This window comes from Sphingopyxis sp. GW821-FHT10B01 (assembly GCF_059415685.1).
Genome location: NZ_JBWKNS010000001.1, coordinates 313,308 through 543,993, shown reverse-complemented (window position 1 = coordinate 543,993; position 230,686 = coordinate 313,308). Strand labels below are relative to the sequence as shown.

194 protein-coding genes, 1 tRNA gene, 1 pseudogene and 2 riboswitches (2 of these 198 only partly in view) are annotated in these 230,686 nt (G+C 64.5%); of the genes and pseudogenes, 115 read left to right on the top strand and 81 right to left on the bottom strand.

Annotated features, from left to right (window positions below):
* Positions 1 to 11,683: the 3' portion of a YDG domain-containing protein gene (locus AC07NV_RS02320; RefSeq protein ID WP_495164723.1), read on the top strand. Its footprint begins 1,913 nt before the window's first position; 11,683 of the gene's 13,596 nt are visible here — the last part of the coding sequence; the start codon falls outside the window, past its left edge; the stop codon is at positions 11,681 to 11,683.
* A 32-nt stretch (positions 11,684 to 11,715) separates the two neighbouring features.
* On the opposite strand, the gene AC07NV_RS02315 is transcribed toward AC07NV_RS02320, so the two are convergent.
* The 7 genes from AC07NV_RS02315 to AC07NV_RS02285 form a co-directional block, all read right to left on the bottom strand.
* Positions 11,716 to 12,771 carry a tetratricopeptide repeat protein gene (locus AC07NV_RS02315; protein WP_495164722.1) on the bottom strand — a complete coding sequence of 352 codons (1,056 nt, stop codon included), beginning with the start codon at positions 12,769 to 12,771 and terminating at the stop codon, positions 11,716 to 11,718.
* Between the two features lie 162 nt (positions 12,772 to 12,933).
* Positions 12,934 to 14,697 (bottom strand): vWA domain-containing protein, encoded by a 1,764-nt coding sequence (locus AC07NV_RS02310; RefSeq protein ID WP_495164721.1) that lies wholly within the window; start codon positions 14,695 to 14,697, stop codon positions 12,934 to 12,936.
* A gap of 110 nt (positions 14,698 to 14,807) precedes the next feature.
* Entirely contained in the window at positions 14,808 to 15,344 is a 537-nt protein-coding gene (locus AC07NV_RS02305; RefSeq protein ID WP_495164720.1) for an RNA polymerase sigma factor, read from the bottom strand.
* 143 nt (positions 15,345 to 15,487) lie between these two features.
* Positions 15,488 to 16,903, bottom strand: a complete 1,416-nt coding sequence (locus tag AC07NV_RS02300; protein ID WP_495164719.1) for an efflux transporter outer membrane subunit — start codon at positions 16,901 to 16,903, stop codon at positions 15,488 to 15,490.
* On the bottom strand, positions 16,900 to 18,069 hold the full coding sequence (locus AC07NV_RS02295; protein WP_495164718.1) for an HlyD family secretion protein: 1,170 nt from the start codon (positions 18,067 to 18,069) through the stop codon (positions 16,900 to 16,902). The genes AC07NV_RS02300 and AC07NV_RS02295 overlap by 4 nt, the downstream gene beginning before the upstream one ends.
* Position 18,070: 1 nt before the next feature.
* Entirely contained in the window at positions 18,071 to 19,729 is a 1,659-nt protein-coding gene (locus AC07NV_RS02290) for an MFS transporter (RefSeq protein ID WP_495164717.1), read from the bottom strand.
* Positions 19,730 to 19,752: 23 nt separating this feature from the next.
* Entirely contained in the window at positions 19,753 to 19,884 is a 132-nt protein-coding gene (locus AC07NV_RS02285; RefSeq protein WP_495164716.1) for a hypothetical protein, read from the bottom strand.
* 186 nt (positions 19,885 to 20,070) lie between these two features.
* Here AC07NV_RS02285 and AC07NV_RS02280 point away from each other — a divergent pair, with 186 nt between their 5' ends.
* Both AC07NV_RS02280 and AC07NV_RS02275 read left to right on the top strand, forming a co-directional pair.
* On the top strand, positions 20,071 to 20,736 hold the full coding sequence (locus AC07NV_RS02280) for a helix-turn-helix domain-containing protein (protein WP_495164715.1): 666 nt from the start codon (positions 20,071 to 20,073) through the stop codon (positions 20,734 to 20,736).
* A 226-nt stretch (positions 20,737 to 20,962) separates the two neighbouring features.
* Positions 20,963 to 21,271 carry a hypothetical protein gene (locus AC07NV_RS02275; protein ID WP_495164714.1) on the top strand — a complete coding sequence of 103 codons (309 nt, stop codon included), beginning with the start codon at positions 20,963 to 20,965 and terminating at the stop codon, positions 21,269 to 21,271.
* Positions 21,272 to 21,292: 21 nt separating this feature from the next.
* On the opposite strand, the gene AC07NV_RS02270 is transcribed toward AC07NV_RS02275, so the two are convergent.
* The 6 genes from AC07NV_RS02270 to AC07NV_RS02245 all read right to left on the bottom strand — a co-directional run bounded on the left by AC07NV_RS02270 (position 21,293) and on the right by AC07NV_RS02245 (position 27,857).
* Positions 21,293 to 22,249 carry a hypothetical protein gene (locus tag AC07NV_RS02270; RefSeq protein WP_495164713.1) on the bottom strand — a complete coding sequence of 319 codons (957 nt, stop codon included), beginning with the start codon at positions 22,247 to 22,249 and terminating at the stop codon, positions 21,293 to 21,295.
* Positions 22,246 to 24,720: a fimbria/pilus outer membrane usher protein gene (locus AC07NV_RS02265; RefSeq protein WP_495164712.1), complete on the bottom strand. Its 2,475-nt coding sequence runs from the start codon at positions 24,718 to 24,720 to the stop codon at positions 22,246 to 22,248. The genes AC07NV_RS02270 and AC07NV_RS02265 overlap by 4 nt, the downstream gene beginning before the upstream one ends.
* A gap of 48 nt (positions 24,721 to 24,768) precedes the next feature.
* Positions 24,769 to 25,548, bottom strand: coding sequence for a fimbrial biogenesis chaperone (locus AC07NV_RS02260; RefSeq protein ID WP_495164711.1), 780 nt, complete (start codon positions 25,546 to 25,548; stop codon positions 24,769 to 24,771).
* A 57-nt stretch (positions 25,549 to 25,605) separates the two neighbouring features.
* On the bottom strand, positions 25,606 to 26,223 hold the full coding sequence (locus AC07NV_RS02255) for a hypothetical protein (RefSeq protein ID WP_495164710.1): 618 nt from the start codon (positions 26,221 to 26,223) through the stop codon (positions 25,606 to 25,608).
* A gap of 164 nt (positions 26,224 to 26,387) precedes the next feature.
* Positions 26,388 to 26,930 carry a hypothetical protein gene (locus AC07NV_RS02250; RefSeq protein WP_495164709.1) on the bottom strand — a complete coding sequence of 181 codons (543 nt, stop codon included), beginning with the start codon at positions 26,928 to 26,930 and terminating at the stop codon, positions 26,388 to 26,390.
* Positions 26,931 to 27,386: 456 nt separating this feature from the next.
* A complete protein-coding gene (locus AC07NV_RS02245) occupies positions 27,387 to 27,857 on the bottom strand; it encodes an Lrp/AsnC family transcriptional regulator (RefSeq protein WP_495164708.1) in 471 nt (156 codons plus the stop codon).
* Positions 27,858 to 27,984: 127 nt separating this feature from the next.
* Here AC07NV_RS02245 and AC07NV_RS02240 point away from each other — a divergent pair, with 127 nt between their 5' ends.
* The 4 genes from AC07NV_RS02240 (at position 27,985) to AC07NV_RS02225 (ending at position 31,483) form a co-directional block, all read left to right on the top strand.
* Entirely contained in the window at positions 27,985 to 29,037 is a 1,053-nt protein-coding gene (locus tag AC07NV_RS02240; protein WP_495164707.1) for a Leu/Phe/Val dehydrogenase, read from the top strand.
* Complete coding sequence (locus tag AC07NV_RS02235; RefSeq protein ID WP_495164706.1) at positions 29,037 to 29,282, top strand: ACT-like domain-containing protein; 246 nt, start codon at positions 29,037 to 29,039, stop codon at positions 29,280 to 29,282. Before AC07NV_RS02240 ends, AC07NV_RS02235 begins: the two co-directional genes overlap by 1 nt.
* A 153-nt stretch (positions 29,283 to 29,435) precedes the next feature.
* The gene (locus tag AC07NV_RS02230; protein ID WP_495164705.1) at positions 29,436 to 30,146 is read left to right on the top strand and encodes a glutamine amidotransferase; all 711 of its coding nucleotides are present in this window, start codon (positions 29,436 to 29,438) and stop codon (positions 30,144 to 30,146) included.
* 113 nt (positions 30,147 to 30,259) lie between these two features.
* Positions 30,260 to 31,483, top strand: coding sequence for an NAD(P)/FAD-dependent oxidoreductase (locus AC07NV_RS02225; protein ID WP_495164704.1), 1,224 nt, complete (start codon positions 30,260 to 30,262; stop codon positions 31,481 to 31,483).
* A 3-nt stretch (positions 31,484 to 31,486) separates the two neighbouring features.
* Here the strand turns inward: AC07NV_RS02225 and AC07NV_RS02220 are convergent, their stop codons facing one another.
* Together AC07NV_RS02220 and AC07NV_RS02215 are read right to left on the bottom strand one after the other, a co-directional pair.
* Positions 31,487 to 34,315, bottom strand: a complete 2,829-nt coding sequence (locus AC07NV_RS02220) for an autotransporter family protein (protein ID WP_495164703.1) — start codon at positions 34,313 to 34,315, stop codon at positions 31,487 to 31,489.
* A 70-nt stretch (positions 34,316 to 34,385) separates the two neighbouring features.
* On the bottom strand, positions 34,386 to 35,012 hold the full coding sequence (locus AC07NV_RS02215) for a DUF4126 domain-containing protein (protein WP_495164702.1): 627 nt from the start codon (positions 35,010 to 35,012) through the stop codon (positions 34,386 to 34,388).
* 102 nt (positions 35,013 to 35,114) lie between these two features.
* Here AC07NV_RS02215 and AC07NV_RS02210 point away from each other — a divergent pair, with 102 nt between their 5' ends.
* Positions 35,115 to 35,903 (top strand): NUDIX hydrolase, encoded by a 789-nt coding sequence (locus tag AC07NV_RS02210; RefSeq protein ID WP_495164701.1) that lies wholly within the window; start codon positions 35,115 to 35,117, stop codon positions 35,901 to 35,903.
* 171 nt (positions 35,904 to 36,074) lie between these two features.
* Positions 36,075 to 36,305 carry a hypothetical protein gene (locus tag AC07NV_RS02205; RefSeq protein WP_231732538.1) on the top strand — a complete coding sequence of 77 codons (231 nt, stop codon included), beginning with the start codon at positions 36,075 to 36,077 and terminating at the stop codon, positions 36,303 to 36,305.
* 111 nt (positions 36,306 to 36,416) lie between these two features.
* On the opposite strand, the gene AC07NV_RS02200 is transcribed toward AC07NV_RS02205, so the two are convergent.
* On the bottom strand, positions 36,417 to 37,274 hold the full coding sequence (locus AC07NV_RS02200) for a carbon-nitrogen hydrolase family protein (protein ID WP_495164700.1): 858 nt from the start codon (positions 37,272 to 37,274) through the stop codon (positions 36,417 to 36,419).
* Between the two features lie 84 nt (positions 37,275 to 37,358).
* Between AC07NV_RS02200 and AC07NV_RS02195 the strand changes: the two genes are divergently transcribed.
* On the top strand, positions 37,359 to 40,301 hold the full coding sequence (locus tag AC07NV_RS02195) for a M16 family metallopeptidase (RefSeq protein WP_495164699.1): 2,943 nt from the start codon (positions 37,359 to 37,361) through the stop codon (positions 40,299 to 40,301).
* On the opposite strand, the gene AC07NV_RS02190 is transcribed toward AC07NV_RS02195, so the two are convergent.
* From AC07NV_RS02190 to AC07NV_RS02180, 3 genes are all read right to left on the bottom strand, one after another.
* On the bottom strand, positions 40,298 to 42,082 hold the full coding sequence (locus AC07NV_RS02190; protein ID WP_495164698.1) for a cation:proton antiporter domain-containing protein: 1,785 nt from the start codon (positions 42,080 to 42,082) through the stop codon (positions 40,298 to 40,300). The two genes, AC07NV_RS02195 and AC07NV_RS02190, sit on opposite strands and share 4 nt — an antisense overlap.
* A gap of 123 nt (positions 42,083 to 42,205) precedes the next feature.
* Positions 42,206 to 42,739: a hypothetical protein gene (locus AC07NV_RS02185; protein ID WP_495164697.1), complete on the bottom strand. Its 534-nt coding sequence runs from the start codon at positions 42,737 to 42,739 to the stop codon at positions 42,206 to 42,208.
* Positions 42,740 to 42,811: 72 nt separating this feature from the next.
* On the bottom strand, positions 42,812 to 44,026 hold the full coding sequence (locus AC07NV_RS02180) for an NADP-dependent isocitrate dehydrogenase (protein WP_495164696.1): 1,215 nt from the start codon (positions 44,024 to 44,026) through the stop codon (positions 42,812 to 42,814).
* A 136-nt stretch (positions 44,027 to 44,162) separates the two neighbouring features.
* Between AC07NV_RS02180 and AC07NV_RS02175 the strand changes: the two genes are divergently transcribed.
* Positions 44,163 to 44,897 carry a phosphatidylserine decarboxylase gene (locus tag AC07NV_RS02175; protein ID WP_495164695.1) on the top strand — a complete coding sequence of 245 codons (735 nt, stop codon included), beginning with the start codon at positions 44,163 to 44,165 and terminating at the stop codon, positions 44,895 to 44,897.
* Between the two features lies 1 nt (position 44,898).
* Positions 44,899 to 45,672, top strand: coding sequence for a CDP-alcohol phosphatidyltransferase family protein (locus AC07NV_RS02170; protein WP_495164694.1), 774 nt, complete (start codon positions 44,899 to 44,901; stop codon positions 45,670 to 45,672).
* Here AC07NV_RS02170 and AC07NV_RS02165 read toward each other — a convergent pair.
* A complete protein-coding gene (locus AC07NV_RS02165; RefSeq protein ID WP_495164693.1) occupies positions 45,656 to 45,919 on the bottom strand; it encodes a hypothetical protein in 264 nt (87 codons plus the stop codon). The two genes, AC07NV_RS02170 and AC07NV_RS02165, sit on opposite strands and share 17 nt — an antisense overlap.
* A 309-nt stretch (positions 45,920 to 46,228) precedes the next feature.
* On the opposite strand from AC07NV_RS02165, the gene rpsB reads away from it, so the two are divergent.
* The 12 genes from rpsB (at position 46,229) to rpmE (ending at position 57,613) form a co-directional block, all read left to right on the top strand.
* Positions 46,229 to 47,086, top strand: a complete 858-nt coding sequence (rpsB, locus tag AC07NV_RS02160) for a 30S ribosomal protein S2 (RefSeq protein WP_495164692.1) — start codon at positions 46,229 to 46,231, stop codon at positions 47,084 to 47,086.
* Between the two features lie 132 nt (positions 47,087 to 47,218).
* Positions 47,219 to 48,145 carry a translation elongation factor Ts gene (tsf, locus tag AC07NV_RS02155; protein WP_495164691.1) on the top strand — a complete coding sequence of 309 codons (927 nt, stop codon included), beginning with the start codon at positions 47,219 to 47,221 and terminating at the stop codon, positions 48,143 to 48,145.
* Between the two features lie 117 nt (positions 48,146 to 48,262).
* The gene (gene pyrH, locus AC07NV_RS02150; protein WP_495164690.1) at positions 48,263 to 48,985 is read left to right on the top strand and encodes a UMP kinase; all 723 of its coding nucleotides are present in this window, start codon (positions 48,263 to 48,265) and stop codon (positions 48,983 to 48,985) included.
* A gap of 23 nt (positions 48,986 to 49,008) precedes the next feature.
* Positions 49,009 to 49,563: a ribosome recycling factor gene (gene frr / locus AC07NV_RS02145; RefSeq protein ID WP_495164689.1), complete on the top strand. Its 555-nt coding sequence runs from the start codon at positions 49,009 to 49,011 to the stop codon at positions 49,561 to 49,563.
* Positions 49,564 to 49,685: 122 nt separating this feature from the next.
* The gene (gene uppS, locus AC07NV_RS02140; RefSeq protein WP_495164688.1) at positions 49,686 to 50,372 is read left to right on the top strand and encodes a polyprenyl diphosphate synthase; all 687 of its coding nucleotides are present in this window, start codon (positions 49,686 to 49,688) and stop codon (positions 50,370 to 50,372) included.
* 3 nt (positions 50,373 to 50,375) lie between these two features.
* On the top strand, positions 50,376 to 51,050 hold the full coding sequence (locus AC07NV_RS02135) for a phosphatidate cytidylyltransferase (protein WP_495164687.1): 675 nt from the start codon (positions 50,376 to 50,378) through the stop codon (positions 51,048 to 51,050).
* Position 51,051: 1 nt separating this feature from the next.
* Complete coding sequence (locus AC07NV_RS02130; protein WP_495164686.1) at positions 51,052 to 52,218, top strand: 1-deoxy-D-xylulose-5-phosphate reductoisomerase; 1,167 nt, start codon at positions 51,052 to 51,054, stop codon at positions 52,216 to 52,218.
* Positions 52,193 to 53,341, top strand: a complete 1,149-nt coding sequence (rseP, locus tag AC07NV_RS02125) for an RIP metalloprotease RseP (protein ID WP_495164685.1) — start codon at positions 52,193 to 52,195, stop codon at positions 53,339 to 53,341. The genes AC07NV_RS02130 and rseP overlap by 26 nt, the downstream gene beginning before the upstream one ends.
* A 73-nt stretch (positions 53,342 to 53,414) precedes the next feature.
* Complete coding sequence (gene bamA / locus AC07NV_RS02120; protein ID WP_495164684.1) at positions 53,415 to 56,078, top strand: outer membrane protein assembly factor BamA; 2,664 nt, start codon at positions 53,415 to 53,417, stop codon at positions 56,076 to 56,078.
* Positions 56,078 to 56,767: an OmpH/Skp family outer membrane protein gene (locus AC07NV_RS02115; RefSeq protein WP_495164683.1), complete on the top strand. Its 690-nt coding sequence runs from the start codon at positions 56,078 to 56,080 to the stop codon at positions 56,765 to 56,767. Before bamA ends, AC07NV_RS02115 begins: the two co-directional genes overlap by 1 nt.
* 5 nt (positions 56,768 to 56,772) lie before the next feature.
* On the top strand, positions 56,773 to 57,252 hold the full coding sequence (fabZ, locus tag AC07NV_RS02110) for a 3-hydroxyacyl-ACP dehydratase FabZ (protein ID WP_495164682.1): 480 nt from the start codon (positions 56,773 to 56,775) through the stop codon (positions 57,250 to 57,252).
* Between the two features lie 133 nt (positions 57,253 to 57,385).
* A complete protein-coding gene (gene rpmE / locus AC07NV_RS02105; protein WP_495164681.1) occupies positions 57,386 to 57,613 on the top strand; it encodes a 50S ribosomal protein L31 in 228 nt (75 codons plus the stop codon).
* 33 nt (positions 57,614 to 57,646) lie between these two features.
* Here rpmE and AC07NV_RS02100 read toward each other — a convergent pair whose 3' ends face one another.
* Positions 57,647 to 59,119, bottom strand: a complete 1,473-nt coding sequence (locus tag AC07NV_RS02100) for a glycerol kinase (protein WP_495164680.1) — start codon at positions 59,117 to 59,119, stop codon at positions 57,647 to 57,649.
* Positions 59,120 to 59,427: 308 nt separating this feature from the next.
* Here AC07NV_RS02100 and AC07NV_RS02095 point away from each other — a divergent pair, with 308 nt between their 5' ends.
* From AC07NV_RS02095 to AC07NV_RS02085, 3 genes are read left to right on the top strand one after another with little or no spacing between them, the layout of a single operon-like run.
* On the top strand, positions 59,428 to 60,798 hold the full coding sequence (locus AC07NV_RS02095) for a DEAD/DEAH box helicase (protein ID WP_495164679.1): 1,371 nt from the start codon (positions 59,428 to 59,430) through the stop codon (positions 60,796 to 60,798).
* Positions 60,799 to 60,855: 57 nt separating this feature from the next.
* Complete coding sequence (locus AC07NV_RS02090; RefSeq protein WP_495164678.1) at positions 60,856 to 62,517, top strand: MFS transporter; 1,662 nt, start codon at positions 60,856 to 60,858, stop codon at positions 62,515 to 62,517.
* 58 nt (positions 62,518 to 62,575) lie between these two features.
* Positions 62,576 to 63,622, top strand: a complete 1,047-nt coding sequence (locus AC07NV_RS02085) for an alpha/beta fold hydrolase (protein ID WP_495164677.1) — start codon at positions 62,576 to 62,578, stop codon at positions 63,620 to 63,622.
* Here the strand turns inward: AC07NV_RS02085 and AC07NV_RS02080 are convergent.
* From AC07NV_RS02080 to AC07NV_RS02055, 6 genes are all read right to left on the bottom strand, one after another.
* Positions 63,573 to 64,328, bottom strand: a complete 756-nt coding sequence (locus AC07NV_RS02080) for an alpha/beta fold hydrolase (RefSeq protein WP_495164676.1) — start codon at positions 64,326 to 64,328, stop codon at positions 63,573 to 63,575. The two genes, AC07NV_RS02085 and AC07NV_RS02080, sit on opposite strands and share 50 nt — an antisense overlap.
* A 48-nt stretch (positions 64,329 to 64,376) precedes the next feature.
* Positions 64,377 to 64,619: a hypothetical protein gene (locus tag AC07NV_RS02075; RefSeq protein WP_495164675.1), complete on the bottom strand. Its 243-nt coding sequence runs from the start codon at positions 64,617 to 64,619 to the stop codon at positions 64,377 to 64,379.
* Between the two features lie 293 nt (positions 64,620 to 64,912).
* Positions 64,913 to 65,584: a spermine/spermidine synthase domain-containing protein gene (locus AC07NV_RS02070; protein WP_495164674.1), complete on the bottom strand. Its 672-nt coding sequence runs from the start codon at positions 65,582 to 65,584 to the stop codon at positions 64,913 to 64,915.
* Positions 65,585 to 65,605: 21 nt separating this feature from the next.
* Positions 65,606 to 66,856 carry an N-succinylarginine dihydrolase gene (locus AC07NV_RS02065; protein ID WP_495164673.1) on the bottom strand — a complete coding sequence of 417 codons (1,251 nt, stop codon included), beginning with the start codon at positions 66,854 to 66,856 and terminating at the stop codon, positions 65,606 to 65,608.
* 3 nt (positions 66,857 to 66,859) lie between these two features.
* Positions 66,860 to 67,861, bottom strand: a complete 1,002-nt coding sequence (locus AC07NV_RS02060) for an arginine N-succinyltransferase (RefSeq protein ID WP_495164672.1) — start codon at positions 67,859 to 67,861, stop codon at positions 66,860 to 66,862.
* Complete coding sequence (locus AC07NV_RS02055) at positions 67,858 to 69,069, bottom strand: hydrolase (protein ID WP_495164671.1); 1,212 nt, start codon at positions 69,067 to 69,069, stop codon at positions 67,858 to 67,860. Before AC07NV_RS02055 ends, AC07NV_RS02060 begins: the two co-directional genes overlap by 4 nt.
* A 191-nt stretch (positions 69,070 to 69,260) precedes the next feature.
* On the opposite strand from AC07NV_RS02055, the gene AC07NV_RS02050 reads away from it, so the two are divergent.
* The gene (locus AC07NV_RS02050) at positions 69,261 to 70,436 is read left to right on the top strand and encodes a GGDEF domain-containing protein (RefSeq protein ID WP_495164670.1); all 1,176 of its coding nucleotides are present in this window, start codon (positions 69,261 to 69,263) and stop codon (positions 70,434 to 70,436) included.
* Positions 70,437 to 70,623: 187 nt separating this feature from the next.
* Here AC07NV_RS02050 and AC07NV_RS02045 read toward each other — a convergent pair whose 3' ends face one another.
* Positions 70,624 to 70,872, bottom strand: a complete 249-nt coding sequence (locus AC07NV_RS02045) for a hypothetical protein (protein ID WP_495164669.1) — start codon at positions 70,870 to 70,872, stop codon at positions 70,624 to 70,626.
* 223 nt (positions 70,873 to 71,095) lie between these two features.
* Between AC07NV_RS02045 and AC07NV_RS02040 the strand changes: the two genes are divergently transcribed.
* The 8 genes from AC07NV_RS02040 (at position 71,096) to trhO (ending at position 79,798) form a co-directional block, all read left to right on the top strand.
* Positions 71,096 to 73,192 (top strand): malate synthase G, encoded by a 2,097-nt coding sequence (locus AC07NV_RS02040; protein WP_495164668.1) that lies wholly within the window; start codon positions 71,096 to 71,098, stop codon positions 73,190 to 73,192.
* Positions 73,193 to 73,293: 101 nt separating this feature from the next.
* A complete protein-coding gene (locus tag AC07NV_RS02035; protein ID WP_495164667.1) occupies positions 73,294 to 73,731 on the top strand; it encodes a hypothetical protein in 438 nt (145 codons plus the stop codon).
* Positions 73,732 to 73,940: 209 nt separating this feature from the next.
* On the top strand, positions 73,941 to 74,912 hold the full coding sequence (locus AC07NV_RS02030; RefSeq protein ID WP_495164666.1) for a magnesium transporter CorA family protein: 972 nt from the start codon (positions 73,941 to 73,943) through the stop codon (positions 74,910 to 74,912).
* Between the two features lie 22 nt (positions 74,913 to 74,934).
* Entirely contained in the window at positions 74,935 to 75,627 is a 693-nt protein-coding gene (locus AC07NV_RS02025) for a PA4824 family protein (protein ID WP_495164665.1), read from the top strand.
* An 85-nt stretch (positions 75,628 to 75,712) separates the two neighbouring features.
* Positions 75,713 to 76,207: a hypothetical protein gene (locus AC07NV_RS02020; RefSeq protein ID WP_495164664.1), complete on the top strand. Its 495-nt coding sequence runs from the start codon at positions 75,713 to 75,715 to the stop codon at positions 76,205 to 76,207.
* Positions 76,208 to 76,235: 28 nt separating this feature from the next.
* A complete protein-coding gene (locus tag AC07NV_RS02015) occupies positions 76,236 to 76,859 on the top strand; it encodes a DJ-1/PfpI family protein (RefSeq protein ID WP_495164663.1) in 624 nt (207 codons plus the stop codon).
* Between the two features lie 81 nt (positions 76,860 to 76,940).
* Positions 76,941 to 78,956 (top strand): GMC family oxidoreductase N-terminal domain-containing protein, encoded by a 2,016-nt coding sequence (locus tag AC07NV_RS02010; RefSeq protein WP_495164662.1) that lies wholly within the window; start codon positions 76,941 to 76,943, stop codon positions 78,954 to 78,956.
* 113 nt (positions 78,957 to 79,069) lie between these two features.
* The gene (trhO, locus tag AC07NV_RS02005) at positions 79,070 to 79,798 is read left to right on the top strand and encodes an oxygen-dependent tRNA uridine(34) hydroxylase TrhO (protein ID WP_495164661.1); all 729 of its coding nucleotides are present in this window, start codon (positions 79,070 to 79,072) and stop codon (positions 79,796 to 79,798) included.
* A gap of 71 nt (positions 79,799 to 79,869) precedes the next feature.
* Here the strand turns inward: trhO and AC07NV_RS02000 are convergent, their stop codons facing one another.
* Together AC07NV_RS02000 and AC07NV_RS01995 are read right to left on the bottom strand one after the other, a co-directional pair.
* Complete coding sequence (locus AC07NV_RS02000) at positions 79,870 to 81,204, bottom strand: caspase family protein (protein ID WP_495164660.1); 1,335 nt, start codon at positions 81,202 to 81,204, stop codon at positions 79,870 to 79,872.
* Positions 81,205 to 81,222: 18 nt separating this feature from the next.
* Positions 81,223 to 81,846: a class I SAM-dependent methyltransferase gene (locus tag AC07NV_RS01995; RefSeq protein WP_495164659.1), complete on the bottom strand. Its 624-nt coding sequence runs from the start codon at positions 81,844 to 81,846 to the stop codon at positions 81,223 to 81,225.
* A gap of 93 nt (positions 81,847 to 81,939) precedes the next feature.
* Here AC07NV_RS01995 and trxB point away from each other — a divergent pair, with 93 nt between their 5' ends.
* Positions 81,940 to 82,905, top strand: coding sequence for a thioredoxin-disulfide reductase (gene trxB, locus AC07NV_RS01990; protein ID WP_495164658.1), 966 nt, complete (start codon positions 81,940 to 81,942; stop codon positions 82,903 to 82,905).
* Between the two features lie 187 nt (positions 82,906 to 83,092).
* Here the strand turns inward: trxB and AC07NV_RS01985 are convergent, their stop codons facing one another.
* Genes AC07NV_RS01985 through AC07NV_RS01970 form a run of 4 tightly spaced genes read right to left on the bottom strand, consistent with a single transcriptional unit; the run spans position 83,093 to position 85,787 of the window.
* Positions 83,093 to 83,893, bottom strand: a complete 801-nt coding sequence (locus tag AC07NV_RS01985; RefSeq protein WP_495164657.1) for a hydrolase 1, exosortase A system-associated — start codon at positions 83,891 to 83,893, stop codon at positions 83,093 to 83,095.
* Positions 83,878 to 84,546, bottom strand: coding sequence for an alpha/beta hydrolase family protein (locus AC07NV_RS01980; RefSeq protein ID WP_495164656.1), 669 nt, complete (start codon positions 84,544 to 84,546; stop codon positions 83,878 to 83,880). The genes AC07NV_RS01985 and AC07NV_RS01980 overlap by 16 nt, the downstream gene beginning before the upstream one ends.
* A gap of 15 nt (positions 84,547 to 84,561) precedes the next feature.
* A complete protein-coding gene (locus AC07NV_RS01975) occupies positions 84,562 to 84,828 on the bottom strand; it encodes an acyl carrier protein (RefSeq protein ID WP_495164655.1) in 267 nt (88 codons plus the stop codon).
* Entirely contained in the window at positions 84,825 to 85,787 is a 963-nt protein-coding gene (locus tag AC07NV_RS01970; RefSeq protein ID WP_495164654.1) for a GNAT family N-acetyltransferase, read from the bottom strand. The genes AC07NV_RS01975 and AC07NV_RS01970 overlap by 4 nt, the downstream gene beginning before the upstream one ends.
* A gap of 256 nt (positions 85,788 to 86,043) precedes the next feature.
* On the opposite strand from AC07NV_RS01970, the gene AC07NV_RS01965 reads away from it, so the two are divergent.
* The 19 genes from AC07NV_RS01965 to AC07NV_RS01875 all read left to right on the top strand — a co-directional run bounded on the left by AC07NV_RS01965 (position 86,044) and on the right by AC07NV_RS01875 (position 106,403).
* Positions 86,044 to 87,570, top strand: coding sequence for an acyl-CoA ligase (AMP-forming), exosortase A system-associated (locus tag AC07NV_RS01965; RefSeq protein ID WP_495164653.1), 1,527 nt, complete (start codon positions 86,044 to 86,046; stop codon positions 87,568 to 87,570).
* 139 nt (positions 87,571 to 87,709) lie between these two features.
* Positions 87,710 to 88,939 (top strand): pyridoxal-dependent decarboxylase, exosortase A system-associated, encoded by a 1,230-nt coding sequence (locus AC07NV_RS01960; protein WP_495164652.1) that lies wholly within the window; start codon positions 87,710 to 87,712, stop codon positions 88,937 to 88,939.
* A gap of 173 nt (positions 88,940 to 89,112) precedes the next feature.
* A complete protein-coding gene (locus AC07NV_RS01955; protein ID WP_495164651.1) occupies positions 89,113 to 89,769 on the top strand; it encodes an XrtA/PEP-CTERM system exopolysaccharide export protein in 657 nt (218 codons plus the stop codon).
* Positions 89,770 to 89,817: 48 nt separating this feature from the next.
* Positions 89,818 to 91,359: an XrtA system polysaccharide chain length determinant gene (locus tag AC07NV_RS01950; protein ID WP_495164650.1), complete on the top strand. Its 1,542-nt coding sequence runs from the start codon at positions 89,818 to 89,820 to the stop codon at positions 91,357 to 91,359.
* Between the two features lie 14 nt (positions 91,360 to 91,373).
* Positions 91,374 to 92,414, top strand: a complete 1,041-nt coding sequence (locus AC07NV_RS01945) for a P-loop NTPase (protein ID WP_495164649.1) — start codon at positions 91,374 to 91,376, stop codon at positions 92,412 to 92,414.
* Entirely contained in the window at positions 92,414 to 94,126 is a 1,713-nt protein-coding gene (locus tag AC07NV_RS01940; protein WP_495164648.1) for a hypothetical protein, read from the top strand. The genes AC07NV_RS01945 and AC07NV_RS01940 overlap by 1 nt, the downstream gene beginning before the upstream one ends.
* Positions 94,127 to 94,148: 22 nt before the next feature.
* A complete protein-coding gene (locus AC07NV_RS01935) occupies positions 94,149 to 95,402 on the top strand; it encodes an XrtA/PEP-CTERM system-associated ATPase (protein ID WP_495164647.1) in 1,254 nt (417 codons plus the stop codon).
* 45 nt (positions 95,403 to 95,447) lie between these two features.
* On the top strand, positions 95,448 to 96,308 hold the full coding sequence (locus AC07NV_RS01930) for an XrtA system polysaccharide deacetylase (protein ID WP_495164646.1): 861 nt from the start codon (positions 95,448 to 95,450) through the stop codon (positions 96,306 to 96,308).
* A complete protein-coding gene (locus tag AC07NV_RS01925; protein ID WP_495164645.1) occupies positions 96,290 to 97,366 on the top strand; it encodes a FemAB family XrtA/PEP-CTERM system-associated protein in 1,077 nt (358 codons plus the stop codon). Before AC07NV_RS01930 ends, AC07NV_RS01925 begins: the two co-directional genes overlap by 19 nt.
* Positions 97,366 to 98,571 carry a TIGR03087 family PEP-CTERM/XrtA system glycosyltransferase gene (locus AC07NV_RS01920; protein WP_495164644.1) on the top strand — a complete coding sequence of 402 codons (1,206 nt, stop codon included), beginning with the start codon at positions 97,366 to 97,368 and terminating at the stop codon, positions 98,569 to 98,571. Before AC07NV_RS01925 ends, AC07NV_RS01920 begins: the two co-directional genes overlap by 1 nt.
* Positions 98,568 to 100,046 carry an exosortase A gene (gene xrtA, locus AC07NV_RS01915; protein ID WP_495164643.1) on the top strand — a complete coding sequence of 493 codons (1,479 nt, stop codon included), beginning with the start codon at positions 98,568 to 98,570 and terminating at the stop codon, positions 100,044 to 100,046. The genes AC07NV_RS01920 and xrtA overlap by 4 nt, the downstream gene beginning before the upstream one ends.
* Positions 100,047 to 100,058: 12 nt before the next feature.
* Positions 100,059 to 101,954, top strand: coding sequence for an XrtA/PEP-CTERM system amidotransferase (locus AC07NV_RS01910; protein WP_495164642.1), 1,896 nt, complete (start codon positions 100,059 to 100,061; stop codon positions 101,952 to 101,954).
* A 77-nt stretch (positions 101,955 to 102,031) separates the two neighbouring features.
* Complete coding sequence (locus tag AC07NV_RS01905) at positions 102,032 to 103,228, top strand: GNAT family N-acetyltransferase (RefSeq protein WP_495164641.1); 1,197 nt, start codon at positions 102,032 to 102,034, stop codon at positions 103,226 to 103,228.
* The gene (locus AC07NV_RS01900) at positions 103,225 to 104,091 is read left to right on the top strand and encodes a cupin-like domain-containing protein (protein WP_495164640.1); all 867 of its coding nucleotides are present in this window, start codon (positions 103,225 to 103,227) and stop codon (positions 104,089 to 104,091) included. The genes AC07NV_RS01905 and AC07NV_RS01900 overlap by 4 nt, the downstream gene beginning before the upstream one ends.
* Before the next feature lie 175 nt (positions 104,092 to 104,266).
* A complete protein-coding gene (infA, locus tag AC07NV_RS01895; RefSeq protein WP_066653720.1) occupies positions 104,267 to 104,485 on the top strand; it encodes a translation initiation factor IF-1 in 219 nt (72 codons plus the stop codon).
* 26 nt (positions 104,486 to 104,511) lie between these two features.
* Positions 104,512 to 105,084: a Maf family protein gene (locus AC07NV_RS01890; RefSeq protein ID WP_495164639.1), complete on the top strand. Its 573-nt coding sequence runs from the start codon at positions 104,512 to 104,514 to the stop codon at positions 105,082 to 105,084.
* Positions 105,077 to 106,060, top strand: a complete 984-nt coding sequence (locus tag AC07NV_RS01885) for a ribonuclease E/G (protein WP_495164638.1) — start codon at positions 105,077 to 105,079, stop codon at positions 106,058 to 106,060. The genes AC07NV_RS01890 and AC07NV_RS01885 overlap by 8 nt, the downstream gene beginning before the upstream one ends.
* Positions 106,050 to 106,232, top strand: coding sequence for a DNA gyrase inhibitor YacG (locus AC07NV_RS01880; RefSeq protein WP_495164637.1), 183 nt, complete (start codon positions 106,050 to 106,052; stop codon positions 106,230 to 106,232). The genes AC07NV_RS01885 and AC07NV_RS01880 overlap by 11 nt, the downstream gene beginning before the upstream one ends.
* Positions 106,233 to 106,327: 95 nt before the next feature.
* A tRNA-Phe gene (locus tag AC07NV_RS01875) sits at positions 106,328 to 106,403 on the top strand.
* A gap of 425 nt (positions 106,404 to 106,828) precedes the next feature.
* Here AC07NV_RS01875 and AC07NV_RS01870 read toward each other — a convergent pair.
* Both AC07NV_RS01870 and AC07NV_RS01865 read right to left on the bottom strand, forming a co-directional pair.
* Positions 106,829 to 108,025 (bottom strand): agmatine deiminase family protein, encoded by a 1,197-nt coding sequence (locus AC07NV_RS01870; protein WP_495164636.1) that lies wholly within the window; start codon positions 108,023 to 108,025, stop codon positions 106,829 to 106,831.
* Between the two features lie 279 nt (positions 108,026 to 108,304).
* On the bottom strand, positions 108,305 to 109,180 hold the full coding sequence (locus tag AC07NV_RS01865) for a LysR family transcriptional regulator (protein WP_495164635.1): 876 nt from the start codon (positions 109,178 to 109,180) through the stop codon (positions 108,305 to 108,307).
* Between the two features lie 125 nt (positions 109,181 to 109,305).
* Between AC07NV_RS01865 and AC07NV_RS01860 the strand changes: the two genes are divergently transcribed.
* Positions 109,306 to 110,835: an MFS transporter gene (locus tag AC07NV_RS01860; protein ID WP_495164634.1), complete on the top strand. Its 1,530-nt coding sequence runs from the start codon at positions 109,306 to 109,308 to the stop codon at positions 110,833 to 110,835.
* A gap of 441 nt (positions 110,836 to 111,276) precedes the next feature.
* A complete protein-coding gene (locus tag AC07NV_RS01855) occupies positions 111,277 to 111,933 on the top strand; it encodes a helix-turn-helix domain-containing protein (protein WP_495164633.1) in 657 nt (218 codons plus the stop codon).
* A 238-nt stretch (positions 111,934 to 112,171) separates the two neighbouring features.
* Here AC07NV_RS01855 and AC07NV_RS01850 read toward each other — a convergent pair whose 3' ends face one another.
* The 3 genes from AC07NV_RS01850 to AC07NV_RS01840 form a co-directional block, all read right to left on the bottom strand.
* Positions 112,172 to 113,662 carry an amidohydrolase family protein gene (locus AC07NV_RS01850; protein WP_495164632.1) on the bottom strand — a complete coding sequence of 497 codons (1,491 nt, stop codon included), beginning with the start codon at positions 113,660 to 113,662 and terminating at the stop codon, positions 112,172 to 112,174.
* A 2-nt stretch (positions 113,663 to 113,664) separates the two neighbouring features.
* A complete protein-coding gene (locus AC07NV_RS01845) occupies positions 113,665 to 116,376 on the bottom strand; it encodes a TonB-dependent receptor plug domain-containing protein (RefSeq protein WP_495164631.1) in 2,712 nt (903 codons plus the stop codon).
* Positions 116,377 to 116,565: 189 nt separating this feature from the next.
* Complete coding sequence (locus AC07NV_RS01840; RefSeq protein WP_495164630.1) at positions 116,566 to 117,936, bottom strand: serine hydrolase domain-containing protein; 1,371 nt, start codon at positions 117,934 to 117,936, stop codon at positions 116,566 to 116,568.
* A gap of 236 nt (positions 117,937 to 118,172) precedes the next feature.
* Here AC07NV_RS01840 and AC07NV_RS01835 point away from each other — a divergent pair, with 236 nt between their 5' ends.
* Positions 118,173 to 119,285 carry a dipeptidase gene (locus AC07NV_RS01835; RefSeq protein WP_495164629.1) on the top strand — a complete coding sequence of 371 codons (1,113 nt, stop codon included), beginning with the start codon at positions 118,173 to 118,175 and terminating at the stop codon, positions 119,283 to 119,285.
* Between the two features lie 36 nt (positions 119,286 to 119,321).
* Complete coding sequence (locus tag AC07NV_RS01830; RefSeq protein WP_495164628.1) at positions 119,322 to 120,479, top strand: serine hydrolase domain-containing protein; 1,158 nt, start codon at positions 119,322 to 119,324, stop codon at positions 120,477 to 120,479.
* Positions 120,480 to 120,686: 207 nt separating this feature from the next.
* On the opposite strand, the gene pdxY is transcribed toward AC07NV_RS01830, so the two are convergent.
* Both pdxY and AC07NV_RS01820 read right to left on the bottom strand, forming a co-directional pair.
* A complete protein-coding gene (gene pdxY, locus AC07NV_RS01825) occupies positions 120,687 to 121,553 on the bottom strand; it encodes a pyridoxal kinase (RefSeq protein ID WP_495164627.1) in 867 nt (288 codons plus the stop codon).
* A complete protein-coding gene (locus tag AC07NV_RS01820) occupies positions 121,550 to 121,795 on the bottom strand; it encodes a hypothetical protein (protein WP_495164626.1) in 246 nt (81 codons plus the stop codon). The genes pdxY and AC07NV_RS01820 overlap by 4 nt, the downstream gene beginning before the upstream one ends.
* Before the next feature lie 288 nt (positions 121,796 to 122,083).
* Here AC07NV_RS01820 and AC07NV_RS01815 point away from each other — a divergent pair, with 288 nt between their 5' ends.
* The 8 genes from AC07NV_RS01815 (at position 122,084) to AC07NV_RS01780 (ending at position 132,217) form a co-directional block, all read left to right on the top strand.
* Positions 122,084 to 124,387, top strand: coding sequence for a TonB-dependent receptor (locus AC07NV_RS01815; RefSeq protein ID WP_495164625.1), 2,304 nt, complete (start codon positions 122,084 to 122,086; stop codon positions 124,385 to 124,387).
* 16 nt (positions 124,388 to 124,403) lie between these two features.
* A complete protein-coding gene (locus AC07NV_RS01810) occupies positions 124,404 to 125,654 on the top strand; it encodes an MFS transporter (RefSeq protein ID WP_495164624.1) in 1,251 nt (416 codons plus the stop codon).
* Positions 125,655 to 125,759: 105 nt separating this feature from the next.
* Positions 125,760 to 126,953: an amidohydrolase family protein gene (locus AC07NV_RS01805; protein ID WP_493120618.1), complete on the top strand. Its 1,194-nt coding sequence runs from the start codon at positions 125,760 to 125,762 to the stop codon at positions 126,951 to 126,953.
* Positions 126,954 to 127,090: 137 nt separating this feature from the next.
* Complete coding sequence (locus tag AC07NV_RS01800; protein WP_495164623.1) at positions 127,091 to 127,996, top strand: LysR family transcriptional regulator; 906 nt, start codon at positions 127,091 to 127,093, stop codon at positions 127,994 to 127,996.
* Between the two features lie 139 nt (positions 127,997 to 128,135).
* Positions 128,136 to 129,146, top strand: a complete 1,011-nt coding sequence (locus AC07NV_RS01795; protein WP_495164622.1) for a Rieske 2Fe-2S domain-containing protein — start codon at positions 128,136 to 128,138, stop codon at positions 129,144 to 129,146.
* A 70-nt stretch (positions 129,147 to 129,216) separates the two neighbouring features.
* Positions 129,217 to 130,017: an acetoacetate decarboxylase family protein gene (locus tag AC07NV_RS01790; RefSeq protein ID WP_495164621.1), complete on the top strand. Its 801-nt coding sequence runs from the start codon at positions 129,217 to 129,219 to the stop codon at positions 130,015 to 130,017.
* On the top strand, positions 130,017 to 130,886 hold the full coding sequence (locus AC07NV_RS01785; protein ID WP_495164620.1) for an SDR family NAD(P)-dependent oxidoreductase: 870 nt from the start codon (positions 130,017 to 130,019) through the stop codon (positions 130,884 to 130,886). Before AC07NV_RS01790 ends, AC07NV_RS01785 begins: the two co-directional genes overlap by 1 nt.
* Positions 130,880 to 132,217 (top strand): MFS transporter, encoded by a 1,338-nt coding sequence (locus AC07NV_RS01780; protein WP_495164619.1) that lies wholly within the window; start codon positions 130,880 to 130,882, stop codon positions 132,215 to 132,217. Before AC07NV_RS01785 ends, AC07NV_RS01780 begins: the two co-directional genes overlap by 7 nt.
* A gap of 18 nt (positions 132,218 to 132,235) precedes the next feature.
* Here the strand turns inward: AC07NV_RS01780 and AC07NV_RS01775 are convergent, their stop codons facing one another.
* Positions 132,236 to 133,378 (bottom strand): helix-turn-helix transcriptional regulator, encoded by a 1,143-nt coding sequence (locus AC07NV_RS01775; RefSeq protein WP_495164618.1) that lies wholly within the window; start codon positions 133,376 to 133,378, stop codon positions 132,236 to 132,238.
* Between the two features lie 278 nt (positions 133,379 to 133,656).
* Between AC07NV_RS01775 and AC07NV_RS01770 the strand changes: the two genes are divergently transcribed.
* Entirely contained in the window at positions 133,657 to 135,222 is a 1,566-nt protein-coding gene (locus AC07NV_RS01770; protein WP_495164617.1) for a FadD3 family acyl-CoA ligase, read from the top strand.
* Between the two features lie 280 nt (positions 135,223 to 135,502).
* On the opposite strand, the gene AC07NV_RS01765 is transcribed toward AC07NV_RS01770, so the two are convergent.
* From AC07NV_RS01765 to AC07NV_RS01705, 13 genes are read right to left on the bottom strand one after another with little or no spacing between them, the layout of a single operon-like run.
* A complete protein-coding gene (locus AC07NV_RS01765) occupies positions 135,503 to 135,967 on the bottom strand; it encodes a MaoC family dehydratase (RefSeq protein ID WP_495164616.1) in 465 nt (154 codons plus the stop codon).
* On the bottom strand, positions 135,964 to 136,746 hold the full coding sequence (locus tag AC07NV_RS01760; RefSeq protein ID WP_495164615.1) for an SDR family oxidoreductase: 783 nt from the start codon (positions 136,744 to 136,746) through the stop codon (positions 135,964 to 135,966). The genes AC07NV_RS01765 and AC07NV_RS01760 overlap by 4 nt, the downstream gene beginning before the upstream one ends.
* Before the next feature lie 11 nt (positions 136,747 to 136,757).
* The gene (locus AC07NV_RS01755; RefSeq protein WP_495164614.1) at positions 136,758 to 137,939 is read right to left on the bottom strand and encodes an acyl-CoA dehydrogenase family protein; all 1,182 of its coding nucleotides are present in this window, start codon (positions 137,937 to 137,939) and stop codon (positions 136,758 to 136,760) included.
* On the bottom strand, positions 137,936 to 139,000 hold the full coding sequence (locus AC07NV_RS01750) for an acyl-CoA dehydrogenase family protein (protein WP_495164613.1): 1,065 nt from the start codon (positions 138,998 to 139,000) through the stop codon (positions 137,936 to 137,938). The genes AC07NV_RS01755 and AC07NV_RS01750 overlap by 4 nt, the downstream gene beginning before the upstream one ends.
* A 1-nt stretch (position 139,001) precedes the next feature.
* Positions 139,002 to 139,904, bottom strand: a complete 903-nt coding sequence (locus tag AC07NV_RS01745; protein WP_495164612.1) for an SDR family oxidoreductase — start codon at positions 139,902 to 139,904, stop codon at positions 139,002 to 139,004.
* A 5-nt stretch (positions 139,905 to 139,909) separates the two neighbouring features.
* Positions 139,910 to 141,061 carry an acetyl-CoA C-acetyltransferase gene (locus AC07NV_RS01740; RefSeq protein ID WP_495164611.1) on the bottom strand — a complete coding sequence of 384 codons (1,152 nt, stop codon included), beginning with the start codon at positions 141,059 to 141,061 and terminating at the stop codon, positions 139,910 to 139,912.
* A gap of 12 nt (positions 141,062 to 141,073) precedes the next feature.
* Positions 141,074 to 142,087 (bottom strand): acyl-CoA dehydrogenase family protein, encoded by a 1,014-nt coding sequence (locus AC07NV_RS01735; protein WP_495164610.1) that lies wholly within the window; start codon positions 142,085 to 142,087, stop codon positions 141,074 to 141,076.
* Between the two features lie 5 nt (positions 142,088 to 142,092).
* Complete coding sequence (locus AC07NV_RS01730) at positions 142,093 to 143,244, bottom strand: acyl-CoA dehydrogenase family protein (RefSeq protein ID WP_495164609.1); 1,152 nt, start codon at positions 143,242 to 143,244, stop codon at positions 142,093 to 142,095.
* Complete coding sequence (locus tag AC07NV_RS01725; protein ID WP_495164608.1) at positions 143,244 to 143,999, bottom strand: enoyl-CoA hydratase family protein; 756 nt, start codon at positions 143,997 to 143,999, stop codon at positions 143,244 to 143,246. Before AC07NV_RS01725 ends, AC07NV_RS01730 begins: the two co-directional genes overlap by 1 nt.
* A 3-nt stretch (positions 144,000 to 144,002) precedes the next feature.
* A complete protein-coding gene (locus AC07NV_RS01720) occupies positions 144,003 to 145,082 on the bottom strand; it encodes an NAD(P)H-dependent flavin oxidoreductase (protein ID WP_495164607.1) in 1,080 nt (359 codons plus the stop codon).
* A complete protein-coding gene (locus AC07NV_RS01715) occupies positions 145,082 to 146,005 on the bottom strand; it encodes an enoyl-CoA hydratase (protein WP_495164606.1) in 924 nt (307 codons plus the stop codon). The genes AC07NV_RS01720 and AC07NV_RS01715 overlap by 1 nt, the downstream gene beginning before the upstream one ends.
* A 3-nt stretch (positions 146,006 to 146,008) precedes the next feature.
* Positions 146,009 to 146,809 (bottom strand): CoA-transferase subunit beta, encoded by an 801-nt coding sequence (locus tag AC07NV_RS01710; RefSeq protein WP_495164605.1) that lies wholly within the window; start codon positions 146,807 to 146,809, stop codon positions 146,009 to 146,011.
* A 13-nt stretch (positions 146,810 to 146,822) separates the two neighbouring features.
* Positions 146,823 to 147,698, bottom strand: coding sequence for a CoA transferase subunit A (locus tag AC07NV_RS01705; RefSeq protein WP_495164604.1), 876 nt, complete (start codon positions 147,696 to 147,698; stop codon positions 146,823 to 146,825).
* A gap of 151 nt (positions 147,699 to 147,849) precedes the next feature.
* Between AC07NV_RS01705 and AC07NV_RS01700 the strand changes: the two genes are divergently transcribed.
* The 4 genes and pseudogenes from AC07NV_RS01700 (at position 147,850) to AC07NV_RS01685 (ending at position 151,433) form a co-directional block, all read left to right on the top strand.
* On the top strand, positions 147,850 to 148,614 hold the full coding sequence (locus AC07NV_RS01700) for an SDR family oxidoreductase (RefSeq protein ID WP_495164603.1): 765 nt from the start codon (positions 147,850 to 147,852) through the stop codon (positions 148,612 to 148,614).
* A gap of 104 nt (positions 148,615 to 148,718) precedes the next feature.
* Positions 148,719 to 149,750: an NADP-dependent oxidoreductase gene (locus AC07NV_RS01695; protein ID WP_495164602.1), complete on the top strand. Its 1,032-nt coding sequence runs from the start codon at positions 148,719 to 148,721 to the stop codon at positions 149,748 to 149,750.
* A gap of 110 nt (positions 149,751 to 149,860) precedes the next feature.
* Positions 149,861 to 150,093, top strand: a pseudogene (locus AC07NV_RS01690) (short-chain fatty acyl-CoA regulator family protein); the annotation flags it as partial.
* 299 nt (positions 150,094 to 150,392) lie between these two features.
* Positions 150,393 to 151,433: an MlaA family lipoprotein gene (locus tag AC07NV_RS01685; RefSeq protein WP_495164601.1), complete on the top strand. Its 1,041-nt coding sequence runs from the start codon at positions 150,393 to 150,395 to the stop codon at positions 151,431 to 151,433.
* Positions 151,434 to 151,495: 62 nt separating this feature from the next.
* On the opposite strand, the gene AC07NV_RS01680 is transcribed toward AC07NV_RS01685, so the two are convergent.
* A complete protein-coding gene (locus tag AC07NV_RS01680; RefSeq protein ID WP_495164600.1) occupies positions 151,496 to 152,140 on the bottom strand; it encodes a DUF4198 domain-containing protein in 645 nt (214 codons plus the stop codon).
* A 242-nt stretch (positions 152,141 to 152,382) separates the two neighbouring features.
* On the opposite strand from AC07NV_RS01680, the gene AC07NV_RS01675 reads away from it, so the two are divergent.
* Positions 152,383 to 154,446 carry a TonB-dependent siderophore receptor gene (locus tag AC07NV_RS01675; RefSeq protein ID WP_495164599.1) on the top strand — a complete coding sequence of 688 codons (2,064 nt, stop codon included), beginning with the start codon at positions 152,383 to 152,385 and terminating at the stop codon, positions 154,444 to 154,446.
* Positions 154,447 to 154,527: 81 nt separating this feature from the next.
* Here AC07NV_RS01675 and AC07NV_RS01670 read toward each other — a convergent pair whose 3' ends face one another.
* Positions 154,528 to 155,226 (bottom strand): pirin family protein, encoded by a 699-nt coding sequence (locus tag AC07NV_RS01670; RefSeq protein WP_495164598.1) that lies wholly within the window; start codon positions 155,224 to 155,226, stop codon positions 154,528 to 154,530.
* Positions 155,227 to 155,337: 111 nt separating this feature from the next.
* Between AC07NV_RS01670 and AC07NV_RS01665 the strand changes: the two genes are divergently transcribed.
* Positions 155,338 to 156,267, top strand: coding sequence for a LysR family transcriptional regulator (locus AC07NV_RS01665; RefSeq protein WP_495164597.1), 930 nt, complete (start codon positions 155,338 to 155,340; stop codon positions 156,265 to 156,267).
* Between the two features lie 9 nt (positions 156,268 to 156,276).
* Here the strand turns inward: AC07NV_RS01665 and AC07NV_RS01660 are convergent, their stop codons facing one another.
* The 6 genes from AC07NV_RS01660 to AC07NV_RS01635 all read right to left on the bottom strand — a co-directional run bounded on the left by AC07NV_RS01660 (position 156,277) and on the right by AC07NV_RS01635 (position 162,544).
* A complete protein-coding gene (locus tag AC07NV_RS01660) occupies positions 156,277 to 157,635 on the bottom strand; it encodes an alginate export family protein (RefSeq protein ID WP_495164596.1) in 1,359 nt (452 codons plus the stop codon).
* Complete coding sequence (locus tag AC07NV_RS01655) at positions 157,635 to 159,218, bottom strand: MFS transporter (RefSeq protein ID WP_495164595.1); 1,584 nt, start codon at positions 159,216 to 159,218, stop codon at positions 157,635 to 157,637. Before AC07NV_RS01655 ends, AC07NV_RS01660 begins: the two co-directional genes overlap by 1 nt.
* Positions 159,215 to 159,622, bottom strand: coding sequence for a DoxX family protein (locus AC07NV_RS01650; protein WP_495164594.1), 408 nt, complete (start codon positions 159,620 to 159,622; stop codon positions 159,215 to 159,217). Before AC07NV_RS01650 ends, AC07NV_RS01655 begins: the two co-directional genes overlap by 4 nt.
* 3 nt (positions 159,623 to 159,625) lie before the next feature.
* Positions 159,626 to 161,557, bottom strand: a complete 1,932-nt coding sequence (locus AC07NV_RS01645) for an amidohydrolase (RefSeq protein ID WP_495164593.1) — start codon at positions 161,555 to 161,557, stop codon at positions 159,626 to 159,628.
* Positions 161,554 to 161,817 (bottom strand): XapX domain-containing protein, encoded by a 264-nt coding sequence (locus AC07NV_RS01640; RefSeq protein WP_495164592.1) that lies wholly within the window; start codon positions 161,815 to 161,817, stop codon positions 161,554 to 161,556. Before AC07NV_RS01640 ends, AC07NV_RS01645 begins: the two co-directional genes overlap by 4 nt.
* 67 nt (positions 161,818 to 161,884) lie before the next feature.
* Positions 161,885 to 162,544, bottom strand: a complete 660-nt coding sequence (locus AC07NV_RS01635) for a hydrolase (RefSeq protein WP_495164591.1) — start codon at positions 162,542 to 162,544, stop codon at positions 161,885 to 161,887.
* A 581-nt stretch (positions 162,545 to 163,125) separates the two neighbouring features.
* On the opposite strand from AC07NV_RS01635, the gene AC07NV_RS01630 reads away from it, so the two are divergent.
* Positions 163,126 to 163,788, top strand: coding sequence for a DedA family protein (locus AC07NV_RS01630; protein ID WP_495164590.1), 663 nt, complete (start codon positions 163,126 to 163,128; stop codon positions 163,786 to 163,788).
* Positions 163,789 to 163,984: 196 nt separating this feature from the next.
* Positions 163,985 to 164,896 (top strand): polyphosphate kinase 2, encoded by a 912-nt coding sequence (gene ppk2 / locus AC07NV_RS01625; protein ID WP_495164589.1) that lies wholly within the window; start codon positions 163,985 to 163,987, stop codon positions 164,894 to 164,896.
* Here ppk2 and AC07NV_RS01620 read toward each other — a convergent pair.
* From AC07NV_RS01620 to AC07NV_RS01590, 7 genes are all read right to left on the bottom strand, one after another.
* A complete protein-coding gene (locus AC07NV_RS01620) occupies positions 164,893 to 165,840 on the bottom strand; it encodes a CorA family divalent cation transporter (protein ID WP_495165142.1) in 948 nt (315 codons plus the stop codon). The genes ppk2 and AC07NV_RS01620 overlap by 4 nt on opposite strands.
* Positions 165,841 to 165,900: 60 nt before the next feature.
* Positions 165,901 to 167,520, bottom strand: a complete 1,620-nt coding sequence (locus AC07NV_RS01615; RefSeq protein WP_495164588.1) for an inorganic phosphate transporter — start codon at positions 167,518 to 167,520, stop codon at positions 165,901 to 165,903.
* An 85-nt stretch (positions 167,521 to 167,605) separates the two neighbouring features.
* Positions 167,606 to 169,033 carry an esterase-like activity of phytase family protein gene (locus AC07NV_RS01610; RefSeq protein ID WP_495164587.1) on the bottom strand — a complete coding sequence of 476 codons (1,428 nt, stop codon included), beginning with the start codon at positions 169,031 to 169,033 and terminating at the stop codon, positions 167,606 to 167,608.
* Positions 169,034 to 169,061: 28 nt separating this feature from the next.
* Positions 169,062 to 171,407 carry a TonB-dependent receptor gene (locus tag AC07NV_RS01605; protein WP_495164586.1) on the bottom strand — a complete coding sequence of 782 codons (2,346 nt, stop codon included), beginning with the start codon at positions 171,405 to 171,407 and terminating at the stop codon, positions 169,062 to 169,064.
* Positions 171,408 to 171,651: 244 nt separating this feature from the next.
* Positions 171,652 to 172,869 carry a Ca2+-dependent phosphoinositide-specific phospholipase C gene (locus AC07NV_RS01600; protein WP_495164585.1) on the bottom strand — a complete coding sequence of 406 codons (1,218 nt, stop codon included), beginning with the start codon at positions 172,867 to 172,869 and terminating at the stop codon, positions 171,652 to 171,654.
* Positions 172,870 to 172,890: 21 nt separating this feature from the next.
* On the bottom strand, positions 172,891 to 175,176 hold the full coding sequence (locus AC07NV_RS01595) for a TonB-dependent receptor (RefSeq protein WP_495164584.1): 2,286 nt from the start codon (positions 175,174 to 175,176) through the stop codon (positions 172,891 to 172,893).
* Between the two features lie 101 nt (positions 175,177 to 175,277).
* On the bottom strand, positions 175,278 to 176,471 hold the full coding sequence (locus AC07NV_RS01590; protein WP_495164583.1) for a TetR/AcrR family transcriptional regulator: 1,194 nt from the start codon (positions 176,469 to 176,471) through the stop codon (positions 175,278 to 175,280).
* A gap of 101 nt (positions 176,472 to 176,572) precedes the next feature.
* Between AC07NV_RS01590 and AC07NV_RS01585 the strand changes: the two genes are divergently transcribed.
* A complete protein-coding gene (locus AC07NV_RS01585) occupies positions 176,573 to 177,826 on the top strand; it encodes an MFS transporter (protein ID WP_495164582.1) in 1,254 nt (417 codons plus the stop codon).
* 29 nt (positions 177,827 to 177,855) lie between these two features.
* Here AC07NV_RS01585 and AC07NV_RS01580 read toward each other — a convergent pair whose 3' ends face one another.
* From AC07NV_RS01580 to AC07NV_RS01565, 4 genes are all read right to left on the bottom strand, one after another.
* Positions 177,856 to 178,317 (bottom strand): hypothetical protein, encoded by a 462-nt coding sequence (locus AC07NV_RS01580; RefSeq protein WP_495164581.1) that lies wholly within the window; start codon positions 178,315 to 178,317, stop codon positions 177,856 to 177,858.
* A 69-nt stretch (positions 178,318 to 178,386) separates the two neighbouring features.
* On the bottom strand, positions 178,387 to 179,313 hold the full coding sequence (locus tag AC07NV_RS01575; protein ID WP_495164580.1) for a DUF4189 domain-containing protein: 927 nt from the start codon (positions 179,311 to 179,313) through the stop codon (positions 178,387 to 178,389).
* Between the two features lie 174 nt (positions 179,314 to 179,487).
* Entirely contained in the window at positions 179,488 to 180,492 is a 1,005-nt protein-coding gene (locus AC07NV_RS01570; RefSeq protein WP_495164579.1) for a hypothetical protein, read from the bottom strand.
* A 69-nt stretch (positions 180,493 to 180,561) separates the two neighbouring features.
* Positions 180,562 to 180,849 carry a hypothetical protein gene (locus AC07NV_RS01565; protein WP_495164578.1) on the bottom strand — a complete coding sequence of 96 codons (288 nt, stop codon included), beginning with the start codon at positions 180,847 to 180,849 and terminating at the stop codon, positions 180,562 to 180,564.
* Positions 180,850 to 181,066: 217 nt separating this feature from the next.
* On the opposite strand from AC07NV_RS01565, the gene AC07NV_RS01560 reads away from it, so the two are divergent.
* Positions 181,067 to 182,155 carry a sensor histidine kinase gene (locus tag AC07NV_RS01560; protein ID WP_495164577.1) on the top strand — a complete coding sequence of 363 codons (1,089 nt, stop codon included), beginning with the start codon at positions 181,067 to 181,069 and terminating at the stop codon, positions 182,153 to 182,155.
* Positions 182,152 to 182,946, top strand: coding sequence for a LytR/AlgR family response regulator transcription factor (locus AC07NV_RS01555; protein WP_495164576.1), 795 nt, complete (start codon positions 182,152 to 182,154; stop codon positions 182,944 to 182,946). Before AC07NV_RS01560 ends, AC07NV_RS01555 begins: the two co-directional genes overlap by 4 nt.
* A gap of 72 nt (positions 182,947 to 183,018) precedes the next feature.
* Here the strand turns inward: AC07NV_RS01555 and AC07NV_RS01550 are convergent, their stop codons facing one another.
* Positions 183,019 to 183,945: a lipid kinase gene (locus tag AC07NV_RS01550; protein WP_495164575.1), complete on the bottom strand. Its 927-nt coding sequence runs from the start codon at positions 183,943 to 183,945 to the stop codon at positions 183,019 to 183,021.
* A gap of 258 nt (positions 183,946 to 184,203) precedes the next feature.
* Here AC07NV_RS01550 and AC07NV_RS01545 point away from each other — a divergent pair, with 258 nt between their 5' ends.
* Together AC07NV_RS01545 and AC07NV_RS01540 are read left to right on the top strand one after the other, a co-directional pair.
* Positions 184,204 to 185,241, top strand: coding sequence for a formylglycine-generating enzyme family protein (locus AC07NV_RS01545; protein ID WP_495164574.1), 1,038 nt, complete (start codon positions 184,204 to 184,206; stop codon positions 185,239 to 185,241).
* A 282-nt stretch (positions 185,242 to 185,523) separates the two neighbouring features.
* Positions 185,524 to 188,097: a TonB-dependent receptor gene (locus AC07NV_RS01540; RefSeq protein WP_495164573.1), complete on the top strand. Its 2,574-nt coding sequence runs from the start codon at positions 185,524 to 185,526 to the stop codon at positions 188,095 to 188,097.
* A 161-nt stretch (positions 188,098 to 188,258) separates the two neighbouring features.
* Here the strand turns inward: AC07NV_RS01540 and AC07NV_RS01535 are convergent, their stop codons facing one another.
* Positions 188,259 to 191,258 (bottom strand): TonB-dependent receptor, encoded by a 3,000-nt coding sequence (locus tag AC07NV_RS01535; protein ID WP_495164572.1) that lies wholly within the window; start codon positions 191,256 to 191,258, stop codon positions 188,259 to 188,261.
* Between the two features lie 433 nt (positions 191,259 to 191,691).
* Here AC07NV_RS01535 and folE point away from each other — a divergent pair, with 433 nt between their 5' ends.
* The gene (gene folE, locus AC07NV_RS01530; protein ID WP_495164571.1) at positions 191,692 to 192,291 is read left to right on the top strand and encodes a GTP cyclohydrolase I FolE; all 600 of its coding nucleotides are present in this window, start codon (positions 191,692 to 191,694) and stop codon (positions 192,289 to 192,291) included.
* 240 nt (positions 192,292 to 192,531) lie between these two features.
* Here the strand turns inward: folE and rplI are convergent, their stop codons facing one another.
* The 4 genes from rplI to AC07NV_RS01510 form a co-directional block, all read right to left on the bottom strand.
* Complete coding sequence (gene rplI / locus AC07NV_RS01525; RefSeq protein ID WP_495164570.1) at positions 192,532 to 193,155, bottom strand: 50S ribosomal protein L9; 624 nt, start codon at positions 193,153 to 193,155, stop codon at positions 192,532 to 192,534.
* Between the two features lie 14 nt (positions 193,156 to 193,169).
* A complete protein-coding gene (rpsR, locus tag AC07NV_RS01520) occupies positions 193,170 to 193,394 on the bottom strand; it encodes a 30S ribosomal protein S18 (protein ID WP_037517582.1) in 225 nt (74 codons plus the stop codon).
* Positions 193,395 to 193,405: 11 nt separating this feature from the next.
* On the bottom strand, positions 193,406 to 193,771 hold the full coding sequence (rpsF, locus tag AC07NV_RS01515) for a 30S ribosomal protein S6 (RefSeq protein ID WP_056371356.1): 366 nt from the start codon (positions 193,769 to 193,771) through the stop codon (positions 193,406 to 193,408).
* 157 nt (positions 193,772 to 193,928) lie between these two features.
* Positions 193,929 to 195,317, bottom strand: coding sequence for a Mur ligase family protein (locus AC07NV_RS01510; protein WP_495164569.1), 1,389 nt, complete (start codon positions 195,315 to 195,317; stop codon positions 193,929 to 193,931).
* 90 nt (positions 195,318 to 195,407) lie between these two features.
* Between AC07NV_RS01510 and AC07NV_RS01505 the strand changes: the two genes are divergently transcribed.
* The 4 genes from AC07NV_RS01505 to AC07NV_RS01490 are packed head-to-tail and all read left to right on the top strand — an operon-like array spanning position 195,408 to position 198,567.
* Positions 195,408 to 196,235, top strand: coding sequence for an LD-carboxypeptidase (locus AC07NV_RS01505; protein WP_495164568.1), 828 nt, complete (start codon positions 195,408 to 195,410; stop codon positions 196,233 to 196,235).
* A gap of 57 nt (positions 196,236 to 196,292) precedes the next feature.
* Positions 196,293 to 197,231 (top strand): ACP S-malonyltransferase, encoded by a 939-nt coding sequence (gene fabD / locus AC07NV_RS01500; protein WP_495164567.1) that lies wholly within the window; start codon positions 196,293 to 196,295, stop codon positions 197,229 to 197,231.
* Positions 197,232 to 197,253: 22 nt separating this feature from the next.
* Positions 197,254 to 197,994, top strand: a complete 741-nt coding sequence (gene fabG, locus AC07NV_RS01495; RefSeq protein WP_495164566.1) for a 3-oxoacyl-[acyl-carrier-protein] reductase — start codon at positions 197,254 to 197,256, stop codon at positions 197,992 to 197,994.
* Positions 197,995 to 198,027: 33 nt separating this feature from the next.
* Complete coding sequence (locus AC07NV_RS01490; RefSeq protein WP_495164565.1) at positions 198,028 to 198,567, top strand: hypothetical protein; 540 nt, start codon at positions 198,028 to 198,030, stop codon at positions 198,565 to 198,567.
* A gap of 50 nt (positions 198,568 to 198,617) precedes the next feature.
* Here AC07NV_RS01490 and AC07NV_RS01485 read toward each other — a convergent pair whose 3' ends face one another.
* Entirely contained in the window at positions 198,618 to 200,741 is a 2,124-nt protein-coding gene (locus AC07NV_RS01485; RefSeq protein WP_495164564.1) for a TonB-dependent receptor, read from the bottom strand.
* Between the two features lie 194 nt (positions 200,742 to 200,935).
* Here AC07NV_RS01485 and AC07NV_RS01480 point away from each other — a divergent pair, with 194 nt between their 5' ends.
* From AC07NV_RS01480 to gcvPB, 28 genes are all read left to right on the top strand, one after another.
* Positions 200,936 to 201,925, top strand: coding sequence for a cysteine synthase A (locus AC07NV_RS01480; RefSeq protein WP_495164563.1), 990 nt, complete (start codon positions 200,936 to 200,938; stop codon positions 201,923 to 201,925).
* Positions 201,922 to 202,326, top strand: coding sequence for a hypothetical protein (locus AC07NV_RS01475; RefSeq protein ID WP_495164562.1), 405 nt, complete (start codon positions 201,922 to 201,924; stop codon positions 202,324 to 202,326). Before AC07NV_RS01480 ends, AC07NV_RS01475 begins: the two co-directional genes overlap by 4 nt.
* Positions 202,323 to 203,492 (top strand): Gldg family protein, encoded by a 1,170-nt coding sequence (locus tag AC07NV_RS01470; protein ID WP_495164561.1) that lies wholly within the window; start codon positions 202,323 to 202,325, stop codon positions 203,490 to 203,492. The genes AC07NV_RS01475 and AC07NV_RS01470 overlap by 4 nt, the downstream gene beginning before the upstream one ends.
* A 275-nt stretch (positions 203,493 to 203,767) precedes the next feature.
* Positions 203,768 to 204,268 (top strand): division/cell wall cluster transcriptional repressor MraZ, encoded by a 501-nt coding sequence (locus AC07NV_RS01465; protein WP_495164560.1) that lies wholly within the window; start codon positions 203,768 to 203,770, stop codon positions 204,266 to 204,268.
* Positions 204,265 to 205,248 (top strand): 16S rRNA (cytosine(1402)-N(4))-methyltransferase RsmH, encoded by a 984-nt coding sequence (rsmH, locus tag AC07NV_RS01460; RefSeq protein ID WP_495164559.1) that lies wholly within the window; start codon positions 204,265 to 204,267, stop codon positions 205,246 to 205,248. Before AC07NV_RS01465 ends, rsmH begins: the two co-directional genes overlap by 4 nt.
* Positions 205,242 to 205,829, top strand: coding sequence for a hypothetical protein (locus tag AC07NV_RS01455; protein WP_495164558.1), 588 nt, complete (start codon positions 205,242 to 205,244; stop codon positions 205,827 to 205,829). Before rsmH ends, AC07NV_RS01455 begins: the two co-directional genes overlap by 7 nt.
* Positions 205,826 to 207,517 (top strand): peptidoglycan D,D-transpeptidase FtsI family protein, encoded by a 1,692-nt coding sequence (locus tag AC07NV_RS01450; RefSeq protein ID WP_495164557.1) that lies wholly within the window; start codon positions 205,826 to 205,828, stop codon positions 207,515 to 207,517. The genes AC07NV_RS01455 and AC07NV_RS01450 overlap by 4 nt, the downstream gene beginning before the upstream one ends.
* Entirely contained in the window at positions 207,517 to 208,956 is a 1,440-nt protein-coding gene (locus tag AC07NV_RS01445) for a UDP-N-acetylmuramoyl-L-alanyl-D-glutamate--2,6-diaminopimelate ligase (RefSeq protein WP_495164556.1), read from the top strand. The genes AC07NV_RS01450 and AC07NV_RS01445 overlap by 1 nt, the downstream gene beginning before the upstream one ends.
* On the top strand, positions 208,953 to 210,329 hold the full coding sequence (locus tag AC07NV_RS01440; protein ID WP_495164555.1) for a UDP-N-acetylmuramoyl-tripeptide--D-alanyl-D-alanine ligase: 1,377 nt from the start codon (positions 208,953 to 208,955) through the stop codon (positions 210,327 to 210,329). Before AC07NV_RS01445 ends, AC07NV_RS01440 begins: the two co-directional genes overlap by 4 nt.
* Positions 210,329 to 211,399, top strand: coding sequence for a phospho-N-acetylmuramoyl-pentapeptide-transferase (gene mraY / locus AC07NV_RS01435; RefSeq protein ID WP_495164554.1), 1,071 nt, complete (start codon positions 210,329 to 210,331; stop codon positions 211,397 to 211,399). Before AC07NV_RS01440 ends, mraY begins: the two co-directional genes overlap by 1 nt.
* Positions 211,396 to 212,700, top strand: coding sequence for a UDP-N-acetylmuramoyl-L-alanine--D-glutamate ligase (gene murD / locus AC07NV_RS01430; RefSeq protein ID WP_495164553.1), 1,305 nt, complete (start codon positions 211,396 to 211,398; stop codon positions 212,698 to 212,700). The genes mraY and murD overlap by 4 nt, the downstream gene beginning before the upstream one ends.
* Positions 212,701 to 212,833: 133 nt before the next feature.
* On the top strand, positions 212,834 to 214,075 hold the full coding sequence (locus AC07NV_RS01425; protein WP_495164552.1) for an FtsW/RodA/SpoVE family cell cycle protein: 1,242 nt from the start codon (positions 212,834 to 212,836) through the stop codon (positions 214,073 to 214,075).
* Between the two features lie 10 nt (positions 214,076 to 214,085).
* Positions 214,086 to 215,270, top strand: coding sequence for an undecaprenyldiphospho-muramoylpentapeptide beta-N-acetylglucosaminyltransferase (gene murG, locus AC07NV_RS01420; RefSeq protein WP_495164551.1), 1,185 nt, complete (start codon positions 214,086 to 214,088; stop codon positions 215,268 to 215,270).
* Positions 215,270 to 216,703 (top strand): UDP-N-acetylmuramate--L-alanine ligase, encoded by a 1,434-nt coding sequence (gene murC, locus AC07NV_RS01415; RefSeq protein WP_495164550.1) that lies wholly within the window; start codon positions 215,270 to 215,272, stop codon positions 216,701 to 216,703. The genes murG and murC overlap by 1 nt, the downstream gene beginning before the upstream one ends.
* A complete protein-coding gene (locus AC07NV_RS01410) occupies positions 216,700 to 216,846 on the top strand; it encodes a hypothetical protein (protein ID WP_495164549.1) in 147 nt (48 codons plus the stop codon). Before murC ends, AC07NV_RS01410 begins: the two co-directional genes overlap by 4 nt.
* The gene (gene murB / locus AC07NV_RS01405) at positions 216,843 to 217,739 is read left to right on the top strand and encodes a UDP-N-acetylmuramate dehydrogenase (protein WP_495164548.1); all 897 of its coding nucleotides are present in this window, start codon (positions 216,843 to 216,845) and stop codon (positions 217,737 to 217,739) included. Before AC07NV_RS01410 ends, murB begins: the two co-directional genes overlap by 4 nt.
* Positions 217,736 to 218,662 (top strand): D-alanine--D-alanine ligase, encoded by a 927-nt coding sequence (locus AC07NV_RS01400; protein ID WP_495164547.1) that lies wholly within the window; start codon positions 217,736 to 217,738, stop codon positions 218,660 to 218,662. The genes murB and AC07NV_RS01400 overlap by 4 nt, the downstream gene beginning before the upstream one ends.
* Positions 218,659 to 219,597 carry a cell division protein FtsQ/DivIB gene (locus AC07NV_RS01395; RefSeq protein ID WP_495164546.1) on the top strand — a complete coding sequence of 313 codons (939 nt, stop codon included), beginning with the start codon at positions 218,659 to 218,661 and terminating at the stop codon, positions 219,595 to 219,597. Before AC07NV_RS01400 ends, AC07NV_RS01395 begins: the two co-directional genes overlap by 4 nt.
* A gap of 4 nt (positions 219,598 to 219,601) precedes the next feature.
* Positions 219,602 to 220,858: a cell division protein FtsA gene (gene ftsA, locus AC07NV_RS01390; protein WP_495164545.1), complete on the top strand. Its 1,257-nt coding sequence runs from the start codon at positions 219,602 to 219,604 to the stop codon at positions 220,856 to 220,858.
* 152 nt (positions 220,859 to 221,010) lie between these two features.
* Entirely contained in the window at positions 221,011 to 222,462 is a 1,452-nt protein-coding gene (gene ftsZ / locus AC07NV_RS01385; RefSeq protein WP_495164544.1) for a cell division protein FtsZ, read from the top strand.
* 75 nt (positions 222,463 to 222,537) lie between these two features.
* On the top strand, positions 222,538 to 224,475 hold the full coding sequence (locus AC07NV_RS01380; protein ID WP_495164543.1) for a tetratricopeptide repeat protein: 1,938 nt from the start codon (positions 222,538 to 222,540) through the stop codon (positions 224,473 to 224,475).
* A gap of 265 nt (positions 224,476 to 224,740) precedes the next feature.
* On the top strand, positions 224,741 to 225,913 hold the full coding sequence (locus AC07NV_RS01375) for a deoxyguanosinetriphosphate triphosphohydrolase (RefSeq protein ID WP_495164542.1): 1,173 nt from the start codon (positions 224,741 to 224,743) through the stop codon (positions 225,911 to 225,913).
* Complete coding sequence (locus AC07NV_RS01370; RefSeq protein ID WP_495164541.1) at positions 225,906 to 226,553, top strand: NAD-dependent epimerase/dehydratase family protein; 648 nt, start codon at positions 225,906 to 225,908, stop codon at positions 226,551 to 226,553. Before AC07NV_RS01375 ends, AC07NV_RS01370 begins: the two co-directional genes overlap by 8 nt.
* A 57-nt stretch (positions 226,554 to 226,610) precedes the next feature.
* Positions 226,611 to 226,712, top strand: a riboswitch (glycine riboswitch).
* A riboswitch (glycine riboswitch) is annotated at positions 226,713 to 226,818 on the top strand. It abuts the riboswitch before it with no gap.
* Positions 226,819 to 226,873: 55 nt separating this feature from the next.
* Positions 226,874 to 228,019, top strand: a complete 1,146-nt coding sequence (gene gcvT / locus AC07NV_RS01365) for a glycine cleavage system aminomethyltransferase GcvT (protein WP_495164540.1) — start codon at positions 226,874 to 226,876, stop codon at positions 228,017 to 228,019.
* 3 nt (positions 228,020 to 228,022) lie between these two features.
* On the top strand, positions 228,023 to 228,394 hold the full coding sequence (gene gcvH / locus AC07NV_RS01360; protein ID WP_495164539.1) for a glycine cleavage system protein GcvH: 372 nt from the start codon (positions 228,023 to 228,025) through the stop codon (positions 228,392 to 228,394).
* A gap of 39 nt (positions 228,395 to 228,433) precedes the next feature.
* Positions 228,434 to 229,249 (top strand): glycosyltransferase family protein, encoded by an 816-nt coding sequence (locus AC07NV_RS01355; protein WP_495164538.1) that lies wholly within the window; start codon positions 228,434 to 228,436, stop codon positions 229,247 to 229,249.
* A gap of 3 nt (positions 229,250 to 229,252) precedes the next feature.
* Positions 229,253 to 230,611, top strand: a complete 1,359-nt coding sequence (gcvPA, locus tag AC07NV_RS01350; protein ID WP_495164537.1) for an aminomethyl-transferring glycine dehydrogenase subunit GcvPA — start codon at positions 229,253 to 229,255, stop codon at positions 230,609 to 230,611.
* A 32-nt stretch (positions 230,612 to 230,643) separates the two neighbouring features.
* Positions 230,644 to 230,686, top strand: partial view of an aminomethyl-transferring glycine dehydrogenase subunit GcvPB gene (gcvPB, locus tag AC07NV_RS01345; RefSeq protein WP_495165141.1) — the 5' end (the start) only. It continues 1,466 nt past the right edge of the window; only the first 43 of its 1,509 coding nucleotides appear in the window; it begins with the start codon at positions 230,644 to 230,646; the stop codon falls past the right edge of the window.

Below are 230,686 nucleotides of genomic sequence, written 5' to 3'. Positions count from 1 at the left end.
CGGCAATCTGAGTCTTGCCGACGACGTCAACGTGGGCCCGGGCGAAGTCGTATCCCTCACCTCGCGGAACGGCTCGATCAGCCAGGCCGCGGGCACGATCAATGCCGACTGGATCAAGCTGAATGCCGGCACCACGATCAGCCAAGGCACCGGCACCACGCTCCATAGCACGGCGCTCTCGCTGACCAGCGGCGGCAACGTCACGCTCGCCGGTGCCAACGATTTCGGTTCGCTCTACGATCTCTCGGTCGGGGGCGACCTGACGCTGCGCAACTCCGGCAGCATCAATCTCGATCCGACGAACAGCGGCGGCTATACTTCCGACGGCGCGCTGACCCTGACCTCGGACACCGGCAACATCACAGCCGGCAACATCGTTACCACCTCGAAGCTCACCGCATCGGCGGTGAACGGCGACATCCTGCTCGGCGGCAGCGGTCAGCAGATCGGCTCGCTCGGCACGATGGCTGCGGGCGGTAGCATCGAGATCGGCACCTCGCGCACCGGCTTCAGCCTGACCGGCGACATCACCGTCACGAATCTGACTCTGCTCGCGCAGAATGGCGGGATCACCCAGAACGCCGGCACCACGATCACCGCGGGCACGCTCAACGCCACCGCCAATGGCGACATCATGCTCGACCAAGCGAATGCAGTCACCACGGTGAGCGGCCTCAACGCCAGTCTGTTCACCACTGGCCACAACATCAGCTTCCGCAACGCCGGCGACGTCACGCTCGGCGGCGTCGTCGATGCCACGGGCGGCACGCTCCGGCTGACCTCGAACACCGGCGGCATCAGCCAGAACAGCGGCGCCAGCGTCTATATCCGCGCGGACCAGCTCTTCCTGAGCGGCGCCAGTGACCTGTTGCTCAACAGCACCGGCAACAACATCGCCACGCTTGGCGGCGCGTCGAGCACCAACGGCGGCATCCTCTATCGCGATGCCAATGGCTTCGACATCGCGGGCAATATCACTTCGACCAGCGGCGGGGCTTCGCTGCGCACGGCCAGCGCGGGTTCGATCACCCAGAGCGGCGGCATCATCGACGTCGACTATCTTGGTGTGATCACCATCGGCAGCGGCAACTCGGTCACGCTCAACCAGGCGAACCGCATCCGCAGGCTCATCGCCACCGCGGGCAACGGCACGCTTTCGATCAACAGCACCACCGACGTCCTGATCGACCAATCCGTCTATTTCGACACGATCTCGCTGCGTTCGGGCGGGGCGATCACCCAAAGCAATACGGGCTCGTTCGCGGCGGGCACCGCCAATCTGAGTGCCGTCACCGGCATCAACCTGCCGGGCGCATCTTTTGTCGGCAATAACAGCATCCAGAATTTCGGCACGATTACGAACACGACCAGCGGCGGCATCAACATCGTCAGCTATAGTGGCGGGCACACCAGCCTCACCGGCAACATCAGCGCGGCGGGCCAGACGGTGTCGATCTCCGATGTTGCGGGCTATATCCTCCAGACCGGCGGCGTGATCACCGCCGACACGCTGAACCTGTCGGCGACCGGCGGCATCAATGTCGGGGGCGCCAATCAGGTCAGCAATCTCGGCGCGATGAGCGGGGCGGGGCTGAGCTTCGCCAATGCCGGCAGCTTCAACGTCACCCAGTCGATCGACATGACCGGCGCGCATCTGAACCTGACGTCGAACAGCGGCGCGATCACGCAGAACGCGGGCACGACGCTCACCGCCGACACGATGGCGCTCAATGCCGGCACCACGATCAGCCAGGGCACCGGCGCCACGCTGCACGCCACCAGCCTGTCGCTGACCAGCGGCGGCAACGCGTCGCTGGGCGAGGCCAATGATTTCACCACCCTCACCGACCTTGCGGTGGGCGGCGACCTGACGCTGCGCAACCTCGGCAACATCAATCTCAGCCCGATCCTTGGGGGGACCGGCGGATATCGGTCGGGTGGCGCGCTTACCCTTATCTCCGATACCGGGAACATCCTCACCACCAATTCCGGTATCGCCACCTCGCGCCTGACCGTGAGCGCAGCGGGTTCCATCAGCCTCGACGGGACGATCGCGTCGCTTGGCGCCATCGCCGCAGGCCAGTCGATCCTGCTGAGCACCTATAACGGCAGCATGGAGCTGACCGGCAATGTCACCGGCCGGAACATCAGCCTCTATGCCGATACCGGGCTCAGCCAGAGCGGCGGCATCATCGATGCAGACCGCCTCAACGTCATCACCAACGGCGCCATCTCGCTGACCGGTGCGAACCAGATCGATGTGGTCGGCCGGCTCGACACCGATCGCTATGACTTCGGCACCGGCCACGACATCACGCTGCGCAATGTCGGCGCCATCGTGCTCGACTATCAGATCGAGGCGCCGGACGGCACGGTCACGCTGACCTCGGACACGGGCGGGATCAGCCAGACCGGCTTTAGCGACCGCTTCATCGCCCGCACGCTCAATGCCAGCGCGGCCGGCGATATCGTGCTCGACTATGCGGGGAACGATCTCGATCACCTGGGCGCGATCCGCAGCACCGGGGGCGCCGTCACCATCGTCGATACCGATGCTTTCGACCTGACCGGCCAGGTGCGCGCGGCGGGCGCGCTTTCGCTCAGCGCAGGCGGTGCCATCACCCGCAATGGCGGGCTGGTCGTCGCGGGCGGCGCGCTCAACGTGTCGGCAACCAGCGTCGACCTGGTCGCGGGCGGAAACATCCAGCTCGGCACGATCAACACCAACGGCAATTTCGCGATCGATACCGATGGGGACCTGAGGGTCACCGGTACGATCGATACACAGGGCAACATCACCACGCTGAACGCCGCTTTCGGCGCGATCCAGCACGGCGGCGGTCGAATCCTGAACGGCAGCGCCGTCGCGACCGCACTGAACGGCATCAACCTTGGCGGCGACAACCGCCTCACCAGCTTCTCGGGCAGCTCGACCGGCGGCGGAAACATCGTTTTCAACAATGGCGGGGCCGGCGCGATCTCGGTGGCGCTCCATACTTCGGGCGGCGCGACCCTTACCGCGGGCGGCAACCTTTCCTCCGGCGGGATCACCGTCGACAGCCTGTCGGTGGACGCGGGGCATATCGACCTGACCAGCAGCGTCGATGTGAACAGCTTTACGCGGCTTGTGGCCGCTTATGGCGACGTCCTCGTCACCAATGCCGGCAGCTTCACCGTCGACGGGGATGTCACGACGAACAGGCCGGGTCTCCGCACGATCGACCTGCGGGCGAACGGCGGCGGGATCACCCAGACTGCAGGCACGATCTCGGGCCATTATGCCAGCCTGCGCGGCGCAGGCGATCTGATCCAGAGCGGCACCGCCCGCGTCGATGCCAACGCGGCCTATTTCAGCGGCGCCAACCTGCTGCTGGGCGGCGCGAACAACCTTGTCAGCAACGACACCCGCATCGTCGCCACGGGCGGCCTGACGTTGCGCAACGCCGGTTCGATCGATCTGACCGTGATGGGTGGCTACACCGCCGGCGGCGTGCTGTCGCTGACATCGGATAGCGGTTCGATCACCGCGGCCAGCGCGGTCACCGCGTCGGCGCTGACCGCGCTGGCCGCGAATGGTGCGGTCTCGTTCAGCCACAGCGACAACCTCATTCCGGAGATCCGCGGACTGAGCGCGGGCACCAATGCCACCATGCGGTCGCGCAACGGCGGCTTCACGCTGACCGGGGATGTCGATGTCGGCGGGACGCTGTCCTTGCAGGCCGGCACGGGGATCAACCAGACCGGCGGCCGGATCAGGGCGACCACGCTCGATGCCCAGCTCTACCAGAGCATGGCCACCGGCTCGGTCCTGCTCGGCGGGGCGAACGACGTCGACAATCTCTACGTCCTCGCGGCGTCGGGCGGGGGCGATCTCCTCTATCGCGACGTCGACGGCTTCCGCGTCACCTATGCGGTTGTCGGGAATCGCGTCACGCTGACGAGCGACGCCGGTGCGATCACCCAGGCAAGCGGCTACATGGATGGCGTCCAGGCGAGCCAGCTCACCGTCTCGGCCGTCGACGGCATTGCGCTCAACAACGAGTGGAACGGTATTCGCACGATCCTTGGCCTCACCAACACCGGTTCCGGCGGGATCGATGTCGGCGGCCGCGGGGTCAACATGGTCGTCGGCGGCAACGTCAGCGCGGCCGGGCAGGCCGTCTCGCTCACGGCGCGAAACGCAAGCCTCACCCAGACCAGCGGCGGGATCACCGCGGGTTCGCTGAGCGCTTCGGCTGCCAGCGGCATCGCGCTCACCAGCGCAAGCAACAATGTCGCGGCGATCACGGGGCTGAGCAACGGCACCGGCGGCATCGCCTATACCGATGCCGATGGCTTTAGCATCACTGGCGACATCAACGCCGCGGGGCAGGCGCTGTCGCTTCGGATGATGGGCGCCAGCGCCTATGTCACCCAGAACAGCACCAGCCACATTACGGCCGGGCGGATCAATCTGGCGGGCGGCGCCGCCTTTGGCCTGACCGGCCATGGCGGTGTCAACAACCAGATCGCCGCGATCGGCGACATCGGCAGCGCGGCCCAGATCTACACGACGGGCAATGTCGACCTGACCGGCACGATCAACTCGCCCTATTTCGAGCTATGGGCGCAAGGCGGCGACGTCACCCAGAGCGGCGGCCATATCGACAACAGTGCGCCCGGAAATTACCTGGAGGTTCGCGCCAACAATATCGCGCTGACGAGCGCCGCCAATCGGCTTGGTAACGTGGGCGGGCTTCTCACCTGGGGGGCGACCCCGGGCACCATCAGCGCGGTTTCCACCGGCAACACCAATTTCCAGTATCTCTCCGGCGGCGGCGTCTCGCTGACCGTCACCGGCGGCAATCTCGCCAGCAATAGCGGCGCCCTCGACGTCGATTCGCTGGCGGCCGATGCCTCGGGCACCATCGCGCTCAATGGCCGGATCGGCACGCTCGGCAATATTACCGCCGGCGGCGACGCTTCGTTCGGCTCGACCTCGAACCTCGATGCGACGGGCACGATCAACGTCGGCGGCCGCCTGACGTTCAACTCGGGCGGCACCTTCACCAGACTGTCCGGTTCGATCGCAGCGGGGGGGCTTCAAGTAAACGCAGCCGGCGCGATCACAATCTACGGCAGCAACGGTGTCGGGACGATCTATGGCCTGACGACCCAGAATGGCAGCATCTTCTACTCGACCAACAGCGGCTTCGCCCTGGCGGGCGATATCACCGCCGGTGGCGGCAACGCGGTCGCACTCAACTCGAGCCTCGGCTCGATCACGCAGACCGCCGGTATCATCACCGCGGCCCGGCTGGACGCCAGCGCGCGCAACCAGATCGCGCTGACGCGGGCGAACCAGGTCGGGCAACTGGGCAATCTGGCGGCGAGCGGCGCGGTCAGCTTCACCGCGCGCGACGACTATGCGCTGGTCGGCAACATCTCGGGCGGCTCGGTCACGCTCATCTCCACCGACGGCGCGATCGACCAGAGCGGCGGTTCGATCTCAACCGCCAACCTCTCGGCCTCGGCGAGCACCGGGCTCGACCTCTTCCGGGCCAATAGCATCGGCGTCCTGAGCGGGCTGAGCACGACCACGGGCGACCTGCGCTTTCGCAATATCGGCAGCATCGACCTGCCGAACGTCGGCGCGGGCGGCAAGGTCACGCTGCAGTCGGACGGCGGCACGATTACGCAGGCGGGCGGCATCGTCACCGCCGCCGCGCTCGACGTTTCGGCGGCGCAGGATATCGTGCTGGGCGACGCGAACAGGGTCGGCGCCTTCGCCGGTACGAGCGCGAACGGCGACATAATCTTTCGCAACACGGGGAGCGTCAGCCTCGGTCCGGTCGTGCTGTCAGGGGCCTTCACCCTGACCTCCGATGCCGGCGCGGTGACCCAGACCGGCGATCTGACCGCGGGCGAGCTGACGGTCATAGCGCGCGACGGGATTTCGCTGACCCGCAGCGGCAATGCAGCCGGGGCGCTGGTGAACCTGACGAACCTCGGCACCGGCGGGGTCGCCTATACCGACAGCGGCAGCATCCTGATCGGCGCGATCAGCGCGGCAGGGCAGGCCGTCACGCTGAGCGCGGGCGGCGATATCGACGAGATGACGGGGATCGAGGCCGCCACCCTCAATCTGACCGCGCCCACCGGCGACGTCACCTTGTCCCACGCTTCGGGCAATCTGATCGGCGCACTCGGCGCGGTCGATGTACGCCGGTTGACGCTGGCGACCGCGGGCGATCTCGATCTGGCGGGCGCGATCGCGGCAAGCGATGCACTGTCACTGACGGCAGGTGGCCGGCTCACGCAGAGCGCGGGCCACGTCACCACCCCGTCGCTCTCGCTGCTGGCGAGCGACGGGATCGATCTGGGCGAAACCAATCAGGTCGATGCGCTGACCGCGACCAACAGCGGTGGATCGGGCGATATCCGTTTCGTCAACGGCCGGTCGCTGACGCTCGGCAACCTCGTCTCGGATCATGGCGACGCCATCCTCCGCCTGACCGCCGGGCAACTCACGCTGGGCGCGGATATCTTCAGCCTGGGCAATATAGATATCGAGGCCGCGGACGGCATTGGCGGCACCGGCGCCATCAACGCGCGCCAGAGCGTGCGGGTGGTCAGCGATGGTTCGATCGATCTGGCGTTGGTGAGCGGACGCGATGATATCCTGATCGACGCGGGCGGCGACGCGGCGGTGCGGCAACTCGTGCACCTGTCCGGCGCACCCGACGCCGCGGGGAACGGGTACAAGATCGATATCCTCGGCAACAACGTCACGCTGGGGGCGAATAACCCGAATGCGATCACTGCCGTCAACCGGCTCTATGCCGAAACGAGCCCGGTCGTGCGGCTTGGCGCGCGCGCGGGCAATGCAACGCTCAACCTCATGACGATGAATCGGGGCGTGTCGATTGCGGCGACCGGCGATGTCCGCGCCCATGCGGCCTCCGACCTGAGCCTCGTCGATATACTGGGCGCGAATGTCAGCTTGACCTCGGAAGCCGGAGATATCAGCGCGAGCCGGGTCGATGTCGCGGGCGATTATTCGCTTACGGGCCGTTCCTTCGATAGCGGCGCGCTGCAACCGCTTGGTGCGCGCGCGGGTACGTGGACGCTGACGGGCAGCGCGGGCCTCGACGCATTGGGCCGGACGCTCGAATATGGCGGCAACATCGATTTCACGATCGACGGCGCGTTCGAGAATGGGAGTGTCCGTTCGCTGGCCGGGGGCGTGACGATCTCGGCGGATGCCCTGGACCTCCATCAGATCTCCGCCGCGACCGGGATCGACGCGCAGGCCACGCTCGGAGATCTCGAGCTGTTCTCCGCCGATACGGCGGCGGGCAATCTCGATCTGACGGCCGCCGCGGTCCGTGTCTCGGGCTCGCTTGCGGCGGGCGCGGATATCGCCGTTACCGCCGCCACGGGCGACGCGGTCATCGGCTATGCGACCGCCGGGCGGAACATCGGCATCTCGGCCGCCGGCGACGCGAAGTTGCGGCAAGCGAATCTTACAGGTGCGACGGGCGACCTGACGATTGGTGCAGGTGGAAATGCCGTGCTCGGCGATGACGACGCGCTGTCGGGCATCGGCACCGATCGCTGGTTCGAACGTGCGGCCGGATCGACCGGAACGGCGACGATCACCGGTGGAAACGGCGCTTTCGTCAATCTCGATCATTCGGCAACGCTCGACAGTCTCACCGCCGCGCTGGTCGCGATCAACGTGGCGAGCGGCAATCTTGCGATCGGTCAGCTCACTGCGACCACCCACGGCGCCTCGGTCGATGTCGCGAACGGCTCGCTCATTGTGGGCAATGCGAGCGCCGCCAACGGCACGCTCGACCTGATCGCCAACGACGACCTGACCTTATCCGGCGGGGCGAGCGCGCTCGAAATCTATCTGACCGCGGGCGACCTGCTCGACACCAGCGCGGCCCCCGTCAACGGCACCGACTATGCCGAACTGACCGGCGGCGCGATCCGCGCGGGCACGATCGCATCGGGCGGCGACATCGACGTCCTCAGCACCGCCGGGGCGATCGCCGCCGACAGCGTCCATTCGACCGGCGGCAACGCCATCTTCAACGCTTTCACCGACCTTGGCCTCGGCAACGTCATCGCCAATGGCGGACAGCTTCAGGCGGGCGGCAACGCGGCGGTGCGTGCGATCACCGCACCCGACGGCTTCGCGCTGGTTGCGCTCGGCAATGTCACGCTCGGCGCCGACACCGCCGATCTGATCGCCGGCGGCAATCTGCTTGTGACAGGTGGGAACGGCTCGGGCGGCGCGACGCTGATCTCGCTGGGCGGTGACGTCCGCGTCAATCTTCAGTCGGCGACGGGGGTTTTCGCTACCATCGCATCGGCTGTCGACGGCGACGCCAATGTCCATGTCGCGACCGGGAACCTCGAAATCGGCGATCTTGCAGGCCATAATATCGCTGTCACGCTGCCCGGCGGAACGCTGACCGTGATGAATCCGGTGAGCAGCGGAGGCAATTACACGCTGACGGCGCGTGACTTTGGCGGCAATGCCTTGCTGCCTGCCTTTGGCGGCGGCGCGACCAAGCTGAACAATGTCTCGATCACCGACACCGACGGCGACCTTGGTGCAGGCGGCGCGTTGCTCGCGGCAGGCGACATCCGGGTCACTTCGGTAGGCAACATCACCGGCACGCTCTCCTTGCTCGCCGACGGCGACGTCGAGGTGGCCGCGAATGCCATCCGGCTCGGTGATGTGACCGGTCGCGATGTTGTGCTCAGTGCGTCGGTGGCAGGCGTCGATGTGGTCGGCGCCGTAACGATCGGACGAAACTATACGCTGACGGGCACCGATTTCTCCGCAAACGCACTGGCTGCGGGCGGCGCGCGGCTGGGCGACCTGTTCGTGACCGATACGGCGGGCGACTTCGCCTATGGCGCGCTCGACCTCGGTTTTGGCGGGACGGCGACGATCCGGGCGAATAGCGGCGCGATCCGCGGCGGGAATATCGCCACGCTGGGCAATCTCAGCCTGTCGGCGACGGGCGTCGAGGCCGGCATCCTCCGGTCGGATCAGGGCGGGGTCGATGTCGATAGCCGCGCGGGTGTCGATCTCGCCGCCATTCGGGCGAGCAATGCGATCTCTGTGAATGCAGACGGCAACCTCCGCCTTGGCCATGCCGAACTGACCGGCACCGGGGTCAACTCCTTCACGCTTGCCGCGGGCGGCGACCTGTTGTTCGGCGCGGCCGACGCCGCTTCGATCGGCAGCGGCCATGCCTTCACCAGCGCGGGCAGCGCGATGACGGGCGGCGGCTTGCGCGCCGACGGCGCGATATCGGTCAACCTCGACCGTTCCGCCAGACTCACGGGTATCGATGGCGGCATCCTCGAACTGACGGTCCGGAACGGCGATCTTGCAATCGGCGACATTCGCACGGTCGGGGCGATGTTCGTCAACGGGCCAAGCGGCGCGCTCACGATCGGCGATGCCGAAACCAGCGCGGGCCACATCGGGATTGCGGGGCAGGGCGATGTCACGACCGGTGCCATCAGCGGACGGTTCGTCGTCGATATCGGCTCGAGCGCGGGCAGCGTCTCGTTCCGCAAGGTCACTGGCGGCGACGTGACACTCGCGGCATCTGGCGGGATCGCTGCGGTCGGTCCCGACGCCGGTGTCTTTGCCGACTCGCTGACCCTTTCGGCGGGCGGCGACGTCGATCTCGCGACCGGCGGCACCGGCTCGCGGATCGGCAGCCTGCGGGCGGTCACCGTCGCCAACGGCGATTTCGCGCTCCACAACTTGCAAGACCTCGCTCTCGATGGAGCGATCGACGTTCGGGGCGGGACGCTCGACCTGCAGGTGGCCGGCGCGCTGAGCCAGAATAGCGGCGCGATCCGCGCGCAGCGCCTCATCGGCAGCGTGTCGGGCCATGCCCGGCTCGATGGCGCCAACAACATCGCCTCGCTGGGCAATTTCAACTCCGATGGCCTGCTGCTCAACAATATGACGGCACTCGGTATCGATGGCGTCGTCGACGGCGGTGCGGGTAGCGTGACGATCCGCGCGCGCGGCGGCATGACCATCGCCGCCACGGGGGCGGTGCGTTCGGCCTCCACCGGCGACGCCATCACCCTCGCTTCGGACGGCCGCTTCCGCAATCTTGCGGGCGAAGCCGCGCTGGGCGCCGCGAACGGACGCTGGCTCGTCTACACGCAGGCCTTGGGCAATCCGGGTGCGGCGGATCCGGCGAACGAGTTCGGCGGCCTTGGCGGTCGAAGCTTCTACGGTGCGGCCTATGACTTCGCGGCCGGCGGCTTCGCCGCCGCGCCGACCGCGGGCAACCGGTTCGTTTATGGCTATCGCCCGGTGCTGACGGTGCGGCCGAACGACGTCCGGGTCACCTATGATGGCCAGATTCCCGTGCCCGGCGCGAGCATCGGCGGTCTGATCAATGGCGACCGCGCGGCGGATGCCTGGTCGGGCGCCGCAGGCTTCTCGGGCGCGGGACGCAATGCAGGAATATACACGGTCGCGGCAAACCTCGGTTCGCTCGTCTCGGACATGAACTACGACTTCACCTTCGGCACCGGCACGCTCTGGATCGATCCGCGTGCGATCACCGCGACGCTGGCCGCGAACGGAAAAATCTATGACGGGACCGCCAATGCCACCGGCACGCTGTCGCTTGGCGGTGTGGTCGCGGGCGACGATGTGGCGGCTCTGGGCACCCTTGCGTTCGCCGACAAAAATGCGGGTCTTGGAAAGACGGTCACCGCAACCGGCATCACCATATCGGGCGCGGACGCGGGCAATTACATCGTGGACGCCACCGCGATCGGCCTTGCCGACATCGCCCGGCGGTCGCTCTCCGCAACGCTGGCGGCGAACGGCAAGACCTATGACGGGACGACCGACGCGACCGGTATGCTCTCCCTTGGCGGCATAGTCGCGGGCGATCAGGTCGGGGTAACCGGCGGCATCGCGTTCGATAGCCGCAACGCCGGCGTGCGCACCGCGACGGCGAGCGGCCTGACGCTGAACGGTGCCGATGCCGGTAACTATGCCGTGACCGGGACCGTCACCGATACCGCGACGATCGCGCGGCTCGGGATTACGGGCACCGCCACCGCCGACAGCCGCGTCTATGACGGCACCGTCGCCGCGACCGGCCGGATCGCGCTCAACGGTGTGCTCGCGGGCGACGCGGTTGCGGCCACCGCCGGTTACATCTTTGCCGACCCGAATGCCGGCGCGGGCCGGAGCGTTTCGGTAAACGGGCTGGCGCTCACAGGCGCCGATGCCGGCAACTATATGGTCATGCTGAGCGCCAACACGATCTTTGCCGATATCCTGCTCCGCCCCGTGACCGTGGCGGCCGACGATCTCGCCAAGCTCTTCGGCCAGCGTGACCCGGCGCTGACCTGGCGCATCCTCGGCGGATCGCTGGTCGGTGGCGATGCCTTCACGGGCGGGCTGACGCGGGATCCCGGCGAGCAGGCGGGAAGCTATGCGATCGGCCGGGGCAGCCTCGGGCTGTCCTCCAACTATGCGCTGACCTTCGTTCCCGGCAGTCTGACTATCCGCCTCACCCAGTCGGGCGCGGATGCGAGCGACGCGATCAAGCGGCTGCGCCCCGTCAGCGCGTTCGCGCTCGATGCCGATCCCTCCGCGAACCTCGAGGGTGATGCGGACACAGAGTAGGGGAGAAGGGGCGGCCTCGATCGCCGCAACCGCTATCGAATGATCGCCTGATATTGGGGGTCGAGGGCGATTGCCCGCTCTTCGTCGCGGTCGGCACGGCGGTTTTCGCCATATTTTCGCAAGATGACACTGCGATTATACACAGCGCGCGCCGACCGGGGCGCATATTGCACCGCCCTGTCGAGATCGGCGATCGCGCGCGTGCGGTCACCCTGGCGCTCATAGGCAAGGCCGCGATTGAGATAGGCGACCGACAGGTCGGGGGCGATGGCAATCGCCCGATCGAACGCCGAAATCGCACCGTCCAGATCGCCCTGCCAGGCCTGTGTCAGGCCGCTTGACAGATGGGTGTCGGCTTCGTTTCGAACGTCTTTCGAACCCCTGTTCGCCATCTTCCTACACTTCGACAGCGTCTGGCCGGGGTCGTTCAGCGTGCACGCATTCCAGTCGCCGCGCTTTTGCGATCTGCGCGGTGCGATGCGGGTCCCGGTGACCACAACCGCATTGTCGTCGGACACGCGCTCGGACGAAAGCGCTGACACAGCGAGCGGTGTTTCGGCGACAGGACGCACCATCTTGCGGCCCTGAACGACCAGGGGCTCTTGCTGTTCGATGGGGGCAGGCGGTGCGGCGGCTGGCCTGGCCGGGGGAGCGAGCATGGGTTGCGGCGCCGATGCGAGATTGTCCGCTCGCGGCGCATCGTCCTTTGCGCCGGTTGGAGGGGCGGCCGTGAGTGGCGCCTCTGCGAGCGGGGCCGCTGCCGGCACCTCGACATCGCGCAGGGCGGGCGGTGATTCGATGCGAACGCTGCGCGAGACCTGCTCTTTCGCTGCGGGCGTGCCCCGGTCGGGCGGCGTCCATGCGAAGGGCAGGCTGATTGTGGCGACCAGCGCGGCCGTCGCGAGAAAGGCGATTTGGGGGCGCTGTAGTCTTTTCCACCATGATATAGCGACGCGTTGCGGGCGCGGGGCCGGAGACGGGGTGCCGTCGAAGCGGGCGAGCGCCTCGGTAATTGCGGCTTCCCGTCGCTTCGGCGCGGGCGGCGGGGGCTCGGGCAGGAAGGCCTTCAGCTCGTCGTCGCCCGTCATGGCCAGCGCCCTGCGGACGTCATCGATGGATGTCGAGACGGCGGCCCGGCGCGTGAGGAAGGGAGTGTGGGCATCGTCGTGCCTTATACGCAGAATCGGGCGGCGGTCGAATATTCGAACTAGAGCCCGAACGGGACCGCCGCACCGCAGTTTCTTGCGAAGCTATTGCCCCAGTCGTGCCATCGATCCGGCGGTTTTGGCGGCGCGGACCATCTGCACAAACTCCATACGATAACCGAAATCGTCGCGGCCGCGCGCGGCGCCGGCGATTTGCAGCACATCGTCATAGGTCATCGATCCGGTGTAGCGCCCGCCGCGCAGCAGTTCGGCGAAGGCCGCGACCCCGGTGGCGAAGCGCGCGTCCTGCGGCGCATCGGCGAAGCGTGCATATTCGACGCGGCGGTCGATCGGCGTCGAAATGAGCTGGCTGCGATCCGATTTCGGCAATTTGTACCGGATCTTCACAAAGCCATATTCGCTCGATCCGGCTGCGACCGCACGCGGGGCGGGCTTGCTGTACCGCAGATCGCCCATCGTCCGCGGTGCGCCAACCGGCACGATCTCGTACAGCGCGGTGACCGTCTGACCCGACCCGACATCGCCCGCATCGACCTTGTCATTATCGAAATCGTCGCGGTTGAGCATCCGCGTTTCATAGCCGATGAGCCGATATTCGGCGACGGTCGCCGGATTGAATTCGACCTGGATCTTCACATCCTTGGCGATCGGGAACAGCGTCGATGTCGCCTCGTCGACCAGCGTTTTGCGCGCTTCGCCGAGCGTGTCGATATAGGCAGCGGCGCCATTGCCGTTCTGGGCGAGCGTCTGCATCAGCGCGTCATTGTAATTGCCCATACCAAAGCCGAGGACCGAGAGGAAAATGCCCTTGCCGCGCTCGCGCTCGATATAGCCTTTCAGTTCTTCCTGATCGGTGATGCCGACATTGAAATCGCCGTCGGTCGCAAGGACAACGCGATTGACGCCGTTCGGGTCGAGGTTGCGCTGCGCCAGCGCATAGGCCTGACGGATACCCTCGGCGCCGGCGGTGCTGCCGCCCGCACCCAGCTGATCGATCACGGCGAGGATTTTGCCCTTCTGGCTCGCCGGCGTCGGTTCGAGCGCGGTGCCTGCATTGCCCGCATAGGTCACGATCGCCACGCGGTCGTCGCTGTCCAGCTGGTCGAGGAGCAGGCCGAGCGATTTCTTGACGAGCGGCAGTTTGTTGAGCGCGTTCATCGACCCCGAGGTGTCGATCAGGAAGACGAGGTTCGCGCGCGGCCGCGTTGCGCGCTCGATTGCATAGCCTTTGATCCCGATACGGACGAGCTTGCGGCCCGCCGTGAAGGGACTGGGGAAGACCGCGACATTGGAGGTGAACGGCTGCTGCGCGGTGCGCGGCGCGGCATAGTCATAGGGGAAATAGTTGATCAGTTCCTCGGTCCGCACCGCCGCGGGTTGCGGCAGCGAATTGCCGTTCAGCGACGCGCGGACAAAGGCGTAAGAAGCGGTGTCGACATCGATCGAAAAGGTCGAGACGGGCTCGTCGCGCGCAATCTTGAAGGCATTTTCGCGGGTCGCGGTAAATTTGTCGCGGCCGACATCCTGATAATAGGGCATGATCGCGTCGGGGTGCGGCGCGCGGATCGCGCTGCCGGTTACGACCACCGGGCGTGACGGGGGCGGCGGCGCCGATGCAAGACGCTCGGAACCGATGGCCGACATCGCCACTGGCGTATCGAGCCGGAGCTCGCTTCTCTTCTGAGCCGTGACGACGATCGCCGAAGCATCCTCCGCGACGTCGACCTTTTGCACGGGGGCAACAGCTTCGGCCGACGGCGACGCGACATCGGCCTCGTTCGATTGGGAGCAGGCGGTGATGAGCGTGATCGACAGCCCGGCGGTAAGCGTCCGATAGAAACGGGACATGATATGTCTCCCTGGCAACAGCGGAGCACAATCGCCCGCATATGACTGGGATGCGCCGGCGCGGGAAAAGCTTGGCGGCCTTGCGAAAAAAAATGCCGAAAGCGCTGCGATCAGTCGTCGGCGGCGCCTTTGGCCCCGATCTGGCGCCGGATTTCGTGCATCCGCCACGAAATCGTTGCTTCGGCGACGCCCAATATGTCGGCGGCTTCAGCGTGTGTCAGTTGCTGCCCCGCGACAAGGACCGCGGTGTCGCGAAGGTCGGGTTTCAACCGGGCAATCGCATTTTCGACCCAGATTTTATCGTACAGATCGCGGCCATCGGGCGGCTGTGCCAGTCCCGCCATGACGCTCAGCCGGTCGGTGAAGCGCGTGAAGGCCGAGCGCCGCCGGCGGAATTCGCGGCAGGCATTGAAGACGATGCTGCACAGCCAGGTCGTAAATTTCGCCTCGCCGCGAAAATCGGCGAGCTTTTCGGCGAGGATGCAGCAGACGTCCTGCGCGATATCGTCGGCGTCGGCGCGCGATCCGGTCAGTTGCCACGCGAGGCCATGGATGCGGTCATAATGGCGCCGGAGCAAAGCGGCGAACGCGTCACGGTCACCCGCGACTGCCGCGGCAACGATATCGGTATCGTCAAAATCGGCCACGGGTCAGCCGGACCTGCTGGCGGGCAGAAGGTCCTGTGCTGGCCAAATTGATCCCCCGCATCGCGCCATTGCCATGCGTTGTGCCCGATTTGCCCTGCGAAGGCCATCGCATAGTGTTTCCGCGGTGCGCGTTCCCCGGTGCGCTAGGATTGCGGAGAGCAGGGCGCATCTTGCGCCGTGCACGCGGTCCATCCGCCGCCCATCGCCTGAAAAAGCTGAACGCGGGCGGCGAGCGCGTCGGCACGCAGCTGGATCAGCGAAAGTTCGGCGCCGAGCAGGCCGCGCTGGGCGTCGAGCTGTTCCAGATAGGGCGAATAGCCTTCGCGATAGCGGTTGGTCGCAAGCCGCAGGCCTTCGGCGAGTGCATCGCGCTGCGACTGTGCGGACAGGATCTGCCGGTCGATCAGCTGGACGGCTGCGAGCGCATCCTCGACTTCGCGGAACGCGGTCAGCGCGGTGCGGCGATAGGCGAACGCGGCCTGGTCGCGCTGCGCGCCCGCGGCGTCGGCCTGCGCGGTCAACCGGCCGCCCTCGAAGATCGGAGCGAGGATGCTGCCGCCGATCGACCAGATCGAAATCGGATCGGCGAGCAGCGTCGAAAAGGCCGCTCCGGCCGCCGAATTGAGCCGCACTTGCGGGAGGAAACGCTTGCGCGCCGCGGCCAGGTTCCTGTCCGACGCCGCGAGCTGATATTCGGCCTGCGCGACGTCGGGCCGGCGGCGCAGCAGTTCGGACGGCAGGTCGCCGGGGACGGGCGGCACCGTCAGGCGGCTGAGGTCTTCGCCCCGGCCGATGGCGGCGGGGGTATCACCGACCAGCAGGCTCAATCCGTCTTCGGTGCGGGCGATCGCCAGTTCGATCTGGGGCACGATCTGCGCGGTCGCGTCATATTCGGCCTGTGCCTGCTGGAGTTCGAGCTTGGGCGAATAGCCCCGCCCGACGCGCGATTTGGCGATCCGCAGCGATTCCGACCGGGCGCGAACCGTCTCGCGCGCGACCTCCAGCCGGGCGTCGAGGCCGCGCAAGGTGACATAGCTGCCAGCGACCGCCGCCGCGACCGACAGCTGCACGGCATCATGCGCCGCCTCGCTTGCGAAATAGAGGTCGCCCGCCGCCGACTTCTGGTCGGCAAGGCGGCCGAACAGGTCGACTTCATAGGCGATCTGGATTTGCGGTTGCGCGAAATTCTGCTCGGCGGGCTGGCCGAATGCGTTGACCGACCGCGACCGTCCGCCACTGATCGCTGCGTCGATCGTGGGCAGCGTCTGCGCGCGTGCCAATGCGAGATTGGCGTGCGCCTCGCGCACGCGTGCCGCGGCAATCCCGATGTCGCTATTGTTGGCGAGCGCCTTGTCAACCAAAGCCGCCAAAGCCGGATCGCCGAACGACCGCCACCATTCGCGCTGCAACGGTGCGGCGGGGCCGGCGTCGATCCGCCACGCGACCGGAGGCACGACCGGAGCCACCTTCATTGTCGCGACGTTCGGACCGGCACAGGATGCAAGTGCCGTCGCCAGCACAATTGTCAGCGCGCAGAGCGGCGTCCTCGTCTTTCTCATCTTTGTGATCCGCCGCGCGTGTTGACGCTCACTTCGACCGACATGCCGGGCCGCAGCCGCTTCGCCCGCGCCTGATCGCGATCGATCGCGATCCGGACCGCAATCCGCTGCGCCACCTTGACGAAATTGCCGGTGGCATTGTCGGCCTTCAGCACCGCGAATTCGGATCCTGCCGCCGGCGACAGATTCTCGATCCGCCCGGTCAGTTCGGCACCGCCGAGGGCGTCGACGCGGAAGCGGACCGGCTGGCCGACCGCCATGTCGCGCGTCTGGGCTTCCTTGAAGTTCGCAATGACCCAGACATGGTGCGGGACGATCGACAGCAATTGCGTGCCGGCGGTGACATAGGCGCCCTGACGTACGCCGATTTCGGACAATTGGCCGTCGGCGGGGGCACGGATGACGGTATTGTCGAGGTCGATCTGCGCAAGGCGAAGCTGCGCCTTTGCCGAAGCGACCGCGGCTTCGAGCCCGGCGCGTCCGACGACCACGGTACGGACGTCCTGCGTTCCGATCGCCCGGCTGGCGCGGGCCTGCTGCACCCCGGCTTGCGCCGCGAGCAACGCTGCGCGCGTCTGATCGAACTCGCGGGTCGAGATCGATCCGTCGGCGACCAGCGCGCGGGCGCGGCGCATGTCGGCTTCGGCCTTCGCCAGCTGCGCCTGTGCATTGGCGACACCGGCATTCTGGCTCTCGGTTGCGACCTCGCGCGATTTCTGTGCTTGCGCCGAATTGGCGAGCGAGGCTTGCTGCGCCGCGACATTGGCTTCGGCCTGCGCGACACGCGCGCGATAGATGCGGTCGTCGATCGTCGCGAGCACCTGGCCCGCCTTCACCTCGGCGAAATCCTGGACCGCGACGCTGGTGACATAGCCGCTGACCTGCGGACTGATGATCGTCACGCGCCCGCGAACATAGGCATTGTCGGTCTCTTCCGACAAACCGGCGAAGGGGGGGAGATTCCACGCGTAGAGGATCGCGAGGATCGCGAGCACCGCAACCGCGACAATCGCGATGACGGTCGTGCGCGACTTGTCGGGCGGCCGCCAGGATGACGGCGGGGCGTCGATCTGCGGATCGGGCGGAGGCGCGGTTTCGGGCGAGGCCGTCGGCGCTTCGGAGCCTTCCTGTCCGGATTTGGGCGCGCCCACTGTCTCGTCACTCATGTCATTGTCCCTGCCCGGCCTGCGATTGCAGGCGCTGTACCAATAATATTACCGGCGACGGTTCGTTTCGTCGACGGATCGATCGGCTGATCATGAAACCCCAGATCGTCATCAGGATCGCGAGCACGCCGACCAGCAGAAAAACGTCATTATACGCGAGGATATGGGCCTCGCGCGTGACCTGCTGGCTCAGCAGCGCGGCGCCTTCCGCGCTGCGCAGCACGGGATCGCCGATCGTCCCCGCGACCGCCCGGCTGCCCGCGCCCAGCCGGGCTGCGACCAACGGATCGCTCGCGACGATGTTCTGGACGAGTTCGTGCGAATGATATTTCTCGCGGACGGTCTGGAAGGTTCCGAGCAGGGTGCCGCCGGCCAGGCCGCCGATGCTCTGGCTCATACTGAACAGCACGACAAAGCTGATGAAGTTCTTCCCGCCCGCCAGCAAGGTTCGCGCGATGCCGATCACCATCGCCTGCGCGAGGAAGAGCATCGACGCGAAACCGATCAGCGCCTGGCTGAGATAGAAACTGCTTGGGCGCGTAAGATTGGTGGCATCGGAATCCATGAACGATGCAATGACGATCAGCACGACGGCGATGATGATCGGCTGCGAGAGATGCGCCGGGCGAAAGGTCAGCACTGCGGTGGCGAGGCCGGCGATCGAGGCGAGGATGATGATCAGGTTCAGCGTGACCATCTGGTCGTTGATCATACCGACGGTTCCGAGCAGCCCGACCGACCCGAACGCCTGTTCGGACAGCAGGATGCGGACCGAAGCGGCCACCGCCATCAGCCGAAGCATCTCGCGCGTGCCCAGCCAGCGGGTGTTGATCAATGGATTCCTACGATGATGTTCGACGAGTATCGCGGCGGCCATCAGCGCGACGCTCGCCGCCAGCGACCAGCCGATCCACGGACGCTCGGCCCACCATTGGATGCGCCCTTGCGATAGCACCGCGATCAGCAGCCACAGCCCCGGCGCGAGCAGGCCGAACGTCAGGAAGTCGAGCGGTTCGAACACTTTTTCGCGCTCGCTGGGCGGCAGCGGCTGGGCCATCACCGCCGCCAGTGTCGCCAGCGCCAGCCCGAATTCGAACCAGTAGAGATTGTGCCAGTCGCCCCATATGAGCAGGCCCGGCGACAGCACGCGCGCGAGCGGCGTCGCGAGCTGGGGGATGCATATCCCGACCATCACCGCAGCGAGCCGTTTCGGCGCCGGGAGCGCCTGGAAGAAATAGAGGATGGTGAGCGTGGAGAGCCCGCTCGCCGCGACGCCGCTCATCGCCCGGACCGCGACCGAGGTCCAGAAATCATGGATGAACAGGTGCATCAGCGTCGTCACGGCATAGGCGGCGAGGGTGTAGCGGATGAACGGCTGTAGCCCGAATTGCTGGCGATATTTGACGAGCAACAGGTTCGCCGTGACGTTGGTCATGAAATAGGCCGCGGTCAGCCAGGCGGCCTCGTCGCTATTGAGGCCGAGCGTCCCTTGCGCGAAATTGAGGTTGACGGTGACCAGGGCGTTGCCGAGGCCGCCGGTGAGACCGATCAGGCAGCCGATCAGGAAATGGCGCACCATGCGCGAGGTCGGGTGATCCGGATTGGCGGGCGACCCCGGCAAGGTCGGCCGTTCGTGCGGTTTGAAGACATAGTCCGCCATCGTGCGTCAGGCCGGGCCGGGGGTCATGGCTGCGCCTCGTCGGGCATCGCATGGGCTGGCGGGAATGGCGCCGCCGGATGGGCGACGGCGGGCAGGGATGCAGCGGCGATCCTCGCGGCATCCAACAGGCTGCGGCGAGTCGGTTCGATGAACATGGGTTTTCTTACCGCATCGCGTGCGGGCTTGCAGCCTCTTCGATGCGCTGGACGAAAGCCGGCGGCGGCGAGGGTGGAATTGGACCCCGCCCGGCGCGACGGCATCGGCGTTGCCCTCGGCCGCCACTCCCGATAACGGGCTGTTAACATATGGGGTGGAGTAGATATCTTTTTTGGAAGTGCTCGATGGCCATCACCGCATATCTCGAAGACGACAAGCCGCAAAAGGGAAAGCGGCAAAGCGCAAGGCGGAATCTGCGGCTCGAAACCCAGGGGGTCAGCGCCGCGCATGGGGCGACCGAGGTGCTGGTGCACAATATCTCGGCGTCGGGCCTTTTGCTTGAGAGCCGGTTGGCGCTGGCGCCCAATGAAGAAATTGCGATCGAACTCCCCCATGCCGGAACGACGGCCGCCCGGGTCGTGTGGGCCAGCGGTCAGCTTTACGGGTGCGAATTCGACGTGGCGCTGTCCGCCGGCGCGCTCAGTGCGGTGGAACTGCGGAGCACCGTCAGCCGCGACATCGCCTCGCCCGGCAAACCGGCTCCGGCCGCTGTCGAGGATTTTGGCGTCCGCCTGAAACAATTGCGCAAGGCCAAGGGGCTGACGCAGGCGCAGATGGCGTCCCAGATGGGGGTCAGCATGCCCGCGATCTGTGCCTGGGAAACGGGCAAGGCTCGCCCGCGCGACGGGCGAATGAAAGCGTTGGCGAACGCGCTGGGGATTCCGATGTCGGAATTGTTCGGACCCGATGTCCCCGAGCTGCTGGAAGATTTGCTGACCCGAAGCCGCGAACAGATCGCCCGGATGGTCGGGACCACGCCGGACAAGGTGCGGATATTGATCGAAATATAGATGTCTGCGCATCGGGTTAAGATATTTAACCATGCGGCTTAAGCACAGCTTTAGAGGGATGTTCTAGACCATCTCCTGAAACAGGAGGCTAGCTATGCCAAAGGCAGGATTTAATCGGGGCGCCGCGGTTCTCGTTGCGGTCGCAATAGGAGCAACGCCTGCTTCAGCATCGGACGGGGCATCGTTTGCGATCTTCGCGCGCGTTCCTACCATCTGCCAGGTCAGCGTGGCGTCCAGCCCGTCGCTGCCGTTTCAGTCGGGCGCGAATAACCTCGGCGTGATGACCGAATTGTGCAACAGCATGGCGGGCTATACGGTGACGCTCAACCACCCGGCCGGGCTGACCGATGCGTGGGTCGAGATCGGGAGCACCCGCGTACCGATTTCCGCCACGGCGACGCACACCATCATCGTTGACGCCGCTTCGGCGGAGTATCGCGAGCGGCCGTTTAGGCTGGTCTTGTCGGAAGACGATATGCAGGGCGGCGCGATCGCCCTGAGCATCGATGCCCAGCCCAAAGGCCCGGTTTTCTGAAAATCCGCGGCGCGAAATATGTCAGCCGCGCGTGGCTGAACATCCTTCGCCGCCCGACAGGCCGAGGCGCGGCGAAAAGGTCAGCGTGACGATATCGCTATAGGCGCCCGCGGGGGCCTTGCGCAAATCCTCGCCGTTCAGTTCGACCTGCAGATTGTGGCCGCGTCCGCCCGGCGCGGGCGTGCGGTCGCAAACGATCCGCGAGCGATCCGACACGGCGAAGCCCGACAGTTTCAGACCATAGGGAACCCCGGTGTCGTCGCGATCGGATCGTTTCAGGGCGCCGCGTTCGGTGCCGACGCGAATGTCATAGGGAATGGTCGACTGCGCGGTGACCGTCAGGCCGCGAATCTGGTTTCCGCCGGTCGCATCGATCTCGCCGAAATCGATGCGACCGCGCCGCACGCCGGGCGAGCCGACGAAGGTCGAAATCCGTTCCGGCACCCGTAAATTGACCGCAACCTGTGCGCCCGTCTGAATGCTGCGGTCGATTTCCTCGCGGCCTTTGTAGCAGATAAAGCGAAGCTCGAGCGGCTGGTAATAATCGCCGGCGCCAATACCCTGGCCCGCCGGAACCTGGATGCGAAAGGTTTCGTTGACGCTGTCACCCGACCGCGACGGGCCGAACTGGATCAGCGCGCCGTTCGTTGCATTGGGCTGTTCTGCGCCCGCAACAAAGACGATCCGCCCCGTATCGCGCGTCCAGCGGATATCATATCGCACCGCATCGTCACGGCCGATGGCGGCGCCGCGTTCGATGCGGCCCGGGTCCGCAAGGACGACGCGCACCGCGGTCATATCGGGATTCAGTCGCCGGGTCCGCAGCGTGAAGGTCCGCTCGACGCCCGAAGGGCTGAACGGGTCGTAGTTGAGGTTGAGTTCGGTCGCGGAAGCCCGAAAATCGGCACAACTGGCGAACGCCGCCTGGGGTGCTGCGCAGGCCGCTGCCGCGATCAGGATCAGTGCTGGCGTTTTCATTTTCGTTCCTCAGGTTCCAGGACGCCGCCGCGTTCCATTCCGGTGCTGGCTGCGGGAATTTCGATACGATAGATTGCGGTGCCGTTCGGCGTCGGCATCTCGATGCGCCACCGGCCCGGACGCAGGCCCTGGACGGCGAAACGGCCCGACCGGTTGGTGAACATACGCACCGGCTCGCGATCGGGCAACGCTTCCTCATAGGCATAGCCTGCGACAAGGCTGACCGGCTCGCCCCGGCCATCGAGCAGCTGGCCCATATAGCTGATGAAATAGTCCGACCCGATCTCGACGACAGAACCCGAGCGATAGGGCGGGACGAATTGCAGGATGCCCGTTCCCAGATCATAGCCGGCAGGCGCCCCGGGGGCGTCATAGCTCAACAGACGCGGCGTATGGGCGTTCAGTTCGGGCATCACGGCGCCGCCGAACGCGCCCGATCGCGCGATATATTCATCCTTGCGCGGGTCGAGGTAAATCGGCGTCTTGCCCAGCGATTCATGGGCTTTGACGATAGCGAAGCTGTCGTAGATCGGCCGCGAAAGCGCGACCGTGCCATCGGCATAGGCCAGCGAGAAGGCCGTGCGAAGCGATGTGCGCTGGTCGACAATTTTGCCGCTGTTGGAGAAGGAGGTCAGATGCGCCGCGCCGATTTCGGCCCGGTTTGCGATCATACTGAAGTTCGCGTTGGCGCCCACCGAATCTTCGACCCGGTCGACGCTGACCGAGCCGTTATACGATCCGACGCCGGTTCCATTCGACCGCTGATAGCTCAATCGCGCCCGCTCGCGGCGGGAATCGACATCCGCCGTCGCGCTGGATTTGCGATCAAAACGATAGGTGAGCGAAAACCGCAGGCCGAAACCCGAGCGTTGCTGGCGATCCTCGTAGGAGGCCTCGGTCGTGAGCAGCAGCCGTTGATTGGGCCGCCAGCCATGCGTCGCGCGGAACGACGCCTGATCGGCGTTGCTGTCCCGGCCTACCGAATAGAAGGCGTCGGCAGAGACATAATGTTTGGCGCCTAGCGACTGCGAAAAGGTCGCGCCGAATTCATAGACGAACGGGTTATTCGCGATCAGCGCGCCGGGCGTCGCGAATTTGCGGCTGAGGGTCTGGAATGTCGCAGTCAGCGATCGCGAATTATTGTTCGTCCCCAGTTGCGTGAATTCATATCCAACATTGACAGCATAACCGCTGCCCACCGCTTCGGTCTTCGATCCCGCCAGATTGAACGCCAGCGTGCCCAATGGCGCCGCCCAGACAATCTCTGCCCCGGCAACGCCGCCTTTGTTGGTGACCTGGAAATTGCCGCCTGCGGTCAATTCGTCGGTCAGGCCGCGGCGATAAAATCCGGAGAAGACGGGGCGGTCGCTATAACGACGGCCGTTCAGGCTGAATGGGGCTTCCACACCGGCATAGACGCCGAATTCGGTCAGGCCGGCCGCCAGAAGGGTGCGGTCGAAGTTCAACGAGAAGGATACAACCTCCTCGCGCCCGGTGTCGTCGCGTATGATTAGCCGGACATCGTTCGACCCTTGCGCAAAGGGGAAATCGCCGATGTCATAGGTGCCGGGATTAAGCCGCGTCTGCTGCACCGTCTGTCCGTTGACGATCGTTTCGATCGTCGACGGCCGGGTCAGGGTGAAGGACCGCTGGCCCCGCGGCTGGATGTTCCGCTGCGGTTCCAGATCGGCATAGACGCGGACGATCGACGCGCCGGCCATCGGCGACGCGCCCGAAAAGCCGCGCGATATCGGTTGCAGATCGCCGGCCGTATAGCGTGCGGTACGGCGCAGATCGTCATAAACGAGACGCGTGCCTTCGCGCCGGAACTGCCCCTGGATGCTGGCTTCGCTTTCCAGCACGAAACCACCCAGGCGCGCTGCGCTGTCGAGGATGATATTGGGGGTCGCAAAGCCGGTGTTGCCGCCCTTGTGAACATAGTCGGCATTGACGGCCGCCGTCACATAAGCCGAAAAATCTGCCACGGGTACGATGGGCCCCGACAGCGGATCCACCATTCCCGACACGCTGATCATCTGCCGTGGCCGCAGGTTGGGGGCGACATTCAGTCGAAGTCCAAAATTGGACGAATCATAGGTCAGGCGAACGCCAAGATCACCCAATTCGACCGTTGAAATATCGTTGCGATCGCCAATCGCCGCCGCCAACTGCTGCAACGCTTCTTCGGTCAAGATGCGCTGCAACATCGGCAACAGCATTTTTGCATCGACCAGAATCCGGTCATCGGTCGTCAGCGTGTAGGATATGTCGCCAAGGACGAAGCTATCGTCCAGAAGCGGTCCGCCCATGGGGATGTCTCGGCCGGTCGGATTCAACCGCTGGGCCGGCTGCTGAAGCGCCGCCACCGCGCCAAGCGGGAGACCGCCGGCCGGGCCCGTGGGGGGAAGCGCCGGCGCATTCGCACCGGAAGCCGCCTCGTCGGCGACCATCGCTGCGGCGGGATGGGACAACAATAGCCATCCCAGGGCAATCAGGCTGGAGCGCGAACATGCCACGGCTTAGTTGTTTCCGGCCGTCGTCAGCTCGATCGTCAACGTTCCCGCCGCTTGCGGCAGTTCGACATTGATGGGCAGGGTACGGCTCTGACCGGACGGGACGAGGCCCATGCCCATGCGCTGGCCGATCTCGTCGGGTTCAAAGGTCTTGCGGAAGATTTCCTCGCCACCGGCGCCGCGCTGGACGATCGTCATGCGCCGTTGGCTGACATAACCATAAGTCGTGCCATCGTTCCGGACGGTCAGGACGGGCCGCGGCTTGCCATTTGCGTCGGTATCGATCCGGGTTTCCGCTACGTGCAGTTGCGATGTGGCCGAAGCCGCTCCGACGCTGACCAGGATCTTGAACCGGTGCAGCACCTGGATGGCATTCTGGTCCGCCGACAGCGCGACCGGAAGCTGCGCCGCCGTCACATAGAAATGCCTGCTTTCCTTCAGGTCGGGCTCGCCGACCCACTGGACGCGAAACGCCTGCGTCTGGCCGCCCGCAATGGTGGCCTGGGCTGGAAAGACAAGGAGGTCTTCGGCCTCTTCATCTTCGAATTCCTGCAACTCGCCATTCACGATGCGAATGGGATGCGCCGTCAGTTCCACCGGGACGGTTTCGGGAAAGGTGTTCTGCAGACTGATGATGGCCGACGCGCGGCGTCCCGCCGATTGCAGGTCGACGATCACAGGCTGCACATTGATCGCGACCACGGGCGCGATAAGCGCCAGCAGCAAGAGGACGGCGACGAAGGGTGCTGCCCATGAGCGCGCAAAACGCGGTAAAGTGATGTTCATGATCTTGGTTTCAAACAAGGTTCCGGAGGCGAGGCGAACCCCGCCTCCGGAAAAATGTTAGCCAGCCGGCGTCAGTTCGATGGTGACGTAGCCGCTGTAGCTGCCAGCGATCAGCCGACGATCGGTAAGCGACGACCAGTTGGTTGCAACAGCGCTCGAGCCGTTCGACGATGCGACGGCGGTGCCGTTAAGAGCAGCCTTCTCGAACTTGATGTGCGTGTTGGCGTCGCCTGCGCTCGTGTGACCGCCGAAAGGCTGGGCAACGGTCGAGGCACCGGCAACCGACGTCGTGTCAAGCGGCAGGCCGTTGATCGACGTGTCGAGGTTGTAACGAACGAACTGGGCAAAGCCACCGGTCGTGGTGCTGGTGCCGTTCGGGCTGGCGACGGCGAGAACTGCGCGTTCGACCTTCACCAGGCTGCCACCCTTGTTGCAGAAGGGGATAACCTTCGCCTGGTTCAGCTTCGTCGCGATTTCTTCGGTGACGTTCGAACGAACCTTGGCGTCGGCGCCGGTCAGCTCGTCGAGGGTGATCAGCGACGACGACGCCGAGATGCCGCACTTGCTGGCAACTTCAGCGTTGATGTTGATCTGTGCGGTTTCGGCTGCCGAAGCCGCGCCAGCGGTTGCGGCGAGGGCGATTGCGGTGCTGGCCACGAGAATGATACGCTTCATGTTATTCAACTCCTTGTTAAGTTAAACGACGTCCGCAAAAGCAGACGGAGGCAAATCGAGGCCGGCAGATGGCCCCATAGGTTTCACCGGCGTCCGCAAAAGGATCGTCCGATGTTTCGACGGCGCATCGACCCACGCGCCGCACTTCGTGGAGTGGAGCCGCATTATCCGCGAGGCCCCACCACAAGAATCAAAGTATCTCTGTAACGGCCCGCCGCGAGCCGGCGCGGCAGCGTCGACTGAGCGGGCCAATCGATCGTGATGACCGCATCGCGCCCGACGCTGATCCCGCGCCCCGACTTCAGACCCTTGCCCGCGCGGACGGAGGCGAAATCGCAGTTGCCGTCGGCCGACAGCTCGCGCGATCTGCAGCGTTCGCTGCGAACGATGCCCTTGTCGGTTTCCAGCGCGACCGCCACGCGGTAGGATTTGCTGAAGGCAAAACCCGACCCGTCGTCGCTGGCATCAAGATTGATCAGAGCGCCATTTTCAGACGTTATGCCAAGGGCATAGGGTGTGTTGCAGTCGAGCCCGACCTTGAGCGAAAGACTGGCGGCATCCTCCAGATCGCGCGGGGCATCAACGCCCGCCGGACCGTTGGCGGTAAAGCCGCAACGCTCTTTAATTTCTGCCGTCACATCGATCGCGACCGAATCGGGGTGGGCCTGGGCCGGCGCAATCGCGACAAGCAACCCGGCAGCGATCACCGCAATGCGAATTGCAGACAGACCGGGTCTGTCCCCCCTAACCATTGGCATTATTATTCCCCAACCAGAAATGTGGCGACCACCCCCGCGGCTCGCTTCACAGATCGGGACGCCTCAGCCGGCGTTTTGTGCTCCTTAGCGAGTCGTCTGCTAAAAAGTTAAGAGAATTTAAGCAAATTGAAATTTTGATTAATAAATTCAATGCCCGTTTTGGGACAGGCCGCAACATGCGCGTTAACAGGGCCCGTTCCGAGGCGAATCGGGCGGCCGGAAGGCAATGAAATAGGGGGTTTTGTTTCAGCGCTGGCCGGCGGGGCTGGCCGGGCTCGAAGTCTGCCTTGTCTGCCGGCTGCGGCGACAGCTTAATCGCACTGTTGAATTAATTAAGTCTCGCCGGCTGCCCGACAGTGCGATGCGGAGGGTCTTCGCCTCGCCGGGCCCGGCAAACCGGGCTCGTCAATCGCCGCCCAGCGGCAATTCGGTCGTCGCCTTGATTTCGGACAGCGCCACCGTCGAGTTGATTTCCTGTACCCCGGGCAATTTGCTCAGCTGGTCGAAGAAGAAGCGCTCATAGGCGTCGATGTCCCTCGCCACGATGCGCAGCATGAAGTCGGTCGTGCCCATCAGCACATAGGCGTCGAGCACCTCGGGGAACCCGCGGATCGCCGCGCTGAATTCGTCGAGGTTGGCGCGGCCGTGGGCGTTCAGCTTGACCTGCGCAAAGACATGGGCGTTGAGCCCGACCTTGCGGCGGTCGATGATCGCTACACGTTTCCGGATGAAGCCGTCGCGTTCGAGGCGATCGATGCGGCGCCAGCAGGGGGACACCGACAGCCCGACGCGCTCGGCGATCTCTGCCGTGGTTTGATTCGCGTCGCGCTGCAGTTCGCGGAGAATCCTTATCTCGAATGGATCAAGATCGGTCATTTCATCCTCATATCGCAATATTGAAGGTCGGAACATCCGAAAACTGGAAAATGTGGTCGATAATCGATCAAGATTGCCCAAGGCGAAAATGCGAAAACCCGGTCTCCCATCAAAGGAGGGTGTTTTCATGGTTGTCCGTCTTGCCCGTCTGGCGCCGCCGCTCGAATGCGTGCGCCTTTATGATCTCGAAGCAGGACTCGACGGCTTCATTGCGATTCACTCGACGGCTTTGGGGCCGGGCGCGGGTGGTTGCCGCCTGTGGTCCTACCCCGACATGAAGCAGGCGTTGGGCGATGCGGTGCGGCTTGCCGAGGGCATGAGTTACAAGAATGCGCTGGCCGGCCTGCCGCTGGGCGGGGCGAAGGCTGTGCTGCGGCGGCCCGAGGGCGAGTTCGACCGGGTGGCGCTGTTCCGCGCGTTCGGCCGCGCGGTCGAAGCGCTCGGCGGTCTCTATGTCACGGCCGAGGATGTCGGCACGTCGGTCGAGGATATGCAGGAGGTCGCCTCGGTCTCGCGCCATGTCGCCGGACTGCCGGCGGTGGCGGGACGTGCGGGGGGCGATCCGTCGCCCTGGACGGCCAAAGGCGTGTTCGAATCGATGCAGGTCGCCGCGCAGTTTGCGTTGGGGCGCGATCTGGCCGGGCTGACGGTGGCGGTGCAGGGCACCGGCAATGTCGGCGCCGACCTTTGCCGCCGCCTTGCCGACGCGGGCGCGCGGCTGGTGATCGCCGACGTCAGCCCGGTCCGCCGCGACCGGCTGAAAGCGGTGCACGACGCGGAAGTTGTCGACGTGTCCGAGATCGCCGCGGTCGATGCCGATATCTTTGCGCCCTGCGCGCTCGGCGGCGCGCTCGATCGCGATACGGTCGGCAAGCTGAAGGCCAAGCTGGTTTGCGGCGCCGCGAACAACCAGCTTGCGACACCTGACGTGGCGGCGCTGCTGCTCGACCGCGGCATCGTCTATGCGCCCGATTATGTCGTCAACGCGGGCGGCATCATCAATGTGTCGGCCGAATATCTGGGCGAGGACGAGAGCGGCGTGACGACGCGCGTCGCGGCGATCGCGCCGCGGGTTGGTGCGCTGCTCGAACGCGCTGCGCGCGAGGGGCGCTCGCCTGCGCTCGTCGCCGACGAGATGGCCGAAGAGGTGATCGCAAGCGCGCAGCGCGAGGCGGCGTGATGCATCGGTTCCGGATCGACGCGATCCTCGACCCGCAATCGCTGCCGCGCGTCGCCAATTATTTTGCGCAGCGCTCGATCGTGCCGTCTGCGATGGCGATGCAGGTCCTGCCGACGCATATGCGCATCGAAGTGACGGTCGCGGGGCTTGCTGCCGGGCAGGCGGCAATCATCGCGGCGAAACTGGGCGAGGTGGTTGCGGTGACCGGCGCCGAGCTCGAAAATCTTGCCGAACTGGCGGCGTAGCGGGCTGATGGCGGCCCGTAGCGAAGGGAGCCAAGCTCAGCTACGGGCCGCAACAGTATCTCTACTGCTTTGGTAGAGTGACAGCGGGGTCCTTGTTTGGCTAGACAGGGTGCGTTCGAAACAGCGCAGCAACCACACTGTTCATCGCCCGATATGCCAACGCCCACTCCCAAAACCGGACTCATCATCCGCCACGTCCCGCACGAGGGGATCGCCGGATATCGCGAACCGATCGAGGCCGCGGGATATGATCTGACGCGCATCGACGTCTGCGACCCGGATTTCGGCGGAGTCGATCTCGGCGAGCCCGACCTGCTCATCATGATGGGCGGTCCGATGGGGGTCTATGAGCAGGACCAGCATCCGTGGATCGCATGCCAGATGCGGCGGCTCGCGCGCCGGATCGATGCCGGGCGGCCGACGCTTGGCGTCTGCTTCGGTGCGCAGATGATGGCTGCGGCGATGGGCGCGCAGGTCTATCCGGGGCCCGCGAAGGAAGTGGGGTTCCATCCGCTGGACGTCATCGATGCGGCGTCGCCGCTGCGCCATCTTACCGATGTTCCCGTCCTGCACTGGCATGGCGATACCTTCGATCTGCCGGGCGATGTCGAGTTGCTGGCGTCGACCGCCGCCTATCCGCACCAGGCGTTCCGCCGCGGCAACAATATATTGGCGCTGCAGTTTCATGGTGAGATGGGGCTCGACCCGCGTTTCGACGAATGGCTCCGCCAATGGCCCGATGCCCTGGCCGAAACCGGCGGATGCGCGGAGGGGATGCGCGATCTCCACCGGCGGCATGGCCCCGCCGCGGTCGCGGCGGGCCGCAGCATGATCGCCGAATGGCTCGCCGGCCTCTCGGGCTGAACGACGCGCACCGACCTTCAAGTTTTTCTTTCTCCGGAGCGAGGCCGCCGCCGCTTGCCTCGTCCCGCTACGCGTGCAAGGGCCGCGCTAAAGAGCAACGGGAGACAAATGCGATGCATTTCGACGTGGTGATTGTGGGCGCGGGGCACGGCGGCGCGCAGGTGGCAATCATGCTGCGGACGCAGAAGTTCGAAGGCAGTATCGCGATCGTCGGCGACGAGCCCGAACTACCCTATGAGCGTCCGCCGCTGTCGAAGGAATATTTCGCGGGCGAGAAGGAATTCGAACGCATCCAGCTGCGTCCCGCCAAATATTGGGACGAGCGCGAAGTCGCGATGCTGCTCGGCAAGCGCGTCGTGAGCGTCGATCCCGTTGCCCATAGCGTCACGACCGACGGCGGCGAGACGATCGGCTATGGCAAGCTTGTCTGGGCGACCGGCGGAGCCCCCCGGATGCTGCCGATCCCCGGCGGCGACTTGCCCGGCGTGCAGGGCGTGCGCACCCGCGCCGATGCGGATACGATGAAGGCCGCTTCCGAAACCGCAGGCCAGATCGTCGTGATCGGCGGCGGCTATATCGGGCTGGAAGCCGCGGCGGTGCTCACGAAGGCGGGCAAGAAGGTCGTGCTGCTCGAGGCGCTCGACCGCGTGCTCGCGCGCGTTGCGGGTCCCGACCTGTCGCGCTTTTATGAAAAAGAACACCGCGACCATGGCGTCGACCTGCGGCTCGGTGTCTGCGTCGATGCGATCGAGGGCGAGACCCGGGTCACCGGCGTCCGGCTGTCGACAGGAGAACTGATCCCCGCCGATCTCGTGATCGTCGGCATCGGCATCGTGCCCGCGGTCGAGCCATTGATCGCAGCGGGCGCGGAAGGCGGCAATGGCGTGCTCGTCGACGGGCTGTGCAAGACGAGCCTGCCCGACATCTATGCGATCGGCGACTGTGCGGCGCATGAAAATGGCTTTGCGGAAGGCGCGGTGATTCGGCTGGAATCGGTTCAGAACGCCAATGACCAGGCGAATGTCGTCGCCAAGGGCATCGTCGGCGATGAAGCGGATTATCACGCCATCCCCTGGTTCTGGTCGAACCAATATGACCTGAAGCTGCAGACCGCGGGGCTGTCGACCGGGCATGACCAGGCGGTGCTGCGCGGCGACCCCGCGACGCGCAGTTTCTCGGTTGTGTACCTCAAGGCAGGCAAGGTCATCGCGATCGACTGCGTCAACGCGACCAGGGATTATGTCCAGGGCCGGATGATCGTTACCGCAGGGTTGGCGGCAACCCCCGAGCAGCTCTCCGACACCGAAACCCCGCTGAAAGCCTTGCTCCCCGCCTGATCGCTACCAGCGGATCGTCACCCCGACGGTGCCGCCGTAGCGCCGGCTGCGCGGGCCGTCGGCGTCGAAGGCATAGTCGCCCTTCACATGGACCGCGACGCTGTCGCCAAAGCGCGCGATCAGCCCGGCGCCGACTTCGGCCTCGGTGCGGCCAAGGTCGGTGCGGATCGGGTTTGTGCTGAAGCGCGTCGTCTGGTCGCCCGAAAACCCGTGCCAAAGGCTAGCGTGGAGATAGGGCTGAAGGCCGCCATATTCACCCTGCAGGCGAAGCCCGGCGCGCCCGGTGAGTGAATCGCCCGCGGCGAAATCGATGGTCGAGAAAGAATCGGCGCGGTCATCGAGCTTGATCCGCTGCCACACGATCTGCGCTTGCGGTTCGAGCGTCCAGCGGGCCGACAGCGCGACCGGATAGCCGGCTTCGAGCGAGGCGGCCCAGCCGGTCCCGTGCACGTCGATCGCCTCGCCGGTGGTTGCGGCGGTGTTGCCGTCGAACCAGCTGCGCATCACCACGGCATCGACATACCAGCCGCTTTCGCCGACCAGCGTCGCATAGCCGGCTAGGCTTGTTGCTTTGATGTCGATCTGGCCGACCGTCAGGTCGTTCCAGCCGATCGCGCCGCCACGGACGGTGCCGTCGGTCGACGCGCGCCCGACGAAGGCGCCAAGGCGAATGTCGGTGCCGCGATCTTCGCCCCAGCCGGCGAAATCCTGACCGATCTGGAAGCCGGAGAGGTCGCCGTCGAGCGAAGGGGCGACGTCGCCGCTCCATTTGATCTTGCTGTTCTCGGCGAAGATCCGGCCCCATGTCGACGGGAGCACGCCGCCGCCGCGCAGAAGCGCCTGCTCGCCGCGGCGTTCGTGGAAGGTGCCGAGCGTGGCCGCGGCGAGGTGATGCGCGACCGGCACGGCGGCGACAAAGGCCGCGACCTCGGGACGATAGAGCGGAACACCCTCGCCGGCCTCGGCGACGGCCGGCGTCGCGCCCGGCGTCGGCGGCTCGACCACGACCTGGGGATCGGGCGAGGGGACCGGTGCGGGCTCGGTCGGCGGTTCGGGCGGCGCGGGCGGCGCTTCGGGTGCGGGCGCCGGCGGGGGTGCCGGGGTCGGCGGCGGCGGCGGATCGGTCACGGTCACGGGGGGCGCCGGGTCGACCGGATCGGGATTGGCCGGCGTCGGCTCGGGCGGGGGCGGCGGCGGATCGGGCACGGGCGGCGGCGGCGGAGCCGGCGGCTCGGGCGGAACGGGCTCGGGCGCAGGGGCGGGCGGCGGGGTCAGGACCGGCGGCGCGGGCGCGGGTTCGGGTGGCGGCGGGGCTGCGGGTTCGGGCGGGGGCGGCAGCGTCGAGCGGAGATACCAGTTCTCCGCCGTGCCGGTGGACGTGCCGCCGCGGAACAGGAAATATTCATAGGCACCGACCGCGACGCGGCTGGTGAGGGCAAAGGCACCGCTCGCGGTGGTGGCGCCGCCGATTGCCTCGACGACGAGGATGCCGTTCTGGACCGTCGCGGCGCCGCTGCCGCCTGCGTTCAGTACGGTGATGCCGGTCGTGCCCGATGCCAATCCGCCATCGATCACGAGCTTGTCGGACAGCGACGTATCGTTTCCGAGCACGGTATCGAGCAGGAGCAGGCCGCCGTCGCCGATATAATTGCCGCGCACGGTAAAGCTGTCGCCCGGTCTGTTGCCGCCGTTGGTCAGGTCGATTCGTCCCGCGTTGATCAGCGTCGCGCGCTGGCCGGCGGTAAAGGCGGTGATGCCGCCCTGGAGGCCGCCGCCGAAAATCGTACTCGACGCATCGAGGCTGAAGCTGCCTGTGCCGGTGCCCGCATCGCCCAGCGTCAGGAAGCCGTCGAAGGTCAGCTCGCTATCGTCCGTCGCCGATATATTTTCCCAGCCGTCGAAGCGTGTGATGCCGCTGGTCGTCACATTGTCGAAGACGAGCATATCGATGCCTTCGCCGCCGGTAATCCGCGGCGACCGGCCAAGATGGGCATTGGTCAGATCGGCGAGCCGCGCGCTGTCATTGTCGCCGCCCATATCGATCGTGCCGTGCACGATCCCGCCGCCGTCCCACGTGAAATTGTCGGTGCCGACGCTCATCAGCACGTCGCCGTCAACTGCACCGCCGGTGATCGTCACGCTGTCGGTGCCGCCCGATACGCTGATATTGCCGCCAATCGTGCCCCCCGACAGGATGATCGTGTCGTTGCCGAACCCGGTGACGAGATTGCGGTCGATTGTGCCCCCCGACATGTCGAAGAGATTGTCGGCGAGCTTCATGTTGACGCGGCCGATGCGGCCCCCGGTCATGCGAGCGACATCGCCGTCGTCGAATGCATCGACGATGCGGCCGCCCGACATGAAGAAAGTGTCGAGCGCGCCCCCCTGGTTGAGCACGTTGATCTCGCCGCCGGTCATGACGAAATCGTCGATGCCTTCGCCCTGCTGGACCTGGCCGGTGACAGTGCCGGCGCCGATCGCGAAACGGTCGGCGCCATTGCCCTGATCGACCGAGCCATTGATGCGGCCCGAATCGATCGTGATCCCGTCGGCACCGGCGCCGAAGGTCACATTACCGGCGATGATTCCGGTCCCGCCGGCGGGAAGGGTGAGCTGGTTGTTCCCGCCCGGATCGTTCAGCCCGCCGGTCGAGGTTCCGCTGCTGCATACATGCGTGTCGTCACCCGCGGTCGGTGTGAAAACGCATTGGGCGAAAGCAGGGGTGGCCTGCCCCAAAGCGAGGCCGGCGACGGTCGACAGGAGCAGATGCTGTCTGCTCCGGGCGAGGCCGATAGACTTGAGCCCGGATTTTGGTGCGGATTTTGAGGGCACAGAACGTCACTCCCTTTCGGGTTGGCGCCCCCCTGCCGGTTCAATCTATAAACTGGATGTTGCCAAATTCCTAAGCATCGACTGACGCTGGCGGTTCGTCGCCGAGCGCGCGCTTCAACGTCGCCTTGATATTGCGCAGCAGCCGGCGCAGCGCGATGATGACGATGACCGCTGCGATCGCGAGCAGGACTGCGATCACGATTGCGAGCGGCGGGTAGGCGATAGCGAGCGCAAGCAATCCCCCGGTCGCGACATCTTCGCCCGTTGAAACCGCCGCGTTGCTGAACGGTTCGGGACTGATATTGACGACCGCGCGCGTCGTCGCCTTTGCACCATGGCTTAGCAAGGCGCCGCCGCCGCCGAGCAGGAATGCGATGACTTGCCACGCGGGGTCCGACGAATCGACCAGCGCCAGCGCAAGCAGGGCGCCGCCGAGCGGGCGGACGATGCTGTGAATCGTGTCCCAGATCGAATCGACCCACGCGATCTTGTCGGCCAGAAATTCGGCGAGGGTGCCGACCGCGGCGACCCCCAGAACCCAAGGATTGGCCAGCACCTGCAGCGCCGCAAGATGCTCGGGCAGCGGAAGCCAGCCGAAATGCATCGCGGTCCCCGTTGCCAATATGGTGAGGTAGAGCCGCCAGCCGGCGAGGAGGCTCAGACTGCCGGCGACGCCCAAAATCTCGACGATTCCCAAAGTCCTGCTCCCACCCTGTTCAGCGCCGGCATCCTGCACCTGCGGGCGGGCGCCCGCAATGGCGAGATGACAAGGCGGTGCGGCGCGGTTATCGCCATGGTCATGACCAATGCTGTTCCGCCGCCCGCGGCCTTGCCCGATGGGGCCATCCCTGCCGCGACGCTCGTCATCATGCGCCCGTCGGAAAGCGGCGGCCCCGACGAGATTTTGATGGTCAAGCGATCGACGACCATGGCCTTCGCCGCCGGTGCGGTGGTGTTCCCGGGGGGGCGCGTCGACCCCGACGATTATCTGGTGGCACGTCAGCACGGCTTTGGGGCCGATGAAGCCGACGGCGCGGCGCGGGTCGCGGCGCTGCGCGAGACGCTCGAGGAAACGGGGCTGGCTGTTGGCTGGCCTGCCCTGGCAGAGAGCGACGTGGCGGAGGCGCGGCAGGCGCTACTCGCCGGAACCCTGCTCTCCGACATATTGGCGGCGCGCGGCGACCGAATCGCGCTGGAATCATTCGTGCCCTTCGCGCGGTGGTGCCCCAATTTCAAAGAGGCGCGCACATTCGATACACGATTCTATGCCGTTGCTGCCCCGCCGCACGGGCACGAGCTGACCGTTGAAGAGGCCGAGCACAGCCATATTTTCTGGGCGAGCGCGAAGGACACGCTGGCGATGGCCGACCGCGGTGACGTATCCGTGATTTTCCCGACCCGCCGCAATCTGGAGCGCCTTGCCATCGCGGCGGATTTTTCGGGGTTTTCAGCACATTCCAATCAGTTTCCGGTCGAATTGATCACGCCGTGGATCGAGAAGCGCGAGGGGCAGGCTCATCTGTGCATTCCCGGGCATCTAGGCTATCCTGTGACAAGCGAATGCTTGGACAATGTGCGCCGCGGATGACCGGTTCGAACGAATAACTTTTTCCCTATTTAGCAATTTACTAAGATTTGGCGGCCTAGGGCAGAACGTCGTTGCAATTGCTGAAAGCAGCCCCTAATAGGGCCTTGCAGAAGCAGACCGGGGAAATTTCGCCGGTGTGATTCGACAAAAGTAATCCAGTGGACGGAGAAAATGATGAACCTGCTTAAGAAGGCTGCGATCTCTCTCGCAGCGACCTCGATGATCGCGGCGCCGGTTGCCGCTTCGGCTGCTCCCGCAGCACGCGCCGCTTCGGCCGTTGACGGCCAGAGCGAACTCGAAGGCAGCACGAGCTGGATCATCGCTGTCCTCGCTCTCGTTGCTGTCGTTGGCGGCATCATCATCGCGTCGGACAACGACGACGACAAGCCGACCAGCCCGTAATTTCGGCTGATCGATACAGTTACCAAAGGGCTCCGAGCTTCGCTCGGGGCCCTTTGTGTATTCTGGCATTTTGAATGAGCGTTCGCGGCCCAGTTTCGTCGTAGCTGGACCCTAAAGCACGATGTTCCGAATCGCGCGCGATCGTGCAAGCGGGATTGCTTGACGGGCGCGGTCGACCGCGATCTCATCGATCGCGGAGAAGGCCAAGGCATAGCTCTCCGCGCCCACACCGTCCGTAACGCCCGCGTCCGCCAGAACCGTGCCCCATGGGTCGACGGCGATGCTATGCCCATAGGTCTGCCGGCCGTCGGCATGCGTGCCGCACTGTGCCGCCGCAACGATATGGCAGCCGGTTTCGATTCCGCGTGCGCGCATCAGGACGTGCCAATGCGCTTCGCCCGTCGAGACGGTGAAGGCGGCAGGGATCGCGATCAATGTCGCGCCCCGGTCAACCAGCGCGCGATACAGTTCGGGGAAGCGCAGGTCGTAACAGACGCTGAGCCCCAATTGCCCCAGCGGCGTGTCGACGACGGCAAGCGCGTCGCCGCCGGCATAGGCGGCCGATTCCTGCCAATTCTCGCCCGAGGGCAGGGTGACGTCGAACATATGAATCTTGTCATAGCGGGCGCGGATGCTGCCATCGGCCGCGATCACATGGCTGCGGTTGACGCGCCGTTCGCCGTCGTTGGCGAGCAGGGGCATCGAGCCCGAATGCAGCCATATCCCGTGTTTTCGTGCCATCGCCTGCAACGCAGCGGGCCAAGGACTGTCGGCTTCGCGTACGATATGCGCTGCCGAGCGCGCCCGGTCGCGATCGAGCAGCAGCGACATTTCGGGGAGGAAGGCCATGGCGGCACCGCCCGCGGCGGCTTCCCCCATCGCGCGGTCGATGGTCGCCAGATTGGCCGCGGGGTCGATGCCGCTCGTCATCTGGATCAGCGCGGCGCGCGGGGCAGGTTGGTTGTCCATCGCATCTGGCTAAGGCCGTCGCGGCCGCAGGACAAGCATGACAGTTCAGTGGCCAGCAAGGTTTGAAGGCGATAAGGTGGAGCAATGTTCAATTCTCCCGCGCGCAAGCCGCTTCGTTTGACCCGATCCTTCCTTTTTGCCGGCGCTGCTGCCGCGCTGTTGCTGACTGGCCCGCTCGCCAGCGCGCAGGGCGGCGCATCGGCGACCGCCACGGGCACACAGGCAAAGAGTGGTGACTGGCTCTATGTCGGCAGCGACATTCCGCGCGATACCGCGTGGCAGTTCGGGGTCCTCCCCAACGGCGTGCGCTATGCGGTGCGCAACAATGGCGTGCCCCCGGGGCAGGTGTCGATCCGGGTGCGGATGGACGTCGGCTCGATGTTCGAAACGAACGAAGAGCGCGGCTATGCCCATTTGCTCGAGCATCTGACCTTTCGCGGATCGGAGCATATTCCCGACGGCGAAGCCAAACGCATATGGCAGCGATTCGGGGTGACGTTCGGCAGCGATTCGAATGCGCAGACGACGCCCACCCAGACGGTATATCAGCTCGACCTGCCGAGCGTGACTCCGGCCAATCTCGACGAGAGCATGAAATTGCTGTCGGGGATGGTTCGCGAACCCCGTATTTCGGAACTGGCGGTCGCCGCCGAGCGCGGGGTCGTGATGTCCGAACTGCGCGAATCGGACGGCCCGCAAAAACGGATCGGCGATGCGACCAACGCACATCTGTTCGCCGGGCAGTTGCTCGGCGACCGCTCGCCGATCGGCACGACCGCCTCGCTGGGCAAGGCGAGCGCGACATCGGTCACCGCCTTTCACAATCGCTGGTATCGCCCCGACCGCGCCGTTGTCGTCATCGTCGGCGATGCCGATCCGGCGGAACTGGCCCGGTTGGTCGCGAAATATTATGGCGATTGGCGCGCCGACGGTCCGAACCCGGCCAACCCCGATTTCGGCAAACCCGATCCCAAAGCGCCCGCCGCGCGCGAGATCGTCGAGGCGAACCAGCCGCTCGCGCTGACGCTGGCGATGGTGCGTCCTTGGAAAAAACGGATCGATACGGTCGAAAATACCCGGCGCCTCTATCTGGAGTTCATCGCGCAGGCGCTGGTCAATCGCCGGCTTGAAAACCGGGCGCGCAGCGGCGGAAGCTATCTCGTCGCGACGGTCGAACAGCAATATGTCAGCCGCAGCGCCGACGTGACGATGGCATCGATCGTGCCGCTCAGCGATTGGAAGGCCGCGCTTGCCGATGTTCGTGGCGTGATCGCCGACGCGGTCCGCACCCCGCCGTCGCAGGCGGACATCGACCGCGAAGCGAACGAGATTCAGGCGTTCCTCGTCAAGGAACTGGAAAATGCGCGCAACGAACCGGGCGCGCGGCTGGCCGACGATATGGTGCGCGCGGTCGACATCGGCGAAACGGTAACCAGCCCGCAGGGGCAGGTCGACATGTTCAAGGCGATCCGCGCCTCGGCGACACCGAAGGTGATGCTCGACATCAGCAAGGCGATCTTTGCCGCGCCGGTGACGCGCGTCGTGCTGACGACCCCGACTGCAGCAGGCGGCGATGCCGCGGTACTCGCCGCGCTCAAGGCGCCGGTTACCGCGCGCGACGACCGGCTCGCGACTGTGAAGGCCGACTTCAAGCAGCTTCCGGCCTTCGGCCCGCCGGGGACGATCACGTCGACGAGCAACATTCTGGGCCTGCGCGCCGAACGGATCGAATTCGCCAACGGCGTGACCGCGCTGGTTTCGAACAACAAGGTTGAGCCGGGCAAGGTGCGGATCAACGTGCGTTTCGGGACGGGCAACCGCAGCGTTGCCGCCGACGCCCCGAACCTGCTGTGGACGGGCGATTATGCGCTCGTCGCCAGCGGTATCGGCCCGTGGGGTCAGAACGAGATCGATCAGCTGACCAACGGGCGGCAGATTCAGATGAGTTTCGCCATTGACGACGATGCGTTCGAACTGTCGGCGGAAAGCAGACCCGCCGACCTTGCCGACCAGATGCGATTGATCGCCGGAAAGCTGGCCCAGCCGCGTTGGGATCCGGCGCCGGTCGAGCGGCTGCGTATCGGTTATCTGACCGGATATGACCTCAACGACGCGACCCCCAACGCGGTGCTCGACCGCAATTTGCGCGGCTGGCTGACCAACAATGACGCGCGCTGGGCGCCGCCGGACAAGGCGCAGATCGAAGCACTGACCCCGGCCGCTTTTCGCGCCTTCTGGGAACCGCGGCTCGCCAGCGGACCGATCGAGGTACAGATTTTCGGCGATCTTGAATCCATCGACTACCGGAAGGTCCTCGCCGAAACGCTCGGCGCGCTGCCGCCGCGCGCGACCTTGGCCCCGCCCAGCGGCCAGCGCGTCGATTTTGCCAAACATGTCGCCGTACCCGAAATCGCCTACCACCGTGGCGATCAGGGGCAGGCGGCGGCGATGACCGCCTGGCCGACCGCCGGCGGCCTCACCAGTCCGCGCGACGCGCGCGGGCTCGAAGTGCTGGCGGCGATCTTCAACGACCGCTTGTTCGATCGTCTCCGCGCCGAACAGGGGGCCAGCTATGGCCCGGTCGTCGACAGCCATTGGCCGACGGGTTTTGACAGCGGCGGTTATCTGCTGGTGGGCAGCCTGCTCGCGCCCAAGGATCTCGACCGTTTTTACGGGATCGCCAGAGACATCGCCGCCGACCTCGTGGCAAAGCCGGTCACCGCCGACGAACTGACGCGCAATGCGGGGCCCATCCGCGAGCAGGTCGCACGCGCCTCGACGGGCAATGTCTATTGGATGTTCCTGCTCGAAGGTGCGACCCGCGACCCGCGCGTTGCCGCCGCCGCGCTGTCGATTCAGGATGATATTTCCGGGGTCACCGCCGCCGACGTACAGCGGCTGGCACGCCAGTATCTGACGCCCGCGCGGCAATGGTCGCTGGCGATCCTGCCGAAAGGGATGACGCTGGCCGATGCGTCCGCGCTGGGAGCTGCAGCGGCCCCCGAACCGGCATCCGGCGGACGCTAAACCGTCTCGCTGCCCTGCGTCGGGCGTCGGGTCCGGCGGATACGCGGCTCGCGTTCGAGTTGGCCCTTGGTCATGATGTCGTGGCGCATCTTTGCGCGCACATCGTGGATCGATGCGATCACCGGCCCCATCGCGACGCCCAGATCGATCAGCACCGCCTCGGCGAGTTGCAGCGAGCTTTCGAGCGTTTCGGGAACAGCATCGCTCGCGCCCGCCTGATAGAGTGTGGCGGCATGATCGGCGTCGCGGGCGCGGCTGATGATCGGCAAGTCGGGATATTTCTGGCGCAGCTGGCGTGTCATCCGCAATTGTTGCACCGGGTCGTCCATCGTCAAGACGATGGCGTTCGCGGTTTCGATCCCCAGCTTGTCGAGCGCGCCGGGGCGGGCGACGTCGGCGAAACGGACGATGAACCCGTCGCGTCGCGCCGCCGCGACGGTGTCGATATCGGCATCGACCGCAATATAGGGCCGGCCATGTTCGCGCAGCAGTTCGGCGACGGTATGCCCCACGCGGCCGAAGCCGACGACGACGGTACGGCCTTCGGGTGTGTCGTCGCTTTGCGCGTCGCCGGTTCGCATCTCGATTCGCCGCGCGATGTCGTGGCCGATGCGCGCGAGCAAGGGGGTAATGGTCAGGCCGATTGCCGTGACGAGCTGCCAGAATTCTGCCGTATTGCGGCTGATGATCTGAGCCTGGAGTGCGGTGGCGAGGACGATCAACGTCGTTTCGGACGGACTCGACATCAGCAGGCCGACCTCTGCCGCCGTCCCGCGGCGCGCGACATTCGAAAAGCGCAGCAGCGCGGCGGTAACGACCGCCTTGATCGCAACGACGCCGACGACTGCGACGATCAACTGCGGCCACTGTTCGGCGATCGTCTTGAGGTTGAGCCCCATGCCGACGCTGATCAGGAAGACCCCGAGCGCGAGGCCCTTGAACGGTGCGGTGATCGCCTCGACTTCGTTATGATATTCGGTCTCGGCAATCATCAGGCCCGCGAGTAATGCGCCGACGATCGGCGACAGGCCGACGGCAGCGGTCGCCAGCGCCGCAACGATCACCACCAGCAGGCTGGCGGCGAGGAAGAGTTCGGGGTCCTTTGCGCGCGCAGCCTGCGCGAAAATCCTCGGCAACAGGAACCACCCGCCGATTGCGAGCGCAGCGACGACCACGGCGCCCTGCCACAGCGTTGTCAGCAACAGTTCGGCGCTGTCTCCGGACGCCGCAGGGGATAGCGCAGCGAGGATGAAGATGATCGGGACGAGGGCGAGATCCTCGAACAGCAGCATCGAGAAAGAAGCACGGCCGACCGCCGATTTTGTCCCCGCGATCGGGAGAACCAGCGCGGTGGACGAGAGGGCGAGCGCAATGCCGAGCCCGAAGGCCGCAGGGGTCGAATATCCGCCGATCAGTTTCAACGCGATCCCCAGGATCAGTCCGCCGAGCAGCAGCTCTGCCGCGCCGATACCGAACACCAGTTTCCTGAGTTGCCACAGGCGGCGGAACGACAGCTCGAGCCCGATCGAGAAGAGCAGCAGGATGATGCCGAATTCGGCAAAGAGCGCGATATCCTCGGTCGACGCGATCGTGATGTGCTTCAGCCACGGATAGTCACCCGCGAGCGCACCGAGCCCCGATGGCCCGACAAGCAGGCCGACGAGAATGAAGCCGATCACCGGCGGCAGGCGAAAGCGCGCGAAGGCAGGGATCACGATGCCTGCGGCACCCAGTACCACCAGCGCATTGCCGATGGCCGACGTTTCGTTTTCGGTCACCATGGCCCGACCTTAAGCGAGGGCACGGGCGCTTGGCTAGAGTCCCGACAGAATGTTTCGTTGCTTTATTGCAAAAATTGCCAGTGCATGTGCGATGCGGATATCAGCGGACGATCGCGCAATCGCTTATGACGCCGTGAAGGTCGCTTGAGCCTTGTCTGCGCTGGCCATGGCGGCAAGGATATTGCCGATAAGGCGCGTGTCGTCGCGGGTCACCTGGCCCGGCTTCAATCCGGCCCGCTTGAACTCGTTTATCATGATGCCGTTGACCGCGGGGTCGAGCGAACCGGCGAGCAAGGCCGTGCGCATCGCCGGGGTCATTTTGGCATAGATATTGTCGGCGATGGCCGGGGGCAATTTCCGGGCGGTCAGGCCCGTCCTGCCAAAATCGCGAAGGAAAAGCGCGCGCGCATAATCCAGTGCCGCCTTTGTTCGGGCAGCCGGCCATTTATGGGTTTTCGTGCAAGCCTGGTCATTGGCTTGAAGGCGATTGATTGCGTCGGTTTCCGTCTGCGTCCGCTGACCGCCACCTCGCGCGGACAGGCCGCCGATGGCTTGGCGATCGACCGCTGGCGTTGCGGCATAGATGCATTCGAGCGGCGCGGAAGCGGGGGCCGTCGTGGTCATCAGGGCCAAGCTCAACAGAATATTATACACCATCGGCTTGGCTCCCTGACCGAACGCATCGACACGCCATTACGGGCGATTACGCCCGTAATGGCTTCGGGTTCCTCAGGCGCCCATCTTCTTTTCGAGATTTTCGACGATGGCCTCGAAGAAACCTTCGGTGGTCAGCCAGTTCTGATCGGGACCGATCAGCAGCGCCAGATCCTTGGTCATCTTGCCGCTCTCGACCGTCGCAACGCAGACCTTTTCGAGGTCGTCGGCGAACTTGATCAGCTCGGCATTGTCATCGAGCTTGCCGCGATGCTTGAGACCGCCGGTCCACGCAAAGATCGACGCGATCGGATTGGTCGATGTCGCCTTGCCCTGCTGGTGCATGCGATAGTGACGCGTGACAGTGCCGTGTGCCGCTTCCGATTCCACCGTCTGGCCGTCGGGGGTCATCAGCACGCTGGTCATCAGGCCGAGCGAGCCAAAGCCCTGCGCGACGGTGTCCGACTGGACGTCCCCGTCGTAGTTCTTGCAGGCCCAGACGAACTTGCCGCTCCATTTGAGCGCCGATGCGACCATGTCGTCGATCAGGCGGTGTTCGTACACGATGCCGATTTCGTCGAACTGTGCCTTGAATTCGGCGTTGAACACCTCTTCGAAGATATCCTTGAAGCGGCCGTCATACGCCTTGAGGATCGTGTTCTTCGTCGACAGATACACCGGCCACTGGCGGGCGAGGCCATAGTTCAGGCTGGCGCGCGCGAAATCGCGGATCGAATCGTCGAGATTGTACATCGCCATCGCGACGCCCGACGACGGGAACTGGAACACTTCTTCGTCGATCAGCGTGCCGTCTTCGCCTTCGAACACGAGGCGAAGCTTGCCGGGGCCGGGGACGCGGAAGTCGGTCGCGCGATACTGGTCGCCGAACGCGTGACGGCCGACGACGATCGGGTCGGTCCAGCCGGGAACGAGGCGCGGGACATTCTTCATCACGATCGGTTCGCGGAAGACGACGCCGCCCAGGATGTTGCGGATCGTGCCGTTCGGCGACTTCCACATCTTTTTCAGGCCGAATTCCACGACGCGTTCTTCGTCGGGGGTGATCGTCGCGCACTTCACGCCGACGCCATGCTTCTTGATCGCGTTGGCGGCGTCGACCGTGATCTTGTCGTCGGTCTGGTCGCGCATCTCGATGCTGAGATCGTAATAATGGAGATCGATGTCGAGATAGGGAAGGATCAGCCGCTCGCGGATCCACTGCCAGATGATCCGGGTCATTTCGTCGCCGTCGAGTTCGACGACCGGGTTGGCTACCTTGATCTTGCCCATGCTTTCAGCCTTTTTCCTTGGGGAGTCGGAGTTGCGAGGGCCTTAGGCAAAGCCGAGCCAATGTTCAACTGCCGGTGGAACTGGCCGGGCAGCTTATCCATTGTCAGTATAGAAGCGGCCCCCTAGAAGAACGCCCATGTCCAATATCATATCCTCGAACCGCCCCGGCGGCGGTATCAAATGGCACTGGCCGTCGATCCATCCCGAAGGCCGCAAATTCCTTTTGATCGCCGGTATCGTGACTCTCTGTTTCTGGCTGCTCGGCTGGGAAATCATCGGCTGGCTGATGCTCGGCGTGACCCTGTGGGTCGGCGCCTTCTTCCGCGATCCGGTGCGCGTGACCCCGGTGGGGAACGATGTCATCATCGCGCCCGCCGACGGGCTCGTCACCCAGATCGCCGAAGTGCCGCCGCCGCCTGAAATCTCCGGCCCCGACGGGCTGGGCGCGGCGCCGATGCTGCGCGTGTCGATTTTCATGAGCGTGTTCGACGTCCACATCAATCGCACACCGGTCGCCGGAACGCTCCGCAAGCTCGTCTATATCCCCGGTAAGTTCCTGAACGCCGATCTCGACAAGGCGAGCGAAGAGAATGAGCGCCAGCATTTCGTCGTCGAGCGCGCCGACGGCGTGCGTATCGGTTTTACCCAGATCGCCGGTCTCGTCGCGCGGCGCATCATGCCCTTCGTCACGATGGGCAACGAGCTTGCCACCGGCCAGCGCGTGGGCCTGATCCGTTTCGGCAGCCGCGTTGACGTTTATCTGCCGGCGGGAACGACGCCGCAGGTCCTGCTTGGTCAGCGTACGCTGGCGGGTGAGACAGTCGTCGCACGGATTGGCACCGCCGAGACGATCGACGGCATCGGGCAATAGGATGATCGAGGACGAGCAGGTCATTCCCGACGCGGCGGGGCGCCGCATTGCCGGGGTCAGCCTGCGCGCCTTTGCGCCCAATGCGATTACCATCCTCGCGCTATGCTCGGGGCTGACCGGCGTCCGTTTCGCGATCGGCGCGGAATGGGCTGCGGCGGTGACGATGATCATCGTCGCCGGGGTGCTCGACGGCATGGACGGGCGCATCGCGCGCTTGCTCCGCGCACAGAGCAAATTCGGCGCCGAGCTCGATTCGCTGTCCGACGTGATCGCTTTCGGCGTCGCGCCGGCGATGATCCTCTTTCTCTGGTCGCTGGCCGACGCCCCCAAATTCGGCTGGACCGCCGCGCTGGCACTTGCGGTCTGCTGTGCACTGCGCCTCGCGCGCTTCAATTCGCGCATGGATGCCGATTTTCAGCCGCACAAGTCGGCGGGCTTCATGACCGGCATTCCGGCGCCGGCCGGGGCAGGGCTGTCGTTTGTCCCAGTCTATCTGTGGCTGGTGACCGGGGACGACCTGTTCCGCCAATGGTATGTCGTCATGCCCTGGGCGCTCGGTGTTGCGATGCTGATGATTTCGGCGATCCCGACGTACAGCTGGTCGTCGATCCGCCTGCGCCGTTCGTGGCGCCTCTTTGCATTGGCTGGCGTGGGGCTGTTCGGCGCAGCGCTCGTCACCGCGCCCTGGCTGACTCTGCTCGCCGTGTGTATCTTATATGTAATTGCACTGCCTTTCGGCCTTGCGAGCTATGCGAAGGTCAGGCGGCGCGGCTAAGCGCCGGCTGCATGCGCGCCGCAGCGCGGACAGGGCGCGGCGCATCGTGGCGCGTCGGCGAACGGCGCAACGTCATCTTCTGCGGAGCGGGGCCGGCTTGCGATGTCATGGCGACGGGGAAAGCGCCTTCGCCAAGGAGTGCCGAGAGAATCGCAGTCTCGTTCGATTTCAGCATGGCCAGAATCACTGTGACGCCGAGTCCGGCGGCGAGGGTGAAAAGGAGAGCGGCTGCGATCTGAACCATCATCTTGTCCTTTCGGCTTTCGTGTGCGAAACCTTTTGTTAACCAGCGACGGTTCCGTTGGGCTTTTTGTTCCATGTTCCCGTTTTGTTCTCAACTGTTTTGCGACGAACGGAGTCGCTTTGTCGTCCAGTCGAGTCGAGCGCCCTGTCTCCATCGGGCCCGAAAATGGACGCGCACCCTTGCTTTTGGTGGTCAAGCCAGCTAACGGCCCGCGCATTCCACATGGAAGGCGCACATAAACCGGTGCCGGATCGTTCGCTTGCGGACCTTCGGTTCTTGCTTTCCAGAGGACCAACCGGAAGGAGAAAGACTATGGCGGCACCTGTCGTCACGATGCAGAATCTTATCGAGGCTGGCGCCCACTTCGGCCACCAGACCCACCGCTGGAACCCGCGCATGAAGCCGTATATCTTCGGTGCGCGCAACGGCATCCACATTCTCGACCTGTCGCAGACCGTGCCGCTTTTCGCGCGCGCGCTCGACTTCATCGCCTCCTCGTCGGCTGCCGGTGGCAAGGTCCTGTTCGTCGGCACCAAGCGCCAGGCGCAGGGTCCGATCGCCGACGCCGCGCGCGCTTCGGGTCAGCACTTCGTCAACCATCGCTGGCTGGGCGGCATGCTCACCAACTGGAAGACGATCTCGGGCTCGATCAAGCGTCTCAAGACGCTCGAAGAGCAGCTTTCGGGCGACACCTCGGGCCTCACCAAGAAGGAAGTGCTCAACCGCACCCGCGAACGCGACAAGCTCGAAATGTCGCTCGGCGGTATCCGCGACATGGGCGGCATTCCCGACGTGATGTTCGTGATCGACGCGAACAAGGAAGAGCTGGCGATCAAGGAAGCCAACGTCCTTGGCATCCCCGTCGTCGCGATCCTCGATTCGAACGTCTCGCCCGACGGTATCGCGTTCCCGGTTCCGGCGAACGATGACGCCGCGCGCGCCATCCGCATGTATTGCGACGCGGTCGCCCAGGCGGCAACGCGTGGCGGCCAGCAGGCCCGTGCGAACCGCGGCGAAGATCTCGGCGCGGCTGTCGAGCCCGTCGCCGAAGCCGTGCTGACCGAAGAAGCGGCCGCTCCGGTTGCTGAAGACGTTGTCGCTCCGGTGACTGAAGACGAACAGGTCCCGGCCGAAGCTGCCGCAGAAACCGAACGTCAGAGCGACGCCTAGTCGCTCTCGGGCATAACGGGACGGCGCGGCAGTGGTCCGCGCCGTCCTGTCATCCCTCTGACTTATCGCCCCGCCATGCGCGCGGGCGTCCCGCGGGCCAGATGGGCTCGCCCCTTTTGAAAGGATTATCCCATGGCTGAAATTACGGCCGCTCTCGTCAAGGAACTGCGCGACCGCACGGGCGCAGGCATGATGGATTGCAAGAAAGCCCTTGCCGAAAACAACGGTGACATCGAAGCATCGATCGACTGGCTCCGCACCAAGGGCCTCGCCGCAGCCGCCAAGAAGTCTGGCCGCGTTGCCGCCGAAGGCCTCGTTGGCGTTGCCACCGACGGCACCCGCGGCGCGATGGTCGAAGTGAACAGCGAAACCGACTTCGTCGGCAAGAACGAGCAGTTCCAGGAATTCGTCCGCGACGTGACCCGGGTCGCGCTCGCCGGCAATGTCTCGGACATCGAAGCGCTCGGCGCTGCGACCTATCCGAGCGGCGGCACCGTCGCGGAAAAGCTGACCAGCAATATCGCGACGATCGGTGAAAACCAGTCGCTGCGCCGTAGTGTCATCGTCTCGGTGAACTCGGGCGTCGTCACGGGCTATGTCCACAACGCCGCCGCACCCGGCATGGGCAAGATCGGCGTGCTCGTCGCGCTCGAATCGACCGCCGGTGCCGACGTTCTCGAGCCGCTCGGCAAGCAGCTGGCGATGCACGTCGCTGCCGCGAACCCGCTGGCGCTGAACGGCGACGACCTCGACGCCGAGATGGTCGCCCGTGAACGCGCGATCGCCGAGGAAAAGGCTGCCCAGTCGGGCAAACCCGCCGAAATCGTCGGCAAGATGGTCGACGGCGCGATCGCGAAGTTCCGCAAGGAAAACGCGCTCCTGTCGCAGCTGTTCGTGATGGACGGCAAGACCCCGGTCGCCGAAGTCGTCGCCGCAGCCGGCAAGGATGTCGGCGCGACGATCACGCTCAAGGGCTTCGTCCGCTTCCAGCTCGGTGAAGGCATCGAGAAGGAAGAAAGCGATTTCGCGGCGGAAGTCGCAGCAGTCGCTGGCGTCTAAAAAAGAAACGCCCGATTGCTGCGCCCTTGGCGCCGCAGTCGGCTTGGCAATGGCGCGTGCCCGTTCTAGGGTGCGCGCCATTCGCTTATTCATCGATTACATAAGGTTCCCCCGATCATGGCACTGCCCGGCATGAAACGTATCTTGCTGAAACTGTCGGGCGAAGCGTTGATGGGTTCGAGCGCCTTTGGCATCGACCCCGAAACGGTCGCGAGCATGGCCGCCGAGGTCAAGGAAGCCAAGAATCGCGGGCTCGAAATCTGCCTCGTCATCGGCGGCGGCAACATCTTTCGCGGCATGGCGGGCGCCGCCAAGGGCATGGATCGCGCGCAGGCCGATTATATGGGCATGCTCGCCACCGTGATGAACGCACTCGCGATGCAGAATGCGCTCGAACAACTGGGCGTCGAAACGCGCGTTCAGTCGGCGATCGAAATGGACAAGGTGTGCGAACCCGTTATCCGCCGCCGCGCCGAACGCCATATGGAAAAGGGCCGCGTCGTGATCTTTGCCGCCGGCGTTGGCGCCCCTTATTTCACGACCGATAGCGGGGCTGCGCTTCGCGCTGCCGAGATGAAATGCGACGCGCTGCTGAAAGGCACCAGCGTCGACGGTGTCTATAACGCCGATCCCAAGAAGGACCCGACCGCGGTCCGCTATGACACATTGAGCTATGACCGCGTGCTCGCCGACAATCTGAAGGTGATGGATGCGAGCGCGGTGGCGCTGTGCCGTGACAATCATATCCCGATCGTCGTGTTCAACATCCGTGAACCCGGCAATCTGGCGCGCGTGCTGGCAGGCGAGGGTGTTTCTACCGTCGTCCGCGACGCCGCCTGACTGAATCAAGAGAGGAAAAGACGATGGCGAAATATGACAAGGCCGACCTTGAGCGCCGCATGCACGGCGCGGTCGAATCTTTGAAGAGCGACCTCGCAGGCCTCCGCACCGGCCGCGCGCATACCGCGCTGCTCGATCCGGTCACGGTCGAAGTTTATGGGGCGCACATGCCGCTCAATCAGGTGGCATCGGTCAGCGCGCCCGAACCGCGCATGCTGTCGGTGCAGGTGTGGGACAAGTCGAACGTCGGCCCGGTCGACAAGGCGATTCGTTCGGCAGGCCTTGGCCTCAACCCGATCGTCGATGGTCAGACGCTGCGCCTGCCGATCCCCGAAATGACACAGGAGCGCCGCAAGGAGCTGTCGAAGCTCGCCGGCAAATATGCCGAGGCGGCGCGTATCGCGGTGCGCAACGTCCGCCGCGATGGCATGGACAATCTGAAAGCCGACGAGAACAAGAAGGAAATCAGCGAGGACGAGCGCAAGCGCCACGAGACCGAGGTGCAGAAGCTGACCGACGCGACGATTGCCGAACTCGACGCCGCGGCGACCGCCAAGGAAAAGGAAATCCTGGGCTAGTGCGTTTCTGCGCCCGCTCTCTTTCCGTTCGTGTCGAGCGAAGTCGAGACACCCATCGGCCTCGCGCGACCGCGATGGGCATCTCGACTTCGCTCGATGCGAACGGGGTTTAAGGCTTTCGCATGACGATAGCTGACCACGGCGCGCGCCATGTCGCCATCATCATGGACGGCAATGGCCGCTGGGCCAAAAAACGCTTTCTGCCGCGCGTCGCCGGTCACAAGGCCGGGGTCGAGGCGGTGCGTACGATCGTGCGCGCCGCGGGCGACCTTGGTATCGAGGCGATGACGCTTTATGCCTTTTCGTCGGAAAACTGGAAACGGCCCGAAGAAGAGGTCAGCGACCTGATGGGGCTGATGAAACGCTTCATCCTCAGCGACCTTGACGAATTCGCGGCGAACGACGTGAAGCTGAAAGTGATCGGCAACTGGCGCGCACTCGCGCCCGATGTCGTCAAGCTGATCGAAAATGCGCTTGAACGCACCGCGGGCAACAAACGTACCACGCTTGCGGTGGCGCTCAACTATGGCGCGCAGGACGAACTGGTGCGCGCGGCAACGGCTGCCGCGGCGGCGGGCGACATCAGCGAGGCGTCGATCGAGGCAAATCTCGACACCGCCGACATGCCGCCGCTCGACCTGCTCATCCGTACCTCGGGTGAGGTCCGGTTATCGAACTTCCTGCTGTGGCAGTCGGCCTATGCCGAGCTTTATTTCACCGACATTTTGTGGCCGGATTTCAAACCGGCCGATCTCAAGGCGGCGCTCGACCATTTTGCGCGCCGCGATCGTCGTTACGGGGGACTTTAGGGCATGACAGCAGGCAAGTCGGATCTGTGGGTGCGGGCTGGATCGGCGATCGTCCTGTTTGCGATCGCGGGCACCGCGCTGTGGTTCGGCGGTCTCGCTTTCGGTCTGTTGCTGCTCGTCGGCGGCGCACTCGTCCTCGTCGAATGGTTTGCGCTGGTGCGCGCGATGACCATCGGCGGCGGTGCCAAGACTGCGCTCCATTTGCTCGGTCCGGTCCTCGTTCTCGGGGCGATGGCGGGGCTCTGGTTCATCCGCGACAATCTCGGCATGACCGCTGCGCTCTGGGTTTTCGGGATGGTCTGGGCGACCGACATCGGCGCCTATTTCGCGGGGCGCGCCTTTGGCGGCGCGCGCCTGGCGCCCAAAATCAGCCCGTCGAAGACTTGGTCGGGGCTGATTGGCGGGATGATCGCGGCGCTGATCGCCAGCGCCACGATCGGTGATCGCGCGGGCATCGTCGGCGTGCCGCTGTGGATCGGCCTGTTCATGGGGCTGCTCGCTCAGATGGGGGATCTGGCGCAAAGCTGGATGAAGCGTCGCGCCGGGGTCAAGGATTCGGGCAAGCTCATTCCCGGACACGGCGGCCTGTTCGATCGCGTCGACGGCGTGCTGCCCGTGGCGCTGCTGCTCGGTGCGCTGGCCTTTGCCGGGCATATCGCCGTGCGGGCCGCGGGTTGATATGACCCAGCGCCGCCTCTCGCTGTTCGGCGCCACGGGATCGGTGGGTCAATCGACCCTCGATCTCGTCCGCCGCGATGGCGAGGCCTGGCAGGTCGGGGTGCTGACCGCCAACAGCGATGTTGCCGAACTGGCAAAGCTCGCGAAGGAATTTCGGCCCGACATAGCGGTGATCGCCGACGAAGCCCGTTATGGCGAGCTTGAGGACGCACTCACCGGCACCGGCATCGCAATTGCTGCGGGCGCCGACGCGCTGGTCGAAGTCGCGCAGCGGCCCACCGACCTCGTCATGGCGGCCATCGTCGGCACCGCCGGCCTCGCGCCAACAATGGCGGCGCTTGCCGCCGGTTATGATGTGGCGCTTGCCAACAAGGAAGCTCTGGTGTCGGCTGGCGAGCTGATGACCGCCGTCGCGCGGACATCGGGCGCCACGATCCTGCCGGTGGACAGCGAGCATAATGCGATCTTTCAGTGCCTCGCGGGCGGGCGGATCGATCAGGTGCGGCGGATCATCCTGACCGCGAGCGGCGGCCCGTTCCGGACGATGAGCGCCGCCGATATGGCGCGCGTCACGCCGGCGCAGGCGGTTGCGCACCCCAATTGGTCGATGGGCGCCAAGATCAGCGTCGATTCGGCGACAATGATGAACAAGGGCCTCGAATTGATCGAGGCGTATCATCTGTTCCCCGTCGGGCTCGACCGCATCGAAATCCTCGTCCACCCGCAATCGGTGATCCACAGCCTCGTCGAATATATCGATTGCTCGACGCTGGCGCAGCTCGGCTCGCCCGACATGCGCATCCCGATCAGCAGCGCGCTGGCCTGGCCGCAGCGGATGGCGACCCCATGTGCCCCGCTCGACCTCGCCAGCATCGCCCGGCTCGATTTCGAAGCACCCGACGAGGTCCGTTTTCCCGCGACGGCCCTCTGCCGTGCGGCGATTGCCGAGGGCGGCGCACGCCCCGCACAGCTCAATGCCGCGAACGAAGTGGCGGTCGCCGCGTTCCTTGCCGGCCGCATTTCCTTTCCGGCGATCGTCGACACGGTGCGCCGGGTGATCGATGCGACGGCCCCCGCCGCGCCCGCATCGCTTCACGACATATTCAGCGTCGATGCCGCATCCCGCGCGGCCGCCCGGCATTATGTGGACCAATGTGAACATGCCTGACATTCCGCTTTGGCTCTATCCGATCGCGTTCCTCGCGGTTCTTGGCCCGCTCGTGTTCGTGCACGAATATGGCCATTATATCGTCGGCCGCTGGTGCGGGGTGAAGGCCGATACCTTCTCGATCGGTTTCGGCCGCAAAATCCTCGGCTGGACCGACAAGCGCGGTACGGAGTGGAAGATCGGCTGGCTGCCGCTCGGGGGGTATGTCCAGTTCGCCGGCGACCGCGATGCGGTCAGCCAGCCGAACGCCGACTGGCAGCAACTGCCCGTCGAACAGAAGTCGCATACCTTTCCTGCCCAGCCGGTGTGGAAACGCGCGCTCATCGTCCTTGCGGGGCCGGTGACCAATTTCCTGTTCGCGATTGCGATCTTCGCCGCGCTGTACATGACTTACGGTACCCCCGAGACACCCGCGGTGGTGGGCGGGGTAGAGCCGAAGAGCGCCGCACAGCAAGCCGGCTTGCGTGTCGGCGACCGTATCGTCAGCATCGATGGCCGCTCCATTGCGATATTCGAAGATATTCAGGCGGCAGTTGCCTTCAACCTTGGCAAGCCCGCCAATCTTGAAATCGCGCGCGGCGACGAGCGTATCAACGTTGTTTTGCGTCCACGCCTGATCTCGAAAACCGACCAGTTCGGGAACAAAGCCGAACTCGCGATTATCGGCATCCGCTCGGGGGCTCAGATCTACTCGGCGGTTGGTCCCTTGACCGCCGTCCGGGCAGGTGCGGAGCAGACCTGGGGTCTGGTGCGACTGACCGGTAACATACTGGGCCAGTTCGCTACCGGACAGCGCTCGGTCAAGGAAATGGGCGGACCCATCAAGATCGCCAAGCAGTCAGGCGAAATGGCGACCCTCGGCGTTGCCACCCTGATCTTCTTCGTCGCCTTCATTTCCATCAATCTGGGGTTCATCAACCTCTTGCCATTGCCCATGCTTGATGGTGGTCATTTGCTCTTTTACGCCTATGAGGCGATCCGGCGGCGGCCCGCACCGCCCCAAGCGCAGGAATGGGCGTTCCGATTCGGCTTCGTGGCTATCGCAACCCTCATGCTGGTCGTGACTTTCAATGATTTGGGCTCAATTGGCGTGTGGGACAGGATCGCGCGCTTGATTGGATAGCCGGAGTGGGGCAGGGAGTTGCGCGCGAACCTGCGGTCAGGCGGGTTTGGCGCTTTTGAGTTATTTTTTCGGGATGAACAGCGTGGCTTCACACAAACTCTCGGCGCGGACACAGCTGTCGGCCCTCCTCATGGCAGGAACGATGCTGGCAGCGCCGGTGATGGCGCAGCAAGTCGCGCCACCGGTGGTTCCCGCACCTGCTTCTGAAGCGGCGCCGTCCGCGACGACGGTCCAGTCGATCACCGTCGTCGGCAACCAGCGTCTCGAGGCGCAGACGATCCTGTCGTACCTGCGCCTGCGCGTCGGTCAGCCATATGACCGCTCGGTGCTCGATCAGGCGCTGAAGGATCTTGCCGCGACCGAGCTGTTCAAGGATTTCCAGATCACCGATAACGCGGGTGCGCTGCAGATTCAGGTGACCGAGAACCCGGTGATCAACCGCGTCATCCTCGAAGGCAACAAGCGCCTGAAGGAAGACAAGATCCGGCCCGAGATCAAGCTTGCGCCGCGTCAGATCTTTACCCGGTCGAAGGTCCGCGCCGACGTTGCGCGTATCATCGAGCTCTACAAGCGTCAGGGCCGCTTCGCCGCGACGGTTGAGCCGAAGATGGTGTCGCTCGACCAGAACCGCGTCGACGTCGTGTTCGAAATCAACGAAGGACCGAAGTCGAAGGTCCGCCAGATCAACATCCTCGGCAACGAAAAGTTCAGCGACGGCGAGCTCAAGGGCGAGATGGCGACGAAGCAGTCGAGCCTGATGACGATCCTGTCGTCGAACACCAGCTACGACCCCGATCGTCTCGCTTATGACCAGCAGAAGCTGCGCCTGTTTTATCTCGCCAATGGCTATGCCGATTTCCGGGTGATTTCGGCGGTTGCCGAACTGACGAGCAACAAGCAGGACTTCATCATCACCTATGTCGTCGAGGAAGGCGAACGTTACAAGTTCGGCGATATCGACGTGAAGAGCGAACTGCGCGACTTCCAGCCCGAGATGCTGAAGAAGCTGCTGCCGATGCACAAGGACGACTGGTATGACGCCAAGCTCGTCGAGGACACCGTCGAAAGCCTCAGCGAAACCGCGGGTCTGTTCGGCTACGCTTTTGCCGACATCAACCCCGAATTCCGGCGCGACCCCGAAACGCGGACGATGGCGATTACCTTCAACGTCGCCGAAAGCCCGCGTACCTACGTCGAACGGATCGACGTCAATGGCAATACGCTGACCCACGACAAGGTCGTGCGCCGCGAATTCCGCCTGAACGAAGGCGACGCCTTCAACAGCTTTGGCATCAAGCGCACCGAGAACCGCATCAACAGCCTCGGTTATTTCCAGGAAAATCTGGAGATCGAGCGCAAGGAAGGCAGCGCTCCCGATCGCATCATCCTCGAAACCAATGTTCAGGAAAAGCCGACGGGCGAGTTGTCGCTGTCGGCCGGTTTCTCGTCGATCGAGAATTTCCTGCTTCAGGCGTCGATCCGCCAGCGCAACTTCCGCGGCCTCGGTCAGCAGTTACAGGCGTCGGTCAATTATTCGAGCTATTCGAAGTCGATCGAACTCGGTTTCACCGAACCCTATCTGTTCGACCGCAACATCTCGGTCGGGGGCAGCGTCTATCGCCGCGACCTGAACTCGTTCAACTTCATCAACAACGACCGCCGCACGACGTTCCAGCAGGTCACGACCGGCTTGCAGCTCAATGCCGGTGTGCCGTTGACCGAATTCATGTCCTTCTTTGCGCGCTACAGCATCAACTTCGACGATGTGACGCTCGACAAGTCGATCTATTATTTCGGCGACCAGTGCGATCCACTCGTTGCCGGCCGTTATCTTTGCGACGCGATCGGCAATCGCACCACCTCGCTGCTTGGTTACACGCTGGCCTATGACGATCGCGACAACCGCATTCGTCCGACCCGCGGCCAGTCGCTGTCGCTCAGCCAGGATTTTGCCGGCCTCGGCGGTAGCGTGAAATATGTTCGTACGCGCCTGTCGGGGAGCAAGCATTTCAACCTTGGCAGCCGTTTCATCCTCAATGTGTCGGCCGAGGGCGGTTACATCTATCCCTTCGGCAGCCGGCCGACCCCGACGAGCGACAAGGTCCGCCTGACCGATCGCTTCTTCTTGGGCGAACCGCAGATGCGCGGCTTCGATATCCGCGGCGTCGGCCCGCGCGTGATTCGTTATAATTCGGTCGATCTCACGAACCCGGCGAATCCGATCCTCGATACCACGACGAATGATCGCGGGCAGATCGACGACGCATTGGGTGGCCGCGCTTATTATCAGGGGCGTCTCGAAATCGATATTCCGCTGGGTACCGGCGCGAAGGAAATGGGCCTGCGGCCGTCGATCTTCCTCGACGTGGGTTCGGTGTTCAGCGTGCGCAGGCCGCAGTTGACGACGCTGGCAAACTTCAAGGATCCCACCGACAATCTGACCAAATCTCTGTGCCGGAATTCGACCACCGGGCAGCAGGCTTTTGCGACGAATACCCCGAATCCCGACGGCACGCCGTCTGGTCAGTACAATACCTGTGCCACTGGCTTCACGGCGCTCTCTCCATTCGAAGAACGCTTCTTTGGCGATACGTGGATGCCGCGCGTGTCGATCGGTGCCGGGGTCAACTGGAACTCTCCGTTCGGTCCTTTCCGGATCGATTTCGCTTACGCCCTTCGCAAAGAAGAGGGCGATGACACCAAACGCTTCTCATTCAACGTAGGAACCCAATTCTGATGAAGAAAATTCTTGTCGCTTCGGCGCTGGCCGTAGCCACCCTGTCGGTTTCGCCCATCCTGTCGGCTCCGGCCCTTGCCCAGGCAAAGGGTGTCGGCGTTGCCGACGTCCGTGCCGCCGCTGCGCGTTCGAACGCCTTCCAGACCGCGTCGACGCAGATCGAGACGACCTACAAGGCACAGATCGATCAGCAACAGTCGCGCGGCCAGACGCTGCAGGCCGAAGTCAACGTCCTGATCGCCAAGTATAATGAAGAGGCGAAAAAGACTCCGCAGAACCAGACGACGCTGCAGGCTGCTGCCAAGGCCGTGCAGGACAAGCGTCAGGCTGCACAGACCGAACTCGGCCGTATCGGCGCGCCCGTCGATCTCGCCATCGCCTATGTCGAAGACCAGATCAGCGTTCGCATGAACGAAGCAATCAAGGCCGCGATGACCGCAAAGAAGGTCGACCTGCTGCTTAACCCCGACGCGGTTCTGGCGCGCGAAAACAATGTCGACATCACCGACGCGGTGGTTACCGAACTCAATCGCATCCTGCCGAACGTGTCGACCGCTGTACCGGCGGGTTACCAGCCGGGCCAGCTCGTCCAGCAGCGCAACCAGCAGCTGATGGATCAGGCCCGTGCCGCCCAGGGTACGACCCCCGCCGCTCCGGCGCCGACGGGCACCGCACCGACGACCCGCTGAATCTGATGGCGGACGGGGAAAAGCCGGAAGGCGCGATGGGGCCGGTGGATATCCGCCGGATCCTGACGTTGCTGCCGCATCGTTATCCGATGCTGCTCGTCGACCGGGTGGAATCGATGGTGAAGGACACCTCGATCCACGCGGTCAAGGCCGTGACGATCAACGAGCCCTTTTTTCAGGGGCATTTCCCCGGCCGGCCGATCATGCCCGGTGTTCTTATCGTCGAGGCGCTGGCGCAGGCCGGCGGCATATTGGCGATCGAGTCGCTGGGCCTCGGCGGCACGGGCAAGCTCGTCTATTTCATGAGCATCGACGGCATCAAGTTCCGCAAGCCGGTGGAGCCGGGTTGCCTGCTCGACCTTCACGTCACGATCCTTCAGGCGAAGCGGAACATCTGCAAGTTCGAAGGCCGGGCGATGCTGGACGGGCAGTTGGCGACCGAATGCCAGTTCACCGCGATGATTGCCGACCCGCCGGCCGAATAGCCGGTCCGGGCGAAGGCAAAAAAGCTCATACTTGCCAAATCGGGCGTTCGCCGTTAGGGGACGCTGCTTCGCGCCCTCGGGCGCATCGACTCACGCACGCTGGTCGGTAACCAGTGGCACAGGAGCCAGACACATGAAAAAAGACATTCACCCCGCTTATCACATGATCACGGTCAAGATGACCGACGGCACCGAGTATCAGACGCGTTCGACCTGGGGCAAAGAGGGCGACACGATGACGCTCGAAATCGACCCCACCGCGCACCCGGCCTGGACCGGCGGCCATGGACGCATGCTCGACGCAGCGGGCCAGGTTGCCAAGTTCAACAAGCGTTTCGGCGGTCTTACCCTCAAGCGCTAAGCCTTGTCCCCGCCGAAGCGGGGTGCGAGGGCTTCAGCCCAGAACCTTTGCAAGCGCGCTTTGCCACCCGGCAAGGCGCGTTTTGCGTTTGTCGGCATCGAGTGCGGGCGTAAAACGCGTGGCCGTGCCGCGCATCGCTTTCGTCGCGCTCGCAAGGTCGGGATAAAGCCCTGCGCCGGTGGCCGCGAGCATCGCGGCGCCAAGCGCTGTGCTCTCGACGAACCCGGGCCGCTCGACCGTCAGGTCCAGCATGTCGGCCAGATCCTGCGCCATCCAGTCGTTCGCGGCCATCCCGCCATCGATGCGGAGTTCGGCCCAGTCGACGCCGTCGGCGGCGAACGCCGATTTCAGGTCGTGCGCCTGATAAGCCTGCGCCTCGAGCGCCGCGCGCGCGACATGCGCCTTGCTGGTCGCGAAGTTCAGCCCCGATATCGACGCGAGCGCGTCAGGCCGCCAGTGCGGCGCGCCCAGCCCGGTCAGGGCCGGGACCAGATAGACCCCGCCATTGTCGGCCACCGACCGCGCCAGCCCCTCGCTCTCGCCCGCATTGGCGAGCAGGCCGAGGCCGTCGCGTAGCCATTTGATCAGGCTGCCCGCGACGAAGACTGATCCTTCGAGCGCATAGGAACGGACATCTCCTTCCTGCACCAGCACCGTCGCGAGCAGGCGGTTCGCCGAGTGCGGGCGGGTCGTGCCGCTCGCCGAGAGGATGAACGCACCCGTGCCGAAGGTCGCCTTGGTCTGCCCCGGCGATAGGCAGGCCTGTCCGATCGTTGCAGCCTGTTGGTCGCCCGCCATCCCGCAGATCGGGATCGCGCCGCCGAACAGCGCCGGGTCGGTCGTGCCCACGGTCGTTGTGCACCCGGTGATCTCGGGTAGCAGGCGGATGGAAACGCCGAGCAGATCGCAGAGGTCGGCGTCCCAGCCGCCATTGCCGTTGATGTTCATCAACAGCGTGCGCGACGCATTGCTGGCATCGGTGGTATGGACGCCGCCGGTCAGGCGATAGACGAGCCAGGATTCGACCGTCCCGACCGCGAGCCGGTCGCCGGCTTCACGAAGCTGCGGCCAGTTCTTTAGCGCCCAACCGATTTTGGTCCCCGAAAAATAGGGATCGAGCAGCAAGCCGCTTTTTTCCTGCACCATCGCCTCATGGCCCGCGTCTTTCAGCGCGGCGCAGTCGGCGGCCGAACGGCGGTCCTGCCAGACGATGGCGGGCGCCAGCGGCTCGCCGGTCGCGCGGTCCCAGAACACGATGGTCTCGCGCTGGTTGGTGATCCCGATCGCGGCGATCTGGCTGGCGCCGCCGGCCTGTTCGATCATCTTGCGTGTACAGGCAAGGGTCGCGGTCCAGATTTCGGCCGCGTCATGCTCGACGAGGCCTGGGCCGGGGTAATGTTGCCGGATTTCACGCTGCGCGCTGCCCAGCGGGGTGCCGTCGGCGGCGAAAAGCATTGTGCGGGTCGAGGTGGTCCCTTCGTCGATGACGATGATTTTCTCGGCCATGCTGCTCTCCCTCTTTTGCCAGTGATGCAAAAAGAACGGCGCGCCGACAAGCCGCGCGACACTTACATTCGTATCCGGCTTGCAAAATTGCGGCAGCTATGCCATATATTGTGCAGCGCAGCATGGCGGGATCACCCGCCGTAACCACCGGCAGCGTGATTTTCCCGCCCAAATCAGGCGCGGGACGAGCCGGACCAGCGCTTTGTCCCCAGAGGCACCCTTTCACGCGGGTCGTTTCGAACCCGCGGCCGTGCGCCGTCCGTTCGATTCGAACGGACGCTGTGCGCGTCGCCCATAGTGAGTATTTTATGACGACTTTTAACGACTTTGGCCTGCACGCCGACATCAATCGTGCGCTTGCCGCCAAGGATTACACGACCCCGACCCCGATTCAGACGCAGGCGATCCCGCCGCTGATGAAGGGCCGCGACCTGTGCGGCATCGCGCAGACCGGAACGGGCAAGACCGCCGGCTTCTCGCTGCCCTCGATCCACCACCTTCTGACCTATCCGCATCGCCCGACCCCGCGCGGCTGCCGGATGCTCGTCCTCGCGCCGACGCGGGAGCTTGCTGCGCAGATCGCACAAAGCTGCCGCGACTATGGCCGCTTTACCAAGCTCAGCGTCACGACCGTCTTTGGCGGCGTGCCGATCAACAAGCAGATCCGCGATCTGTCGGGCGGCGTCGATATCCTCGTCGCCACCCCGGGCCGCCTGCTCGACCTGATCGACCAGCGTGCGCTGCGTCTCGACGATGTGGAAATCTTCGTCCTCGACGAAGCCGATCAGATGATGGACATGGGCTTCATCCATTCGCTGCGCCGCATCGCCAAGCTGCTGCCGTCGCGCCGCCAGAATCTGTTCTTCTCGGCAACGATGCCGAAGGAAATTGCGCACCTCGCCGAGCAGTTCCTCAACGATCCCGTCACCGTGTCGGTTACCCCGGCGGCGACGACGGTCGAAAAGATCCGCCAGTTTGCGACCTTCGTCGAACAGAAGGAAAAGCAGGCGTTGCTGCACTCGATTGTTGCGACCGAAAATATCGATCGCGCGCTGATCTTTACCCGCACCAAGCATGGCGCCGACCGTGTCGTTCGCCACCTTGCGGGTGCCGGCATCAAGGCGATGGCGATCCATGGCAACAAGAGCCAGTCGCAGCGCACCCACGCGCTGCAGGCCTTCCGCTCGGGCGACATCAAGCTGCTCGTCGCGACCGACATTGCCGCGCGCGGCATCGACGTGTCGGGCGTCAGCCACGTCATCAACTTCGAGATCCCGAACGTGCCCGAACAATATGTCCACCGCATCGGCCGCACCGCGCGCGCCGGCGCCGAGGGCATGGCGATCAGCTTCATCGCTCCCGATGAGCGGCCGTATATGAAGGACATCGAACGCGTCACGCGGAGCAAGTCCGAGCCGATGCCGCTGCCCGAGAATTTCAACGAGATGGTGCGCAACCTGCCCAAGCCCGTTGCGGGACCCCGCGACACCGGCAGCCAGGGTCGCGATCCCAATCGCCAGCGTCAGGACGCCCATCGCGGCAAGCCGCAGGGCGAACGTGGTCCGCGCCGCGACGGTGCCGCAGCCGGCGAAGGCGCCGAAGGCCAGCGCAAGCGCCGTTTCCGCCCGCGCAACAAGAGCGTTGGCGCGCACAAGAGTGCGGTGAAGCGCGTCGGTTGACGCGCCGCTGACACCCGCTAGACCCTTCGCCCAACGATGATGGGCGAAGGGCAGCGGATGACGGACGCAACGGCAACCATCGAAACCCGGCAGAGCGAACGCAAGGTCATCCTTGCCTCGTCGCTCGGCACGGTTTTCGAATGGTATGATTTCTACCTCTACGGCCTGCTCGCGACGATCATTTCGGCGCAGTTTTTTTCGGGCGTCAACGAAACCACCGGCTTCATCTTTGCGCTCGCGGCCTTTGCCGCGGGGTTTGCGGTCAGGCCGTTCGGCGCGCTCGTATTCGGGCGCATCGGCGACCTTGTCGGACGCAAGAACACCTTCCTCGTCACCATGGGGCTGATGGGCGTCTCGACCTTCCTCGTCGGCGTTCTTCCCAGCTATGCGTCGATCGGCGTTGCGGCGCCGGTGCTGCTTGTCGTGCTGCGGCTTGTGCAGGGACTCGCACTCGGCGGCGAATATGGCGGCGCTGCGACCTATGTGGCCGAACATGCGCCCGAGGGGAAACGCGGCCTGTTCACCAGCTTCATCCAGACCACTGCGACGCTCGGGCTGTTCGCAGCGCTGGGCGTCGTCATTGCAATCCGCTCGACGATCGGCGAGGCGGCGTTTGCCGACTGGGGCTGGCGCATTCCCTTCCTGATTTCGGTGATCCTGCTCGGCGTGTCGTTGTGGATCCGCCTCCAGCTCGAGGAGAGTCCTGTCTTCAAGCAGATGAAGGACGAAGGCACGACCTCGAAGGCGCCGCTGACCGAAGCCTTCGGCCGCTGGGAAAATCTCAAATGGGTCATCGTCGCGCTGTTCGGTGCGGTCGCGGGGCAGGCGGTTGTCTGGTACTCGGGGCAATTCTATGCGCTGTTCTTCCTCGAAAAAACGCTGAAGGTCGACGGGGCGACGGCGAACATCCTGATTGCCATTGCACTCGCGCTGGGCACACCCTTCTTCATCTTCTTCGGCTGGCTCAGCGACAAGGTCGGGCGCAAGCCGATCATCCTTGCGGGCTGCGCGCTCGCTGCGATCACCTATTTCCCGGCGTTTCATATGCTGACGAGCGCCGCCAACCCTGCGATGGCCAAGGCGCAGCAGAATGCAGCGGTCATCATGGCGGCCGACCCCGATGCCTGCTCCTTCCAGTTCGATCCGATCGGGCGCAACCGGTTCGAAAGCAGCGGCTGCGACATCATCAAGTCGACGCTGGCGAAGGCCGGCGCCAGCTACACGGCCTACACGCGCGAACGCATGACCGGCGATCCCGCGCGGGTACGGATCGGGTCGCGGGTTCTGGCTGCGCCCGATCCCTGGCGTCTGGCCGAAGAGGATCGGGCCGGCGCGATTACCGCATTCCGTTCGGAACTCGAACGCGCACTGGTCGACGCTGGCTATCCGGTGAAAGCTGATCCGAAGGCGATCAACAAGCCGCTCGTCGTCGCGATCCTCTTCTACCTCGTTCTGCTCGTGACGATGGTCTATGGCCCGATCGCCGCGCTGCTCGTCGAACTCTTCCCCAGCCGCATCCGCTACACCGCAATGTCGCTGCCCTATCATATCGGCAATGGCTGGTTCGGCGGCTTCCTGCCCACGACCGCGTTCGCGATGGTCGCGGCAACGGGCAATATCTACTACGGCCTCTGGTACCCGGTCATCATCGCTGTGATCACCCTCATTGTCGGCCTGCTTTTCCTGCCCGAAACCTTCCGGCGCAAGATTCACGAATAGCCGGCGCATTGACGAACAGGGGCCGTGCGCTAGGGTCGCGGCGGACAAGAGGGTGGGTATGATGGCCAACATCGACGACGACGATTTCGAACCGTTGCCGCCGCGGCGACATCTGTTCCGGCGCAAGCGGGTGTTGATCCCGCTCGGCATGATCGTCGCGATTATCGTCGCGTTCCTGCTCCTGCGTACGCCGGACACCGACCGCGACGAAATGATCGCCAAATACAGCAGGCCCGCCGGGGCCTTCGCCGCTGGTCCGGCCGGACAGCAAGTCCATTATCGCGACCAGGGCGAACGCGGAGGCCCTGCGATCATCCTGATCCACGGTTCGAACAGCAGCCTTCAGACCTGGGAGCCGCTCGTGAAGCGGCTGGGCGCCGATTACCGTATCGTCACGCTCGATCTGCCGGGGCATGGGCTCACCGGCGCGACGCCCGACACCGATTATTCGGCGGAGGGCATGATGGCCGCCGTCGACGTCGTCGCGGCCAAGCTCGGGCTCGACCATTTCGTTCTCGGCGGCAATTCGATGGGCGGCTGGGTCAGCTGGCGCTACGCGCTCGACCATCCCGGCCGGGTCGATGCGCTATTGCTGCTCGATGCGGCAGGCATGCCGCTGCGCAAGGGCGAAAAGGCACCGCCGTCGAATGTCGGCTTTCGCGTTCTGGAATATCCGTTCGGCCGCTGGCTCGCGACACAGATCACCCCGCGGATGCTGGTCGAACAGTCGCTGCGCGGTTCGGTCGAGAAGCAGGCTATTGTCGATGATGCGATGATCGACCGCTATTGGGAGCTGTTGCGTTTCCCCGGCAATCGCGAAGCGACGGTGCTGCGCGCGCGGATGGACCGCGAACCCGCGATGGCGGCGCGGGTGGGGGACATCAAGGCGCCGACCCTGATCCTGTTCGGCGACAAGGACCGGCTGATCAACCCGAGCGCCGCGCAGACCTTCCACGAACGGATCGCGGGGTCGGAGGTCGTGCTGCTACCCGGGATCGGGCACCTGCCGATGGAGGAAGCACCCGACGCGACCGCGAAGGCGATCGCCGATTTCCTCAAGCGGCGGCTTGCGCCTTCGCAGCCGGAAGGTCCAGGAACACATTGATCCGCGCCGAAATGGCGGCGGCATGGGTGAAAGGGAAGAGGTGCGATCCGGGCACCACTTCCAGCGCTGCGCCGTCGATCTGATCGGCCAGCATCTGGCCGTAACAGGCGGGCATGACGCCATCCTGTTCGCCCATCAGCACCAGCGTCGGCAGCTTCTTCAACCCGGACAGAAACCCCACGCTCGTCCATCCGGCCATGGCGGTGGTCTGGTAGGCGATGCCCAGCGGCGTCGCGGTCTGTATCTTGAGCCCGCTTGCCAGCATATCGTCATCGAACATCGCCGCCCATCCGATACCGGGTGCCCCCATAACCGGGGTCGTTGCCATCAGCACCAGCCGGCGGACGCGCCCCGGAAACTGGATCGCAATCTGCTGCGCCAGCGCGCCGCCCCAGCTGAACCCTGCGAGGTCGAGGCTCTTGTGGCCAAAGCGGTCGGCGATTTCCATCACGACCGCAGCGATCGTCGGTGCGCCATAAGGAAGCAGCGCGTCGGGCGAGCCGCCAACCCCCGGCATGTCGAGCGTCCAAACCTCTCGGCCGTGAATCTGTGCGAGAAGCGGCGCAGCGGCGGCGATGTCGGCGCCGATGCCGTTGAGGAACAACAAAGGGGTGCCGGGCGAACCCTCACGCCAGCGCGCGACCCGCAGGCTCAGGCCATAGACATGCTCGGTGCTGATGGCCGGGCGGCCGCTGATCCTGCTCATGGGACATGCCTTCGCATATCCTGGTGACAGACGAAAGGCTGGCGCGGCTTAATCCGCCTGTTTTGCAGCCGCGGCCGCCGCCTGCTCGAACCGCAGGCAGTCGAAAATCTTCGCGCCGGCCAGAAACACCGAACCCGTGCACGCGAGCAGCAACAGTTTGCCGCCGACGCCGGGATAATGATCGAGATAGGTCACGCCGCGCGCCATCGCGCCCATGGCCAGCGCATAGATGATCAGGCACGCTTCGAAGCGGGTCTTGATGACGAACAGGCGTCCGATTTTTTTCAGCATCACCATATCCTAGGCAAGAGCCATGCCACTGGCGCAAATCGGGGATTCGACGCACCGGACTTATGGTAAACTGTAAGTTAATCCGACAGGTGAGGGCAAGAGGAGCATCGGTTTTTGGGTGGGAAGCGGGCGTTCCACGCTTTCGTCACCCTCGGACGAGGCGCGTGACTCGTCAGACTTGATCCGGGATCCACGGCAGCGCTGAAGTCATGGACCCCGGATCAAGTCCGGGGTGACGATGGTCGATGCGGCGGTAACCGGTCGAAAGCCGTCCTTCGTTCCCTGCGCAGCCTCTAACCCGATCTCGCAAACCAGATGACGTGGCGGGGACCCTTGCCGTTGCTCCGCGCGCGGACGCCGACCTCTTCCACCTTGAACCCCGACACCGTCAACCGGCGCGTGAACTTCACATCGGGCGCGGCCGACCAGATCGCGAGGATGCCGCCGGGTTTCAGCGCGGCCTTGGCCGCTGCCAACCCTGCCGGTGAGTAGAGCCGGTCGTTCGCGGGATGCGTCAGGCCGTCGGGGCCATTGTCGACGTCGAGCAGGATTGCATCATAGCGGCGCGTCGCCGACGCGATGGCGCCCGCGACATCGCCTATCGCCAGCTCGACCCGGGGATCGTCAAGGCAACCTGCCGCAAGATGCGCCATCGGTCCGCGCGCCCAGTCGATGATTGCGGGGACCAGTTCGGCCACCGTCACCTTTGCGGCGGGTCCAAGCGCCGCCAGCGCCGCGCGCAAGGTAAAGCCCATGCCATAGCCTCCGATCAGCAGATGCGCTGCATTCGGGCTGCGCAGCCGGTCGCAGCTCATCACCGCGAGCGCTTCCTCTGAACCACTCATCCGGCTGCTCATCAATTCGTTGCGATCGATCGCAATGATGAAATCGTCGCCGCGCCGGTACAGGCGCAGTTCGTCGCCGCCCGGCACCGGCGCGGTGTCGATCAATTCGCGTATCTTCAATGGATATCGCCTGTCATGAAATCAGCCGAGCTCGCTCAGGTCGAGCCGGTCCAGCAGTGCCGCGCGCGCGTTACGCACGTCGGAGGCGAGCGCCGCCGACGTGAGGTCGCCGGGCGCGATCGCCTCGGGCCAGTGCTGTGCGACCACCTCGGCGATCCGGTCGAGCTTCGCATCGTTGGCGATGAAGCGCGGATCGACGGTCGCGGGATCGGCGACGACGCGCAGGCGCAGGCAGGCCGGACCGCCGCCATTCGCCATCGACTGGCGGACGTTGACGGGCAGAAGACGGCGGATCGGGCCGTTGCCCGCGACATGCGCTTCCAGCCACTGCCACACCGCAGGTATCGCCTGCGCCTCGGTCGGCAGCACCAGCCCCATGCCGCCGCCATCGGGCAGGCTGACGAGCTGGGCATTGAACAGATAGGATTTGATCGCATCGGGCAGGCTCACCGCGCTTGCGGGAACCTCGACGATCTCGGCCGCGGGGAAGGCGGCGCGGATTTCGGCGTGCGCCGCCTCGCGATCCTCGAACGCGGTCTCGTGGGTGAACAGCACATGCTCGTTCGCGACCGCGACGACGTCGTTGTGGAACGCGCCGCCCTGGATCGCGGTGTCCGACTGGCGAATGAACAGGGTGCGCTTCGGGTCGAGCCCATGATGGCGGGCGATTGCTTTCGATGCGTCGAGATGCTGGCGCGCCGGGAAGCGGCCGCCGCCAACGCCATAGACGAAGATTTCGACGCCTTGTCCGTCATGCCCGCTGCACAATCGCATATGGTTCGCCGCGCCTTCGTCGCCAAATGGGGCGGGGATCGGTGTGTGCACCGCAAAGGCGGGATGCGCGAAGGCGAGGCGCAGCTGCGCCAGCGTGCCCGGCCATTCATGGCTGCGGTGCGGCATGGTGACGAGGTTGGCGACGGTCAGATGACATTTGCCGTCGGCGCTGTCGGGGGCGGGGGAGACGGTCGCGGCGTTCGCGGCCCACATCGATGATGCCGACCATGCCTGCGCGCGCAAATGCCCCTCGGCATTGTCCAGCGTCGTACCGAGCGTCGCGAGCCACGGCGCATCGGGCCGGTCGAGCGGCATGAAGAAGCCTTGGGGGAGTCCGAGCGCGAGATTGTGGCGCATCTTGTCGATGCCCTGCAGCGCCGCGGCGCGCGGCTGCGACACGTCGCCGGCGTTGTTCGCCGACGCGATATTGCCGCGGCTGAGGCCCGCATAATTATGGCTCGGGCCGATAATCCCGTCGAAGTTGATTTCCGTGAACATGGCTTAGCGTCCGATCCAGCTGATCTGGTCGCCCGTGCCAACGCCGAGCAGCTTCGCCGCCTCGGCATCGAGTGTCGACCCGTCGCCAACCTTGCCGAAGCAGCAGCGGAAATCGGCAAGCTGGCCCGATGCGACCAACGTGTCCTGACCCTTTTCGGCGATTGCCGAAATTTCGATATGCTTTGCGTTGCGGATGCTCGCGACCTGATCGGTGCGCGCGGTCATCGTCGGGCCGCCGTCGAAAATATCGACATAATTTTCGAACGCGAACCCCTCATTCTCCAGCATGCGCATCGCGGCGCGCCCGGTCGGATGCGGAACGCCGATGACGCTGCGCGCATGGTCGCCCAGCATCGCGATATAGACGGGGTGTTTCGGCATCAGGTCGGCGATGAACTGGTTGCCGTGGACCGCATTGAACTGGTCGGCTTCCTGAAAATTCATGCCGAAGAATTTGCCCGCGACCCCGTCCCAGAAGGGCGATCCGCCCGCTTCGTCGATCACCCCGCGCAGCTCGGCGAGGATGCGGTCGCCAAAGCGCGCGCGGTGGCGCGCGATGAACAGATAGCGCGAGCGCGCGAGCAACAGCCCGAGCCCGCCGGCGCGCGCCGCCGGGTGCAGGAACAGCCCGCCGACCTCGCTCGCGCCGTTGAGGTCGTTGCTCAGCATCAGCACCTGCGCGTGGAAAGTCCGGTCGAGCTGCTCGCTATGCTTGCTGTCGGTGCCGATGCGATAGGAATAGAAGGGCCAGCGCTGGCCGACCTGTCCGAAAATCTGGCAGGTGCCGCGCACTTCGCCATTGTCCGTATCTTCGAGCACGAGCAGGTACAGCTCGTCCGACGGATATTCCTTGTCGCTCGCGAACGAGGCTTCGGTGCGCTCGAGCTTCGCGGACAGCGCCTTTTTGTCGGGGGGCAGGTTGGTGAAGCCGCCACCGGTCAGCTTCGCCATTTCATAGATGCTCTGAAGATCGCCCGGCTTTGCCGCCCGGATCACATAATTCACACAGTCCCCCGTTCCGCTATTCTTGTCATTGTGAGTGCCGACAACTGCGCGCGTTCGGCGAGGCTGTCGACGATGAGAAATTCATCCGACGAATGGATCGCGCCGCCGCGCGGTCCCATCGTGTCGACGACCGGAATCCCGCATGCCGCAATATTGTTGCCGTCGCAAACCCCGCCGGTGGCGTTCCAGCTGATCGGCGGCAGGCCGAGCGCGGCGCCGCAATCGCGCACCAGTTCGAACAGGCGCGTCGCTGCCGCATCGAGCGGTTTGGGCGGGCGATTGAAGCCGCCGTGGATATGGCAATGCACATCATGCTCGCGCTCGATGTTGGCTAAGGTGTCACGCAGCGCGACTTCGGCCGCAGCCATAGCTTCGGGGGTCGAGGGGCGCATGTTGACGCGAAGGATTGCCTGATCGGGGACGATGTTATTCGGCCCGCCACCGTCAATTTTTGCCGGATTTACTTTTAATTCCAGTGAGTTGAATGAGTTCAGGCGCAGCGCTAGATCGGCGGCGGCGAGCAGCGCGTTGCGCCCGTCCTGCGGATTGCGTCCGGCGTGCGCGGCGCGGCCGTGGACAATGACCGAGAAATTTCCGCTTCCCGGCCGCGCGCCCGCGAGCGTCCCGTCGGGCAGCGCAGGCTCGTATGTGAGCGCGGCGGTCTTGCCCCGGGCCAGCTCGGCGATCAGCCTTGCGGATGCCTGGCTGCCGGTTTCTTCGTCGCTGTTGATCATCACGTCATATCCGACGCGGTTCGCCAGCGGTGACGCCTCAAGCGCCGTCAGCGCGGCAAGGATCACCGAAATCCCCGCCTTCATATCGGCGGTGCCGGGGCCGTTGAGGACGCCATCCTCCAGCCACTTCAAATTCTGGAACGGATGATCGGCGGCGAACACCGTGTCCATATGCCCCGTCAGCAGCAGCTGCACCGGCGCGTCGGGCCGCACGCGCACATGCAAATGATCGCCGCGCTGGATGGTGTTGACCGTGCCTGCGCTGTCGACGCTTTCGACTGGATCGGCGGCGACGAGCCGCACTTCGCCGGGCAGGGCCGCAAAGGCATCGGCCAGTTGTCCCGCGACGGTCTTCAATCCCGGTAGATTGCCTGTGCCGCTGTTCACGGCCGCCCATTGTTCGACTTGGCGCAGCATCGGCGCATCGGCCGCGCGTTCGAGCGTCGCATTTTCGGTCGCGGTAAGACTGGTCATCGCGTGGCTATAGCGAGCGACGAAGGGCTTTTGCACCCCCGCCGGCCATTTTGTCGCCGCGATACGGTAAATCACTGCCGCTGGCCGCAACCTTGGGTAAGGACACGCTCGAATTATCTCGAATCGCAACGCATTAACCGAAAGTTCGGGACAGCTTCGCTACGCTGATCGAACCGATGACGAGTGGGTCGATGACTGCTGCCTTTGTACTTGGAATCAACATGTCCGTTGCCGGCATTTTTGCCGTTGCGTTCGCCGTGGTCGCTGCGACCAACCGGACCGCCCGCGGCGCATGGTGGATGGCGCTTGGCTATGGCATGGGAATCGTCAACGTCGGGCTCGAATTCCTGCTGACAAGGCAAGTCGATCCCACCCCGGTCGGGATCGGCATATTTCTTGTCTTTCTGCTGGCGCTCAGCTTCGCGCTGATTGGCGTTGCTTACCATTATTGTGTTTCGCCGCCGTGGAAAACAATGGCCGCGATCTGGGTGCTGACGATTCTCGCTGTGCCCGTGATCTTCAGCATGACCTATGGTTCGACCATGCGGCTGACGCTCTACCAGTTCCCCTATTTTGCCATGCAAGCCCTGTTCGGCGTGGTGATCTGGCGTTCGGGCCGCCGTCAGGCCCTCGACCTGCTGCTGATCGCGCTGCAGGGGATCGCGGCGTCGCTTTATCTTCTCAAGCCGTTGATCGCGGCGACGGTCGGGACGGCGAGCAGGCCGCAGGGCTATATGGCGACCACCTATGCCGCCATCTCGCAGAGCGGGAGTGTTGTCGCGCTGATGGCGATTGCGCTCGTGCTGCTGCTCGTCATGATGCGCGACACAACCGCAGAAATGGTCGCACGCTCGGAAACCGATCCGCTTTCCAGCGTGCTCAACCGGCGCGGTTTCGAGCATCATGCCGAAGTGGCGCTTGCGCGGGGCGGAGCCGGGGCCGTGCTGATCGCCGCCGACCTCGACGATTTCAAAAAGATAAACGACAGCTTCGGCCACGCGGCAGGCGATGGCGTGATTGCGCATTTCGCGGCGATGCTCGTCGATGCGGCGCCCGCCAATGCAATCGTCGGCCGGATCGGCGGCGAAGAATTCGCCGTCCTGCTTCCCGATGCATTGCTGTCCGACGGCCGCCTTTATGCGGAAACCGTGCGCACCGCTTTCGCCTCGGCGCAGTTGCCGGTGCTGGGCGTCGACCGCGGCTTCACGGCGTCCCTGGGCGTTGCCCAGCGAACCTCGGGCGAGTCGCTCTTCGAATTGTCGCGCCGCGCCGACGCCGCGCTTTATCGGGCCAAGGCCGGCGGGCGGAACCAGGTTCGCGTGGCGCTCGGCGAATTGCCGTCAATGTCGGCCCTAGGCGTGGCTTGACCACGCCTTCAGCAAAGGGCTGCGTGGCGGCGACTAGAGCGGCGTGCGATTAGAGCATGATGACTTTAAGGCCGACCCCTATTCCGTTCGTGTCGAGCGAAGTCGAGACACCCATCGGTGTTAAGCAAGGCCGAGGGGTGTCTCGACTTCGCTCGACACGAACGGATCAAACAGATGTCATCGCACTCTAAACCGCGAGAAGCGGTGTGTCTTCGTCGCGCGGCGCCGCGGGTTCGAAATTGGGCAGGGGATCGAACGTCTCTTCGATCAGCTCGATCGACGCGAGCCCGCCGAGCTTGAAATGGCCCAGCCGCGGATCTTCGTCCGACCGCCAGCTCTTGTTCAAATTGAGCGCGCTGACGAACAGGTCGCCGCGCCGTTCGAACAACAGATGCGGTGCCAGCGTCAGGATCTGGCCATTATAGAGCGCCGTCACTTTCCGTTTTCGGGCAATGGCTTCCATCAATTTCAGTCGTGTATCGTCCATGAGTTCAAGGGCCGTTTTTGGGGAGAAAGGCTTATGTTGTGCGTCGCAGCATAAACTACGCGGAGAGGGTTGGAAAGGACCCATTGCCAATCGAAACCAATCGCGGCATAGGGCGGCGGCCCTTTCCTCCCCGGGTCCACTGGCGCAGCCGCGCCGACCAGAGGGTGTTATCATGACCGAATTTCTCGACCGTTCCGGCCTGTCCGTCGATTCGCGCCTGGCCGATTTTATCGAGGCGCGCGCGCTGCCCGGTACGGGGCTGGACACGGCCAAATTCTGGTCGGATTTTGCGGCCTTGCTCGGCAAGTTCGCGCCCGAAAATGCGGCGCTGCTCGCCAAGCGCGAGGATTTGCAAGCGCAGATCGATGCATGGCATCAGGCGCGCGCCGGGCAGGCGCATGACGCCGCCGCCTATCAGGCCTTTCTGCGCGAGATCGGCTATCTCGTCCCCGAACCCGCAGCGTTTCAGGTCGGCACGCAGAATGTCGACCCCGAAATCGCGACGATGGCCGGCCCGCAACTCGTCGTTCCCGCGCTCAACGCGCGCTTCGCGCTCAACGCCGCCAATGCGCGTTGGGGCAGCCTTTACGATGCGCTCTACGGCACCGACGCGCTCGACGCACCGCCCGCCAAACCCGGCGGCTATGATGCCGACCGCGGCGCGGCGGTGATCGCGCGGGCGAAGGCCTTCCTCGACGAAGCGGTGCCGCTGGCATCGGGAAGCTGGACCGACTGGCAGGGCGGGCAACTGACGCTCGCCGATTCCGCACAATGGGTTGGCAGCACGCCCGGCGGCATATTGCTTCGCCACAATGGTCTGCACATCGAACTGGTGATCGATCCGGAAAGTGCGATCGGCAAGACCGATCCGGCGGGCATCGCCGACGTCGTGCTCGAAGCCGCGCTGACGACGATCATCGACCTCGAGGACAGCGTTGCAGCGGTCGACGGCGAGGACAAGACGCTCGGCTATACCAACTGGCTCGGCCTGATGCGCGGCGATCTGACCGAGAGCTTTGCCAAGGGCGGGCAGACCGTCACGCGCGCGATGGAAGCCGACCGCGAATGGACCTCGCCGTCGGGGGAGCCTGTTGTCCTTCACGGCCGCAGCGTGATGTTCGTCCGCAACGTCGGCCATCTGATGACGACGCCGATGATCAAGCTGCCGAACGGCGCCGAGGCGCCCGAAGGCCTGTGCGATGCCGTCATCACCAGCCTCTGCGCACTGCACGACCTAAAGACGCTCGGCGCCCTCAATAACAGCCGCGCGGGCAGCATCTATATCGTCAAGCCCAAGCAGCATGGCCCCGAGGAATGCGGCTTCACCGACCGGCTGTTCGACGCGGTCGAGGATATGCTCGGCCTCGCGCGCCACACGATGAAGGTCGGCGTGATGGACGAGGAGCGCCGCACCAGCGCTAACCTCGCCGCGTGCATCCATGCGGTGAAGGACCGCATCGTCTTCATCAACACCGGCTTCCTCGACCGCACCGGCGACGAGATTCACACCTCGATGCGCGCCGGGCCGATGATCCCCAAGGGCGAGATGAAGGCGAGCGACTGGATCGCGTCTTACGAAGACCGCAACGTCCGCATCGGCCTTGCTTGCGGGCTCAGCGGCAAGGCGCAGATCGGCAAGGGCATGTGGGCGATGCCCGACTTGATGCGCGGCATGCTCGAAGCGAAAATCGGCCATCCGAAATCGGGCGCGAACACCGCGTGGGTGCCGTCGCCGACCGCCGCCACGCTGCACGCGCTGCACTATCATATGGTCGACGTGTTCGCGCGGCAGAAGGAAATCGCGGGCGAAGCGGTGCCGTCGCTCGACCGCTTGCTCAATATCCCCGTTGCGACCGGCCGCAACTGGAGCGAAGCCGAAATCACCCGCGAGCTCGACAATAATTGCCAGGGCATTTTGGGCTATGTCGTGCGCTGGATCGATCAGGGCGTCGGTTGTTCGAAGGTTCCCGACATCGACGACGTCGGCCTGATGGAGGACCGCGCGACGCTGCGCATCGCCAGCCAGGCGCTCGCCAACTGGCTGCTCCACGGCGTGTGCACCGAGGCGCAGGTCGACGCCGCGCTGACGCGCATGGCGGCCAAGGTCGACGCGCAGAATGCGGGCGATGCGCTGTACGAGAAACTCACCCCCGACGGCATCGCCTACCAGGCCGCACGCGCGCTGATCTTCGAAGGCGTGACCCAGCCGTCGGGCTACACCGAACCGCTGCTGCACAAATATAGGCAAGCGAAAAAGGCCGGACAATGATCCGTCCTTAGCGAAAAATATATTGTTTACATGGCATCTGGCAAAAAAATGGCGCCTCGATGGATTGCAATCCCGAGGTCGCTGCTTCGACCGGAGGCCATATGAAAATCGCATACACGATAACAACTCTCGTCCTTTCCGGCGTGGTCGGCGCGTGCGGAACGGCGACCGCCGTAACGCCCGACAGCACCAATCCTGCTCATTGTGTGGCGGCGTTCGCCTATGGCCGGTCGATCAATGCAGGTGCCAAGGTTCCGGACGTCGCCCTGTCGGTGGAAAGTACGGCCCGCGCGTTGTTTGAAGGCAAGCGAATGAAGGTCGATGGTACGTTTGAAGCCGGCGGTAGGGAGGGAGAAGAATTCTACGCGACCTACGGAAAAGACGGTGATGCCATGCTCAAGCTCGCCTATGAGTGCGGCAAGAGGCAGGATTTGGACCCGAATTTCCGTGCGATGAACGATAGCGGCGCGCTGATGGCTGCGGCGCGCAAAGTGGACCCCCTCTGCCAAGCCAGTCAGGCATGCAGAAATCATCGATAGCGCCCGCAGCCTCCCCGAATTGACAGCGCCAACCCTCGGGCGCATAGGCCCGCCCGCCGGGGCGCGACTCCGGCATCAACCCAAGGACCGAAAAATGGACCCCGACAGTAGACGTCGCACCATATGTCCGGCAGCCACGGCGGTCCGTCAGGGGTAATCTCCTGCGCATCTCCTGACGCTGGCGGACGCCAGCATTCAGGAGATACCCCATGTTCCACGCTTTCGTTCGCGAGGCCGATCGCCTCGTCCGCGCCGATATCGGCGCTGCAAACCCGCCCGCCATCCTGTGGGCGGATATCGTCCATCCGACCGCCGACGATGCTGCAAACGCCGCCGCCTTGCTTGGAATTTCGATTCCGACGCTGCCCGAAATGCAGGAAATCGAGCCGTCTGCGCGGCTCTACGAAGAGGTCGGCGCGCAGTTCATGACGGTGCCGATCGTCGTCGGGCTCGACGGCGATGCGCCGCGCCTCGCGCCCGTCACTTTCATCCTCGGGGCGACGAGTCTCGCCACGGTCCGGCACGTCGAGGCAGCGCCGTTCGAACAGGTCGTCGGGCGCCGGCTGCGCGCCAACGGCGCCACGACCGCCGAAACGCTGATGCTCGACCTGATCGAGGCGATCGTCGACCGCGTCGCCGACGTACTCGAACGCAGCGCACTCCATTGCGACGCCGTGTCGCGCGATGTTTTTGCGCGAAAGGCGGCAGGCGGCGGCGCCGACGGCCCGGCGCGCGATCTGGAAGCGATGCTCGGCCGCATCGGGCGCGAAGGCGATCTGCTCACCAAGCTGCGCGAATGCCTTGTCGGGCTTGCGCGGATGCTGTCGTACCACAGCACCCGGAGCGACGGCAGCGCCCGCGAAGCGCGCACGCGGCTGAAAACCGTGCAGCGCGACGTTCAGGCGCTGACCGACCATGCGACTTTCCTGTCGGGGAAGATCAATTTCCTGCTCGATGCGACGCTGGGGCTGATCAATCTCGAGCAGAACCAGATCATCAAGATCTTCACCGTCGCCGCGGTCGCCTTTCTGCCGCCGACGCTGATTGCGTCGATCTATGGCATGAATTTCGACCTGATGCCCGAACTGCGCTGGGAATATGGCTATCCCTTCGCGATCGCGCTGATGATCGGGTCGGCGGCGCTGCCCTTCGTCTATTTCCGCAAGCGCGGGTGGCTGTGATGTCCGTGGCGGGAGACAGATCATGCGCGTCTGGACAAGGGCCCGCGCGGCGGGGCTGATCGCTTGCGTCCTCGCGTCGCCGCAGCCGCTGTGGGCGGCAGGCGGCGCGCACGGCGTCGATGATGCGGCGGTCGAAACCGCCGGGGATTGCCATTTGGAAAGCTGGTTCAGCGATCTGGGGCATGGCGAGACATTGCTCAACCTCAGCCCGGCGTGCACCGCGGCGGCGCTGCCGATGCTGGAAATCGGCGCGGCGATCCAGCATGGCGGCGTCCCCGGCGACCGGCGATGGCTGGCGGGGCCGGCGCTCAAATGGACGCTACGCAGCGGCGATGACGGCGGCCGGGTGGGCATCGCGCTCGCCGGTGCGGCGCTGGTCGATACCCGTGTGGGGCAGCTCGATAGCGCCGCGCTGACGGTGCCGGTCACGCTCGCGCCGGCGCGGCGGGTGACGGTCAATCTCAACATCGGCGCCGGGCTGGCGCACGGGCAGGACGCGCATCTGCTCTATGGCGCGCAGATCGATTATGCCGCGGCCGAGAATATGGCGGTGATGGCCGAGATATTCGGGCGTGCCGATGAGCCCGCGGGCTGGCAGACCGGGGTGCGCTGGACCTTCGATCGCGACCGGATGGACCTCGACCTGATCGCGGGCCGGCCGCCGGGGACGGGCGGCGGCGCCGCGTTGACCATCGGTTACACCATCCGCCGCTGAGGGAAGGGCGCGCGGTGCGCAATCAACGCTTGCCCGGCGCGGCGCCGCGAACTAGAACATAACGGAAACATTATGGGAGATGTCCATGTCCGCCGCCGTCGATGCCGCCTATCGCCACTATCCCAAACAGGCAGAGTTTCGCGCGCCGCGTGAGGCCGGCGGGGCGATGCTCAAGCTATATCATCTGACCGCGCCCGGCGCGCCGGTGCCGGATGCGGTCGCGGCGCTGGCCGATGACTGGTTCGACGCGCAAGCGGCGACGACGCTGGCCGGGGGCGATTGCGGTTTCGTCATTCTCCATCGCTGCGGCGCCGATTTCTATTTCCTGCTCGTGTCGGTGTGGCGCGGGGCGAATGAATTATGGGAAGCGGTCTGGTACCGGCACGGCGACATGACGGCTTTCGCGCCCTTCGACCCGGCCTACCCGCCCGACGCGGGCGTGGTGCGGCCGACCTTCTGCGTCTGGGAACTGGGTATCGTCGCGCATGAAAGCGCGGCGTGGGGCCGCTACCTCGGCTCGCCGCGCGACGATGGCGCGCGGTCGCGCTGGGTTGATGATATCTTCGACGGCGCTGTATAGGCGCCGCTCGTTTTGCAGGAGTTTTGACGTGCAGATTGCGGTGCTGACCTTCGACGGCTTCAACGAACTCGATTCGTTCGTTGCGGCTGGAATCCTGAACCGCCTCCGCGGGCAGGGCTGGGCGGCGCACATCACGTCGCCGACGCCGCAGGTCACGTCGATGAACGGGGTGACGATCGCGCGGCAGCAACCGCTCGACTTTGCGGCCAAAGCGGACGCAGTGATTATCGGCAGCGGGATCAAGACGCGCGAGATCGCGGCGGACCCGCTGATGCTCGGCCGCATCCGGCTCGACCCGGCGCGCCAGCTGATCGGCGCGCAATGTTCGGGGACGCTGCTGCTTGCCAGGCTCGGGCTGATCGGCGACCTGCCGGCGTGCACCGACCTGACCACCAAGCCCTGGGTGATCGAAGCCGGGGTCGACGTGCTCGACGCGCCTTTCGTTGCGCATGGCAATGTTGCGACCGCGGGCGGTTGCCTCGCGTCGCAATATCTCGCCGCGTGGATCATCGCGCGGCTTGCCGGGACAGCGGAAGCCGAAGAGGCGCTCCATTATGTCGCGCCGGTGGGTGAGAAGGCCGATTATGTCGACCGCGCGATGGCCGCGGTGCGGCCGTATCTGATGGCAGATGCGATGGCCGGACCGTCGTAGCTGGCGATCCCGTACAATACGGCCTTGCCTTCATCGGCTATAACCCGGCATTGGCGCGCGTGACTAGCTGGGGGTAGGGCAATGGCGGCACCGTTTAATTTCGGGCAACTCAGGTTTCTGAAGGCGCTGACCGAAGCGCTGTTCCACGAAGCCGATATGGCGATTTCGGCCGATCAGGTCGTCGCCAATGTCTGCGACCTGTTCGAAAGGGTCGGCGGGACCAAGCTGGAAGAGATCCGGTTTTCGCTGCTCGCGACCGAGGCGGTGCTGGGCGGCCCCTTCTTCACCGAGGATGATATTGCGGGTCGCGCCGCGAAGCTGAAGAACCGGTTCCAGAACAGCCAGATCGACCTGTTTCAGGACATGGCGCGGCTGCGCGGAATCATCTACGCCTGCTATTATGGCCATTGGCAGCCTGGGCTCGAACCCGGCGATCAGGACGCCAACGCGGCCAATCCGGTGCACCGCCAGATCGGCTTCACGCTGCCGAAATTCCGCGAGCGAGGCGGCCAGGACATGCCGCTCACGCCGGTCCGGGGGCGCGAGATCGACCCGGCGCATATCCTCGACGCGTCGACCCTCGAGGACGAATATGACGTGATCGTCATCGGCTCGGGGGCCGGGGGCGGGGTCGCCGCCTATAATATAGCGGCGCAGGGATATAAGGTGCTGATCGTCGAGGCGGGGCCTTTCTATCCCAGCCACGCGATCACCCATCACGAACTCGACATGATCGCCAAGCTTTACAAGCATGGCGCGCTGCAAACCTCGACCAATCGCGATTTCGTCGTGTTTCAGGGGCGCTGCGTGGGCGGGTCGTCGACGATCAACAACGGCATTTGTCTTCGCGTCAACGAGGCGGGGCGCACGCACCCCGACGCAAAGGACGTCCTCGCCAAATGGGCGAGCATCGGCGCGCCGGTCGACGCCGCCGCCTTTCATGCGAGCTATGATGCGGTGCGCGACAAGCTCGGCATCGCGCCGATCGAACCGCGCAGCGGGCGCCACAACGGCCCGCATCTGATCGAGGGATGGCAGGCCTATGCCGCCGGATCGACGAACCCGCGCGACCAGCGCGCCATCGCCGACTGGTTCGCCAAGAATTTCGGCCCGCCGGACACGGTCAATGCCTGCGCCTATTGCGGCTATTGCAATTCGGGCTGCGCATACGGCCGCCGCATGGGCATCGCGCAAACCTATCTGCCCGAGGCGTGCCGCGATTTCGGCGCGCGCATCCTGCCGGGGACGAAGGCCGAACACATTGTCTGGCAGACGGCGTATGACGGCCGGCGCGAAGCCGAGGCGGTGAAGCTGGTCCTGCCCGACGGGTCGAAGACGCTGGTTCGCGCGCGCGTCGGCGTCGTCGTTGCGGCGGGCACGATTGCGTCGTCGAAGCTGCTCGACCGCAGCGACATTTCGGGGACGGGCTATCAGGTGTCGCTCAACGTCGCTTCGCCCGTCGTTGCGCTGATGCCCGACGGCGTCGGCGGCAATGCGTGGGATGAGGACCAGATGTCGAGCTATGTCGATTGCGGCGACTTCCTGCTCGAAAGCCATTTTCAGCCGCCGATGTCGATGGCGTCGCTGATGCCCGGCTGGTTCGGCGACCATTCGGAACGGATGAAGAATTTCGGCCGCGTTCATTCGGCGGGCATTCTTTTCCCGGCCGACCGCCGCGGGCAGATCGTCGACGGCAAGCTGAAATTCAGCCTCGATACCAGCGACGATTTGCCAGTGCTGCGCGACGCGATGGCGACGCTGACCAAGGTGCATTTCGCGGCCGGCGCGCTGGAATGCTATCCGGCGTTGGCAAAGGGGCAGAAGATCACGCCCGGCATGGATATCGACGCCTTTTTCCGCGATGCAATCCGCGAACAGGACGATGTCACCCTGTCGAGCAGCCACCCGCACGGCGGCAATGCGATCAACGAAGACCCGCAATATGGCGTCGTCGACCCCGACTGCCGCGTCCACGGTACGACGAATGTGTTCGTCACCGACGCGAGCACCTTCCCCAGCTGCATCCGCGTTAACGCGCAATGGACGACGATGGCGATGGCGCAATATGCGACCGGGCGGCACGATCCCTTTCGTTAAAGCGCAGCCCCAAAGTCCGTTCGTGTCGAGCGAAGTCGAGACACAGTGACATCAAGCGCCAACGATAGGCATCTCGACTTCGCTCGATGCGAGCGGGTATGGGGACGACCGTCATGACCTTCACCGTTGCCGCCCTCTATCGTTTTGCGTCGTTCGACGATCCCGCCGCATTGCGCCAGCCGCTGATCGAGCTTTGCGCCGCAGAGGGCGTAATGGGGACGCTGCTGTTGGCGCGCGAGGGAATCAACGGGACGATCGCCGGGAGCGAAGCCGGGATTGCCGTGGTGCTTGGTCATATCCGCGCGCTGCCCGACTGCGCGGGCCTCGACGTCAAATATTCGACCGCCGCCGAGATGCCGTTCCAGCGGATGAAGGTGCGGCTGAAGAAAGAGATTGTGACGATGAAGGTGCCGGGGCTCGACCCCGCGCGCGAGGCTGCGCCCTATGTCGATCCCGCAGACTGGAACGCGCTCGTCGACGATCCGGGCACGGTGCTGATCGATACGCGCAACGGCTTCGAGGTCGGCTATGGCAGCTTTGCCGGCGCGGTCGATCCCGAGACCAAAAGCTTTGGCGAATTCCCCGACTGGTGGCGCGCCAATGCCGACCGTTTTGCCGGTAAACGCATCGCGATGTTCTGCACCGGCGGCATCCGCTGCGAAAAATCGACCGCTTTCCTGCGCCATGAAGGCGTCGAGGATGTCGTTCACCTGAAGGGCGGCATCCTTGCCTATCTCGAACAAGTGCCCGAGGCGACAAGCCGCTGGCACGGCAGCTGCTTCGTCTTCGACGAGCGGGTGAGTGTGGGCCACGGGCTGGTCGAGGCCGGCGAGAAGGGATGAGTGTTCCCCGGCGAAAGCCGGGGCCCACGACGCTTGGCTCTGTCCCTCTGGGCCCCGGCTTTCGCCGGGGATCAACTCACAGTCAGCGTATAGGTCACCCGGTAATCGCTGGCATCGCCGTCGAGCGTCCTGGTGAAGGTCCCCGGCGCATCGCCGATATCGATCGTCCCGATATTGTCGCTGCCGCCGATGTCGTCGAACTCGCGCAGCTGGAAGCTCACGGATTGATCGAACTCGAAGCTCTCGGGAACGACCCAGCTTTCGCCCTTTTTGATCGAATAAATCTCGCTTTTGCCCTCGGGAAAACGCTGCCCGGTGTTGAAGCGCAAAAATAGCTGATCGGGCAATCCAAGCCCGAGGCGCCCGGTCAGCTTCACGCATTCGACGCGTACATTCGACAGGGTGAACTTGCGCGACGGAGCGCCAGCGATTGGCGTCGGTGCTGCGCTCACGATTGCCGCGACCGGTGCCGCAGCGGCCGGATTCTTGAGCAACCGGTTGATATTTTCGCCAGCCTGGCCCGCGAATTTTCCCGAAGGAAATTCGGCCAGATAGGCGCTGAATGCCTGTACGCTATTCTCTGCCGTTGCGCCCTTCCACAGCAGATCCTCCAACGCGGAGCGGTCGCCGGAAGCCGACGGCGCTGCGGTGGCGGCCGTACGCGGGACCAGATAGACCGGCGTGCCCGTAATGCTTGCGCTCACGAACGGCCGCTGGTTGCCGGCGGTTGCCTGCAACACATCGTCGCGGATCAGGCCGCCGAGCAATTGCACGGGCATATCGGGCTGTGGCAGCCGCTTTGCGAGCGAGGTTGCAAACGGGGAATTGCCGCTCGTCCCGTCGGCTGCGGTCTGTCCCGGTGCGGCGGCAAAGATCACAAGAACATCATCGGCTTCGACGCCCGCCAGCCCGTTCACCACGGCGCGCGTCCCCGACCGCCACGAACGGCCGAAGGGATTGTTGCGGCACGAATCGAGCACTACCATGCGGATCTGCGCGCCCGACACCGATTCCATCAACCGGTCGAGGTTGATCGCCTCATAGGGCAGGTCGAGGTCCGATTTCAGCTGCGCGTCGGTCGGGATCAGCCAGTTCTTGCCCTGCGCCTCGATCCCGTGGCCCGCGTAATAGACCATTGCAACCTCGGCGCCGTCGGCCTTTGCGCGGAAATCGCGCATCGCCTTCTGGAAGTCGTTGACCGCGAGGTCGGCGGCAATCGTCACATCGTCGAAACCCGCCTGCTTTGCCGACGCCGCGATGATCTTGATGTCGTTCGCGGGGTTCGCCAGCCGGCTGGTGTTCGCATAGTCGCCATTGCCGATGATCAGCGCGACCTTGCGCGCCTCGGCCGCCGACGGCGTGAGGAGGAACAGCGCGGTGAGGGTGACAAGCCAGAATCGCATCATCTCGCAATCCTCTCTTCGCTAGGCGGGACGCGCCGCGCCATATTCGTACCAGCCGAACGGCCGCGGGGTTTTGGGAATATAAGCGGCCGCCTGCCGGTCGACCGAAAAGCCGGCTTTCGCATAGGCCTCGCTGATCGGCCGGGTCAGGTGGCAATTGCCGCCGATGCGTTTCCAGATTGGCTCGATCCGCCGCTGCCATTTTGCGACGCCGGCATCGGGGGCCGCGCCATGTTCAAGGAAGAGCGCGGTTCCGCCCGGTTTCAGTACGCGGCGGATTTCGCTGAGGACCGCCGCCTGCTCTGCGACCGAGCAAAGCGTGAAGGTGGTGACGACGGTGTCGAAGCGTCCGGTCTCGAACGGCATCGCCTCACCGACACCGCCCCGGATGTCGGCCGCGATCCCGTGCGCCGCTGCCGCGGCGCGGCTCATCGTCAGCAATTCGGGCGACGGGTCGAGCCCGGTGAAGCTGGCGATCCGTGCCCGATCGTAAAATTCCATGTTGATGCCGCCGCCGCAGCCGAGTTCGAGCACGTCGCCCGCCGCATGCGGCACGATCTGGCTGCGCACCTTCATGATCTGCCCCTGCGAACAGGCGCATTTGATCAGGCGCGGTACTCCGTGACGTTCCCACCAGCTTGCCATTCGCCAGTCTCCCCTTGGCGCGGAAGGTGACCCTTGCTAGCGCGGTTGGCAACACCCATCTGTGCGGGTCCGCACAGCCTTTGAAAGATCGTCATGCCCAGCGTTCACCACACCAAGATGCTCATCCTCGGCTCCGGCCCGGCAGGCCTGTCGGCCGCCATCTATGCCGCGCGCGCGGGCATGATGCCGATCGTGGTGCAGGGACTGCAGCCCGGTGGCCAGCTGACGATCACGACCGATGTCGAAAATTATCCGGGCTTTGCCGAAGTCGTGCAGGGCCCGTGGCTGATGGAGCAGATGACCGCGCAGGCGATGCATGTCGGCACCAGCATGATCTGGGACACGATCGTCGACGTCGACCTGTCGCGCCGTCCGTTCAAGCTGACCGGCGACGGCGGCGACGTCTATATGGCCGAAACTTTGGTGATCGCGACCGGCGCACAGGCGAAATGGCTCGGCGTTCCGGGCGAACAGGAACTCGGCGGCAAGGGCGTCTCGGCGTGCGCGACGTGCGACGGCTTCTTCTATCGCGGCAAGAAGGTCGTCGTGATCGGCGGCGGCAACACTGCGGTCGAGGAAGCATTGTACCTGACCAACCACAGCGACGATGTGACTTTGATCCACCGCCGCGATCATCTCCGCGCCGAAAAGATTTTGCAGGACCGGCTGGCGGTCAATCCGAAGATCAGGACTTTGTGGAACAAGCGCGTCGAGCGTTTCGTCGCGGGCGAGGGCGTTTCGGGGCTGGTCGGCGTCGACCTGATCGACACGGTCACCGGCGAGGCGAGCCACGAGCCCACCGACGGCGGTTTCGTCGCGATCGGCCACAGCCCGTCGACCGAATTGTTCAAGGGCAAGCTGCCGCTCGACGCCGACGGCTATCTGGAAGTGACCCCGGGCACGTCATTGACGTCGATCCCCGGCGTGTTCGCGGCGGGCGATGTCACCGACAAAATCTATCGTCAGGCGGTGACTGCGGCGGGCATGGGCTGCATGGCGGCGCTCGACGCCGAGCGGTTCCTGGCCGAGGCCGAATATCACGCGTTGGCGACGGCCTGAGGCGACGCTTTAGCCGCGCTAACGACCGGTTGCTGCCGATAGAGATGTGAACCCCGGCGAAAGCCGGGGCCCAGAATTTCAACGCTAATCTTGCGCTTTTCCGCAATGGGCCCCGGCTTTCGCCGGGGTGCACGAGGGGTATTCCACCCGCCAGAAGTCCACATCGGCATCGATGAGGGCGATGCAATTACGTCAATATTTCGAGGATTTGCTTCGCCAGCCACGCACCGTCATCCCCCGCAAAGCTGTGCGACGCGCTGGCGAGGCGCTCGACCGGAACCCGGCTCAATGCCGACGGGCAATTCTCCATGAAAGCCTGCGCCGTGCGATCGCCCGTCGCCAGCAGGATGGTGGCGGGGCAAGCGAGCCCCGACAAAGCACCCTCGATCCGCGCCGGCAGACCGTCGGACGCGGCCGGCGGGGCCGATTTGCCGAGCGCCGACAGGCCGCGCAGCAATTTCCGGAAATCGACTTCGCCCTTGAGCAGCCGCAGCAGGCTTTTCGGATCCTTCAACCGCGCCCAATAGCGCGCGCGGATCGCGGCCCTGGGCGGCAGCGCGGGCTTGTCGTCCGCCGCGTCACTCTCGCCGTTCTCATAGGTCCACGGATTGGCGAGGATCAGCGCATCGAGCGCCAACGGCTGGTGCAGCAACAGCGCGCTCGCCGCATCGCAATTGCCGAACGCGACGATGCGCCCAACTTGCGGGGCCGCGCTGCGGAATGCCGCAATGGCGGCGGCGATATCGGGACCGCTGCTTTCGAAGCCGCCGTTGGCGCCTTCGCTGTCGCCAATCCCCCGGCGGTCGAAGCGGAAGACCGGATAGCCCTCGGCGGCGATGCGCGCGGCCAGCATCGCCATGCCGCGATGCGCGCCGCTGCGAATCTCGTTGCCGCCCGACACGATCAGCAGGCCGGTATTACCGGCGGCCGCGTCGAGGCTCGCGGCGAGCGCCGCGCCTTCGCAGACAAAACTCAGCTGATGCCGCATGTCTTGCTCCACGCGGATATGTCGGCGGCGATCGCTGCGGCCATCGCGGCATCCTCACCCGGCTCGGCGCGCAGCCAGAGCGGGGTGCCTGCTATGCCATCGGCTCCCAGGCCGATGTTGCGCAAAGGCTCCACCGCTTGCGCTTCGCTTGCGCCAAGCTGCGCAACCATCGCGGGGGATAGCCGGTTGCCGGCGAGCAACAACGATGCGGTCTTCGCCTCTTCCTGAAGGCTTTCGAGCGATGACGTTATGCCGGCCTCGCGGTCGGCGCTCACGCGTGCCCGCATCAATGTGCGGAGCAACGAAGAGCCGCCGACAGCCGCCAGCCGCCACCATCCGGCAGCGTTCGCGCAATGGTCGATCAATGCGCCGCCGCGCACCGACGCGATGATCACCGGACCATCGATGTCCGCGGCGACGGCGGCGATTGTATCTTGCCAGCGCGCCAGATCGACCTCCTCCAGCGGAACAAGGCTTTCATTCTGCCCCGGCAGGTCGGGGAGCACGGCCGCAAAACTCCGCGCCGCCAGCGCGCGCATCGCCAGCACCAGTGTACGGCGCGTGCGGTTTGCCTCTTCGAATAGCGGCGGGACGATCAGGATGGTGGCGCGCGGCGCGTCCGCAGGGTCGATGCGCAGGATATGTTCGCTCATGCGCACATACAGGAGTTAGCCGGTCACTTTGCGCAGCGAAAAGGCGAGCAAATTGCCGTAGGTTTCAAAGATCTCGCCGTCGATCTCGTCATCGTCGATGAGGATGCCGAGCCGGTCTTCCATCTCGGTCAGCACCGTCGCGACCGCCATCGAATCGAATTCGGGCAGTTCGCCGAAGAGCCCGCTGGCTTCGGTCAGCGCCGCGGCGCGCGCTTCGCCGAGGCCGAGTACATCGGCGAGCAGGGCGCGAAGGGTGGCGTCGACGGTGTTGCTATCGGTCAATTTTCTTTCCTCAACACGGAACGGGCAAAAGCCTTCAATGCCGGACCCCATGCCGCGACACGCGACGGATTGAAAGCCTCGATACGCCACAAGGGGTCGTGGCGGTTCATCCAGTCGCGCTTGTAGCCGTCATTGCCGGTGCCGAAATCGACGCGCCGCACGCCGTCGTTCTCGATCACATGGCGGAACAGCGCCGCCGACAGCAGGGTGCCGGGCGACGCTTTCAAACTGTCCTCGACATGCGCGAGCTTATGGATGAAGGCGGTGCCGTCCTCGACGGTCCAGAACTGCGCCGCGACCGGCATGCCGTCGATGCGCGCGATGCCCATGCGCAGGCGTCCGCCGGTGCCCTCGGTCTCGGCAAAGGCACGCAGCAGCGCGGGATGCCCCTCTTCGGGTTTCCAGCTCGCGGCATAGATGGTCTCATAGGCGGCCCAGCTTCCGGGGTCGAAAGCGGTGAGCAGCTGGATATCGACGACGCCCTTCTTCGCCTTGCGCTGGACGGTGTTGCGCAGCGCGCCGGGACGGCTGGCCCACCAGGCGTCATGGTCCATATCGCCGAGGTCGAGCCAGTGGCGGTCGCCGGCGGGCGTTTCTTTTACCCACCAGCCTGCGGCGCGGAGCGCGGCGGTCAGGTCTTCGGTGTCGGGGACGGGGTAGAGGGTCAGGCGCGCGGCACGTCGGCGAAGATCGGCAAAGAGCGCGTGCAGGGCGTCGCTGCGCCCTCCCTCGCCGGTAAAGAGCGGCCGGATCGAAAAGCTGTACCAGTTGGCGAGCCCGGCGAGGTCGCCGGGTTTCTCGATCCTGAACGGCAGCCATGCGGTCGTCGAACCGGCGCTGGCATGCGCGTCGAAACGCCCCCGGCCCGCAAAGCCATGCGCCTCCAGCAAATCGAACCAGGACGCACGGTCGAACGGCGACGCAAAGCCCGCCGCGCGCGCTGTGGCGGGCAACCGCATATCATTAGCGTGATGTTCACCGTTTCCTTGCATGGTGCCGCCCTCTATCACCGCAGTCCTAACAGTCCGTTTGAAAAATGCAGATTCTCTCTCACACCCCTCGTCATGCTGAACTTGTTTCAGCATCCACGGCCCGTGCTATCCTCCGACGCCGCGCCAATAGAGGGGGCGGATCATGGATGCTGAAACAAGTTCAGCATGACGGGAAGGGAGGGAAGGGGATTTTGCAGAATTTCCAAACGGACCCTGACAGCGGATGACCACGCCCGAAAAGCCATCTTCCAGTCCGATCGACCATCTCGCCTCCTGTGGCGCGCCGGACACGGCTGCGCTGCTGATCGGCGACAAGGTCACGACCTTTGCTGAGCTCGACGCCGGCGTCGGACGGCTCGCATCGTGGTTGCTTGAACAGGCGGGTAGCCCGGGCGAACGCGTCGCGAGCTGGAGTGCGAAGACGCGGCTCGCGTGCCTGATGCCGCTCGCGGCGGCACGTGCGGGGCTGATCCATGTGCCGGTCAACCCGTTGCTCAAAGGGCCGCAGGTCGCGCATATCCTCTCCGACAGCGGGGCGAAGCTGCTCGTCACCAATGGCTCGCGCGCCGACATGCTCGGCGACGCGCGTCCGGTTCAATGCGCGCTGCACGATCTGAAGATCGCCGAAGAGGTGATCGATTCGCGCGGGCAGGGGCTGCCGCCGTCGATTGCCGGGCCGGACGATCTCGCCGCGATCCTTTACACCAGCGGCTCGACGGGGCGGCCCAAGGGCGTGATGCTGAGCCACGCCAATCTGTGGCTCGGGGCCGAGAGCGTCGCTTCCTATCTCAAGATCACGCCCGACGACCGGGTGCTGGCGGTGTTGCCGCTCAGCTTCGATTATGGCCAGAACCAGCTGCTCTCGAGCTGGTATGCCGGCGCGGCGGTCGCGCCGCTCGACTATCTGACCGCGCGCGACGTCGTGAAGGCGGTGGCGCGGCACAGGGCGACGACGCTCGCCGGCGTTCCGCCACTCTGGGTGCAGCTTGTGGAGACCGAATGGCCCGCCGAGACCGCGGCGCATCTCAAACGCCTGACCAACAGCGGCGGTGCGCTGACCCCGTCGCTGATCGACGCGATGCGCCGGACCTTCCCGGCGGCGGATATCTATCCGATGTACGGGCTGACCGAGGCGTTTCGCTCGACCTGGCTCGACCCGAAATTCGTTGCCGATCACCCGACATCGATGGGCCGTGCGATCCCGCATGCCGAAATATTGGTGTGCCGCCCCGACGGCACGCTCACCGCCGACGAGGAGCCGGGCGAACTCGTTCATTGCGGCCCGCTGGTCGCGAAAGGCTATTGGCAGGACGAAGAGCGCACCGCGCAGCGCTTCAGACCCGCGCCGCGCGTATCGCATTATGGCGGGATGGCGGTGTGGTCGGGTGACACGGTGCGCCGCGACGCCAATCACTTGCTCTATTTCGTCGGCCGCGACGATGCGATGATCAAGACCGCGGGCAACCGCGTCAGCCCGACCGAGGTCGAGGATGTCGCGGTCGCGTCGGGGTTGATCTATGAAGCCGTGGCGTTCGGTGTTCCCGATGCGCGGCTCGGTGCCGCGATCATCTTGATCGTTCGCGGCAAGGATGGCGTGAGCGATGAAGACGGGCTCGCCGGGTATCTCCGCCAGAACCTCCCCAATTTCATGCAGCCGCAGGCGATCGAGTGGCGCGAAGCGCTGCCGCGCAACCCCAATGGCAAGCTCGATCGCGTGGCGATTGCCGCCGATTGGGAACCCCGAGCATGACGATGTCCAATGTATCCGTTCGCATCGAGCAAAGTCGAGATGCCCATCGGACGAGCGCGGCCCCGATGGGTGTCTCGACTTTGCTCGACACGAACGGATTTGGAAAGTCGATTCCGTGTGTTTTCTTAGGAGCGACGACATGAAACCGCACGGCCCGATCCCTCCCGGTTACCGCGCCGATGACGACGGCATCCTGCTGATCGGCGGCGACCGGGCCGATGCGCTCGCCGATATGGCGGGCGATACCCCCCTCTTCGTCTATGACAGCGCGATGCTCACCGCGCGCGTCGCCGAATGGCGCGCGGCGATGCCCGCCGAAGTGCAGCTTCATTATGCAATGAAGGCGAACCCCTATGCGCCGCTGCTGGTGTTCATGGCGGGGCTCGTCGACGGCTTCGATGTTGCATCGGGCGGCGAGCTGAAAGCCGCGCTCGCCAGCGGGATGCCGGCGGGCGATATCAGCTTTGCCGGTCCCGGCAAGCGCGACCGCGAGCTCGAAGCAACGATTACTGCCGGCGCGACGCTCAATCTCGAATCCGCGGGCGAGGCGACACGCGCGCTGTCGATCGCGGACCATCTGGGCCTCACGCCAAGCCTCGCGGTGCGCGTCAATCCCGACTTCGACCTCAAAGGGTCGGGTATGAAAATGGGCGGCGGTGCCAAGCCGTTCGGCGTCGATGCGGCCGAGGTTCCGGCGCTTGTGCGCCGCTTGCTTGACGCTGGCGCCGATTGGCAGGGTTTCCATATTTTCGCCGGATCGCAGGCGCTCGACGCGACCGCTATCGCCGAAACGCAGGCGCAGACTGTCGCGCTCGCGGCGCGGCTCGCGAACGAAATCGGCGCCACCCCGCCGCTGGTCAATCTCGGCGGCGGGATGGGCGTTCCCTATTTTCCGGGCGATAAGGCGGTCGATGCCGCTGCGGTGGGCGCGGCCCTCGCAGAGACGCTGGGCACACGCGATCCGGTTCTGGCGGACAGCCGCTTCGCGATGGAACTCGGCCGCTGGCTCGTCGCCGAGGCAGGGGTGTATCTGACCCGCATCGTCGACCGGAAGACGAGCCATGGCGAGACCTTCCTCGTCACCGACGGCGGGCTCCACCACCAGCTCGCCGCGAGCGGCAATTTCGGTACCGTGATCCGCCGCAACTACCCGATCGCGGTCGTCGGCCGCTTCGCCGCCGAGCCTGCCGAAACCGTCTCGGTCGTCGGCTGTCTGTGCACGCCGCTCGACCGTCTCGGCGACCAGGTTGCTCTGCCGCACGCCGACGTCGGCGATCTGATCGCGCTCTTCCAGGCGGGGGCTTATGGCGCGAGTGCGAGCCCCGCAACCTTCCTGGGGCAGGGGCCGGCGCGCGAAATGCTCGTGTGAAACTGGCAAACATGTTCCGGATCGGGACAGGTTTGCCGCCGTGCGGTTCAAACTTATTTCAATACTAACCGTATGTTCACCCTTTTCGAGCAAGGACGGAAACTGACGCAATGACTGTTGCCGCGGGGATCTGAACCGTGGCCACCGCCCGCGGCTCGAAAGGTTGATTGATTATGGCTTCGTTCCCCTCGCTCCGCATCGCGCGCGCCGCGCTCGTTTCGGGCATCGCTGCGACCGCGCTGACCGGCTGCATGGGCGCCGGAGGAGCCGCGCCCCAGCTGCCGAGCGCGAATTTTGTCCAGAATCAGGAAGGGCCGGGCGAGGAATATATCATCGGTCCGCTGGACGAGCTCCAGATTTTCGTATGGCGCAACCCCGAACTGGGCGGCAAGGTGCAGGTGCGGCCCGACGGGCGGATCACGACGCCGCTGATCACCGACATGCCCGCGGTGGGGAAAACCCCCACGATGCTGCAGCAGGATCTCAAGCTCCAGCTCAGCCAATATATTACCGATCCGATCGTCAGCGTGATCGTCACGACCTTCAACAGCACCTTCTCGCAGCAGGTGCGCGTCGTCGGCGCGACCGAAAAACCCGCGTCGATTCCGTTCCGCGCCAACATGACCGTTCTCGACGCAATGATTGCAGTTGGCGGGCTGGGCGAATATGCCGCTGGAAACAAGGCGCGACTCGTCCGTTTCGACAAGGGCAGTGGGAAGCAGCAGGAATTCGGTCTGCGGCTTAATGACCTGATCAAGCGCGGCGACATCAAGGCAAATGTGCGGCTGCAGCCCGGCGATGTGATCATCATCCCCGAAAGCATGTTCTGACACCAGCCGCCACAAATCAACTCATCTCCCAAGGATTGAACCGAAGCGATGACCAGCCTTTACGACGAATTCCGGGTGGCGCTGCACAGCGTCTGGACGCGCCGGTGGCTGGTGCTGGCGGTGGCGTGGGGCATCTGCATCCTCGGCTGGCTGGCGATCGCGTCGATCCCCAACCGCTATGACAGCCGCGCGCGCCTGCTCGTCGACACCAACGAAATCCTGCCCGACGACGTCCAGGGCGGCGGCGGTCGTCCGCAGATCGACCAGATCCGCGAAACGCTGACCAGCGCGCGCAACATGGAAAAGGTCGCCGCGACCACCGGCCTGCTCCCAGCGGGCGCGGGCGAGCGCGAAAAGGCCGGCGCCGTTGGCATGCTGCAGAAGAGCATCAAGATCGTTCCGCAGCAGGACAACATTTTCGAAATCACGTCGAGCGTCGCAGTCGGCAGCCTGTCCGACGCCGACAATGCCAAGCTTGCGTCGGGTGTGCTCGACAGCCTGATCACCGTGTTTCGCGACGATCAACTGCGCGGTGGCCGGATGAACGCGCGCGAGGGCCTGAAATTCCTCGATGCCCAGATTGCCGACCGCGAAAAGGCACTGCGCGAGGTCGAAGCGCGCCGCGGCGCGTTCGAGGCGCAGAATATCGGCCTGATCCCCGGCGGCAGCGGCTCGCCGGCGCAGCGTGTCGAAGCGGCGCGCGCCGAACTCAGCCAGATCGATTCGCAGCTGATCTCGGCGCAGGCGCAGCTTGCCGCCGCCAATGGCCAGCTTTCCTCGACCCCCGCGACAATCAATATTCCCGGCATGGGCAGCGTCGGCGGCGGCGTCGCGCGTCAGCAGCTTGCCGGCGCGCAGAATGAGCTCTCGTCGATGCGCGCGCGCGGCCTGACCGACGCGCACCCCGACGTCATCGCGCTGAAAAGCCAGATCGCCTCGCTGAAGGCCATGGCTGACCGCGAGGGTACGGGCGCGGGCGGTGGCGGCAATTCGCAGAACCCCGCCTATGCCTCGCTGTCCGCGATGCGCGCCGAACGCCAGGCGACCGTTAGTGCACTCTCGGCGCGCAAGGGCCAGCTGATGGGCGACATTTCGAAGATTACCGCGCAGCAGATCCAGAACCCGGGCATCGCCGCCGAATATGACCGGATCAACGGCGAATATACCGCCTTCAAGGCGCAATATGACAAGCTGCTCGCGCAGCGCGAGCAAGTCCGCATGCGCGGCGAAGTCCAGACAGAAACCGACGCGATCAAGATCGAGCTGCTCGATCCGCCGTCGAAGCCGACGAGCCCGGCAGCTCCCAACCGGCCGCTGTTCCTGACGCTCGTGCTGCTCGCCGGCATCGGCGGCGGCATCGGTGTTGCCTTCGGCCTTGGTCAGGTGCGCACCAGTTACGCAACCGCCGCGAAGCTCGAACGCGCCAGCGGCCTGCCCGTGATCGGATCGATCACCGAAGTGGTGACGCCCGAACGCCATCTCGACCGGCGCAAGAAGCTTGTCTGGCTTGCCGGCGGCAGCGGCGCGCTCGTCGGCCTCTATGCCTTGCTGTTGGTGGTCGAATTCATCCAGCGCGGCATGGTTGCGTGACGGGGGACGATGACATGAACGACCAACGCAAAGTAAAGCGCCCGCCCTCGCTCCTCGAACGCGCTGCCGACATGTTCGGCATCGATCCCGTGGCCAATGCGCCGACGATCGACGTATCGAGCCTGCCGCCCGAGCCCGAGAAAAAGTCGCCGAAGGCAAAGGCCGAACCTGCCGTGGAAACCCCGCAAGCCGAAATTCTCGACCCTGTCATCGAAGCCGCACCCGTGGTCGAGGCTGCGCCCGCGGTCGAAGCCGCGCCTGCGCCCAAGCCGTCGCCGCGCAAGGACGTCGCCAGGGCAGCGCCCGCTGTCGTCCCGACGCGGCAGGGCGCGATCGACCGCGCGCGTCTCGCGGCGCATGGCATGATCGTGCCGGGTACGCCGGTGACCGGCATTTCCGAAGAATATCGCATCGTAAAGCGCGAACTGATCCGCAATTTCGGCGGCGCCGGCAATCGCCCGATCCTGCCGCGCGGTCATCGCGTGCTGATCGCCTCGGCCAATCCGGGCGAGGGCAAGACTTTCTCGGCGGTCAATCTTGCGCTCAGCCTCGCGGTCGAGGCCGATCATGACGTGCTGCTGATCGACGCCGACATCGCCAAGCCGAGCGTGCTCGAAACTTTGGGGCTGGAAGACGGCCCGGGCCTGATGGACGCGCTCGCCGATCCGCATCTGCCGCTTGGCGACTGCCTGATCCAGACCGACATTCCGGGGCTGAAGGTCATGCCCGCAGGCACCGGGCATATGCACGACACCGAACTCCTCGCCTCGGCGCGGACGGAGGCGTTGCTGGCGCAGCTCGAACAGGGTGTGCCGGGGCGCATTCTCATCCTCGATTCGCCGCCGATCCTCGCAGCGTCGCCCGCAGCGGTGCTCGCGGGGCATGTCGGCCAGATGATCATGGTTGTGCGCGCCGACGAAACGCTCGAATCCGCGCTGCGCGATGCGATCGGCCTGATGGGCGCGTGTCCGCACATCCAGCTGCTCCTCAACGGCGTGAAATATTCGCCGGGCGGCCGCCGTTTCGGCACCTATTACGGACAGGGAGGCGCGTGATGCGCACCACGACCACCATGCGTCACGTCGGGACGCTGGCGGCTTTGCTGCTCGCCGGGACGGCAACGGGCGCGCACGCGCAATTTTCGGGCGATTCCGGATCGGGCGCGAGCGAAGCGCCCGCGGGCGGCGCGCCCAAGCCCGAAGCGGGACGCAAGGAAAAGCGCGCCGAAGGGCGCCGCACCCAGCGGACGGTCGACGTCAGCCCCTATCTGGAAGTCGGGCAGGTCATGACCGCCGACCTGAAAAATGGCGGCGATGTCCTGACTTACACAACCGTTGCCGCCGGGATCGACGCTGCTATCGCCACGCGCCGTGCCGAACTCGCCGCGACGCTGCGGTACGAACATCAGTTCGGCTGGGGCCGTCAGGGCGATCAGGACGTCGTCAGCGGCCTCGCTCGCGGCCGGATCGAAGTCGCGCGCGGCCTGAACCTCGAAGGCGGTGCGCTCGCCACCCGCACGCGCGCCGACCGGCAGGGCGCCGACAGCGGCCTGTTCATCGGCGACGCCAGCAACGTCGCGAACCTCTATTCGGTTTACGCCGGCCCGACGCTGACCAAGCGTATCGGCGGACTCGATTTCGGCGCGGGCTATCGGTTCGGCTATACCAAGGTCGACGTCGACAGGCCCGCCATCCTTTCGCCCGGAAGCCAGCCGGCGGATATTTTCGACAGTTCCACCAACCATATGGCGTGGGCCAGCCTCGGTGCGCGGCCGGGTGACTTGCCGTTCGGCTGGCAGGTGTCGGGCGGCTATGAACGCGAGGATGCGACCCAGCTCGATCAAAGGTTCGAGGGTAAATATGCCCGCGCCGACGTGACCGTGCCGATCGGCCCGACCCTCGCCCTGCTCGGCGGCGTTGGTTATGAGAATATCGAGATCGGCCAGCGCGACCCGCTGCTCGACGTCAATGGCGTACCGGTGCGGGACGCGAACGGGCGCTTTGTCACCGACAAGTCAAAGCCGCGCCGGCTGTCGTTCGACACCGACGGGTTGATCTGGGACGCCGGGGTGATGTGGCAACCGAGCCGCCGCACGTCGCTGACCGCCAAGGTCGGCCGGCGCTATGGCGACACCATCTACACCGGCAGCTTTGCCTATCGCGCCGACCATGCGACGACGATCCAGGTCGGCGTCTATAACGGGCTGTCGAGCCTCGGCCGCGGCCTGTCGGGCGGTCTTGCGGCGCTGCCGACGCAATTCGACCCGACGCGCAATCCGATCGGCGGCGACATCAATCCCTGCGTCTTCGGCCAGGAGGGCGGCGGCTGCCTGAACAACCAACTCGGCAGCGCGACGTCGGCGCAATATCGCAGCCGCGGTGTGCAGGCGACGCTGTCGTCGCGTTTCGGCGGGTGGAGCTATGGCGTCGGCGTCGGTTTCGACCAGCGCAAACTGCTCGCCCCGCTGCTGTCGCCGATCGGCAACCTCAACGGCATCAAGGACGAGAGCTATTATCTCTTTGTGTCGGCCGGGCGCCAGCTCGATGCCGATTCCGACCTCAGCCTGTCGGGTTATGTCAATTATTTCGACAATGGCGCGCCGCAGGCGAGCGATGTCCAGTCGGCCGGGCTTTCGGCCGCCTATTCGCGGCGCTTCTGGCGCGGTCTGACCGGGACTGCGGCGGCCACCCTCAACGCCTTCGATCAGCAAGGCTTCAACAGTCAGCTTATTGGTTCGGCTTTGGTGGGACTGCGTTACAACTTCTGACCAGGCAACGGGAATTTTTGCGATGTACGATCAGTTCTATGGTTTCACCGGACGTCCGTTCCAGCTGACGCCAGACCCGCATTTCTATTTCGAAAGCGGCACGCACCGCAAGGCGATGTCCTACCTTGGCTATGGCCTTGCGCAGGGCGAAGGTTTCATCGTCATCACCGGCGATGTCGGCGCGGGCAAGACGACACTGGTCGGCCATCTAATGAACACCATCGACCCCAACCGCCTGACGGCGGTCAAGCTGGTGTCGACGCAGGTCGAGGGCGACGACCTTCTCCGCCTCGTCGCCGAACAGTTCGGCATCGAATGGGAAGGGCAGAGCAAAGCCGAACTGCTGCGTTCGATGGAGCAATATCTGCGCGAGCAGGCGCGCGCCGGGAAGCGCACGCTGTTGATTGTCGACGAGGGGCAGAATCTCGCCATCTCGGCGCTCGAAGAACTGCGCATGCTCTCGAACTTCCAGCTTGGCGGCCATTCGCTGCTTCAGATCTTCCTGCTCGGCCAGCCTGAATTCCGCCAGACGCTCTTCCATTCGCCGGCGCTCGAACAACTGCGCCAGCGCGTGATCGCGACGCATCACCTCGATCCCATGGAGCCCGAGGAGGTCGAGCCCTATATCCTCCACCGCCTCGGCAAGGTCGGCTGGACGGGTAACCCCAGCTTCAGCCCCGACGCGTTCGAGGAAATCTTCGATTACAGCGAGGGCGTGCCGCGCAAGCTTAACGTGCTGGTCAGCCGCCTGCTGCTGTACGGCGCAGTCGAGCAGATGAACCGCATCACCGCGCAGAATGTCCGTTCGGTCGTCGCCGAGATCGAGGCCGACCGCGGCATCGACGCGTCGACGCTCGTCCCGCTGCCGGTCGAGGAGGTTGTCCAGCTCGCGGCGGCCGCGGTTGCGCCGACTCCCGCACCCTTTACGGCGCCGACGCCCGCCAACGAAGCTCCGCTCGAATGGCCGCAGCGCGCCGCCGAACCGATGGCCGACGGACGGGCGCCCTTTGCCGCGCCTGTCGAGCCGGCACGCGTGATCACGCTGACGCCGCCCGACGCCGAAGATCCGGAACTCGTCCCGGAAACGGCCGTCGCCGCGCCCGCGATCGATCCCGAACAGCTGGTCGCGCTCGAACAACAGATCGCGTCGCTCGAGGAGCGGCTCGTCGAACAGGATGCGGCGCTGCGCCGGGTGCTCGACCTGCTGATCGAATGGGTCGAGCGCGATCCCGAAAATGCGCCCAACCCGGCAACATCGCGGACCTGGGCGGCCTGACAGTCCGGCCGAAATCCGCTACGCTGCTGACGAAGGTGAGAAAAAATGCAGAACGGCCTGTCGGTCGATGTCGAGGACTGGTTCCAGGTCGGCGCCTTTGAGCGCACGATCAACCGCGACGACTGGCATGGCCTTGAATGCCGCGTCGAGGCGAATTGCGACGCGGTGCTGCAGATTTTCGCCGACGCGGGTGCCAAGGGCACCTTCTTCACTTTGGGCTGGGTTGCCGAACGCTATCCCGCGCTGATCAGGCGCATTGTCGCGGCGGGGCATGAGCTGGCCAGCCACGGCTATGATCACCAGCGCGTGTTCAACATGACAGCGGACGGTTTCGCTGCCGATTTGAAGAAGACGCAGGCGATCCTCGAGGATCTGGGCGGGGTCCCTATCCGCGGCTATCGCGCGCCGAGTTTCTCGGTCGATACCCGCACGCCTTGGGCGCATATGGTGCTGGCCGAACAGGGCTATGCCTATTCGAGCAGCGTCGCCCCGGTCGTCCATGACCATTATGGCTGGCCGCAAAGCCCGCGTCACGCCTGGCGGCCGCTTGCCGACAGCGACCTTGTCGAATGGCCGGTGACAACCGCGCGCTTTGCCGGACGCACGCTCGCGGCGGGCGGCGGCGGGTTCATGCGGATGCTGCCCTATGGCTTTACCCGCTGGGCGATCGGGCGAATGAATGCCGAAGGCCATCCGGCGATCCTCTATTTCCATCCGTGGGAAATCGATCCCGGCCAGCCGCGCGTCGCCGATGCGCCGATCAAATCGAAGATCCGTCATTACAGTGGTTTGTCGGCCATGGCCGGCAAGCTGAAGAAGCTGCTCGCCGATTTCGAATGGACGCGCGCCGACGCGCTGCTCCCTGCGCAGCAGCAGCGCGCGCAGCCTTGGCGCACCGCCGCGTGAATGCGCCGGCGCTTGCCGTGAAGGACGGTTTTTCCGGCGCGCCGCTGTCCGACGCGGCGGCGTGGGATGCCTATGTCGCCGCGCATCCCGACGCGACGCCATTCCATAGCCGTGCGTGGTGCGAAGCGATCGCCAAGGCGACCGGGCATCGTTGCCACCTCGTCACCGCGCGCGATGCGAATGGTGCGCTGACCGGCATCCTGCCGCTCCACCATATCCGTTCGCCGCTCTTCGGTCAGGCGCTGGTCGGCAGCGGCTTTGCGGTCGATGGCGGCATCCTTGCCGACGATGCGGCGGTGGCGGCAACGCTTGCGCAGGGCGCGGCGGATATGGCGAAATCGCTCGGGGTTCCCTCGGTAGAACTGCGCGGCGGACCGCAGCCCGCGGGCTGGCATGTCGAGGAAGGCACCTACGCCGGCTTCGCACGCGACCTTGCCAGCGACGATGACGCCGAACTTCTCGCCATCCCGCGCAAGCAGCGCGCCGAAGTGCGCAAGGCGCTGGAGGGCGGGCTGACCGTAACCACCGGCCGCGATCTGGCGGAGCGCTGCGATCATTACCGCATTTACGCCACCAGCGTTCGCAATCTGGGTACGCCGGTGTTTCCGAAAAAGCTGTTCGACGCCGTGCTCGACGCCTTTGGCGAGGATGCCGACATCCTGACCGTGCGCGAAAACGGGCGGCCCGTCGCCAGCGTACTCAGCCTCACCTGGCGGGGCATTGTCATGCCCTATTGGGGCGGCGGCACCGCGGATGCGCGGCGGCTCCGCGCCAACGAGCTCATGTATTTCGCGCTGATGCGTCACGCGCGCGCCAAGGGGTGCACGCGCTTCGATTTCGGCCGCTCGAAGCTCGGCACAGGCCCCTTCGCCTATAAGAAGAATTGGGGGTTCGAGCCGCAGCCGCTCGTCTATGCGCGCTGGCTGGCGCCGGGTGAAACCGCCCGCGATACCAATCCGAACAGCGCCAAATATCGACTGCAGGTCGATCTCTGGAAAAAACTGCCGCTGTGGGCGGCGAACCGGATCGGCCCGCTGATCGCCCGCGGATTGGGCTGATGGCTGAAATCCTGTTCCTCGTTCACCGCGCGCCCTGGCCCCCCGACCGCGGCGACCGGATCCGCAGCTGGCATATGTTCGAGGCACTGGCGAAGCTGGCGCCGGTGCATGTCGTGGCACTGGCCGACACCGAAGCCGATGCCGCCGTCGCGCGCGAAAAAATGGCGCCGCTTTGCAAGAGTCTGGCGATCGAGGTGCGCAACGTGTCGCGTCCGATCGCACTGGCGCAGGCGGTCCTGCGCGGCGAGCCGGTGTCGAACCGTCTGTTCCGCAATGCTGCGCTGGCATGCCATGTCGATGGCCTGATCGGCCAAGGCGATATCAGCCATATTGTCGCCTTTTCGGGGCAGATGGCGCAATATCTGCCCGCCGGTTTCGGCGGCCCGATCCTCATGGATTTCGTCGATGTCGATTCGGCCAAGTTCGCGACCTATGCCGAGCAGGACAAGCGCCAGCCGCTGAACTGGGTTCACGCCCGCGAGGCGCGCGTGCTCGGCGCCTATGAAGCCGCGGTCGCGCGCCGGGTGGACGCCAGCCTGTTCGTCAGCGAAGCCGAGGCGGCGCTGTTCCGCACGCACAGCGGACTGGGCGCAGGAAAGGTGCGTGCGGTCGAAAACGGCATCGACACCGACCGGTTCGATCCGGCGTTGGCCTTCGACCCGGCCGGGGCAGGCGAGGGGCCGCTCGCGGCCTTCACCGGCCAGATGGACTATCGCCCTAATATCGATGCGGTGCGCTGGTTCGCGGCCGACATATTGCCACTCATCCGCCTGCGTCACCCGCAGGTGCGTTTCGCGATCGTCGGCCGCGCGCCGACCGACGAGGTGCGCGCGCTCGCAACGCTGCCCGGTGTGACGGTGACCGGTGAAGTACCCGATGTGCGGCCGTGGCTCGTCGCCGCCGACGCGGTGGTCGCGCCGCTGCTCCTCGCGCGCGGGGTGCAGAACAAGCTGCTCGAAGCGATGGCGATGGCGCGGCCGGTGGTCGCCAGTGCGGCGGCGGCGGAGGGGATCGACGCGACACCGGGCGAGCATCTGTGCGTCGCCGATGACGCGCGCGGAATGGCCGAGGCTGTCAGCTCGCTCTTCGACGACCGCGTTGCAGCACTGGCGATGGGACAGGCCGCGCGCGCGCGGATGATTGCACGCTATGGCTGGGATGCCCGCCTTGCGCCGCTCGGCGAGTTACTGGGATTTCCGGCTTGACGCTGTGGCAACGTCATTTGGCCGCGCTGGCGTCGTTGTCGACGGCGATCCTCGCGATCTTCTGGCGCGATGCCGCCGATATGGCCGGCATCTGGTGGCACAGCTCGACCTTCACCCACTGCCTGCTGATGGTGCCGATGATCGGCTGGCTCGTGTCGCAACGCGCGGCGCTCCTGCGGCCGCTGACGCCGGTTTACTGGTGGCCTGCGCTGATATGGATGGCAGGGGCAGGGCTGGTGTGGCTCGTCGGCGAAGCGGCCGGCGTCGGGCTGTTCCGGCAGCTTGGGCTGGTGCTGATGCTGCAGGGCGCGGTCGCGGCGACGCTCGGCGAAAAGCTCGTGCGCGGACTGCTGTTCCCGCTCGCCTATGCGTCGCTGCTCGTGCCGTTCGGCGAAGAACTGGTGCCGCTTCTCCAGACGCTCACCGCGCATATCAGCATGGCGCTGCTCCATCTGTCGGGTATCCGGGCGGAGATGGAGGGCGTGTTCATCACCACGCCTGCGGGTTTCTTCGAAGTCGCCGAGGCCTGTTCGGGTGTCAATTTCCTGATCGCAATGCTCGCCTACGCGGTGTTCGCCGCGCATCTCTGTTTCCGCAGCTGGGCGCGGCGCATCGTTTTTGTTGTGCTCGCGCTGGCGACGACGATCCTCGCCAACGCGTTACGTGCCTATGGCACGATGGCCGCTGCCGAAATCTGGGGGATCGAGGCAGCCGGCGGGATCGACCATATCTTCTACGGCTGGATCTTCTTCGGACTGGTGATCCTGATTGTCATGCTCGTTGCCCTGCGCTGGTTCGACCGACCGGCGAACGACGTCGCAGTCGACGTGACCGGGCTGGATGGTGTGCCGCGTTTTACGGGACCGGCGAAGACCGTGGTGCCGGCCGCTTTGGCGGTCGTGCTGCTCTTCATCGGCTGGGGCGTGCTGATCGGTGGGCGGGCTGCGCCGCTGCCTGAAACAATGTTGGTCGAAACGCCGCGGGGATGGAGCGAGACGCGCGCCGAAGGCATGGCGTGGGCGCCGCGCTTCGATGGCGCCGATCAGCGGCTGCTGCGCCATTTTTCCGATACGAAGGGGCAGAGCGTCACCGTCGCGATCGGCGGCTACGAACGTCAGGATGAAGGACGCGAGGTCGTCGCATTCGGGCAAGGCGCGGTCGATCCCGACGGCAAATGGGCGTGGAGCGCCACGCTGCCCACCGTCGACGGCGCGAAGACCGAGCGCCTGCTGCATCCGGGGCCAGTGCTGCGCGATGCGGCAACCTGGTACGTCGTCGGCGGCACCGTGACCGGCGATCCGCGCCGGGCGAAGCTGGCGGGCCTCAAGGCGCGATTGCTCGGCGGCGACCCGCGCGCGCTGTCGATGATATTATCGAGCGAAGAGCGGCGCGGCGGGCGCAATGCGGTCAAGGATTTCCTTTCCGCGTCGGGCGGAGTCAATGCAATGGCTGACCGCGCGCTGAAAACACGCTAGGTCCTCCGCTATATGTGTGGGATCGCGGGTATCTATCATCTCGAAACGGCGAAGCCGGTCGACCCGGCACGGCTGCGCGCGATGCTCCAGCCGATGCAGCACCGCGGCCCCGACGGGTCGGGCGAGTGGACCGCGCCGGGCGTCGGACTGGGCCATCTGCGCCTCTCGATCATCGATATCGCGGGTAGCCCGCAACCGATGGCGAGCGACGACGAACTCGTCACGATTACCTATAATGGCGAAATCTATAATTTCCGCGAGTTGCGTGCCGAACTTGAGGATCGCGGACACCGTTTCCGTACCAGCGGCGATACCGAGGTCATCATCGCGGCCTGGCGTCAATGGGGTCCCGATTGCCTGTCGCGGCTCAACGGGATGTTCGCCTTTGCGATCCACGACCACCAACGCGGCTGCCTGTTCCTCGCGCGCGACCGGTTGGGGGTAAAGCCGCTCCATCATGTCCGCCTGTCCGACGGATCGGTTGCGTTCGCGTCGGAACTGAAGGGGCTGCTGCGCAACCCCCTGCTGCGGCAGGAAGCCAATCTGACCGCGATCGAGGATTTCCTCGCCTTCGGTTATGTGCCCGACGACAATTGCATCGTTGCGGGCGTCGAAAAACTTCCCGCGGGGCACTATCTGATGCTCGAGCGCGGCAAGCCGGTGCCCGCGCCGATACGCTGGTGGGCGCCCGATTTTTCGAAACGCATCCGCGCGAGCGAAGGCGAAGCCGCCGAGCATCTTGTCCATCTGATGCGCGCCGCGGTCACCGACCGGATGGTCGCCGACGTGCCGCTCGGTGCGTTCCTGTCGGGCGGGGTCGACAGCAGCGCGGTCGTCGCGCTGATGGCCGAGGCGAGCAGCAAGGCGGTCAAGACCTGCACGATCGGTTTCGATCAGGCGGCGCTCGACGAAACCCAATATGCGCAGCAGATTGCCGAGCGGTTCGCGACCGATCATCGCACGCGCACGGTGTCGTCGGGCGATTTCACGCTCGTCGACAAGATTGCCGATCATTTCGACGAGCCCTTTGCCGATGCCAGCGCGCTGCCGACCTGGCGCGTGTGCGAACTCGCGCGCGAAGAGGTGACGGTGGCGCTTTCGGGCGACGGCGCCGACGAAGCGTTCGCCGGATATCGCCGCCTCGTGTTCCAGCATCAGGAAGAAAAGCTGCGCGGGTTGATCCCCGGATTCATGCGCCGCGGGGTGCTTGGCCCGCTGTCGCGGATCTGGCCGCAGATGGACTGGGCGCCGCGTCCGCTCCGCGCGCGTGCGACGCTCGCCAGCCTGTCGAAGAGCGGTGCCGAGGGTTATGCCGAAGCCGTCGGCGTGACCGGGCTTCAGCAGCGGTCGCGCCTGTTCAACGATGCTGCGCATCACGCGCTGGGCGATCATGTTGCCGAAACGCGATACTGGAAGGCGATGGCCGACGCGCCCGCGCGCGAGCCGCTCGACCGTGCGCAATATGCCGACCTCCAGATCTGGCTGCCCGGCGACATCCTGACCAAGACCGACCGGATGAGCATGGCGGTCAGCCTCGAGGCGCGCGAGCCGTTGCTCGATTATCGCCTGATCGAATTCGCCGCGAGCCTGCCCGCGTCGATGCGCGTCAAGCGTGGGACGGGCAAGGCGATCATGAAGCAGGCAATGGAACGCTATCTGCCGCACGACATTCTCTATCGCCCCAAAATGGGGTTTGTGACCCCGGTATCGCAATGGTTTCGCGGGCCGCTCGTCGAGGCTGCGAAGGGGCTTGCGACCTCGTCGACGCTCGCGCGCTCGGGCTGGTTCGACATGGCCGAAATCGAACGCATCGTCGCGGCGCACCAGTCGGGGCGGCGCGACCATGGCCGGTTGATCTGGCAATTCTTCATGCTCGAAAAGTCGCTGGCGAAGCTGTTCGGGATCTGATTTTCGCTCCCGCTTGCGGGAAGGGCCTGGAGAAATCGCCACCCGTTTTTAACGCTTGGCTGCTAGGCTCGCTCCCGATGACGGTGCATCCTGCCTTTTCTGTCGACAGCGCTGCGGCCCCGGCCGATGGCGCGCCGCTCACGGTGCGTGTCGTCGATCCGCTGTCGCTGTCGCCCGAGCTTGCGGCGGCGTGGGATCGGCTGGCCGGGGAAGCGAGCGAACCCAACCCCTTTGCCGAACGCTGGTGCCTGCAATCGGCGCTGCACCTGCTCGATCCCGAGAGGCAGGCGCGGCTGGTGCTCGTGCGCGACGGCGGCGACGGACCGGTGATCGGCATCATGCCGCTTGCACCCGCGGCGCATTATGGCCGTTTGCCGCTCCGCCACGTTACCGGCTGGGCGCATCCCAATCATTTCCTCGGGATTCCGCTGGTGCGCGCGGGTTTCGAAAGCCTGTTCTGGTCGATCCTGCTTGGCTGGTGCGATGCGGCGCCATGGGCCCGCACGCTCGTGCAACTGCCGCGCCTGCCCGAGGACGGACCGCTCCATCGTGCATTGATCGACGTTGCCCGGGTGCGCGGCGGCGAGGCCGAAGTCGTGCACCGCGAGGAGCGCGCGCTCCTCGAAAGCAATCTGTCGCCGGCGGACTATTGGGACGCTGCCGTACGCGCGAAAAAGCGCAAGGAATTGCGCCGGCAGGCAAACCGCCTCGCCGAACAGGGGGCCGTACAGTTTCGTCGCTGGCAGGCGGGCGAACAGCTCGATCCGTGGATCGATGCCTTTCTCGATCTGGAGGCACGCGGCTGGAAGGGGCGCGCGGGGTCGGCGCTTGCAAGTCACAGCGATACGACGGCGTGGTTCCGCGCGATTTTGACCGCGGCCGGAGAGGCCGGCAAGCTCGATATACGCGCGCTCGACCTGAACGGCCGGCCGCTCGCGATGCTGGTCAACTTCTTCGCGCCGCCGGGCGGTTTTTCGTTCAAGACCGCGTTCGACGAGGATTATGCCCGCTTCTCGCCCGGCGTCCTGTTGCAACAGGTCAATCTCGACCTGCTCGACGACCCGCGGATCGACTGGGTCGACAGCTGCGCCGCGCCCGGCCATCCGATGATCGACAGCGTCTGGCGCGAACGCCGCGCGCTCGTCTGGGTCAATGTATCGCTCTCGGCCGCCCCGGATCGGCTGCGCTTTGCCCTGCTGACGAAAGTCGAGCGGTTCTGGCGCAGGTGGAAGGGTGCTGCGGCGCCCGAAAATGAAGTAGAAAGCCTGTCATGACTGCGAACCAGCCGATCGCCCGGCCCGTATTCACCCCCGAAACGCTCGAGCGGATGGCCGCGCTTTATCCGTTGCAGGCGGGGCTTCTCCATCACCATCTGCCCGACCATCCCCTGCTGTCGCTCGACGCACTGGCGCAGCTTGGCGAGAGCCTGCCGGCAAGCGAGGTCGAATATAATCCGGGCAATGTGCCGATCGGCATCCTTCCCGAAGATTTGCCGAGCAATGGTCTGTCGATCGGCGAGACGATCCGTACCATCGAGAGCAATGGCAGCTGGGCGGTGCTGAAGAATATCGAGAATGTCGAAGCCTATCGTGCGCTGCTGATGGATCTGCTCGGTGAATTGAAACCGGTCGTCGAACCGCGCACGGGCGCGATGCTGACGCCGCAGGGCTTTATCTTCATCTCGTCGCCCGGATCGATCACGCCGTTTCACTTCGACCCCGAGCATAATATCCTGCTGCAACTCAAGGGGCAGAAGGTGATGAACGTCTGGCCCGCGGGCGACGAACGCTTTGCGCATCGCCGCGAGCATGAGCGTTACCACGCCGGCGGCCATCGTAATCTGCCTTGGCAGGATGGTTTTCACGACAACGCACAGCAGGTGCCGCTCAGCCCCGGCGACGCGGTGCTGATGCCGGTGATGGCGCCGCATTTTGTCGCCAATGGCGATGCGCCGTCGATCTCGCTGTCGATCACCTGGCGCAGCGAATGGAGCTATCGCGAGTCCGAAGCGCATGCGGCGAACGCGGCGCTACGGCGTATCGGCCTCGACCCCGCGATGCCACCGCGCTGGCCGAGCTATGCCTGGATGAAAACGGTCGGCTGGCGCATCGCGCGGCGGCTCAGGCTCGTCTCTTAACCCGTCTATATCGTCACCCCGGACTTGATCCGGGGGCCATCCCGCCGTCGATGGAAAGATGGATGCCGGATCAACTCCGGCAGGACGAGATTCGGGGGTGTGACAGATCGCTTTCAATTGGCGCAAATTGGCGTTATGGGCCCGCATCCTTGAATATCGAGCCCATAGAGGACTGATGGCGAAAGAAGAACTTCTGGAAATGCGCGGCCAAGTGGTCGAACTGCTGCCTAACGCGATGTTTCGCGTCAAACTGGAAAACGACCACGAAATTCTGGGCCATACGGCCGGAAAGATGCGCAAGAACCGCATCCGCGTGCTCGTTGGCGACGACGTGCTCGTCGAACTTACCCCCTATGACCTGACCAAGGGTCGGATCACCTATCGCTTCAAGTGAGCGGCGCGGCGAACATAACCGCGCCAATGCCCGTCCTTGTGCTCGCCTCCTCTTCGCCGCGTCGGCGTGAGTTGCTGGCGCGCATCGGCGTGGTCCCGGCGCGTATCGCGTCGCCCGACATCGACGAAACGCCGCTGAAAGGCGAATTGCCGCGCGATTATGTTGCGCGGCTTGCCAAGGGCAAGGCGCTGGCGGTCGAGCGTACCGCGAATGAGGTTGTCCTCGCGGGCGATACGACCGTCGCGGTCGGACGCCGCATCCTCGAAAAGCCGGTCGACGAAGCGGACTTGCGCCGCATGCTCGCCTTGCTGTCGGGCCGGCGCCATCATGTCTATTCGGGGCTTTGTGTCGTCGGAACCGATGGGCGCGCCCGGGTGCGCGTCGTCGATACGGTTGTCGCGTTCAAGGTGCTGAGCGCTGCGGAGGTCGACTGGTATGTCGAATCGGGCGAGGGCATGGGCAAGGCGGGCGGCTATGCGATCCAGGGGCGCGCCGAAACCTTTGTCCGCTTTCTTTCGGGCAGTCATTCGAACGTCGTCGGCCTGCCCATGTTCGAAACGGGGGTCCTGCTGGGCAGCGCGGGAATAGCCCTTGGCTGAATGGCTGTACGAAGCCGGGATCGGCGAGACGCGGGCGGCGCTGGTCGAGGCTGGCGAAATCATCGAAGCACGGATCGAGCGCGAAGGCGAAGGGCCACGGCTTGGCGCCATTGTCGCGGCGCGGCTGGTCGAGGCCGGCAAGACGCCGATGGTAGCGCTCGACGGGCCGGGCGAGCGTGTCGCGGCCTTGGCGGGACTGCCGCCCGCAACATCGACCGGTGCGCGCCTGACGGTCGAAATCACCCGGATGGCGCTGCGCGAGCGCGGCCGCGCCAAGCCGGCGCGGGCGCGGCTGGCGGAGCCCGGTGCGGCGCTTGCCGACGGCCCGGACCTGCGCGCGCGAATCGCAGCCTCGGGGCTGCCGGTTACGGACATACGCGCGACCGGGCCGGACCTGCTCGAACAGGCGGGATGGTCCGAAGCGATCGACTGCGTGCGGTCCGGCCATTGGCCGTTCGCGGGCGGTGCGCTGTGGGTCGATGCGACGCCTGCCATGGTGCTCATCGATATCGACGGGGAGGGCGATAGCCTCGCACTCGCCAGGGCGGGCGCCAAGGCGGCGGCGGACGTCATCCGTCGTTGCGATATCGGTGGCTCGATCGGGATCGATTTCCCCTCGCTGCCCGACCGGGCCGGGCGCCATGCGGTCGACGCGGCGGTCGATGCGGCGCTGCCGCAGCCGTTCGAGCGCACCGCGGTCAACGGCTTCGGCCTGATGCAGATCATCCGCCGCCGCGACCGGCCCTCGCTGATCGAACAGGTCCGCCTCGACCCTGTCGCGACCGATGCTGCCTTGCTGCTGCGGCAAGCCGAACGCGCGGCCGGAACGGGGACGTTGACGCTGACCGCGCGTGCTGGCGTGATCGATCATATCGCGGCGCACCCCGGCTGGGTCGACGCACTTCAGAATCGCACCGGCCGCGCCGTCCATCTTGCGGCGGACCCGGCCATGAAAGGAACGGGCCATGCCCAGTAAACCGCTGCGCTGTCCTCTCTGCGGCAAACCCCGCGAGCCGGAATTCAAACCCTTTTGCAGCCGCGGCTGCCGCGACCGCGACCTTTTGACCTGGTTCGGCGAAGGCTATCGCATGCCCGCCGATCAGGCGCCCGACGGGACGGCCGACGACGATCGTTTCGACGAAGGCTGACGCCGAAATCGAGGGTCAGAAAGCCTCTGGACAGGACGGAAAGCCGTGCCTATAGCCGCCGCTCGCCAGCGCGACCGTCCGGTCGCCGCGGCCTTGCCCGGGTAGCTCAGTTGGTAGAGCATGCGACTGAAAATCGCAGTGTCGGCGGTTCGAACCCGTCCCCGGGCACCATCTGTTATTTTCAAGACGTGCCAAAGCCTTCCTTGAGAATCGTCTGAACCAGAGCAATTGAAGGAATTATCGGCCGCGGGGTGTTTGCGGGCGTCGATTTGCATCCCAGCCTCCATTTGCATGGGTGGCGGTAACTAAAGCGCAGTTAGCGCCATGCCTTTGAGCGCCACCGCAGCGGCCCACGCCAAGCCCTGCAAGCTTTGGGGTGAGCGCCGCCTCTGCCTGGTCGTTGTGCCATTGGGGTCACTGTGCTGGCGGTGCACCTATCGCCATGTCGGCAAGGCGCCGAACGATATCGCTCGGCATCGACCCGGACGTTACGCTCGCGGACGCGACTGGCCAGGAGAATTGTCGGAACCGATGCCTGCGCTTGAATGGCTGCGGCATGTTCTCCGGCGCGTTGTGCGCAGTGCTTCGTCAGCCGTTCAACCGGCTTTTGGCTGCTGCTGGGTCGCGCAGTGGATGCCTCCACCCGACTCACCCAGCGGATCTACATCGAGCAGGACAATTTCGCGTCCCGGATAGAGATCGGTCAGCACCGAGCGTGCGCGGTCATCGGCCTTCCGATCCCCGAACTGCGCCGCGATTATGGCGTCATTGCAGACATAATAGTTGACGTAACTCGCGACAAAGTCGCTCTGCCGCGATCGAATGTTTACGGGTTCCGGTAATATAATCAGGTCAAGCGGCCTTCCATCGCTGCCCTTTTCTTCCTTGAGCCGGTAATAGGTTTCATACGCTGCGACGGAATAGGGGTCGGAACGGTCGATCCGTTCTGGAAGTTGGATCAAGATGCGCCCCGGTGCAACAAAACGTGCAAGCGAATCGATATGATAGTCGGTAATATCTTTTCCTGCCAATCCGGGGGTCCAGATCATTTTCGAACCGCCAAGCGCGGCCATCAATTTTTCGCCGATTTGCTTTGCATTTTGGCCACTTCTATTTGGGTTCACCCAGCAGCTTGCATGAGCGAGCAGCGTTCCGGCACCATCATGTTCGACGCCGCCCTGCTCGCCAACCAGCCCCGTTTCAAGCAGCGGGAGCCCCAGCTTTTCAGCGATGACGCCAGCGATGCGCGCGTCATGGTTGTGCCTCTGTTTGCCGCCCCAGCCGTTGAAATGGATGTGCGCCACCGCGAGTTCGCCGTCCTTGTTGCGGACAAAGGTGGGGCCGCTGTCACGGCACCACAAATCATTGGTGGCGACGTTCCAGATATCGACGGCGCTCGCGACATGTTTGCGCGCATCGTCCGCTTCCTCTTCCGAAACGAGCAATACAACGGGTTCGTAATCGCTGATGGCGTTCGCAATTGACGCGATTGTGCGCTGAACACGGCTCAACTCTCGCCGCCCGTAGACATCGACTTCCACCGGCCACTGCATGAAGGTTCGCTCATGCGGTCGATCTTCCACGGGCATGGCATAATCGGTAAGCCGCGGGTCCGGGCTCAACATTGAAGCTGGCGCTGTGTCGCTGGAGCTGGCGGCATCGGAAACATCCTCTGCATGGCGGTCATCGTCCTGCGCCGCTGCGCAACCCACCGAAGAGGTCAAGACTGCGCCGCCCAGCATCGCGGCCCGCGCGATGACCTGGCGACGGTCAAATAATCTTTCGATGGACATATGACGGTCGATACTCCCGTTGGTTACACGGCAAATTGCCGCAATCAAAGGGCACGCATCGGAGGATAGGCGGAAGTTTTCGATCTGACTATTGTCATATCGCCTTTTGAACGGAGCCACGCTGCCAACGCCGCCGGTGCAAACGCTCGCGGCCCTGCGCAGCGTTGCACATCATGCGCAACGGATAGTCGGTCATATCTCTGGCCGCTCTGAAAGCGGGGCAAGCATGCCCGGCAGTCGAGGTGTCTGTAATTCGCCACGCCATTCGCTCGCAGCGGGTCAGATGCCGGTCTCGGTGGGCGCCGCGGGCGCCTCCATGGCGACGAGCATCTGGCCGAAGGCGCGAGCCGCCGGGGATGTCGCGCCACCACTGCGGATCAGCATGAAGTCGGCACTGGGCAAGGCCGGAAGGCCATATTCACCATCGAGCACGCGCAGACCGGGCTCCACGTCGCTGCGCATCAGCACGGCCACGGCCAGCCCCGACCGTACCGCCGCGCGAAGGCCCTGTTCGCTGGGTGAGGTAAAGGCGATGTGCCAGTCGACCGGTGTTGCTTCCAGCGCGGCTACCCCCACCAGCCGGTTGATGCAATTAGGCGGGTGGAAGGCAAGCGGCAGCGATGCGCCCTCGGGTGGCAGGAAGTTGTCGGCCGCGACCCAGGCGAAATCCGCCCGCCGCAGCGGGATGCCGCCATTCTCGCCCCCGGCGGTGGAGAGCACGACGGCAAGGTCCAGCTCCTCGGCCGCGATCATCGTGCTGAGGTCCAGATAGGTGCTCACATGAACATCGAGCCGCACCGCAGGAAAGGCGCGCGAGAATTGGCAGAGCAGCGCCGGCAATCGCTCGCCCATAAAAGCCTCCGGTGCGCCAAAGCGCACGACCCCCGTCACCGGCGAGGGACGGAAGCGTTGCGCGAGCGCATCGAGACCGGTGAGGATCTGACGCGCGTGCAGCAGGAAGTCTTCGCCGTCATGCGTCAGCGTCAGCCGGCGCGTCGTACGCCGGATCAGCGCCCGGCCGATCTGGTCTTCGAGCCGCCGGATCTGGTGGCTCACCGCGGGCTGGGTGAGGCTCAGCCGCCGGGCAGCACGCGTGAAGCCGCCCGTCTCGCTGACCGCCACAAATGCGCGCAGAAGTACCGGGTCGATGTCCATGGCTATCAATTAATTATGATTTGTTATGAATTCCAGAAAATAAAATCATTTCTGTTATTATTTGCTTCTCCCCAGATAGCGCACCAGCCGGGCAGACAGGCCCGGACATACGAAAGGTGCCGTCCATGTCCCTCTCCCATGCCCGAAAAAATACGCTGGCGCTGCTCGCGGTGTGCCTTGGCGCGCTGATGTTCGGACTCGAGATTACCAGTGTCCCGGTGATCCTCCCGCGTCTCGAAGAGGTCCTTCACGGCGACTTCCGGGAACTGCAGTGGGTCATGAACGCCTACACGCTCGCCTGTACGACCGTGCTGATGGCGACCGGAACGCTCGCCGATCGGTTTGGCCGCAAGCGCATCTTCATAATCAGCGTGATCGCCTTTGGCGCCACCTCCGCCCTTTGCGGCTTTGCCGACAGCATAGCGCTGCTGATCGCGGGCCGGTTGCTGCAGGGGCTTGCCGGCGGGGCCATGCTGATCTGCTCGATCGCGCTACTCTCGCACCAGTTTCAGGACCCCCGCGATCGCAGCCGCGCTTTCGCAACCTGGGGTGTCGTTTCGGGAATCGGCCTCGGTTTCGGTCCGATCGTCGGGAGCGCGATTATCGCGTTGGCAGGCTGGAAATGGATATTTCTTGTCCATCTTCCACTCGCGCTCCTGACCCTGGCGATCGCCGCCAGCACCATAACCGAATCCCGCGATCCGGACGCCAGCCGCCTCGACCTGGCAGGAATTCTGACCCTCTCGCTGACGGTGTTCGGCCTTGTCTATGTGATCACGCAGGGCGGCACCCTTGGTCTGTCTGGCTCAATCACGATCGCGGCCGCCACGGGGGTTTGTTTCGCGGCATTCCTGTTTGCCGAACGGCGACAAGCGCATCCGATGTTCGATTTTTCCGTCTTTCGAAACCGCAGCTTTTCGGGCGCCATCCTTGGCTGCATCGCAATGAACGTCAGCTATTGGCCATTCATGATCTATCTGCCGATCTACCTTCAGATCGGCCTCGGGTACGACACGCTCAGCACCGGCCTGTGCCTGCTCGCTTACACATTGCCGGCTCTGATCTTTCCTCCCCTGGGCGAGCGCATGTCCCTGCGATACGGGCCGGGTGTCGTCATCCCGTTGGGTCTGGCGACGATCGGTCTCGGCTTTATCGCAATGAAGCTTGGGAGCGTCGCGGCACAGCCGGGCTGGCTGACCATGTTGCCCGGCCTGCTTCTTGCGGGCATCGGCATCGGTATCACCAATACACCCGTGACCAACACCACGACGGCGTCAGTCTCCCCGAGCCGGGCCGGTATGGCGTCGGGCATCGACATGAGCGCGCGGCTGATCACGCTGGCCGTGAACATTGCGCTCATGGGCATATTTCTTGTCGAAGGGATCGCCGCCGCGCTGCAACGCGTCGCTCCGAAGGGAGTCGAGCTCGCTCAACTGCGGGTTGCGGCGGAAGCGATCGCTGCGGGCAATGCCGAAGCGCTCGCTTCCGGTCAGGCGGTCGTCGGCAACCTGCCGGAGGCGGCCATGCAGCACGGGCTCATCGCGGGTTTCGGCCTCGTCATGATCTATGGCGGTGTCGCGGCATGGATTTTGGCAATATCGAGTCTCATCCTCTTCAGGCCGGGTCGAGACATGACAAAAATCGGGCACACATAATTATATTGCGGCGCGCAAACAGATGTTGAGGGCCTGCGTCTGCTCCTCCGAACCAATATCTGAAAGCCGTCCGGCCGCAATCGGCCAATTCCTGCCGTTTGAACCTGGCCCTTCCATTTGGAGGAGCGTTCCGTGAAGGCCGTAGCGCGCGACTAGATCAAAAATTTGAGGCCCGCTCTCTGTTTCGCGCCGTCCATTCGCACCCAGCCTCTTTTGGGGTAGCTTTGAGCTAGCTGCCACAAGCCCCCCTGTGTATGTCAGCAAATATGGCAAACCACTTGCGAGTGGGGCAACGTCAGGCCACGCGCGTTCGCGCCGACCGCGTCGCGCCGGATTGCCCGGGCGGAAGGGGTGGTGCTAACGCGGAAAGGCGAATCTCTGAACGAGCCGGGATTATCCCCGTTCGACAATTCGGCGAGACTGAAGGGGCAAGGGTTATATATGGCTGATGGTCGAAAGACGCTGGGGGCGGTGATGGCCGGGCTGCGCGCGCGCAATGGCTGGACCCTCAAGGAAATGAGCCAGCGTTGCGGCATCCCGGTCTCGACCCTCTCGAAAGTCGAGCATGACCGGTTGTCGCTGACGTATGACAAACTCCAGCAATTGGGCGAAAAGCTCAACCTCAGCATGACCAGCCTGTTCGCCGAGCAGGAGGAGGCGCCTGCACCGATCCTGGGCCGCCGCAGCATCGGGTCGATCGAAACGGCGCTGCGCGTCGACACGCCCAATTACGAATATTATTATATGTGCACCGAATTACGCCACAAGCGGATGGTGCCGATGATCACGCGCATCCACGCGAAATCACTGGAAGAATTCGGCAAGCTCGTGCGCCACAGCGGCGAAGAATATATCTATGTGGTCGAGGGCACATTGACGGTGCACACCGAATATTATGATCCGATCACCCTTCAGCCGGGCGAGTCCATCTATATCGATTCAGGCATGGGACATGCCTATGTCTGCGGCCCCGGCTCCATCGAAACGCTGACGGTCGGTGTGATGTCGAGCGCCGACGAAGATCTGTCGCAGCTGGCGTATGAAGCCCATCATCGTCTCACGGCGCCCGAAGAGGCGCAAGGCGCCGGGAAGAAATAGCTTTCGCGTTTCTTCGCGCTCGCGCTTCGATGGCGATGACAGCGAACGATCCGGCGTGTATCGGCCGTACCCCGGTCGTCCTGTTACGGGTAGGCGCCAAAACGGATCACGACGTGGGCGCGCATCTGCTGGCGCTTGCCCCGCCGCGAGGCACCGACGAGCGTCAGCGCCTCGCGTACAGATATTTCCACGATAGCGTCTTCTCTTGCCAGTTCGCCCGGCAATGGCGATGCAGGCGTCAGCGCCGCAGGCTGCTCCTTATCGCCTTCCCCGGGAAATGGCCCGTCGTCACTTTGCCGTCGCGCGCCATGACCTCGCCGCCGACCAGCACATAGGCGATCCCGGCCGATGCCTGCATCGGCTGATCGAACGTCGCCCGGTCCTGAATTTTGGCAGGGTCGAAGATGGTGATATCGGCATCGGAGCCCGCCTGGAGCCGCCCCTTGCGTGCCATCTGCGGCGAGACCGCCTCCAGCCGGCGCGCGGGCATGATCGTCATCTTGGCGATGGCGGTCGGCAGGTCGAGCAGCTTGCGTTCGCGCACATATTGGCCGAGCACGCGTGAAAAGGTTCCGGCGCCGCGCGGATGCTCGCCCTGGGTGACCCACGGCATGCCGTCGGATGCGATCGACACTGCCGGATCGGTGATCGCCTGATCGACGACCTCTTGCGGGATGATGTGGATGACAACCGCGGCGTCCGGCTGCTCCTTGCGGAAGCGATGGAAGCTTTCTTCGGTCAACCGTTCGCCGGTCGCCGGCCATTGGATGTCGCTATAGGTGGCGCCGTTGCGTTCCTGCCACCCGTCCGAAAAAAAGGCGGAACCGATCGCGGTACTGCCCGCAGTATAGGGATAGGCTTCGGTGGTGACATCGACGCCGCGGGCCTGCGCCCCCTTGATCAGCTCGAGGATCACCGGCGTATCGCGCAGGCCGGTCGATGCGACATGGACGAGCTGGAGCGACGCGCCGGTCGCCGCCGCATCCGCCAGCACTTCCTGTGCCACCGCGATCGGCACGCCGCTCGCCTTGTCGAGCGGCCGCGACCGGACATGGACAAAGACAGGCGCCTTGCTGCGGGCGGCAGCCTGAAAGACGCGGAAGACCTCGCGCCGGCCGGCGCCGGGCACATATTCGAGGCCGATGCCATAGCCGAGCCCGCCCGCCGCCACTTCGCGATCGAGTATGGCGACGATCCGCGCTTCCTGTTCGGGAGTGGCGCCTTTCACCAGCATCGCGGGATCGGCCGTCACCTGGCCTTCGACATCGCCGCCGCAGCGCTTGTCCGACATCACCTCGAGCCGCGCGCAGATGTGCGAGGCCGAGGCGCCGAAGTTGATCAGCGCCTTGCCCTCCATCCGGCTATAGAGTGCGGCGAGCGGGGCAGTCCCGATTTCCATATCGATCGCGGTGGTTACGCCGTCGAGAAGCTGCAACCGTTCGGCCACCGGATCCTGTCCATGGGCGTGCAGGTCGATAAAACCGGGCGCGACGACGAGCCCTTTGGCATCGATGCGGCGTTTTCCTTTGAGCGCGGTCGCCGAAATCGTGGCGACCGCGCCCTGCCGGATGCCCACATCGGCAATCTCGTCCCGGCCGCTGGCCGGGTCGATCACCCGGCCGCCGGCGATGACCAGATCATAGCCCTCGTCGGCTGTTGCCGGGGCGGAGACGAGCGCCAGCGCGATCGCGATGGCCGTGGCGGCTTTCGATCCCTTGTGCCCCGACATGCTCAGAACTTCGCTTTCGCGCCGATCGAGAAATAACGCCCGATCTGGTCATAGTTCGGATTATTATAGACGATCAAAGGCGGATCGCGATCGAACAGATTGTTGACGTTGGCGTAAAAGGTGAAGGCGTCGGTCGCCTTGAACTGCACGCCAAGGTCGACATAGGTCCGGCTGGCGATCTTGTTGTTCAGGATCGGTTGCTTGTTCGGTCCAAGCTGGGTGCTGTAAATGCCCCCGTCGACATAGCGGGCGCGCAGATCGACCCCGAAGGTATCGGTCTGATAGCTGATGCTTCCGGTCGCCCGCCATTTCGGCGTCCCGAAGGCCGTTTCGCCCCCGACGATGCCCGCACGGTCGGTCGTCCGTACGCCATCGTCGATCAGCAGTTCGAACACATGCGTCGCCAGCGCGCGGACGGACAGCGTCCCCGCGCCCAGACGTCTGCGGAACGATGCCTCGATATCGAGCCCGCGGGTCTTGTATTCGGCAAGATTGCGATAGGTGCGGGTGACAAAGTCGATCGAGCCATTGCCCGTCCGCGCGACAAGCCCGCCGCAGGTGGGATCACCCGGGGTCGCTGCATAGCAGGTGTTCAGCACATCCTGCGCCAGCAGCGTCACGATGACATTCTCGATGTCGATCTCGTAATAGTCGACCGACAGGCTGAGACCGGAGGCAAAGCTGGGCGAATAGGACCCGCCCAATGTAAGCGTATGGGCGATTTCGGGCGTCAGATTCGCGTTGCCGCCGACATAGCTGACCACATTGGCCTGCACCGCATTGCCGCGATAGGGATCGGAGACATTGCCGATATTGGTGCCGCGCGCCTGGAAATATTCGCTGATATTGGGTGACCGGATATCGCGCGAATAAACCGCGCGCAGCAGCAGGTCGTTGACGAGACGAAGCGTGCTGCCCGTCTTCCACGACCAGATACCGCCGCTGGTGCTATAGTCCGAATAGCGCGCCGCGCCATTGACCTCCAGCTTCGCAGTGCCGTCGATATCGAGCAGCGGCACGTTGATTTCGCCAAAGACTTCCTTGACGTCGAAACTGCCGTTGGTCGCGGCGTAGTTCAGCGTCGCCAGCGCGCCTGCCTTCGACAACGGGTCGATATAGTCGGTCGAGAATTTCTCCCAGCGGAAATCGGTGCCGAACGCAATGTCGACGGGGCCGGCCCAGGTCGAGAAGGGCTGCCCCTGGATCGATGCACCCGCCGCGTCCAGCTTGGTTGTGGTGATACCCTGACCCGCGCCGAAGGCATAGCCGATTGCGCCGGCCGAAATATTGCCATTGCCGAACAGGTTGATCGGGACGCAGGCGGCGTCATTGTTGGTGGTATCGGCGTCGGCGTTCACGCGGCAAGTCGCCACACCGCCGACCAGCACCGAATCGACCGCCTTATTGAAACGGGCCGAAATGCGCTGGTTATAGATCGACTGGTTGTTGCGCAGCTCGCCATGGTCGTAATAGGCGTTGTAGCTCCAGCCGCCGCCCAATTTCCCCTCGATGCCGATCGCGCCCTCGATATTGCGCCGGGTGTAGCGATAGTTGACATAGCGTGCCGGACCGACGTCATCCATGATGCGGCCGAGGACAAACGGATAGGTCACGCCGGCCGCGGCCAGCTGGTTGCGCGCCGTTTGTGTCAGGAAGGCATTGTCGGGCTGAATGACGACGGTGGGCGTTTCGGGGAAGAAGCCGAAATCCGACGACATGCGGTTATAGCTGCCCTCGACCCAGATTTTGGCGGCGTCGCTGAATTCATAGCTCGCGCGTGCGAAGACATTGGCGCGCTTGTAGGGTGAGGTGACGGCGACATAGTCATAGATATTCTGCCCGCCGCCACCGACGGTGAACTGGCCGGAGGTTTCGCTGCCCAGCGGGAACTGGCCCACCGATCCGTCCGGATTGAAAACCAGATTATAGGGTGCGGCGGTCAGCTTCAGCACCGAGCCGCCGTTGTTGATGATCGTGTAGTTGACGTCGCGGGCCAGCACGAGCTGGCCGTCGGCGCGCGTGAACAGACCGGCTTCCATATTGGGGCGGCTCTTGCGATCGAACGCGCCCTTTTCCTGCGTATAGTCGGCGCCGATCATGAAATGGCCGCGGCCGTCCGCAAAGCCGGTGCCCCACGCCAGATTGGCGCCATAGCGCTGCGCGTCGCCGCGCGACGAAATGCCGCCGTCGATGCCGCCTTGCAGACCGGTCAGGTCGTCCTTCAGGATGATGTTGACGACGCCGGCAACGGCGCCTGAACCCCAGGCGGCCGACGCGCCGCCGGTGACGACGTCGACGCGTTCGATCAGCGCTTGCGGCACCGTGTTGAGGTCGACCGAACCGTTGAAACGATGGCCGTTGAGCAGGGTGAGGGTCCGCGCCGCACCAAGACTACGCAGATCGGCAGACGAGGAGCCGCTGCTGGTATTGCCGGTCGTCGTCGCCGGGGTTTGCGTTCCGCGGAACGCCGGCATGTCGTTGAGGACATCGCCAATGCTCGGCCGGTTGCCCTGGCGCAGCTCATCCGCGCCAACCACCGTTGTCGGGGTGGGGGCGTCAAAGCCCGAGCGCTGAATACGCGAACCGGAAACAACGATCTCGTCATCGCCGCCGCGCGCGTCCTGCGTGTCCGCTACCTGTGCGCCGGCCGGAACGGCCGTCACCAGCAGCGAAAGCGCGCTTCCCGCATACCATTTCATCAATCCCGGCTTCATGCTCTTCCCCTTTGGCTAAGGGCCGGGGTGCCCTGTTGATGCTGCGCCCCCTGGCGGCGCTGGCTTATTGTCCCGGCCCGATTGATCTTGAGGGATAGAAACATGCCTAAAAGGAAAATTCAATCCTGATCAGGATAAAAATGTCACTTTTATGATTCTGCGATGAAATTTGCGGGTCATGGCGGAGGCTTAGGGCTGACCCGGCTTCACCAGATGATAGGCCACATGCGGCTGCGAGGCGAAGCCGAGGCGTGCGTCCTCTGCGTTTCCATAGAAGCGCAGCTGATCAAAGGGGCCTCCTTCGGCGATTCCGGTGACCCGTTCGTACCGATTCGGCCCGATCTTTTCCCAGGCGGTCTTTTGCCCGCGCCCCTCGACCAATATCCCGTGGTCGCCGACGGCGGACACCTTGATGTCGCCCGCGGGATCGGCCGGCTTGCTGTAATCGCGGCGGTTCGACCGATAGGCGCCCAGCGGCGGCAAGGTGCCCGCCTGCGTCCAGCGCTTCGCCGGCTGTTGCGGGAAAAGGCGGCCGATGATGGCATCGCTCAGTTCGGTTCGCCCCGCATAGCTGGCATCGCCGCCGGTGAAGGACACGAAGAAGCCCAGACCGGCCTGCGGTGCGAGCAGGAGATAGGAGTGGAAATCAGCCGTATTCCCCCCATGCCCCACCAACCGCGGACCCTGTTCGCGCGCGACCATGAAGCCGTGTGCCATTCCGGGCTGGTCCGGCGTATTCGCAATCGAATTGCTCTCGAGCAGCGCGACCGATTCGGGCTTGAGGATGCGTTTCCCGTCCAGCGCGCCATTCCCCAGCATGGCCAGCATGAAACGCGCCATGTCGGGCGCCGTCGATGCGGCCGAACCGGCCGGCATGATCTTGCCATAGCGTTCATAGGGTCGGGCCTTGAAACGCCCGTCGGCGAATTGGTAGCCCAGCGCCATATTGGCCGCATTTTCGCCGGTCAGCGGCTCGGCGAAGGTCGTGTGGGTCATGCCGAGCGGCTGAAATATATGCTTGGTGACATAGTCGTTGAAAGCCTCGCCCGAGACCCGTTCGACGATATAGCCGGCGAGCGACGCGCCATAGTTCGAATAGGAGGCCTCGGTGCCCGGCGCCCACAAGCGCTGCGGGATATGCGTCTTCAGGAAGGATTGATAGCTTTCAGGCTCGGCCCATTCCTTCTCGTCATAGCGCAGGTCGCTCATCCCCACCGTGTGCGAGAAGAGGTCGCGCACGCGGATGGGCTTTCCTGCGAAGGGCGGGATCACGAAGTCGATATAGCGGTTCACATCGGCATCGAGATCGACCTTCCCGGCTTCGATCTGTTGCATCAGTGCGGTCCAGGTGATCAGCTTGGAAACCGATCCGGGGCGAAAAAGCGTCTTCTGCCCATCGACTTTGACGCCCCGGTCGACATCGGCGAAACCATAGCCGCGCGTGAACAGGACCTCGCCGTTCTGCACCACGGTGACCACTGCGCCAGCGACCTCGCGGGTCGCGAGTTGCTGCGCCATCACGCCGTCGACGAAATCCTCCAACCCCGCGACGTGTCCCACATCTGTCTGGGTGGCTGCCGGCGTTTGCGGTGCTGCACTAAGCGGCGTCGCGGGCAGTGCGACCCCTAGGGCGAGAGCGATTGCAAGCGAGGAGGTAGTGCGGGAATTGGAAAAAATTTTCATAAATAGGCACCATTTCTCTTTACAGGATGATTTGATCATCCACAATCGGGCCGGCAAATCAACTGGGACTGGGGTGGATGATGCAGAAAAATTCCCGATTATCACGGCGGGCGATGCTTGCGCGGACCGGCGCGCTGGCGGTGACAGCGTTTCCGATGGTCAATTTCGGCACCTATCAGGTCCATGCGGCGTCCCCGCGGCGCTTTTCTTCGCGAGTCGTCGGCCTGGTAAAGCAGGCCACGGTGATCGATATGCTGGCCCCGCTGACGCTCGATTTCCGTCCCGAGGTGTTCGCCGAGCCGCTCAGCGAAAAGTGGGCGGCCGATTTTCGCGCGAGCGGGATCACCGGTTTTCACAATTCCGTCGGTATCGGCGGCCCCGACGCTTATGAAAATACACTGGCCTTCCTGCTTGCCTGGACGGGCTTTACCGCGCGCAATCCGCATGTGTTCGCCGGCGTGGGCAGGGCGGAAGATCTCGACCGTGCGAAAGCGAATGGAAAATGCGCGGTGATCATGGGGCTGCAGAACAGCGATCATTTCCGCAGCGTCGCCGACGTGAAGTCATTTTATCAGCTTGGGCAGCGCGTTTCGCAGCTGACGTACAACAGCCAGAATCTCATCGGCTCGGGCTGCACCGATCGCATCGACGGCGGGCTTTCGGACTATGGCGTCCAGATCGTCGAGGAAATGGACAAGGTCGGCATGCTCGTCGACACGTCGCATTGCGGTGACAAGACGACGCTCGACGCCATCGCCGCCGCCAAAGGGCCGATCGCGATCACACACAGCAATGCGCGCGCGCTCAACAATCATCCGCGCACCAAGACCGACGAGGCGATCCGCGCGCTGGGCGCGAAGGGCGGGGTGATGGGGATCACCGGCGTGCGCAATTTCCTGACGGCCGCCGAGCCGACGACGGTGGCCAATATTGTCGACCAGATCGACCATGTCGCGAAGCTTATCGGGTTCGACAAGGTTGGCATCGGATCGGACGCGGACCTTTATGGCTACGACGATATGGAGCCCAAGGCCTATGCGGCGCTCAAGGCGCACTACAAGGGCAGCTATGCCTTTCGTGACAAGATCGACACCGACGGGTTCGACGATCCGCTGAAATTCTACAGTCTGACCGAAGAGATGGTTCGTCGCGGTTATTCCGACGACAATATCCGGGGCGTTCTCGGCGGAAACTTCCGGCGTTTGCTGGGCGAGGTATGGAAATAAAAGCGGCCGCAACGGCTGCATAAGGGGAGAAGATATATGGCTAATATGCGAAACGGCTGGATGATTGCCGGCGTTATACTGGCTTCCGCCGCCACGCCGGCATGGGCGGCGGACGATGCCGCCATTGCCGCGGCGATCGACCGGGCCGCAGAGCAGGCGGTCGCGGCCGGCGAGAGCCCGGGGTTGCAGGTTGCGGTCTATAAGGACGGCAAACCCTTGCTGGTGAAGGGCTATGGTTCGGGTAATCTCGAACTCAATATGCCGGTCGCCAACGACAGCGTTTTTCGCATCGGTTCGGTGACCAAGCAGTTCACCGCAGCCGCGCTGGTCAAGCTGGACGAGGAAGGCAAGCTGTCGCTCGACGACCTGCTGTCGAAATATTATCCCGATTATCCGCGCGCGGGCGATATTACGCTGAAGCAGATGCTGCACCATACATCGGGACTGCATAATTATACCGATGACGAAAGCTTCCTCGCCCAGGCGGCGCTGACCAAAACGCCCGATCAGTGGGTCGCAACGTTCGCCAAAATGCCAAAGCTGCAGGATTTCGAACCCGGCACCGACTGGAATTACAGCAATACGGCCTATTTCCTGCTCGGCGCCGTGGTCGAGAAGGTCGAAGGCAAGCCGCTGGCGAAGGTTCTGGAAGCCCGTTTCTTCCAGCCGCTCGGCCTCCGCCATACCGCGTTGGACGACGAGCGCGACGTCGTGCCCGGCCGCGTTGCGGGATATGATGGAGAGCCCGGCAAATTTCGCAATGCCGCGCCGATCTCGATGACGATTCCGGGCGGCGCGGGGGCCATGCGATCGACCGCTGGCGATCTGGCGCGCTGGAACGCGGCGCTGTTCGGCGGCGAAGTGCTAAAGCCGGCCTCGCTCGCCGCGATGATCGCGCCCGGCCAGTTGGGTGACGGAAGGACAAGCGGTACCGCGATCGCGAAGAAGGAAGGCATGCCCGCTGGCGAATATGGCTATGCTCTGTTCATTTCCGACTATGAAGGACATCGCAAGGTCTCGCATGGCGGGGGCATCTTTGGATTCAACAGTTCGCTGTCCGAATTCCCCCGGGACCGTATCACGGTGGCGGTGATCGCCAATTCGATCGGCAAGGATCTTGGCGCACGCATGGTCGCAGAGCGCATCGAGCGGATCGCACTCGAGCTTCCGGCGCAGCCTGCCGCAAAGAAATAGCGCGAGTGAGAATAGCCATAAACCCGGCCTCTGCTTTCGGAGCTGCGATCGCCGCCTGGTCCGGGACTGCCGTCATGACGAAGTCGGCCGCTGGAAGCTCCCGCGGCCGATGTTTTAATCGGATGCGTGGCACATGCCGCAACGCCGCTTTGCCGGGTCCCTGAAGGGTGGGTTCAATGCGGCGCGGATGGGACTTCGAACGCCGGGTCATTGTGAAGTGTCCTCGCAGAGAGGAGCAAGCGCCCCGATGACGCTGGCGAGCTGCATTTCCTGTTCGCCTTCGGCCATGGTGCGTTCGAGGATGTCGAGCACGACCGCGGCTGCGTGGCGAGTGGCATCGACAAGCGGGAGGCCCCGGGCGAGGCCGGCCGTCAGAAGGCCGGTGAAGAGATCGCCTGTCCCGACCGGCACCGTCGGCAGACGCGGCGACGACAGCCGCGCGTAGCCGTGGTCCTCGAAGACGATATTTTCCAGCGAGTCAGCCGGCGTATCGGCCAGCGTGCAGCCGGTGACGACAACCCGCGCACCGCGCTGCGCCTGAACCTTCACGATGCTTGCCTCAAGCTCGCGCCAGGTCGTTGGCTGGCCCCCCGCGATCAGTCCGACTTCGAATTGGTTGGGTGTCAGCAGATCGGCAAGCGGGACAAGCTCGTCGCACAGGCATTCGACGACCTGATCCGCCACGAAGACCCCGAGATGGGCATCTCCCATCACGGGATCGCAAATATAGATGATGCCGGGATTGAGCTGTCTTGCCCGTTTGACGAAGGCGGCCACAACTTCACCGTTGGCGCGCGAGCCGAGATAGCCGGAAACGATATAGCGGCTCGTCTCGATCAGCCCACGCTCCTCGACCCCGCGTAGCAGGTCGCCCACAAGTTCAGGTTCCAGCACCCGGCCGCGCATGGTCTCGAAACCCGGATGGTTGGAAAGCAGCGTCGTCGGCACCGCTGCGACGTTCAATCCGTGGGCCTGCATCGGCAGAACGGCAGCACTATTGCCTACATGCCCATGCACAACCTGGCTCTGGATGGAGATGATGGAGGTCGTCATGGGCATCGTCCGGGGTTTCATTTTTCTGCTCCTTCGCTGACGGTCAAGCGGGTGCGCTTGCGGCGCGGCGGCCGGCCGTTGAGGACAAGATCGGCAGTCATGCCGCCGCCTTGCGGAACATAGGATAGGCCATTGCCCCTGCAAGACTGCCGCCGATCGAGCCAGGGTTCGAAAGCATCCATGCCGCCCGAGACATGGCCGATCGCGATATTGATGGCTGAAATACCGGCGGGCAGCACGTCGCGGGTTGCCGTAGCTGCCAAGGACAATTCTGCCCGAGCGCCGCCCTGACTGGGAGCGCGGGGCGATGCCTGAATGGAAGGGGGGGCGCATCCTTTCTTTCCTGTTTCTCCGGGTTAATCGGCAATCACCGACGCCCCGGGATGTCACGCTGCCAAAACGCCATTCGCCACGGGAGTGAACAGTGTGGCCACCAGCGCGAGCTTTACGGCGGTGGTTCGTCGGTTATCCTCAAAGGCAGTTATCGGGCCACATATGAAGAAGCCCGAAGATTGGCGGCCGAGACCGGCCGTCGTGGGAAGGGAGGAATTATGGCATTTCGGAAAGCCGCGTTTGCGGCGGTCATGGTCGCGACTGCGTTGAGCTCTTCGTTGGCATTCGCGCAGGCGGCGGATGACCAAGGTGCGGCACTCAGCGAAGGAGAGATCGTTGTTACCGCGCAGCGCCGTGAAGAGCGGCTGGTCGATGTGCCGATTTCGGTTTCGGCGGTCGGCAGCGCCGCAATCGACCGCGCGCAGGTCCGGACCGTCACCGATATCGCGACGATCGTACCCAACATCCAGATCAACGAAACGATCGGCAATAGTTTCGGTCCGCTGATCACCATTCGCGGCCTGTCGCCATCGGCCGATACCAGCCTCGCCCGCGACCAGCCGGTCGGCCTTTATATCGATGGTGTGCCGATCGGGAAATCGACCGGTGCGGCCTTCGACACCGTCGATCTGGAGCGGGTCGAGGTGCTGCGCGGACCGCAGGGAACTCTGTACGGCAAGAACACGATCGGCGGTGCGGTCAATCTGATCACCCGCAAGCCGAGCGGCGAATTCGGCGGCCAATATCTGGCGGGCGCCGGGAGCTGGGGGCAGTTCAATCAGCGAATCTCGGTCGATCTGCCCGAAGTGGCGGGCTTCAGCGCCAAGGTCGGCGTGATCACCAAGCTCGACGGCGGCTATTTCCGTAACAGCTTGCGCAAGGATAATTTCGGCGAAGAGGAATTGTGGGCGGCGCGCGCCGACCTGTTGTGGCGTCCGTCGGACAGCTTCAGCGCGCTCTACAGCTATGATATTTCGGACAGCAAGGGCACGCCGAACCAGCTTGCCGCCACGGCGGTCACGGGTTCGGGGGCGACCGCTTTCGTCAATGCGCTGATGAAGCCCTATGTCGTTTCCGGACGAACGCGTGAAATCGGGGCGCAAAGTGCGCTCCGCAGCGATTATCGCACCAATGGGCATGCGCTGACGCTTGAATGGCAGCCGGGTATCGGGGACCTCACGCTCAAGTCGATCACCGCGCGGCGGACCGCAATGACCCGGTCGGCGAGCGATTTCGACGGCAGCCCGCTCGATCTGCTGCGCATCATCCTCGACAATAATTACAAGCAGTTCACGCAGGAATTTCAGGCGATCGGGACCGTCGGCGATTTCAAATATACGCTCGGTGCCTTCTACCTCGACGACGAATATGACGTGTATAATCCGCGCTGGAACTTCCAGTTCGGCGGCAACGCCTTCGACATCAGCGAGCGTGGCGGCCATTCGAAATCCTATGCCGGTTACGGCCAGCTCGCGTGGACGCCGCAAGCGCTCGACGAGAGGCTGACGGCATCGGTCGGGCTTCGCTACACGCGCGAATCCAAGAATGCCTATGAGCTGCTGCTCTCCAATTCGGCCTATCGCACCAATCCGGCTGCGGCCGGTTCGGGCGTGTTCCTGCGCGACGCGAATGGTAACCCGATCACGCGCAGCGGCGGCCCGGCGGCCGGCGCGCGGCCGGGCGCGGGGGGAATCGGCTACACCGATCTCAGCCCGCTCGAAAATTCGGGGGTGTGGAAGCGGTTCAATCCCGAATTCAACATCCTCTACAAAATCCAGCCCGATTTTTCGGTCTACGCCCGCGTTGCGACGGGCTTCAAGAGCGGCGGCATCAACGACACCGCCGCGACCAACGGGGCCTTCATGACCCCCTATAATCCGGAAAAGCTGACGTCGTTCGAACTCGGCATGAAATATGCCGGGCTCGGCAATGCACTCAACCTCAGTGCGGCTGTCTATCATTCGATCTACAAGGATTTTCAGGCGGGTGTGTTCGTTCCGTCGCTGGTGACGACGAATATCATCAACGCGGGCAAGGCGAAGTTCACCGGCTTCGAGGTCGAGGGAACGCTGCGCCCCGTCGACGGGTTCTCGATCAACTTCGGTGGTGGCTATGTCGATGCACGCTACACCGATTTCATCCTGCCCGACGGCACCGATGTAACAGACACCTATGTGCTCTCTCGCGTGCCCAAATGGAATTATCAGATCGGCGCGCTGTATCGTCACGATGCAGGTGTCGGACGGCTGGAAGCGAGCCTGAACTACAGCTGGCGCAGCAGTCAGTTTTCGTCGATCACGCCTGACCCGCTCGCCAAGATGCCGTCCTATGGTCTGCTCGATGGGCGCATTGCACTCACCCAGATCGAGCTCGGCCGCGGCACGACGCTCGAGGTCGCGGCGTGGGGCAAGAATCTGACCGACAAGGAATATCTGGTCAGCGCGATCAACCTTGGCGTCCTCACGCTGGGCCAATATGGCGATCCGCGCAGTTTCGGCGGCGAAGTTCGTATCCGCTTCTGATCGCGGCGAAGCCGAGATGTCACTGGTATTGGACCCGCCGCGCACCGGGTCGCGGTGGGTCCTGCCCTTTCTCGGGGCAGTGACCTTCCTCACCGCGATCGGCAACATCGGGCTGGTGTCGGTGATGCCGACGATCGGCCGGCTGTTGCACATCCCCGATTTTCTGGTCGCGGGCATCTTCTCGCTCTCGGCGCTGACCTGGGCAATCAGCGCGCCCTTCTGGGTGTCGCGGATCGAGCGCAAGGGGCCGAACCCCTATATTCGCGCGGGGCTGGTCGGCTTTGTCGTTTCGATGGGCGGCTGTGCGCTGTCGGTCGAACTGGGCTTGCTGGGGCTGCTGACGCCGTTTGCGGCCTTCCTGCTCTTTTCGGTGTTGCGGTCGACCTATGGTTTGCTCGGTTCGGCGGCGGCCACCGCAACGCAGGCGCTGATCGCGGCCCAAACGGCGGGTGCGGCCCGAACGCGGGCGATCACGACACTGGCCGGCGCACTGAGCCTCGGCACCATCGTCGGGCCGGCGATCGCGCCGATGATGATCGTCGATCCGCTGGGGCCGCTCGGGCCGATGCTGGGTTTTGCGATCCTTGGTGTCATCGCGCTGACCGGTGCCTTCCTCTTCCTTCCGCGCACCGCGCGCGGCCTGACGCCAGTACCCGGCGGCGCGCCGAACATCTCGCTCACGCAGGTATGGCGGCGCAGGGGGATCGGACCTTATCTCAGCTTCGGATTGCTGCTGTGCTCGGCGCAGGCGATCAATCTTTATACCATCGGTTTCGTGATCATCGACCGCATGGCCGATGATCCGATGGCGGCACAGCGGATGATCGGCATCGCCATGACTGCGGCGGCGATGGCCGCGCTGTTCGGCCAATGGGGTTTCGTCCGGCTGTTTTCTCCCTCGCCGCTGTCGATGATGCGGATCGGCACTGGCTTTGCCCTTGCCGGCAATCTTCTGGCCATATCCCATGGCGGGGTAAACGCCGCCGCGCTGGGCTTCATTTTCGCGAGCTTCGGTTATGGCCTTGCGCGTCCGGGGTTCAGCGCGGCGGCATCGCTCGCGGGATCGACCGGGGATCAGGTCGCGATCGCTTCTGCGATCACCTTCATCGCCGGGGCATCGATCACCCTGCCGCCCGTTATCGCGTCCGCCGCCTATCAATGGTGGCGTCCGGCGCCATTTGCGATCGCTGCGTTGATCGGCGCCGCGTTGCTGCTGAGCCATCTGCTGCCCGTTCTGGCCCGGCATATTGTCCACAGCGAGCGATAGATCGTTCGCTCCGACCCGCTTTATCCGGCGGATGAAGAGCATAATGTCTGACCATGGCGTGCACGGCCAGCGGCCCGTGCACAGAATAGAAACTGGAGAGAGAGTGTGGATCGTTATCTTGTCATTTCGTCGGACGGTCATGTCGGTCTGCCCCCCGAAAAATATCGCGGCTATCTGGAATCGAAATATCACCAGCAGTTCGACGAGACCGTCGAACTCGAGATCAAGGCGCGCGAAGAGCATGAAAAACGCTTCCTGATCGACGACTTCAACAACAAGTGGCGCTCGCGCGTCGGCGACGGGCTGGAGGGCGCGTGGGACGGCACGATCCGCAACCGCGTGCTCGACGGCGACGGCGTCGCGGCCGAGGTTTTGTTTCCCGACGGGATCACCGAACGCAATGCGCCGCCCTTTGGCGCCGATATCGGGCTCCGTCCTTCGGCGGCGCGGGCCGAGCTGCAATGGGCCGGCGCGCGGGCGCACAATCGCTGGCTGGCCGAATTTTGTCAGGACGATCCGCATCGCCGCATCGGGCTTGCCGTTATTCCGGCGCTCTATGACATCGACGAGACCGCGAAAGAGATTGAATGGGCGAAGCGCCACGGCCTGAAGGGGGTGTTCTTCCCCGCGCTGACCGACGGGTTCGACCTGTATAACCACACCAAATATCATCGCATTTGGGCGATGCTCGAAGAAATGAACATGCCGCTTCATTTCCACTCGGGCGCGGCGCCCGCCTATGACACGACGCAGCCCGGCTGGATCGGCACCTTCCTGTGCGAATATGCATTCTGGATGACGCGGCCCCTGTGGGCGATGACCTTCGGCGGCGTTTTCGAAGAATATCCCAAGCTGAAGGTCTGCTTCACCGAGGCGGGCGGCGAATTCTGGTTCCCGTGGGTCACGCAGCTGATGGACGTCCGCGCTTCGGCCAAGCACACGAGCGGGAAGCTCGGCGATTATTATGCCAATATGAGCATGAAGCCGAGCGAGTATTTCCAGCGCAATGTGTGGGTTGGCTGTTCGGCATTGCCCGATGAGGAAACGACGCAGGCCTATTATGACATTGGCGTCGATCGCATCCTGTGGGGCACCGACTATCCGCATCCCGAAGGCACCTGGCCGCACACGTTCGAAAAAATGTCGGCGAGCCTCGGCGGATTGCCCGACGATGATATCCAGGCGATGCTCGGTATCAACGCGCTCGACGTTTATGATGTCGATGCCGATGCGCTGTGGAAAATTGCGGGTGAAATCGGTCCGCGTCGCGAATTGTTCGTCAAGCAGGCGGCCGAATAGGGCCACTCGCCGGTGCCCTTCTGATCTGGATTGGCGCATCTTGGAAGCCCCCTTCTTTCAAGGAGGGGGCTTCTGCCGCTATAGGCGATTGCATTCGGGCAATGCGCTGATAGCATCCGGTCCTTTAGGGTGGATTGATGTCGAGCTGGCGCGGGATCGAGGAATTTCTGGCGGTTGTTGATCAGGGCAGTTTTACGGCTGCGGGCGATCGGCTCGGTCTTTCGAAATCCTATATCAGCAAGACGGTGCACGAACTGGAAGAGCGGCTGGGGGTCCAGCTGCTCGTCCGCACAACCCGCCGCCTGTCGCTGACCGGCGCGGGCGAAAGCTTCCATCGCGAATGCGCGCAGTTGCAGCAACGGCTGAGCGACGTCGAAAAGCAGGTCGGTCTCTATAGCACCCATCCCGTGGGCCGCTTGCGCATCGGGCTCAGCGACATCTTCGGTTCGGATTATATGTCGGGGCTGCTTGCCGAGTTCAGCGCCGAGCATCCGGGGATCATGATCGAGCCGATCGCCTATCTGAACGAGAATGAGATTGTTCAGGAGAGTTTCGACATCGTCATCCGCTATGGCGCGTTGCCGAATTCGAATCTGCGCGCACGCACCTTTGGCTATCTGGCCTATTGCCTGTGCGCGACGCCCGCCTATGTCGCGGCGCACGGCTGGCCGAAAGCGCCCGAAGACCTGCTGGACCATGATTGCCTGACCGACCGCAGCGGGTCGATCAATTTCAACGGCGACATCTGTATCCGGGTCCAGCCCAAATGGGCCAGCAACAGCGGCATCGCCCTGCGCAGCGCGGCGCGAAAGGGGCTTGGCATCGCCAGCTTGCCGGTGATGGTCGTCCGTCAGGATCTGGCCGAAGGACGGATGGTCGCGCTCGAGGAGGAATGGTCCTTCTATGACCGCGAATGCTGGGTCGTCTATTCGCCGGGCATCATGTCGGTCGCGACGCGCGCCTTCATCGATTATCTGGTGCGCAAGACCGGGCGCACGAAAATCCGCCCCTCGATGGCCGCGTCGCTCGTCGCGCGCTATTAGGAGCAGGCTCTAAATCTGGCGATTGTTCGCGAGCAGGCACAAACTGTGCGCGATTTTGATCTTACCTCTTGGCGAACAGACGATACACTTCCCGGATAAAGGCCATCGCTCAAAGATGGCGTGAACTGGGAGACTGACCTTGTCTAAAGTCGATCGCTTTCCGATGCCCATTCCCCACGGCTGGTTCGGAATAGGCTATGGCGCGGACCTCGCGATCGGCGATGTCCGGTCGGTTCGCTACTTCGGCCGGGATCTGGTCCTGTTCCGCAACGAGCAGGGCGAGGCGGGGCTCCTCGACGCCTATTGTCCGCATCTTGGCGCGCATCTGGGGCATGGCGGAACGGTCGAGGGCGACAGCATTCGCTGTCCCTTTCATCACTGGGCGTTTCGGCCCAACGGCTTTTGCAGCAGCATCCCCTATGCCAAGGCTTTCCCGCCGCGGGCGAAGCGCGAGGCGCTCGCCCAATCCTATCCGGTGGTCGAAAAGAGCGGCGTCATCTGGGCCTGGTATCATCCCGACGAAATCGCGCCGACGTTCGACGTCATCGACTATCCCGAATTCACCAACCCCGAATGGGCCGAACCGATCAAGCGCGAATGGCGCTTTGCGAGCAACCCCCAGGAAATTGCCGAGAATGGCGTCGACGTCGCGCATTTCGCCTATGTCCACTCCATGGATGCGGTACCCGAGGGCGAGACCGACTATGACGGTGTGCGGCGGCATAGTGTTGCCCGGGGACATCGCACCATCGACCTGCCGTCGGGCGAGCGCAAGCAATTGCCCTATTCGGTCGACACGCTCCAGAACGGCGCGGGGCAGAAATTCACGCGGTTGAGCGGGCTCGTCGAGCTGTCGCTGCTTGTCATCGCCACGCCGGTCGAAGCGGACGACGTCGAACTGCGCTTCTACTTCACCCACCCGAAGGTCGCGCCGGGCTCGCCCGAGGAAAAGGCGATCGAGGCGGCGATCGAGAGCACCTGCGGGCAAAAGGGGGTCGAGGGCGACATTCCGATCTGGCATAACAAGATCCACCGCGCCCGGCCCTATTTGTGCGACGGCGACGGTCCGATCCTGCGCTTCCGCCGCTATTTCGAGCAATTTTATACCGATGGGCCCGACGGCAGCCGTCTGGTCGAGGCCGCCGAATAAGCCCTCCGCGCTCGCGGAAAATCATCACCGTCAAACATCTGCGCCCGCGGGCGCCATAGGGAGAATTGCGATGTCCAAATTGCGTTATGTTCAGGGTCCCGTCGAGACCCGTTCGCCCGGCATGCTGCGCAACACCGTCTACGGAATTCGCGCGACATATGAGACCGATCCCGAAATCATCGCGGCGCTGCTGCCGCAACCGCTGGTCGCGACCGCAAAGCCCGAAATCTGGCTGCAGATGGTGCATGTCGCGATGCATGTGACCGAAACCGAGACGATCGAAATCGGCGCACTGACCGTGGGGGTCAGCTGCACCCACGAAGGCGCGCCGGGGGCCTATTGCTTCCATATGGCGATGGAGGGCGAGTCCGTCGTCACCTCGGGCCGCGAGCGTTTCGGCGAGCCGAAAAAGATCGCGGAAACGCATTTCGAACGCAATGGCGACCATCTGCGTGCGACCTGCTCGCGTCACGGCATCGCCTATTTCGAAATCGAAGGCACGATCGGCGAAGCGATCGATGCGCCGCTGAAATTCGAAGAGCATCTGTTCTGCTACAAGGGCATGCCGTCGATCGATCAGCCGGGCCAGTTCGACGGCGACGTCTTCCTCACCCGCCTCAACTGGGAACGCAATTATGACTCCCGCCGCGCGATGACAGGGACGATCACCTTGCGCGATTCGGCTTTTGATCCGCTCGCCGATATCCCCGTTCGCCGCATCACCGACATGCAATATGTCGAGGGCGGGACCGCGACCGGCGGCACGCTGCTGCGCAAGGTGCCGGGCGAGTGGATCGCGCCGCATTGGGTCGGGCGGAACGATGATCCGCGCAATGTCGGTGCCGACATCGGCGAGCGGAAGGCCGCCTGATGGACGATTTTTCCGGCCGGGTGGCCGTCGTGACCGGTGGGGCGAGCGGGGTTGGCAAATGTCTGTGCGCCGACCTCGCCCGCGCCGGGGCGCATGTGGTGATTGCCGATATCGATCCGGCGCGGCTCGAAACCGTCCGCGCAGAGATTGACGCGCTAGGGTCGGGGCAGGTGCTCGCCATCGCCTGCGACGTGACCAAGGAAGCGTCGGTGCGGGCGCTCGCGGACCAGGTTTTTGGCCGGTTCGAGACGGTGCATATCCTGTTCAACAATGCCGGCGTCGGGCTGGGCGAAGCGCAGCGCAAGCTATGGACGCTCCCGCTCAGCGACTGGCGCTGGGGCATCGACGTCAATGTGCTCGGCGTCGTTCACGGGATTGCGGCCTTCGTGCCGCGGATGCTCGAGGCGGGGCAGGAGGGCGTGGTTGTCAACACCAGCTCGACCAACGGCGGGCTGCGCTCGCTTCCTAACACCCCCATTTATGCCGCCACCAAGGCGGCGGTGACCAGCATCTCCGAAGTGCTGCACCAGCAATTGCTGCGCGAAGGCGGCAAGCTGCGCGCCGCCACGCTCTTCCCCGGGCCGCACACGGTCAACACGGCGATCATGGCATCGGGCGAGGTCCGCCCGAAGGACTATGTCGAGAATGAAGCGCAGACCAAAGTCGCCTATCGGACGATGGAGGATCTGGTACGGACGACCGGGCTCAAGCTCAAACTGACCGAGCCCGCCGAGGTGTCCGCCTTCGCGCTCGACGGCATAAGGGCGGGGCGTTTCTGGCTGTTGCCCGAAAGCGAGGAGAATGACGTGCTGATCGCCGCGCGAACCGAACAGATATTGGCGCGGCGGGATCCGCCGTCGGCATGGTAACGGCGGGGGCACCCGAAAAGCAGGAGCAGGGCGCGTCGACAGGGGGCGGTTTCTATCGCTGGCTGGTCGTTGCGATCCTGTTCGTCGGCTATTGCTTCAGCGCAATCGATGCGCGCGTGCTGACGCTGATGGTCGAACCCATTCAGCGCGACCTGAATCTCAGCGATTTCGAAATCAGCCTGCTTCAGGGTTTTGCCTTTTCGCTCCTCTATAGCATTGCCGCGCTGCCGATAGGCCGCTTCGTCGATCGCACCAAAAGGCGCGCGACGCTGATCGTCTGGGGGGTGATTTTCTGGTCGGCGATGACAGCCGCCTGCGGCTTTACCAGCAGCTTCATCGGGCTCTTCCTTGCCCGCGTCGGCGTCGGGGTAGGCGAAGCGACGCTCAGTCCGACCGCCTATTCGCTGATCAGCGATTATTTCGAGCGTCGAAGACGGGCGCTGGCGATCAGCTTCTATGCGATCGGCTATCCGATCGGCGGCGGCCTTGCCCTTCTGATCGGGGGCTGGTTGCTCGCGCGCTTCACGAAAACGGGCGGCGTAACATTGCCATGGCTCGGCAGTTTCGAACCGTGGCAGATGGTGTTCCTGTGCGTTGCGGCGCCGGGGCTGATCGTCGCCGCGCTGATGATGACGATCCGCGAGCCGGCGCGGCAGGAGCTGGCGGCGAGCCTGTCGGTGCAAAGCAGCCTGCGCGAAGGGTTCGACTATATTGCCGAACGCTGGGCGCTGTTCGGTTCGCTGATCGGTTCGCTCGCCCTGATTGCGCTTCTGGCGATCGGCACAGCGCTGTGGTTTCCGACTTTCCTGATCCGTAGCTATGGCATGAGCCCGGCCGAGGTGGGGATGTCCTACGGGATGATCATGCTGACCTGCGGTACTGTCGGCACGCTGTCCGGCGGCTGGCTCGCGGGACGGTTGATGCAGGGCGGCCGGGCGGACGCCAATATGCGCGTCGTGCTGATCGCGACGTTATTGAAGGGCGTGCCGTTGGTCATCGCGCCGCTGATGCCGACGGCATTTTGGTCGTTGACGATGATGGCGATCGGCACGCTGATCGGACAGGCGTCGCAAGGCGTGATGCTGACGGCGATCCAGGATGTGACGCCCAATCAGCTGCGCGGCCAGGTCACCGCCATCTCGTTGCTGTGCGTCAATCTGGTCGGGATGGGGCTGGGGGCCAGCGTCATTGCCGCGATCACCGATTTCGGTTTCGGCGATCAGGCAGCGCTCGGCTATTCGATCGCGATCGCCGGGGCGGTCGTGCTGCCGTTGATCATCGGCCTGCTTCTGGTCGCGCTGCCGCACTACCGTCGCGCGATCGAAGGCTGACACGCGTCATCGCGTTCGTCAGCCGAGAACGGCGACGCTCCGCAAGATCAGGCGGACGAGGTCGGCCTGACGGCTGACTCCGGTCTTGCTGAGGATCGTCTTGCAATAGCTGCGCACCGTATTTTCGGTAAGTTCCAGCTTCGCAGCCGCTTCGGCGAGGCTCAGCCCGGTCGCGAGGAGCGCCGCCAGATGCGCCTCGGACGGCGTGAGATCGAAAATCTGGCTGACCAGCCTTTCGAGCGGCTGATTATTGTCGAGCCCCGAGACATAGACCACCGCGGCGGGGCCGGCCTCGTTGCTATAGCGCGAGGGGGTTTCGATCGTGCGCACGAGCACCCCCAGATGCCGGTCGACATCGGCCTCGACACGCAGCCCTTCGGCAAAGCTGCCGCCGTCGCGGCGCGCCGCCACCGCCTTGCCGATCAGTTGCTGGAGTTGCGCATTGCCCGTCTTGCTTGCAAGTACCAGCCGGTCGTCGGCGGCGCGCAGCGCGGTGCTCGATTTGATGAGTGCGCGCCCCGCGCTGTTGGTGCGCAATATGCGGCCCGCGCCATCGAGGATGAAAGTGCAGAGCGTCAGCCGGTCGAGCGTGTCGATCATCACCTGAAGCTCGGTCTCGTCACGGCGGATGCGCGAGAAGAGCGCTAGCGACTGTTCAAGATGCGGGCGCAATGCAAGCAGCACCGCCTTGTCTTCGTCGGTGAAATCCTCTTCGGTCGGGCCGTTGGTGAGGCCGACATTGCCCTCCCATCCGCCGGGTTCGGAGATATACATGCCGAGCTGATATTCGATGCCATAGGGCTGCAATATCTCTCGATAAAAACGATTGCCGCGCAGATCGTCCGGCGAAATAATCTCGCTCAGTCGATAGATGTCGCCGGCCTTCGTCAGCGCGTTGCGTAGGGGGTCGAGGTCGCCGATCTCGGCATGGACCGCATGAATCCGGCGCGCCTCGCGCTCGTCGATGACTGGAGGTGGCCCCCAGATGATCAGCGGCGGTGTGCCTTGCCGGCTGAGGCGTAGCGTGATCGCTGCGCTGGCGCAGCGCATCCGGCGGCTCAATGCTTCGAGGAAGCCCAGCCACGGCGTCGCTTCGAGCGGCCCGCGATAAAGCAGCGTCACCAGTTCATCGACTTCGGCCAGAGGCTTCTCTATCCGCATTCCGGTTCCGCTTCCTGTCCGCGCCCGGTCGTCAGATATCTCTGCGGAGTCGGGCTCCGTCCGGCAATGACCTGTCCGGGCGCTGGCGGCAAGAGGGGGCGGCAAGAGGGGGCGGCAAGAGGGGGCGGCAAGAGGGGGCGGTAAGGGGTGACGCTGTAATCGCGCGCCCCCCGAATAGGGGTTGTCGCGCTCACGCCCGCGCGTAACGCAGCGGTGAGCAAATCGACCGGGCAGACAGGCGGCTTGGCCTGAGCACCCGGCACAGGAGATCGTCTGCCGTGGCCGAAGCGAAGTTCACGATACCGCACAGGATTTTTGCTGCGGCCAGCGTCCACGGCGATGCCGTCGCGATCCGCGGCGAGGATGGGGGGCAGGTCCGCTACCGCGATCTCGAACCGCTGGCGCGAGCCGCCGCCAAGGGCTTTATCGCGGCGGGTATCGCGCAGGGGGATCGGATCGCGATCTGGGCACCCAATGCGACAGGCTGGATCATCGCCGCCCTCGGCGCGCAGGCGGCGGGCGCCGCGATCGTCCCGCTGAACACGCGGCTGAAGGGGCGCGAGGCAGGCTATATCCTGCGTACCAGCGGCGCCAAGCTGTTGCTCACCGTTTCGGATTTTCTCGGCACCGCTTATCCGCGATTGATCGAGGGCGAGGATTTGCCCGACCTGCGCGGCATCATATTGATGGAGGGCAATGAAGGCGGGCTGCCCTGGCAGAGCTTCCTCGATCGTGGCGCGGCGCTTTCGGATGCCGCGGTCGACGCGCGCCTGGACGCGCTGGCCGAAGATCATGTCTGCGACATCCTCTTCACCTCGGGCACCACGGGCAATCCCAAGGGGGCGGTGACGACGCATGGTCAGAATGTCCGGCTCTATCACGCCTATGGCGAGACGCTGACCTATGGGCCGGGCGACAATTTCCTGATCATCAACCCCTTCTTCCACAGCTTTGGTTATAAGGCGGGATGGCTGGTGGCGTTGATGCGCGGGGTAACCGTGTTACCCCATGCCGTGTTCCAGACCGACAGGGTGCTCGAACGGATCGAGCGCGAGCGCGTAACATTGCTTCCCGGGCCGCCGACCATCTTTCAGAGCCTGCTCGCCGGGCCCTACGGCAAGTTTGACATTTCATCGCTGCGTGTCTCGATCACCGGCGCGGCGTCGGTGCCTGTCACACTGATTGAGGAGATGCGCGGCAAACTTGGCATCGAGGTCGTGCTCACCGCCTATGGCCTCACCGAAACCTGCGGCGTTGTGACGATGTGCGGTGCGGGCGACGATGCTGCGACCGTCGCGAACACCGCGGGTCGTCCATTGGACGGGATCGAGGTCAAGCTGATCGACGCGGCGGGCGAGGCTGTGGCGCCGGGCGAAGCGGGCGAGTTGCTCGTGCGCGGCCCCAATGTAATGCAGGGCTATTTCAACGATCCGGCGGCGACCGCAGCGGCGATCGACGGCGAAGGCTGGCTGCGCACCGGTGACGTTGCGGTGCAGGACGCGCGCGGCAATGTGAAGATCACCGACCGCGCCAAGGACATCTTCATTGTCGGTGGCTTCAACGCCTATCCGGCCGAAATCGAAGGCCTGCTCGCGGCCAACCCGGAGGTCATGCAGTCGGCCGTCATCGGCGTGCCCGACGAACGTCTGGGCGAAGTGCCCAGGGCCTATGTTGTCCTCCGGCCCGGCGCGACTGCGACGCCCGAGGAGATAGTCGCCTGGTGCCGCGAGAATATGGCGAACTATAAAGTGCCGCGCCAAGTGGTGATCCTGGACGCGCTGCCGGTGAACGCATCGGGCAAGGTACAGAAATTCCTGCTGCGCGATGCGGGGGGACGGGAATGACGGCTGACGACCGATAGTTGCCCTTCCCTTCATCGTCATCCCGGACTTGATCGGGGATCCACGACGACGGCGCAGCTATGGATCCCGGATCAAGTCCGGGATGACGAAGGTCTGAATGGGACCAAGGGTTGCAGTTCCCCGGCGAAGGCCGGGGTCCAGGGCCAACCAGCAGACGTCTGCTTTCTAACGCTCTGGGCCCCGGCCTTCGCCGGGGAACAGGAGCGGTAGAGAACGTCCGCTTCCCAACCCAAAGCGGACTATCGCCTACGCATGCAGAAGCTCAATTATCGGGATAAAAGCGGCTGATCGTATCCACCACACAGGCGGGCTTCTCGACGCCCTCGATCTCCACCGTCACCCGGACGACCGCCTGGACGCCGCCCTTCGCTTCCTCGGTCTTGACCAGTTCGCCCTTGCCCCGGATCCGGCTGCCCGCCCGGACGGGGCTCAGGAAGCGCAGGTTGTCAGTGCCGATATTGACCCCCATCGACACGCCGCGGACCTCGACCAGTTCGGGGAGGAAGCGGTTGACGAGGCTCATCGTGAGGTAACCATGCGCGATCGTGCCGCCGAACGGGCCGTCCTTCGCGCGCTCGGGATCGACGTGGATCCATTGATGATCGTCGGTCGCCTGCGCGAACAGATCGATCCGGTCCTGCTCGATCGAGATCCATTCGGTGGGGCCGAACTGTTCGCCGGCGGCTGTCAGCAGCGCCGCGGGCGTTTCGAAAATCCGCGCGCTCATGCCTGCTGGCTCGACACCGCGAGGACTTCGCCGGTCATGTAGGAGGACAGGTCGCTGGCGAGAAAGAGCATCACGTTCGCGACCTCCCACGGCTCGGCATAGCGGCCAAAGGCTTCCTTCTCGGTCAATTCCTCGAGCAGCCCCGGCGGGGTCACCTTGGACAGCGAGGCGTGCATCGCCAGGCTGGGCGAAACCGCATTGATGCGCACCCCCTGTTCGGCCGCCTCGAGCGCCGAACAGCGCGTGAACGCCATCACCCCCGCCTTGGCCGCGGCATAATGCGCCTGCAGCTTCTGCGCGCGCCAGCCGAGCACCGAAGCGTTGTTGACGATCGCCCCCTTCTGCCGTTCGTACATGTGCGGCAGGATTGCGCGGGTCATGCGGAAGACGCTGGTGAGCGTGACGTCGAGCACCTTGTGCCACTGGTCGTCGGTCATCTCGATCACGGGCGCCGCGCCGCCGAGGCCGGCATTGTTGATGAGGACATCGACATGCCCCATCGCGCCGATCGCGCCCGCAACCAGCGCCTGCACCTGCTCCTCGTCGGTGACGTCGCAGACAAGCGTGCCGGGGCGTGCGAAGCCGAGCGCGGCGATCCGGTCGGCGGTCTCGCCCAAACGCCGTTCGTGCATGTCGGAAAGGAAAAGCGTCGCGCCTTCCTCCGCCGCGCGCTGGGCGACCGCGCCGCCGATGCCGCTGCCCGCGGCGGCGGTGATCAGCACGGTCTTGCCCTTCAAGAGGCCGGTGGGGGTGGGATATTCGGGGGCGGGTCGTGCCACATTCGGCTCCTTCATTTGAGGTCGCCGCGCGGTTCGCGGGGAAGCCCCAGCGCGCGCTCGGCGATGATGTTGCGTTGAATCTCGTTGGTGCCGCCGTAAATCGTGTCGGCGCGGCTGTAGAGGAACAGGTTGGGCAGCATGGGGAAGGCATAGTCGTGCCCCGCCACCGTCTCGCCCGCGATGCCGAGGACGTCCATCGCGAGTTCGCCGAGGTCGCGGCGCCAGGTCGCCCACTGAATCTTGTAGGTGAGCGCCGACGGGTTGAGTGTGCCGCCCTCGCCATCGCTGAGCATGCGCAGCGCGCCATAACGCATCAGCTTCAATCCGATTTCGGCTTTGGCGATGCGCTGACGGATGAGCGGGTTCTTTGCCTCGCCATTGGTGCGTGCGGCGGCGATCACCGCGTCGAGTTCGTTGCGAAAGCCCATTTGCTGCGCAAGCGTCGAGACGCCGCGCTCGAAGCCGAGCAGCCCCATCGCGACCTTCCAGCCATCGCCGGGTTGTCCGAGAATATTGGCGGCATCGGTGCGTGCGCCGTCGAAGAAGGTCTCGTTGAACTCGGCTTCGCCGGTGATCTGGTGGATCGGGCGGACGGTGACCCCGCGCTGGTCGACCGGGACGAGCAGGAAGGAAAGGCCCTTGGGACCGGTTGAACCTTCCTCGCTGCGCGCGATCACGAAAATCCAGTCGGAGAATTGGGCGAGGCTGGTCCACACCTTCTGCCCCTCGATCACCCAGTCTTCGCCGTCGCGCCACGCCTTGGTCCGGACATTGGCGAGGTCGGAGCCGGCGTTGGGTTCGGAATAGCCCTGACACCAGATTTCTTCGCCTTTCGCGATCTTTGGCAGGAAGCGCGCCTTCTGCTCTTCGGTACCGAAGGCGAGGATGGTCGGGCCGGCGAGTTCGATGCCGATATGATTGAGCCGCGGCGGGGCGCCCGCGCGCGCATATTCCTCGGCGAAGATCACCTGCTCGGCGAGCGTCGCGTCGCGGCCGCCATAGGCCTTGGGCCAGCCGACGCAGCTCCATCCCGCTTCGCCGAGCTGGCGTTCCCAGTCGCGGCGGCGGTCGGGCATTTCGGTCAGGCTGGTCAGCCCGCGCACGTCGGCGAAGGGGCTGTCCAACTCGGCCGCGAGCCATGCTGCGGCTTCGGCGCGAAACGCCTCTTCCTCGGGAGAGAATCCCAGCTTCATGCGGCTTCGTCCAATCCAGCCAGCCCGGCCACCTGTTCGCGGTGCCAGTCGGGGGTGCCGAGCAGGCTTGCATTGCTGCGCGCGCGTTTCAAATAGAGATGCGCGTCATGCTCCCAGGTGAAGCCGATGCCGCCGTGAAGCTGGATCATCTCGCCCGCGCAATGGCTATAGGTGTCGCAAGCGAAGGCCTTGGCGGCGTGGACCGCGAACCCGGCTTCGTCCGATCCTTCGTCGATCGCGCACGCGGCCCAATAAACCGCCGATCGTGCCTGTTCGATCGTCACCATCATATCTGCCAACCGGTGCTTCACCGCCTGAAAGCTGCCGATCGCGCGGCCGAACTGGACGCGTTCCTGCGCATAGGCAACCGTCCGGTCGAGACACGCCTGCGCGCCGCCCAGCGCATCGGCGGCAATGGCGAGCCAGCCCGTGGTGAAGGCGGCGTGCATGGCCGCGCGGGGATCGGCGAGAGGTTCCGCGCGGACGCCGCCGAAATCGAGCCGCGCATAGGGACGCGTCTGGTCCATGCTGGTGAGGGGAGTGATGCCAAGCCCCGGCGCGCTGCGCTCCACGATCGCGACATGATTGTCGGTCGCGACCACGAACATATCCGCGTCGGCGCCGTGCGGTACATGGAGCGCGGCGCCGGTCAATGCGCCGTCGATCCACGTCGCCCCCGGCGCCGCCTCGGCAAGGCTCGCCACCAAATCGCCCGACGCCAAGCGGGGGAGGAGGCGCGCCTTCTCCTCGTCGCTGCCGCCCGCAAGGATCGCAGGGGCGGCAAGCGCGAGGCTGGCGAGCAGTGGGAGCGCCGCGGTGCGCCGCCCCGCTTCCTCGGCCAGGATCGCCAGCTCGACCATGCCGAGCCCGGCGCCGCCCAGCGCCTCGGGAATCGCGACGCCGGCCAGCCCGAGTTCGCCGGTGAACGCTTGCCACAGCGCGCGATCGACGCCGGTGTCGGCCATCGCCGCGCGCGTGCGCTCGCTCGTCGCATTCTCCGCTAAGAAGGCTTTCGCCGTTTCGGCGATCATCACCTGTTCGTCGGTGAAGGCGAAATGCATCTCAGCTGCCCCAGACCCGGCGCGGTTCGCTGCGTTCGCCGAGCAACGCATCGACTGCCGCGCCGACATCGGCGGGAGCCCATTTGGCCTGCTGGTCGACCGTTGGTCCGAGCTTCCAGCCATCCTCGATCGTGATCCGGCCGCCCTCCAATTCAAAGACGCAGCCGGTGACATGCTTCGACTGCTCCGACCCCAGCCACACCACGGTCGGCGCGATATTGTCGGGATCCTGCGCGTCGAAACCGCTTTCGACCGCGGCCATCTTGTCGGCAAAGGCGCCTTCGGTCATCCGCGTGCGCGCGGCGGGGGCGAGGGCGTTGGCGGTGATGCCATACCGCCCGAGTTCGGCGGCCTGTACCAAAGTCAGCGCGGCGATGCCGCCCTTCGCGGTCGAATAGGCCGCCTGCGCGATCGAGCCCTGCAGCCCCGCGCCGCTGGTGGTGTTGATGATCCGCGCATCGACGGGATGACCTGCCTTTTGCTGGGCGCGCCAATAATCGACTGCATGGCGGGCGACGCAGAAATGCCCGCGCAGATGGACATGCATCGTCGCGTCCCATTCCTCGGGCGTCGCCGACACGAACATCCGGTCGCGCACGATCCCGGCATTGTTGACGACGATATGCAGGCCGCCGAACGCTTCCACGGCGGCATCGACGATGCGCTTCGCCGCGTCCCAGTCGGTGATGTCCTCATAATTGGCGATGACGTTGCCGCCCGCCGCCTTGATCTCGGCGACCACGGCATCGGCCGCCGATGTATCGCGGCCTTCGCCGGCCAGGCTGGTGCCGATATCGTTGACGACGACATTGGCGCCCTCGGCGGCGAAGGCGAGCGCATAGGAGCGCCCGAGCCCGCGCGCCGCGCCGGTGATGATGACGGTCCGTCCGTCGCAGATACCCATGGGTCTTACAGCCTTTCGATAATGGTGACGTTGGCCTGGCCGCCGCCTTCGCACATGGTCTGGAGGCCATAGCGGCCGCCGGTACGTTCGAGCGCGCCAAGCAAGGTGGTCATCAGCCGCGCGCCGGTGGCGCCGATCGGATGGCCGAGCGCGATCGCGCCGCCCTGCACATTGACCTTCTCGTGCGGGACGCCGAGTTCCTGCATCCACGCCATCGGGATGCTCGCGAACGCCTCATTGCATTCGAACAGGTCGATGTCGTCCACCGACATGCCGGCCTTTTCGAGCGCGTACTTTGTCGCGGGGATCGGGCCGGTGAGCATCCACACCGGATTGTCAGCGCGGACCGAAATATGATGGATGCGCGCGCGGGGCTTCAGGCCATGCGCCTTCACCGCCGCCTCGCTCGCGATCAGGATCGCCGCGGCGCCGTCGCAATTCTGGCTGGCGATACCCGCGGTGATCACCCCGCCTTCGTTGACGGTCCGGAGCGTCGCGAGGCCTTCGGGCGTGGTGGCGGGCCGAACGGTTTCGTCCTGAGTCAAACCTGCGAGCGGTGCGATCTCGGCGGCAAACCAGCCATTGTCGATTGCGGCCTGCGCGCGGCGGTGCGATTCCGCCGCGAACAGCTCCATCGCCTCACGGCTGATGTTCCACTTATTGGCGATCATCTCGGCCGACTTGATCTGGTTGACCTCTTCATCGCCATAGCGCGCCAGCCAGCCGGGCGAGCTGAGAAAGGGATTATCGAAGCCATAGGGCTGGCCCGCGAACATCGCGGCCGAAATCGGGATCGCGTTCATCGCCTGGCTGCCGCCCGCGACGACCAGATCCTGCGTCCCGCTCATCACGCCCTGCGCCGCGAAATGCACCGCTTGTTGCGACGATCCGCATTGCCGGTCGATCGTCGTGCCGGGGACATGTTCGGGAAGCCCGGCGACGAGCCACGCCGTGCGGCCGATATCGCCTGCCTGCGGCCCGATCGTGTCGCAGCATCCCCAGACAACGTCGTCGACCAGATTGGCGTCGATGCCGGTGCGTTCGACCAGCGCCTTGATCGGATGCGCGCCCAGATCGGCGGGGTGAATTCCGGCAAGGCTGCCCTTTTTGCGCCCGATGGGCGTGCGGACGGCGTCGATGATATAGGCTTCAGCCATATTCTTCTTTCCTTATGCGAAGCTGTGGCCGGGGCCGATCGGGAGCGTGCCCCCGATGACGGCGGCGTCGATGCGGCGAAGATGGAAGGTGCGGTCGCCCCACGCGCCCGCGAGCGCCCAGGCGCGTTTCATCCAGAAATGCAGGTCGACCTCATAGGTGTATCCCATCGCGCCGTGCGTCTGGATCGCGGTCTCGCTCATTGCCCAGGCAGCGTCGGTGGCGGCGATCTTGGCGTGGCTGACATGCATTGCGGCGCTGGTATGGCCTTCATCCAGCGCGATCGCGGCGCGCTGGATCACGGGCTTGGCGAACTCGATCTTGACGACCGCGCTCGCCAGATGGTGCTTGACCGCCTGAAAGCTGCCGATCGGCTGACCGAACTGGTTGCGGTTCTTGGCATATTCGGTGCTGAGCGCCAGCATCGCATCGGCAATGCCGACAACCTGCGCGGCGCTGATCAGCGCTGCATGATCGAGCAGCGCATCGGCCGGCCCCACCGCTACGCCCTCGGCCGCGACGGGCGCGAAGAGGCGGCGGAGCGGATCGATGCTGTCGAGCGCTTGGGCATCGCCGGTGCGTTCGGTGAGCAGCAGCTTGCCGTCCTTGACCGAGAGGAGATGGCTCGCGGCGTCGAGATCCGCAACCCATGGATTGACCGGATGCTGCAACGCGACTTTGACTTCGCCCACGGCAATTGCGGCGAGCAGCGCGTTCTGCCCACTCGCCTTGGCAAGCAGCGGCGCGGCGACGAGCGCGGTGTCGGCAAGCGGTTCGGCGACCCCGGCGCGGCCGAGTTCTGCTGCGATCAGCACTGCATCGAGCGGCGACAGGCCAAGCCCCCCCTGCGCCTCGGGAACGAGAAGGCCGGGCAGGCCCATCTCGACAAGGCCCCGCCAGACATCGGCCGAGCGGCGGCTGTCGCTGGCATCGAGGGTGCGTAGCAACTCGGGTCCGTGGACGCCGGTCAGATAGTCGCGCACGCCCTGCGTTAGCGTCGCCTGATCTTCGGTGATCGTGAAATCCATGGCCGTTACCTCGGCAGGCCGAGCAGGCGCTCGGCAATAATGTTGCGCTGGATCTCGTTCGACCCGGCGTAGATCGGACCCGAGAGTGAGAAGATATAGCCCTCGAGCCAGCTGTTGAGCGCGCCGCCATCGAAATGGCGCAGCTCGGCCGACGCGCCGAGCAACTGCATCGCGGTGCGATGCGCGGCGCGGTCGAGTTCGGACCAGAAGATTTTGTTGAGGCTCGCTTCGGCGCCGATGTGCCCGCCCGCCATGATCTTCGAGGCAACGGCATAGGTGTTGTACGCATAGGCCTGCGCGTCCATCCAAGCCTGCATGACCTGCTCGCGCGCGGCCGGCGATGCCGTTGCCTCATGCGCGCGGAACAGCGCGACGAGGCGTTCGGCGGCCGCCTGAAAACGCGCGGGCGAACGCAGCATCAGCCCGCGTTCGAAACCCGCGGTCGCCATCGCGACATTCCAGCCTTCGCCTTCGCCCGCGATGCGGTTTTCGACGGGCACACGCACCTCGTCGAAGAACAGCTCGGCAAAACCCGGATCGCCGTGGAGCTGGCGGATCGGACGCCGCGTGACGCCCGGCGCATTGAGATCGAACAGGATGAAGCTCAGCCCCTTGTGGCGCTTCGATTCGAGGTCGGTGCGGAACAGCCCGAAACCCCAGTCGGCAAAGCTCGCGCGGCTCGACCAGGTTTTCTGGCCCGAGATCACATAATGATCGCCATCGCGGATCGCCTTCGATGTGATCGCCGCCATGTCCGACCCCGCATTGGGCTCGGACCATGCCTGCGCCCAGATCACTTCGCCCCTCGCCATCGGGGTCAGGAAACGCGCCTTCTGTTCCTCGGTGCCGAACTCCATGACCGTCGGGCCGAGCAGGAAGATACCGTTCTGGTTGACGCGCAGCGGCGCGCCGGCGCGATAATATTCCTCTTCGAAGATCAGCCACTGGATCAGGTCGAGCCCGCGCCCGCCATAAGCCTCGGGCCACGTCACCATGCCCCAATTGCCGCTGGCGAGCTTGCGCTCCCATTCGACATGCTGGTGATAGCCGTCCTCGCGCTCGAGCGTGACGAGCGGTTCCCTGGGGACGTTGGCTTCCATCCACGCGCGCACTTCGGCGCGGAAATCCTGTTGTTCGGATGTGTAGGCGAGGTCCATCAGAATTCGGCCGCCTTGCCCGTCTCGACAAAGGCGTCGCGCGATTTCTGGCTGTCTTCGTGCATATACATTTCGAGCGTGAAGCCCTGTTCCCAGCGATAGCCGCGATCGACGTCGCGCGGTTCGAGGCCGTTCAATGCTTCCTTGGCGAGGACGAGCGCCTTGCGCGATTTGCCCGCGATGATCGCGGCAAAGGCGCGCGCTTCCTCGACCAATGCTTCGCGGGGCACGATCTTTTCGACCGCGCCCAGCCGGTACGCTTCCTCGGCGGGAATATTGCCGCCGGTGAAGAAGGCTGCGCGCACCTTGTGGAGTGGCAGCATGCGCGAGAGGTGCGACGCGCCGCCCATCGCGCCGCGATCGACTTCGGGCAGCGAGAAGAAGGCGTCGTCGGCCGCGATGATCGTGTCCGAAGCGCCGCAGATGCCGATGCCGCCGCCGATCACGAATTTGTGGACCGCGACGACGACGGGAACCTCGCAGTCGCGTACCGCCTTGAAGGTCAGGTAATTGCCGCGGTTGAGCAGGGTGATGCGTTCGGGGTGCGCCTGCATTTCCTTTATGTCGACGCCGCCACAGAAACCGCGCGCGCTCTCGGCGGCGCGGATGAGGACGACGTTGACGTCGGGATTGCTGCCCGCGTCGCGGATGATCGCGGGCAGGCTGTTCCACGTTTCGCTGTCGAACGCGTTGACTGGCGGAACGTCGAAGATGATCTCGGCGATGCGGTCGTTGATTTCGGTATGGATCGGCATGGTTCAGGCCTCCGTTTTCGAGGGGGCGGAAAGGGCGGCGAGGCGCGCGCGCGCCTCGGTTTCGATGCTTGCGACAAGGTCGGCGCAGCTCGGCAGATCATCCAGCCGTCCGGCGACGAGCCCCGTCGCCATCAGACCGTGGTCGGGATCGCCCTCGACGACCGCCTTCTGGATCAGCATCGGGGCGGAGGCGGCCATCATCGCCTGCGGCAGGGTGAGCCCGCCATGGCTGGTCATGCCCCTGGCGGCTTTGAACAGCTCGCCGAATGAGGCGCCGGTCTGGCGTTTCATCTGCAATCCGCTTTCGATCGCGCGGCGCCAGATGCCGAGACCCGACGAACGCTCGATCCGGTTCAGCAGCGCATTTTTGATCATCCGCTGCGGCAGGCCATCGACTTTGGTCGACACAAGAATATCGTCGGTGCCCGCCCTGACGTAGCGCGCCTTGGTCAGTTCGGGGATCGGGCTTTCGCGCGTCATCAGAAAGCGCGTACCCATCGCGATGCCGACCGCGCCATAGGCCAGCGCCGCCGCGAGCCCGCGTCCGTCGCCGAAACCGCCCGCGGCGATCACCGGTACCTTCACCGCGTCGAGCACCTGCGGGAGCAGGATCGTCGAGGCGACCGATCCGGTGTGCCCGCCGCCTTCGCCGCCCTGTACCGTCACCATATCGACGCCGAGCTGCACCATCTTCTGCGCATGTTTGACCGCGCCGACGGTGGGGATGCAGAGGATGCCCGCATCCTTGAAGCGCCCGATCATCTTCGCATCGGGGCCGCGCCCGAAACTGACGGCACGTACCTGATCGCGGTGCTTCAGGATGATCTCGACGATCTCCGCCGCGCCCGGCTGGAACATGTGGAAATTGACGCCGAAGGGCTGTTTCGTGCCCCGCTTGACCGCGATGATCGCGGCTTCGAGCTCGGCGGGCTGCATCACCGCGCCCGCGAGGAAGCCGAAGGCGCCCGCCTCGCTCGACGCGATCACCAGCCGCGGCGTCGCGATCCAGCCCATCGCGGTCTGAATCACCGGCAGCCGGCAGCCGAGCCGTTCGGTCAGGAGGGTGGCGAGCGGATCGGCCATCAGCCTGCGTCCCGATCCTTTTGACCGGCGTCTTTCTTGTTGGCTTCGGCCATCTTCTTGCCGTCGAACCCGGCGATATAGTCGCCCTTGACCAGACTGTTGTTGGCGTGGGCGAAATGGTGATAGCCGAACGCCGCGTCGATCCCGGCATTCTTGCCCGCCAGCGTCTCCATATGGTTGCACGCCTGCTTCGCGAGTTGCAGCGCGAGGCGCGGCTGGGTCGCGATCCGCTCGGCGACGCGCTTCACTTCGTCGGCCAGCTCGGCGCGCGGCACGACGCGGTTGACCATCCCGGCTTCGCGCGCGCGCTCGGCGCTCATCCGGTCGCCGAGGAACAGGAATTCCTTCGCCAGCCGGACATTGAGTTCGTGGCAATGTGCGAAATATTCGAGGCCCGGAAAGCCCATCTGCAAAACCGGATCCTGAAAGAAGGCGTCGTCGGAAGCGATGATCAGGTCGCACACCCAGGCGAGCATCAGCCCGCCGGCGATGCAGCCGCCGTGGACCTGCGCGATGGTCGGCTTGGGAATGTCCCGCCACCTTTTGCACATGCCCAGATATTGTTCCTGTTCGCGGGCATAGGCCTTTTCGGCGCCCGCCTTGGTCGAATGATCGTACCACATCAGCCGGCGCTCGACGGGCGAATGAAAGTCACGCCCCGGTGTGCCGATGTCGTGGCCTGCACTGAAATGCTTGGCATCCGATTTCAGCACGATGACCTTGACCGCATCGTCATTGACCGCGCGGATGAAGGCGTCGTCGAGCGCGTAGGTCATCTGGCTGTTCTGGACGTTGTGATATTGCGGGCGGTTGAGCGTCACCCACGCAATGCCGTCGGCGGCTTCATAGAGGACGGGCGTGTCGGTCTCATAGTCCGGCGTTTCATCGACCGGGGGGACCAGCCCGTCATTCTGCTCGTTCATGGCTCAGCTCCTCTTGCCCGCGGGATTGTCCTTGAGCACCGTTGCACGCAGATTGTGCGGGTCGAGCCGCGCGATGATCGCGAGCTGTTCGGCGGTCGGGGTGGGGGTCGTCTTGATCTCGGCCGCGGCTTCGAGCGCGAAGCCCGTGGCTTCCTGCACCTGATCGAAGGTCACGCCCGGATGCAGCATGACGACGCGGATCGCATTGTCTTTGCCGCCGAAATCCATGACGCAAAGGTCGGTGACGATCAGCCGCAGGTCGACGCGACTGAAATTGACGCCGGGGGTGCGGCGCGCCGGGTTGTAGCCGACGCTCGACACCATATCGACCTCGCCCTCGACGAAGATGCGTTTCGAATGCGCGGGTACGAACATCGAATTGATGTGGCAGATGCTGTTGCCCGGAAAACCGCGCGCGCCGAGCATCTGCACCTTCGGCTGGTCATAGGTGCCGCCAAGGTAGGAGATGTTCGTCTGGCCGAAGCGGTCGATCTGGCTCGGCGTCACCATCGCGTGGCGCTTGCCCGACCACACCGCGGCATCGAAGAAACGCGAGAAGGGAAGATAGCCCGCCGCCTTGCGGTCGTCGTAACCGCGCGGGCCGAGCGGCACCGGGTCCTCGACCAGATACGCCTCGCCGTCGGTCATCATCAGTTCGGGGGTGTGCGTCAGCTTGGCGAGGCCGGCGGCGAGGCGCGGCGCCGGGCCGATGCCGGTCGCAACGAGTTCGCCATTGCCGCGCCACGCCTCGGACGCGGCGACGATCAACTGTTCGCAAAGAGTGAAATCGGGTGCGGTGGTCATGGTGTCGGCCGCCTCAGAAAATGGGAAGGGGAAGGGCGGCGACGGCGTCCTTGCCGCCGACGCGTTCTAGATAGCCCGCTTCGTCGGCGCCGATCGTGTCGGCTGCATAGTCAGCCCAGCCGCCGTCCTCGCGCGCGCTCGCGGCATAGGTTTTGAGGTGTTTCATGTCCCAGCCGTACGAGGGCGGCATCGAGGTCGGGTGCGCGCCGAGCGGCGCCTCGATCACCCCATGGACGAAGCAGCGCTCGACGATGTTCGCGCGCGCGTCCTCGGGATAGCTATGATCCATCCGCTCGACGACTTCCTCGGCCGAGACGAAAGTGCGGTCGGCGGCGCGCGCGAACCATTCGTCATAATAGGTGTCGGGGCCGAGCGCCTGGATATTGCCGAGCCGGTCGGCGCGGTTGACGTGGACGAGCGCCGCGTCAAGCCGGAGCGCGGGCATGGCGAGCAAGACTTCGCCATCGTCGTAGGGCGACTGAACCGTCCTGAATCCGCCGTGCGTCATCACATCGGTGCCGAGTCCGACATGGGTGGGGAGGAAGGGCAGGCGGAATGCCGCAGCCTTCAGCCCCCATTGCAGCATGCCTTCGTCGAGTTCGAGAATGTCGAGCGTTCCGGCCTCGCGCGCCTTGCGGAAATAGGGTTCGAGCGGGATCGCATCCATCGAGACGAAGCCGAAGATCAGCTTCTTCACCTTGCCAGCAGCGCAGAGCATGCCGACATCGGGGCCGCCGTAAGTGACGATCGTCAGGTCGGTCAGGTCCGAACGCAATATGGCGCGGATCAACGTCATCGGCTTGCGGCGTGGTCCCCAGCCTCCAATCCCGATCGTCATCCCGCTCTTCAGCGAGGCGACGAACTGTTCGATGGTCAGTTGCTTGTTCAATCCACTCTCCAGCCAAAAGGCGCCGGGTACGAGGGCACCCGCGATGTCGCTGGATGGATAGGCGCGCTGGTCGTTCGCCCGATACCACCATATGGAGAGAGACTTTCACGCCGCCCGGCAGGAGAGAGGCGGGTGAGAAATGGAGATGGTTATGGCGGACGAGAAACAGCGCGTGGCACTCGTGACCGGCGGCAGCCGCGGGATCGGCCGCGCGATCGCGGAGCGACTGCTGGAAGACGGGATGCGGGTCGTCATCTGCGGCCGCAACGCCCCCGACGACCTGCCGCGTCATCATGACGCGGCGGCCGAGTTCGAGGCGTGCGATGTGCGTTCGGCGGACGAGGTTCAGGCGATGGTCGACCGTATTTTCGAACGCCACGGCCGGCTTGATCTTGCCGTGAACAATGCCGGGGGCTCGCCCGAAGCTGACGCGGCCTCCGCTTCGCCGCGCTTTTCGGAACGCGTCCTCGCGCTCAACCTGCTCGCGCCCCTTCATGTGGCGCAGGCTGTAAACCGCATCATGCAGGCGCAGGACGAGGGCGGCAGTATCGTCAATATTGCGAGCGTCTCGGGCGTGCGCCCGTCGCCCGGGACGGCGATCTATGGCGCTGCAAAGGCTGGATTGCTGAGCCTCACCGAATCGCTTGCCATGGAATGGGGGGCGAAGGTGCGCGTCAACGCGATCATCGTCGGACTGGTCGCCACCGAAGCGGCGGCCGACCATTATGGCGGCGCTGAGGGGATGAAGCGGATCGACGCGATGCTGCCGCTCGGCCGCATGGCGCGCGGGCCCGATATCGCCGGTGTTGTCAGCTTTCTGGCGTCGCCGGATGCGGCCTATATCAGCGGTGCAAGGATTGCCGCACATGGCGGTGGCGAGCGGCCAGCCTTCCTGGGTCTAGCCCACACGGGCTGATGTCGAAAACATATTGTGCTTGGCGCAGGACAATCGCGACCTAGCGAAGGCGCCGGACCGTTGCGATAGTAGGCCACCGTTCACTTTTGTACCGGAGTGCCGCCATGCCCGCAGAGACCGTCAATCGCCAGTGGCTGCTCGCGCGGCGCCCGAGGGGGCAGGTCAGCGTCGAGGATTTCGTGCGGCAAGATGCGCCCATGCCGCACGCCGATCTGGCCGCCGGCGAAATTCTCGTCCGCAACCTCATGCTCGGCTTCGATCCAGCGCAGCGCGGATGGATGGACGATGCCCCCAGCTATCTGCCTCCCATCATGATCGGCGAGCCCGTGCGCGGTAGTGCGGCCGGGCGCGTGATCGCGTCGACCAATCCGGCTTTTCCCGAGGGCTCGATGGTACGCGGCTTGTTCGGATGGCAGGATTATGCCGTTGCGGCACGGGTGGGCGATCCCGACCCGGTGGCTGTTCCGGAAGGGACGACGCCCGAAGAGGCGTTGGGGGTGTTCGGCGCGGCAAGCCTCACCGCCTATGTCGGCATGCACGACGTCGGCCGGCTTCGCGCGGGGGATTGCGTGCTCGTCTCGGGCGCGGCGGGCGCGGTCGGATCGGTTGCGATCCAGATCGCGCGGCTTGCGGGCGCGCGCGTGATCGGAATCGCCGGGGGGGGCGAAAAATGCCGCTGGCTGGTCGAGGATTATGGCGCTGACGCCGCGATCGATTATCGCAATGAGGATGTCCGGGGGCGGCTCCGGGCGCTTGCGCCCGATGGGATCGACCTGTTCTTCGACAATGTCGGTGGCCCGACGCTCGAGGCGGGGATCGCACATATCGCGTGCTTCGGGCGGATTGTGCTGTGCGGCGCCATTTCAGGCTATAACGACACACAGAGCACCCCCGGTCCGCGCAACCTGATGCGGCTGATCCCCCAACGCGCCGAGATGCGAGGCTTTATCCTGCTCGACCATCTGGACCGCGTGCCCGTTGCAATGGCCGACCTTCGGCAATGGGTCAGCAGCGGCCAGATCCGCTATCGTACCGACATCCAGCATGGTTTCGACGCTATTCCACAAACATTCCTGCGCCTGTTCAGCGGCTCGAACCAGGGCAAGCAGTTGCTGCGGATCGAGGGGGTTCGGTAGGTTCGGGCTATCGACGCGGCAGGCGTCGTTTCATGGCCCGCGCAAATTTTGTGAGCCGCTCGGAGTCTCGCGGCCAGGATGGTTGAACGTGGCTCTCGACGCTTCAGCGCGCCGAAACGCGTGGCATCCCGTTCTTTTTCGTTCGCGTCGACCGGGCAGGGAATATTTCAAGCGCCAGTCCGCGACAGATTTCCACTTCTCGCGCGTTGGCGGCTCATGTCCGCTCTGGAATTTCTCTGGGGCCTTTGCCCAACCCGGCAAGGTGTCGACCCAGATTGCGCAGATGCCGGATAGCCGCACCTATATGTGGGTGGCGCGATCCCGTTTCCCTGAGTCGGCATGACGCGTATCGGGGGCGTCCTCGACCGATACCGATGCCGCGGAAGGTGTGTACTGGCCCTTCGCGAGGAAACTGGCCGGTGGCTGGAGATGCGGTGGCGATCACGTAACAGGCATAGCTTTTTTTCTTTCCTCCCGGTCGGGGAAGGGTAAGGCTGCATGCCCGCGATAGCGGGTCAGGCAGCTTTGGATGAAGAGGAGGGGGCGTCCTTTGATCATGGTTTCGGGCTGGCACCCCGGGCAAGGAGTTAGACATATGCGAGCGAGGCTCAAAATTCCGGTGATGGCAGGATCTCACTCACGATGAGCATCTCGACCGTCGCAGCGCTTCTCCTGCTGTCCGGGGCACCGCCCGCTCTCGCAGATATTGCACCCGAAAGCCGGTCAGAAGTCGAGCCGCAGCAGCCCGATGGCGATCCGGTCCGCGCCGAGCCGCCGTTGGTCGTGCCGACAACCGGAAATATCCCGCCTCCCTCTCCGGACGCAACCGCAACATATAATGGCGAGCCGCCCGCCGAAATGCCGTCGTCGCCGAATGATATCGTGGTGACGGCACGCGGTGAGGCGCCGCCGGGTGATCCCCTGCAAGACGTCAACATTACGTCGTTTCGGGTGGTCCAGTCGGTCGACAAGGCGCTCGTTGCCCCGGTCGCCACGGGCTATCAAGGCATCGTTCCCGAGCCGGTCCGCGACGGGCTTGGCAATGTGCTGCGGAACCTGAGCGAACCCGTCAATTTTCTGAACTTTCTGCTGCAGTTCAAGATTGGCAAGGCCGCCGAGACGCTCGGTCGCTTCGCCGTCAACACGACCTTCGGCGTCGGAGGGCTTTTCGATGTCGCGAAGACGAAGCCGTTCGACCTGCCTTATCGACGCAATGGCTTTGCCAATACATTGGGCTTTTACGGGGTCGAGCCCGGTCCCTATTTCTACCTTCCGCTCATCGGGTCGACGACATTACGCGACCTGGCCGGCAACAGCATCGATCTGCTCGTCGTGCCGACCGCGGTCGGTGCGCCTTTCAATCGTACGGCCTATGCGGTTCCGACAACCGTGATCAGGCAGCTCAACGATCGCATCGAGGGCGACGCCGAGATCGAGCGCCTGCAGGAAGAAAGCGCTGATCCCTATGTCGAGACGCGCACCCTCTATCTCGAAATGCGCCAACGCGAAATCGACGCGTTGAAAGGCAGGGTCAGCGACGTCCCAGCCGGTCCCCAAGCCGGAACCATCACCGGTCAGACCGGATCTTTGCCCGGTTCTGGACCGCCCGCTGCCGGCCAACCTGTCGATATCGGGACACCGGCGGCGGATGGTTCGCCCCCCGCTCTCCGTGAGCACCAATGATACAGATTTGAGGTTGTTGCGAAGTCGGAAGGCGGCCGGCCCGCAATCGGCCAGGTCCAGGCCTACCGTTTTGCAAAAGTCAGGGTCGAAACATGGATGGTCTTCGCGACCGTTTTGCCGCCCAGGGTGCGCGCGCCTTCGACATCGTGCGAGACCGACAGCAGGTAGCGTCCCGGCGTAGTCACCGGAACCGTGACGTGGCCCCGTGCGTCGGCGGTGAAGCTCTTCTGCCAGCGATCGGCATTGACGACGGTCACCTTCGCGCCTGCAAGCGGCTTTCCGAGCCAGCTGACGGCAAAACTGTCGGCGTTGGCGCTGACGGGGCTGATCTCGAGATCGAGAGCCGTCCCGGGTTCCTCGCGTCCGGCGCGCGCATAATAGACGACGCCTTCCCATTTTCCGCCTTCGCCTTCCCACGGCGCGAAGACATTGTCGTCGGTGAGGCGGACGTCGCCGGATCCGGTGATCGCGGCCTCGATATGGTTCGCCCGGCGGACAAGCGGTGCGGATTTCGAGGCGTCGGCGTGGAGCAGCTTCGGCGCCTTGAGGTTGCGGAACTCGGGGTCACCTGCCTCGGGCATGACGTCCGCGGGTTCGCCCAGATAGATGCGGGCGGGACCCGTCGCATCGCGCTCGATCCAGACTTCGTGAGCCGACGCGGGAAGCGCAAACAGTGCACAAGCGACGGCGGCAAGGCGTTTCATCATGATCGGGCTCCTGAGCGGGTGATGTTTTCCGTCTGTACGACGGTGTCGATGCAAATCTTGTTGCGAGTATTTCGCAACTGATATCAGCTGAAATTTGGTAATAAGAATCATTTGCAATAAAAGATCGACTTTGGCAAGAGCCGCCCCGGGGCGGGGGCCACGAAGATTTCAGCGCGATCAACGGCAGCGCCGATTGCCGGTTCGGACATCTCCTCAAGCCTCGAAACAAAGGGATTCTCCTCATGAATTTTGCCAAACTCGCGTTGCTCGCCTGCACAGCCCTTGGCAGCACCATAGCCTGTGCCGACGAGGTCGATGCGGGTGCGAGCGAGCGGTCGGAGATCGTGGTGACCGGCGCGCGTAGCGAAAGCATGGCGGGGACCAAGACCGAGACACCGCTCATCGAAACACCGCAGCCGATCACGGTCGTCACCGACGACCAGTATCTTTCGCAGGGTGCGATCAACATCAGCGACACGGTGCGCTACACCGCCGGCGTCACCGCCAACCCCTATGGTCGCGACAGCCGTGTCGACAGCTTCGTCATCCGCGGTATCGACGCCCTCCAGTTCCGTGACGGCATGCGCGATATCTTCAGCTATTACGCCAGCATCACCTCGGACCCGTACAATTTTTCGCGCGTCGAAGTCGTTCGCGGGCCGGCGTCGGTACTCTTCGGTCAGGGTTCGATCGGCGGCATTGTCAATCTCGTATCGAAGGCGCCCGGTTTCGAGACGCGCGGCGAGGCCAGCCTCGTCTATGGCAGCTATGACCGCAAAGAGGTGCTCGGCGACGTCAATCTTGCGCTGTCCGATACATTCGCGATCCGCGCAGTGGGCCGCGTTCGCGATGCCGACACCTATGTCGATCATGTTCCAGACGACCGCATCATGTTCGCGCCGTCGATCCGGTGGCAACCGACCCCCGACACGGACATCGTGCTCACCGGCCTTTATCAGAAGGACGAGGGGGGCTCGACGCCGCAGTTCCTGCCAATTGTCGGCACCTTCCGCGACAACCCGAACAACCCCGACCGGCTCGATCCTTTTCTTTTCGTCGGCAGGCCCGGCTGGGACCGTTATGACGGACGGCTGCTGCAGGGTGGCGGCAGTATCACCCAGCGCTTTGGCGATGCGATCCAGCTCAGCGCCAAGGCGCGCTATATCGACGCCGACCTGTCCTATTTTACCCATTATACCGACAGCTATTCGAACCCGACAAACCCCTATCTCGATCCCGCCGGACGGATGATCGGCCTGTACAGCGACGGTAACATCGCGCGCACCAACGTCTTCTCGACCGACAGCAATGTGCAGTTCAAGTTCAACACAGGCGCCGCGATCGAGCATACGCTGCTCGCGGGCATCGACTACAGCTGGAACAAGGTCCGCAAGCGCGGGGGCTTCGGCTTCGAGATCGTCGACCTTTACGACATCGACTATGACGCGCTGGCGATCCCGGCGATCAGCCCCGATTTTTCGACCGATGTCCAGAAACAGCTTGGCTTTTACGTCCAGGACCAGATCCGCTTATGGGACCGCGTCTCGGTCGTCCTCGGCGCGCGCCGCGACCGGGTGAAGTCGAATTATTCCAACGGCACCACGGCAACCGACAAGGCGACGACATTCCGTGCGGGGATTATCGGCGAACTCGGCGCGGGATTTTCGCCTTTCTTCAGCTACACCGAATCCTTCCTGCCGATCACGCCTTCTGCGACCGACCTCGTGCGGCTGAAGCCGCAGACTGGAACGCAGTATGAGGCCGGGGTAAAATGGCAGCCCGACGCCACCACGCTGGTCACGGTCACCGCATTCCACATCAAGGAATCGGGTCGTCCGATCGATGGCCCGACCCCGGGCGTTCGCCTCCAGTCGGGCAAGCTCACCACAAAGGGGATCGAAGTTGAGGCGAGCCGGACCCTGCCCGGAAACTTCGAACTGCTGGTAAACTACGGATATAACAAGCTAACGTCCGACGACAGCCCGTACTTCACCTATATGCCGCGGCATAACGCTTCGGTCTGGGCAACGAAAAGCTTCGGCATCGGCGACGGGGCTCGGTTGCGGCTGGGGGCAGGCGCCGTCTATACGGGCAAGCGCACATCGGTCGGTCCGGCCTGGACGATCGTCACGCCCGACAACACGACGGTCGATGCACTGGCCGAAGTCACATGGGACAAATGGCGCTTCGCGGTCAACGCGACCAACCTTCTCGACAACATCTACTACGCCTCGTGCCTCGACAGGGGCGACTGTTTCATGGGCGCGCCGCGCAACGTGATGGGCACGATCGGCTATCGTTTCTGATTTTTCCGGGTTGATATTCTGCGCGCAGAACAGGGGATTATGATGTTGTAACTGCCGACGCGGCGCGCCGGCAGTTCATGTTTACGCCGCATCAACGAGGACGATTTCGCTGTCTTCGAGCGCGGTGATGCGCAGGATCTCCATGTCGCTGATCGCCGCGCCGTCACGGGCATTGATCCGGACATCGTCGATCTGCACCGCGCCGGTTGCGGGAACGAGATAGGCTTTCCGCTCCTTGCCGAGCGGATATTTGGCGGTCTCGCCCGCGCGCAGCGTCGCGCCGACGACGCGCGCGTCGGTCCGGATCGGCAGCGCGTCATTGTCATTGTCATAGCCCGAGGCGAGCGTCACAAATTTTCCCGAGCGGTCGCCCTTGGGGAAGGGCTTGGCACCCCACTGCGGTGCTTCGCCATCGCGGGTCGGGACGATCCAGATCTGGAAAATCTTCGTCGTCACATCCTCGAGATTATATTCCGAATGGCGGATGCCGGTGCCGGCGCTCATCACCTGAACATCGCCCGCTTCGGTGCGGCCCTTGTTGCCGAGGTCGTCCTGATGCGTGATCGCGCCTTCGCGGACATAGGTGATGATTTCCATGTCGCGGTGAGGATGGGGCGGAAAGCCGGTCTGTGGCGCGATGATGTCGTCGTTCCAGACGCGCAAATTGCCCCAGCTGGTCCGTGCGGGATCATGATAGCCGGCGAAGGAAAAATGATGCTTTGCGTCGAGCCAGCCGTGGTTGGCGGCGCCGAGACTGTCGAAAGGGCGAAGTTCGATCATGGTGTATCTCCAAAGGCGACCGGGTCGGTCGCCGTTGAGACCTATTTAGGGCTTGCGGGCTTTCCTGTTCAGGGTGATAAATTTAACCAGAACGTTCGAGGAAATGGAAAAGTGAGCAGTCCCGGAACACCGACCTTCGACCAACTCCGCATCTTCCTCGCGATTGTCGATACGGGCAGTTTTGCCGCGGCGGGGCGGCGGCTCGGCCGCGCGGTGTCGGTCATCAGCTATGGCATTACGAACCTCGAGGCGCAGCTCGGCGTGATCCTGTTCGACCGCGAGGGAACGCGCAAACCGCAACTGACCGTCGCGGGGCGCGCGCTGCTGTCCGAAGCGCGGGCGATTTCGCATGGCATCGACGGGCTTCGCGCGAAGGTGAAGGGGCTGCTCGACGGATTGGAGGCCGAGGTCGATCTTGCGGTCGATGTGATGCTTCCCGCAGATCGGCTGGGCAAGGTTCTGCGCGCCTTTGCGGTCGCGTTTCCGACCGTGCAGCTTCGCCTCCATGTCGAAGCGCTGGGTGCGATTACCGCAATGGTATTGGACCGGAAGGCGATCGTCGGCATTTCAGGACCGCTCGCGGCGGGGGTCGAAGGCGTTGAATGCATCGCGGCAGGATCGATTCCGATGGTGCCGGTCGCAGCGCCCGATCATCCGCTCGGCCGGATGGAGCGGATCGCGCCGGGGGCCGGGCGCGATTATACCCAGCTGGTTCTCACTGACCGCTCGCGCTTTACCGAGGGGCGCGACTACTCGGTGATGAGCCCCAAGACCTGGCGGCTCGCCGACCTTGGCGCGAAACATGCGCTGCTGCGTGAAGGCATCGGCTGGGGCAATATGCCATTGCCGATGATCGAGGCCGACCTTGTCGCCGGGACGCTTGTACAGCTTGCGATGCCTGACCATCCGGGCGGGACCTATCGGTTCGCAGGCGTGTGGCGCCGCGACACGCCGCCGGGTCCTGCGGCGTCATGGCTGCTCGAACAATTTGTCGAGTTGGGGCGAAACGACGCCGAACTCGCGGGAATGATCGACCTCTAGGTTCCGACTCTAGAATTTCAGCATGGCTTCGGCGCCGGCCATGCGGATAGTGCGCGCAGGCCCCGTATCGCGGATGAAAGCGCCGGGGCGAAAGGCTGAGAGCGAGGCAGTGAAGGACAATATCGTGCTCGTTTGCCAGCCAGCCGAAATCTCGACCTGCTCGCCGATATGACGCGCGCTGCTGCCACCCGCCGCGCGTATCAGTCCGCCGGGAATGTCATAGATGCCGTCGCCGCGGGTCTGGCGCCAGAAGGATGCGGCGGCCAGTTCGACGCTCACCCCCGATCCGAGATCGAAATCGACGCTCGGGTGCAGATTCATGATGTTGCGCGGGCCGATCGGCGACAGTTCGCCGAAATATTTTCCCTTGGGAAACAGCGCGTTGAAGGTACCAAGCGTGCCGTCGGCCGGATCGCGGTCGCCGCTCGCGACATTGGCGCGCAAGCGGATGCGCGGTTTGAGCGGTGTTTGCGGAAAACTCCACGCGGTTTCGGTCGCGAACGACCAGGCGCGGATCGGGGCGCCCGCGAAATGCCCGCGCTGGAGTATGACCTCCCAGTTCCAGCCGAGATTGCCGTGCTTGCCGAAGAAGCGCAGCCCGACCGTTTCGCGCGTTTCGCGTCCTAAGCAGCCGACGAAGCGCGCGGCCTCATTTTCATAGCTCAGCCAATAGGCATCGATGCCGATCCCGCTTGCGGGCGTGATCGTCGCATAAACACCGTCGAGGCGCCGCGTCTTCGATGCCCGGTCGTCGAAATCGCCGCCGCCGATGGCGACAGGGCGGAGGTGAAAAGCATCGACGCGGAGCGGACCATGCTCGGCAATCGCCCGAAACCCGTCGAACGCCTGCGGGATGTTGGGGCCATAGCGGATCCCCACAAGCCGCTCCGACCCGAGCGCCATCAGTTCGCGCCCGCCGCGCAGCGTCAGATGGGCGTCGTCGCCCAACGGAATGCGGACGTCGGCAAAGCTTTGCAACAGGTCGATCCCGGTTTCGTCCGCCGGACCTTTGCCGGCGCCGACGCCGCGCGCATAGCCCGCGATGCCCTGAACAAAGACGCGTGCGGGGCCGGCGTGGAGGTCGGCGTGCGGCATCGCGCGGAGCCACAGATAGCCGTCATCGGGGGCGGGCGGGTCGCCCCACAGATTATCGTCAAACCCCTCAAAGCGTGCCCGGGCCTCGCCGCCGAGCGTCAGGTAAACGGCGCCGTCGGTGGTGAGCGGGACATATTTGGCCTGCTTCCTTTCCTCGCGCGGGGCGTCGGACAGCACGGACCAATCCTCGTCGTAGCGAAGATTCGTCTGCTCGACCTCCTGCGCTGGCGCGGCGAACGGCATCAGCGCAGCGAGGAGGGCAAGCGCACGCATCAGCGGCGCGTGACGAAGTGGCGCACGACCGGCGGCGTGCCGCTGGTCTGGAACGCGCGCAGCGCGTCCTGCTGCACCCGGTCGGCATTGGTCACCCGGTCGTGCTGGCGCAGATGTTCGAGCCAGCTTTCGACGGTGAAGCTTTCGATCACCGTGCCGGGGGTGGCGGTGTCCTCGTAAATGCCCCAGTGGATCGCGCCGTCGCGGCGGCGGATGCGGCGCATCTTCTGCATTTCGGCGAAGAATGCCGGCACCTGCTCCGGGTCGACGCGATATTCGACCGTCACCAGCACCGGACCGCTGTCATGCTCGACAGTGCCGTCGACGAGCGGCGTCGGCCAGTGCGATGAGGGGGCGAGGTCGAGGGCGCTGTCGCGGCCCAGCGGATAGCGCCAGGCGAGGAACAGGCTAGCGGCGACCAGCAGCGCAGCGGCGGCGAGGAGGGTCGAGGGCACGCCGATCTGCGATGCGACCGATCCCCATAATGTCGATCCCGCCGCCATCGACCCCTGAAAGACCAGAAGGTAGATCGCGAGCGCCCGCGCCTTGACCCAGCCGGGCGAGGTCGCCTGTGCGCCGCCGTTGAGCGAGGCCATCATGGCGATCCACGCCAGCCCGGCGACAAACAGGGCCGCCGATGCCGACCAGAATCCGGTGACGAGCGACAGCGCGGCCATCGCCGCGGCGAGCAGGAGCGAGGCGGCGAGGGTGATCGCATTGGCCCCCATCCGCCCGCGCAGCCGCGGCATCAGCATCGCACCACCGATCGCACCGATTCCCATGAAGGTCAGGAGCCCACCATAGCCGGCGGGCCCCAGCCCGAGGTCGCGGCGCGCAATGATCGGTAACAGCGCCCAGAGCCCGCTGGCAAAAAGGAAGAAACCGACCGAGCGGATCAGCACGACCTGTAGTTCGGGCGCGCGCATCGCATAGCGCAGGCCAGCGCGCATCGCGCCCACCATATGTTCGGCGGGCAGGTGCCGTTCGGGTACCGCGCGGCGCCAGCGGACCAGCACGATGATGACGCCCACGACCGACAGGGCGTTGACCGCGAAGACGGCGGCGGGACCCGAGGCGGCAATGATGACACCGCCGAGCGCCGGACCGATGGCGCGCGCGATGTTGACGCCGAGCGAGTTGAGCGCGACCGCCTGTTGCAGCGATTTGGCCGGCACCAGTTCGGGAACGATCGCCTGGAAAGCAGGCGCGGAAAGACCGGCGCCGACCGCGATCACCGCGGTGAAGAGCAGAAGCACCCATGCGGTGGTGAAGCCCGCGAGAGTGACGGCGGCAAGCCCGGCGGCACCGATCAGCCCGAAAAGCTGCGCGGCGATCAGCAGGCGACGACGGTCGACGATATCGGCGAGCGCCCCGGCAGGCAGCGCGAGCGCGAACATGGGGAAGGTCGTTGCGGCCTGCACCAGCGCGACCATCAGCGGGTCCGGCGACAGCGAGGTCATCAGCCAGCCCGCGCCGACATCGTGCATCCACGTGCCGACGTTCGACACGATGGTCGCGATCCACAGGGCCCGGAACATCGGGCTGGCGAGCGGCCGTTCGGCCTCGGCGGTAGCGGCGGTCATGTCCGGCGCTCGCGCAGGATCGCGGCGAGCATCAGGCCGCCGATCAGCCCGACATGCTCGAGGAAGGTGTTGCGTTCGTGGAAGCGCGCCATCGGATCGGCGACCTGCCAGAAGGGATGCGCAATGATCGTCGCGGCTGCGGTGAAAACCCCGAGTGCGCCCGCGCCGAGCCAGGCTTGGCGGCCAAGGATGATCGCCAGCGACCCGCCGATCTGGACGAGAATGGTTAGGCCGACGACGAGCGCGGCGGGTTCGAGGCCGAAATGCTGCGCCTCGCCGAGTGCACCGCCGAGGTCGGCAAGTTTGGCAAGGCCGCTCGTCCAATAGGGGAGGGTGAGGAAGGTCGCGGCAAGGGCTGCGAAGCGATTGTCGCCAAGCAGGCGGGCGATGGGGGCGGGGGTCATGGCTCAGACCGCCCAGCAGCCGCAGCCGAACGCACCCCAGAAGCTCTGGACGTCGGCGGCGGGGACATTCGCGCCGAGCGCGGCGGCATGGTCATGACCATGGACCGCGCAGGACGCGGCGCAGCCGCAAGCCGCGGCCATCTTCTCTGCGCTCTCGGGGCGGCGATAAGCGCCGCCAAAGGTCGCGACGGGCGACCAGTCGGGCATCGGCCTGGGGAGTGCGGGGGCGATCGGGCCATAGTCGCCCTCGCCATGCACGACCTTGCCGCCGAGGATGGTCAGGACCGAGCGGAGGTGGACGATCTCGCTTTCGGCGACCCCGAAATAATCGCCCGAGAGCAGCGCGAGGTCGGCGAGCTGGCCCGCCTTGATCTGTCCTTTCTTGCCCACCTCGTTCGAGAACCAGGTGTTTTTCTCGGTCCACAGGCGCAGCGCAGTCTCGCGGTCGAGCCGGTTGCGCGCGGGATAGAGCGTCGTGCCGCCCAGCGTTGTGCCGGTCACCAGCCACGACAGCGACATCCAGGGGTTGTAGCTTGCGACGCGCGTTGCGTCGGTTCCCGCACCGACCGGAATACCGGCGTCCATCATCCGCTTGATCGGCGGGGTCGCCTCGGCGGCCTTTGCGCCATAACGTTCGATGAAATATTCGCCCTGGAACATCATGCGGTGCTGCACGGCAATGCCGCCGCCCAATGCCGCGATACGGTCGATGTTGCGCTCGCTGATCGTCTCGGCATGATCGAAAAACCAGTTGAGCCCCGACAGCGGTATGTCCTTGTCGACCTTTTCGAACACATCGAGTGCGCGGCTGATCGTCTGGTCATAGGTGGCATGGAGCCGCCATGGCCATTTTCGCTCGGCGAGCAGGCGAACAACGGGTTCGAGGTCGGCCTCCATATTGGCGGGCATGTCGGGACGCTCGACGCGGAAATCCTCGAAGTCGGCGGCCGAATAGACGAGCATCTCGCCCGCGCCATTGTGGCGATAGGTGTCGTCGCCGTCGCCGGGTTTGACCTGTGTCGACCAGGTCGCGAAATCCTTGAGCTCTTCCTTCGGCTTTTGCGTGAAGAGATTATAGGCGATGCGCAGCGTCATCTCGCCGTCCTTGTGCAGCTTTTCGATGATCTGGTAATCGTCGGGGTAGTTCTGGAACCCGCCGCCGGCATCGATGACGCTGGTGACGCCGAGCGAATTCAATTCGCGCATGAAATGCTTGGTCGAATTGACCTGATATTCCTCGGGAAGCTTGGGCCCCTTGGCGAGCGTCGAATAGAGGATCACCGCATTGGGCTGGGCGAGCAGCAGGCCGGTGGGGTTGCCTGCGGCGTCGCGGACGATCTCGCTGCCCGGCGGGTTGGGCGTGTCTTTCGTATAGCCGACGGCGCGCAGCGCGGCGGCGTTGAGCAGGGCGCGGTCATAGAGGTGGAGGATGAACACCGGCGTATCGGGCGCCGCGGCATTGATTTCGGCCAGCGTTGGAAGGCGCTTTTCGGCGAACTGATGCTCGGTGAAGCCACCGACGACGCGCACCCATTGTGGCGGTGGGGTGTTCGCGGCCTGTTTTTTCAGCATCGCCATCGCGTCGGCAAGGCTCGGCACGCCGTCCCAGCGCAACTCCATATTATAATTGAGCCCGCCGCGGATGACATGGATATGGCTGTCGATCAGCCCGGGGATCAGGCGGCGGCCCCTGGCGTCGATCACATCGGCGTCGGGTCCGGCGGCGGCGCGAACTTCGGCCTCGCTACCGACGCTGAGAAATTTGCCGCCGCGGATCGCGACCGCCTGAGCCACCGGGTTGGCGCGATCGAGCGTGGTCACCTTGGCATTGACGATGATGAGATCCTTGGGGCGCATGGCAAAGCTTTCCGTTGCAGCGAGAAGGGCGGTGGTGGCGGCGCCGGCGAGTGCCTGGCGGCGGGTGACGGGGTTCATGCGTCGCGATCCTTTCGGGATATCGTCTCGGCCCGGGGGAGCGGGCCGAGCACATGGCTCGCGCAATCCTCGCGGACGAAGCGGACAAGTTCGGGGCGGTCGCCGAGGCGCTTGGCGATCGGCACCAATTGTTCGCCGAGGAGGATGCCGGCCAGCCCGATAAGGGCGATGATCGGCGGCGCGGGGGAACGAACCCCGAGCAGGCTATAGACAACGCCGACCAGAAGCCCGGCCCCCAGCGAGACAAGATAGAGTTTCATCGGTCCGTCCTCCTGGCAGAGAATGGGAAGGGGGTGGCCGGACCCGTGTGGGCCCGGCCAACGGGGATCAGTGACCGCCTTCCGAGGCGCCGAACATCGTCTTGGCATAGGTGATGCCAAGACCATAAGCGCCGCCCCATTTGCGGGCGATGCCGGTAGTGAGATCATAGGTTTCGGCGCGCGCCCAGTCGCGCTGCAGTTCGAGCAGATATTGGAGCGAGGTCATCGGCTTGGCGCCCGCCTGGATCATGCGTTCGACCGCGCGCTCGTGCGCCTCGGTCGAAATGTCGCCGCTCGCGTCGGTGATGACATAGACCTCAAATCCCTGTTCGAGCGCCGAGAGCGCCGGGCCGACGATGCAGACCGAGGTCCAGAGGCCCGCAAAGACCAGCCGTTCCTTGCCGATGCGGTTGACTTCGTCGATCACGGCGGCGTCTTCCCATGTGTTCATGCTCGTGCGGTCGAGCAGCGCCTGACCGGGGAAGGCGTCGGTGATCTCGCCGAACATCGGGCCCGAAAAGCCCTTCTCGGCGACGGTGGTCAGGATGGTCGGGACGTTGAAGCCGGCGGCACCGTTCGCGACCAGCGCGGCATTGTTGCGTAGCAGTTCGGCGGCGATCGATTTGGTCGCGAAGGCCATCTGCGACTGGAAATCGATGAGGACAAGGGCGTGATTGCCGGGATCCAGCAGGCCCTTGGCGGGCGTGGCGGTGGCTTTGATCGACATGGCTGACTCTCCTTTGGAAAAATCCGGGCTCCCGATCGGTTCGGGATGAGAGAGGTCTAGACCGGGGTGTTTGTGCGAAACAGAATGATAAAATCGTCCATTATGTTCCGAATTGTTGAAAAGCCAGAATGGGGAAATTGGGCTGAGCCTGCCGGTGCCATCTTCGGCTGATGCCGGGGTTCCGTGTCGTGGGACTTCTTACCGGAGTGACGGTTTGCCCTTTGTTCGACTCGTCAGGTGGAACAGCCGGCAGCGGTCGCAACGATATGTCCGAAGGGGTAATTCGGAGCGTCGAATGGCAACAAGCGCCTCCTCGTCCGATCGAAAGGAACGCTTCTTTGCGCAAATGCTCAGTCTGGTGCGCATATGCCTCCCCGCCAAAGAATCCGGACGGTCGCTTTTGGCACAAAAGGGACCGAAAGAAGATGGTTTGCTTTCGGCCATGTTCCGCTGAGCTTGGATGAGGCTGCCGGTCTCCTGATGAGCCGTGCCGACTCCCCGGCAAAGTGACATATTTGCGTTCTGATATTGGGCTATAAACACGGCGGGGTCCGGATTCGATCGGTCGCCCGGGAGGTGATGTGGACGAGCTGATCGCGCGCGCGACGCTATTTATCGCGCAGCATGGCCTGTGGGCCGGACCGATCGTGGGATTGCTTGCCTTTGGCGAGTCTCTGGCGGTCGTCGGCCTTTTCATTCCGGCGACAGCGTTGATGATTGCGGTCGGCGGCCTCGTCGGTGCCGGCGTGGTCGAGCCTTGGTGGATCATCGGCTGGGCCGTCGTCGGTGCCGCTATCGGCGATTGGATCTCCTATGCGATCGGCCGCCGTATCGGACCTTCGGCTTACCGGCGCTGGCCGCTAAACCGTCACCGCTCGATGGTGGCCCGCGCGCGGCTCTTCTTTCGCCGCTTCGGCTTTCTATCGATCTTTGCCGGACGCTTTCTGGGATCGATCCGGGCCACCATCCCCCTCGTCGCGGGTGTCATGGAGATGGATCCCCGGCGCTTCCAGCTTGCCAACATAACCTCCGCTATCCTGTGGGTCCCGATCATGTTCGCACCCGGCTATTTTGCAGTGAAGACCATGGGGTCGGTCGAAAATGTGACCGAGGCGCATGTGCTGGGTATCGGGGCAATCGTGGCGATAGCGACGATTGGCGGAACCGTGCTGGGTGCGCGCTTCCTCGGCCGGGCGAGCCGGCGGCGGAGACCGCGTCGCGCCGTCGTCTCCGGTCTGGATTGAAATCCGGGCGCGCGCTCGACGCTGGGGTCGCCGCCGATACGTCAGATATGTCCAGCCGGATCAAGCACGAGGCCCGGTTGCTGCGCATGGCACAAGCCGGCGTCATCCTCTCCGGCCGTGCGTCCGTGGAAGCCTTGTCACAGCTTGGCAATCTTGCGGTCATAGCGATGCATGAAGGCAGCAAGGAGCCTCTGCAATGGACGACAGCCTTTCCAGTCTCGACCGTATCAAGGAAGAAATCGCGGACAGCTTTGACGAGGAGCTGGAGATGGAGATGGACGAGAGTCGGCTGGAGACGCTCCTTGCCGACATGTCCGACCATCCGGATCGCGAGGCGATCGACCGGCGGATCTACTTTCGCGAATTGTTCCGGCTGCAGCACGAACTCGTCGTTCTGCAGGAGTGGGTCGTCCAGCAGGGGCTGAAGGTCGCCGTGCTGTTCGAGGGGCGCGATTCCGCAGGCAAGGGCGGCGCGATCAAACGCATCACCCAGCGGCTCAACCCGCGCGTTTGCCGGGTGGTTGCGCTGCCCGCGCCGAGCGAACGCGAGCGCTCGCAATGGTATTTCCAGCGCTATGTGCCGCATCTGCCCGCGGCGGGCGAGATCGTGCTGTTCGACCGGAGCTGGTACAACCGCGCCGGGGTCGAGCGGGTGATGGGATTTTGCACCGAGGATGAGTGTGAGGAGTTTTTCCGGTCCGTCCCCGAGTTCGAGCGGATGCTCGTCCGGTCGGGAATCATCCTCCTCAAATACTGGTTCTCGATCACCGATGACGAACAGCAGTTCCGCTTCCAGATGCGGATCCAGGATCCGCTGAAGCAGTGGAAACTGTCGCCGATGGACGTCGAATCGCGGCGGCGCTGGGAGGATTATACGCGCGCGAAGGAGGATATGCTGGAGCGCACGCATATTGACGAAGCGCCCTGGTGGCTGGTCGAGGCGGTCGACAAGAAGAAGGCGCGGTTGAACTGCATCAGCCACCTGCTCGAACAGATACCCTATCATGAGGTCGAGAAGCCGGCGGTCGTCCTGCCCGAACGCGTCCGGCACGACGATTATGCGCGGCACGAAATTCCGCCAGAAATGTACGTACCCGAGCGATATTAGGGACGGCGTCTGAGCAGCAGCCAGGTCGCGGCGGAGGCGGCGACTGCGGCCATCGCGGCCACGAAGGTCCCCGCAGCGGTGTGGGCGAAGGGGAGGCCTCCGGTGTTCATCCCGAAAAACCCCGTCACCAGCGTCGCGGGAAGCAGCAGCGCACTGATCACCGACAGGAAATAGAGATTCTGGTTGGTTTTCTGCGCTGCCTGAAGGTCGAGTTCGTCGCGCAATTGGCGAAGCTGCGCCTGCGTGCTGGCAACGTCGGTATCGAGAGCCTGGAGCCGTTGGACGTGACGTTCGGCAACCGGAGCGAGGACGGCTGGAAGGTCCGGATCCTTTTCCAGCCGGTTCAGGGTCGCGCGCATCCCCGCGACGAGACGGTGCAGCCGGGCGCCGCGTCGACGCACGGCGATCAGGTCGCGTGTCGCGGGATTCATCCGCTCGTTGAGAAACTCGTCTTCGGCGGTCTGGATATCGAGCGCGAGGCCGTGGACGTGCTGGCCAAGGCCGTCGATCATCGTTCCCACAACCAGGTTGAGCGCTGCGGCGCCGTCGTGCACGTCGAAACCGGCGGCGATTCGTTGGCGGATGATGTCGGCAGAGCGGATCGGATGATAGCGGCCGGTGAGCATCAGGGCAGGCGTGATCACGATGTGGAGCGCGCCGATCTGCATCGTCTCCGCCGCGTCGAAGTCGCGCTCGAAATCCTGAAGGACGAGGCCGACCACCCCCTCTTCCACGATGGCCTGCTGGTGCGTCTCGCGCGCCAGCATCAGGTCGTGGATGGGAGCGGGTAGTGTCGTTGTGCGTTCGAGCCAGCGCAAGGTGCGCTCGTCGGCGAGATTGAGGTGGAGCCAACGGAAGCTCGCATCTTCGCCGGCGTCGCATTCGTCGATCAGCCGCGTGCCTTCGTGCGTGCGAGCGCAGCCCCAGACGAGACCCGGCTGCATCACGATCGACCCGAAATCCGGGGCCGGGACCTGGTCTTCGCTGGCCGTGACGATGGTCCTTTAGAAGATCGCGCTCAGCAGCGCGTAAAGCCCGCCTGCCAGCAGGATCGAGACCGGCAGCGTCAGGACCCAGGCCATGAGCAGGTTGCGGATCGTCGACATCTGGAGCCCCGACCGGTTCGCGGCCATCGTCCCCGCCACGCCGGAGGACAGGACGTGGGTGGTCGACACCGGCAGGCCGAGCATGTCGGCCGCGCCGATCGTCCCCATCGCGACGAGTTCGGCAGAGGCGCCCTGCGCATAGGTGAGGTGCGACTTGCCGATCTTTTCGCCGACGGTGACGACGATGCGTTTCCAGCCGATCATCGTGCCCAGTCCGAGCGCAAAGGCGACCGCGATCTTTACCCAGGTCGGGATGAAGCGCGTCGCGCTGTCGAGCGAGCCTTTATACTCGGTCAGGGTTTTGCTCTGTGCGTCGGTGAAGGTGACACTCTTTTCCTTGCCGAGACGTTTGATCGCCTCGGAGGTGAGATACATGTCGTTGCGCATATTCTCGGTCGCGGCGGCAGGGACCTTCGCGAGCGAGCCATAGCCGCTGACCTGCGTTTCGATCTGGTCGACCAGTGAGCCGAGCGCCGGGATGGTTTCGGGCTTGAGTTGCTTGTCGGCGATATAGGCGGTGACCGCCTTGCGTGCGTCGGTCGGCGGGGTCGCGCCGCCAGTCTGCGCGGCCAGCACACGCTCCGCAGCGTTGGAATGGACGACGAACTCCTGGACATATTTTTCGGGCACCGCGCGATTGAGCGCATAGGCGGTGGGAACGGTGCCGATCAGGATCAGCATGATCAGGCCCATGCCCTTCTGACCGTCGTTGGAACCGTGTGCGAAGCTGACGCCGGTGCAGGTGAAGATGAGCAGGCCGCGGATCCACAGTGGCGGCGGCGTGTTGCCCTTTGGCGCTTCATAGAGTGTCTTGTTGCGTACCAGCACTTTCATCGCGAGGAACAGCAGCGCCGCGACGGTGAAGCCAAGCAGCGGCGATAAAAGGAGCGCATAGCCGATCTCGGTCGCCTTGCCCCAGTCGACCCCGGCGGTGCCGCTCTTGCCATGGAGCATCGCGTTGGCGATGCCGACGCCGATGATCGAACCGATCAGCGTGTGCGAACTCGACGAAGGGATGCCGAAATACCAGGTCGCTAGATTCCAGACGATCGCCGCGATCAGCAATGCAAAGACCATCGCGAAACCCGCGTTCGAGCCGACCTGGAGGATCAGCTCGACGGGAAGCAGCGACACGATGCCGAAGGCGACCGCGCCGGTCGACAGCAGCACGCCGAGGAAGTTGAAGAAGCCCGACCAGACCACCGCATAATTGGCGGGCATCGAATTGGTGTAGATTACGGTCGCGACGGCATTCGCCGTGTCGTGAAAGCCGTTCACAAACTCGAACCCGAGCGCGATGAGCAGCGCCAGGAAGAGCAGGGCAAAGGGCAGGAAGGCTGTCGCATGAACCCCGGCTGCGGCCGCGTCGGCATAGACGCTGTAGCCGACGTAGGCGAGCGCGACGATAATCGCGGCGACAAAGCCGAGCTTGCCGGCGGCGCCCAATCCCTTGTCGAGATCGGGGCGTTCGAATTCGGCATTGTCGAACGGTACGGCGTCGGCGGTCGTGGCAGTCATAAGGGACCTCCCCGGAGTCGGATACCGTGCCGCGCTATGCCTCGCCGATGACATTGATGTGACGGATGAGGAGAGAGTTGCGGCGTTACCGCAATGGTGCTGGTAATTTCACCCGATAGACTAGGAGCCGGTTGTCATTGTCGATGTCGGAGTCGCAGGATTGACCCGACATCAGACAGTTGCGCGCGGCGAAATCATTGTCGTTGCCGACGAGCAGGAAATAATCGGCGGGCCGATCCGGCTCCAGCACGGACATCAGGTCCATCGCTTCCCATTTCTCGGACAGCGCATCGACGCTGAGGCCGAAGCGCGCGAGTTGCCCGGGGTTGAGCATGTTCACCAGCTCGACCCGCTTTGCGGCGGTGATGTCCGGTCGCAATGCGGTGCTGGCCCGATCTTGCAGCAGGGATATGGCGCCGGTCTCGTATCCGGTCCCGGCAAGGTTGGTGGCGCCGGTCAGGTCGACCAGCAGAATGCTTTTGTAAATAATAGGCTTTTTGCCCGACGCCCCCTGGCCTGCGCCATCGCGTGCGAGCATCAGGAACCGGTGATCGTCCAGCGCGAATATCTCGCTTTGCGCGGCGGTTCGATCGGGCGCGCCGCCTTGACCATCTGCACTATAGGCCGGCAGCTGGACGACGTGATGCGCCTTCGGCCGAGCCGGGGTAGGCGTGAGGCTGACGTCATAGACCAGCACGCGGGTGTTGATGCGACCCGCGGCATTGCCGCTGGCGCTGTCCTGCATCAGCGCGCTTTGCATCATCACGAAAAGGGTGCGGCCGTCGGGCGACAGCGACATGCCCTCGGCACCCTGGTTGTTGCGGCGGCCGGTCTCCGGCGATTGTAGCGAGCCGAAATGCGGGCGCCCGTCGCGGCGCGGCGCGATCGCTGCGGGCGGTTGTATGACCCCGCGCAGGCGGCCGCGCCGATCGAAATAATAGATGCTCGCGGTGTATTCGTCGCCGACATAGAAGCTGCCGTTGCGGGCGAACTGCAGCGATTCGGCATCGAGCGAGACTTTGCCGCTGCCGACGCCGCTGGCTGGTGCTGGCAATATAATATCCCACTGCGTCAGCGTCCCCGCGCCGGGATCGGCGCCGGTGAACGGGCGGCCACGAAAGTCGCTGAGCTTTAATCCGCCGTCGGGAGTGAGGGTGACCCTGCCATCGGCCGGGGTGAAGCGGAGGCGGAAGCGATGCAGCCGTGCAGGATAATCGAAGAAGAGATTTGCGTCGGGATCGTTGCGGCCGCGGTCGGGCAGCGTCCACAGGACGCCCTCATAGCCCGCGCCGACACGTTTCCAGCTTCCGGGTGCGATCTTCAGCGAGGAAAAGGAACCCAGCGTGTCGCCAAGAAAATCGACCGTGCCCGCAGGAAGCGCGCCGGTGCCGACCAGCCCCTCGCTGACATAGGTGCGGCCATGCAGCGCGACGCTGTGGACATCAACCGACCGGTCGAGGTTCGGCCGGGTGACGGGCTCTTCCCCGGCCGCTAGGCCGGGGAAGAGAAGCATCAGGATCAGCGCGGCTGCGCGTGTTCGCCTAGAAGCCAAAGCTGAGCGATCCGAAGACCTGGCGCGGCGCCGAGGCGTGGAACACGACGAGATTGCCGGGCGCGTCGTCGGGCGCGAACACGCTGCTGTCGAAGTTCGCGGCATAGCGTTTATTGGTCAGGTTGGTGACGTTCAGTGCCAGCTTCGCACCCTTGACCGGGCCCATATCGCCGAACTTGTAGACGAGGCCGAGGTCGAAGGTGGCATAGCCCTTGAAGCTCTGGTCGTTGGTGTAAGTGTAATAGCGCCGGCCGGTATATTTGCCCATCAGCGAGGCCGAGAGGTTGCGGCCAGACAGCGTCAGCACGCTGGCGAACATTTCCTTCGGCGTATCCACCTGCTGCTTGCCCTTTGTCGGTTTCACGACACAGGTCGCACCCGTGCACCAGTCGAGATTCTCGTCATAGGTCGATTTATTGTACGACGCCGAATTATACCAGTTCAGCCAAGGCGCCGGTTTCCAAAGTACGCCGAGTTCCACGCCGCGACTGGTGATGCCGCCGGCATTGTGGAAGCTGTTGCCGCAACCCGGGTTCTGCTGCTGGTTGGTCGGGCAGGGATTATATTGCAGCAGGCGCTCGTCGAAGTTTGTATTATAGGCGGCCAGCGACACCTGCAGCGGCCCGCTGACATAACGATATCCACCCTCGAAGCTTTTCGACGTCTCGGGCTTCAGATATTTGCCCTGCAGATCCCATACGGCCTGCGATACCGACTGCGGACCCAGTTTGAAGCCGCCCTGGAACATCGCCATATTCTCGGCATAGCTTGCATAGAGCTCGTGCCCGGGCGCGACGTCCCAATGCACACCGACTTCGGGCAGGAAATTATCCTTGGCGACCAGCGTGCCGCTTGCGAACTGGGTGGAGGCCGGCGGCGCTGCCTTGGCGATGCCGGGGATCGCGCGGGCGTCGGATTTCGAATAGGTGCTCTTGAAACCGAAATCGATGGTCAGCGCGTCATCGAGCAGCGTCATCGTGTTCTGGGCGTAGAATTGCCACGTCTTCCAATGCGTTTCCTGCACCCATTGTGCGGTGTCGGGCTGGCCCTTCAGATATTGCGCGAGGCTGAAGGGGCCCTTGACGTTGGTCCAGATGTAGCGCGCGGCGCTGCTCGTATTATCCTCGAACCACATGCCGGCCTGCATGTGGTTGAAGCCGGCTTCCCAGCTCAGGCTGGCGAGCACGCCGCTGCGGTCGATGGTGTAGCGCGTGTCGCGGATCTGGACCGGCACGTCGTCCGACGTGTCCGCGGTGCCCTGCTTCGACCAGCCCATGATCCAGTTGTTGCCGGCGCCTTTGTTCTTGTGATGATAGCCCTGGACGCGCAGGCCGAGCGACTGGGTGATGTCGAACTCACCCGTCAGATAATAGAGATTGTCGTCGCGCAGGATCTGGCCGTTGGTGAAGGTTACGTCCGAACGCTTTTCGGGCGAAACGGAATCCTTGCATTTGGTCGGCGCCGTGGGGCCGGTGACCGCACAATAGGCGCGGTCGAGATAGGCCTGCCAATTCGGCGCATAGCCGCCCTGATCCCAGCCGAGGCGGTTCAGCATGTCTTTCGAAATATAGGCGTCGCTGGCCTGATTGGTGCGCGAGATGTCGGCAAAGGCCGTGATCTTGCCGCCGTCGAATTCATAGACCAGCTTGCCGTTGAACTGCCGGCCGGTCGACTTGTTGTAGGCGGCCTGATCGACGAACAGGTCATATTCATGGATCTGGCCCGAGACATAGGCCGAGAAACCGCCATGCTCGCCGGTGTCGAAGCGCAGGAAGCCACGCTTGGCGCGTTCGCTGCCGACGCTGCCGTTGAACGTGATGCCCATATCCTTGCGCGGGTCGCTGGAGAAATAGGTCACCGCGCCGCCAAGATTGCTGGTCGAAGGAATGGCGAGGCCGGCGATGCCCGTTGCAAGTTCGGCGCGGCCGAGATTCTCGGAAATCAGCGCACGGCTGATGCTGAGGCCGTTGTAATTGTTATACGCCCCGTCGCCCAGCGGCATCCCGTCGAGCGAATAGCCGAGGTGGGTGGTGTTGAAACCGCGCACCTGAAGCGTCAGCGATTTTTCGTTGACCCCCAGCGCGTCGATCGACTGTGCGCTGACGCCCGGCAGGAAATTCAGTGCCTTCTGCGCGCTGGCACCCGGCGGCAACACCTCGAGGTTCGATGGCAGCAGAGTCGAAACCGACCGGGTCTGGCCGCTACCGATCACGACGATTTCGCCAGCGTCGCCATTGTCCACATCTCCCGATGCGGCGTCCTGCGCGTTCGCTTGCGTGACGCAGCTCAAACAGGCAACCGCCAAAGCGAAAACGGACACAGATTTCTGAAACATTCATACCCCCTAATCAGCACAAGGCGCCGCGAGACCGTATGTTCGCGGCGCCGGCTGTCCTCAGGGGCGGGCCTATTTCATGCGTTGATGACGCTTTTGCTACCGGAGGTGACCTCGGCGAAAAATGACATCGCGACGTACCAGGACTGCGTTTTGGGCGGAAGCATGTGTCACGGCACGGTCCGTCGCCCGGGCAGATTTAGCACGTGCATCGTCCGTCGAGCGACGGGGTTTCGAGCGAAGGTTACCGGGGCGGTGGACAGCGGGCCGCCAGCGCATTGCACCGCCACCCCCCGGGAAAGGGCGCGAGGTGATACGCATTCGCATAGACGTTGGGAGCGGTCAGATAGTCGGTCGAAATGATCTGCGCGCCGCTTGCCAGTGCAGCATCCCTGCGGCTGCCGTCATTCTTGCGGGCGTCAGCCGTGTCGATGTCGGCGCGGGTCCGGACCAGATAACCCTTCTGGACGGCGCTGCGGATTTCGGCGTTGCGTGTCAGCGCATTGTCGAACAGCATGAAGGCTGTGTGGGCCATGCCGGGTTTGCCCTGCACGAAGGCCATCCGCCCCTGCAGCGACGGACGCCCGTCGAGATAGGGGGCGAAGGCGGGGAGGTTCATACCCGGCACAAGGTACAGAAACAGGAATTTGCCCCGCGCCTGCGCCACCGTTGGCCAACGCTTCGCGAGCGCCGCCGCCTCTAGTGTCGCCATGTCGCCGCGAAGATCGTCGGGGGTGAAGACCTTGTCGCGGCCCAATATGCTGCGGATGCTGTCGTCGATCTCGTCGAACGCCGCCGCGTCGAACGGCGGGACCGTGGTCGCGCCGGGGATGGCTCGTTCAAGGCCCGACATTTTGGGCTCCAGCAATATGAAGACCGGGCTGTGGTCGGGTTCCGAATCCGACCATTGCCGGAGCAACGTCAGACACGAACGCAGGGTCGGGCACTGGCTGCGGAAATCGAGGTCGGCGACATGGAAGACCTTCATGCCGGGCCTCGTCAGTTCGTTGCGGTAGATCGGCGCGAGGTCGGTGGCACCCTGTTCGCGCAGCTGGCGATAGGGCAGCGGATCGGCGTAGATGCCGCCCGCGGGGTCGGGCTGCAGGTCGATTTCCAGACTGCGCACGCCGCTGCGGAGCTGCGCCTGAAGCGGCATTTGCACATAGTCCAGCGTCTGCGCCATGTCGGTCAGTCCGCCCGGATGCTCGTCCTGCATGGCTGCCGCCTGAGCGGGCGACATCATCTTGACCATCGACTGCATCAACGCGGCCAGCCGCGGCGCCATCAACGCCATGACGCGGGGGTCGGCCGGCAGCGCATAGCTGTTGTGGGTGCCGACCACCTGGATCTGGTTGATTCGCAACGAGTCCGCAGGGGCGGCGGTTGCTCCGGACTCTCGCGCCGCCGCGGTGCCCGCGAGGAGTGCCCCCACCGCCAGCCCGCCAATGATTTTCTTGTGCATCGACTGTCTCCGTTCCGGCAATCAGAAGCTGACGTTGACGAAGGCGCCAACGGTACGCCGCGCGTTGGGCGACGTGTAGTGAAGCAGACCGAGCGCCCCGTAGACCTGCCAGCCGGTCGAGAAATATTTGTCGAACAGGTTGCGGCCATAGACGCCGAACTCGACGTTTTTGTTCGGAAGCGAGAAGGTCAGGCGGCCATTGACGAGGCCATAGCCCGGCACGTTGGAATAGTCGGGCTGGCCCACGACGGTCCAATATTCGCTGCGATAGGCATAGTCGGCATGGGCGCGCACGCCAAAGCCCGACCCGAACTCGGTTTCATAGTCGATCGCCGCGGTGCCTGCCCATTTGGGTGAGTTGGTCAGGCGCGTGTCGGTATAGTCGGTGGTGGCGTTATAGACATAGTCGGTGAATTTGGCGTCGGTATAGGTGAGCGCGCCCGACAGGGTGAGCCCGCGCACTGGCTGCACCGCGACATTGCCTTCGACACCTTGCGTGCGCAGGCCGCCGGCGTTGCCGATGACGGTCGCATTGAGGAAGCCGCCCGCACCATCGGGGATTTTGGTCAGGATGGTCGCCTGAAAATCCTTGAAGTCCGAGCGGAAGATATCGACGTTCACGCGCAGGCGGCGGTCGAACCATTCGGACTTGATGCCCGCTTCCCACGCCTTCACCGTCTCGTCGCGATAGGGTGCATATTTGTTGCCGACGAAGGCGATGCCCGCCGGTTTGTAGCCGGTCGAATAGCTCGCATAGAGCATCACATTGTTGGTGATCTGATATTGCGGCGCGATGCGGTACGAGAAATTGTCGCCCGACACCTTGCCATAGTTGATTGCCGGCGCGGCGCTCGATCCGACGAAGGTCGGCGTATAGCCCGCAACCCGCACCGGATCGACGGTGACGAAATCCAGCCGCTGCGAATTATTGTCGTGGGTATAGCGGCCGCCCAGCGTCAGGCTGAGCTGCGGGGTGAAGTTGAACTTGATCTGGCCGAAGGCCGCCATTGTCTCGTTCTGCGCGTCGAAGAGCGACGCATTGGCATTGACGCCGATCGCACCGGTCAGCGCAACGAGCATTGGCCGGGGCACGCCATTGGCATCATAGAGCGGCGCGCCCAGCGTCGCCCATTGCAGCTGCGTCTGTCGCGCGTTCAGATTGTTGTAAAAACCGCCGATCAGCCATTCGACGAAGCCGCCGGTCGGCGAAGCAAGGTGAATTTCCTGGCTGACCTTGTCGGTGTCGAGATAGCCGAGGTTGAAGGGGATATACGCATATTGGTCGACCGGCGTCAGATTGGCGGGGGTCGAATTGTCGTAGCGGGTGCGGCGATAAGCGCTGATCGACGTCAGATCGAGCTCGCCGAGCTTCGCATTGACGCGCAGCGACGCACCCCATTCCTCGGTGGTGATTTCGCCGAACGAGGAGTCGGCGGTGTCGGCGCTCTTGGGGCCGGGGAAGACACCGAGTTTGTTGAGGATCGCGGTGACGTTGGCGGGCTGGCCCGACACCGGCGTGCGGACGCTGCTGTCCCAATGATAGGCATAGTCGCCCGACAGCGTCAGATTGAAGCTGTCCGAAGGCTCGAGATAAAGCTTGGCGCGCCCGCCATATTCATGCTGCGATCCGACCTTGCGGTTCAGCGTCACATTGCGGCCGTAACCGTCGAACGCCTGATCGAAACCCGACACACGCAGCGCGGCGATCGGGCCAAGCGGAATATTGACCGTGGCGTTGAGAATGCGTTCGTCATGCTCGCCGAAGCTGGCGCTGGCGCGCACCGACGTGTCGCCGATGCGGGGCTTGCCCGTTGTCACCGCGATGACGCCCGATGTCGCATTCTTTCCGAACAATGTGCCTTGCGGCCCCATCAGCACGTCGACGCGCTCGATGTCGACCAGACCGGTCAGGCCGTTGGCGCGCTGGCCGTCCATGACGACATCGTCGACGACGACGCTGACCGACTTGGCGTTGGAAAAGTCGAAGGAGGTGCTGCCGACGCCGCGGATCTGGAATGCCGCGCCCTGGGTCGGGTCATATTGGACGCCCGGCATGGTATATTGAAGGTCGGTGATCGAGGTGTAGCCGGTCTTCGCCAGCGTTTCGCCGCTGATCGACTGGATCGCCAGCGGTACTTTCTGACTGCTTTCGGCGCGCCTTTCGGCGGTGACGACGATCTCGGTCAATCCTCCCGATTCGTTCGTTACCTCCTGCGCGAAAGCGGTGCCGGAAGCCAGGGGGCTGACGCCCGCCATCAGCATCGTCGATACCAGATAGAAACTGCGTTTTCCGTCAAAAACAGACATGTTGGTCGCTCCGTCCCGTTGAACCGTTGGGAGGCGCACTAGTCTTGGTCGATGACGGATTTAAGACGATGGTTCGGTAATTTTATCCAATAAAATTTCAGTTAAAAAACATATGTACGGCTATCGGTAAATGTCTCGGCGGCGTCTGTAGCGGGCATGGGCGTCAGGCCTGTCGCCAGCCTGCGCAGGCTGTTGCCCATTAGCGCCATGACCATAGCCTGGACGCGCGGACGGTCGGAATTTGGAGAAATGCCCAGTCCCTCCGCGATCTGGACATGGACATTCTCGGCCCGCCGCCGCCGCATATCGATCGCAAAGGGAAGGAAGGCCGGGTTCCAGATCGCCGTGAGCGCGCTTTCATGCGTGAGGCGAATGACTTCGCCGCCGCCGGGCGCCCTGCCGCCCGTCGCCTGTATGTTCGCGCGCATCCGCCGATAGATCGCCTCGACCCCGGCAAACAGGATATCGCGCTGAGTGGGATAATGATGCGCGACGCTGGATGCTGCCATCGCGGACGCTTCGGCGACGACGCGGTGCGACAGGGCACCGACGCCCTGCGCGACGATGACGTCGGCGATATGCTCGGCGATCGCGGCCTTCGATCCTTCGGGTATGCCCGCGGCCTTGTCGAGCGCGGCGGAGGCCGGTTCCGCCAGCCGGTCAACCAGCAGCATGTGCCAGTTGCTCCAATCCTTGTTGGCCAATTCCGCGTCGTCCCGCAGGAGGCCGCGCACCGTCGACTGCCGCAAAAGCCGATAATCGGTGTTTGTCGACAGCAGCAGGGAAAAGGGTTGTTCGTCGATGCAATAGCTCGCGATTCGTCTGGCCAATGCCGATCCACCGGGCGTCGCGCCGAGGAGGTCGCGCCAGAAGGTCTCTCCGGCGTTGAACAGGATTTCCAGTTCGGGGAGCGCTTGCGGGTCCCGGCTCGCCAGAAGGGCAAGTTCGCACCCGACGATCGCGGAGGTTCTGCGTTCGCCAAGGTCCAGCCACTCGCAGATCAGGTCGGGGAGGATTCCCGCCGCAACCGCGTCGATCGCTCCCAGTCGCGCCAGCCGGTCTTGCGCAAGAGCGGCCATGATCTCGATTTCCCGGTCGACGATCGCTGCGACCAGCGCGCCGCGATCGCCGATTCGATAGCTGATCGACCCGACCGAGACACCCGCATACTCCGCGACGGTACGCAGGCTCATCCCTGCGAGGCCGCGCTGCGCGATCACGGCACGGGCAGCGTCGAGGATTGCCATATTGCCCTCTGCTGCCCGGGCGGTGTTTCGATCGGTTTGACTGGTCATCTCCCCTGCATATCGTTCGACGCCGAACAGTCCAGCGGGGGCAGGTGGTTGGCGCGGCCTTGTCGCCGGACTGTCATGCGCGCGCATTACCCGCCGCGGTCGTGACCCCGAACCGGCTCCTCCCGATCGCCTTTGGTATGACACATGCCGGCAAGAGCCTGTTGTGGGCCGGCACCGACGCTTTCAGCCTCTTCATTCTGGTAAAGATCGTCCAGATACCGCCCTTCGCGGCCGGAACGCTCTTCGTCCTCTCGTCCTTCTGGAATGCGACGATTGACGGGCTTTGGGGAAATGGCATTGAACGCGTACCGGCAATCCGGATGGCCCTGCCGGGCCTGTGCGGTCTGGCTGGCTTGCTGGCCTGTTTCTCTTTTGCGCTTTTGCCGTGGTTGCCGACCGATGCGCTGCTTCCGGCAGCCGCCGCGCTCTTTCTGTTCAGAACCGCTTTTTCCCTGCTGGATGTTCCCCACAATGCCACCGCAGCGATGCTCGCCCATGTCCATGGCCATCTGATCGTCGCACGTTGGCGGTCGACCCTGAGCGCGGTGACGGCGCTTGCGATCGCGACGGCCGCTCTGCCCGTGGTCGGAACAGCGTCCGCGTCGCCGCGTACGGCGCAGATCATGTTCATGACAGTCGCCGCTGTTGCCTGCCTGTTGCTGGTACCGCTTCCCTGGCTGGTTCGCACGACCCGCCTCATGGTCGTTGCCCGGCCGCGCGTTCGCGCAACTGTTCCCACCGTGTTTTCGCCCGGCGGCTTTGTGCTCTTCTGCTTTGCTCAGATGCTCGGCTTCGCCGCACTGGCGTCGGTGGGCAAGGCGATTCTCCACGCCGACGCCCTGAACGAGCAGCTATTCGGCTATGCCCTGTTGCTGATTGCGCTGGCGCGCCTTGCGGCGATCGGCCTCTGGTCTCCACTCGCCGCGCAGATCGGATCGGCACGGGCACTGGGCTTTGCCTATGTGGCAAGCGCCGTTGCCGCTCTTTGCCTTCCGGCGGCGATCGGTAAGGGGCCGGTCGGCATGATGATCGTCCTCGCCTTGCTGGGCCTGTCCTTCGGCGGGGTTGGTCTTCTTGCATGGTCATCCTTCTCCGAGCTTCTCGCCCGCATGCGGACAGGAGAAGACCCGGCGGTCGCGGCCCGTGCCTATGGGTGGTTTACGTCAACGTCGAAGATCGGCCCCGGCTTTTCCGGCGTGCTGACCGGCCTGTGGTTGAGTCAGGCGGACAACGTGGGCACGCAGTTGCTTTGGTCCCTTGTCGTTCCCGTTGCGGTGCTATGCCTTGCCAGCGCGCTCATGATGTGGCCCGGCCTGGTCAACAAGGCGCGGCTGCCCGGGTTCGAACCGCAATGAGCGCGCGCGGCGGGGCGAGAAGCCTCGCGTCATTTCTGCCGCGCCCATTGCTGGACGAGCTCGCTTGCCTCACCCAGTTTCGCCTGGGCCGCATCCGGTTGGCGAAAATTGCAGCCGAAATCGAAGCGCAGCGACGTTTCACGATCGCCGCGGCGCCAGCTGAGCGTACCCGCCCCCTGGTCGGTGACTGCGCGGTCGCACGGTAGTTCGTGCACGTCCTCAAGCGGCTGCAATATAGCGCGAATGCGCTCGAAGGCCGCCGGCCCGGCGTTGAACTTGCCACCCCACGCGCTGCGGATCGTTGTGCGATACGCGCCGCGCCCCGAAGGATCGATCCACCATTCGGTACGCCCGCCGGTCCAGCCATTGCCGGTACCGGCATAGGAAATCCGGTCGGGAAGTGCGGCAGGCAGGGGGTTTGCAGCGCCTTCCTGCGGACCGGTAAAACTGGCCAGCGCGATAGCGACCAGATATCCGAGATTCCAGACCATCGAAACACCCTCTCGTCTTCGCTGTTATTGTTGCTGCGCACCGTGCAGGCGCGGACGGGCGAGTGGCGGCTAGGGAGCTTTTGCTTGCGCGAAATCGTGCACGAACAGGCCGGACTTGCGGCTGTCGAACAGCGCCTGGAGTTCGCAGCTTGTGCCCTTCTGCTTCTTGCAGTTCACCCGCGCTGCTTCCTGCGCCCGCTTGGCCGATGTCTCGACGGTCGCGCTGTCGCCGCTGCCGTTCATCCGATAGGCTTGTATGAACCCGTTGCCGGTTAGCGCATTGCTTTCGCACGGCCGGGCCGTCGCATCGCTGCATGCCTTGATTGCTGCAGCGGTCGCGGCGTCGGCGTTGCGGTAGCCGCTCGCGACATAAAGTCGGGAATTATATCCGTCATCGACACCGCCTGCTACCCACGCCGAAGCGGCAAAATATTTGCGGACTGCGGAGCCGGGGAAGCGCCGGTTGGTGCTGGCGCGGATGGTTGCAAACAGCTCGCACGGCAGTAGCTGCTTGGCCGAGCACTCGGCCATCACCCGGTCGCGTTCCGCGCCGCCATCGCCGGCCCAGCCCTTATAGAAATATCCGTTCCGGTCGCGGATGATCGCTATCGACGAATTCCACCATGTGCCGGCCGACGTACAGCCGCCGCCCATCACCTTGTTGCAGGCATCGAGCGCACCCTGCTCGGCGACATTATTGGCGCCGGTGTAATTGCCGTCGACCCAGACATCGGCGGCGTCGACATGCCAGGCAATGGCCGCATGGTTTTCGCTGGGCGCTTGGGGCTGCGCAGGTGCTCCACCGCTGTCGTCGCGCGCGCACAGCGGTGTCGGTGCGACACCCGGGCCGCCCGGCACCATCCCGACCAGCCGTTCGCCGGGGCCAGGGCCGTTACAAGGATAATGCTGTGCCTGCGCCGATGCGGGCCAAAGGCACCATGCCAGCGCAATTACGAGCATTTGCCCAACCCGGCGCAAATCGAAGAAACGGATCATGCGGCTTGTCCTATGTAGTTGATATGGCTCACCATAGCCCGAACCGTCTATGCGAGAAGTGTTGGCGATCACACGGCCTCCGAAGATGGTCGACGGGACCGATTCCGGGCGGGCACCCCGATATACCGCGCGCCACCATTCAGCGGTGCAATATGGTCTTTGAACCAGCCTCCATTACCGAGGGCCCCAAAGAATTTGGCACCGGTCGCCCTCGGTGAAATAATCCTCGAGAATGCCGTTGCGGAAACCGAAGGTCAGATCGCAGTGGAACTGATTCTCGCGCTTTTCAAAATAGCCGGTCTTGCCCACCTGTCCGACCTGCGCATCATAGGTTTCGCTGTGGGTCCGGCGATAGACTAGCGCGCGCAACGCGCCGCGGTCGCTGCTGCTTGCCGGGGCGCCGAATGCCGCCGTCACCTCCGCTTCGCTCTTACCGATCCATTCTTCCAGTGCAGGCGCAACCTCCTTCTCGCGCTTCATCCGGTCCTTGCGGCTCTTTTGCGAGGCTGCGATCGCGTCGGCGTCGCGCTGGCTCTGCTCGGCAATTGCGCCTGCCTGCGCGACGAGCGCCTGCTTTTCCTTCATGATCTTTTCGACCTGGGCGTTCTGATCGGCGATCGAGACATTGCTGCTGTAGCCGGGCCGCTTTCCGTCGGTCCACAATTTCTCCCACGCGACATCGACCACCTTGGGCAGGCTGATCGGCCCCAGATAGATGAAGTTGCGCGGGTCGTTGTTCGCCTCGCGCTCGCTGGCCCGCTGCGCGCCCTTTTTCTGGCCTTTGTCGCAGGCGAAGGTGATGATCTGATGTTCGGTGACATTGGCGGGCGCGTGGTCGGCAACGTCGGGCCCGCGGCGCAGTGCGCCATCGCGCGGGCTGATCTGCACCAGATCGATGCGGAGCGTCTTTTTGATGCAGTCGACATGATAGTTGGCGGTGCTCCAGTCGGGCTGTGACTGGGCTTCGTAGATCGTCGCGGCTTCGACCTTGAAACTGGTGTCGCTGTTGAATTCGGGGCTGATATAATCCTCGTCGATCACCGTGAAGGTGCGGTTCGGCCGCTCGCCGCCGGTGTAAACGAGCCATTGGTTGGCCTGCGCCGGGACTGTGGCGGCAAGGACAAGCGCGAAGGTCAGTGCGGACTTTTTCAGGACATTCCTGTTTGTATCGAATGGCATGCTAATCCCATATTCTTGTGAAGTCCGGTCTGAACCTCGTTTTAAAGGCGACGACTGCGGTCACTGGCTTCAGAAGCCGGGCGTGCCGCCAATTCTGTCCACAACGCTCTTGTTTCTGGACTTTGCGGCAAAGGAATTGCCTGCAACCGCCATTCCCTTGGAAACGTCAGGGTTGTTTGTAGCGATGCTGTCTGCCGGCATGGCGGCGCTGCCGGCCGGTCCGCCGGCAGCGATGCGCCCGCCTTCGCTCGTCGCCCTCGTGCCGGATGCAGGGACCATCGAACTGACGGGTTTGGTTTGCGCCGTGGCGAGGGCCGGGCTGGCGATCAGGGCAATTGCGAGAATGGCATTACGCATCACAATCTTCCGTTGGCGGCGCGATCATGGTGATCGTCGGGAGTACAGGGTCGGTATCGACCTTTGCGCGGTCTTCGCAGGCACGACAGGCTCCCCCAAAGGAGATTTCGGTGACCGGCTGTCTTTGATCATCGAGCGGCGAGGAAAATCTGCGAATGGCTTGGAAATGCCGTGAACGACACTCGACTTGTCGTGGCAATATGCAAATAAGACTGCGATGAATGCCGACCGCCAAAGCCCGCTGAAGGACGAATCGGTTGCGCGGACCGAACTGCGCCGGATGACCCGCCAGCTTGGAGCGGTTTACTGGTTTTCGGTTTTCCTGATCGCGAGCCTTCTCTGGCATTTCGTCGGAGTCGATGCATGGATCTCGGCGCCCGGAAAACTGATCTGGATTGCGGCGAGTATTGCCATCACCTTCGGGATTTCGGCGCTTATCTTCCGGTGGCGCGACATGCCCTTTCTGCACAAGGCGGTATTGTGCTTCGTCCTCACCCTGCTTTGTTCACCCTTTTCCGCGACCATCGATTTCCTCATCGCCTCCTGGTACATGTGGCCGCAGAAACCGGCGTTTGCGCTCCATGATTTCGTCTATAGCCTGATTCAGAACAGTTCATTTTTCTTCGGCTGGGCATGCCTCTATGTCGCGATGCTCTACAGCTTCGAGGTGCGCGAACAGGAACGGCGGCTCGCCGCCATCCGCGAAGAGGCGCTAACCGCACAGATGCGTGCGCTGCGGTACCAGATTCATCCGCATTTTCTGTTCAATACGTTCAATTCGATCTCGGCGCTGATCGAGGAAGGCAGGCCGGAGGATGCCAAGCATATGGTCGTTGTCCTGTCCGAGTTTTTGCGAACGACGCTGACGCTGGACCCGTTCAGCGATATTGTCCTGGACCGGGAAATCGCGTTGCAGCAGGACTATCTGGCGATCGAGCGCGAGCGATATTTCGACCGGCTGAACTTTGCGTTCGATATTCCCGACTTGTTGCGCAGCGCGCTGGTACCCAGCCTGATCCTGCAGCCCCTCGTCGAAAATGCGATCAAACATGGCGTGGGGCAGGTTGGCACGCCCGTAACGGTGCGCGTCGATGCGCGGTCTGCCGGAGATATGCTGATATTGAGGGTGACCAACGACGTTGCGACGGATCGGGAAACGACCGTATCTCCATCTACGGGAATAGGGCTCGCCAATGTGCGCCAGAGGCTGGCAGCACGATTTGGCGAACGGGCGCGATGCTCGGCAGGATATAAGGGCGAAGGGACGTGGGAGACGGTGATCGAAATGCCATTACGGTGCGAATGACGGGCTTTTCGGTCCTGATCATCGACGACGAGCCGCTGGCGCGCGGCCGCATCCGGCGCGCTCTGGCAACAATGACCGATATCTATGTCGCAGGCGAAGCGGCGAGTGTCGGGGAGGCGATTGTGCTGATCGAACAGTTACGCCCCGACATCATCACGCTCGACATACAGTTGCCCGGTGGAAGCGGCTTCGACCTTCTCGAGCAGCTTGGCACCGCCGCGCCGGTGACGATATTTCTGACCGCGTTCGATCACCACGCCCAGCGTGCCTTTGACGCCCATGCCATCGACTATGTCACCAAACCCCTTCAGCCGGCTCGCTTGCATCTGGCGATCCGTCGTGCCTGCGAACGGCTTCGCGCCAGTTCGAACGAGGAGAGGGTCAACGAGCTTCAGGAAATCGTCCGGTCGTTGCGGCATGCGTTGCAACAGACGGGAAATGCAGGAGCGGATTTCTGGGTCCGGTCGCGCGGAGATTACAGGCGCATTTCCTTGCAAGGCGTCACCCATATCGTTGCGGAGCGCGACTATGTTCGCATATTCAGCGACGGCGAAAGCCATCTGCACCAGGAAAGCTTGACGGCGCTTGAGCAGCGCCTGCCTCCCGACGCATTTCTCCGCGTTCACCGTAGCGCGATCATCCGCCGGGACGCCATCGTGCGGTTGAAGAGCCTGCGGTTCTCGGCGCTGATCGCAGAGCTTGTCGACGGTAGCGAAGTTCGCGTCGGACGAACCTATGCGGCCAGGATCCGCGCCGAACTGGCACGCGGCGGACTGCCGGCAGCGCGCTGAATTGCCGATCGGGTGCGCGATGGACGTGCAGCTGCGATGGATGCCTCCGCGTCTGCTTTGTGCCGGCCGGCGTCACTTGTGATAGAATGGGAATTGGCGCGCTGCAGAGAGGCTGTTGCGCGGCGCGAGAACCGCTATCGCGCGCGGAAGAACGCGGAAATGCGCCGGCGTTGCGGTAACGATCTCGCCATCGGTGTTGATCGGCATCGGGAAGCGGGTCTCGATGTCGAATTCGACGCATTGGGCCGTTCGGACCTCGTTCCATGCGCCATGCGTGCCGGTCCGGAAGGCGCGCAGCATCAGCGCAAGTTTCCAGAGGTTTCGCATTTCGAGGCTGTAGAGGTCGAGGTTGCCATCGTCGATTGCCGCGTTTTCCTCGACGACATTCCCCCCGCCATAGAGGCGGCCATTGCCGATCGCGATCTGGTAGGTTCCGACCAGGGTGCTGCGGCCTTTCTCGGTGATCCTCGCGCGGAAACGTTTGGCGCCCATCAAGATGCGGAGCGCGGCAACGGCATAGCCGAGCCGGCCGAAACGTTTCTTGATCGCCGGATCGAGTTTCTGCGCGAGCTCGCTGCTGAGTCCTATGCTCGCGACATTGAAGAAGGCGTGTCCGTTGACCGTGCCAACGTCGATCAGCCGCCGGTGGCCGTCTGCGATGACATCGGCCGCCGCTCCAAAGTCGAGCGGGATCGAAAGCGTTCGTGCGAGGTCGTTGGCTGTGCCGGCCGGTATGATGCCGAGCGGCAGCCCGCTCTCGACGACAGCTGGCGCCGCCGAGGAAATCGAACCGTCCCCGCTGCAGACCACGACCAGATCGGCTTCGCGGTGCAGCCTTGCAACGTCGCGCGCGATCTCGGGAAGATTTTCGAACGGCTCGACGGTCACTTTGAGACCGCCGGCTTCGAGCCGGTCCCGCACGGGTTGCAGCGCGTCCTGACCCTGCCGGGCTTTCGTATTGAGAAGAACAAGTGCGCGCGTACCTGCTGGCCACGACATCGGCAAATCCTGTCAGGAAGAATGGGCGGTGCCGCAAGGCCCGGGCTCGGTCGATGAGCGTCGGTCCTTGTGCTGTCCCGCCATAGGAGCCTTGCGTCTTGCCGTGAAGGGGCCGCAGGAAGGCCGGCGCCCAACGCGGTTCATCTCCGCGTGTGGACCGGGCGGACGCCGGCCGCGACTTGCCCATTGACCGGGCGGCCCGCGGCGTTCAGCCATGTTCGCTGAACGGGCGGTCGGCCGGTTCACGTGGAGAAGATGATGACCCGTTCGATCCTGTTTCCCATATTGGGTGCGGCGTTGCTGGCAGGTGTTGCGGCATGCAGCGAGGGCAATGCGCCCAAGGATAGGCCGGTTGCCGCTGCGACGCCACGCCAATGCCCGCCGCTTGCCGACACCCCCCTAAAACTCGCCGGCGGCACGTTCGCGATGGGCGAGGACGATGTCTATGCCGAAGAGGGGCCGGTTCGGCCGACGACGGTCGCCGGTTTCTGGATCGACCCGCACGAGGTCACCAACCGTCAGTTCGCCGGGTTCGTCAAAGCCACCAATTATGTGACGGTTGCCGAAAAACCGGTCGATCCGAAGCAGTTTCAGGTGCCCATCGACCGGATTCCGCCCGATATGCTCAAGGCCGGATCGGCGGTGTTCACGCCGCCCGATTTCCCGTCGAACAATTATTCCGACTGGTGGAAATATGTCCCCGGCGCCAACTGGAAAAAGCCCTATGGCCCGACCGGTCCCGATCAGGTCGCGAACGAACCCGTCGTCCACCTCGCCTGGGACGATATGGCCGCTTATGCCAAATGGGCGGGCGGGCGCATCCCGACCGAGGCCGAATGGGAATATGCGGCGAGCGCGGGCAAGCGGTCGAAGAATGTCCAGCCTGCAGAAGCGAACAGCTGGCAGGGCGCCTTCCCGAACTACAATGCCGAAACCGACGGCTTCAAGGGCGTGTCGCCGGTGGGCTGCTACAAGCCGAACGCCAACGGCCTTTACGATATGGTTGGCAATGTCTGGGAAGTGACCAGCGACTTCTTCAAGCCCGGCCACAATCCCGGCGACAAGGACAATCCCAAAGGTCCAGACGAGAACAGCGCCTATGACCCGCTGAATCCGGGCATGCCGTCGCGTACGGTAAAGGGGGGCAGCTATTTATGTGCTCCCAATTATTGCCAGCGCTACCGTCCCGCGTCGCGGCAGGGGCGCGATCCGGGGATGGGGACGAGCAATGTCGGCTTTCGCCTCGTCTATGACCAAATGCCGAAGCCCTATATGCCGGACCGCCTTCCTGGCTGAGCGAACTTCCTGGCTGAGCGAAGTCCCTCGTTTCGAGGCTCGCTCCATGCGATGGCCCGGCCGCATGCGGCGGACAAATGGAAGCCTGAAGCGATGGAAGTTGCGTCTTCCGTAGAGTAAACTGTTGCTTTTTAGTCACTAATCGCGGGAAAATCGGCCCTCTTGATGTGCTCCACGTTGACGCGGTGGGCAGCGATATTACAGCAGTACGTTCCGGTGGGGCATCTCCCTCTTTGGCCATGGGCCGCGCTTTTCACCGGTTTTGGAGAGAGAGACATCGTCATGACTTTGCGCAACATCCTGTTGGGCGCCACCATGCTGTGCGCCGGCACCACCCCCGTTACCGCTTTTGCTCAGGATACCGCTCCCGCCGACGACACGTCGGTCGCGACCGACGTCACCGATTATGGCAACGACATCATCGTCACCGCGACGGGTCGCGCACAGCGCTCGCAGGATATTCCGATCGCGGTCAATGTGGTCGGCTCGGAGCAGTTGGAAAACTCGGGAATCAGCGACATTCGCGGGCTTCGCCAGATCGCGCCGAGCTTCCAGGCGACGACCGGCCAATCGTCGGCCAGCGGCGTGGTGCTTCGCATCCGCGGTATCGGCACGGCGGGCGACAACCCCGGCTTCGAACCGTCGGTCGGCGTGTTTGTCGATGGCGTTTTCCGTGCGCGTGCGGGTCTCGCTCTTGCCGATTTGCCGCCGATCGAGCGCGTAGAGGTTCTGCGCGGACCGCAGGGAACATTGTTCGGTCGCAATACATCGGCGGGTGCCCTGAACATCATCACCCAGAAGCCCGGCTTCGAGTTCGGCGGCTATGCCGAGGCGAGCTATGGCAATCTGGACGAGATCGAGCTGAAAGCGGGTGTTACGGGACCGGTTTCCGACAAGGTCGCCCTGCGTCTCGACGGCGGCTATCACAAGCGTGACGGCTATATCAAGGATGTGAACAGCGATCGTCGCTTCAACGATCTCGATCGCTGGTCGGTGCGCGGACAGGCATTGTTCGAAAGCGAAGACGTCTCGTTTCGCCTGATCGCCGACTATGCCAAAACCAACGAACAATGCTGCGGCGCGCTGAACACCAACTCGGGCTTTGCCCAGCCGGGCACGCCGGCCTTTGCCGCGAGCGCGGTCATTCAGGGGCTGGCGGCCGCCAATGGCCTGACCGGCATCGTGACGCCTTTCGACCCCAAGAAGCGCGAGGTCGCTTATTCGCCCAATCGCGACCTGACCGAAAAGATGCGCGAATGGGGCGTGTCTGGCCAGCTCGATTGGGACCTTGGCGGCGTGGAACTGACCTCGATCACCGCATGGCGCGACTGGAAGGCGCTCCGCGGCATGGATGTCGATTTCTCCGGAGTTGACCGCGCCTACCGTGAAAATATGCCGATCAACATGCGTGATTTCACGCAGGAGCTTCGCCTCAAGGGGACCGCATTCGACGATCATCTCGACTGGCTGATCGGTGGCTTTTACCTCAATGAAAAGCTGAAATACACCGAACGGACCCGCTTCGGCACGCAGGGTGCGCAATATGTGGACCAGTTTATCAATGCTCTGACCGATGCAGCCGTGCCCGGGCCCACGGGATTCCAGGTTTTCGGGTCCAGGCCGAACACGCCGCTGGTGGGTCAGGTGCTGCTTGCGTCCAATCCGCAACTGGCGGCTGCCGCGGCGCAGGCTGGGGTGCTCGACACCTTCCTCACCCCGCTGACGGCTCCGCTGGCCGGGCAAGGCCAGATCGGTGACAGCTACCGCGTCAACACCGAAGCCTTTGCACTGTTCACGCACAACATCATCAAGTTCAGTGACAATGTCTCGCTGACCGTGGGTTTGCGCTACAATCACGAATCCAAGAAGCTGAACGCCGATATGCAGTCCAACCTGCCTTCCTGCTCGACGTTGCAGAGCGCCCGATACGGCCTCTATCGTCAGGCATTGCAGGGCCTGCCGTCAGGCCTTGGCAACGCCATTACCAACCTGGTCTGCAACCCCGTGGTCAATCCCGAATTCAACGGAATCTATCGGGGCAAGCGCAGCGAGAGCAAGCTGACAGGCACGGCGAAGCTGTCGATCAAGCTGGACGACCGGGTCATGGTCTATGGCGGTTATGACCGCGGTTATAAATCGGGCGGCTATAATCTCGATCGCGGTTCGTTCGACACCCGATTCCTGGGCGGCAATGGTGCGCAGGTTTCGGATCTCGAATTCGGCAACGAGGATGTCGATTCCTATGAAGTCGGTGTGAAAACCAATTTCAGTTCGGCGTTCCAGTTCAACGCCAACCTTTTCTACACCGAGCTCAGCGGTTATCAGAATCTGACCTTCATGGGGAACAACTTCGTCGTCCAGAATTTCGACAAGGTTGTGGCGCAGGGCGTCGAGCTGGAATCGGTCATTCGTCCGGTCTCCGATCTCTCCATCACGCTCGGTTATTCCTATGTGGATACCAAAGTGAAGGACCCGGCAGCCGGCGAGGACAACCGTCTGCCGCTTACCAATTCGCCGAAGCATGTGGTCACCGGTGCGGTGACCTGGACCCCGCAGATCAGCAGCAATGTCGGCGGCCTGCTTCACCTCGATTGGCGGAGCAACAGCGACTCCAATACGATCAACGATCCGGTCGGCGTCCCGTTCACCACCAATGACGGCTACACGATCGTCAATGCGCGGGCGGGCGTCAATTTCGGGCCCGATCAAAACTACGCGGTTGAATTCTACGTCGAAAATCTTTTCAACAAATATTATAATGTGACCTCGTTCCCGATCCCCGAACAGAGTGCGAGCTTTGCGGTATATCCGTCGCCGCCGCGGCTCTACGGCGTGAAGCTGCGCGCCAGATTCTGATTTTCGGGCAAGATCCGATGATTTGATCAAAGGGCCGGGCCATCCGATGATGGTCCGGCCCTTATTTTATCTGCGTCGGCGGCGCCATGCAGCAGGCAAAAAGAAACCCCGGCCTCTCGATCGAGAGGCCGGGGTTTTCTCTTGGCATTGCCGCCGTTGGTTTAGAACTTCACGCCCGCCGCGATGCCATAGCGCCGCGGTTCGAGGGTGAAGATGTTGGTGTAATTCCCCGACGACTGGTCGGTGATATACTGACCCGTGACGCTGTTGGCGTCGAACAGGTTCTGGATGAACCCGCGGACATACCATTTTTCGTCGGGGCCGTTCAGCTGCATCTGGGCATTGACCTGCGCATAACCCGGGATCTTGTTGACGTTGCCGTTAAAGATGCTGCCATAGCTTTCGCCCGTGTAGGCCAGGTCGACACGCGGGACGAGCGACATCTCGCCCATTCGTGCCGTATATTGCACGCCCGCGCTGAACTTGTAGTTCGGCGCCTGTGGCAACTGGTTGCCCTTGATGTTGACCGGAATGCCGGCGGAGAAATATTCGACCCCGCCGAGCGCGGCAGGATTGACCGACAAGCCGTTGACGGGAGCGGGCAGGTTGGCAAAGGCACCCGCCGCGGCGGCTTCCATGACCGAACAGATGCTGAAGGCGCCCGTCGAAGCGATGCCACCATCGGCCGGGAACGACGTCGTCGGTCGCAGCCCGGCGCCACCCTGAACACCCGGTACGATGCCGTTGTTAATCAGCGTCTGAACACCGTTCACAAAGGCGTTGACCCCTGCCGTATTACCCGTCCGCGAACCGACAGCGCAGTTGGCTGCGTTGGTGATGTCCTTGATGATCACCGCGTCGCTGCGGCCGCCACCAAAGTCGCGCGGATTGCTGGTAAATTTATCTTCAGAGACCTTGCTGTGCAGGTAGCTGAAGCCAAGGTTGACCACGACGTCGGGATCGGGCCGCACAATGGCTTCAGCCTCGAAGCCATAGATATTGGCGCTGACATTGTCGTTGACCGCGGTGCGGGCGACGATCTTGCTGAGCTGCAGATTCTTGTACTTATAGTAAAAGGCCGTCAGGTTCAGCTGGAGCGCCCCGTTGCCGAAGCTGTTCTTCGAGCCGATTTCAAAGGCATCGACTTGTTCGGGTTTGAACGATTCAGCCACCGCGAAAATCGGCTGCAGCGGCGGGTTGATGCCGCCCGATTTATAGCCGCGTGAGTAAGAGGCATAGAGCAGATTGTCGTCGGTGACCTTGAAGTCGAGCACCGCGCGGCCAGTCAACTTGTTGAATTTGACCGTACGCTCCTGGAATAGCTGGTTGCCGGGTGTACCCGGATCAGCGTCGAACGAGGTGACAAACGGCGAATCGAATACCGTCCCGGTTCCGCCATGAGGCGCAAGGAAGGCGGCCAGGGTGGACCGCGCCACGACAGTCTTCTTGTCATTGTTATAGCGCAGGCCCGCGGTCAGCTTGAGCCGATCGCTGAATTCGAAATAGGCCTCACCGAATAAGCCGTATGACGTGATCTTCAGATCGTCGGTGTTGTTGCGGAAGAACGGGGTGGCAAGGAACGACGGGGGGCGCGGACCGCCCGCTGCGGGCGGGTTGGTTGCCGCTGTGAACGCACCCAGTACCCCGGCCAGATAGTCGATCGGGAAGGCGTTCACATAATAGCTGTTCTCGGTCAGGTGGTAATCGGCATAGATGCCGCCGACCAGGAAGTTGAAGGGTCCGTCGAGGTCGCTCGACAATATGCCTTCGACCGACCAGCTGCTGTTATACTGGTTCGACCGGTCGAACTGCAGCGACTGATCGCTACAAATCTTGTTGCCGCCGAAGCTGCCATATCCGGTTTCTTCGGCCAGCGATGTGCAAAGCTGCCCGGTCGGACCATTGGGGATGATCGCTGCGGCAACGGGTCGGAAATAAGGAGTGAACGCGGCACCCAGGGCACCGTTTGCTGCCGCCTGCAACGTCGCAAGGCCGCCCGCATAGAGCGCCCGATTGCCGATGTTGCTGTTGTAATCCTGCGACGCGTCCAGTTTGACCTTTTGATACTGGCCGGACACCTGCAGCGAAACGGGGCCGAAATTATGTTCGATCTGGCCCTGCAACGTCAGTTCGCTGGTGAAATATTCCGGCGTATAGGCCGTTCTCACTTCGCGCGGATCCGACGGGATCGTCGTGTTGGCATAGACGTCGGGACCGTAAAGGCTACCCAGCGCGAACGCCTGCGGAATGCCGCGGATTGCCAGGAATTCGCGGGAGGTCAGCGCCGCGGTGAAGGTCGCATTGCCGTTGAACGGCGAATTGTCGAGGCGGCTGTTCAGGCAACCCAGAATGCCGGTCGGGTCGCGCTGGCAAAGCTGTTTCTGGATGCGCGTGCGCTTGTCTTTCTCGTGGAAATAGGACGCCATCAGGTCGATCGTGGTGTCGGGCGAGGGTTCCCAGCGCAGCGAGCCGCGGACCGAATAGAGATCGCGGTCGTCGATGCGGGTGTTGAGGAAGCTGTTCTTGGTATAGCCGTCGCGGTTCAGATAGATGCCGGCGACGCGAAGGGCCATGGTGTCGCCGATGGGAATATTCACCATCGCCTTGCCCTTCATCGATTCATAATTGCCATATTCGGCTTCGGCCGCGGCCTCGAACTGCCCGAGTTTCGGCTTGGCGGTGATGACGTTGACCACGCCCGATGTCGCGTTGCGGCCGAACAATGTACCCTGTGGTCCGCGCAGCACTTCGACGCGTTCGAGATCGAAAAATTCGGTTTCGAACAAACGGGTCGAAAACAGCGGGTCGCCGTTGAGGTGAATTGCGGTCGCGCTGTCGCAGGTCGTGCCGACGCAAAGGTCGCCGATGCCGCGGATCGTAAAGCTCGCCCCGGTGAAGTTGGTCTTGGTAAAGGTGACGTTCGGCAGCGTCAGTTGAAGATCGGACGGGGTCTTGATCTGCTGTGCTTCGAGCGCTTCGGTCGAAAAGGCGCTCACTGCGATCGGCACATCCTGCAGACGTTCCGACTGACGCTGTGCGGTGACGACGATTTCGCCGCCGAACGCATCGCGTTCCACTTCATCCGCCGCACCCTGTGCATAAGCCGGCGTCGCCACCGACATTGCAAGGATCGAGGTTCCGATCAGTGCCTTGAACTTCATTTATAGCCTCCCTTTTTCGATCCCGCAGGTGCGGGGCCGCCCAACATCAAATTGTGGTTAGGGGAGGGGAAACGACCAGACATGGCAAAGGGCACCGGGCCAAAGCGGCCATGTGCCCTCGTGTATCCCACTTGCCAGCTGTGCTGGTCATCGTCCTCTCCCACCGGCGTCGGGGAAAACGCCGGCCTCTCCGGAATACGACCCGCTCAAGCGAGTTCTGTATGGCGTAAGGGTGCGCCGAGTTGACGGAAGCGTCAAGCCACTTGTTTGGCCCAAAAAAGGACGCGAAACCGCGCCTCTCCGAACGTGCAAAAAGCCTAGTTTCCGCAACGTAAACTTCATTGGGGGGCATAAATTCTTCTTGTCCGGGCCTTGCTAATCGGCGCATTGACGTGGAAATGTGCGACATGATGGCAACAGTGAAAGCGGAGCGATGAGCGACAAAGTCGAGTTGGGACCGGACGGCAAAATATTGGTGCCGGACCATGTCGCGGACGCAGTGCGGACGCTGATCGAATGGGCGGGCGACGATCCGGCGCGCGAAGGGCTGCTCGATACGCCGCGTCGTGTTGCACGCGCGTGGAAAGAATATTGTTCGGGTTATGCCGACGATCCGGCGCTTCACCTGTCGCGCACATTTGAAGAAGTCGGCGGTTATGACGAGATCGTCCTGTTGCGCGATATTCCGTTCCAGTCGCACTGCGAGCATCATATGGCACCGATCACGGGCAAGGCGTCGATCGCTTACCTGCCGCGCGACCGCGTTGTCGGCATCTCCAAGCTTGCCCGCGTGCTCAACGGTTTTGCACGGCGGCTGCAGGTGCAGGAACGGCTGACGGCGGATGTTGCACGCTGTATCTGGGACAATCTTCACCCGCATGGTGTCGCGGTGGTTATCGATGCCCAGCACGGCTGCATGACCGGACGCGGGGTACGTACGCCCGGCGTCGGCATGGTAACGAGCCGCCTTCTGGGCTGCTTTCTCGACGATCAGCGCAGCCGCAAGGAAGTGCTGAGTCTGATGGGCTATTGAGGGCGACGGTAGCGACCGGAAGCTGACTTTCCTTTCATCGTCATCCCGGACTTGATCCGGGATCCACGACGACGGCGCAGCGATGGATCCCGGATCAAGTCCGGGATGACGAAGTGGGGCAGTTCGCCGTTCGCTTCCTACCCCCGGGGCGGCTGTCGGATTGCGACTGAAAGCAATAGAAAAAGGCTCCGGAGCATGGCGCTCCGGAGCCTTTTCTGTCTCTTGCAAGAAGGAAGGGGCTTAGGCCTCTTCTTCCTCGTCCGCAGCAGCTTCGGCAGCCAGTTCCGAAGGCGGCGTCGCGTCTTCGAACTCGTCTTCGCTGTCGGGTTCCAGAGCGGTGGCGACTGCCTCGGCCTGTTCTTCCTCGAACATCGCCGCGATAACGTCGATGCCCTGCTTCTGCATTTCGGCTTCGTCGGGCGAACGTGCGACGTTGACGCCGACGGTCACGACGACTTCAGGGTGCAGCTTGACCTTGACGTCGACCAGGCCGAGCGACTTGATCGGGCGTTCCAGTTCGATCATCGACTTGCCGATGCCTTCGATGCCGTCTTCGGCAAGGGCGTCGACGATGTCACGGACCGAAACCGAGCCGTAAAGCTGGCCGGTGTTCGACGCCTGACGGATCAGGACGATCTGCTTGCCGTTGATGCCGCTGGCGCGACCTTCTGCGTCGGTGCGACGTTCGGCGTTATCGGCCTCGATCTTGCCGCGGTTCGCTTCGAACAGCTTGCGGTTCGCGTCGTTTGCGCGCAACGCCTTGTTGTTGGGCAGCAAATAGTTGCGGGCAAAGCCGTTCTTGACGTTGACGACATCGCCGATGCCGCCGAGTTTCTCGATACGTTCGAGCAGGATGATTTCCATCGGACCAGCCCTCCTTACTTCACAATGTAGGGGAGCAGGCCGATGTGGCGCGAGCGCTTGATCGCTTTCGCCAGCTCACGCTGCTTCTTGGTGGACACCGCGGTGATCCGCGACGGGACGATCTTGCCGCGCTCCGACAGGTAACCCTGGAGCAGACGGACGTCCTTATAATCGATGACCGGTGCGTCCTTCTGGCTGAAGGGGCAGGTCTTGCGGCGGCGGAAAAAGGGTCGTGCCATGGTGCTGTTCCTTATTCTTCGCCGTCGCGGTCACGGCCGCGGCCGCCACGACGTTCCTGCTTGCGCATCATCACCGACGGACCCTTTTCGAGTTCGTCGACCTTGATGGTGAGCCAGCGGATGATATCTTCGTTGATCGCAGCCTGACGCTCGATCTCTGCGATGGCTTCGCCTGCGACTTCAGCCGACAACATCACATAATGACCCTTGCGGTTCTTCTGGATCTTGTAAGCGAGCTGCTTCAGGCCCCAAGTCTCGGTCTTGTGAACCGTGCCCTTGAATTCGCCGATGACGTTGGTGACGGTTTCCGCCAGCGCGTCGACCTGAGCCTGGCTCAGGTCCTGACGCGCAATAAAAACATGCTCGTAAAACGGCATGGTGCGCTTCCTTCGATTTGGCCGATCGCTGGTTCCGCGCCAATCGCGAAACCCCTCCGGCTGTCGTCTCTGCTTGGCCAACTATGCAAAGCAAACGGGGCGATGGCATGCGAGCCTCGCCCCGAAGCGGCGGCCTATACAGATTCGCGGGGAGAAATCAAGCGCGGACGGTCAGCTTTTCCAACAGTTCGCGCCCGAATTCGGTCAGCGTGTCGTCGCGCGCGCCGAGGATGAGGATGCGGTCGCCAGCCCTGGCTTCGTCGAGCATCGCCGCGCCGCACGCCGCGCGGGTCGTGAGGTGAACCGCATCGGCGCCCCCGGCGAGGATATCGGCGACCAGCGTCTCGCTGCCGATGCTGCGATCGACGGTGCCGCCGAAATAGACGGGGTCGCAAACATAGAGTTTGTCATCAGCGCGCATGCCGGCCGCGAAGCTGGCGGCAAGTTCCTTGCCCATCTGGCGGAGCGGGCCATAGCCGTGCGGCTGAAAGAAGAGCAAAGCGCGGCCGGGAAGTTCGGCCACCGCGGCGAGCGTTGCGGCGACCTTGTCGGGGTTATGCGCGAAATCGTCGACAATGGTGACGCCGCCGGCCTGGCCCAGCACTTCGTAGCGGCGCGCGAGGCCGGTAAAGTCGGCGAGGGCGGCGACGGACTGGGCAACCGGTATGTTGACCGCCCGCGCTGCGGCGATCGCGGCCAGTGCGTTTGCGGCATTGTGGCGGCCCGGCATCCGCAACCGGACCTCGTGCCGGTCGGCGGCGAAGCTCACGGCAAAGCGGCAGCCGTCGGGCAGCGCCTCGAAATCGCTGCCGCGCACCGTGGCTCCCTCGCCAAAACCGAAACGCAGATTGTTGTCGGCGTTGAACAGCGCGGCAGATTCCGGGTCGTCGGCGTTGACCACCGCAATGCGCGCCTTGGCCGTAAAGTCGCCGAATAGCTGGTGTAGTTCGGCGAGGCTTTTGTGGTCGAGGCTGATGTTCGTGACGACCGCAACATCGGGCTCGTAAAGCGCGATTGACCCGTCGCTTTCGTCGACCTCGCTGACATAGGTTTCGGCGTCGCCGACCAGCGCGCTGGCAAAGGGCCTGTCCGCGCTCGCGAAATTGCGCATCACCGCACCGTTCATCACCGTCGGCTTGCGTCCCGCGCTTTCGAGGATCCAGCCGATCATCCCGGTGACGGTCGACTTGCCGCTCGTCCCGCCGACGCCGATCGCGCTTTCGGCGGCATTGAACAGGGCCGCATTGAGGTCGGCGCGCGTCATGCGCGGGAGGCCGAGCGCATTGGCGGCCGCAATATCGGGAACGCTGTCCTCGATCGCCGCCGAGGCGACGAGGATCTGGCCGGCTTTCGGGCCGCTGCCGTCTTGCGGATAAAAGGCGATGCCCTGGCTTGCGAGCCAGGTGAATTTTTCCGGAGTCCGGCCTTGGTCGCGGCTCCGATCCGATCCCGAAACCACGCCGCCGCGTGCCGCGACGATCATCGCGAGCGGTAACATGCCCGACCCGCCGATGCCGCAGAAGAAATAGGATTTGTTTTCGGCCATCGCGGCGCGATATGGCTTTGATGAAGGGTTTGCAACCGCACCCGCCGCAATAACCGCTCGTGTCGAGTGGATCGAGGAATCAGCCAGTCCATGCGTATCGGCATTGTTGCCCCGTCGACCCCGATCCTGCCCGACGACGCGGAAGCCGTTCGTGCGCTCGCAAGCCTCGGCTACCCCGACGTCGAACTCGACTTCGACCCGCAATGCTTTGCCGTCCACGGCCATTTTGCGGGCGAGGACGGGCACCGCTTCGCTGCGCTCGTCGAAATGGCGAACCGTCCCGACATCGACGCGGTCTGGTTTGCGCGCGGGGGTTATGGCGCGTGCCGGATCGCCGAGGACGCGGTCGCAGCGATGACCGACGCCGCGCGGCACAAGGCGTTTCTCGGCTATTCGGATCAGGGCAATCTGCTGGGTGCGCTCTATCGCGAGGGCTTCGACCATGTCGCGCATGGCCCGATGGTCGCCGATATCCGCCGCGACGACGGCGACGCCGCGGTGCTCCGCGCGCTCGACTGGCTTGTCGCGCGCGACCCGGGGGCCTGCGAGCCGGGCTTGCAGCATGGTGCGCGCCATGCTGCGTTCAACCTGATGACGCTGTCGATGCTGCTAGGCACCCCGCTCGAACCCGACCTTTCGGGCCATATCCTGCTGGTCGAGGAGGTCAGCGAATATCTCTACGCTTTCGACCGCGCTTTCTTTCATGTCGCCACCTATCTGGGCCCGCGCGGCCTCGCGGGCTTGCGGCTCGGGCGCGTCAGCGACATCCGTGAAAACGACCGTCCGTTCGGCATGGAAGCCGAAGAAATCGCGCAGAGCTGGTGCGCGCGTGCGGGCATCCCCTGGCTCGGCCGGGCGGACATCGGCCACGACGCGGCGAACAAGGTCGTGCCCTTCGGCTTGCATCGCGCGGGGTGAAGGAATAGGCGCGGGCGCATTCCAGAACATACGCTAAAACACATCAGGGGACGCAATATGCGCGCATTCATCTTTCCGGGTCAGGGCAGCCAGGCGGTCGGCATGGGCAAGGCGCTTTCCGACGCATCGCCCGTCGCACGCGAAGTGTTTCAGGAGGTCGACGACGCGCTCGGCCAGAAACTGTTCCAGCTGATGAGCGAAGGCCCCGCGGAAGAGCTGATGCTCACCGAGAACGCCCAGCCCGCGATCATGGCGAACGCGATCGCGACTCTGCGCGTGCTCGAACGCGAAGGCGGCGTGACGCTGTCGGCTAAGGCCGACTATGTCGCGGGCCACAGCCTCGGCGAATATAGCGCGCTCTTCGCGGCGGGGGCGTTCGACCTCGCGACCACTGCGCGGCTGCTCAAGACGCGCGGGCAGGCGATGCAGGCGGCGGTGCCCGTCGGGATCGGCGCGATGGCCGCACTGATCGGCGCCGACATCGAATCGGCCCAGAAGCTCGCCGACGCGGCGGCCGAGGGCGAAGTCTGCACCGTCGCCAACGACAACGACCCGTCGCAAGTCGTGATTTCGGGCCACACGGGCGCGATCGAGCGCGCGGTTGCACTGGTCAAGGATTTCGGCATCAAGCGCGGCCTTCTGCTGCCGGTGTCGGCGCCCTTCCATTGCCCGTTGATGCAGCCCGCCGCCGATGTGATGGCCGAGGCGCTTGGCGCAAACCCGCCAAAGGCGCCGCTTGTCCCGGTCGTCGCCAACGTGACTGCGGGTCCGGTCAGCGACGCCGACACGATCCGCGATCTCCTTGTCCAGCAGGTAACCGGCCGCGTTCGCTGGCGCGAAAGCGTTGCCGCGATGGAAGCCATTGGTGTCACGCATTTCGTCGAATTTGGCGGCAAGGTCCTCTCGCCGATGGTCAAGCGCAGCGCCGCGGGCGAAGTCGAAACGACCAGCGTGATTTCGATGGACGACATCGAAGCCGTGCTCAAGACGCTCTAAATCCAGATTTCGGGAGAATAACATGTTCGATCTCACCGGCATGACTGCCCTCGTCACCGGCGCTTCGGGCGGTATCGGCTCGGCCATCGCGCAGGCGCTCGCGGCGCAGGGCGCGCGGCTTGCGGTCTCGGGTTCCAACGCGGAAAAGCTGGGTGCTTTTCGCGACAGCCTCGGCGGCGACCATGTCGCGCTGCCGTGCAACCTCGGCGACGGCGCCGCAGTCGATGCACTTGTGCCATCGGCGGTCGAGGCGCTTGGCAAGCTCGACATCCTCGTCAACAATGCCGGCGTCACGCGCGACAATCTGATCATGCGCATGAAAGACGACGAGTGGATGGACGTGATCCGCATCAACCTCGAGGCCAATTTCCGCCTCGCGCGCGCCGCCGCCAAGCCGATGATGAAGGCGCGCTTCGGGCGCATCATCTCGATCACCAGCGTCGTCGGCGCCACGGGCAATCCGGGGCAGGCCAATTATGCCGCGTCGAAGGCGGGCGTGACGGGCATGACCAAGGCACTGGCGCAGGAACTCGCAAGCCGCGGCGTGACCGCAAACTGCGTCGCACCCGGCTTCATCGCGACCGCGATGACCGACGATCTGCCCGACGCGCAGAAGGAAGCGCTGAACCAGCGCATCCCCGCCGGCCGGATGGGCGAGGGGAGCGATATCGCCGCGGCGGTCGTCTATCTTGCGTCGAAGGAAGCCGGATATGTCACCGGGCAGACGTTGCATGTGAACGGCGGGATGGCCATGCTGTCCTGAGGGGTTGCGTTACGACGGTGGAGGGCTTCGTGGATGCATAAGGATTTGATGGCGGGTTTCGCGCTTGCATTGGCAATGCTGCCGGGCGCCGTTTCGGCCCAGGAAGGTGCGAAGTTCGATTGTGTCGTGACCTCGGTGCCGCAGGGGATGAAGGAATCGATCGGCACCTCGATGGCGGGCGGTGGCGACGAAGCCGGGCGCGAAGCCCTGTTCAAGCAGCTCGGGGCGATTACCGACGATTGCGTCACGCGCCACGGCATTACCCCGGAACAAAAGGGCCCATATTTCGACTACAGCCTTGCGCGCATTTCTCGCGAATGGCTGATCGGCGATATTTCGAAGCTCAACCTGTCGACGGCGGTGGTCGACAAGGCGCTCGACTTCGGTCCCGATGGCGCGAACCCGGACTTGTCGGGCGATATGACCGAGGATCAGATCATGACGATCGTCCAGGCCTATATCGAAAGCGGCGTGGACATCGAAAAGGTCGACAGCGCCGTCTGGGAAAAAGTCGGGGCCTATGCGGCAGCGACCTCGATCTACTGGAACAAGCGCAAGCTGCTCCCCTTCTGATCCCGGATCGGGCCGGATCCGGTTCAACCGGACCCGGCCCGCGGGAGGGATCAGAAACTCGCCCGGGCCGTGAGGCGGAAGTCGCGGCCTGCCAGCGGCACATAATCCTTGGTAAAGCTGGCATGGCGGCGCGCTTCGACGTCGAAGATGTTGTTCGCCGACAGGCTGAGTGTCAGATTCTTCGTATCGGGAAGCGGGCGCCAGCTGATCGAGGCGTTGACGAGGGTGAAGCCCTTGGTCGGCGTCTCGAACTGCGCGGTGCGCGTCTGGTCGTCGGTCCATTCGACCTCGGCGCGGGCGTCGATACGTTCGCCCTGCGCCTCTAGCCCGCCCAGCACGCGCAGCGGGGGGATGCGCGGGACGTTGCGGTCGAGGCCCGCATTTTTGATCTTTGCGCGTGTCATGTCGGCGGTCACATCGCCAACGATGTTGAACCCGCCGATCTGTGCCAGCCGCGCGCTTGCCTCGGCCTCGAAGCCCCAGACGCGGGCGTCGCGCTGAAAATACTGGAAGACAGGCAATTCATCGACTTCCGCGCCGGTCGCCGCCGAATAGACGAAATTGTCGAACCAGTTCGAATAACCGGTCAAGCTGAAGTTGAAGGCGTCGGTCTTGAGCTTGAACGAAGCCTCGGCGCCCCAGTTCGACTCACGCTTCAAATTCGGGTCGCCCAGCTCGAAGCTTTGCGTCGCGATGTGCGGACCGTTCGACAGCAATTCCTCGGCCGATGGCGCGCGGACCGCGCGCGATACCGAGACGCCGAATTTCGCGCCTTCGAATATGTCATAGCTCGCACCGAGCGCGCCCGAGAAGCTGTCGAAACTGCGGTCGAAGCCGACCGTCTGCGCGCGCACGCTGGTCTTTTCATAGCGCGCTGCGGCTTCGAGGCCCAGCGGACCTGCCGTATATTCCTGTAGCGTGAAGAGCGCGAACTGGTCGGTCAGGTTCCGCGGTACGAACGCCTCGGCACCCACCGCATTAAAGTCGCGGTGGCTATATTGCACGCCGCTCGCGCCACGCCAGCCGCCGCGGTCGTTCTGCGCCAGCTCGATCCGGCCTTCGACGCCCTGATTGGTGAACACGGTGCCGACCTCGTCGCCTTCGAACTCGGTGTGCTTGTAATCGGCAAAGCCCGCGCGGATGCGCAGCTTGTCGAAGAAGCCGTCGCCCAGCTCGACTTCGCCGCGCACGTCGGCGCGCCACTGTTTCATGCCGATGGTGACGGGGCCTTCGCCATGATCATGGCCGCCCTCTTCTTCACCGCCATGGTCATGCGCGGTGTTCGGGCGGTCGGGCACGCCATAATTGGTGTCGAAATAGCCGATCGAAATGCCGAGCTGGCCGCCGTCGTTGATCAGCGACAGGCCGCCACCGGCGGTCCAGGTCTCGCTTTGCGTGTTGTCGATCTTGCCGCGCTTGCCCGCTTGTGCGGTCAGTTCGGCTGCTTCGTCCGGATGCCCGTCCTCGACTGCATGTTCGGCAAGGTGGAGCAGGTCGCCGCGAATATCGGGGGCATAGACAAAGCCGCCGCTGCGGGTGTCGCCCGTCTTGCGCCAGCTGCCGTCCAGATGGGCGACGATCTGCGGGCTCAGCGCGACATCGATCGAGCTGCCGATATTGCGGTCTTTGGCGGCGGTTGCATAGCCGCCGATCGCGTCGACATGAACATGGTCGGTGGGCACCTTGCGCGGAATGCGGCGGTCGAACAGGTTGACCGCGCCGCCGATCGCCTGGCTGCCGAACAGCAGCACTGCAGGGCCACGGAGAATTTCGACGCGCTCGACAGTCAGCGGGTCGATCGTCACCGCATGGTCGGCGGAGGTGTTCGACGCGTCGATCGATCCGATGCCGTCGGTCAGGATGCGCACGCGCTCGCCCGAAAAACCGCGGAGGACTGGGCGCGATGCGCCGGGGGAGAAGCTCGTGGCCGATACGCCCGGCTGGCGCGTCAGCGTGTCGCCGATCTGCCCGCGAATGTCGCGCGCCAGCTCGTCACCTTCGAGAACCGACACATTGCCGAGGATATCGAGGCTGCGCACATAGGGCGCGGTGACGACGATCGGTCCGCTGGCGTGCACATCGTCGTCGCTGCTTGCTCCGGCGCTGTCCTGCGCAAATGCGGGGGCGGCAAGGAATAGGGCAAAAGTGAAACCGGCGGAGCAAAGCAAACGCATGAGGGGAGAATCCTGTTCGTTGGGGACGACCTGAGCGGCTCCAGTAATGATATACTGTTACAATGACAAGCCCGCGCCATCGCTCCGCACGTCGTTGGTCGGACGTCAGGCGCCGTTGGTCGACAAACGCCGATCATCGACCAGCCAAGCGAAGCTGTCTTGCGGCGCCGTGAACGCCGCCCTAAATCAGCGCCATGACTATTGCTGCAAACAGCCTCGACCTCATCGGCAACACGCCGCTGGTGCTGCTCAAGGGGCCGAGCGAAGCCACCGGCTGCGAAATCTGGGGCAAGTGCGAATATGCCAACCCCGGCGGATCGGTGAAAGATCGCGCCGCGCTCTATATCGTCCGCGACGCCGAGGCGAACGGCAGCCTGAAGCCAGGCGGTACGATCGTTGAGGGGACGGCGGGCAATACCGGCATCGGTCTTGCGCTCGTCGGGAATGCGCTTGGCTACAAGACGATCATCGTCATGCCCGACAATCAGAGCGCCGAGAAAATGGCGACGATCCGCGCGCTCGGCGCCGAACTGGTGCTCGTGCCGCCCGCTCCCTTCGCCAATCCCGGCCATTTCGTCCACACCTCGCGCCGCATTGCCGAGGAAACCGACAATGCGATCTGGGCCAACCAGTTCGACAATATCGCCAACCGCAAATCGCACATCTTTGGTACCGCCGAGGAAATCTGGGAGCAGATGGACGGCCGCATCGACGGCTTTACCTGCGCTGCGGGCACCGGCGGCACGATCGCGGGAACCGGGCTCGGGCTGAAAGCGAAGAACGCCGATATCGTTATTGCGCTGACCGATCCGCATGGCGCGGGACTCTATAATTATTACCAGTGCGGCGAACTGAAGGCCGAAGGCACCAGCGTCGCTGAAGGAATCGGCCAGAACCGCATCACCGCCAACCTCGATGGCGCGCCGGTCGATACGCAGTTCCGCATTTCGGATGCCGAGGGGCTGGCCGTGGTGCGCAGCTTGCTCGACGAGGAAGGGCTGTGCCTCGGCCTGTCGTCGGGAATCAATGTCGCCGGAGCGATGGCGCTCGCGCGGCAATTGGGGCCTGGCAAGCGTATCGCAACCATCTTGTGCGACAGCGGGTTTCGTTATCTCTCGACGCTCTTCAACCCCGAGTGGCTGGCGAGCAAAGGCCTGGAGACGTCAAAGGAGACGGCGGCATGAGGGACATGCGGGTCGACAATGGCGCAGCGCCCAAGGCGCTGCCGCCGCCGGCGCCCCCGACGGCCCCTGTCAACGACACGATGCGGCGGTTGCAGATCGGTATCGCCGGCGTGCTGACGGTGCTGTTGCTTGTCGGCATGGCGGGGCTCATCGGTGACCGCGCCCGCCAAAGCGCGTCCGGCGACGCGGATGCGATGGCCGAGGTCAAAATGCCGGGTGACGAACAGAAGAATAGTGGTGCGCCGTTGGAAGAGTTGGGCGTGCAGGCGGTTCAGCCGTCGTCAAAGGATCAGAATTCGGCCACCGCGGTGAAGGTTCCGCAGGCGGTGCCGTCGTCGGCGACGGTGCCCGATCTCGAGCCTGACCCCGCACTCCAGCGCGCGCGCCAGTCGAAACAGTGACGACGGCTTCGCGCCGGCCCGTGCTGCGCGCTTTTGTCATCGCCGTCGCCACTGTGGCGCTGGCCTGGATCGTGGGCGGGCAGGCGCTGCTCGGCCGTATCGACCCGGCGCTGGCCGTTCCGTTGCTTGTGCCGCCGATGTTGCTTCTGGCCTTGTGGCAACGCGGTGAGCCCGCGGTGCGCCGTCTTCGCACCTGTTTTCTCGGCCTCGTGCTTCTCGCAATGGCGCAGGGCCTGCTTGCTCTCCTGCTCGCCGGATCGGCCGCATGGCTTCAACTGCTCCTGATTTTCTTCGCGGGCGGCCTTGCGGCGTTGCTCGCCGACCTGCTGGTCCAGTGGCGGCCGCGGTTCAAATTCCTGCCTTGGCTGGCGGGGTTGGTTCTCGTCGGCGGCTGGTTCGGAGCGAGCCATGCCGGTCTTGCGATCCTTTACCGGCCTGCTGCCGCTCCGGCGAATGCGCCTGTTGTCACCATGCTCACCGGTCTGCCGCTACGTTGGTCGACGGCAGGGGGCAGGGGGCTCGCAGCGATGATTGCCGAAGGCGCGAATGACGATCCGGCGCTCGCGCGGCTGACGGCGGCAGGGCCGGTGTCGCTGGTCGACAGTCTAACGGATCATGTGCCGCCGCCGGGCGGGACAGTGCTGCTTGCGCATCCGCGCGCGCTGGCGCCGCAGGAACTGGTTGCCATCGACGCATTTGTGCGCGGCGGTGGGCGCGCAGTCGTTCTCGCTGACGCGCTGACGGGATGGCCGGCACGCCATCCGCTCGGCGATCCGCGCAATCCGCCGATCACCAGCTTGCTCACGCCATTGCTCGATCATTGGGGCGTGACGCTGGGCGCAGCGCCCGCTGCAGAGGACGCGGCGCTGTCGGTCGATGTCGACGGCGCGCGCCTTCGTCTGTTCAGTGCCGGTCGCTTCGATCGCTTGCCTCCGCAATGCAGCGTCTATGCCGGTCGGCGTGTCGCACGATGCCCGATCGGCAAGGGGGAGGCGTGGCTTGTGGGCGATGCCGACCTGCTTTTTGCCCCGCTGTGGAGTCCGCTCACCCCCGGGGCGGCGCATTTTCGGCAGGCCGATACGATGGAATGGCTGGCCGCCCGCTTGTGGGGGGGCGCCGGGCGCAGCCTGCTTCGTCCCATCTGGATTCGCGCCCGCTCGGCCTGAGTCGGCGACTTCGCCCCATTTTACCCCGATTGAAGCGTGTGACGCGGCGCCATCTTGCGCTGCGGGACCGGCATTTACCCGATTCCATGGTCATTTTGCGGCAAATGGGGGTCATATTCCCTATTTTGCCCTAAAATACCCCTTTTCACCCTGATCCATAGTTGATACTCAGGAATCGGAGAGGGGCATTCTCCACCTGTGCCTAACCAGCTGGAATCCTGCGATTCCGGGGACAGGAAAGTTTTGCCCGGTGGCGCGATACGGGGGGCAGAGCGATGGCGATTGTGACGCCCGGCCAGTATGCGGGCACCAGTTTCGCCGCGATCGATGGCAAGGGACGCATCGCCGTCCCCTCTCAATTCCGCAACAATGTGCCCCTCATTGCGGACGGCCAGCGCGTGCTTTGGGTCGGCTTTCACGAAAAACTGCCGTGCCTGGTGGCCTATGGCCAGGACCAGTATGACCGGTTGAACGGTGAGATCGAGCGCGACCGTGAAACTGCACGTCTGCGCAATCTCGATTTCGACGAAGATACCGAGTTCAAGAAAAGGTTCAGCTATACCGAACCTTATACGCTCGACGACAGCGGTCGCTTTCTTCCCAGCTTCATCCACCGCGACCGCGTCGGCGATGCCGGCGCGACCGCTTTTGTGGGGTCGGGTCGCCGTCTCGAAATCTGGTGGCTGCCGACCCTCGCCGAATGTGCCGAGGCCGATCCGGTGCTTCAGCGCCTCGCCGCTTCGTGGGACGCGACAAAAGGGAAGGGGCGCAAATGACCGACCTTTCCCCCCAACTCCCCCGGGACCCGCGCCACGATCCGGTCCTCCGCGATGAGGTTCTGGCCGCCCTCGCCATTGCCCCCGGCGAGCGCCACGTCGACGCGACCTTCGGTGCTGGCGGCTATACCCGCGCGATGCTCGCTGCGGGCGCCGATGTTGTTGCCTGCGACCGCGATCCCGATGCGATTGCCGACGGGCAGGCGCTGGTCGCAGAGGCTGGCGGCAAGCTCACGCTGATCCATGGCCGCTTCGGTGACATCGACCGGCTGCTCGCCGAGCGCGGGATCGACGCCGTCGATGGCATCACTTTCGACATCGGCGTGTCGTCGATGCAGCTCGATCAGGGCGAGCGCGGCTTCTCCTTCCAGAAGGACGGCCCGCTCGACATGCGTATGGCGCAGGAAGGCGAAAGCGCCGCCGACTGGCTGAACAGCGCAGACGAGCACGTCATTGCCGACGTGCTTTTCCATTATGGCGACGAGCGTCAGTCGCGCCGTGTTGCGCGTGCGATCGTGGCAGCGCGTCCGCTGACCCGCACCGCCGAGCTGGCGACAGTCATCCGCAAGGCGCTGCGTCATCCCCCCGGTGCGCCCAAGGATCCCTCGACAAAGAGTTTTCAGGCGATCCGCATCCACATCAATGCCGAACTCGACGAACTGATGGCGGGCCTCAATGCCGCCGAACGGATTCTGCGTCCCGGCGGCCGGCTGGCGGTGGTCAGCTTCCACAGCACCGAGGACCGGATCGTGAAGAACTTCCTGCGCGAACGGAGCGGCGGCGATGCCGCGGGTTCGCGCCACCGGCCCGCGCCGGCTTCTCTGGCGCGGGCCGCAACTTTCGAAACGCCTGCGCGCAAAGTGCGCCCGGGCAAGGCCGAAGAAGCACGCAATCCACGCGCGCGCTCGGCGACGCTGCGCAGTGCGATCCGGACGTCTGCTCCGGCCCATTCGACGACGAAGGAGGCAATGTCATGCTGATGGCCGCCCGCAAGCTTCAGGGGATCGGACTGGTCCTGCTCGTGCTCATCTTCGCGATGATGCTCTATCCCGTGTCGCTGAAAGTCGCAGCGACGCGCAGCGAACTCACGCGCATCGAAAAGCAGATCGACCGCACGCGCGGCAACATCCGCTACCTGGAATCCGAACTCGCGGTGCGCGCCTCGATGCGCCAGCTCGAGCAGTGGAACGCCGACACCTTCGGCTACTCGGCCCCGGCTGCGGATCAGTATCTCGCGAACGAGCGTCAGCTTGCTTCGCTCGACCGCCTGCCGCGCGCACGCGGTGCGAACGAGGTGGCGCCGGTGCTGATGGCCATGGTCTCGCCGGTCGCGACGCCCGAACCCGTCGTCAAGGCGGCGGCTGCGCCCAAACTGGCTGACAAAAAGCCCGTGGTGATCGCACAGGCAGATATCCGCAGCGACACGCCGCCGCGGATGGCGCCGACGCGCCGGCGCGAACAGCTGAAGATGATCGAGGATCAATTGCTGGCCGAATCGACGCTGGCCGACCTCAAGCGCGCAGCTGCGGCCGAAGCGGCAGGAGGAAAGTCGGGCCGATGAACACGCTGGTCGTCCGTCCGACCCGGGTTCGAACCGCTGGGGTGCGGCAGCAGATATTGCTGACCGCACAACAGCGTTTGATGATCTTGATGCTGCTGTTTATGGCGGCATTTTTCGTTGTGTCGGTACGGCTGCTGTATTTTGCGCTGTTCGACACCGCTTCGAGCCGCGGCGCGGCGACGGCCTTCGTCCCGGCGCGCGCCGACATCGTCGACCGCAACGGCGTGCCGCTCGCACGCACGATCGACGGCTATTCGATCCGCGTGGTCCCGTCGAAGCTGCTCAACAATCGGCAATATCTGGCCGACGAGTTGCACAAGATTTTCCCCGACGTGTCGCGCGAGGAATTGCTCGCAAAGGTCAGCGGGTCGCGACCGACCTATATTCGTCGCCGGGCGCTTCCCGATCAGGTCGCGGCGGTGAACGCGATCGGCGATGTCGGCTTCGATTTTCCGCGCGAGAAAGAGCGCCTGTATCCTCAACTTTCGCTCGCGGCGCATGTGCTCGGCTTTACCAATGCCGAGGGGCATGGTGTAACCGGCGTTGAGGGCGCGTTCGACCAGCGGCTGATCGACAAGGCGACGCGCGGCCAACCGCTTGCGCTGTCGATCGACGCGCGGGTGCAAGGGGTGCTCGAAAGCGAGCTGGGTTCGGCGGTTGCCAATCTCGAAGCGATCGGCGGCGCCGGGATCATCCTCGACGTCCACACGGGCGAAATCGCGGCAATGACATCGCTGCCGACCTATAATCCCAACAAGCTGATGGGCGAGGACCCGAGCACGCGCCGCAACGCCGTGACCTATAATCTCTATGAACTGGGTTCGACCTTCAAGCCGTTGACCATTGCCGCGGCGATCGATGCCGGGACGGTGACCAGCATGGCGCGGCGCTATGATGCGACCCAGCCGCTGGCGATCGCGGGTTTCAAGATTCGCGATTCGCACAATATGGGCCGCTGGCTCAATGTCCCCGAAACGCTGATCCATAGTTCGAATATCGCCACCGCGCGCATTGCCGACGAACTCGGCCGCGACAAGATGGAAGCGATGTTCCGCAGTCTCGAATTCGACGGGCGTCCGCATATCGAATTGAAGGAACGCTCCTTCCCGCTGTGGCCGCGGGACTGGGGTCGCATCACGACGATGACCACGGGTTATGGCCACGGTATCGCCGTGACCCCACTGCACCTCGCGAGCGCTTATGCCGCGCTTGTTAACGGCGGCATCTGGCGTCCCGCGACGTTGATGAAGCTGGGCGACAAGGCGCCGCCGCAGGGCCGCCGCGTGTTCAAGGCCGCAACAAGCGCGCGGATGCGCCAGCTTCTCCGCCTGATCGTGTCCGACGGGACCGGCAAGCAGGCCGAGGCTCCGGGCTTCCGCGTCGGCGGCAAGACCGGCTCGGCCGAAAAGCCGGGCGCGGGTGGCTATCGTCGCCATTCGCTCGTCTCGACCTTTGCTGCCGCCTTCCCGATGGACAACCCGCGTTATGTCGTGCTGGTGATGATCGACGAGCCCAAGGGCAATGCCTTTAGCTCGGGCCAGCGCACCGCCGGCTGGACGGCAGCGCCCGTCGTGCGCAAGGTCGTGACCCGTGCCGGCCCGATGCTGGGTGTTTTTCCCGACGAAAGCCGCGACGTCGATGTCTCCGAACTGACCCCGCTGTTGTGGAGAAACGGGGAAACCGAATAATGCGCCTGTCCGCGCTGCTCGACGATCAGGGGCTGCAGGGCACCGGCCCGGTCGTCACAGGCCTCGCCATCGATCATCGCAAGGTCGCGCCGGGAACGATTTTCGGCGCCTTTGTTGGCGAAAGATTCAACGGCGAGGATTTCATCGGCGCTGCGATCGAAGCGGGGGCAATCGCTGTGGTCGCGCGGCCCGAGGCGAAGGTCGAGGGCGCGGTGCATATTGCTGACGTCAATCCGCGCCGCACCTTTGCCCATATCGCCGCCCGCTTCTTCCACCGTTTTCCGGCGAACTGCGCCGCGGTCACGGGAACCAACGGCAAGACCTCGACCGTCGAGATGACGCGGCAGCTGTGGCGTATGGCGGGCTTCAACGCTGCGTCGATCGGCACGCTCGGCATCACGACGTCGCAGGAAAGTGCCTCGACCGGGCTCACGACCCCCGACATCGTCACTTTCCTGTCGAACATGTCGGGCCTCGCCGCCGAAGGCGTCACCCATGCGGCGTTCGAGGCATCGAGCCACGGTCTCGACCAGTATCGCACCGAGGGACTGCCGGTGAAGGCCGCGGCGTTCACCAACCTCAGCCACGATCATCTCGACTATCATGGCACGATGGAGGCCTATCTCGCCGCCAAGATGCGGCTGTTTTCCGAAGTCGTTGAACAGGACGGCAGCGCGGTCGTGTGGGCCGACGACGCATATTCGCGCGCAGCAATTGACACCGTCACGGCGCGCGGTGTCCGCCTGCTGACCGTCGGAGGGCACGGCGAAACGCTCCGCCTCATCTCGCGCGAACCGACCCAGCTCGGCCAGTCGCTGGTCATCGCGGCGGGCGATCTGACGCAAAAGGTCGATCTGCCGCTGATCGGCGCTTATCAAACTGCCAACGCACTCGTCGCGGCAGGCATCGTCATCGCGACCGGCGGCGACATCGGGCAAACACTTTCCAATCTCGGGCGGCTTCAGCCGGTCCGCGGACGGCTCGAGCGTGCGGCCATCACCAAGGCCGGGGCGCCGGTCTATGTCGATTATGCGCACACCCCCGATGCGATCGAGGCGGCGCTCGACGCGCTGCGTCCCCACGCGGCGGGTCGTCTGATCCTCGTCTTTGGCGCCGGCGGCGACCGCGATCAGGCAAAGCGTCCCGAAATGGGCAAGGTGGCCGCCGCCAAGGCCGATGTGCTGATCATCACCGACGACAATCCGCGTGGCGAAGATCCGGCCGTCATTCGCACGGCCGTCGCCGACGGCGCGCCGGGCGCACAGATCATCGGCGACCGCCGCGCCGCCATTGCCGCTGCCATTGCCGAAGCGCAGCCCGACGACATCATCTGCATCGCGGGCAAGGGCCACGAGCAGGGTCAGGTCGTCGGGCGCGGCGACGCCATGCGTGTCATTCCCTTCGACGATGTCGCGGTCGCGCGCGAGGCGGCGGCATGAACCCGCTCTGGACCGCGCGTGCCATCGCGGCTGCTACGGGCGGCGATGCGAGTGCCGATTTCACCGTGCAGGGGGTCGCCTTCGACTCGCGGGAAGTGACAAGCGGCGACCTCTTCATCGCAATGAAGGGCGAGATCGCCGACGGTCACGCATTCATCGACAAGGCGATCGCCGCCGGGGCGGCAGGGATCATCTGCGAAACCGCTATCGATCATCCCCATGTTCGCGTGGCCGATAGCGCGCAAGCGTTGAACGCGCTGGGGATGGCGGCGCGGGCGCGGAGCCACGGCCGCATCATTGGCGTGACCGGCTCGGCGGGGAAGACGGGAACGAAAGAGGCTTTGTTCGCGGCGCTCGATCGGTTCCGCCCCGGCAAGGCGCACCGCTCGGTCAAAAGCTACAACAATCATGTCGGTGTGCCGCTCAGCCTCGCGCGCATGTCCTCGACCGCCGATTTCGGCATTTTCGAAATGGGGATGAACCACGCGGGCGAGCTTGCCGAGCTGACCCGCATGGTCCGCCCGCATGTCGCGATCGTCACCACCATCGCCCCGGCGCATATGGAGTTTTTCGGCAGCGAAGAAGCCATCGCCGATGCGAAGGGCGAGATTTTCGAAGGGCTTCAGCCCGGCGGCACCGCGATCGTCCCGTTCGACAGCCCGCATTATGCGCGGCTGCGCGCCAAGGCCGAAAAGCATGCGGGCCAGGTCGTCAGCTTCGGTCTTGGCGAGGGCGCCGATGTGCGCGCGGTCGACTGGCTTCCGGATGGGAAGGGCGGTTCGCTTGTCACCGCGCAGGTGCAGGATTCGCTCCTCTGCTTTACGATTGCGCAGGCCGGCGCGCATTGGGTGTCCAATTCGCTGGCGGTGCTCGCGGCGGTGAAAGCCGTCGGCGGCGATCTTCCGGCGGCGGGCCTCGCCTTTGCCGAAATGGCGGGCCTGGCGGGTCGCGGCGCGCGCCATCATGTGCCGTTCGGCGATGGTCAGATCCTGTTGATCGACGAAAGCTATAATGCCAATCCCGCCTCGATGGCCGCGACGATCGGCCAGCTCGGCAACGAATCCGGCGATCGCCGCATCGCGATTCTCGGTGCGATGCGCGAACTCGGACCCGCTAGTGACGCCTACCATGAAGGCCTCGCGGCTCCGCTCATCGCAGCCGGGGTGCAGTTCGCCCTGCTTGTCGGCGAAGAGATGGCGCCGCTCGCCAAAGCGCTTGAGGGCCGCATCGATTTCGAGCATGTGGCCGCCCACTCGGCCGCCATAGGGCGGTTAAAGGACCTGATCCGCGCGGGCGACGCTGTGCTGGTCAAGGGATCGAACAGCGTCGGCCTGTCGCATGTCGTGGCGGCGCTGACCAACGGGGAATTTTGATGCTATATTGGCTGGCGGAATGGCTGGGCTTTCCGGGGGTGCTCAACCTTATTCGCTATTTGAGCTTTCGGTCGGGCGCCGCGGTTGCGACCGCGCTGATCATCGGGCTGTGGATCGGCCCGCGCTTCATCCTGATGCTGCGGATGCGGCAGGGAAAGGGGCAACCGATCCGCGACGACGGCCCGCAAAGCCATCTCGCGAAAAAGGGCACGCCGACGATGGGCGGGCTGATGATCCTCATTTCGCTGATGATCTCCGCCTTGCTCTGGATGGATCTCGCGAACCGGTTCGTCTGGGCGTGTATTTTCGTGACCGGCGGTTTTGCCGCGGTCGGCTTTCTCGACGATCTCGACAAGGTCACCAAGGCCAGCCATCGCGGGATTCCGGGGCGCGTGCGCCTGCTCATCGAATTCCTGATTGCCGGCGTCGCGGTGTTCCTGATCGTCTCGCGCACCGGGACCGACCTGTATCTGCCCTTTTTCAGCGGCGTCGTGCTCGAACTCGGGCCGCTCTATTATGTCTTTGCGATGGTGCTGATCGTCGGTTTCGGCAACGCCGTGAACCTCACCGACGGGCTCGACGGGCTCGCGACCTTCCCCGTGATCATCGCCAGCATGGCGATGCTGATCATCGTGTATTTGTCGGGCAATGTGAAGTTCGCCGAATATCTCGGCATCCCGCACGTCCCGGGCGCCGGCGAGCTCGCGATCTTCGCCGCGGCGATCATCGGCGCCTGCCTCGCCTTCCTGTGGTTCAACGCGCCCCCCGCTGCGGTGTTCATGGGCGACACCGGCAGCCTCGCGCTTGGCGGCGCGCTGGCGACGATCGCGGTCACGGCGCAGCATGAACTGGTGCTCGTCATCATCGGCGGGCTGTTCGTGGTCGAAGCGCTGTCGGTGATCATCCAGGTCTTCTGGTACAAGCGGACCGGGAAACGCGTGTTCCGCATGGCGCCGATCCATCACCATTTCGAACAATTGGGCTGGCCCGAATCCACCGTCGTCATCCGCTTCTGGATCGTCTCGATCGTCCTCGCGCTCGCCGGACTCGCGACCTTGAAACTCCGTTGATCACCTCGCGCGCCTTTGCCGGTCGCCGCTATGCGGTGCTGGGACTGGCGCGCTCGGGGCTGGCGACCGTCGAGGCGCTCGTTGCCAGCGGCGCGGGCGTGACCGCATGGGACGACCGCGAGGAAGCGCGCGACGATGCGATGGCGCTCGGCGCCGATATCGGCAATCCGCTCGAGATCGACCTGATCGGCTTTGCGGGCGTCGTGGTGTCGCCGGGCGTGCCGCTCAACCGCCATCCGATCGCCGCGCACGCACGCGAAGCGCACGTCCCCGTGATCGGCGATGTCGAGCTGTTTGCCGAAGCGCGCGAGGACCTGCCGCCGCATAAGGTCGTCGGCATCACCGGCACCAACGGCAAGTCGACCGTGACCGCGCTGATCCACCATATGCTCGAAAGCGCGGGCGTGCCGTCGCTGATGGGCGGGAATATCGGCCTGCCGATCCTGTCGCGCGATCCGCTGCGGGAAGGCGGCGTTTATGTGCTCGAATTGTCGAGCTACCAGATCGATCTCTCGCACAGCCTCGCCTGCGATATCGCCGTGCTTACCAACCTCAGCCCCGATCACCTCGACCGGTACGACGGGTTCGCGGGCTACACCGCTTCGAAGGCGCGCCTCTTCTCGCTTCAGCACCGCGATCAGGTCGCGATCGTCACGGTCGACGATGATCCGTCGAAGATGATCGCAGGCCGGATCAATCATCGCCTCCACCGCGTGTCGGGAAAGGATATCGATCCGGTCGATCAGACTCGCTGGCCGGCATTGCAGGGCCCGCACAACGCCCAGAATGCCGTATGCGCGATCGCCGTGTGCCGCGTGCTGGGATTGAACGACGAACAGATCGAGCGGGGGCTGGCGACCTACACGTCGCTGCCGCACCGCATGGAATTGGTCGGCGAAGTCGCTGGCGTCCGCTGGTTCAACGACAGCAAGGCGACCAACGCGGCTTCCGCTGCACCGGCGCTGGCGGCCTTCCCGCCGGCGCCGGACCAGCGTCTTCACTGGATCGCCGGGGGCAAGGCCAAGGGCGACGGGCTGGCGGCGTGCCATCCCTGGTTCGGCCATGTCAAACGCGCCTATCTGATCGGCGAGGCGATGGAGCCGTTTGCGGCCGAGATCGGCGACGCACTGCCGGTCGACCTTGCGGGCGACATGGCAACGGCGGTCGCCCATGCCGCGGCCGCCGCAAAGCCCGGGGACATCGTGCTGCTGTCGCCGGCGTGTGCGTCGTTCGACCAGTTCAAGGATTATGAGCAGCGCGGCGACGTTTTTCGCGGGCTGGTACGGGCGTTGGAGGCATGATGGCCCTTAATCCCCGTTCGCGTCGAGCGAAGTCGAGACGCCCATCGACAGCGCACGACCTCACGGCATCTCGACTTCGCTCGATGCGAGTGGAGAAAGAGATGGGCGGTTGGACGTTGTCATGGTCCTGGGCATGAGCGGGGGAATGGACAATATGGACGCGACGACCGAAAGGCCGGTGATCGCCACCACCACGCGCCCGGCCAAGCGACGGGGCCCGCGCCTCAGCCGCGCCGACCGCACGCCGCTGGGGCTGTGGTTCTGGGAAATCGACCGTGTGCTGTTGTTGCTGGTCTCGATCCTCGTTGCGGTCGGGCTGGTTGCCGTCGCCGCGGCATCACCCGTCGCAGCGCAGAAACTGTCGACGTCGACGGCGTCGCTCGACCCGCTCTACTATTTCTATCGCCAGCTAATGTGGGTGATGGTCGGCGTCCCCGTGATGCTCGCCGTGTCGATGCTGCCCAAGGCGCAGGCGCGGCGGTTCGCCATTTATGGCACGATCACCTTCCTGTTTCTTCTGTTCCTTGTGCCGCTCGTCGGCACATCGGTAAACGGCGCGCAGCGCTGGATCGGCAGCGGTGTGTTCCGGCTCCAGCCGTCGGAATTCCTCAAACCCTTCTTCGCGGTGGCGCTCGCATGGGTGTTGTCGCTGCGGCTGCATGACCAGAGCCTGCCCGTTGTTCCGCTGGCGCTCGTGCTCACCGGCGTTATCGCGCTGCTCCTGATGGGGCAGCCCGATCTGGGGCAGACCGTCATTTTCGTGGCGACCTGGCTGGTGCTGGTGATGGTCGCGGGGCTGTCGATGCGCATATTGGCCGGGCTTGCCGGGGCGGGTGTCGTCGGGCTCGTTCTCGCCTATTTCTTCTATCCTGTCGCGCAGCAGCGTATCAACATCTGGCTGTTTGCCGAGGGCGACAGCTTTCAGGTCGACAAGGCGCATGCGACGCTGACCGCGGGCGGCCTGATCGGCACCGGCCCCGGCGCCGGCCTCGCCAAATTCCAACTGCCCGAAGCCCACACCGACTATATCTTTTCGGTCATCGGCGAGGAGTTCGGGATGATCGCGTGCATCGCGATCGCGGTCCTCTATCTTGCGATCATCGTCCGCGTCCTTGTCCGCCTGCTCGATGAGGATGACAGCTTCCTGATCCTTGCGGTTGCAGGCCTGATCGCGCAGTTCGGGGGGCAGGCGGTGATCAATATGGCGGTGAATACGCAGATATTCCCGTCGAAGGGGATGACGCTGCCCTTCATCAGCTATGGTGGCTCTTCGTTCATCGCTTTGTCGATCGGCATGGGTTTGCTCTTGTCGCTGACCCGGCGAAACCCCTATGCGGCGCGGGTGTCCATGACCGGAAACTGGAATAAGAAATGACCGCCCCAAAATGACCGCAACGCGCCACTTCCTGCTCGCCGCCGGCGGGACCGGCGGCCATATGTTGCCCGCCTATGCACTCGCGGGCGAGCTGATTTCGCGCGGGCACCGCGTGGCGCTGGTCAGCGATGACCGTGGCCTCAAGATTCCCGGCGCGCCTGCGGAGATGGAAACGCATGTGCTCCCCGCGGGCCGCGTATCGGGCGGCCCTGTCGGCTGGATCAGGGCCGCGCTCGCGATCCGCAAGGGGCGCCGCATGGCCATCAACCTGATCCGCGAGTTCGATCCGGCTGTCGTCGTCGGGTTCGGCGGTTACCCGTCGCTCCCCAGCCTGCTCGCTGCGGGTGCGATGAAGCGGCCGCGCGTCCTCCACGAGCAAAATGCCGTGCTCGGCCGCGTCAACCGGCTGATGGCGCCGCGCGTCGATGCGGTGGCGGTCGCCTATCATAATATCCAGCGCTATCCGGCGGGGCACGAGGCGAAGAAGCACATCACCGGCAACCCGGTGCGCGACGAAATCATTGCGATCCGCGAGGACGGCTTTCCGCCGCTGCCCGAGGACGGCATCGTCCGCCTACTCGTCGTTGGCGGCAGCCTTGGCGCTACCGTGCTCAGCGAAGTCGTTCCGGCGGCGATTGCGATGCTGCCGCCCGCGCTGCTCAGCCGGCTGCAGGTCGTCCAGCAGTGCCGCGAAGACGATCTGGAGACAGTGCGCGCCAAATATGCCGAACTTGGTGTCGCGGCCGAATGCGCGCCTTATATCAAGGATTTTCCCGAGCGGCTGCGCTGGGCGCATCTGGTGATCGCCCGCGCGGGCGCGTCGACCGTCGCCGAACTCGCCTGCGCCGGGCGTCCCGCGATCTTCGTTCCTTATCCGAGCGCGATGGACGATCATCAGACCTATAATGTCGTCGATCTGGTCGAGGCGGGCGGGGCGATTGCGTTTCAGCAGCCCGATTTCACGCCCGCCGAGGTGGCAAAGCATATTCAGCGCATGGCGCTCGAGCCCGGAGCGCTCGAAAATGCGGCCGAACGCGCGGCAAGCTGCGGACTGCCCGACGCGACGCGCGATCTCGCCGACCTTGTCGAATCGCTTGCGGCGCCGCCGATGATGGACGTGATTCGCGTCGGCGCGCCTTCGGGCCAGCGAGCGGCCGCTCGCGGCATGGCCTCGGCACGCAAGGAGGCCGAATAATGCGCGGCGTTGCGACCGACATCGGCACCATCCACTTCATCGGCATCGGCGGCATCGGCATGTCGGGGATCGCCGAAGTGATGCACAACCTCGGTTATCAGGTGCAGGGCAGCGACATCGCCGACGGTTATGTGATCGAAGGCCTGCGCAAACGCGGGATCAAGGTTGCGATCGGGCATGAAGCGTCGAACGTCGACGGCGTCGCCGTGGTCGTCACGTCGACTGCGGTCAAACGCGGCAATCCCGAGGTCGAGGCCGCGCTTGCCAACCGCATTCCGCTCGTCCGCCGCGCCGAAATGCTCGCCGAACTGATGCGGCTGAAATCGACCGTCGCCATCGCCGGGACGCACGGCAAGACGACGACGACCAGCCTCGTCGCGGCGTTGCTCGACGCGGGCGGGATCGACCCGACCGTGATCAACGGCGGCATTATCAACAATTATGGGTCGAACGCGCGCCTCGGCGCCAGCGACTGGATGGTCGTCGAGGCCGACGAAAGCGACGGCAGCTTCCTGCGCCTCGACGGTACGATCGCGGTCGTCACCAACATCGACCCCGAACATCTCGACCATTATGGCAGCTTCGATGCGATCAAGGATGCGTTCGTCGAGTTTATCGAGAATGTGCCCTTTTACGGTGCCGCGATGCTCTGCCTCGACCATCCCGAAGTGCAGGCGATCATCCCGCGCATCCGCGACCGGCGCATCGTGACCTATGGCTTTTCGGCGCAGGCGGACGTGCGCGGCACCAATGTGGTGCCGGGCCCCGACGGCAACCGCTTCGATGTTGTCGTACGCGACCGCGACGGCAACAGCCGCACGATCGAGGGCATTCATTTGCCGATGTCGGGGCGGCACAATGTCCAGAACTCGCTGGCGGCGATTGCCGTCGCGCTGCACATGGGGGTCAGCGACGACAAGATCGTCTCGGGCTTCAACGGCTTCGCCGGGGTCAAGCGCCGCTTTACCAAAGTGGGCGAGATCGCGGTCGAGGGCGGCGTCGTCACCGTGATCGACGATTATGCCCACCACCCGGTCGAGATCCGCGCGGTGCTGTCGGCCGCGCGCGAAGGTGTTGGCGCCGGACGCGTCGTCGGCGTCGTCCAGCCGCACCGCTTCACCCGTCTGCGCGATCATATGGACGATTTCCAGCAGGCGTTTAACGACGCCGATATCGTGCTGGCGCTTCCCGTCTATGCTGCGGGTGAAAGCCCGATCGACGGCGTGTCGTCGGACTCGCTCGTCGCCGGCCTGCGCGACCGCGGCCACCGTCAGGCGAATGTCGTCGCCGATGCGGGTGCGCTGGCGTCGGCCATCGCCGCGAGCATCGCCGCGGGCGATCTTGGTGCCGGCGACATGATCATCTGTCTCGGTGCGGGTGACATCACCAAAATAGCGGCGGGTCTGACCGCTGCGGTGGAAGGGCAGAAATGATCGTCTCCACCATTCGTCATGCCGAACTTGTTTCAGCATCCATGGCCGGTCCTTTCGGATGGCGCTGCGTGGATGTCGAAGGCGGACCATGGACCCTGAAACAAGTTCAGGGTGACGAAGAAGTGGTGGGCGGGGCACGATGAGCACCGACACCCTCCCGGCCGTGCGCGGCAAGCTGACAGCGGGCGCTCCGCTGGCGCCGCTCGTCTGGTTCAAGTCGGGCGGCCCCGCCGACTGGCTGTTCGAGCCGAAGGACGCCGACGATCTCGCCGCTTTCCTCCGCGATCTCGATCCCGCCGTTCCCGTGATGGCGCTCGGCCTCGGATCGAACCTGATCGTCCGCGACGGCGGCTTTCCGGGTGTGGTCGTGCGGCTTGGCAAGGCGTTTGCCAAGGTCGAAGCCATCGACGCCGTCACGCTGCGCTGCGGCGGCGGTGCGTCGGGCATCCTCGTTTCTTCGACCGCGCGCGACGCGGGTATCGCGGGGCTCGAATTCCTGCGCTCGATCCCGGGCACCGTCGGCGGCTTCGTCCGCATGAACGGCGGCGCTTATGGCAGCGAGGTCAAGGACATATTGATCGATTGCGATGTCGTACTCCGTTCGGGCGCGCGCCGCACATTGTCGCTCGCCGAGCTCGGCTACACCTATCGCCACAGCGATCTGCCCGAAGGTGCCGTCGTGATCGGTGCGACCTTCCGCGGGCGTCCCGGCGAACCCGCCGCGATCCAGGCCGAAATGGACCGCATCTCGGCAAGCCGCGAAGCCTCCCAGCCGCTCCGTTCGAAAACCGGCGGCTCGACCTTCAAGAACCCCGACGGGCACAAGGCGTGGCAACTCGTCGACGAAGCCGGATGCCGCGGCTTCACGGTCGGCGGCGCGCAGGTCAGCGAGAAGCACACCAATTTCCTGATCAACACCGGCGATGCGACGAGCGCCGATATCGAAGCACTCGGCGAGGAAGTCCGCCGCCGGGTGAAGGACAAGAGCGGCATCGATCTGCAATGGGAGATACAGCGCGTGGGTAAGCCCGAATGAGCCGGGGTCCGTGGCATGTCGCCGTCCTGATGGGCGGCTGGTCGGCCGAGCGCGAAGTGTCGCTGATGAGCGGCACCGGCGTCGCCGACGCGCTCGAATCGCGCGGGCACAAGGTCACGCGCATCGACATGGACCGCGACGTCGCCCTGCGGCTCGCCGAGGCGAAACCCGACGTCGTGTTCAATGCGCTCCACGGCGTTCCCGGCGAGGACGGCACGGTGCAGGGCATGCTCGACCTGATGGGGCTGAAATATACCCACAGCGGTCTCGTCACTTCGGTCATCGCGATCGACAAGGAATTGACCAAGCAGGCGCTGGTGCCGCACGGAATCCCGATGCCGACGGGGACGATGGTCGACAGCGAAAGCCTCTTTTCGGTCGACCCCTTGCCACGCCCCTATGTGCTGAAACCCGTCAACGAAGGCTCGTCGGTCGGGGTCGCGATCGTCAAGGACGACAGCAATTACGGCAACCCGATCGCGCGCGGCGCGGTGGGTCCTTGGCAGGAATTCGACCGCCTGCTCGCCGAGCCCTTCATCAAGGGGCGCGAGCTGACCGTCGCGGTGCTCGGCGATCAGGCGCTCGCGGTCACCGAACTGCGCGTGAAGTCGGGCTTCTACGACTATGACGCCAAATATACCGACGGGCTGACCGAACATGTCTGCCCCGCCGACGTGCCTGACGATGTTGCGCAACGGATGAAGGATCTGGCGTTGCAATCGCACCGCCTGCTCGGCTGCAAGGGCGCCTCGCGCTCGGACTTTCGCTGGGACGACGAACATGGCCTCGCCGGCATTTTCCTGCTCGAAGTCAATACGCAGCCGGGGATGACGGCGCTCAGCCTCGTGCCCGAACAGGGGCGGGCTGTGGGGCTGGACTATGCCGAACTGGTCGAACGCATCGTGGGGGAAGCGTTATCATGAGCAAGACACAGATCAAACGCGGAAAGGCGCCGCCGCGCCGCCCGTCGCGGGCGCCGAAAAGGCGGCGGAAGGTGCAGACCTCGCGCCTCAACGCGATCATCAACGCACTTCCGATCAGCCCGCAGCGGTTGCAAAAACTCGCCAACTGGACGATCGGCCTCAGCCTGCTCGCGGTCGGCGCGGTTGGCGCGCACGCCACGGGCGTGACGGCGAAGGTGCACGAGGAATGGGCGCAGGTCGTCGGCCGCGCCGGATTTCAGGTCAAGAAGGTCGAAGTCGTCGGCGCCGACCGCATCGACCGGCTGAAAGTCTATGACATCGCGCTCGCGCAGAAGGACCGCTCGATGGCGGCGGTCGACCTCGACAGCGTCCGCGGCGACCTGATGAAATATGGCTGGATCAAGGATGCGCGCGTCTCGCGGCGCCTGCCCGACACGCTCGTCGTCGATATCGTCGAGCGCACGCCGGCGGCGATCTGGCAGCATAACAACCGCCTGTCGCTGATCGACGAGAAGGGCGTCGTGCTCGAACCCGTCACCGTCGCGACGATGCCCGACCTGCCGCTCGTCATCGGGCCGAAGGCGAACCAGCGTTCGCAGGATCTGGGGCGATTGTTGACCGAAGCAAGCAGCCTCAAGGAATTGCTTGCCGGCGCGACCTGGGTCGGCAACCGCCGCTGGGACCTGCGTTTCCGCAGCGGCGAAACGCTGTCGCTGCCCGAGGGCGAGGCGCAGGCGAAGGCCGCGCTCGCCAAATTCGCGCACATGGACGGCGCCAACCGTTTGCTCGGGCGCGGCATATTGCGCTTCGACATGCGCGATCCCGAACGTTTCGTGCTACGCCTGCCGCACGAAGGGCAGGTGGCGCCCGCAAAGCTCGACGACGCGCGCGCCGCGGTCGATGCGGTCGCGACCAGCACCGCGAACGAAGGATAAGGCCATGGCGCCGCCGCGCATCGAAAAGATCATCACCGCGCTCGATGTCGGGTCGTGGAAGGTGTGTGCGCTGATCGCCGGGCAGACCGCCGATGGCCAGCTCCATGTGCTCGGCACCGGGCAGCGCGAGAGCCGCGGCGTCCAGCGCGGCTATGTCGCCGACATGGAACAGACCGAACATATCGTGCGCGAAGCGATCGAGCAGGCCGAGCGGATCGCCGGCCTCAACATCGACGATGTCTGGGTCGCCTTTTCGGCGGGCGGGCTGATCAGCGATGTCGCGCCGATCGAAAGCGAACTCGGCGGCCACCGCATCGAACAGGAAGATGTCGATGACCTGCTCGCCGCGGGGCGCGCGGGCATCGATCCCGAAGGGCGGATGATCCTCCACGCGCAGCCCGCGCTCTATACGCTCGACGGGCTCACGGGCGTGAAAAACCCGATTGGCCTCCATGCCGACCGGCTGGGCGTCGATATCCATATCATCATGGCGGACGGCGCGCCGGTGCGGAACCTCGAGGCCGCGGTTCGGCAGGCGCATCTCGACGTCAATGCGGTGGTGGCGTCACCGATCGCTGCGGGGCTGGCGTGCCTGTCGGACGAGGAGCGCGACCTTGGCGTTGCGCTTGTCGAGCTCGGCGCGGCGGTCACCACCGTCTCGCTCTATGCCGGCGGGATGCTTGTCGAAATGGCGTCGCTGCCCTTTGGCGCCAGCGATATTACCGACGACATTGCCTCGGCTTTCGGCATCCGGCGCAGTCAGGCGCAGCGTTTGCAGAGCTTCTACGGCTCTGCCTCGGCCAGCCCGCGCGATAATAACGAGATTATCGAGCTCGAACCCGGTGCACCGACGAACGGCGATTCCCCGCGCATCACCCGCGCCCAATTGGTGTCGGTGATCCGCCAGCGCCTCGACGCGATGATGGGGGAGATCGGCAGGACGCTGAAAGATCTGCATTTCGTCGGTCCGATCGGCCGTCAGGTCGTGCTCGTCGGCGGCGGCGCCGACCTCAAGGGTATCGCGGACTATACGCAAAGTGCCCTTGGCCGCGCCGCGCGCGTCGGGCGACCGCGCGGCTTGCACGGCCTGCCCGATGCGCATAGCGGCCCGGCTTTCGCAACACTCGCGGGTCTGGTTCTCTATGCCGCGTCGGATCCGGTCGATCTTCGCGATCTGCCGATGATGGCGCAGGATGTCTATCGGCCAGCGGGGACTTCGATCCTGCACAGGTTGATGGCCGCACTGAAAAGCAGTTTTTGAATGTCGAGCAACGAAAAGGTTAATTTTTTGGGTGATTCCCACGTCACAATAGTGCAATGCGGATGCAGAAAACCGGGCGGACGGACTACCGCCCGGTCGGGTCGCAAGGTTGGGGAAGCGGCACCTGTCCGCCGCTGCAGGGAGACACTTTGATGAGCATCAATATTGGCCCGCCGCAGGTCGATGAGCTGAAGCCGCGGATCGCGGTGATCGGCGTCGGCGGCGCGGGTGGCAATGCCATCGCAAACATGATCGCGGCACGCGTCGAGGGCGTCGATTTCATCGTCGCCAACACCGATGCGCAGGCGCTGAACGCTTCGCCGGCCGAGCGCCGCATCCAGCTGGGGACGCAGATCACCCAGGGTCTGGGTGCCGGTTCGCGGCCCGAAGTCGGTCGCGCGGCCGCCGAAGAGAGTATCGCGCAGGTCGAAGAAGCGCTGAACGGCGCACATATGTGCTTCGTTGCGGCCGGCATGGGCGGCGGCACGGGCACCGGCGCGGCTCCGGTTATCGCCAAGGCGGCACGTGACCGCGGCATCCTGACGGTCGGCGTCGTGACCAAGCCCTTCATGTTCGAAGGCCAGCGCCGCATGCGTTCGGCGGATTCGGGCATCGCCGAGCTGCAGGAACATGTCGACACGCTGATCGTCATTCCCAACCAGAATCTCTTCCTTGTCGCCAACCCGAACACGACCTTCAAGGAAGCGTTCACGATGGCGGACGAAGTGCTTCAGCAGGGCGTGCGCGGCATCACCGACCTGATGGTCATGCCCGGCCTCATCAACCTCGACTTTGCCGACGTGCGCAGCGTGATGCGCGAAATGGGCAAGGCGATGATGGGCACCGGCGAAGCCGAAGGCGACGGCCGTGCGCTCGAAGCCGCACAGAAAGCCATTGCCAACCCGTTGCTCGACGGCGTGTCGATGGCGGGCGCAAAGGGCGTCATCATCTCGATCACCGGCGGCGAGGACATGCGCCTGATGGAAGTCGACGAAGCCGCGAACCATATCCGCGAGCTGGTCGATCCCGACGCCAACATCATCTGGGGCAGCGCGTTCAACGACAGCCTCGACGGCAAGATTCGCGTTTCGGTGGTCGCTACCGGAATCGACGGCAATGGTGAAGTCGCGCAGGCTTCGCCTGCGGCGCGCAGCTTCTCCTTCGCCCCCGCGCGGGCGGCGGCGCCCGCGCCCGTCGTCGAAGAAGTCGTCGAACCGGCAATTCAGGAAGAACCTTTCGTCGAAACACCGGCGGCCAGAGACAATGATCCGGCACCGGGTTTCTCGCTGGGTACAGCGGCGCAACCCGAGGCGCCGGCGGCGGTTGCCGAAGAGGAACCGATGGTCTTGTCACAGGTTGCCGCAACCTATGACGATACCGCCGACGAACTTGTGCTCGACGCCCCCGAGGCGCCGGCTGAATACCGGCCCGCTGCGGCTCCGGCGCCAGCTGAAGAGGCTCCCGCACGATCGGTCGGCGGCGGCACGCTGTTCGAACGCATGTCGCGCCTTTCGCGCGGCGCCAACGCGCCCGAGGGTGACGAGGGCGGCAAGGAGGACGGGGTCGATATCCCGCGCTTCCTGGGACGGCAGAACAACCAGTAACGGGGCTATCGAGCGGCGGCCTGCCGGGCACGGCCGGCCGGAAATCGGGATGATTTGCCCATGCGGCGAGCAAAAATGACGGCGAAGCCGGCGCGTGCACGGCTCTGTGTCGGCGCGCTCGGCGCGCTGTTGTTGTCGGCGGCCGTCGTGTCACCGGCCCACGCGCTCCAGCCGACACCGCCCGATGCGGCGACGAAGGCGGCGATGGAAAAGCGCACGGCCGCGCGCGCGCTGCTCTCGTCGGCGCTGGCGCGGATCGCGTCGAACAACAGCGACACCAATGCCTTGCTCGATGCGGGCCGGGCGTCGATCGAACTCGACGATTATCGCGCGGCACTGGGATTCCTCGTTCGCGCCGAACAGGCGAACCCGCGCGACGGCGCGGTGAAGGCCGCGCTCGGCTCGGCGATGGTCCATATGGAAAACCCGACCCGTGCGCTCGACTATTTCGGCGAAGCGCAGCTGCTGGGCGCGTCGGAGCGATTGTTCCTTTCGGATCGCGGGCTCGCGCGCGACCTTCTCGGGCAACAGGATGCGGCGCAGCGCGATTATCAGCTTGCCCTGTCGATCGCCCCCAACGACGAACTGACGCGGCGCTATGCCCTGTCGCTGGGGATCAGCGGCGAGGCCGATCGCGCGATTCAGATGCTGACGCCGCAGCTGCGGGCGCAAGATCGCGGCGCCTGGCGGCAGCGCGCAATGATCCTCGCGATGAACGGCCGCGACAAGGAGGCGACCGACATTGTCAATGCGACGATGCCGCCTGCCATGGCACAGAATATCCTGCCCTATCTGACCCAGATGGACCGGCTCAATCCCGCGCAGCAGGCGGCGGCTGCACATTTTGGCCGCTTTCCGAACGGGCAACTCGGCCCCCGGCGCAAACCGGTGCAGATCGCCGCCGCGGCGCCGCCGCCTTCGCCGCCACCGGCTGCGGCGACGGGCAAACGCCAGACGGCTGGCGGCAAGCGGCAGCCCATCACGTCGGCCACGCGCGCGCCGGCGTCGCGCAATCCCGTCGGCACGCCCACCGCAAAACCGACCGGCGCGACCACCGCGATCGCGGCTGCGCCGATGGCCAAGCCGCCGGCAGCCAGATCGTCAACCGTTCCATCGGCCACGGGCGGGGACGTCGCAAGGGCGCCGGTACTCCAGCCCTCCTTCCGTCCTTCGATCCGGCCGGCACTGAACTCGCCCGCGCCGCTTGCCACACCGGCTCCCACTCCCACTCCCACTCCCACCCCCACCCCCACTCCCACTCCCACTCCCGCCGCGCCCGCGCCGGTGCCGATATCCGCACCGGTCGCCGCTGTGCCCGGGCCGATCGGCGTTGCCGTGGATGCGGACAAGGGGCCGGTCGGGCCGGGCTTTTCGCTCGCGGACGTCGGCAGGCCGGCTGTGGCGGCTTCGACCCCGGCGCCGGCAGCGATCGACACGCCCGCCACCGGCGTATCGACGAGCACGCCCGCTGCGGCGCCCGTTCCTGTACCCGTGCCTGCAACCGCGGCCGCCGCCGCCGCGCCGCTCGCTTCGCTCGCCGACATCGTCGGCTCGATCGAAATCCCGGCGGAAGAGTTGAAACAGTCCGACAATGCGATCGGTGCGGATACGCTCGCCAAATTGCTCGACGACAAGCGCAAGGCCGAAGCGGCCGAGGACGCCAGGCGCGAAAAGGATGCCGTGGCGGCAAAAGCCAAGGCCGAAGCCGATGCCAAGGCGAAGGCGGAAGCCGCCGAGAAAAAGGCGAACCCCGCGCGCATCTGGATCCAGGTCGCAACGGGGGCCAACGCGCGCGCGCTTGCCACCGACTATGGCAAATTCGCGAAGAAAAGCCCCGATGTGTTCAAGGGAAAATCGGGCGCGACGGCCGAATGGGGCAAGACGCGCCGCCTGCTCGTCGGCCCGTTCAAGGACCGCAAGGCGGCGCAGGATTGGCTCGCGAGCTACAAGAAGGCCGGCGGCGACGGCTTTCTGTTCAACAGCGAGGCGGGCCAGTCGGTCGACCCGATCTAGGCCCGGAGGCCCCTATCTGCGCGTTCGAGGTTCGAAGCGATTTTGTTCGGGGCAGGGAAGCGGGGCGCAGGCATATGGATATATTCCAAGGCGCGCTGACGCAGCCATGGACAAAATCGGTCAAATCCCGGAGGGACGTCGGAATGGCTTCGATCTCATCTCCGCGCGACCTTGCGCATGGAACCACCATTCGCGGCGGCCACGCGCGGCCGGTATCTTCGCCATTCCGGCGCTTCGAATGCGCACATAGAGGGCTCCGGGCCCGATGAGCGTCGCCGATTGCGCCAGCGACCCCGCGCGCAGCCGCGGGCGCCGCTTCGAGGAACTGGGCCGCGTCGTGCGCGGGCCGCGCGACGATTTCCAGCGCGACCGCGACCGCATCATCCATTCGATCGCGTTTCGCCGCCTGCGCCACAAGACACAGGTCTTCGTCGCGCCCGACGGCGACCATTATCGCGTCCGCTTGACCCACAGCATCGAAGTCGCGCAGATCGGCCGCGGCATCGCGCGCGCGCTCGGGTTGAACGAGGATCTGACCGAGGCGCTGTGCCTTGCGCACGATATCGGTCATCCGCCGTTCGGCCACGCCGGAGAAGACGCGTTGAAGGCGGCGATGGCCGCGCATGGCGGCTTCGATCACAACGGCCACACGCTCCGCACGCTGGCGGCGCTCGAATGCCCCTATCCGCTTTTCGACGGCCTCAACCTGACATGGGAAACGCTCGAAGGCCTCGCCAAGCATAATGGCCCGGTGACGAACCCGGGCTGGGCGCTCGCCGAAATCGACGGCGATTTCGGGCTCGACCTCGGCAGCCACGCCAGCCTCGAGGCGCAGATCGCGGCGGTCGCCGACGATATCGCCTATGACAATCACGATATCGACGATGGCCTGCGCGCTGGATTGCTCGACCTCGACCAGCTGATGGAGCAGCCCTTTGTCGCCGCCAACTACCGCGCCGTTGAAGAACGGTTCCCCGGCGCGCCGCGCGACCGGCTGCTCCGCGAACTGGTCCGCGACCAGATCGGCGTGATGGTCAATGATGTGATCGCCGCGACGCAGGCCAATGTCGCCGCCGCAGGCGTGGCGAGCGTGGACGAGGTGCGCGCCGCGGGCCGCACGCTCGGCGGTTTCTCCGCGGATCTTGCGGCGGCGGAGCGCGAGCTCAAACGCTTCATGTACGCCAATCTCTATCACCATCCCGAACAGGTCGCCGCCGCCGAGGCCGCGAACGAGGTCGTCGGGCAGCTGTTCGCCGCCTATGCCGCCGACCCGCGCCTGATGGGCGAAGACTGGTCGGCGCGCCTGCCGCACGAACTATGCGCGACCGTGCGCCATATCGGTGATTATATCGCGGGGATGACCGATCGGTTCGCCATCGACCGCTACGCCGATATCTTTGGCCGCGATGCGGTGCCCGAGGCGTTGGCGCATGCCTAAGGTGCTGATCGTCGGCGCGACGGGGCTGATCGGGCACGCAGCCATCGAACGCTTCGGTTCCACGCCCGTCGCGGTCCTTGCGCGCCGCGCGGTCGAGGGGCTGGCGCCGCATCATGCCGATTTGATCGCACCCACCGAACGCTGGCCCGATATCATCGCCGCCGAAAAGCCTGCCGTCCTCATCTGCTGCCTCGGCACGACGATCCGGCAGGCGGGATCGCAGCATGCCTTTCGCGCCGTCGACCATGATCTCGTGCTTGCTGTTGCGGAGGCGGCGAAGCGTGCCGGAACGCCGCATATGATCGCTGTCAGCTCGGTCGGCGCGGCGGCGAAAAGCGGCAATTTCTATCTGCGCACCAAGGGCGAGACCGAAGATGGTCTCCGCGCGCTCGGCTTCGACCGGCTCGACCTGATCCGTCCCGGGCTGCTCCGCGGCGACCGGCCCGGCCCGCAACGATTGGGCGAGGGGCTCGCGACGATCGCCGCGCCGCTGGCCGATGCGCTGCTCCACGGTTCGTTCCGCCGCTATCGCTCGATCGCGGGCGAAACGGTCGCCGCCGCGATTGTTGCCCTCGCCGGACAAGGCGGTTCTGGCGTGCATATCCACGAAAACGACGATATTCGCGCGCTCGCCGATTGACTCCGCAAATCGGCAGCGCCAAGGCTCGGGCGTCTGTCGGATCCCGAAAGAGATTCGACCGGCCGCGCGGGAGAGCGTGAGGGCAGGGCAACCGGCGCCTCACCACCGAAGGAGCAACCGCCCCGGAAACTCTCAGGTCAGCAGGACCGCGCAGGCTGGAACGGACACTCTGGAAAGCGTTCCGGCCAAAACCGGAACCACCGAAGGGGTAACTCCGTCTTTCGATGGAGGAAAACTCTCAGGTTCCCGTGACAGAGGGGGCATGGCGACAAGGCGCGGCGTTGGGCCGCGCATACGCCGTGCAACCGCGGGAGACTGGCATGACCGACACGGAATTTACGGACGACGAAGCGGTTATCGAGACCGCGACGCTGCCGCTCGACGCCTGGCATCGCGCGAAGGGCGGCCGGATGGTCGAATTCGCCGGCTACTGGATGCCGATCCAGTATGAAGGCATTATGGCCGAACATCTGTGGGTCCGCGAGAATGCCGGCCTCTTCGACGTCAGCCATATGGGCCAGCTGTACTTGTCGGGCGAAGGGCTCGACGACGCGCTTGAGGCGGTGCTTCCCGGCGACGTGAAGAGCCTCAAGGTCGGGCGTATGCGTTACTCGCTGTTGCTCGCCGAGGATGGCGGCATTCTCGACGATCTGATGCTCAGCCGCTGGCCGGACGGCATCTATATGGTCGTCAACGGCGCGGTGAAGTGGGAGGATATCGGACATCTTCGCGAAGAACTTCCCGACACGATCACGATCAATCATTTCGAGGACCGCGCGCTGCTTGCCTTGCAGGGACCGAAGGCGTTCGACGCGCTGAAGCGGCACACCACCGGCCAATGGGGCCTCGACGCGCTCGTGTTCATGATGGGCGGACCCTATCAGATCGGCGGCGTCGATGCGTGGATCAGCCGGTCGGGCTATACCGGCGAAGACGGATTCGAGATTTCGGTCGACGCCGACAAGGTTCAGCATGTCGCCGACCTTTTGTGCGGCGAACCCGAGGTGAAGCCGATCGGTCTTGGCGCGCGCGACAGCCTGCGGCTCGAGGCGGGGCTGCCGCTCTATGGCCATGATCTCGACCCGACGATCGATCCGATCGAGGGCGACCTTGGTTTCGCGATCCAGAAGCGCCGCCGCGAGGAAGGCGGTTTCCCCGGCGCGGCTCGCATCCTCGGCCACTATGCCGACGGGTCCCCGCGCAAGCGCGTCGGGCTGCTCGTCGATGGCAAGGTGCCCGTTCGCGAAGGCGCCAAGCTGTTCGACGGCGAGGACGAGATCGGCGTCGTGACCTCGGGCGGCTTCGCCCCCAGCGTCGGAGCTCCGATCGCCATGGGTTATGTTCCGCGCGACCACGCGGTGCCCGGCACCGCGATCGCGGCCGAGGTACGCGGCAAGCGGGTCGCTTGCACCGTCGCCGCGATGCCCTTTGTTCCGCATAATTATGTCAGAAAAGCAGGAGGTTGACTGATGCCGCGTTATTTTACCGAAGAGCATGAATGGCTCGATGTCGACGGCGACGTGGCGACGGTCGGCATCACCGACTTCGCGCAGGGCCAGCTTGGTGACATTGTGTTCGTCGAAGTTCCCGACACCGGTGCCGAACTCAGCCAGGGCGGCGATGCGGCCGTCGTGGAATCGGTCAAGGCCGCGAGCGATGTCTATGCGCCCGCCGACGGTATTGTGACCGAGGGCAATGGCCAGCTCGAAGAAGATCCCGCGCTCGTCAACTCGGACCCCGAAGGCGAAGGCTGGTTCTTTCGCATGACGCTGGCCGACAAGAGCCAGCTCGACGGCCTGATGGATGCAAAGGCGTACAAAGCCTTCTGCGACGCTCTGTAACCGAACGCCCCTCCCACGGGCGGGAGGGGGAGGGATGCGATGACCGACACCGCGCTGACCAATTGCCGCCTGATGGTGGCGACGCCCATCTATGAGGGCGCGCAGGGCACCTATGTCCGCGCGGCGCTCGACCTTGCGCTGCGCGCGCAGGCGATGGGCGTGCCGGTGCGGTTCGAATTCATCCTTTACCAGCCGTCGATCACCCGCGCCCGCAACATGCTCGCGGCGATGTTCCTTGCCAGCGACTGCACGCATATGCTGTTCGTCGACGCCGACATCGATTTCTCGCCCGACGATGTATTTTCGATGGTTCGGGCGATGGATGCGAACCGCGAGGTGGGGGTGCTCGGCGCCGCCTATCCGCGGCGGATGGTCAACTGGCGCAACGTCGCGCGCGCGGTCGAACTCGGGCTCGCGAAAGAAAATCCGGCCGAACTCGCGCGCTATGCGGGCGATTATGCGCTGCATTTCCTGCACCCCGATCAGAACTTCACGATGACCGATCTGGTCGAATTGTCGCGGCTTGGCACCGCGATGATGCTCATCCGCCGCGACGTGCTCGAAGGGCTTCGCGCCGCCTTGCCCGACCTCGTCTTCCGGCCCGATCCGGGCGAACGGCAGGCGCATGGCGTCGGTGAGCTTGAACCCGCCTGTTTTTGCCCGCTCATCGAGCCCGAAAGCCAGGCCTTGCTGTCGGACGATTATGCCTTTTGCCGCCGCGTCCGCGACGCGGGTTACCGGATCTGGCTCGCTCCCTGGGTTCGCACGACCCACGCGGGGCCGACCGTCTTCACCGGCACGCTCGCCGATACCGCTCATCTTTATTCCGTCAATCCAGCCTCTTCCCCGGAGTAGTTCATGCGTTACCTTCCCCTCACATCCGATGACCGCGCAGCGATGCTCGCGACGATTGGCGCATCGTCGATCGATGACCTGTTCGTCGACGTTCCCGCCGAGGCACAGCTCGACGGCCCGATCGCCGGCCTGCCGAACCATGCGAGCGAGCTGGCGGTCGAACGCCATATGGGCGCGCTCGCGCGCCGCAGCCGCGCCGCGGGCGAGGGGCCCTTTTTCCTTGGCGCCGGCGCCTATCGCCATCACGTCCCCGCCAGCGTCGATCATCTGATCCAGCGCGGCGAGTTCCTGACCGCCTACACGCCGTACCAGCCCGAAATCGCGCAGGGCACGCTGCAAATGCTGTTCGAATTCCAGTCGCAGGTCGCGCGGCTGCTCGGAACCGATGTCGCCAATGCGTCGATGTACGATGGCTCGACCGCGTGCTGGGAAGCGATCGTCATGGCGCGCCGCATCACCAAGCGCGGCAAGGCTTTGCTCTCGACGGGTCTCCACCCGCATTACCGCAGCGTTGCGCGCACGATGGCGAAATATACGGGTGACGTGCTGGTCGACGGCGATCCGGGCCTCGAAGCCGGCACCGACTGGGCGGCGCTGGCGGACAGCATCGACAAGGAAACGAGCTGCGTCGTCGTCCAATATCCCGACATCCTCGGCCGCATCGACGACATGACGAAGCTGGCCGAAGCGTGCCAGGCAGCGGGCGCGCTGCTGATCGCGGTGGTGACCGAGCCCGTCGCGCTCGGCCTGATCAAGTCGCCCGGCGAAATGGGCGCCGACATCGTCGTGGGTGAGGGGCAGTCGCTCGGCGTCGGGCTCCAGTTCGGCGGGCCTTATGTCGGCCTGTTCGCGTGCAAGACCAAATATGTCCGCCAGATGCCGGGGCGCCTCTGCGGGGAGACCGTCGACGCCAATGGCAAACGCGGCTTCGTGCTGACGCTCTCGACCCGCGAGCAGCATATCCGCCGCGAAAAGGCGACGAGCAATATCTGTACGAACTCCGGTCTTTGCGCACTGGCTTTCAGCATCCACATGACGCTGCTCGGCGAAGCGGGCCTGCGCCAGCTTGCGGCGATCAACCATGGCCGCGCCAAGGCGGCCGCCGCCGAGCTCGCAAAAATCCCCGGCGTGTCGGTCCTGAACAGCAGCTTCTTCAACGAATTCACGCTGCTGCTTCCGACCGAAGCGCGCCCGGTGATCCACAAACTCGCCGAGAAGGATATATTGGGCGGCGTCTCGCTTGGCCGTCTCTATCCCGACAATGCGGGGCTCGCGAACGGTCTTGTCGTCGCCGTCACCGAAACCGTGACCGAGGCGGATATTTCCGCCTTCGTTGCAGCCCTGAAGGAGGTGCTGGCATGACCGCGCTCAATCGCGCCGGCTGGCGCCCCGAAATGAATGTCGCCGGCGGCGCCGACGATAGCACGACCTTCACCG

What these genes read in the sequence shown, in the direction of transcription:
- uppS (WP_495164688.1), top strand. Translation starts at nt 49,686, where the DNA reads ATGACGATAGCTGACCACGGCGCGCGCCATGTCGCCATCATCATGGAC.
- AC07NV_RS02310 (WP_495164721.1), bottom strand. Translation starts at nt 14,697, where the DNA reads ATGTCCCGTTTCTATCGGACGCTTACCGCCGGGCTGTCGATCACGCTC.
- AC07NV_RS01870 (WP_495164636.1), bottom strand. Translation starts at nt 108,025, where the DNA reads ATGTCCATCGAAAGATTATTTGACCGTCGCCAGGTCATCGCGCGGGCC.
- pdxY (WP_495164627.1), bottom strand. Translation starts at nt 121,553, where the DNA reads ATGAAACCCCGGACGATGCCCATGACGACCTCCATCATCTCCATCCAG.
- AC07NV_RS01615 (WP_495164588.1), bottom strand. Translation starts at nt 167,520, where the DNA reads ATGACTGCCACGACCGCCGACGCCGTACCGTTCGACAATGCCGAATTC.
- AC07NV_RS01765 (WP_495164616.1), bottom strand. Translation starts at nt 135,967, where the DNA reads ATGAGCGCGCGGATTTTCGAAACGCCCGCGGCGCTGCTGACAGCCGCC.
- AC07NV_RS02255 (WP_495164710.1), bottom strand. Translation starts at nt 26,223, where the DNA reads ATGAAGCGTATCATTCTCGTGGCCAGCACCGCAATCGCCCTCGCCGCA.
- AC07NV_RS01565 (WP_495164578.1), bottom strand. Translation starts at nt 180,849, where the DNA reads ATGCGTAATGCCATTCTCGCAATTGCCCTGATCGCCAGCCCGGCCCTC.
- AC07NV_RS01735 (WP_495164610.1), bottom strand. Translation starts at nt 142,087, where the DNA reads ATGGATTTCACGATCACCGAAGATCAGGCGACGCTAACGCAGGGCGTG.
- AC07NV_RS02030 (WP_495164666.1), top strand. Translation starts at nt 73,941, where the DNA reads ATGTTCCACGCTTTCGTTCGCGAGGCCGATCGCCTCGTCCGCGCCGAT.
- AC07NV_RS01940 (WP_495164648.1), top strand. Translation starts at nt 92,414, where the DNA reads ATGCGCACCACGACCACCATGCGTCACGTCGGGACGCTGGCGGCTTTG.
- AC07NV_RS02035 (WP_495164667.1), top strand. Translation starts at nt 73,294, where the DNA reads ATGAAAATCGCATACACGATAACAACTCTCGTCCTTTCCGGCGTGGTC.
- AC07NV_RS02190 (WP_495164698.1), bottom strand. Translation starts at nt 42,082, where the DNA reads ATGGTGACCGAAAACGAAACGTCGGCCATCGGCAATGCGCTGGTGGTA.
- fabG (WP_495164566.1), top strand. Translation starts at nt 197,254, where the DNA reads ATGTTCGATCTCACCGGCATGACTGCCCTCGTCACCGGCGCTTCGGGC.
- AC07NV_RS02235 (WP_495164706.1), top strand. Translation starts at nt 29,037, where the DNA reads ATGCATCGGTTCCGGATCGACGCGATCCTCGACCCGCAATCGCTGCCG.
- AC07NV_RS02095 (WP_495164679.1), top strand. Translation starts at nt 59,428, where the DNA reads ATGACGACTTTTAACGACTTTGGCCTGCACGCCGACATCAATCGTGCG.
- frr (WP_495164689.1), top strand. Translation starts at nt 49,009, where the DNA reads ATGGCGAAATATGACAAGGCCGACCTTGAGCGCCGCATGCACGGCGCG.
- trhO (WP_495164661.1), top strand. Translation starts at nt 79,070, where the DNA reads ATGACCTTCACCGTTGCCGCCCTCTATCGTTTTGCGTCGTTCGACGAT.
- AC07NV_RS01660 (WP_495164596.1), bottom strand. Translation starts at nt 157,635, where the DNA reads ATGCGTGCGCTTGCCCTCCTCGCTGCGCTGATGCCGTTCGCCGCGCCA.
- AC07NV_RS01830 (WP_495164628.1), top strand. Translation starts at nt 119,322, where the DNA reads ATGGCTAATATGCGAAACGGCTGGATGATTGCCGGCGTTATACTGGCT.
- AC07NV_RS02135 (WP_495164687.1), top strand. Translation starts at nt 50,376, where the DNA reads ATGACAGCAGGCAAGTCGGATCTGTGGGTGCGGGCTGGATCGGCGATC.
- AC07NV_RS02200 (WP_495164700.1), bottom strand. Translation starts at nt 37,274, where the DNA reads ATGGACAACCAACCTGCCCCGCGCGCCGCGCTGATCCAGATGACGAGC.
- AC07NV_RS02230 (WP_495164705.1), top strand. Translation starts at nt 29,436, where the DNA reads ATGCCAACGCCCACTCCCAAAACCGGACTCATCATCCGCCACGTCCCG.
- AC07NV_RS02185 (WP_495164697.1), bottom strand. Translation starts at nt 42,739, where the DNA reads ATGGTGTATAATATTCTGTTGAGCTTGGCCCTGATGACCACGACGGCC.
- AC07NV_RS01575 (WP_495164580.1), bottom strand. Translation starts at nt 179,313, where the DNA reads ATGATCCGTTTCTTCGATTTGCGCCGGGTTGGGCAAATGCTCGTAATT.
- AC07NV_RS02075 (WP_495164675.1), bottom strand. Translation starts at nt 64,619, where the DNA reads ATGCTGAAAAAAATCGGACGCCTGTTCGTCATCAAGACCCGCTTCGAA.
- AC07NV_RS01370 (WP_495164541.1), top strand. Translation starts at nt 225,906, where the DNA reads ATGCCTAAGGTGCTGATCGTCGGCGCGACGGGGCTGATCGGGCACGCA.
- AC07NV_RS01510 (WP_495164569.1), bottom strand. Translation starts at nt 195,317, where the DNA reads ATGGCCGAAAACAAATCCTATTTCTTCTGCGGCATCGGCGGGTCGGGC.
- AC07NV_RS02290 (WP_495164717.1), bottom strand. Translation starts at nt 19,729, where the DNA reads ATGGCGGACTATGTCTTCAAACCGCACGAACGGCCGACCTTGCCGGGG.
- tsf (WP_495164691.1), top strand. Translation starts at nt 47,219, where the DNA reads ATGGCTGAAATTACGGCCGCTCTCGTCAAGGAACTGCGCGACCGCACG.
- AC07NV_RS01375 (WP_495164542.1), top strand. Translation starts at nt 224,741, where the DNA reads ATGAGCGTCGCCGATTGCGCCAGCGACCCCGCGCGCAGCCGCGGGCGC.
- AC07NV_RS01675 (WP_495164599.1), top strand. Translation starts at nt 152,383, where the DNA reads ATGAATTTTGCCAAACTCGCGTTGCTCGCCTGCACAGCCCTTGGCAGC.
- AC07NV_RS01995 (WP_495164659.1), bottom strand. Translation starts at nt 81,846, where the DNA reads ATGGCAAGCTGGTGGGAACGTCACGGAGTACCGCGCCTGATCAAATGC.
- fabZ (WP_495164682.1), top strand. Translation starts at nt 56,773, where the DNA reads ATGGCGGACGGGGAAAAGCCGGAAGGCGCGATGGGGCCGGTGGATATC.
- AC07NV_RS01540 (WP_495164573.1), top strand. Translation starts at nt 185,524, where the DNA reads ATGACTTTGCGCAACATCCTGTTGGGCGCCACCATGCTGTGCGCCGGC.
- AC07NV_RS01900 (WP_495164640.1), top strand. Translation starts at nt 103,225, where the DNA reads ATGACTGCGAACCAGCCGATCGCCCGGCCCGTATTCACCCCCGAAACG.
- AC07NV_RS01455 (WP_495164558.1), top strand. Translation starts at nt 205,242, where the DNA reads ATGCTGATGGCCGCCCGCAAGCTTCAGGGGATCGGACTGGTCCTGCTC.
- AC07NV_RS01740 (WP_495164611.1), bottom strand. Translation starts at nt 141,061, where the DNA reads ATGGCTGAAGCCTATATCATCGACGCCGTCCGCACGCCCATCGGGCGC.
- AC07NV_RS02285 (WP_495164716.1), bottom strand. Translation starts at nt 19,884, where the DNA reads ATGTTCATCGAACCGACTCGCCGCAGCCTGTTGGATGCCGCGAGGATC.
- AC07NV_RS02175 (WP_495164695.1), top strand. Translation starts at nt 44,163, where the DNA reads ATGTCCAATATCATATCCTCGAACCGCCCCGGCGGCGGTATCAAATGG.
- AC07NV_RS01560 (WP_495164577.1), top strand. Translation starts at nt 181,067, where the DNA reads ATGAATGCCGACCGCCAAAGCCCGCTGAAGGACGAATCGGTTGCGCGG.
- AC07NV_RS01960 (WP_495164652.1), top strand. Translation starts at nt 87,710, where the DNA reads ATGAAACCGCACGGCCCGATCCCTCCCGGTTACCGCGCCGATGACGAC.
- AC07NV_RS01725 (WP_495164608.1), bottom strand. Translation starts at nt 143,999, where the DNA reads ATGCCGATCCATACCGAAATCAACGACCGCATCGCCGAGATCATCTTC.
- mraY (WP_495164554.1), top strand. Translation starts at nt 210,329, where the DNA reads ATGCTATATTGGCTGGCGGAATGGCTGGGCTTTCCGGGGGTGCTCAAC.
- AC07NV_RS02130 (WP_495164686.1), top strand. Translation starts at nt 51,052, where the DNA reads ATGACCCAGCGCCGCCTCTCGCTGTTCGGCGCCACGGGATCGGTGGGT.
- AC07NV_RS01970 (WP_495164654.1), bottom strand. Translation starts at nt 85,787, where the DNA reads ATGCGGTTGCCCGCCACAGCGCGCGCGGCGGGCTTTGCGTCGCCGTTC.
- AC07NV_RS01480 (WP_495164563.1), top strand. Translation starts at nt 200,936, where the DNA reads ATGACTATTGCTGCAAACAGCCTCGACCTCATCGGCAACACGCCGCTG.
- AC07NV_RS01555 (WP_495164576.1), top strand. Translation starts at nt 182,152, where the DNA reads ATGACGGGCTTTTCGGTCCTGATCATCGACGACGAGCCGCTGGCGCGC.
- ftsZ (WP_495164544.1), top strand. Translation starts at nt 221,011, where the DNA reads ATGAGCATCAATATTGGCCCGCCGCAGGTCGATGAGCTGAAGCCGCGG.
- AC07NV_RS01535 (WP_495164572.1), bottom strand. Translation starts at nt 191,258, where the DNA reads ATGAAGTTCAAGGCACTGATCGGAACCTCGATCCTTGCAATGTCGGTG.
- trxB (WP_495164658.1), top strand. Translation starts at nt 81,940, where the DNA reads ATGCCCAGCGTTCACCACACCAAGATGCTCATCCTCGGCTCCGGCCCG.
- AC07NV_RS01785 (WP_495164620.1), top strand. Translation starts at nt 130,017, where the DNA reads ATGGACGATTTTTCCGGCCGGGTGGCCGTCGTGACCGGTGGGGCGAGC.
- AC07NV_RS01750 (WP_495164613.1), bottom strand. Translation starts at nt 139,000, where the DNA reads ATGCATTTCGCCTTCACCGACGAACAGGTGATGATCGCCGAAACGGCG.
- AC07NV_RS01880 (WP_495164637.1), top strand. Translation starts at nt 106,050, where the DNA reads ATGCCCAGTAAACCGCTGCGCTGTCCTCTCTGCGGCAAACCCCGCGAG.
- rseP (WP_495164685.1), top strand. Translation starts at nt 52,193, where the DNA reads ATGTGGACCAATGTGAACATGCCTGACATTCCGCTTTGGCTCTATCCG.
- AC07NV_RS01965 (WP_495164653.1), top strand. Translation starts at nt 86,044, where the DNA reads ATGACCACGCCCGAAAAGCCATCTTCCAGTCCGATCGACCATCTCGCC.
- AC07NV_RS01780 (WP_495164619.1), top strand. Translation starts at nt 130,880, where the DNA reads ATGGTAACGGCGGGGGCACCCGAAAAGCAGGAGCAGGGCGCGTCGACA.
- AC07NV_RS01695 (WP_495164602.1), top strand. Translation starts at nt 148,719, where the DNA reads ATGCCCGCAGAGACCGTCAATCGCCAGTGGCTGCTCGCGCGGCGCCCG.
- AC07NV_RS01595 (WP_495164584.1), bottom strand. Translation starts at nt 175,176, where the DNA reads ATGTCTGTTTTTGACGGAAAACGCAGTTTCTATCTGGTATCGACGATG.
- AC07NV_RS01790 (WP_495164621.1), top strand. Translation starts at nt 129,217, where the DNA reads ATGTCCAAATTGCGTTATGTTCAGGGTCCCGTCGAGACCCGTTCGCCC.
- AC07NV_RS01650 (WP_495164594.1), bottom strand. Translation starts at nt 159,622, where the DNA reads ATGACCCCCGCCCCCATCGCCCGCCTGCTTGGCGACAATCGCTTCGCA.
- AC07NV_RS01580 (WP_495164581.1), bottom strand. Translation starts at nt 178,317, where the DNA reads ATGGTCTGGAATCTCGGATATCTGGTCGCTATCGCGCTGGCCAGTTTT.
- AC07NV_RS01570 (WP_495164579.1), bottom strand. Translation starts at nt 180,492, where the DNA reads ATGCCATTCGATACAAACAGGAATGTCCTGAAAAAGTCCGCACTGACC.
- AC07NV_RS01835 (WP_495164629.1), top strand. Translation starts at nt 118,173, where the DNA reads ATGCTTGCGCGGACCGGCGCGCTGGCGGTGACAGCGTTTCCGATGGTC.
- AC07NV_RS01440 (WP_495164555.1), top strand. Translation starts at nt 208,953, where the DNA reads ATGAACCCGCTCTGGACCGCGCGTGCCATCGCGGCTGCTACGGGCGGC.
- AC07NV_RS01680 (WP_495164600.1), bottom strand. Translation starts at nt 152,140, where the DNA reads ATGATGAAACGCCTTGCCGCCGTCGCTTGTGCACTGTTTGCGCTTCCC.
- gcvPA (WP_495164537.1), top strand. Translation starts at nt 229,253, where the DNA reads ATGCGTTACCTTCCCCTCACATCCGATGACCGCGCAGCGATGCTCGCG.
- AC07NV_RS02260 (WP_495164711.1), bottom strand. Translation starts at nt 25,548, where the DNA reads ATGAACATCACTTTACCGCGTTTTGCGCGCTCATGGGCAGCACCCTTC.
- pyrH (WP_495164690.1), top strand. Translation starts at nt 48,263, where the DNA reads ATGGCACTGCCCGGCATGAAACGTATCTTGCTGAAACTGTCGGGCGAA.
- AC07NV_RS01640 (WP_495164592.1), bottom strand. Translation starts at nt 161,817, where the DNA reads ATGAAACTCTATCTTGTCTCGCTGGGGGCCGGGCTTCTGGTCGGCGTT.
- AC07NV_RS02065 (WP_495164673.1), bottom strand. Translation starts at nt 66,856, where the DNA reads ATGTTCACGGAAATCAACTTCGACGGGATTATCGGCCCGAGCCATAAT.
- AC07NV_RS02270 (WP_495164713.1), bottom strand. Translation starts at nt 22,249, where the DNA reads ATGAAAACGCCAGCACTGATCCTGATCGCGGCAGCGGCCTGCGCAGCA.
- AC07NV_RS01985 (WP_495164657.1), bottom strand. Translation starts at nt 83,893, where the DNA reads ATGCGGCATCAGCTGAGTTTTGTCTGCGAAGGCGCGGCGCTCGCCGCG.
- AC07NV_RS02170 (WP_495164694.1), top strand. Translation starts at nt 44,899, where the DNA reads ATGATCGAGGACGAGCAGGTCATTCCCGACGCGGCGGGGCGCCGCATT.
- AC07NV_RS01545 (WP_495164574.1), top strand. Translation starts at nt 184,204, where the DNA reads ATGACCCGTTCGATCCTGTTTCCCATATTGGGTGCGGCGTTGCTGGCA.
- AC07NV_RS01745 (WP_495164612.1), bottom strand. Translation starts at nt 139,904, where the DNA reads ATGGGTATCTGCGACGGACGGACCGTCATCATCACCGGCGCGGCGCGC.
- AC07NV_RS01410 (WP_495164549.1), top strand. Translation starts at nt 216,700, where the DNA reads ATGATCGTCTCCACCATTCGTCATGCCGAACTTGTTTCAGCATCCATG.
- rpsB (WP_495164692.1), top strand. Translation starts at nt 46,229, where the DNA reads ATGGCGGCACCTGTCGTCACGATGCAGAATCTTATCGAGGCTGGCGCC.
- AC07NV_RS02040 (WP_495164668.1), top strand. Translation starts at nt 71,096, where the DNA reads ATGACCGAATTTCTCGACCGTTCCGGCCTGTCCGTCGATTCGCGCCTG.
- AC07NV_RS01775 (WP_495164618.1), bottom strand. Translation starts at nt 133,378, where the DNA reads ATGCGGATAGAGAAGCCTCTGGCCGAAGTCGATGAACTGGTGACGCTG.
- AC07NV_RS01865 (WP_495164635.1), bottom strand. Translation starts at nt 109,180, where the DNA reads ATGGACATCGACCCGGTACTTCTGCGCGCATTTGTGGCGGTCAGCGAG.
- AC07NV_RS01590 (WP_495164583.1), bottom strand. Translation starts at nt 176,471, where the DNA reads ATGACCAGTCAAACCGATCGAAACACCGCCCGGGCAGCAGAGGGCAAT.
- AC07NV_RS01505 (WP_495164568.1), top strand. Translation starts at nt 195,408, where the DNA reads ATGCGTATCGGCATTGTTGCCCCGTCGACCCCGATCCTGCCCGACGAC.
- AC07NV_RS02195 (WP_495164699.1), top strand. Translation starts at nt 37,359, where the DNA reads ATGTTCAATTCTCCCGCGCGCAAGCCGCTTCGTTTGACCCGATCCTTC.
- AC07NV_RS01465 (WP_495164560.1), top strand. Translation starts at nt 203,768, where the DNA reads ATGGCGATTGTGACGCCCGGCCAGTATGCGGGCACCAGTTTCGCCGCG.
- AC07NV_RS01815 (WP_495164625.1), top strand. Translation starts at nt 122,084, where the DNA reads ATGGCATTTCGGAAAGCCGCGTTTGCGGCGGTCATGGTCGCGACTGCG.
- AC07NV_RS01715 (WP_495164606.1), bottom strand. Translation starts at nt 146,005, where the DNA reads ATGAACGAGCAGAATGACGGGCTGGTCCCCCCGGTCGATGAAACGCCG.
- AC07NV_RS01810 (WP_495164624.1), top strand. Translation starts at nt 124,404, where the DNA reads ATGTCACTGGTATTGGACCCGCCGCGCACCGGGTCGCGGTGGGTCCTG.
- AC07NV_RS01445 (WP_495164556.1), top strand. Translation starts at nt 207,517, where the DNA reads ATGCGCCTGTCCGCGCTGCTCGACGATCAGGGGCTGCAGGGCACCGGC.
- gcvH (WP_495164539.1), top strand. Translation starts at nt 228,023, where the DNA reads ATGCCGCGTTATTTTACCGAAGAGCATGAATGGCTCGATGTCGACGGC.
- AC07NV_RS01850 (WP_495164632.1), bottom strand. Translation starts at nt 113,662, where the DNA reads ATGTCGGGGCACAAGGGATCGAAAGCCGCCACGGCCATCGCGATCGCG.
- murB (WP_495164548.1), top strand. Translation starts at nt 216,843, where the DNA reads ATGAGCACCGACACCCTCCCGGCCGTGCGCGGCAAGCTGACAGCGGGC.
- ppk2 (WP_495164589.1), top strand. Translation starts at nt 163,985, where the DNA reads ATGGACGACAGCCTTTCCAGTCTCGACCGTATCAAGGAAGAAATCGCG.
- AC07NV_RS01860 (WP_495164634.1), top strand. Translation starts at nt 109,306, where the DNA reads ATGTCCCTCTCCCATGCCCGAAAAAATACGCTGGCGCTGCTCGCGGTG.
- AC07NV_RS01905 (WP_495164641.1), top strand. Translation starts at nt 102,032, where the DNA reads ATGACGGTGCATCCTGCCTTTTCTGTCGACAGCGCTGCGGCCCCGGCC.
- AC07NV_RS02100 (WP_495164680.1), bottom strand. Translation starts at nt 59,119, where the DNA reads ATGGCCGAGAAAATCATCGTCATCGACGAAGGGACCACCTCGACCCGC.
- AC07NV_RS01700 (WP_495164603.1), top strand. Translation starts at nt 147,850, where the DNA reads ATGGCGGACGAGAAACAGCGCGTGGCACTCGTGACCGGCGGCAGCCGC.
- AC07NV_RS01400 (WP_495164547.1), top strand. Translation starts at nt 217,736, where the DNA reads ATGAGCCGGGGTCCGTGGCATGTCGCCGTCCTGATGGGCGGCTGGTCG.
- AC07NV_RS01605 (WP_495164586.1), bottom strand. Translation starts at nt 171,407, where the DNA reads ATGTTTCAGAAATCTGTGTCCGTTTTCGCTTTGGCGGTTGCCTGTTTG.
- AC07NV_RS02115 (WP_495164683.1), top strand. Translation starts at nt 56,078, where the DNA reads ATGAAGAAAATTCTTGTCGCTTCGGCGCTGGCCGTAGCCACCCTGTCG.
- AC07NV_RS01600 (WP_495164585.1), bottom strand. Translation starts at nt 172,869, where the DNA reads ATGCACAAGAAAATCATTGGCGGGCTGGCGGTGGGGGCACTCCTCGCG.
- AC07NV_RS02010 (WP_495164662.1), top strand. Translation starts at nt 76,941, where the DNA reads ATGGCGGCACCGTTTAATTTCGGGCAACTCAGGTTTCTGAAGGCGCTG.
- AC07NV_RS01920 (WP_495164644.1), top strand. Translation starts at nt 97,366, where the DNA reads ATGGCTGAAATCCTGTTCCTCGTTCACCGCGCGCCCTGGCCCCCCGAC.
- AC07NV_RS01890 (WP_495164639.1), top strand. Translation starts at nt 104,512, where the DNA reads ATGCCCGTCCTTGTGCTCGCCTCCTCTTCGCCGCGTCGGCGTGAGTTG.
- AC07NV_RS02180 (WP_495164696.1), bottom strand. Translation starts at nt 44,026, where the DNA reads ATGGGCAAGATCAAGGTAGCCAACCCGGTCGTCGAACTCGACGGCGAC.
- AC07NV_RS01450 (WP_495164557.1), top strand. Translation starts at nt 205,826, where the DNA reads ATGAACACGCTGGTCGTCCGTCCGACCCGGGTTCGAACCGCTGGGGTG.
- AC07NV_RS01855 (WP_495164633.1), top strand. Translation starts at nt 111,277, where the DNA reads ATGGCTGATGGTCGAAAGACGCTGGGGGCGGTGATGGCCGGGCTGCGC.
- AC07NV_RS02245 (WP_495164708.1), bottom strand. Translation starts at nt 27,857, where the DNA reads ATGACCGATCTTGATCCATTCGAGATAAGGATTCTCCGCGAACTGCAG.
- AC07NV_RS02080 (WP_495164676.1), bottom strand. Translation starts at nt 64,328, where the DNA reads ATGAGCAGGATCAGCGGCCGCCCGGCCATCAGCACCGAGCATGTCTAT.
- AC07NV_RS02210 (WP_495164701.1), top strand. Translation starts at nt 35,115, where the DNA reads ATGACCAATGCTGTTCCGCCGCCCGCGGCCTTGCCCGATGGGGCCATC.
- AC07NV_RS02025 (WP_495164665.1), top strand. Translation starts at nt 74,935, where the DNA reads ATGCGCGTCTGGACAAGGGCCCGCGCGGCGGGGCTGATCGCTTGCGTC.
- AC07NV_RS01730 (WP_495164609.1), bottom strand. Translation starts at nt 143,244, where the DNA reads ATGGACCTCGCCTACACATCCGAACAACAGGATTTCCGCGCCGAAGTG.
- AC07NV_RS01550 (WP_495164575.1), bottom strand. Translation starts at nt 183,945, where the DNA reads ATGTCGTGGCCAGCAGGTACGCGCGCACTTGTTCTTCTCAATACGAAA.
- infA (WP_066653720.1), top strand. Translation starts at nt 104,267, where the DNA reads ATGGCGAAAGAAGAACTTCTGGAAATGCGCGGCCAAGTGGTCGAACTG.
- rpmE (WP_495164681.1), top strand. Translation starts at nt 57,386, where the DNA reads ATGAAAAAAGACATTCACCCCGCTTATCACATGATCACGGTCAAGATG.
- rpsR (WP_037517582.1), bottom strand. Translation starts at nt 193,394, where the DNA reads ATGGCACGACCCTTTTTCCGCCGCCGCAAGACCTGCCCCTTCAGCCAG.
- AC07NV_RS01425 (WP_495164552.1), top strand. Translation starts at nt 212,834, where the DNA reads ATGAGCGGGGGAATGGACAATATGGACGCGACGACCGAAAGGCCGGTG.
- AC07NV_RS02295 (WP_495164718.1), bottom strand. Translation starts at nt 18,069, where the DNA reads ATGAGTGACGAGACAGTGGGCGCGCCCAAATCCGGACAGGAAGGCTCC.
- AC07NV_RS01980 (WP_495164656.1), bottom strand. Translation starts at nt 84,546, where the DNA reads ATGAGCGAACATATCCTGCGCATCGACCCTGCGGACGCGCCGCGCGCC.
- murC (WP_495164550.1), top strand. Translation starts at nt 215,270, where the DNA reads ATGCGCGGCGTTGCGACCGACATCGGCACCATCCACTTCATCGGCATC.
- AC07NV_RS01395 (WP_495164546.1), top strand. Translation starts at nt 218,659, where the DNA reads ATGAGCAAGACACAGATCAAACGCGGAAAGGCGCCGCCGCGCCGCCCG.
- AC07NV_RS01610 (WP_495164587.1), bottom strand. Translation starts at nt 169,033, where the DNA reads ATGCTTCTCTTCCCCGGCCTAGCGGCCGGGGAAGAGCCCGTCACCCGG.
- AC07NV_RS01950 (WP_495164650.1), top strand. Translation starts at nt 89,818, where the DNA reads ATGACCAGCCTTTACGACGAATTCCGGGTGGCGCTGCACAGCGTCTGG.
- AC07NV_RS02085 (WP_495164677.1), top strand. Translation starts at nt 62,576, where the DNA reads ATGATGGCCAACATCGACGACGACGATTTCGAACCGTTGCCGCCGCGG.
- AC07NV_RS01945 (WP_495164649.1), top strand. Translation starts at nt 91,374, where the DNA reads ATGAACGACCAACGCAAAGTAAAGCGCCCGCCCTCGCTCCTCGAACGC.
- AC07NV_RS01620 (WP_495165142.1), bottom strand. Translation starts at nt 165,840, where the DNA reads ATGCAGCCGGGTCTCGTCTGGGGCTGCGCTCGCACGCACGAAGGCACG.
- AC07NV_RS01720 (WP_495164607.1), bottom strand. Translation starts at nt 145,082, where the DNA reads ATGGCCGATCCGCTCGCCACCCTCCTGACCGAACGGCTCGGCTGCCGG.
- AC07NV_RS01645 (WP_495164593.1), bottom strand. Translation starts at nt 161,557, where the DNA reads ATGAACCCCGTCACCCGCCGCCAGGCACTCGCCGGCGCCGCCACCACC.
- AC07NV_RS02020 (WP_495164664.1), top strand. Translation starts at nt 75,713, where the DNA reads ATGTCCGCCGCCGTCGATGCCGCCTATCGCCACTATCCCAAACAGGCA.
- rplI (WP_495164570.1), bottom strand. Translation starts at nt 193,155, where the DNA reads ATGGAAATCATCCTGCTCGAACGTATCGAGAAACTCGGCGGCATCGGC.
- bamA (WP_495164684.1), top strand. Translation starts at nt 53,415, where the DNA reads ATGAACAGCGTGGCTTCACACAAACTCTCGGCGCGGACACAGCTGTCG.
- fabD (WP_495164567.1), top strand. Translation starts at nt 196,293, where the DNA reads ATGCGCGCATTCATCTTTCCGGGTCAGGGCAGCCAGGCGGTCGGCATG.
- AC07NV_RS01490 (WP_495164565.1), top strand. Translation starts at nt 198,028, where the DNA reads ATGCATAAGGATTTGATGGCGGGTTTCGCGCTTGCATTGGCAATGCTG.
- AC07NV_RS01670 (WP_495164598.1), bottom strand. Translation starts at nt 155,226, where the DNA reads ATGATCGAACTTCGCCCTTTCGACAGTCTCGGCGCCGCCAACCACGGC.
- ftsA (WP_495164545.1), top strand. Translation starts at nt 219,602, where the DNA reads ATGGCGCCGCCGCGCATCGAAAAGATCATCACCGCGCTCGATGTCGGG.
- AC07NV_RS01475 (WP_495164562.1), top strand. Translation starts at nt 201,922, where the DNA reads ATGAGGGACATGCGGGTCGACAATGGCGCAGCGCCCAAGGCGCTGCCG.
- AC07NV_RS02225 (WP_495164704.1), top strand. Translation starts at nt 30,260, where the DNA reads ATGCATTTCGACGTGGTGATTGTGGGCGCGGGGCACGGCGGCGCGCAG.
- AC07NV_RS02240 (WP_495164707.1), top strand. Translation starts at nt 27,985, where the DNA reads ATGGTTGTCCGTCTTGCCCGTCTGGCGCCGCCGCTCGAATGCGTGCGC.
- AC07NV_RS01910 (WP_495164642.1), top strand. Translation starts at nt 100,059, where the DNA reads ATGTGTGGGATCGCGGGTATCTATCATCTCGAAACGGCGAAGCCGGTC.
- AC07NV_RS01930 (WP_495164646.1), top strand. Translation starts at nt 95,448, where the DNA reads ATGCAGAACGGCCTGTCGGTCGATGTCGAGGACTGGTTCCAGGTCGGC.
- AC07NV_RS02165 (WP_495164693.1), bottom strand. Translation starts at nt 45,919, where the DNA reads ATGATGGTTCAGATCGCAGCCGCTCTCCTTTTCACCCTCGCCGCCGGA.
- AC07NV_RS02055 (WP_495164671.1), bottom strand. Translation starts at nt 69,069, where the DNA reads ATGACCAGTCTTACCGCGACCGAAAATGCGACGCTCGAACGCGCGGCC.
- AC07NV_RS01485 (WP_495164564.1), bottom strand. Translation starts at nt 200,741, where the DNA reads ATGCGTTTGCTTTGCTCCGCCGGTTTCACTTTTGCCCTATTCCTTGCC.
- AC07NV_RS01845 (WP_495164631.1), bottom strand. Translation starts at nt 116,376, where the DNA reads ATGAAGCCGGGATTGATGAAATGGTATGCGGGAAGCGCGCTTTCGCTG.
- AC07NV_RS02315 (WP_495164722.1), bottom strand. Translation starts at nt 12,771, where the DNA reads ATGACGGGCGACGACGAGCTGAAGGCCTTCCTGCCCGAGCCCCCGCCG.
- rsmH (WP_495164559.1), top strand. Translation starts at nt 204,265, where the DNA reads ATGACCGACCTTTCCCCCCAACTCCCCCGGGACCCGCGCCACGATCCG.
- rpsF (WP_056371356.1), bottom strand. Translation starts at nt 193,771, where the DNA reads ATGCCGTTTTACGAGCATGTTTTTATTGCGCGTCAGGACCTGAGCCAG.
- AC07NV_RS02000 (WP_495164660.1), bottom strand. Translation starts at nt 81,204, where the DNA reads ATGATGCGATTCTGGCTTGTCACCCTCACCGCGCTGTTCCTCCTCACG.
- AC07NV_RS01380 (WP_495164543.1), top strand. Translation starts at nt 222,538, where the DNA reads ATGACGGCGAAGCCGGCGCGTGCACGGCTCTGTGTCGGCGCGCTCGGC.
- AC07NV_RS01935 (WP_495164647.1), top strand. Translation starts at nt 94,149, where the DNA reads ATGTACGATCAGTTCTATGGTTTCACCGGACGTCCGTTCCAGCTGACG.
- AC07NV_RS02050 (WP_495164670.1), top strand. Translation starts at nt 69,261, where the DNA reads ATGACTGCTGCCTTTGTACTTGGAATCAACATGTCCGTTGCCGGCATT.
- AC07NV_RS01685 (WP_495164601.1), top strand. Translation starts at nt 150,393, where the DNA reads ATGAGCATCTCGACCGTCGCAGCGCTTCTCCTGCTGTCCGGGGCACCG.
- AC07NV_RS02300 (WP_495164719.1), bottom strand. Translation starts at nt 16,903, where the DNA reads ATGAGAAAGACGAGGACGCCGCTCTGCGCGCTGACAATTGTGCTGGCG.
- AC07NV_RS01800 (WP_495164623.1), top strand. Translation starts at nt 127,091, where the DNA reads ATGTCGAGCTGGCGCGGGATCGAGGAATTTCTGGCGGTTGTTGATCAG.
- murG (WP_495164551.1), top strand. Translation starts at nt 214,086, where the DNA reads ATGACCGCAACGCGCCACTTCCTGCTCGCCGCCGGCGGGACCGGCGGC.
- AC07NV_RS01635 (WP_495164591.1), bottom strand. Translation starts at nt 162,544, where the DNA reads ATGTCGATCAAAGCCACCGCCACGCCCGCCAAGGGCCTGCTGGATCCC.
- AC07NV_RS01710 (WP_495164605.1), bottom strand. Translation starts at nt 146,809, where the DNA reads ATGACCACCGCACCCGATTTCACTCTTTGCGAACAGTTGATCGTCGCC.
- AC07NV_RS01755 (WP_495164614.1), bottom strand. Translation starts at nt 137,939, where the DNA reads ATGAAGCTGGGATTCTCTCCCGAGGAAGAGGCGTTTCGCGCCGAAGCC.
- AC07NV_RS01655 (WP_495164595.1), bottom strand. Translation starts at nt 159,218, where the DNA reads ATGACCGCCGCTACCGCCGAGGCCGAACGGCCGCTCGCCAGCCCGATG.
- AC07NV_RS02280 (WP_495164715.1), top strand. Translation starts at nt 20,071, where the DNA reads ATGGCCATCACCGCATATCTCGAAGACGACAAGCCGCAAAAGGGAAAG.
- AC07NV_RS01955 (WP_495164651.1), top strand. Translation starts at nt 89,113, where the DNA reads ATGGCTTCGTTCCCCTCGCTCCGCATCGCGCGCGCCGCGCTCGTTTCG.
- AC07NV_RS01355 (WP_495164538.1), top strand. Translation starts at nt 228,434, where the DNA reads ATGACCGACACCGCGCTGACCAATTGCCGCCTGATGGTGGCGACGCCC.
- folE (WP_495164571.1), top strand. Translation starts at nt 191,692, where the DNA reads ATGAGCGACAAAGTCGAGTTGGGACCGGACGGCAAAATATTGGTGCCG.
- gcvT (WP_495164540.1), top strand. Translation starts at nt 226,874, where the DNA reads ATGACCGACACGGAATTTACGGACGACGAAGCGGTTATCGAGACCGCG.
- AC07NV_RS02205 (WP_231732538.1), top strand. Translation starts at nt 36,075, where the DNA reads ATGATGAACCTGCTTAAGAAGGCTGCGATCTCTCTCGCAGCGACCTCG.
- AC07NV_RS02090 (WP_495164678.1), top strand. Translation starts at nt 60,856, where the DNA reads ATGACGGACGCAACGGCAACCATCGAAACCCGGCAGAGCGAACGCAAG.